This is a genomic window from Pseudonocardia sp. ZF1 (genome assembly GCF_056835605.1).
Map to the genome: position 1 here is coordinate 2,321,288 of NZ_JAJNBY010000001.1, position 230,686 is coordinate 2,551,973.

Here is a 230,686-nt window from a genome sequence, read left to right on the forward strand (position 1 = left end):
GTCGGGATCGCGCTCGGCCTGGCCGGCGCGCTCGTGCAGGGCTTCACCCGCAACCCGCTCGGCGACCCCGGCCTGCTGGGCGTCAACGCGGGTGCGGCGTTCTTCGTCGTCATCGGCATCTACGTCTTCGGTGTCAGCACGCTGTTCGGCTACGTCTGGTTCGCCTTCGCCGGGGCGCTGGTCGCCAGCGTCGTGGTGTTCGTGATCGGCACCCGGGCACCCGGCGGGGCCACCCCGGTGTCGCTGGCCCTCGCCGGTGCGGCGGTCAGCTTCCTGCTGCAGGCGGGCACGTCCTCGGTGGTGCTGCTCGACGAGACCAGCCTCGACGCCTACCGGTTCTGGGTGGTCGGATCGCTCGCCGGGCGCGACGCCGCGGTCGGCGGCCAGGTGGTGTGGTTCGTCCTCGCGGGAACGGCGCTGGCGCTGGCCAGCGCGCCCGCCCTCAACGCGCTCTCCCTCGGTGACGACGTCGCCACCTCGCTGGGGCACTCGGTCCGCCGGACCCGGGTCGTCGGCGTCGTCGCGATCACGCTGCTCGCGGGGGCGGCCACCGCCGCCTGCGGGCCGATCGTGTTCCTCGGCCTGATCGTGCCGCACGTCGTGCGGGTGTTCACCGGGCCCGACCACCGCTGGCTGCTGCCCGCCTCCGGGCTCGCCGGGGCGGTGCTGCTGCTGCTCGCCGACGTCGTCGGACGGGTGGTGGCCCGCCCCGGTGAGCTGCAGGTCGGCATCGTGGTCGCGCTGATCGGCGGGCCGTTCTTCATCGCGCTCGTGCGCCGTCGCAAGCTGGGGGCCGTGTGAGCACCGTGACCGAACCCGGCCCACCGGGCACGGTGGTCGTCCCCGGCCGTCGCCCCGTCCGCGCGGGCCGCTTCTCCGGCGTGCTGCGTGTCCGCACCGCGGTCGTGCTGCTCGCCTGTGCCGGCGCGCTGCTGCTCGCCGCCGCGGTCAACATGGGCCGCGGCGACTACCCGATCGCGATCACCGACGTGCTGGCGACGCTGTTCGGTGGCGGCGACGCCGGTCAGCAGCTCGTCGTGCTCGAGCTGCGGCTCCCGCGCACCCTGGTCGGTGCGCTGGTCGGCGGCGCGCTCGCCGTCTCCGGCGCGATCCTGCAGTCGGTCGCCCGCAACCCCCTCGCGAGCCCGGACATCATCGGCGTCCAGTGGGGCGCCAGCGCGGCGGCGGTGTTCGTCATCGTGCTCGGGGGCGGCGTGGCCGGGGTCGGCGGCGCCTTCGCCTCGCTCGGCATCCCGCTCGCCGCTCTGATCGGCGGGCTCGTGTCGTCGGTCGCGGTGTACGTCCTGGCCTGGCGCAAGGGCATCCAGGGCTTCCGGCTCGTACTGATCGGCATCGGCATCCAGGCCGTGCTCGTCGCCGCGGTGCAGTGGCTGCTGACCGTCGCCCAGATCTACCAGGCCGCCCAGGCCCAGGTCTGGCTCAACGGCAGCCTGAACGCGCGCAGCTGGAACGAGGTCGTCCCGCTGTCGATCTCCATGCTGGTGCTCGTGCCCGCGGCGCTGGCCCTGGTCCACCTGCTCGGCGCCCTGCGCTTCGACGACGACACCGCCCGCGGCCTCGGCGTGCGGGTGAACGGCGCCCGCACCGCGCTGCTGCTCGTCTCCGTCGGGCTCGCCTCGGTCGCGACCGCGGCCGCCGGCCCGATCGCCTTCATCGCACTGGTCACCCCGCAGATCGCGCGCCGGCTCTGCCGGGTCGGGACCCCGCCGATCGGGGTCTCGCTCGTGCTGGGCGCGGCGCTGACCGTGCTGTCCGACCTGATCGCCCGCACCGCACTGGGGTCGGTCGAGCTCCCGGTCGGCATCGTGACCGCGGTGCTCGGCGCCCCGTTCCTGCTGTACCTGCTCGCCCGCACCCGCCAGGAGGCCCGTCGATGAGCACCGTCGAGGACATCAGCGTCGCGGAGGCCACCACCTCCCGGACGACGACGGCGGGCGACCCCGTCCGTCCCGGTGTGGTCCGGCTGTCGGCCGAGCAGGTCACGCTCGGCTACGGCGACCGCACCATCGTCGACGGGCTCGACCTGGAGGTGCTGCCCGGCGCGGTCACCACCGTCATCGGCCCGAACGGCTGCGGCAAGTCCACCGTGCTGCGCGCGCTGGGGCGGCTGCTGCCCGCCCGGACCGGTCAGGTGCTGCTCGACGGCAAGCGGATCGACCGCACCCCGACCAAGGAGGTCGCCCGGGTCCTGGGGATCCTGCCGCAGTCGCCGCTGGCGCCCGAGGGGCTGACCGTCGGCGACCTCGTCGCCCGCGGGCGGCACCCGCACCAGGCCTGGTACCGGCAGTGGTCCTCGGACGACGAGCGCGCCGTCGCCGAGGCGCTGACCTGGACGGGCCTGTCCGACCTCGCCGAGCGCCCGGTCGACGAGCTCTCCGGCGGCCAGCGCCAGCGGGCCTGGATCTCGATGGCCCTGGCCCAGGAGACCGACCTGCTGCTGCTCGACGAGCCGACCACCTTCCTCGACCTGGCCCACCAGGTCGACGTGCTGGAGCTGGTGCGGCGGCTGCAGTCCGAGGCGGGCCGCACCGTGGTCATGGTGCTGCACGACCTCAACCTGGCCGCCCGCTACGCCGACCGGCTCGTCGCGATGAAGGACGGCCGGATCGTCGCGGCGGGGTCGCCGTCCGAGGTCGTCACCGAGGAGCTGCTGGCGGAGGTGTTCGGGCTGCGCGCCCGGGTGCTGCCCGACCCGGTGACCGGCACCCCGCTGGTCGTGCCGGACGCGGGTCCGTCGCTGCGTGCCCCGGAGCCGATCGCCGAGGCATGATCTCCGGCGTGACCCCCGGCGACCGACCGCCCTTCCTCGCCACCCGCGCGGTGCACGCGGGCAACGACGTCGATCCCGGCACCGGCGCGATCCGCCGACCGATCGTCGCGGCCAACTCCTACGCGCTGCCCGAGGACCCCTCCGAGCTGGACTGGTCGGGCACCGGGACCCGGCTCTACACCCGCAACGGCGGGGCGAACCAGGGCTGGCTGGAGGACAAGCTCGTCGCCCTGGAGGACCCGCACGGGGTGTCCCCGGGCGGCTGCGCGGCGGTCGCGCTCGCCTCGGGGGTCGCGGCGCTGCACGCGGTGTTCTTCACGTTCCTGCGCTCCGGTGACCACGTCGTCAGCTCCGACGTCACCTACGTCGCCACCCACCGGCTGCTCACCGAGCTGCTGCCGGCCCGGTGGGGGATCACCGCCACCCTGGTCGACTCCTCCGACCCGGACGCGGTGCGCGCCGCGATCCGCCCGGAGACCCGGCTGGTGCACGTCGAGACCCCGGCGAACCCGACGACCCGGATCACCGACGTCGACGCCGTCGCCGCCGTCGCACACGAGGCCGGCGCCCTGCTCAGCGTGGACGCCACCTTCGCCACCCCGGTGCTGCAACGGCCGCTGGAGCGGGGCGCGGACCTCGTCGTGCACTCGCTGACCAAGTACGTCAACGGCCACGGCGACGCGATGGGCGGCGCAGTGCTGGGCCGCCGCGAGCTGGTCGAGCGGATCCGCGCCGACGCGATGGTCGACGCCGGGGGAGTGATCAGCCCGTTCAACGCCTGGCTGATCACCCGCGGTGCGGTGACCCTGCCGATGCGGATGCGCGCGCACTGCGCCGGCGCGCAGCAGGTCGCGGAGTACCTGGAGTCCCGCCCGGAGGTCGCCTACGTCGCCTACCCGGGGCTGGCGTCGCACCCGCAGCACGCGCTCGCGACCCGCACCCTGGACGGCGGGTACGGCGGCATGCTCGCCTTCGCCCTCGACGGTCCTCCGCAGCTGCAGAACCGGTTCGTCGCCGCGCTGCGCGTGATCACCTCGGCGGTGTCGCTCGGGCACGACGAGTCGCTGATCGTGCACGTCGGCGCGGGCGGTGAGGGCCGCGCGGCGCACTTCCCGCCGGAGTTCCGCCGGCTCGGCCACCTGCGGCTGTCGGTGGGGCTGGAGGACCCGCGCGACCTCGTGGCCGACATCGCGCGGGCCCTGGACACCGTCAGCCGATGAGCGACCGGCCGACGATCTCCTTCATGATCTCGTTCGTGCCGCCGTAGATCGCCTGCACGCGGGAGTCCACGAACGCGCGGGCGATCGGGTACTCGAGCATGTAGCCGTAACCGCCGTGCAGCTGCACGCAGCGGTCGACGACGCGGTTCTGCAGGTCCGAGCACCACCACTTGGCCTTCGCCGCGTCGGGCACCGACAGCTCGCCCTCGCCGTTGTGCTCGGTGATGCAGCGGTCCACGAAGACCCGGGCGATGGAGACCGCGGTGTCCATCTCGGCGAGCTCGAAACGGGTGTTCTGGAAGTTCGCCACCGGGCGGCCGAAGGCCTTGCGCTCCTTGGTGTACTCCAGCGTCATCGCCACCGCGGCCTCGGCGCCCGCCACCGAGGCGACGGCGATCGACAGCCGCTCCTGGGCGAGGTTCTGCATCAGGTAGATGAAGCCCTGGCCGACCTCGCCGAGCCGGTTGGCGTCGGGCACCCGCACGTCGGTGAAGCTCAGCTCCGCGGTGTCCTGGGCCTTCATGCCGACCTTCTTCAGGCGGCGGCCGCGCTCGAAGCCCTCCATCCCGCGCTCCACCACGAACAGGGTGAAGCCGAGGTGCTTGGCGTCCGGGTCGGTCTTGGCGACGACGATCACCAGGTCGGCGAGGATGCCGTTGGTGATGAAGGTCTTGGACCCGTTGAGGATCCAGTCGCCGTTCGCGTCCTGCTTGGCGTTGGTGGCGATGCCCTGCAGGTCCGACCCGGTGCCGGGCTCGGTCATGGCGATCGCGGTGATCAGCTCGCCGGAGCAGAAGCCGGGCAGCCAGCGCTTCTTCTGCTCCTCGGTGCACAGCCGCAGCAGGTAGGGCTGCACCACGTCGTTGTGGAGCGGGAAGCCGATCCCGCTGGCCCCGGCGGCGACGATCTCCTCGGCCAGGATCGCGTTGTAGCGGAAGTCGTCGACCCCGCCGCCGCCGTACTCCTCGGGGACCGCGGTGCCGAGCAGACCCGCCGCCCCGGCCGCGGTCCACACCGCCCGGTCGACCTGGCCGTCCTCCTCCCACTGCTCGTGGTGCGGGGTGACCTCCTTCGCGATGAAGGTCCGGCACAGGTCGCGGAACGCGTCGTGTTCGTCGTCGAAGATCTCGCGCTGCATGTCCGGCAGTCTCACATACCCGTCGGTAACTCCGGTCGTCCTCACGGGCCGTCGGTGACCCGCGCGTGCCGGTAGGGTGCGGCCGTGGATCTCGTGGACGCCGTCGCCAACGTGTGGGACCGGGCCGTGGTCGGTCACCTCGCCGACCTGCGACGGATGCCGCGCGACGCGGTGGTCGGCTCGCCGCAGGGCATCCTGTTCCGGTACCGGCCGCTGTCCGGTGTGGACCCCTCCGGCGGTGCGCCGGTGCTGCTCGTGCCGCCGCTGGGTGCCCCGGACTTCGCCTACGACCTGCGTCGCGGCTGCTCGCTGGTGGAGCACCTGCTGCAGCAGGGCCGGACCGTCTACCTGATCGACTACGGCCCCAAGTCGTTCTCCGACCGCACCCTGGGCATCGAGAGCTGGGTCGACGAGCTGCTGCCCGACACGATCCGCCGGGTCGCCGAGGAGACCGACGACGAGGTGCACCTCGTCGCCTGGTCGCTCGGGGGGATCTTCGCCCTGCTCACCGTCGCCGCCGCGGTGCAGGCGCGCGACCCGCTGCCGGTGCGCTCGGTCTCCGCGATCGGCACCCCGGTCGACATCTCCCGGGTGCCGCTGGTGGCGCCGATCCGGCCGCTCGCGCAGATCACCGGTGGCCGGCTGATCTCCTCGATCTACCGGGGCGTCGGCAGCTTCCCGGCGCCGATGGTGAGCTGGGCGTTCCAGCTGACCGCGGTGGACAAGCTCGTCACCAAGCCGCTGGCGATCGCGTCGCGGATCGACGACCGGGACTGCCTGGCCCAGATCGAGGCCGTCGACCACCTGATGAGCAACATGCACGGCTACCCGGGCCGGGTGTTCGGGCAGATCTTCCACCTGCTGCTGCGCAGCAACGACCTCGCCGACGGCGGACTGCGCCTGGGCGGGCGCGACGTGGAGCTGTCCGACGTCGGGGTGCCGGTGCTCGTCGTCGCCGGTCGGGACGACGTCATCGCCCCGCTGCGGGCGGTGCGCGCCGGCGTGCCGCTGCTGACCGGCAGCCCGGAGGCGCGGTTCACGACCTCACCGGGCGGGCACCTGGGCGTGCTGACCGGGCGCCGGGCCCGGGACACGACCTGGCCCGAGCTCGACCGGGCCCTGGCCGACTGGGACGCCGTCGCGGACACCCCCGACGTCGCCGACGGCCCGGCCGCCGCCGGGGCCTGACCGGCCCGCTCGCCCGGCCGGACCGGCCGGCGGCGATTGCGGGGCGGGACCGGCTCGCGTCGGCCGCCCGGCCCGACCCGGCCCGCTCCGACCGCGCCGGCGGCGTGTGATCGGGCCTTCCCGGCCACTGCCGCCTGACGGCCCCTGGTCCGTCCGTTGCCCGCGCCCGCACGGTGATCCGGAGTCCGCGTGGTGATCCGCGGTCCGCGTGCGTCCGGACGCGCGCGAGCGACGGATCAGCGCGCGGGATCGTGATCATCGGCGTGGTGAGGCGGCATGGTGATGCGCGGAGTCGTGATCACCACCGTCCGGAGGCGGCGGGACGGGACGGTGGGGGAGGGTTGACCGGTCATGTCTCTAAGTGATTTAGTCACTTTATGACCGCAGGGGAGACGCTGTCGGAGCGCCTGGCCGACGACATCATGGACATCATCCGGACCGGGAACCTCGGCCCGGGGGACCAGCTCGCGTCCTCCCGCGACCTGGCGCGACGGTTCGAGGTCACCACCCCGACCGTCCGCGAGGCGCTGCGACGCCTGGAGGCCACCGGGGCCGTCGAGTTCCGGCACGGCTCGGGCACCTACGTCGGCGCCGGGGTCGGGCGGCGGCTGCTCGCCAACCCGCACCGGCCGTCCCGGACCCCCGACGGCGTGCACGAGCTGATCCGCGCCCGGCTCGTCCTGGAGCCGCCGATCGCGGCTGCCGCGGCCCGGGAGCGCGACCCCGCCGGGCTCGCGATGCTCTCGGAGAGCGTCACCAACGCCCTGCACCCGCCGGTCGGCGATCTCCGCCCGGCGGTGCACTTCCACGTCGCACTGGCCGCGACCAGCGGCAACGCGCTGCTCCGGGAGACGGTGGAGGCGCTGCTGCACATCCGGGCGCGCGACCAGGTCGAGATCCGGCACCGCTACGACGACCGCGAGCGCGACCACGCCGAGCACGTCGCGCTGCTCGAGGCCGTCCGTGGGGGCGACCCGGACCTGGCGGAGCGGCTCTGCCACGAGCACCTCGCCTCGATCGCCGCGGCGGTGGGCGCGTGAGCACGCGGCGCCTGGGGGAGATGACGACGGTCGAGGCCGCGGCCGCCGTCGTCGACAGCCCGGTGGTGCTGCTGCCTGCCGGGGCCTTCGAACAGCACGGGCCGGGGCTGCCGCTCGCGACGGACCTGATCCGTGCCGAGGCGGTCTGCGACCGCGTCGCCGAGGCACTGGGCGGCACCGCGGTCGTCGGACCGTCGTTGCCGGTCGGGGTGTCGCCGCACCACCTGGCCTTCGCCGGCACGGTCAGCCTGACCACCACGACGTTCGCCACGCTCGTGCGCGAGTACGTCGACGGCCTGTACCGGCACGGCTGGCGCCGGATCTGCGTGGTCACGGGCCACGGCGGGAACGACGCCACCCTCGCGACGGTCGCGCAGGACCTCCTCGCGGCCCGTCCGGACCTGCAGTTCGCCTGGAGCCCGCTCACCACGCTGGCCGCCGACGTCGTCGCCGCGGCCGGGCCGCCCGAGGTCAGCGGGCACAGCGGGCAGGCCGAGACGGCGCAGATGCTCGCCGTCGCGCCGCACCTGGTGCACACCGACCGGCTCGCGGCCGGGACCACCCGGTTCGCCGAGCTCGACGCCTTCGGCGCACTGGCCCGGCGGCGCGGTGGTCCGACGCTCACCGCGCCCTACGACCGCCTGTCCGGCAACGGGGTCCTCGGCGACCCCCGCCGGGCCGATCCGGAGCACGGGGAGGCGATCGTCGCCGCGGTCGTCGACCGGATCACCGACTTCGTCACGGCCTGGCTCACGGCCTGACGCCCCTCCGACCCGCACGGACCCACAGCACTCCCGCGGTGGCGCCACCCGGTGCCCCCGTCGCACGACCCTGCCCGCGACCCGGGCGGGGCCACAGCACCGGCCGTCGACGACGCCGTCCGAAGGGAATCCCATGTCCGCACCGACACCGTCCGCAGCGACACCGTCCGTTCCGGGACGCCCGACCGGGGGCGCGACGCGACGTGCCGGGGGACGCCGACTGCGTGCCGTGGCGGCGGCCTGCCTGGCCGCGGCCGCCCTGACCACCGGCGCCGCCGTCGCCCCGACACCGTCCGACGCCGCCGTGGTCCCGACCGCATCCGGGTCGCCGGCCGGTCCCGGCGCGCCCGACGGGCCGACCGCTCCCGGCGCGGCGCCCGGCCCGCCCGGAGCGCGGAGCCCCGGCTGCGGCCTCACCCCGCCGCAGGCACCGGGCACCACGGCCGTCCGCACCGTGGACAGCGGCGGCCTGGCCCGCACCGTGCGCGTCCACCTGCCCGAGGGCTACCGCCCCGACCGGCCCACCCCGGTGGTCCTGGTCTTCCACGGCCGCGGCAACGACGGCGCCACCACCGAGGACTTCTCCGGCCTGTCCGGGCTGCCCGCCGTCGTCGCCTACCCCGACGGGGTCCCCGGCGGTGAGGGGAAGCGCTCCTGGCAGGGCGCCCCGTACTCCTCGCCGGGCGTCGACGACGTCGCCTTCACCGGTGACCTGCTCGACGACCTCGAGGCGGGCCTCTGCGTCGACCCCGGCCGGGTCTTCGCCACCGGAAAGTCCAACGGCGGCGGCTTCACCGAGATCCTGGCCTGCCGGATGTCCGACCGGATCGCCGCGATCGCCCCGGTCGCGGGCGCCTACTACCGCGACGGCGAACCGCCGTGCCGGCCCGGCCGTCCGGTCCCGGCGTTGTTCGTGCACGGCACCGGCGACGCCACCATCCCCTACACCGGCGACGCCGGCCGCGGCCTGCCCGCGATCCCGGCGAAGGTCGCCGAATGGGTCGCCCGTGACGGCTGCCGGGCCCGCCCGCAGACCCGCCGGATCGAGCCCGACGTGACCATCTCGACCTGGCGCGGCTGCCGCGACGGCGCCCGGGTGCAGCACGTCGCCGTCGACGGCGGCGGCCACACCTGGCCGGGCGCGACCGCCTACTCCGGTGGCGGCGTCACCACGCAGACGGTCCGCGCCACCGCGCTGGTCGGGGACTTCTTCGGCCTCGGGGGACCGCGATGAGCACCCCCGCCGCCACCCGGGACCGGGAGCTGCCCCGCCTCGTGCGGGCGATGGCCGTCGTCGAACGGGTCGGGAACGCGCTGCCGCACCCGTTCTGGCTGTTCTGGGTGCTGTCGGCGATCCTCGCCGTGGTCAGCGCCGGGCTGGCGGCGGCGGGCGTCGCCGTCGTCGCACCCGACGGCGAGCCCGTCGCGGTGCGGAACCTGCTCTCCGGCGACGGCCTCGCGATGGCCGTCTCGTCGATGATCGACAACTTCGCGCAGTTCCCGCCGATGGCCACCATCGTCACGGTGATCATGGGTGTCGCGGTCGCCGAGCGCAGCGGGCTGCTCGCCGCGGCCATGCGGGCCGGCGTCGCCCGGGTGCCCGCGTCGCTGGTGGTGTTCGCGGTCGCGTTCGCCGGGACCGTCGCGCACGTCGCGTCGGCCGCGGCGTACGTGATCCTGGTGCCGCTGGGCGGGCTCGCGTTCCGGGCGGTCGGGCGCTCGCCGATCCTCGGGATCGTCGTCGCCTACACCGCCATCGCCTCCGGCTACGACGCCAGCCCGGTCCCCACCCCGAACGACGCGATCTTCGCCGGCATCACCACCGCCGCGGCCCGGATCGTGGACCCGGCGGTCGTGGTGACCCCGGTCGGCAACTGGTTCTTCACCACCGCCTCCTCGGTCGTCCTCGCGCTGGTGATCACGCTGGTCACCCGGGTCGTCCTGGCCAAGCGGCCCGACCTGGACCCCGACACCCCGGACCCTCATGCCCCCGACTCTGCCGTCTCCGATGACGTCGCCGGGCTGAGCCTGTCCGCGGCCGAGCGGACCGGCCTGCGCCGCGCCGGCTGGGTGCTGCTGGGTGGTGCGGTGCTGCTCGTCGCGGTCGTGGCGCCGGAGTGGTCCCCGCTGCGCGGGGAGAACGGCTCGATCGTCGAGTCCCCGCTGGTCGAGGGCATCGGCGCGGTCATCGCGCTGCTGTTCGGCCTGCTCGGCACCGTCTTCGGCCGCGCGGTCGGGACGATCACCACCGCCGCCGACGTCCCGAAGCTGATGGCCGACGGGATCCGGCAGATGGCCCCGGTGCTGGCGCTGTTCTTCGCGATCGCCCAGTTCCTGGCCTACTTCGACTGGACCCACGTCGGGGACGTGCTCGCCGTCGTCGCCGCGGACGCGCTGCGCACCACCGGCGTCCCGATCCCGGTCGTGTTCCTGATGGTGCTGGCCGTGCTCACCGTGGTGAACGTGATGGTCACCAGCGGGACGGCGATGTGGTCGATCGCGGCGCCGGTGATCGTGCCGATGCTGATGCTGGTCGAGGTGCCGCCGGAGACCACCCAGGCGCTGTTCCGGATCGCCGACTCCGGCTCGACGGCGATCACCCCGATGAGTCCGTACTTCGTGATGGCGCTGGGGTTCCTGCAGCGCTACCGCAAGGACGCGGGCATCGGGACGCTCGCGTCGTACACGCTGCCCCTGGCCGTCGCCATGACGGCGGTCTGGACGCTGCTGTTCTTCGCCTGGTGGGCACTGGGGATCCCGCTGGGCCCGGGGGCCCCGGTCCGCTGAGGGGACGGACGCGGGGCGGGGACCGGGACGGTCGGGGACACTGGCGCAGGTGCGCTACCTCGACGCTCCCGGTCCCGGCCCACGACGCTGGTCGGTGATGGGCCTGGGCACCTGGCAGTTCGGCACGAGCGAGTGGGGCTACGGCGACGCGCTGGAGGCCGGGCGGATCGTCGCCCGCGCCCGTGAGCTGGGCGTCACCGTCTTCGACACCGCGGAGCTCTACGGCCCGCTGCGCAGCGAACGGATCCTCGGCGACGCGCTGCGTGCCTGCGGTGGCCCCGGGTGGCGCGACGACGTCGTGCTCGCGACGAAGTTCTTCCCGGTCCTGCCCCTGGGCCCGGTGCTGCGGCACCGCGCGGCCGCCTCCGCCGCCCGGCTCGGGGTGACCGAGATCGACCTCTACCAGGTGCACAAGCCGCACCCGCTGGTCGGCGACGCGTCGGCGATGCGCGGGATGGTCGAGCTGCAGCGGACCGGGCTGGTCCGCGACGCCGGCGTCTCGTCGTACACGCTGGACCGCTGGCTGGCCGCGGAGGAGGCGCTCGGCGGACCCGTGCTGTCCAACCAGGTCGAGTTCAGCCTCCTGCGCCGCAGGCCCGTCGCGGCCCTCGTCCCGCACGCCGCCGCGCACGGCCGCATCGTGATGGCCTACAGCCCGCTCGCCCAGGGCCTGCTCACCGGCCGGTACGACGCCGGCCACCGGCCCACCAACGCGGTGCGCCGCAGCAAGCCGGAGTGGCTGCCGGAGAACCTGGCCGCACTCGCTCCGCTCACCGACGCCCTGCGCGACGTCGCCTCCGCGCACGACGCGACGCCGTCGCAGGTCGCGCTGGCGTGGGTGGTGTACCACCCGAACACGGTGGCGATCCCCGGTGCGTCGAGCGTGGCGCAGCTGGAGTCCAACGTGGCCGCGGCGGACATCGTGCTGACCTCCGACGAGTACGTCGGTCTCACCGCGGCCGCGCAGCGGGTCCGGCTGCGCACCGGACCCGCCACGCTGCCCGCCGTGGCCCGGGAGCTGCTGCGCTCCCGCTGAGCCGCTACTTGACGTGCTCGCGCAGGAACTGCGTCGCGCGGGTCCACGCGATCTCCGCCTGCTCGGCGTCGTAGGTGCCCATGTGGTTCTCGTCGTTGAAGAACGCGTGCCCGGCCGGGTACTGCAGGAACTCCGGGCGGGTGCCGGACTCGGCCTGGATGCGGTCGGCGAGGGACTCCACCGCGTCCGGCGGGGCCATGGTGTCCTCCGACCCGAAGTGGCCCTGGACCGCCGCGGTCAGGTTCGCGAACGACGGGTAGTCCTCCTTGAGCACGCCGTAGAAGGGCACGGCGGCCGCGACCTTGTCGCCCTGCTGCGCGGCGAGGACCAGCACGAAGCCGCCGCCCATGCAGAAGCCGACCGCGCCGACGGCCGAGGAGGTGACGTCGTCGCGCCCGAGCAGGAACTCCACGGCCCCGGCCAGGTCGGTCGCCGCGCCGTTCACGGGCAGCTCGCCCATGAGCTTCCCGGCCTCTTCGGAGTCGTGGGTGGTGCGCCCGCCGTAGAGGTCGGGGGCGAGTGCGACGAAGCCCTCGGCGGCGAACCGGTTCGTGACGTCGACGATGTGGTCGGTCAGGCCCCACCACTCCTGGATGACGATCAGACCGGGTCCGGCCCCGGACTCGGGCAGGGCCAGGTAGCCGTGCGCGGTGTCGCCGCCGGAGGGGAAGGTGACGTTCTGCGCGGGGTTCTCGTTGGTGTGTGCCACGGGCGCGATGACATCACGACGGTGCCGGTACCGCCCGCCGGGAAGATCGTTGCGTCCTGTGACGGAGGACCCTCCGTTAATCATGAGCGTCGCAAACGATATGGGTCTATCGTCACCGCCATGCTCGCCGGGACCGCCACCCGAACCGCGCACGACGCCGCGGTGGAGAACCTGCGCCGGGCGCGCGCCGGAGCCGGCGCCGTCCAGCTGGGGAAGCCGTCGTCGAACCTGTTCCGGTTCGGCGACCGCGACACCGGCGCCGCCGCGCGACGCCTCGACACCTCCGCCCTGGACGGTGTCCTCGGTGTGGACCCGGACCGGCGGACCGCCGAGGTACAGGGGATGGCGACCTACGAGACCATCGTGGACGCCACCCTCGTGCACGGGCTGATGCCGCTGGTCGTCCCGCAGCTCAAGACCATCACCCTCGGTGGAGCGGTCACCGGGCTCGGGGTCGAGTCGACGTCGTTCCGCGACGGGCTGCCGCACGAGTCGGTGCTCGAGATGGACGTGCTCACCCCGGCCGGGGAGCTGCTGCACGTCACCCCCGACGGGGAGCACGCCGACCTGTTCGCGGCGTTCCCCAACTCCTACGGCACGCTCGGCTACGCGGTCCGCCTGGTCGTCGAGCTGGCGCCCGTGAAGCCCTTCGTGAAGCTCACCCACCACCGGTACGCGAGCGCCTCCGCCGCGTCGGCGGCGATCGAGCGGTTCGTGGCGGCGGGCGAGGTGGACTTCCTCGACGGTGTCGTGTTCGGACCCGACGAGCAGTACCTGACCACCGGGGAGTTCGTCGACACTCCGATGCCGGGCGCCCGGATCTCCGACTACACCGGTCAGGAGGTGTTCTACCGGTCGCTGCAGCGCCGCCCGGTCGACCACCTCACCGTGCACGACTACCTCTGGCGCTGGGACACCGACTGGTTCTGGTGCTCGCGTGCGTTCGGCGTGCAGCACCCGGTGGTGCGCCGGTTCTGGCCACGCCGGCTCCGCCGCTCGGACGTCTACCGCCGTCTCGTCGCCCTCGACCAGCGTCACGGCGCGTCGAACCGGGTCCGGGAGGCGCTCGGCGGGACCGCCGAGGAGATGGTCGTGCAGGACGTGGAGATCCCGGTCGAGCGGCTCCCGGAGTTCCTCGAGTTCTTCCACCGGGAGATCCGGATCGAGCCGGTGTGGCTGTGCCCGCTGCAGCTGCGCGGGGAGCGGAGCTGGCCGCTGTACCCGATGGAGCCGGGCCGGCTCTACGTCAACGTCGGCTTCTGGTCCTCGGTGGCGGAGAAGCCGGGGGACCGGTGGGCACACAACCGGCTGATCGAGGAGTGTGTCGCCGACCTGGGCGGGCACAAGTCGCTGTACTCGACCGTGCACTACGGCGAGGACGAGTTCTGGTCGCACTACAACGGTGCGGCCTACCGGGCGGTGAAGCAGCGGTACGACCCGGACGGTCGGTCTCCCGACCTGTTCGCCAAGGTCACCGGCCGCTGACGAGCGCACCGCGGGGATCGACAGGGGAGGGATCGGCGATGACAGGAGTACTGGAAGGGCGGGCCACGACGACCGAGCCGGTGGCGGGGATCCTGTCCCACGTCCTGGGTTCCACGCGTGAGCTGCGGGTGGAGGGGTTCGACGGGTCGCGGTCGGGACCCGACGACGCCCCGGTCACGCTGCGGGTGAACTCGCCCCGGGCGCTGGCCCGGCTGGTGAGCGCCCCGGGCTCGCTCGGGCTGGCCCGGGCGTACGTGACCGAGGAGCTCGACGTGGAGGGGGACCTCTACACCGCGCTGCGCGCGATGTCGGAGGTGACGCTGCACTCGATCCCGCGCCGGGAGCAGCTGTGGCTGGCGCGGCGGCTGCTGCCCTACTGGCGCGAGCACCGGATGCCGCCGCCGGACCTGGAGGCCCGCCCCAAGGGGCTGCTGCACTCCAAGCGGCGTGACTCGCAGGCCATCTCGCACCACTACGACGTGTCCAACCGGTTCTACGAGTTCGTGCTCGGGCCGTCGATGACCTACACCTGCGCGGCCTACCCCGACGCCGACGCGTCGCTGGAGACCGCACAGGCCACCAAGTACGAGCTGGTGGCGACCAAGCTGGACCTCCGGCCCGGGATGCGGCTGCTCGACGTCGGCTGCGGCTGGGGCGGCATGGTCCGCCACGCCGCCCGCGAGCACGGCGTCCGCGCGCTCGGGGTGACCCTGTCGAAGGAGCAGGCCGCCTGGGCGCAGGAGGCGATCGCCCGCGAGGGGCTGTCCGACCTGGCCGAGGTCCGCCACCTCGACTACCGCGACGTCCCCGACGGCGTCTACGACGCGGTGTCCTCCATCGGCCTCACCGAGCACATCGGCAAGGCCAACCTGGACTCCTACTTCGCGTCGATGTACGCCAAGCTCCGGCCCGGTGGACGGATGCTGAACCACTGCATCACCCAGCCGCACCGGCCCGACCACCGTCACACCGACCCGTTCATCCACCGCTACGTGTTCCCCGACGGGGAGCTGGAGCCGGTCGCGGCGCTGGTGGACGCGATGAACGAGGCCGGGTTCGAGATCCGGCACGAGGAGAACCTGCGCGAGCACTACGCCATGACGCTGCGGGACTGGGGCGCGAACCTGGAGCGCAACTGGACCGACGCCGTCGCCGAGGTCGGGGTCGGCCGGGCCCGGGTGTGGCGGCTCTACATGGCCGCGTGCCGGCTGGGCTTCGAGCTGAACAACATCCAGCTCCACCAGGTGCTGGGCGTGAAGCTCGCCGACGGCGGCGCCGCCGGGTTCCCGCTGCGCGGGGAGCACGGGGCGTACTGAGACCGGGGGATCAGCGGAGACGGCGCGCGGCCGCGGCGGCCTGCGCGCCGTACCCGCCCCCGAACAGCACGGCGTGCACCAGGAGCGGGAACAGCTGGTGCAGGTCGACCCGCTCGCGCCACCCGTCGGCGAGCGGGGAGTGCTCGTCGTAGGCGGCGAGGACGACGTCGAGGTGCGGCAGCCCGAACAGGTCCAGCATCGCGAGGTCGGACTCGCGGTGCCCGCCGTGCGCGGCCGGGTCGATCAGCCACGCGGCGCCGTCCCCGTCGCCCGACCAGAGCACGTTGCCCGACCACAGGTCCCCGTGCAGGCGGGCCGGCGGCTCGTCCGGACCGGCCAGGGCACCGATCCGTCCGCACACGTCGTCGACGGCGGCGGCGCCGGCCGGGTCGAGGGCGCCGCGGTCCCGGGCGGCCCGCAGGTAGGGCAGCACCCGGTCGGAGGCGAACCAGTCGCCCCACGGGCCGTCGTGCGGACGGTTCTCCATCCGCGTGTGCCCGATCCACGCCCGCGCCCTCCCGCCCGGCGGCGGGGCGCCGAACGCCTCGGCCCCGGCGGCGTGCAGCGTCGCCAGCTCCCGGCCGAACCGCTCCGCGGCGCCGGGCGTCGCCCGGCCCGCGGGGACGAGCTCGGTGACCAGGAGCGCGTCGTCGGCGCCCAGCACGCGCGGGACCGGCGGCCCGCCCGGCACCGCGATCCAGCGCAGCCCGGCGGCCTCGGCCGCGGCCGCACCCGGGTCGGCCGAGGAGTCCTTGACCACGACGACGGTGCCGTCGTCCAGGGTCGCGCGCGGCGGGTGCCCGGCCGGTCCGTCCCGCACGGCGCGGCCGGTCAGCCGGGCGACGCGGTCGGTCACGCGTTCCGGGTGACGAACTCGACCAGGCCCGGCACCGCCGCGACGATCATGGCGTGGACCTCGGCGAACCCGTCCGGCCCGCCGTAGTAGGGGTCGGGCACCTCGGCGCCCGCGGGGGCCGCCGGGTCGAACGAGCGCAGCAGCCGGACCCGCTTGGGATCGGGCACCGACTGCTCCAGGGTCCGCAGGTGTCCCATGTCCAATGCCACCAGCAGGTCCGCGGAGAGGATCTCCGAGTCGACCTGGCGGGCGCTGTGGGCGGTGTCGTAGCCGTGCTCGGCCAGCACCTGGGCGGCGCGCTCATCCATGGGCTGCCCGATGTGCCAGTGACCGGTCCCGGCGCTGGTCACGCGCACCCGGTCGGCCAGCCCGGCGGCCTCGACCTCGGCGGCCAGGATCTTCTCGGCGATCGGGGACCGGCAGATGTTGCCGGTACAGACGAAGACGACGTTCACTGCGACGTTCCTCCGGGGAGCGGGGGCACGGACGTCGACCCTGACGCCTCGGGTGGGTGGCCGGGCCATTGTCCACCGCGCACCGGTGCGCGCCGTAGGGTGGCCCGATGCCGTTCGATCACCATGCGGCCGGGACGGATCACGCGGGCGGGCACGACCTGCGGCACCACGGCGACGCCGAGGCCACCGACGGGCTCGTCGACTTCGCCGTCAACGTGATCGGCGACGGCCCCCCGCCCTGGCTGCGGGACCGGCTCGTCGCGACCCTGGACGGACTCGGCCGCTACCCGCGCGCCGACCACGACGCCCGCGCCCGCGCCACCGTCGCGGCGCGGCACGGTCGCGACGCGGACGAGGTGCTGGTGCTCGCGGGCAGCGCGGAGGGCTTCGCGCTGCTCCCGTCGCTGCGCCCCCGGCTCGCCGCCGTCGTGCACCCCGGGTTCACCGAGCCGGAGGCCGCGCTGCGCAGTGGCGGGGTGGACGTGGTGCGGGTGCTGACCGACGCCGCGACCGGGCACGCGCTCGACCCGGCCGCGGTGCCCGAGGAGGCCGACCTCGTCGTCGTCGGGAACCCGACGAACCCCACCGGGGTGCTGCACCCGGCCGCCGCGCTGCGTGCGCTCGCCCGCCCGGGGCGGACCCTGCTCGTCGACGAGGCGTTCGCCGACGCCGTCCCCGGTGAGCCGGAGACCCTCGCCGGCGACGCGGGCGTGCCCGGCCTGCTGGTGTTCCGCTCGCTGACCAAGACCTGGGCGCTGGCCGGGCTGCGCGCCGGCTACGCGCTCGGCGCCCCCGATCTGCTGGCCCGGCTCGCCGCGTCCCGCCCGCTGTGGCCGGTCTCCACCCCCGCCCTGGAGGCGGTCATCGCCTGCTGCGAGCCCGACGCGGTCTCCGCCGCGGACCGCAAGGCCCGCGAGCTCGCCGCACACCGCGTCTCGATGGCCGCGGCGCTGTCGGGCCTCGACGGCGTCGGCGTGTCGGCGGGGCCCGCCCCGTACCTGCTGCTGCACCTGCCCGACGGCACCGGCGAGGCGGTGCGGCGCCTGCTGCGCGAGGCCGGGATCGCGGTGCGCCGCGGCGACACCTTCCCCGGTCTCGGGCCCGACCACCTGCGCGTCGCGGTCCGCCCGCCGGAGACGGTCCGCCGCCTCGTCGAGTCCCTCGACGCCGCGCTGCGCCGGCTGGCGGTGTCGGCGTGAGCACGCTGCGCGACGTCGTCGCCGCCCTCGACGCCGCCTACCCGCCCCGGCTGGCCATGGACTGGGACGCGGTCGGCCTGGTCTGCGGCGACCCCGACGACACCGTCTCCCGGGTGCTGTTCGCCGTCGACCCCACCCCGGAGACCGTCGACGAGGCGATCTCCTCCGGCGCCCAGCTGCTGGTCACCCACCACCCGCTGCTGCTGCGCGGGGTGCACGGCGTCGGCGCCGACACCCCCAAGGGCGCCCTGCTGCACCGGCTGATCCGGGCCGGGGTCGCGCTGTTCACCGCGCACACCAACGCCGACGTCGCCGACCCGGGCGTCTCCGACGCGCTCGCCGCCGCCCTCGGGCTGGCCGTGTCCGGCCCGCTGGAACCCGAACCCGGCCCGGCCCTGGACAAGATCGTCACCTTCGTGCCGGTCGGCCCGTCGATCGCCGCCGTGCACACCGCGCTGTCCGACGCCGGTGCCGGCGCGATCGGCAACTACTCGCACTGCTCGTTCGCCACCGCCGGGACCGGCCAGTTCCTTCCCCTCGACGGCGCCGCCCCGGTCATCGGGTCGGTCGGGCGCCTGGAGCGCGTCGCGGAGACCCGGCTGGAGATGGTGCTGCCCCGGTCGCGGCGCCGCGACGTCGTCGCCGCGCTGCGGGCCGCGCACCCCTACGAGGAACCGGCCTTCGACCTGCTGGAGATGGCGCCGCTGCCGTCGTCGCTGGGGCTGGGCCGGGTCGGCGAGCTCGCCGCCGCCGAGCCGTTCGCGGCGTTCACCCGGCGGGTCGCCGCGGCGCTGCCCGCGACCGCATGGGGGGTGCGCGGTGCCGGGGACCCGGACCGCCCGATCCGCCGGGTCGCAGTCTGCGGCGGCGCCGGGGATTCGGCCCTGGACTCGGCCGCCCGGGCCGGTGTCGACGCGTTCGTCACCGCCGACCTGCGCCACCACCCCGCGTCCGAGCACGCGCTCGCCGGGACCGGCCCCGGCGGCCCGACCCCCGCGCTGGTCGACGTCGCCCACTGGGCCTCGGAGTGGCCGTGGTGCGGGCAGGCGGCCGGGGTCGTGGCCGAGGCCCTCGCAGGTAGCGTCTCGGTCGCGGTCTCGCGGGCCCGTACCGACCCCTGGACCACCGCCGCCCCGAGCAGCGGATCCGACACGACAGCAGGACAACCGGAGGCGAGTGTATGAAGGCCGATCCCACCGCGCAGGCGAAGCTGGTGACGCTGGCCGAGGTGGACGCCGAGATCGGCCGGCTCACCCACCGGCGCTCGACGCTGCCCGAGCTCGCGCAGCTGGACGAGGCCGAGCAGCGGGTCCGTGCGGCGCGCGACGCCCTGGTCCGCGCCGAGACCCGCGCCGGTGACCTCGACCGCGACATCGCCCGGCTCGAACGTGACATCGACGGTGTCCGGGCCCGCACCGAGCGCGACCACACCCTGCTCGCCGGCTCGGGCATCTCCGCGAAGCAGGCCACCGAGCTGCAGCACGAGCTCGACACCCTCGCCCGCCGCCAGGGCGTCCTGGAGGACGAGCAGCTGGGGATCATGGAGGAGCGCGAGGCCGTCGGCATCGAGCTCGACCACGCCCGGGGCGAGCTGTCCGAGGCCGAGACCGCGGTCGGCGAGGTGACCGCGAAGCGCGAGTCCGCCGAGGGCGACATCGACGCCACCCGCGCCGGGCGCGACCGCGCCCGCACCGAGGTCGTCGCCGCGCTGCCCCCGGACCTGCTCGCCGACTACGAGCGCATCCGCGCCGGCGGCCGGGTCGCGGCCGGACAGCTGCGCGAGTCCCGCTGCGGCGCGTGCCGGCTCGAGCTCGACCGGACCTTCCTCGGTCAGGTCCGCACGGCGGCCGCCGACGAGGTCGTCCACTGCGAGGAGTGCGGCGCGATCCTGGTGCGTGGCAAGTGAAGCTGGTCGTCGAGGCGGACGGCGGCTCCCGCGGGAACCCCGGGCCCGCCGGCTACGGCGCGGTGGTGCTCGACGCCGGCGCCCGCCAGGTGCTCGGTGAGGTCTACGACGGCCTCGGGACCACCACCAACAACGTCGCCGAGTACCGCGGCCTGATCGCCGGGCTGAGGGCCGCGCTCGACCTGGGGGCCACCGAGGTCGAGGCCCGGATGGACTCCAAGCTCGTCGTCGAGCAGATGAGCGGGCGCTGGAAGATCAAGCACCCGCCGCTGCAGGAGCTCGCCGACACCGCCCGCGAGCTGGCCGCGGAGTTCGACGCGGTCACCTTCGTGTGGATTCCGCGCAAGGACAACGCCCGCGCCGACGCGCTCGCCAACCGGGCGATGGACGGGGAGTCGAACCCCACCCTGGACCCGTCCGGGGCGGTGGGACCGGCGCCGAAGCCGCCCGCGGGCGCGACCGCGTCGACGGACTCCGCGGCCGCCGCGGCCGCGTGGACCGGGCAGACGGGCTCCCCGACGCGGCTGATCCTGCTGCGCCACGGCCAGACCGAGCTGTCGGTCGAGCGCCGCTACTCCGGCCACGGCGACCCCGAGCTGACCGAGCTGGGCCAGAAGCAGGCCGCCGCCGCGGCCCGCGCGCTGGAGACCCGGCTGTCGGGCCAGGGTGTCGAACCGGCCGTGGTGCTGTCCTCGCCGCTGCGCCGGGCCCGCCAGACCGCGGCCGCCGTCGCCGAGACGACCGGGGCGGACCTCGAGGTGCGCGACGGCCTGATCGAGACCGACTTCGGCGGCTGGGAGGGCCTCACCTTCACCGAGGCCCGCGAGCGCGACCCCGAGCTGCACGGCCGCTGGCTCGGATCCGCCGACGTCGAACCGCCGGGCGGCGAGAGCTTCCGCGCGGTGGGGGAGCGGGTCGAGGCCGAGCGGGCCCGGATCGTCGAGGAGTTCGCCGGTCGGACGGTGGTCCTGGTCAGCCACGTCACCCCGATCAAGATGCTGCTGCGCACCGCGCTCGGCGCCGGCGACGAGGTGCTCTACCGCATGCACCTGGACCTGGCCTGCCTCAACATCGCCGACTTCTACCCCGACGGGGGCGCCTCGGTGCGTCTGGTCAACGAGACGTCCTACCTGGACGACCTCCGGTAGTCACCGGCCCGTCACCGCCTGCTGGATCGATACCGTCCTGACCCGTTCGGGCGGTGTCGACTCCGGACAGTTGTCCCCGTTCCTCACCTGAGCGATGCTTCGCGTGCACCGTACGGGGTGGTCAACCTACGGAGCGTGAACGACAGTCTCGGTGTCGGCGGGGAACAGGGAGACGGTGAGGACAGCGATGTCGCAGATCCACGAGCACGACTACGGCTACGACCTGGCACACGAGATGAAGGTGATCGCGCGGCTGCCTCAGCAGCGGCGCGGCAGCTCACGCCCGATGGGTGTCCCGGCCCGCGAGATGGACCCGGACACCGACCTCGGCCACGACATGGCCCACGAGTTCTGATCCCTGCCCACCGTCCGCGACCGGCCCCGCCCCTTCCGGGCGGGGCCGTCGTGCTGTCCGGGCCGTGCCGCTACCGGGGAAGCACCGCGAGCGCGGCCCAGAGCGCGGTCGTCGCGGCGAGCAGGCCCAGCGGGACGGTGAGCGTCCCCAGCCGCAGGAACGTGCCGAGCCGCGGCGGGTCGCCGTAGCCGGTGGCGATACGCCGCCACAGCAGCGTCGCGAGCGACCCGGCGTAGGTCAGGTTCGGCCCGATGTTGACGCCCAGCAGCATCGCCAGCACCAGCCCGGGGTGCGCGGCCGGGCCGAGCGCGGTGAGCAGCACCAGCGTCGCGGGCAGGTTGCTCACCAGGTTCGCCAGCACCGCCGCGACGGCCGCGGTGACCAGCAGCCCGGTCAGGTCCGGGGTGGCGGGCAGCAGCGCACCGATCCGGCCCGACAGCCCCTGGGCACTGAGCCCGGCGACGACCACGCCCAGGGCCAGCACGAACAGGCAGAACCCGGGGGAGGCCGCGGCGACCAGGCGCAGCGGCCCGGTCTCGCGCCGCACCAGCGCCCGCACCGCCAGCACCGCGGCCCCGGCCGCGGCGACCCAGCCCGGTTCGACGCCCAGCGGCGAGGCCACCGCGAACCCGGCCAGGGTCAGCCCGAGCACCACCAGCGCGACGACCGGCGCGGCCGGCGCGGGCACCGCGGGACCGGCCGGGGCCGGCTCCGGCTCCGGCTCCGGCTCCGGCTCCGCGGCGAGGTCGCGCCGGAACACCCACCGCAGCACCAGGTACTCGACGACGATCACCGCCACCCACGGCCCGACCATCAGCCCCGCGAAGGTCAGGAACCCCACCCCCGACGCCGAGAACGCCAGCAGGTTCGTCAGGTTCGACACCGGCAGCAGCCCGGACGCCGAGTTCGACAGGTGGGCGCAGGCGAACGAGTGCGGCCGCGACGCCACCCCCAGCCGGGCCGCCGTCGCCAGCACCACCGGGGTCAGCAGGACCACCGTCGCGTCCAGGCTCAGCACCGCGGTCGTCCCGGCCGCCGCGGCGAAGACGGCGACCAGCAGCCGTCGCGGGGACCCGGCCGACGCCGTCGCCAGCCGTGCGCCCAGCCAGCGGAACACGCCCTCGGCGTCGGCGAGGTGCCCGAGCAGCAGGATCGCGGCGAGGAACCCGACGGTCGGGGCGAGCTCGCCGATCTCGGTCCACGCCCCGGCCGGGGTCACCAGCCCGGCGACGACGGCGACCAGCGCCGCCGGGACCGCGACCACGGCCTCGGGCAGCCCGAACGGGCGCAGCGTCGCGGCGGCCAGGACCGCGGCCAGCAGCGCGACCGCCAGCAGGAGGCTCACGTGAACAGCAGCGCGACGCCGACGGCCAGGCCCAGCAGGACCACCGCCCAGCGCAGCAGGGTCTCCGGCATCCGCCGCGCGACCAGGGCGCCGACGTAGCCGCCGACCAGTGTGGTCGGGGCGAGCAGCGCGACGGCGAGCCAGTCGACCGGGGCGCCGAGGGCGAACACGACGACCGTCACCGTCGCGACGACCAGCGACAGCACGCCCTTGAGCGCGTTGAGCCTGCGCAGCTCGTCGTGGGCGAACAGCGACAGTGTCGAGATCAGCACGACGCCCAGGGCGCCGCCGAAGTAGCCGCCGTAGACCGCGGCGAGGAACACCGCGACCAGCAGCGCCGGGGTGCGGTCCCGCCCCCGGGCGGCCGGGTCGCCGATCCGGCGCTTGAGCCACGGCCCGACCGCCATCGTGAGGCTGGCCAGGATCACCAGGACGGGCACGATGGCGTCGAACACGCTGCTGGGCAGCACCAGCAGCAGGGTGCAGCCCACTCCGCTGCCCAGCGCCGCGGCGACCGCGGTGACCGCGATCCGCCTGCCCTGCCCGGGCAGCTCGCGGCGGGCCCCGAGCACCAGCCCGGCGTAGCCGGGCCACTGGGCGACCGAGTTGGTGACGTTCGCCGCCAGCGGCGGGAACCCCACCCCGAGCAGCGCCGGGAACACCAGCAGCGACCCGCCGCCCGCGACGGCGTTCACCGCACCCGCGAGCAGCCCGGCCACCAGCAGGAACACCAGCGCCCACGGCTGGGAGAGGTCGATCACCACCGGACGGTATCCCGGTGCAACGCCGCGGTCCTCCCCGGCAGCCGACCGTGCGGGTCCGTAGCCTGGAACCCATGACCGCTGCCACCGAGATCGCGTTCGAGAACACCTTCGTCCGCGACCTGGACGGGCTCTACCTGCCCTGGCAGGCCGCCCCGGCTCCGGACGCCCGGCTGGTGCTGCTCAACGAGTCCCTGGCCGGTGAGCTGGGCCTCGACCCGGCGCAGCTGCGCACGCCCGAGGGTGTCGCGCTGCTCACCGGCACGACCGTGCCCGACTCGGCGACGACCGTCGCGCAGGCGTACGCCGGCCACCAGTTCGGCAACTACTCGCCGCGGCTCGGCGACGGCCGTGCGCTGCTGGTCGGCGAGCTGGTCAGCCCCGACGGCGCCCGCCGCGACCTGCACCTCAAGGGGTCCGGACGCACCCCGTTCGCCCGCGGCGGCGACGGGAGGGCCCCGCTCGGGCCGATGCTGCGCGAGTACGTGATCTCCGAGGCGATGCATGCGCTGGGGGTGCCCTCCACGCGGTCGCTGGCCGTCGTCGCCACCGGCGAGCCCGTGCTGCGCGACCGCGGCCCGGAGCCGGGCGCCGTGCTCGCCCGCACCGCGGCCAGCCACCTGCGGGTGGGGACCTTCCAGTTCGCGGCCGCCACGGGGGAGGTCGACGTGCTGCGCCGGCTCGCGGAGTACGCGATCGCCCGGCACCACCCGCAGGCGTCCTCGCCGCTGGAGCTCTACCGCGCGGTGATCGCCGTCCAGGCCGGGCTCGTCGCGCGCTGGATGCAGATCGGGTTCGTGCACGGCGTCATGAACACCGACAACATGACGATCTCCGGCGAGACCATCGACTACGGCCCGTGCGCCTTCCTCGACGCCCACGACCCGGCGACCTGGTACTCCTCGATCGACTCCGGTGGCCGCTACGCCTACGGCAACCAGCCCGGCATCGCCCAGTGGAACCTCGCCCGGCTCGGCGAGTCGCTGCTGGGGCTGTTCGCCGACTCCCAGGAGGAGGCGGTGCGCCTCGCGACCGAGGAGCTGGCGGGCTTCGCCGACGCCTACCTCGCCGCCCGGGACCGCGGCTACCTCGCCAAGATCGGCGTCGGGACCCCGGAGCTGCTCGCCGACCTGTTCGCGGTGATCGAGGACCAGAAGCCCGACCACACCCTGTTCTTCCGACGGCTGTCCGAGGCCGCCCGGGGCGACGCCGGGCCGGTCCGCGCCCTGCTCTCCGACCCGGCCGCGCTGGACCCGTGGCTGGAGTCCTGGCGGGCCGCCGGTCCGGACGCCGACGCGATGGACCGGGTCAACCCGGTCTACGTGCCGCGCAACCACCTGGTCGAGGAGGCGCTGGGCGCCGCCGTCGAGGGGGACCTGGAGCCGGTGCAGTGGCTGCTGCAGGTCCTCGCGCACCCGTTCACCGAGCGCGAGGGCTACGAGCGCTACGCCCAGCCCGCGGGGCCGGACTCGCCGCCGTTCACGACGTTCTGCGGGACGTGAGCAGCGAGCACTGCGCGACCGTGACCAGCCAGTCCCGGTAGCGATCGACCGGCCAGCCACGCAGCACGACCAGGCGCCGGTAGGACGTGCCGTCGTTCAGCGTCCACGCCAGGTCCGCGACCGGGCCGGAGTCGAGGTCCGGGTCCAGCGTCGCCAGGTGGGCGGCGAACGCCCGGGCCCCGGCGAGACGCTCGGTCTCGGCACGGTCGCGCAGGGCGGCGACGTCGGCGTCGACGTCCGCGGCCGCGTCGATCACCGCGGCCAGCGGCGCGGCGCGGCCCTGGACCCCGACGACCATGTCCACCCAGGCGGCGACCGCGCCGGCCGGGTCGGTGCGTGCCAGGATCCGCGCGACGGCGGGCCGCTCGGCCATCGGGACCGGCTCGTCGTCGCCGACGAGAGTGTGGTCCCAGGCCAGCGACAGCAGCGCCGGCTTGCCTCCGGCGGCGTTGACGACGGTCCGGCGGCTGACCCCGGCGGCCGCGGCGACGGCGTCGAGGGTGGTGGCGGTCCATCCGTCGCGGACGAACAGCTCCGCCGCCGCCGCGACGACGGTCCGCCGGGTCGCGCGCGCCCGCTCGTCGCGCGTCGTGGAGCGGTAGGCCCGCGTCACTGGACATCACCCTCAATTCGGTGCACTCTGAGTGCAGTCAATATAGCCGGGAGGTCGTCGTGCAGGTGGGCATCATCGGCGCCGGCCCCGCGGGCCTGCTCCTCGGGGCCGCGCTGGCGCGACGCGGGCACGCGGTCGTCGCGGTCGACCCCGACCCCGGACCGGACACCGGTGGCCGCTGGGCGCGGCGCGGGGTCATGCAGTTCCACCACCCGCACGGCGTCCGCCAGCAGATGGGGGAGGCGTTGCGCGCGGAGCTGCCCGAGGCGTGGGACGCCTGCCTGGCCGCCGGCGCCGAGCCGCTCGCCTTCGTACTCGACGACGGCACCCGCCTGCCCGCCGGGATGCGGGTGCGGCGGGAGACCTTCGAGCGGGCACTGCGCTCGGTCGCGGCCCGGGAGCCGGGGCTGACCCTGCGCCGCGGCCACGTCGACCGGGTGGGCGTCGAGGACGGCCGGGCCCGGGGGCTCGTCGTCGACGGCGAACACCTCCCCACCGACCTGGTCGTCGACGCCTCGGGCCGCAACGGCCGGGTGACCCGGGACCTCGGCCCGGCACCGGTCGCGGGCGGCGACACCGGCATCGCCTACGTCAGCCGCCAGTACCGGCTGCACGACGGCGCCGAGCCCGGTCCGATGAGCAACCCGCTCGCCTGGGAGGCCCGGCTCGACGGCTACCAGGTGATCGTGTTCCGGCACGAGCGCGGGATCTTCTCGGTGCTCCTCGTCCGCCCGGCCGACGCGCTGCACGACCTCCGTCACGAGGCCGCGTTCACCGCCGCCTGCCGCGCCGTCCCCGGGCTGTGCGACTGGACCGACCCGGACCGGTCCGCACCGATCACCCCGGTGCTGCCCGGCGGGCGGCTGTACAACCACTACCGCGCCCAGCCCGACGTCGGCGGGCTGGTGCTGCTCGGCGACGCCGTCTGCACCACCACCCCGATGTTCGGCCGCGGCCTCGCCACCACCGCGATGCAGGTCCGGGCGCTGCTCGACCGCGTCGACACCGGCGACACCGCCTCGTTCGGGGCGTGGTGCGACGCCGCGATGCTCCCGTGGGTGCACGACCACACCCGCTCCGACGACCACTGGCGACGCGTGTGGTCCGGCGGCGACGTCGACCTCACCCGGCGCATCCCGAGCGACCTGATCCTCGCCGCCGCCGCGGCCGACCCGCGGATCGCGCCGGCGCTCGGGCCCTACCTCGCGATGCTCGCCGGCCCGGAGTCCCTCGACCCGGTGGAGCCGCTCGCCCGCGCCGTCTACCAGGGCGGATGGCGGGCGCCGCTCGCCGACGGCCCCGGCCGCGACGAACTGGCGGAGGTCGTGCGGGCCGCCGTCGCGGCGTGAGTATCCTCGTGGGCGCGGACGAGTCGGTCGGGCGGCCGCGGCGGGACCTCCGGGTCCCGCCGAGGAAAGTCCGGACTCCACAGGGCAGGGTGGTTGTCAACGGCAACCCGGGGCGACCCGCGGGACAGTGCCACAGAGAACAGACCGCCACGCGGTTCCCCGGAGCCGCGGGGTAAGGGTGAAACGGTGGTGTAAGAGACCACCAGCACCCCGGGTGACCGGGGTGGCTCGGTAAACCCCACCCGGAGCAAGGTCGAGAGGCCGTACGTGTACGGCTGCGCAGGCGCATGAGGGCTGCCCGCCCGAGCCTGCGGGTGGACCGCTGGAGCCTGCCGGCGACGGCAGGCCGAGATGGATGGTCGCCGAACGGAGCACCGTGAGGTGCCCGGGAACAGGATCCGGCTTACAGACCGGCTCGTCCGCACCCCTCTGATCCGGCCCAGGTCAGAGGCTCGTATGAGCATGTTGACCAGGGCAAACACGGTTGCACTACTTTCCGGGCGCTTACGGCCGGATACGGCCCCGTACGGCCCTGCTGTTGCCCAGGCGTTGCCCACCGGGTGCCCGGGTGTGTCCGGTGTGGACGGACCCGGTGATGGGCCGCCGTGGACGGCACCGGGGACGCCGGGCCACCTGGCCCCGCCAGACCTGGCCGCCCCGTAGGCGCACCCGGCGGGCTGCCCGGGTGGTGGTGCTCGTCGCGCTGGCCCTGCTGCTCGCCGTCCTGCTGCTCGTCGCCCTGGCCGTCCTGCTGACCCGGTAGACCTCTGCTCGACCCGAGGCCCCGTCTGTGCGTGCTCTGCGCCGGGACGGGGCCTCTGTGCTGCCGGTGGAGGCCCGGGGAGTCCCGGGGAGGCCGGGAGGGGATAGGTAGAGGTCAGCGGCCCGTGGGGGAGTCCCGGGACCGGGTGGGAGTCCCCGCTGTCACGGGCTACCGGGGCGCCGCGATGACCCGTACCCGGACCGGCCGGGTGTGCTGCCCGGTAGAGCGTCGGGGCCCGGGTCGGGGTGGTCCCCACCATTGTGAGCAGGTACAGAAAGTCAACATTTGTGAGCAGGTACAGAAATGCAACATTCAATTGATCTGAGTTAAGCTATTCACCACTACGGTTCCGGTCCTTTACATTCGGGTCGTCCATTTCGATTGATCCCGTCATAGGAGGACACATGATCCCGACAGGGACAACCGACGCCCCCCGTTTCACCACTGCTCCGCCCCCTGCTGCCGGTGGCCGCTACGCCCAGGTCGCCGAGCCTCGCCCGGTGCCGGGTGCGCCGTCTGACCTGCTCACCGTGCGCGGGTTGGAGGCCGAGTGGCCCGGGCTCGCTCCCAGGTGGATCAGGGGTGTGGTCGACCGGCGAGCGGTGCCGCTCTACAAGGTGGGCGCCCGGATTCTGGTCTCGCGCGCCGAGTTTGCGGCGTTTCTGGCATCCGGCCGTATCGAGTCACAGCACTAGCAAGCAATAGAAAAGCGCCCCCGCTAGTGATCCGGCGGGGGCGCTCGGTGCCGGGAGCCAATCCGGCGCAACAAGAAAGGTACTGAAGCGATTATGCCTGATCAGAATGTTTTTGGCGAGATGGCCCGGGACCTGTCCAAGCGGCTGAGCCGTCCCACACTCGCCCGGGACCTGCTCGCCGCCCTGGTCACCGCCGACGCGGTGGAGCACGTCCTGTCCGCCGTCGGCGAGCACGTGGACGACCCGGACGCGCTGTACGAGCACCTGACCCGGGTCCTGCGGCCCGAGGTCACCGACGCGCTGGCCGCCGCCGTCGAGTCCTACCCGGACGACCTCTGCCACGACCTCGCCGCCCACCTCTACCCCGGCCTGCCCGACGGCTTGGACGACCTCGCGGACCGGGCATGACCCGCATCGCCGACACCGACGCGGGCAAGATGCTCGCCGGTGTCCTGGCCGGTGGCGTCGCGCTGCTCGACGAGATCGACCGGGTGCCCGACGAGGCGCTCCGTGGTGACCCGACCATGCAGGCCCTGCTCGTCGCGATGAGGGACTACCGCGCCCGCACCGGCGGGATGATCACCCGGGATGCTCTGCTGTCGACGGCGGGAGACGCCGGGTCTAAAGCGCAGGCAGGGGAGGCATACGACGCCCTGACCTCGATGGACGCCCCGGATGCTGCCGGTGTGCGTTGGTACGCGGACAAGGTGGTGGACGGCTACACGAGGTGGCTGACGACCCGGGCCTACAGCGAGGCGTCCGAGGTACTGACCGGCTCGGTGACCGAGGAAGCCGACCGGCACGGCCGTCCCGGGCGCACGTGGTCGGGGGCGGCGGACAGCCGCGAGTACCTGGCCGCACGGCTGGCCGAGATCGACGCGGTGGACCAGGCAGCGCGGTCCGGGCCGGGGGAGGTCGACGGCCACGGGATGCGGTCGGTCGCCGACCTGCGGGCCGCTGTGGCCGCCGAGGGCCCGCCCCGGTACCTGCTGCGGGGTGTGTGGCCGTCGGGTGCGTACGGCGTGCTCGCCGCCGAGCCTAAGGCGCAGAAGACCTGGTGTGCGATCGACGCGGCCGTGAGCGTGGCGTCGGGGACGCCGTGGCTCGGTGCGGTGCCGGTCGACACGGCCGGGCCGGTCCTGCTGTTCGCCGGTGAGGGCGGGGCCCGGGCGACCCTGCGCCGGATCGACGCGGTGTGCGCTGCCCGGGGGGTCGACGCCGACGCGCTGCCGCTGGCCGTGGTGACCCGCGCGCCTCATCTGACAGATGAGGTGCATGTCATGCGGATGCGCACGCAGGTGGCAGAGCACCGGCCCGTGCTCGTCGTCCTGGACCCCCTCTACCTCGCCGCGCGGGGCGCTGACCTGCGGGACCTCTACTCGATGGGCAGGGTTCTGGAGACGGCACAGCACCTGTGCACCGACGCCGGTGCCGCACTGCTCGTCGTCCACCACCACAACCGGGGCCAGGGCACCGGGCCGGGGCGCATGTCCGGTGCCGGTCCCGCCGAGTGGGGCCGGGTGCTGATCTCCGCCGAGGTGAAGGCGCGCCACGCCGACCGCGACCACGACGGCGGCACCGATGTGGTCACCGTGCTCTCGGTGGTCGGTGGGGAGGTGCCCGACCAGGCGTGGCGCGTGCGGCGCCGGGTGTGGGCCGATGACCCGGGGGACCTGGCCTCGCCTCTGCACGTGGTCACCGAGGCGGCGCCGGTGGTCGACGACGTAGCCGGTGACGGTGGCGCGGACGGCCCGAGGCTGTCACCGGCCGGTCAGCGGTTCTTGGAGGCGCTGACCGGTATCGGTGTCGAGTCGACCGGGCCGGAGGTCAACGACCGCATCGCCGACGGCCCGTTCGGTAACGGGTTGAAGTCCTCGACGCTGTCGCGGGCCGGGCAGGAGTGCGTCGCGGCCGGGCTCGTCGTGGCGACGCCGGGTACGACCCGGTTCGCTCCGACCCGGTGGCGGCTGGCCGCGTGGCCGTCCGCCGACGCCGATTCGACTACGGACGGTCACGACCCGGACCCGGACCCGGTCTCCGTTCCCGTCGTTCCCGGGAACGGTGGGAACGACGGAGCGGGAACGGGCGGAGGTACCCCCTCGTTCCCCGGTTCCCACCGTTCCCACTCCGTAGGTGGGAACGTGGGAACGGGAACGGGAACCGGGAACGTGGGAACGGACCTGACCGGGCTCGTACCCGGGTTGGGAGCGGGAACGGGGAGCGACGCCGGGTACGACCCGGGTCCGGTCACGGATCGTGAGACCGACCCGGTCACCCTCGCGATCCTCGCCGGGACGTCTCTGGCACCGGCGGGGGACCCCGCGTGAGCGCCCGCGCCGAGGCGGTCCGGGTCGTGCTCGCCGCGCTGGCCGACGGGCCCCGCCCGGCCGGGGAGGTGGCCGCCGCCGCTGCCCGTGCCGGGGTGTCCGTCCGCACCCTGCGCCGGGCTGCCGACGCACTCGGTGTCACCCGGACCCGGGTCGGCACCGGCACGACCTGGTCCCTGCCGAGCACTACCGACACCACCCCGGGCGCAGACCCGGACCGACGAGAGGAGACACCTGTGAGTGATCCAAAAATGCCGGCCGTTTCCGGGCCGCTGGCCCTGCTCGCCGTCACCGACGGGCTGACCCTGTCGGGGCGGGTGCTGGCCCGGGGGGACCGGGTCGTGCTCGACGCCGAGGCGGTAGCCGCCACCCGGGACCGGCACGGGCAGTCCTGGTGCGACGACCTCAGCCCGCAGGGCCAGATGGCCCGGTGGGGCGCCGTCCACCTCGCGGTGGACGAGACGGACCCGGAGACGGTGCGAGACGCTGACACGGGCGCTGAGACGGTCACCCGTCCCGCACCGTTCCGTCCTGACCCGGTCGAGACGGTCGCCGGGCCGCGCAACCTGCGGCTGACCCCGGAGGGGTCGGTTCCGTACATCACCGGGCTCGGTGGGGACGGCGCCGTCTCGGTGGTCGCCGACGACCCGGGACGGTGACCCGTGCCGTCCACCTGCTCGGTGTGCGCCCACCCGGACCGGGAGGCGGTCGACCGTGCCGTCTCGTCGGGGGTGTCCATCCGGGACACGGCGGGTCGACACGGGCTGTCCCGCTCCGCCGTCCACCGGCACGCCGCCGGGTGCCTGCGGCTCGGTGCCCCGGCCGGGCGCCTGCGCGCTGCGATCGACCGCGACGCGCTCGCCGAGGTCGTCGCCGACACCCTTGACCGAGCCCGGGAGGCCCTGGACGACGCCGAGGCACGCCCGGACCGGCGGGCCCGCCGCGAGGCGCTGGTGACCGTCCTGCGGGCCTGTGACACCGCCGCACGGGTGCTGCCACCGGCCGAGGCGGTCACCCACCCGGAGACCGCCGCGCTGCTGCGCACGCTCGCCTACGCCGATCTGGACCCGGGTGCCCGGGCTGCGATCACCACCGGGCTACGGGAGCAGGGCGCCGACGACCTGGCCGACGCCGTGGCGCAGGTCTGGGCCCGGCGCCCGGCTCTGCTGGCCACCACCACGAGAGGACTGACAGATGATCACCTCGCTCTACCGTCCGACACCGGCGCAGCGGGCCGCACACGACCTGCTCCGCCGCTTGTATGACCGGGACGTCGACTCCCGGCGAGAGCTGGGTATCGCTCTACCGCCCGACCACGCGGCCGTGGCCGCCGCTCTGCGGGACCTGGACCGGGCGGTCGGGTTTCCCGAGGCCGACGACGCAGACCTGCCGCCGGGGGAGGGGCTGCGCCGGTGGTGGTGGCACTACCGCGCCGACCTCGCTCCGCTCGACCAGGCCGCGCTCTTTGCCGGGTCCGACCTGGCCGACCACCTCATCCGGGCCGCCACCTGGCGCCTTGCGCCGGAGTCCCCGCCGGAGATGGTGGAGCGCATCGTGGACCGCCACATCGGCAGCGGCACCCGGGGACCGGTGCCCCGTGGGTAGCCCGCCGTGGACCGGCTCCCCCGACTTCCCGTGGACCCGGGATGCGGCCGGTACCTGGCGATATGACCCGGATTCCGACGGCAACGGCCCGGGAACGGCCGGGTCCGGCCCGGTGCGGCTGTCCGCCGATGTTCAGGTCCCTGTGTTCAACCCGGAGGACCCGTGGGAGGTGACCGAGGCCGAGGCGCAGCGGCTGGCCGAGAGCGCCGAGTGGTCCGACTACGTCGCCGCCGAGGTGTCCGACGTGCTCGCCCGACACCCGGGCTACGGGTCGTGACCGAGACGCCCGAGTACGCCCGGCGCCTGGTGTTCCGCGACGGCGAGGTGGAGGCGCTGACCGACCGGCTGTTCCACATCACCGAGGAGTTGGCCGCAGGCACCCTCTCGTCGTCGGTCGGCGGTGCCCGGGGCCGGGTCGCCGCCGTGCTCGACGCCTTGGAGTACGCCACCGGTGACTTGGAGGCCATCGCGATCCGGGCGGGTGTGCTGCCCGGTTTCGAGATGCCGGAGGGGGGGAGACAGGGGTACAGGGGTGTACCCGGGTCCGGGGCGGTGGGAAAAACTGGGCTCATGCCCGACCCGGACCAGGTGGCCGCCGCCCTGCGCTCGATCGTGGACGGCGTGCGGGACGCCCCCGACACCACCGCCGACCCGGTGCAACTTGCCTACCTGCGGGGGTGGGCCGATGCGCTCGACCACCTTGCCGAGCGTGACCGTCCCGATGTGAACGAATCGGGACACGTCTCCCGGGACGCCACCGGCGAGGCGTAGCCGCAGGTCACTCATTCCCGAAAGACCGTCCCGAAACTAGGCGCAGGCTGTAGCGTTTCGGGCCGACTTTTGGGACACTTGTCGTATGAGTGAGACGGTGGGGTACGCGCGGGTGTCCACGCAGCGTCAGTCCCTCGATCAGCAGTTGGATGCTCTGCACGGCGCCGGTGCCGAGCGGGTGTTCGTGGACAAGATGAGCGGGGCCCGGGATGACCGGACCGGGCTGGCCGACCTGCTCGCCTACGTGCGCACCGGTGACACGGTGGTCGTGGTCGCGCTCGACCGGTTGGGCCGCACCCTGTCCGGGATCATCCGCACCGTCGCCGACCTGACCGAGCGCGGTGTCGTGCTGCGGTCGCTGCGGGAGTCGATCGACACGAGCACCGCCACCGGGAACATGCTCGTCGGCATCTTCGGGGCGCTGGCCGAGTACGAGCGGACCCTGATCAACGAGCGGTCCGAGGCCGCGCGCGACGCTGCCCGGGAGCGGGGGCGCCAGACCGGGCGTCCGCGTGCGCTCAATGCCGATCAGGTGGCGCTCGCCCGGCGGATGCGCGACGCGGGGGAGTCGGTCGAGACCATCCGCACCACGCTCGGTGTGGGCCGGTCCACGCTCTACCGGATGCTGGCCGACGACACCGCTCCGGCCACGTCGTGAGCGGGTCGATCGAAGACCGGTGGGCCCGGGATGACCGGCGCGGCAAGGGAGCCCGGTGGCGGGTGCACTGGCGTGAGGCCGACGGCCGCCAGCGCAACAAGACGTTCGCCCGTAAGGCCGACGCAGCCCGCCATCTGGCGACCGTTACCGCTGATCAGGCCCGGGGTGTCTACCTCGATCCCGACGGCGCACAGACCCGGCTCGCCGACTACGCCGAGGCGTGGCGGACGGCCCAAGCGCACCGGCCCACCACCCGGGCCCAGGCCGAGACGCACCTGCGCCGGTGGGTCTACCCGACGTTCGGTGACCGGGCGGTGGGCTCGATTCGGCGCACCGAGGTGCAGGCGTGGGTGACCGGGCTGACTACCCACCTGGCGCCGTCCACGGCCCGGACCGTTTACAGCTACCTGGCCGCCGTCCTGCGGGCCGCTGTGGCCGACCGGCTCATCGCCACCACCCCGTGCGAGCGGATCACCCTGCCCCGGTCGACACCGGCGCGGGTGGAGCCGGTGGCCGTGGAGATGGTGGAGGCGCTGGCCGAGGCCGTCCCGGCCCGGTACCGGGCGCTGGTCCTGCTCGGTGCCGGGACCGGGTTGCGCCAGGGCGAGGCGTTCGGGGTGAGCCTGGACCGGATCGACTTCCTGCGCCGCACCCTCACGGTGGACCGTCAGCTCACGGTCATCACCGGCGCCCCGTACCTGGCCCCACCCAAGACTCCGGCCTCGCACCGGGTGATCCCGTTGCCCGGGGTCGTGCTCGACGCGCTGGCCGCGCACCTGGCCGCCTACCCGGCCGCAGAGCAGACGATCACCTACCGGGCGGGCAACGCCGCGCCGGTGGAGACCCGGGCCGCGCTGGTGTTCACCACCGACGGCGGGGCACCGATCCGGCGGACGCACTTCTCCGAACGGGTGTGGGGCCCGGCCCGGGAGGCGGTGGGGCTGCCGGGTGGGGCGTCGTTCCACGACCTGCGCCACTTCTTCGCGTCCCTGCTGATCCGGCACGGGGAGTCGGTGAAGACGGTGCAGGCCCGGTTGGGGCACGCGAGCGCGGCCGAGACGCTGGACACCTACGCGCACCTGTGGCCGGACTCCGAGGATCGGACCCGGGCTGCGGTGGACGGCGTGCTCTGCGCTCCCCGTGTTGCCCAGGCGTTGCCCGCCGGTGGTGGGCGGTGAGTGAATCCGCAGGTCAGAAGCTGTGCACTACGCCGGGTCCGCTGTCTCCGGCTTACAGACCGGCTCGTCCGCACCCCAGCCCCGCCCGTCGCCCGATCCCCACCGGGCACCCGGTCCGCGACGGGGCCGGCACCGGCGCGAGGTCGTGACCACGCCGTCCGGGGCGCCGGGGAGGACCGGGACGGCCCGGCTCCCGTGGTCCGCGTGGGTCGGGTCAGCTCGTCGCCGGGCCGGGGCCCAGTGCGGTCCTGACGGCGAACCCGCCGAGCACGGTGCCGGCCACCCACCGCTGGACCGTCATCGCCCGCGGCCGTGCGGCCAGGAACCCGGAGACGGACGCGGCGGTGAGGACGATCAGCCCGTTGACGGTCACCGCGACGGCGATCTGGACCGCTCCGAGCTGCAGGAGCTGGCTCCCGGTGGCGCCGTCGGCGGGGTTGACGAACTGGGGCAGCAGCGCGGCGTACATCAGCGCGATCTTCGGGTTCAGCAGGTTCGTGAGCAGCCCCATGCCGAACAGGCGCCGATCACGCTCGGGCGCGAGGTCGCGGGCCTCGAACGGCGACCGTCCGCCGGGGCGCAGCATGCCCCAGGCGAGCCAGGCGAGGTAGAGCGCCCCCGCGATCTTCACCGCGGTGTAGGCGGCGGGGACGGCGACGAACAGCGCCGAGAGCCCGGCCGTCGCGGCGAGGAGGTAGCAGAGGAAGCCGACTGCGGTACCGGCGAGCGACACGAGTCCGGCGCGCCGGCCCTGCGAGATCGCCCGGGAGGTCAGGTACACCATGTTCGGCCCCGGGGTGAGGACCATGCCGAGGGCGATCACGACGACACCCAGGGCTGCGGACGGTTCGATCACGACGACTCCTCACCGAACGGCTCGTGACCGGGAGCGAATCACGCCGACGGCCTGCGGACCAGTGGATTCCCGGGTGTGCCGTGTCGCTCGGACGGCTCCGGGACCGGGCTCGCCGGCCGGGGGCCCGCGCGGACGGGGGGCGTGGCGGCGTGGTCGCCCCGGGCACGTGTGACGATCTGCCGGTGAGCAGCACCCGCGACCTGCGCGTCGTCGCGCTGGGGGACTCCTTCGTCGCCGGTGTCGGCGACCCCGACTGCCGGGGGTGGTTCGGCCGCCTCGTGGCGGCGGTCGGGCGCCGGGGCATCCCGACGACCGCCTACAACCTGGGGATCCGCCGCGACACCAGCAGCGACGTCCTCGCCCGCTGGGAGCGCGAGACGGGCGCACGCCGTGCCCCCGGGTGCGACGAGCGCCTGGTCCTGTCCTTCGGTGTGAACGACGGCGTCGAGGAGGACGGCCGGTGCCGGATGGAGGCGGACGTCACGGTCGCGAACCTGACCCGGCTGCTCGCCGGGGCCGGGGCCGCGGGCCTGCCGGCCTTCGTCGTCGGACCCCCGCCGATCGCGGACGCGGCGGTGAACCGGCGGGTGCGGGACCTGACCGCGCGGTTCCACGGGGTGTGCGACGCCGCCGGGGTGCCGTTCGTCGACGTGTTCGACGCGCTGTCGGCCGACGAGGTGTGGACGACCGGGGTCCGCGACGGGGACGGCGCCCACCCCGGTGCCGACGGCTACGACCGCCTCGCCCGGCTCGCGATGCCGGCGTGGCTGTCGTGGATCGGCGCGGCCCGGTAGCGGATCCGCACGCGCTCCTCCGCCGTCGAGGACCGGACCTGACCGCATCGGGCGGCACAGTCGTCCTCGAACCGCTCCCGAGCACCGGAGGACCCCATGTACGCACCCGCCCGCCACGACGAGGTCACCGGCCTCCTGAACTACATCGACGTGCAGCTCACGGCGATCCGCTCCGCGCTCCTCGGCCTCACCGAGGAACAGGCCCGCGCGACCCCGTGCCGCAGCGCGCTGTCCGTCGGTGGCCTGGTCAAGCACGCCGCCTACTGCATGCGCGGCGCGCTGGACCGGCTGACCGGTGACGTCACCGAGCAGCCGCTCGACGCGGCCGCGGTCGCCCTGTTCACCGGCAGCTTCACCGTCGGCGACGACGAGACCGTCGCCGCGACCGTCGAGGAGTTCGACCGGGTCCGGGCCGAGCTGCTCGCCACCGTCGCGAAGACCGACCCGGCCGGCGACTCGACCGCCCCGCCCGCCCCCTGGCACGGGATCTACGACGCGCGGCCGATCCACGCCCGCTACTACCTGGTGCACCTGGTCGAGGAGTTCGCCCGGCACGCGGGGCACGCCGACATCCTCCGCGAGCAGATCGACGGCGTCGCGGTACCCGCGCTGGTGCTCACCCTCGCCGGGGCGCCCGCCAACGACTTCTTCCAGCCCTACGAGGCGGCGCCGGGCACGCTGCTGGCCTGAACCGGGTGGTATCCCCGGGCGTCCCCGGTCGTTGATCCCCACGACCGGCTCGGGGAGGGCGGATGCGTCGAGGACGACGGAACGGACTGATCGCCACGGCCGCGGCCGTCGTCGCGCTCGTGGGGCTCGCGTCGCTGCAGCCCGCCGTCGCGGTCGGTCCGTTCGGCCCGTCGGGGCGGGTGACCGTCACCCCGGCGGCGTCGAACCAGTTCGCCGGGACCCTCGACGAGGGTTCCGGCAGCCGCGAGTTCACCGCCCGCCACGGTGCCCCGCCCGACGGCGGCAGCGGCGCCCTCGAGCTGCGCACCCCGGGCGACGGGGACAAGCGCCAGTACGTCACCGACGAGGTCGCCGGCCCGTTGTCCCGGTTCACCGACGCGAGCTACTGGGCGTATCGCGACCCGGCGTCGTCGAGCGGGGCGATGCCGTCGTTCGCGATCGCCGTCGACGTGAACGGCGGCACCCTGGAGGCCGGCGACCTGCACGTCCTCACCTACCTGCCCGACCGGGCCCCGGCCGGCACCTGGACCCGCTACGACGTCGGGTCCGGCACCTACTGCACGACACAGCAGATCGGCCGGGTCGACGCCTACCGGCAGTGCCGCGACGGCGGCGAGCAGCGCACGCTGTCCGACATCATGGCCGCCTACCCGGACATGACCGCCTACGCCGCCGGGTTCAACCAGGGCGGCGGCGACGCCGGGCTGGTCTCGGCCGTCGACCTGCTCCGGGTCGGCGGGCGGACCTACGACTTCGAGCCCGGCTGAGCCGGTCGCGGCGACCTCAGGTCACGCAGAACTCGTTGCCCTCGGGGTCGCACAGGGTGGTGGTGACCGGGCCGCGGTCGGCCGTCGTCCACAGCACCCGGGCGCCGAGCGCGACCAGGCGCTCCACCTCCGCGGGGGCCTCCTCCGGGCCGACCTGCAGGTCCAGGTGCACCCGGTTCTTGGCCGACTTCGGCTCCGGCACCCGCTGCACGAACAGCCGCGGACCCGGCCCGCGGGCGGTGGCGACGTCGCGGAAGCCGCGCCGGTCGCCGTCGACGAGCACGTCGGCCTCGCCGAGGTGGCCGGCGGCCAGCAGACCGTCGACGACGGCGGTGTGGTCCTCCACCTCGTAGCCGAGGGCGGCCGCCCAGAACCGCGCGAGGGCATGCGGGTCGGCGGCGTCGAACGCGATCTGCAGGGTAGGGGTCACGGCGACGATCCTGACCCCGGACGCGGACAGTGCCCGTCCGCATCGGACGTGTCGACCCAGGGTACGGAGCTGCCATAGGCTCGGCCGGTGCAGTACGACTTCACCGACCTGCGGCTGTTCCTGCACGTCGTCGCCGAGGGGTCCATCACCGGCGGTGCCGCGCGGGCCAACCTGAGCCTGCCGTCGGCGAGCGCACGGGTCCGCGCCCTGGAACGCCACGCGGGGGTCGAGCTGCTGGTCCGGGAGCGGCGCGGGGTCCGCACCACCCCGGCCGGGCGGGCCCTGGCCCGGCACGCCCGCGAGGTCCTCGACCGGGCGGCGCGCCTCGACGGCGCGATCGCCTCCTACTCCCGGCCGACGAGCGCGCCGCTGTCGCTGCTCGCCGGGAGCTCGGCGATGCACGACCTCGTGCCGCGGGCGGTGACGGCGTTCCTGCTGGCCCGGCCGCACTCCGACGTCGACGTCACCCTGCGGCGCAGTGTCGAGACCGCCCGCACCCTCGCCGACGGCGGGGCGGACCTGGGGATCGTGCTCGACCACGTGGCCGCCGGGCAGGGACTGCGGGCGGAGCCGCTGTGCGACGACTCGCTGGTCGTCGTCGGCGCCGGGCACGGTGTGCTCGACGGCCGGGACACGATCGCGTTCGCCGAGGCGGCCGAGCACCCGATGGTGGGGCTGGCCGCGTCGTCGCCGCTGCAGCTCTCGCTCGACGCGCAGGCGGCCGACGCCGGGCTCGCGCCGCGGTACCGCACCCGCGCCGCGGACCTGGGCACGGTGGTCGCGCTGGCCGAGGCGGGCGCCGGGATCGCCGTCGTGCCCCGTCGCGCGGCCGCCGTCCCGGCCCGTGCCGGGCGTCTGCAGGTGGTCGCACTGGGGGAGCCGTGGGCGCGGCGCGGGCTGTCGCTGTGCCGGGGCGCGGCCCTCGAGCCGAGCTCGCCGGGATGGCCCGCGGTGCTGGCGCTCGCGGACCACATCCACTCTGTCTCTGTCACAGCCTAAGGCTGAAAGCGGAACTTCCGCATTGTCCGGGGAGCTGGACGGGCCGACCCTCGACCCATGAACCCCTCCGGCGAGCCCGACGGTGTCGAGCGGGCCCTGACCGGGCTGCGGCGGGTCGTCGTGCCCGTCGCGGCCGGACTGCTCCTGCTGCTGGCGATCGCGGTCGGCGACGCCGCCGAGACCGCCGCCGCCCGGGCGGCCGGGACCACCCGGGTGAGCGCGACCGTGCTCGGGACGACCGCGGGACCGGGGCCCGTCGACGTCGGCTGGACCGACGGCCGCGGCGTCGTGCGGACCGCCACGGTGACCGTCGGCGGGCGGGTCGCGCCCGGGTTGACGGTCGGGCTGTGGATCGGCCCCGACGGGGTCCCGGCCGCCCCCGAGCACCCGACCGAGGTCCGGACGGCCGGGATCCTGCGGTCGGCGACGGTGCTGGGCGTCGGCGGGGCCGGCCTGGTCGCGGTGTACACGGCCGCCGGCGTCGCCGGCCGCGCACGGGCGGCGGGACGGCTGGACCGCGAGTGGCGCGCGGTCGAGGCGCGCTGGCGGGAGCTGCCCCGCGGTTGAGCGGAACTGTCGGGGGTCCGGTGCAGCATGCGTCCCGACCCACCCCCGAGCACCGGAGGCCCCCGTGGACCAGCCCGTCACCGCGGATCCCGTCATGGACGCCGTCGGCGCCGCCGTCGAGGCGGGCCGTGCCGGTGACCGGGCCGGGTCCCGCGCCCGGTTCGACGCCCTGTGGGCGCAGGTGACCGCCGACGGCGACCCGTTCCACCGGTGCACGCTGGCCCACTACGCCGCCGACGTGCAGGACGACCCGCACGCCGAGCTGCTGTGGGACGAGCGCGCCCTGGCCGCCGCCGAGGAGCTGACCGACGAGCGGGCGCAGCGCCACCACGCCGGGCTGACGGTCGGCGGGTTCCTGCCGTCGCTGCACCTGAACCTGGCCGACGTGCACCGCCGCCTCGGCGACGACGACCGGGCGCGCCACCACCTGACCCGGGCCCGGGACCGGGTGGGGGCGCTGCCCGACGACGGCTACGGCGCGATGATCCGCGCCGGGATCGACCGCTGCGGCGAACGCCTCGACCTCGGCGACCGCACGTGAGGGAGCAGCACTCAGACGACCGCGCCGTCGCCGGCGCGGCGCCGTGCCCGGTCGGCCTTCGACGGGTGCCGCCGTCCCGCCTTGCCGACCGGCTGCTTCGCTCCGGAGGTCCGCGGCGCGGGCCCGGTCCAGCGCTGCTGCAGCAGGATCGACACCGGCCCGGCGACGACGATCGTCGACACCGTCCCGACCACGATGCCCACGATCAGCGCCAGTGCGAAGTCCCCGAGGGTCGCCCCGCCGAGGAACAGCAGCATGACCAGGATCGTCAGCGTCGAGATGCCGGTGTTCACCGTCCGCGGCAGGGTCGAGAGCACCGCCGACCCCACGACCCTGTGGAACGGCACCTTCGCGTTGCGTGCCCAGTGCTCGCGCACGCGGTCGAACACGACCACGGTGTCGTTGACCGAGTAGCCGATGACGGTGAGCAGCGCCGCGAGGAACACGCCGTCGGCGGTGCGCCCGGTCCAGGCGAACACCCCGACCACCACGAGCACGTTGGTCAGCAGCGCCGCGACCGCGCCGGCGCCGAGCGTCCAGCGGAACCGGAACGCGAGGTAGAGGAACTGCGCGGCGAGCGCGACACCGAGCGCGATGATGCCGCCGCGGGCCAGCTCGGCACCGAGGCTGGGGCCGATGAGCTCGTCGCGCAGCACCTCCGCGCCGCCGCCCGCCGCGCCGACGACCTCGCGCAGCTGCCCGACCTGGGCGTCGGTGAGCTCGCCGGAGCGCAGCGCGACCGCGCCGTCGCCGGTCTCGGTGACGGTGAGCCCGGTGATCCCGGTGGTGCCGACGGCGTCGCGGACCTGCTCCACGCTCACCGGGTTCGACGTCGTGAACTCGACCAGCCGGCCGCCGGTGAACTCGACACCGAGCTCCAGGCCGCGCACGAACAGCCCGGACACCATCACCACCACCACGACACCGGCGACGGCGAGGTAGCGCCCCGGCCGCCGCAGGAAACCGGGGTCGCTCGCCTCGAGGCGGCGCCGGACCGGGCCGATCTCGGTGATACCGGTGATCCTCGGCCTGCGCTTCACCGCGGGGATCTTGAGCACGGCGAGGGTGAGCAGCCGCGAGAGCACCAGGGCGGAGAACAGCGACACGACCACACCGATGACCAGCGTGACGCCGAACCCGCGGACCGGGCCCGAGGCGAGCCCGAACAGCAGCACGGCGGCGAGCAGCGAGGTCACGGCGACGTCCCCGACCGCGGACAGCGAGTTCGCGTAGCCCATCTCCGAGGCACGTTCCAGGCGTGGCTTCGCCGCGTACTCCTCGCGGGACCGTTCGGCGATCAGCACGTTCGCGTCCACGGCCATGCCGACCGCGAGGACGAACGCGGCCAGGCCGGGCAGCGTCAGCGTGGCACCGAGCCCGGTCTGCACCGCGTAGGCGACGAGTGCGTACCCGCCGAGCGCGACGACGGCGACCAGCCCGACGAGCCGGTACACCACGATGAGGAACGCCCCGGCCAGCGCCGAGCCGATGATCGCGGCCCAGGCGCTCGCGGAGATCGCGTCGGCGCCCAGGGTCGGGCCGACGGTCCGCTGCTCGATGATCTCCACGGGCAGCGGGAGGGCGCCGCCCTCGATCAGCACGGCCAGCTCGGAAGCCTGCTCGGGGGAGAAGTTGCCGCTGATCTGGGTCTGCCCGCCGATCTGGCCGACGTTGCACGCGGTCTGCTCGGTGACCTGCGGGGAGGAGATGACCTGCTGGTCGAGCACGATCGCGATGCGCCGCTGCGGATCGCCGATCGGGGCGCACGCGGCCTGGCCGGTGAGCGACTGCCAGCGGGCGGGGCCCTCGCCGTCGAAGCTGATGTTCACGACGTGCCCGACGCCCTGCGGGTTGGGCGTCGACATCGCGGAGCCGACCAGGTCGCCGGACAGCGCGGCCGGGCCGAGCTGGAGCGGCTGGCCCTGCTCGTCGGTGCCGGGAGCGCCCCCGGCGGCGGGGTCGCCGATCCCGAGCACCGGGTGCATCGTCAGCTGCGCGGTGCGGCCGAGGGTCTCCGCGGCCTCGGCGGGGTCGGTCAGCCCGGGGAGCTCGACGATGATCCGGTTCTCCCCGGACCGGGCCAGGCTGGGCTCTGCGACACCGAGCCCGTCGATGCGCCCGCGCAGCACCTCCAGCACGCGGTCGGTGGCCTCGCCGTCGGCGGCGACCTCGGGGGTGTCGCGGGTCTCCAGGACGATCTGGGTGCCGCCGCGCAGGTCCAGCCCCAGCGTGGGGGCGGTGGTGAGCGCGACGACGGAGGACAGGGCGAGCACGGCGAGCGCGATGAGCGCCCGCCAGAGCACGGGGCGTGGCTTCACAGGGATCCTCGGCGGCGGGCGCCCCGGTCGGGACCGGGGCACGGCGGGGTGGTGCGGGGGAGTGGCGGGCGGTGGCGACCGGCGGGGTCGTCCGGTCAGGCCCGCGGCGGTCCCCGCGAGCCGACGTCCGCGGCGGACCCGGGCTCCGGGGCGGCGGCCGTCGTCCGGTCGTCGACGGGGGCGGGCGCGTCGTGCCCGAGCCCGGCGGCGTCGAGGACCAGCACGTCCAGGGCGGGCCCGGGGTGGCCGGTCGCGTCCGGGGCGACCGGACCGTCGTGCGCGGAGCGCCCCAGCAGCGCGGGCCGGGGTGCCTCGGCGGGCGCGACGTCCTGCCCGACCGAGGCCGCGGCCGTGGCCGGGACGGCCTCGGCGGTCAGCGACCCGGCGATCGGGGCGAGCGCCGCGACCAGCGACAGCAGCAGCACCGCGACGAGGCGGCGGGCCGGGCTGCGGGTCGTGCGCACGAGGGTGATCCGTCCGGTTCGGGGGGTTTCCTGCGGCGACGGTACCGGTCACCGCACCGGCGACGACGGCGCAGGGTCGGGCACCGAACGCGCGGCCGCTCGCCGTTCGGCACAATCGCGACCGCACCAGCGTGACGACCCCAGAGAGGACGACTGACGTGAGCACGGATCCGTCGACCAGCGAGAAGATCGACTCCGACACGACGGGCGGGGAGACGATCGAGTTCCAGGCCGAGGCCCGGCAGCTGCTGCGGTTGATGATCCACTCGATCTACTCGAACAAGGACGTCTTCCTGCGCGAGCTGATCTCCAACGCCTCCGATGCGCTGGACAAGCTCCGCCTCGCCGCCTACCAGGACAAGGACCTGGGCGCCGACACCGAGGACCTGCACGTCGAGCTCGTGCCGGACGCCGGGGCGCGCACCCTCACCGTCCGCGACAACGGCATCGGGATGACCCGCGACGAGGTCGTCGACCTGATCGGCACCATCGCGCGGTCGGGCACCGCGGAGCTCCTCGCGAAGCTCCGGGAGGCCGGCGACGACGCCCGCCAGGAGCTGATCGGCCAGTTCGGCGTCGGCTTCTACTCCTCGTTCATGGTCGCCGACCGCGTCGAGCTCGTGACCCGCAAGGCCGGCGCGGGCGAGGGCGTGCGGTGGACCTCCGACGGTGAGGGCACCTACACGATCGAGCCCGTCGCCGACGCCCCGCAGGGCACCGCGGTCACCCTGCACCTCAAGGCGTCCGACACCGAGGACCAGCTGCACGACTACGCCGACCCCTCGGTGCTGCGGCGCATCGTGAAGACCTACTCCGACTTCATCACCTGGCCGGTCCGGATGCCTCCCGGAATCGGCACCGCGGGGGACGCGGACGACGCCGCGCCCGAGACGCTGAACTCGATGAAGGCGCTGTGGGCCCGCCCGCAGAAGGACGTGACCGAGGAGGAGTACGCCGAGTTCTACCGGCACGTCAGCCACGACTGGCAGGAGCCGCTGGAGACGATCCGGCTCGCCGCCGAGGGCACCTTCGAGTACCAGGCGCTGCTGTTCCTGCCGAAGGTCGCGCCGATGGACCTCTACATGCGCGACGCCCGCCGCGGCGTCCAGCTCTACGTCCGGCGCGTGTTCATCATGGACGACTGCGAGGCGCTCGTCCCCGAGTACCTGCGGTTCGTCAAGGGCGTCGTCGACGCCGCGGACCTCTCGCTGAACGTGTCGCGGGAGATCCTCCAGCAGGACCGTCAGATCTCGGCGATCCGCAGGCGCCTGGTGAAGAAGGTGCTGTCGGTGCTCGGCTCGCTGCGCGACAACGAGCCGGAGAAGTACGCGACCTTCTGGGAGCAGTGCGGCCGGGCGCTCAAGGAGGGACTGCTGTCCGACGCCGACAACCGCGACACCATCCTCGGGGTCTCGGCGTTCGCCACCACCCACGACGCCGACGCGCCGACCTCGCTCGCCGCCTACAAGCAGCGGATGCGCGAGGGCCAGGACGCGATCTACTACATGACCGGGGACTCGCGGACCGCGATCGAGGCCTCCCCGCACATGGAGGCGTTCCGGGACAAGGGCTACGAGGTCTTGCTGCTCACCGACCCGGTCGACGAGGTGTGGGTCGACGCCGTCGACGGCTTCGACGGCACCCCGCTGCGCTCCATCGCCAAGGGCCAGGTGGACCTGCAGACCGACGAGGAGAAGGAGGAGGCGGCGGCGAAGCAGACCGAGTTCGCCGACCTCTGCACCTGGATGGCCGAGGTCCTGACCTCCGACGTCAAGGAGGTCCGGCTCTCCACCCGGCTCACCACCTCCCCGGCCGTCCTCGTCGGCGACGAGTTCGACATGACCCCGACCCTGGAGAAGATGTACCGGGCGATGGGGCAGGAGCCGCCGAAGGTGAAGCGGATCCTCGAGCTCAACCCGTCGCACCCGCTGGTCACCGGGCTGCGTGACGCCCGCGCCGCGGGGAAGGACGAGAGCGGCGCCGTCGAGCTGCTGCACGGCATGGCCCTGCTGGCCGAGGGCGGCGAGCTCGCCGACCCGTCCCGGTTCGTGGGGCTGCTCGCGGAGCGCCTGCAGCACGCGCTCTGATGCCGGGCGGCGCGGGGACCGAGCCGTGACGAGAGCCGCACATCTGAAGAGCCGATCAGGTGTTGTGGCTATGCTGTCGCGGTGATCGGGAACCCGCGCCGCTGGGCGCCGCTGCTCGCCGGACTGGTGCTCCTCGCGGGGTGCGGCGCGGGTGACCCGGTCGCGGCACCCGCCGGGCACGGCGACCACGCCACGGGCCCCGCCGCCGACGCGGTCGTCAACTGCGGCGTCGACGTGCCCGTGCAGCGCCCGGAGCGGGTCGTCGCGATGTTCCAGAACGGCATCGAGGCCGTCCTCGCGCTCGGGGCGGGGGACCGGCTGGTCGGCGCGGCCTACCTGGACAACCCGCTGCCGGCACAGCTCGACCCGGACTTCCGGCCGCAGAGCTACTGGCCCGAGGAGTACCCGTCGCGCGAGGAGGTGCTGCGTGTCGCCCCGGACCTCGTCGTCTCCGGCTTCACCGGCGCGTTCACCCGGGAGGGGCTCGGCACCCGCGCCGAGCTCGGTGCCACCGGCACGGAGACCTTCCTGTTCAGCGCCTACTGCCCGACCGCCGACGGCGGCGACCAGCAGAGCATCGGCGACAACGACGTGTCCTTCGCCGGCGTCGAACGCGATCTCACCGACCTCGGGCGCCTGCTGGGCGCCGAGGATCGGGCCGCGCAGGTCGTCGCCGGCATGCGCGGCACCCTCGCCGACGTCGCCGCCCGGCTCGACGGTGTCACCGACCGTCCGCGGGTGGCGATGCTGAACTCCCCGGGCAGTACCGGTGAGCTGCGGGTCTTCGGCACCGGCGACGTCGCGACGACGATCATCGAGGCCGCGGGCGGGCGGCAGGCGTTCGACACCCTCGCCGGCCGGCAGCGAACCGTGTCCCTGGAGGGCGTCGTCGCGGCGAGCCCGGACGTGATCGTGATCCCGGCCTGCTGCGGGCGCGACGTCGGCCCGGAGGGCGCGGAGCCGCTGGCCGAGCGGCTGCGGAACGACCCGGCGCTCGCCACGGTCCCCGCGGTCCGCGACGGGAGGGTGTTCACCACGACCTTCGCCGAGATCAGCCCCGGCATCCGCAACGCCGACGCGGTCGCGACGCTCGCCCGACGGCTGCACCCCGACCGGTTCGGCGGCTGAGAGCGGAATCGGCACCCCGGCCGGTTCGGCGGCCGAGGACGACGCCCGCACCGCGGCCGGTCGGACCGGCGGGCCCGGGGACCACCCGGGTTCCGGGGGCGGGAGTGCGGATCCGCCCGGCGCCGTTGCCGAGCGGACGACCGGAACCGTAGCGGGTCCGCGCCGCCCGCGACAGCGACCGTGCCCCGATCGTTGCTAGGGCTCCTCCGAGCCCGGGGGCAGCGGCGGGTTGCCCGGTCGCAGCCCGTCGAGCAGCAGCGCCAGGTAGCGGGCGCGGTCCTCGCCCGACGCCGTCTCCGCCGCGTCCGACCCCTCGGCGACGGCCAGCGCCATGACCAGGACCGCCGACAGGTCCCGCGGGGTGAGCTCCGGGCGCACCGCGCCCGCCTCGCGCGCCCGGTCCAGCAGCCTGGTCAGCGTCCGGCCGTAGCGCTCGGCGGACTCGACGTCGAACGCGCCGGCCTCGCGGGCCAGCTGCAGGATCGTCCGCCGTCCGGCGATCGCCTCCACCGCCCGGCCCAGTGACCCGGCCAGGTCGGCCCAGGGGTCGCCGTCCCCGGCGGCCGCGGTCGGCTCGATCTCCGCGACGAACACCTGGTCCAGCACCGCCCGCACCAGCACGTCGCGGGTCCGGAACCGGCGGTACAGCGTCGCGACGCCGACCCCGGCCCGGCGCGCGATCTCCTCCAGCGGGACGTCCGCTCCGTCGGACTCGAACGCCGCGGCCGCCGTGTCGACGATCCGGCGGTGGTTGCGGGCGGCGTCGGCGCGCAGCGGACGGCCCGCCGGGGAGCCGTCGAGCGACGAAGCGGTCATCACTGCACGGTATCGCCCGGCCTCACCAGGTCACCGGCAGCGTGTGCATGCCGTAGACGAAGTGGTAGGCCCGGAAGGCCTCGGGCGGGACCGGCCCGGCCGGGGCGAGGGTGGGGAAGCGGCGGAGCAGGGCGGGGAACGCCGTCGCCATCTCCATCCGTGCCAGCGGTGCGCCCAGGCAGTGGTGCACGCCGTGCCCGAACGCGACGTGTCCGGCCGCGCCGCGGGTGAGGTCGAGCCGGGCGGGGTCGTCGAACCCGGACCCGGTGTCGCGGTTGGCGGTGGGCAGCGAGCACATCACCAGCGACCGCGCCGGGATCGGGGTGTCGCGCAGGACGGTGTCGGTCGTCGTCACCCGGGCCACCCCGGTGTGCACGATCGACAGCCACCGGAGCAGCTCCTCCACGGCGGGCCGGGCCAGCCCGGGGTCGCTGCGCAGCATCGCGGCCTGCTCCGGGTCCTCCAGCAGCGCCAGGGTGCCCAGCGACAGCATGTTCGACGTCGTCTCGTGCCCGGCGATCAGCAGCAGCGACGCGATCCCGACCAGCTCGTCGTGGCTGATCTCCTCGCCGTGCTCGCGGATCAGCATGCCGAGGATGTCCTCACCCGGGTCGGCCAGAGCCGCGTCGACGAGCCGGGCCATGTAGGCGCGGTTCTCCCGGCCCACGGCCAGTCGCTCCTCGGCGGGCAGGGACACGTCGAGCAGGCGCGTCGACCGGGCGGTGAACTCGTCGCGGTCGGTGTAGGGCACCCCGAGCAGCTCGCAGATGACCATCGACGGCACCGGCAGGGCGAACAGGGAGACCAGGTCGGCACCCGGCCCGGCGGCCTCCAGCGCGTCGAGGTACTCGTCGACGATCTCGGTGATGCGCGGCTCCAAGCGGGCCATCCGGCGCTGGGTGAACTCGCGGGTGAGGAAGCGGCGCAGCCGGGTGTGCTCCGGCGGGTCCTGCAGCAGCAGCTGGCCGGCCCGCATCTGCTCCTGCTCGCGCTCCGACAGCGGCGGTGCGTCCGGGCGGGTCAGCTCGGCGCTCCCGGCGTTGGAGTAGGTCGCGGCGTCGCCGAGCACGTGCCGCACGTCGTCGTAGCGGGTGACGAGGTAGGCCTCGGCGCCGAACGCGGTCCGCACCCGTGGGACGTCGCCGGAGTCGCGGATGCGCTCCAGCTCGGCGTCGGGCAGGAACCGGTCGCGGCGCATGTGGAGCGGAAACGTGAACTCCTCGGTGTCGGTCACGTCCGCCAGCGTAGACGCATAACTGACGGTTGGCTCTCAGTTCGCCCGGACCGTCCGGAAGGTCAGGAATCGGCGGCGTAGACGGCGAGGATCCGGTCCCGGGCGCCGGTGATGTGGGCCTCCAGCTCGGTCGAGGCCAGCGTCGGGTCGCCCGCCTCGACCGCGGCCAGGACGGCGGCGTGCTCGGCGGCCAGGGTCGACCGGTCGAGCCGGCCCAGTAACTGGACCCGGGCCACGCAGAGATGGAACTCGGCCATCAGCGAGGCGTACATCCGCGAGAGCCGCGCGCTGCCCGCCGCGTCGACCAGGGCCTGGTGGAACTCGACGTCGGCCTCGACGACGGCGGACACGTCGCCGCGCCCGAAGGCCAGGTCGAACCGCTCCAGGGCGAGCCGCGCGTCGTCGGGGACCTCGCCGCGCGCGGCCACGACCTCGATCGCGCCGAGCTCCAGCAGGGTCCGGGAGAAGTAGACGTCGCCGACCTCGGCGAGGGTGAGCACGGGTACCCGTGCGGTCTTGTTCGCCTGCCGCCGGAGCAGCCCGTCGAACACCAGCCGCTCGACAGCGGCCTTGGCGGTGGGCCGGGCGACCGCGAACTCGTCGGAGACCGACTTCTCGGTGACCGGGGTGCCCGGGACGATCTCGCCCCGCAGGATCCGCTCGCGCAGGGCGCGGGTGACGGCGTCCACCAGTGAGCGGACGTCGAGCTCGACGGTCATCGGTGCCTCCGGGGGAGCAGCGCGATCGTCATTTCACAGTATCTCTGGCTGACAGGGCAACTTGTCTGACAATGCTACTTGACTGTGCAGTGTCCGGTGCCGTTCACTCATCGGGGTCGTGTCGCGCTGCAATCCCACGCCACACGGTCACCGTCCCGATCACCGCCGATCCTGCGGAGTGACCATGTTCCAGCAACAGCTCGAGCCGCTCGGGAGCCTCTGGCTCTCCGCACTGGTGGCCCTCCTGCCCCTGGTCACGATCTTCGTGACACTGGGTGCCCTGCGCTGGAAGGCGCACTGGGCCGGACTCTCCGCGCTCGCCGTCGCGGTCGTCGTCGCGGTCGCGGCGTTCGGCATGCCGGTCCACCTGGCCCTGCTCTCGGCCACCGAGGGCGCGGTGTTCGGGCTGTTCCCGATCATGTGGATCGTCTTCACCGCCATCTGGCTCTACCAGCTCACGGTGGCCGCCGGCCGGTTCGAGGACCTGCGCGCGGCGTTCCACCTGATCTCCGACGACCCCCGCGTGCAGGCGATCATCATCGCGTTCTGCTTCGGGGGTCTGCTGGAGGCGCTGGCCGGGTTCGGCGCCCCCGTCGCGATCACCGGTGTCATGCTGATGGCGCTCGGGTTCTCCCCGCTGCGCGCCGCCGTCGTCGTCCTGCTCGCCAACACCGCCCCGGTCGCCTTCGGCGCCGTCGGCACCCCGATCATCACCGCGGGCAACCTGACCGGCATCCCCTACGCCGAGATCGGCGCCGTCGTCGGCCACCAGACCCCGGTGCTCGCGTTCATCGTCCCGATCCTGCTCGTGCTCCTGGCCGACGGGGTCCGTGGCGTCAAGCAGGTGTGGCCGGTCGCCCTGGTCATCGGTGTCGCGTTCGCCGTCGCCCAGTGGCTCGCCGCCACGTACCTGTCGGTGGAGCTCACCGACATCGTCGCCTCGCTCGCCGGTCTCGTGGCCGGTGTGGTCATGCTGCGCTTCTGGCAGCCGCGGGGCGGCGCCGAGGCCATAGACGCGTTGCGCATCGAGCGCGACGAGGACACCCCCGCCACCGGGCCGACCCCCGGCGCCGGCGGCGGGTCGCTGGCCACCGAGCAGCGCACCCTGGCCGAGCGGGCGCAGGCGCTGACCACCGGCCGGCTGCTGATGGCCTTCGCGCCCTACCTGCTCATCATCGTGGTGTTCTCGGTCGCCAAACTGGTCACCCCGGTCGCGTCGTTCCTGTCCGGCACCGACCTCAAGATCGGCTGGCCGGGTCTGGACGGTGCTGTGCTCAGCGTGGCGGGCAAGGCCGTGTCGAGCACGACCTACACCTTCCAGTGGCTGTCCTCGCCGGGCTCGCTGCTGCTGCTGTCGGGCGTCGTGATCGCCGCGCTCTACCGCCTGTCGCCCGCCACCGCGCTGCGGGAGTTCGCCGCGACTGCGCACAAGATGCGCTTCGCCTTCCTCACCGTCGCGACGGTCCTGGCCCTGGCCTACGTCATGAACCTGTCCGGGCAGACCATCGTGATCGGCACCTGGATCGCCGGGACCGGCGCCGCGTTCGCCTTCCTCTCGCCGATCCTCGGCTGGCTGGGCACCGCGGTCACCGGCTCGGACACCTCGGCCAACGCCCTGTTCGCGACCCTGCAGCAGACCGCGGCGCAGCAGGCCGGGCTCGACCCGCACCTGATGGTCGCGGCCAACACCTCCGGCGGTGTCGTCGGCAAGATGATCAGCCCGCAGAACCTGACGATCGCCGCGACGGCGGTGGGCATCGCGGGCCGCGAGTCCGAGCTGTTCCGGCGCACGGTGCTGTGGAGCCTCGGGCTGCTGCTCGTGCTGTGCACCCTGGTCTACCTGCAGTCGACACCGGTCCTCGGCTGGATGCTGCCCACCTTCTGATCCGGGGCGCGCGAGGCGGGGTGCACTCGGGAAGGATCTCCCGGGTGCACCTCACCGTCGTCTGCACCGCCGATCTCGGCCCCGCCGGCCTGCGTGCCCTGCGCCGGCTGCTCGACACCGCCTTCGGCCCCGGCGACGCCCGGGGCCCGGACGCGGGGGAGCCGTTCGACGACGACGCGTTCGACCACGCACTGGGCGGTGTGCACGTCCTCGCCGGTCCGCCGTGTGCGCCGGTCGGCCACGCCGCCGTCGTCACCCGGCGCGTGCTGCACGACGGCGTCGCCCTGCGCACCGGCTACGTCGAGGCCGTCGCCGTCGATCCGGCCCACCGGGGCGGGGGACTGGGCGGCGCCCTCATGAGCGAGGTCGGGCGGATCGTGCGCGGCGGGTACCGGCTCGGCGCGCTCGGGGCCACCGAACGGGCCGCCCGGCTCTACCTCCGGCACGGCTGGCGCCGCTGGGACGGGCCGCTGGGTGCGCTGACGCCGACCGGTGTCGTCGACACCCCCGACGAGCGTGGCAGCGTGCACGTCCTGCCCGTCGACGCGCCGCTCGACCCGGCCCGCGCGCTGGTCTGCGACTGGCGCGACGGCGAGCTGTGGTGACGCCCGCCCCGGAGTGACGCGGCCGGTTCACCCGGATGTCGACCAGGAGTCGGGTGATCGTCATCCGGCGGCGGTGGAGTTCACCCGTGCATCTGGCGGTGCTCGACCTGGCGGGTACGACGATGGCCGACGACGGGCTCGTGCTCGCCGGCCTGCGGGCCGGCCTGCGCGCCGCCGGGGTCCGCGTCGACGGTCCCTGCTACCCGGCGCTGGACCGGCAGGCCCGCGCGACGATGGACCGCCCGGTCATGACGGTGCTCGGCGAGCTCCTCGACGGCGACATGTACCGGGCCCGCCGCGCGCACTCCGCGTTCGCCGACCACCTGCACGCCGCGCTGGACGCGGGCCGCGTCCGCCCGGTCCCCGGCGCCGCGCAGACCCTCGACGCGCTCCGCGACGCCGGCCTGAGCGTGGCCCTGACCTGCGGCTTCGACCCCGAGCTGCGGGACCGGCTGGTGTCGGCGCTGGGGTTCGCCGAGCGGACGGACATGGTCCTGTCGCCCGCCGACGTCGACGGCCGCGGCCTGCCCGAGCCCGACCTGCTCCACGCCGCGGCCCGGCGGGCCGGGACCGGGCCCACCCAGGTCGCGGTGGCCGGTGACGCCACCGCCGACATCGACGCCGCCGTCCGGGCGGGGGCGGGGCTCGCCGTCGGGGTACGGGGCGGGGCGCACGGCGAGCTGCGGCTGCGTGCGGCGGGCGCCGACGCCGTCATCGACTCGGTCGCGGACCTGCCCGCGCTGCTCGGCCTCCCCAGCTGAGCCCGCACGGCGTAGCGTCCGTCCTGATCTTGACCGGTCCGCGGTGACGACGGGGGTGGCGGCGTGGCCCGACGCACGGTGGCGGTGGCGTCGCTCGGCACGACGCTGGCCCTGGTCAGCTACACCGCGCCGCTGGCCACCCTGGCCCCGATCGCGGCCGACCTGGGCTCCTCGCCGTCGGGGCGCTCCTGGATCCTCAGCTCGATGAGCCTGGGGCTCACCGCGGTGCTGCTGACCGCGGGGACCCTGGCCGACCGGCTGGGGCGGCGCGCGGTGTTCACGACCGGCGCGGTCGTGCTGGCCCTGGCCTCGGCGGGCGGGGCGTTCGCCACCGGCACCGCCGGGTTCGTCGCCGGCCGGATCGGGCAGGGCGTCGGGGCGGCCGCGGTCGTCGCGTGCAGCCTCGCGCTGATCGGGCACGCGCTGCCGCCGGGCCCGCGCCGCTCGGCCGCGACCGGCCTGTGGGGCGCTGCGCTGGCCGCCGGGATCGCGGCGGGCCCGCTGCTCGCGGGCCTGCTGCCGTGGCGGGTGCTCTACCTCGCCGTCGCGGTCTCCGGGCTGGCGCTCGCCCTCGCCGGACGCACGCTGCTCACCGAGTCCACCGCCGGCCGCCCGCGCCCGGTCGACGTCGCCGGGATGGTGCTGCTCGCCGCCGGGCTGGCGGTGCTGCTCGCCGGCCTCACCGAGGCCCGGCGGCTGCCGGTCACCACCACGACCGTCGTGCTGCTCGTGGCCGGGGCGGCGCTGCTGGCGGGGTTCGTCGCCGTCCAGTTCGTCGTCGCGCACCCGATGGCGGGGCCGGAGCTGTTCCGCCATCCCGGGCTGGTCGCGGCGACGGTCGCGAGCCTCGCCACCGGGCTCGGCATCATCTCGCTGAGCTCCTACCTGCCCGCGCTGCTCGCCCCGGTGCACGGCACCGCCCCCGCGACGGCGGCGCTGCTGCTGCTCGGCTGGTCGGGCACCAGCATCGTGACCGCGCTGCTCACCCGCCGGATCAGCGAACGGGTCACCGGCGGCGTCCGCCTCGGCGTCGGCCTGCTGGTCATGACGGCCGGTCAGCTCGGGCTGCTCGCGACCGGGTCCGGCACCGGGGCGGTCCTGGCCGCGCTCGTCGTCGTCGGCGTCGGAACCGGGGTCGTGAACGCGACGCTCGGCCGCGAGGCGGTCGCCTCGGTACCGCCGGACCGGGCGGGCACCGGCAGCGGCATCAACAACACCACCCGCTACCTGGGCGCCGCCGTCGGCGTCACGCTGACCTCGGTGCTGACCTCACCGGCGGGCGACGAGCCGGTGCCGGAGCTGCTGGCCGGCTGGCACGTCGCCGTACTGGTCGCGACCGGGTTCACGCTGCTCGGCGCGCTGGTCGCGCTGGTCTGTGCCCGCTCGGCAGCCCGCACCCCGGTCCCGGCGCCGCAGGGTTGACGGCCGGTGCCGCGGCGAGCAGCGTGCGGGGACGTGACGACGCTGCTGGTGATCGGCTTCGACCCGGCGCGGATCCCCGGCTACGACCCGGCGCCCGTGCTCGCCGCCCTGGAACGGGGCCGCGACGGCTACCGCGCGGCCGGGATCGAGGCGACCGAGGTCCTCGTCGGCCCGGACGGCGAGCTACCGCGGATCACCGCGGCGCTGACCGCCCGCCGCTACGACTGCGTGCTCATCGGCGGCGGGCTCCGCACCCCGGAGTGCCTGGAGCTGTTCGAGCGGGTGGTGAACCTGGTGCACCGGCACGCGCCCGGCTCGGTGATCGCGTTCGGCACCTCACCCGTCGACGGTGCCGAGGCCGCCCTGCGCGCACTGGCCGCCGGGTGAGGGTGGGGGAGCGGGTCGCCGACGCCCTGGCCGGCGGCCGCCCGGTGCTGGCGTGCGAGTCGACGATCGTCACCCACGGCCTGCCCGCGCCGCGCAACCTCGCCGTCGCCCGGGAGGCCGAGGAGCTCGTGGCCGCGCTCGGGGTGGTCCCCGCGACCGTCGGGGTGCTCGACGGCGAGGTCGTCGTCGGGCTGACCGACGACGAGCTGGCCCGGCTGGCGACCGCCCCGGACGTGGTGAAGCTGTCCGCCCGGGACCTCCCGGTCGCCGTCGCCACCGGCGCGAGCGGGGGCACGACGGTCGCCGCGACCGTGCACCTCGCGCACCGGGCCGGCATCCGGGTGTTCGCCACCGGCGGCCTCGGCGGGGTGCACCGCGGTGCCGCGCGCACCTTCGACGAGTCGGCCGACCTGCCCGCGCTCGCCGCGCTGCCGCTGGTCGTGGTCAGCGCCGGGGTGAAGTCGGTGCTCGACGTGCCGGCCACCCTGGAGCGGCTGGAGACCCTCGGCGTGACCGTCGCCGGGTACCGCACGCACGCCTTCCCCGGCTTCTACGTGGCCGACTCCGGGCACCGGGTCGGGCAGCGGCTGGAGTCCCCGGAGCAGGTCGCCGCGGCCTGGCGGGCCGCCCGCGACCTCGGCCTGCCCGGCGCTCTGCTGGTGGCGAACCCGGTCCCGGCCGCCGAGCAGCTCCCGCCCGCGCTGCACGACGCCGCCCTGGCCGACGCCCTCGCCGCACTCGACGACGCGGGGATCGGCGGGTAGGACGCGACCCCGTTCCTGCTGGCGCGGGTCCGCGCCGCGACCGGCGAGGCCAGCCTGGAGGTCAACGTCGCGGTGTACCGGCACAACGTGGCGCTGGGCGCCCGGATCGCCACCGCCCTGGCCGGGCGGTGACGCGCCGGTGCCGCCTCAGACGACGGGCGTGATCGCCCGCAGCGCCTCGGAGCCGCGTACCGCCGTGGTCAGGTCGGCCAGTGCCCGCCCGTGCGCCGCCGCGAGTTCCGCGGACTGCTCGGTGAGGGTGTTGCGGTCGACGTAGCCGGAGTGGTCGAGGTAGAGCCCGGGGGAGAGGACCTGGACGGCGAAGAACCCGGCCAACACCGACCGGAGCCCGTCGACGGCGAGGAAGTGGTGCCCGCTCGCGCCGGTCAGCACGACCGCGGCCGCCTTGCCCTGGAGCGGGGCGGTCTTCTCGCCCCACTTCCCGCGCTCGGTGGCCTCCAGCAGCGCCCGCAGCGACGCCGTGTGCCCGGCCCGGTAGACCGGGCTGCCGAACACGACGGCGTCGGCGTCGGCGAAGGCCGCGGTGACCTCGGCGAGGGGCGTCTGCGACAGCTCGATCAGGGCGGTGTCGGCCCCGGTGCCGGCGAGGATCCCGGCGACGGCGGCCGCCGTGCGCCCGCCCGGCTCCGGGCCCGCGACGACCCCGATGATCCGGCCCACGGTGCCGCTCACGAGCCGGCCCGGGGGGTGAGGGCGTAGGTGCCGCGGTGGAACAGCAGCGGCAGCCGGTCCGGGTCCGCGCCGAGCGCGTCGACCCGGGCGACGACGATCGTGTGGTCGCCGCCGTCGTACTCGTTCCACAGGGCGCAGTCGACCCAGGCGCCGACGCCCTCGAGGACCGGCGAGCCGGACGGCGCCGCCGCCCAGGTCACCCCGGCGAACTTGTCGACCCCGGAGCGGGCGAACCCGGCGCTGTGGTGCTCGTGGTCGGCGGCCAGCACGTTCACGCAGAACCGGCCCACCTCGCGGATGCGCGGCCAGGTCGAGGACCCGCGTGACGGCGCGAAGCTCACCAGCGGCGGGTCCAGCGACAGCGACGCGAAGGACTGACAGGTGAACCCGATGGGCCCGTCCGGGCCGATCGCGGTGACGACGACGACGCCGGACGCGAACGCGCCCAGTGCGTCGCGCATGGACTCCGGGGTCACGACGGGGGTGACCGGGCCGGGGAGGGAACGCGACATGACCCGACCCTAGGCGGGGACGGAGCGCTCGGCCAACGATCCGGCCCGGGGTGGTGGGGAACACGCCGTGCCGTGCCGCGGCCGCCACCGTGTCGCCGTGACCGCTGCGGAATCGATCCGGTAGAACTCCCCGTGCCGTGCATCCCGAACTCGTGGGGAGCCCCGGGGTGCCCGAGACGGCAACGGCCGGCGGAGCGATCGCTCCGCCGGCCGTCCGTCGCCGGGGGCCGGGTGGGGGGACGCCCGGCCGGCCCGGGTCAGCTCGCGTAGGCGCGCAGCTTGTCGGCGCGCTCGCCGACCCGCAGCTTCGACATGACCTCGCGCTCGATCTGGCGCACCCGCTCGCGGGAGAGCTTGAAGGCGCGCCCGATCTGGTCGAGCGTGTGCGGCTGGCCGTCGTCGAGGCCGAAGCGCATCCGGATGACCTTCTGCTCGCGGTCCTCCAGGGTCGCCAGCACCCGGCGGAGGTCGTCGTGCAGCAGGCTCGAGATCACGGTGTTCTCGGCGTCGGTCGCCTCGGCGTCCTCGATGAAGTCACCGAGCGGCGCCTCCTCCTCGGACCCGACCGGCATGTCCAGGCTCACCGGGTCGCGGGCGTGGTCGAGCAGGTCCTGGATCTTGTGCTCCGGGATCCCCGACTCGGCCGACAGCTCGGCGTCGCTGGGCTCGCGGCCCTGGCGCTGGTGCATGTCCCGCTTGATCCGGGCCAGCTTGTTGACCTGCTCGACCAGGTGCACGGGCAGCCGGATGGTGCGGGCCTGGTCGGCCATGCCCCGCGTGATGGCCTGCCGGATCCACCAGGTCGCGTAGGTCGAGAACTTGAAGCCCTTGGTGTAGTCGAACTTCTCCACCGCGCGGATCAGGCCGAGGTTGCCCTCCTGGATCAGGTCCAGCAGCGGCATCCCGCGCCCGGTGTAGCGCTTGGCGAGCGAGACCACCAGCCGGAGGTTCGCCTCCAGCAGGTGGTTCTTGGCCAGCAGCCCGTCGCGGACGACCGCGCGCAGGTCGCGGCGGTACTGCAGGTCCAGCCCGTCCAGCGTGCCGTCGGCGGCGGCGGTGTCCAGCCGGTGCTGGGCGAACACGCCGGCCTCGATGCGCCGGGCGAGCTCGACCTCCTGCGCCGCGGTCAGCAGTGCGGTCTTGCCGATCCCGTTGAGGTAGACGCGCACCAGGTCCGCGGCGGGACTCTGGGCGTCGAGATCCTCCGCCACCGCGGCCGCGGCACCGGGTACGGTGGCTTCCAGTGCGGTGCCTCCGTCGCCGTCGGTGCGACGGCGGGAGCTGCGAGCGACCGTGGGGGCGGTCCGCTTCGCGCCGGACGACGACACGGTGGCGCGAGCGGGGGCCTCGGTCGTGAGGCGCGGGCCGGGTACGGCCGGAGCGGTCGTGGTCACCGTCATGTGCATTTCCTCCCCTGCGCGGGCTGCGGCGGGCGATTGATGGGCCTCACCGCTTGCCCTGTACGGGGTCAACGCATCCGTTCCGGGGATCGTTCCCACGACGCGGCCCCGCAGGCCGGGAAATGTGCCTGCGGGGCCGTGTCGTCGGTCACATGCAGTTGCGGTTCTCTCAGGGTCCTCTTAGAGAGCGACCCCGCCGGGCGTACCGGTCAGGGCGCGGGCACCCGCGGGGTGTCCCGCGGGTCGGCCACGGCGCGGACGCTGCTGCGCCGCCGCGACGCCTTGCCGGCCCCGGTGTCCTTCTTCGACGGCACCGAGTGGCCGTAGACGGTCTCCATCAGCACCGGCCAGTCGTGGCGCAGCGCGTCACGGCCCATGAACAGCCCCAGGTGGCCCGCGGTCGCCGTCCGGTAGGTGACGTCCGCGGCCGGGGTCCCGACCTTCTCCGCCGCCGCGAACAGCTGCGGGGCCGGGGTGATGTGGTCCGCGGAGCCCGCCAGCAGCAGCAGCGGGCAGTCGATCGCCCCCATGTCGACGGTCCGGCCGTCGACGGTGAGCGTGCCCTTGATCAGCCGGTTCTTCCAGAACAGGTTCTCCACCAGCCACAGGTAGAACGCGCCGGGGATGTCCTGGGTGTACTTGAACCAGTCCTCGAACACCCGGTAGCGCTCGACGTGGGTGGGGTCGTCGATGTTCTCCAGCAGCTGCAGCTGCCGGGAGATCTCCGACTGCGGCTGGATCGAGATGAAGTTCGACAGCACCGCCGAGCCCGGCATGTTGCCGCCGCCCGCGGCGACCAGCGCCTTGTACGGCGCCATCCCCATCGTCCCCGCCATCAGCCGGGTCGAGGCGGCGATCACCGACTCGCCGGCGTGGAAGTCGATCGGCGCCCCGGCCAGGGTCAGGGTGTTCACCCGGTCCGGGTGCAGCGCGGCGTAGATCGTCGCCAGCCAGCCGCCCTGGCAGTCGCCCACCAGGTTGGCCTTCCCGCCCATCCGCCGGATGGACCGGTCGATCACCTCGAGGTAGTCGGTGATCGTGACGTTCTTCGTCGCGGTCGTGGCGGGCCGCCAGTCCAGCGCGTAGACCTTCGTCAGGCCCGAGGCGCGGATCATGGCGATCTGGCTCTGCTGCGGCGAGTAGTCCACGACGGTCGAGGAGTGCCCGGCCTGGGGCGGCAGCACCAGGGTGGGGACCACGTCGTCGTCGCGGTGCTCGGCGGCGGTGAAGTCACGCAGCGACGCGAACGGCGTCGACAGCACGACCTCGTTGGCCAGGTGCCAGGTCGGCTCGCGGCGGTCGGCCATCGCCGAGATCCACAGCAGCCCGCGCCGGGCGGCGTCGCCGGGCCGGGCGATCCGCTGGACCGCGTCGATCCAGTAGGCGCCGGTGGCCCGGCCGACCTCGGCCACCACCTTGGTCAGGTTCCGGGTGTTGTACGACACGAGGTACCGGAGGGGGTCCGGCCGGTCGTCGCTCCCGGTGGCCGCGGCCACGGGGGTGTCGGGAAGGGCACGCGGTCCGTGCTCCCTGGAGGGTGCGGACCGTCGGGTGATCGCCGTGCTCATGGGCCTCTCCCATCAACTCTGATGACCGGGGGCTATCCGGGTTACCGAACGGTAAAACGCGATCGGTATGTCAAGCAAGCGCTGGCCTACTCCGGAGTAGTGCTTGCTTCGCTTAGCGCAGGTGAGAGGCCTTACAACAATCCGGGGCTGCCTACCGGTGAGTACGCGGTCACCATGTGTCCATCCCGTTGCGCCTTCCGTTCCCTCGGGGAGCGCGGGAACCCAGGCACGGAGACCGAACCGGCCGTCAGGAGTGACGAACAGTGACCACGCAGCCCGTACCCCAGCCCGAGTCCGAGAACGGCAGCGCCGCCGCGTCGAACCAGGCCGCGGAGGTGCTACGACGGCAGGCGGCCGGCCTCGTGCGGGACCTGCGTGAGCTCGCCAGCCCCGAGGGGCTCGCCGCGAAGGTCGACCCGGTCGGCTTCGGCGGGGCGCTCGGCGAGGCCGCCCGCTCGCTGGCCACCCGGCCCGGCGCGGTGCTGCGCACCGGGCTGGGCTTCGGCGTCGACTCGGCCAAGGCCGTGTCCGCCGCGGCCGCGCGCGCCGTCGGCCGGACGACCACCGGTCCGGCGTCGCTGCCCGAGAAGGACAAGCGCTACGCCGACCCGGCCTGGGAGGGCAACGCCTGGTACTACCTGGCCCGTCAGGAGCACAGCCTGCTCGCCGACCGGCTGACCGAGCTGTCGCAGGCCGCCCGCGTCTCGCCGACCGCGCGCCGCAAGCTGGACTGGCTGGTCGGCCAGATCGTCGAGGCGCTGGCCCCGCCGAACGCGGTCGTCACCAACCCGGCCTGGCCGAAGAAGATCGTCGAGACCGGCGGGCTGAACATCGTGCGGGGCGCGCGCAACATGCTGCGCGACGCCGTGCAGAACCAGGGGATGCCGCGCCAGGTCACGCCCGGCGCCTTCCAGGTGGGCAAGGACCTCGCGGTCACCCCGGGCCACGTGGTCTTCCGCAACCGGCTGATCGAGCTCATCCAGTACGAGCCGCAGACGGACAAGGTGCACGAGATCCCGCTGCTCATGAGCCCGCCGTGGATCAACAAGTACTACATCATGGACCTCGCGCCGCAGAAGTCGCTGGTGGAGTGGGCGGTGCAGCACGGCCACACCGTCTTCATGATCAGCTACCGCAACCCGGACTCGTCGCTGGCCGACGTGACAATGAGCGACTACCTGCAGGAGGGCCCGGTCACGGCCCTGGAGGTCGTCCGCGAGATCACCGGCCGGGACACGGTCAACGTCGCCGGGCTCTGCCTGGGCGGCGCGCTCTCCGCCGCGATGACGGCGTGGCTGGAGGCCAAGGGCGACCAGCGCGTCAACTCGCTGACCCTGATGAACACGCTGCTCGACTACTCCGGCCCGGGCCAGCTGGGCGTGTTCACCGACGAGAAGACGGTGGACCGGCTCGAGCGGAGCATGCGCAAGGACGGGTACCTGCCCGCCACCAGCATGAAGACGACCTTCGACCTGCTGCGGGCCACCGACCTGGTCTGGAACTACGTCGTCAACGACTGGATGCTCGGCGAGGACCCGAAGCCGTTCGACATGCTGACCTGGAACTCCGACTCCACCCGCATGCCGGCCGCGATGCAGACCGAGTACCTGCGCACGCTGTACCTGGAGAACCGTTTCGCCGAGGGCAAGCTGGAGCTCGCGGGGGAGCGGCTCGACGTGGCCGACATCCGGCCCGACAGCTACATCGTCACGGCCGAGTCGGACCACATCGCGCCCTGGAAGTCGGTCTACACCGGGGCGTCGAAGCTCGGCGGCACGGTGCGGTTCGTGCTGTCGAACTCCGGGCACATCGCCGGCGTGGTCAACCCGCCGTCGCCGAAGTCTCGGCACTGGTTCGGCGAGAGCGACGACCTCCCGGCCCGCGCCGAGGACTGGCGCGACGACGCCACCGAGCGCAAGGCCTCCTGGTGGGAGGACTGGACGCCGTGGATCGCCGAGCGCGCGGGCAAGGAGGTCGCGGCGCCCAAGAAGATCGGGTCGGACGCGCACCCGCCGCTGGAGCCTGCTCCCGGCCGTTACGTGCTGAGCGGCTGAGCCGCCACTCGGACCCCGCTGCCGCCCCGGTGATCACCGCTGGTCACCGGGGCGGTGCCGTGTCCAGGATGGACAATGGTCCGTACCGTCCACTGTCGACACTGCATCGGATGCGTGCGCAACCGCCGTCCGGCGGGGAGAATGCATCGCCATGGACCGCGTACGTTCTGTGCCCGCGTGCCGGCGACCGCCGCGCGGGGCCCTCCGGGTGGGGACGCCGTGAGCCGCGCGGGGGAGGCCCGCACGCACGGCGGGCACCGGCCGCGGAGCGCCGGGGAGACCGCCGCCGACGAGCTGCGCGAGAACGGGCGCCGGGCCGCCGAGGACGCGTGGAGTGCGCAGGTGAACGCCCTGGGCGGGTTCATCCGGGCGCAGCGCCAGATGGCCAAGCTCTCGCTGCGCGAGATGGCGGCGATGACCAAGGTGTCCAACGCCTACCTCAGTCAGGTCGAGCGGGGGCTGCACCAGCCGTCGCTGAAGGTGCTGCGCTCGATCGCCGACGCGCTGCACCTCAACACCGACCAGATGCTCAGCCGGGCCGGCTGGTCGGTCGGCGACCCGGACACCGCGGGCGACGCCGCCCCGGTCGAGGAGGCCGCCCCCGTGGCCGCGCCACCGCCCGGTGTCGAGGCCGCGATCGAATCCGACACGCGGCTGTCCGACGAGCAGAAGGCGGCCCTGCTGGGGGTGTACCGGAGCTTCGTGCAGCGGGACTGAGCTGCCGTGCTTGACATACTTAACGGGTGTGCGTAGTTTTCTTGGCATGCCGGGGTGCTCGTCGGCGCCCCGGCCACGCCGAGATACGACTCCCGGGAGGGAAGTACCGATGACCGCCTCCACCGAGCAGTTCGTCGACATCGCCAAGCGCGGCCAGGACCTGGTCACCGAGTCCGTCCGCGGGTGGACCGAGGCCGCGAGCGGCCTGGCCCGCCAGTTCGGCGCCGGTGACCGCCCGCAGCTGCCCGACGCGGGTGCCGCCGTCGAGCGCGTCTTCGACTTCTACGAGCAGGTGCTCGGCCACCAGCGCGAGTTCGCCCGTACCGTCGTCGGTGCGGGCACCTCGGTGTTCGACCAGGTCACCGAGCAGGCGACCAAGGCCGCCGAGGCCGTGACCGAGCACGCCGGGCGGAGCACCGAGGCCGCCGCGGAGAAGACCGCGCGCGCCACCCGGAGCGCCGCCGGCAAGTGACCCCGCGCGACGACGGCCCCCGCCCGGCCCCCGGGTGGGGGCCGTCGTCGTGTGTGACCGGGTCGCGCTGTCCCTACCCACCGGTCCGCGCGAGGGTGGCCCCATGAGCCCCCGCACCCGGCCCCGCCGCATCGCGATCGCCTGCCAGGGCGGGGGCAGCCACACCGCGTTCACCGCGGGCGTCCTGGCCCGGCTGCTGCGCTCGGACGCGCTCGGCTCCGCCGCGGACCCGGCCGAGGTCGTCGCGATCTCGGGCACCTCGGGCGGCGCGATCTGCGCACTCGTCGCCTGGGACCGGCTGCGCGACGGCCAGACCCCCGACCGGCGCGAGGCCGCGGCGACGGCGCTGGAGGAGTTCTGGGCCGACAACGCCGCCCGCACCCCGCTGGAGCGCCTGACCAACCTGGGCGTGGTGACGGCGGGCGCGCTGCAGGGGCTCGGGCTCGTCCCGGCAGGCGCCCCGTACCTGGTGCCGCGCCCGTTCGACGGCACCCGCCAGTTCCTCGACCTGGTCTCACGGCACGTGGACTTCGCCGCCATCGGTCCGGACCCGGCAGGCGCCGCGCCGCTGCTGCTGCTCGGCGCCGTCGACGTGCTGACGGGGGAGTTCCGGGCGTTCTCCAGCCGCACCGACACCGTGACCGCCGAGACCGTGCTCGCCTCGGCCGCGATCCCCACCCTGTTCCGCGCGGTGCACATCGCGGGCGGCGTCTACTGGGACGGGCTGTTCTCGCAGAACCCGCCCACCCGCGACCTGCTCGACGCCGACCCCGACGAGCTGTGGGTCGTGCAGATCAACCCGTCGGAGATCGACGGCGAGCCGCGCAGCCCGATCGAGATCGCCGACCGGCGCAACGCACTGGCCGGCAACCTGTCGCTCAACCAGGAGCTCGGGTTCATCGAGACGATCGACCGGCTGCTCGCCGACGGGAGCCTCGGCCCGGACTCGGGCTACCGGCAGGTGACCGTCCGGGTGCTGGAGATGCCGGCCGGCACGGTGCGGTCCCGGCTGCTCGGTGCCGCCTCCAAGATCGACCGCGACGTCGCGTTCCTGGACCACCTGCAGCGCCGGGGTGCCGCCGCGGCCGACCGGTTCCTCGGCGCGCTGGCCTTCGAACGGGCGGTGCGCGACGGCGACCCGGTCGCGCTCGCGGCCGCCGTCACCCCGGACGCGACCCTGACCTCCACCGCCCCGTTCCGGGAGCGGCCGTCCCCGGTGCCGCTGCTCGCCCACCTCGGTGAGCTGCTCGACGGGGAGTTCACCGTCGACCCGACCCGCAAGCAGGTCGCCCGCGACACCGCGGAGTGGGCGGTGCGGGTGCACCGCGACGGCGGTGTCACCGACGGGCTGGCCGAGGCCGGCCTCGACGACGACGGCCGGGTCACCGCGCTGCGGCTCGGGCCACGCCCCTAACCCCGGGCCCGGATCAGAACGGGATCAGCGGCACCACGACCAGCCGCGCCAGCAGCACGGCCACGAACACGATCAGCACCGACAGGTCGAGCCCGACCGCGCCCATCCGGACCGGCTGGACGCGGCGGCGGATCGGGGCGACGACCGGCTCGGTCAGGCCGTGGGTGACGCGGCGGGCGGTGTCGAGCACGGCGCCGCCGCGCCCGGAGCCGAGCACGTCGATCCAGTCCACGACGACCCGGGCGACCAGCACGAGCTGGAACAGCCCCAACAGCCAGGACAGCAGGTAGGCGACCATGTCCCCATCGTCCCCTTTCCGGCTGAGAGTCCGGTGAGAGACGGCTGAGACGTGGGCCCGGTACCGGGCTCAGACCTCGACCAGGACCGTGAACGGACCGTCGTTGACCGACTCCACGGCCATCTGCGCGCCGAACTCCCCGGTCCCGACGGTGGCGCCGCGCCCGCGCAGCGCGGCCACCACCGCGTCGACGACCGGCTCGGCGTCGTGCGGGCGGGCCGCCGCCGACCAGGACGGCCTGCGTCCCTTGCGGGTCTCGCCGTACAGGGTGAACTGGCTGACCACCAGCAGCGGGGCGCCGGCGTCCGCGCACGAGCGCTCGTCGCGCAGGAGGCGCAGCTCGTGCAGCTTGCGGGCCATCGTGTCGACCTTCCGCGCGGTCGCGGCGGGGTCGGTGCCGACGTCGTCGGCGTGCACGCCGAGCAGCACCAGCAACCCGGGCCCGATCTCACCGGACACCCGCAGCGGTGTGCCGTCGGGCGCCTCGACCGTCACCGACGCCCGTCGGACGCGGGCGACGACGGCCCTCACCCGACCGGCCCCGACGGCGACGCGGCCGCGGTCCGCGCGGGCACCGGGTGCGGCCAGCCGTCGACGGGCTGGAGCAGGCCGTGCCGGACGAACTCCCGCACCGCGGGCAGCGTCGCCGCGACGAGCGCGTCGACCGGCAGGTCGTGGGCGTAGGACAGCAGCGCGAGCAGCTCGGACAGCGGCAGGTCGCCGCGGCAGCCGGCCAGCAGCGCCGCGGCCGGGGCGTCGACGGGGTGTTCCCAGCCGGGGCCGCCCCAGCGGCGCACGGTCGTCGACAGCTCGGCCCAGCCGCCGTCCGGGTCGACCGACGAGGCCGACTCGAGCACCGTCTCCGGGGCGAGCAGCAGCCGCGCGCCGAGCAGGTCCTCGTCGCGGGTGTGGGCACGCAGCCAGTCCACCCGGTCCAGCCAGCCGGTCATCTCCCGGCCCAGGCCCTCGCCCAGCTCGCCGGGCAGGTCCTCGACCACGACGGTCGGCTCGCTGTCGGTGCGGCGCAGCATGAGGAAGCCGAACCCGACCCCCTCGACCCGCTCGGCGGCCATCCAGTCCAGCCACGCCCCGGCCTGCTCGCGGGCCGCCCGGGAGGTCGGGACCAGCCCGGCGTCGCGCTGCCAGGTGCCGACGTGCAGGCCCGGGTCGACGACCTCGCGCTGCAGGACCCAGGCGTCGACGCCGTCGGGCAGCCAGGACCGCACCCGGTCCGGCCAGTCCTCGTCGCGCACGTGCAGCCACGACCCCAGCAGCTGCGCGACCCCGCCCGGGTTGAGCAGGCCGGGCAGCTCGCCCAGCAGTCCGGCCAGCGCAGAGTCCCCGGCCGCACCGGAGTCGCGGTAGACGTAGTCCACCCGCGGCGGGCCCGGCACGAACGGCGGGTTGGACACCACCTGGTCGAAGCGCTCCCCGGCCACCGGGGCGAACCACGGGCCCTCCCGCAGGTCGACCTCCACCCCGGACAGCCCCAGCGACAGCTGGGCCAGCGCCAGCGCGCGCGGCAGCACGTCGGTCGCGGTGACCCGCAGCGCGTGCCGGGAGCCGTGCAGCGCCTGCACCCCGCAGCCGGTGCCCAGGTCGAGCAGGGTGCCGACCGGGCGGCGGACGGTCGCCGCGGCCAGCGTCAGCGACGCCCCGCCGACGCCGGTGACGTGCTCGCGGTCCTGCCGCGCGGCCGGGGTGTCGATGTCGGACACCACCCACCAGTCGGTGCCCGGCTCGCCGTCGGCGCCGGGGCCCTCGCCGTAGGGGCGCACGTCCAGCGCGGCCCGGATGCCCTCCGGGGTGCGGCGCAGGATCCGGCCCTCCAGCAGCGGGTCCAGGTCGCCGAGCGCCGCGGTCACCGCCGGCTCGGGCTCGGTGTCCTCCAGCAGGAACAGCCGCACCAGGGTGCCGAGCTCCCCGCCGTCGCGGCTGGCCCGGGCCGCCGGCTCCGGCTCGCCGCGGGTCAGTGCGTCGTGCGCGGAGCGGCCCAGCAGGGCGCGCACACCGTCCGGGGTGTAGCCGGCGTCGAGCAGGCAGCCGCGGACGCGTTCGATGTCACCGGCGTCGAGATGGGGGAGCACCCGCCCATTGTCGCGTGCCATCCTGTGCGGCATGAGCGGGATCTGCATCGCCCAGGAACCGGAGGCCGACGCGCTGCTGGAACGCGAGCCCCTCGCGCTGCTGATCGGCATGCTGCTCGACCAGCAGATCCAGATGGAGGTCGCGTTCCGCGGCCCGCTGAAGCTGCACGAGCGCCTCGGCGGGCTCGACGTGCGCGTCATCGCCGACCACGACCCCGAGGGGTTCGCGGCGCTGGCCACCACCCCGCCCGCCATCCACCGCTACGGCGGCTCGATGGCCGGGCGGGTGCAGGAGATGTGCCGCGCGATCGTCGAGGACTGGGACGGGGACCCGGCCGCGATCTGGACCCGCGACGACCCCGACGGGCGCGAGGTGCTGCGCAGGCTCAAGGCGCTGCCCGGCTACGGCGAGCAGAAGGCGAAGATCTTCGTCGCGATCCTCGGCAAGCAGTACGGGGTCACCCCGGACGGCTGGCGGGAGGCCGCCGGGGACTACGGCGCCGACGGCACCCGGCTCTCCGCGGCCGACGTCGTCGACTCCCGGACCCTGCTCGAGGTGCGCGACACGAAGAAGGCGATCAAGGCCGCGGCGCGCGAGAAGAAGGCCGCTGCGGCGAAGTGATCCGCCGACAGGGCTAGCATCACAGGCGTGCACAAGGTTCCGGAGGCGCTCGCCGGCGCACGCGTGATCGACCCGGACCAGGTCTGCGACGCCGTCGCGGTGCTCGCCGACGCCACCAAGGTGGCCGAGGTCGCGACCGTCCTGGACGTCCTGGGCGAGGTCAACCGCCTGTCGCTGCTGCTCGCGCTGCAGCACGCCGGGGACCTCTGCGTCTCCGACCTCGCCGTCGCCGTCGGGATGAGCGACTCGGCCGTCTCGCACGCGCTGCGCCTGCTGCGCGCGCACGGCATGGTCACCGCCCACCGCGAGGGGCGGCTGGTCCGCTACCGGCTGACCGACGGGCTCGCCCGCCGCGTGCTGGAGATCGTGTCGGCGGTCGCCGTCGCCCCGGGCGCGCTGCATGCGCACGGCGCCGACGACGGGGACGTCTCGTGACGCCCGCGATGATCGAACAGGTCCGCCCGCCGGTCCCGGCGGAGAAGCTCGACCACGAGATCGCCCGGCTGCTCGACGCCCTCCAGTCGGTCTACGACGACGGCTGGTACCCCGAGCTCGAGGTCGTGCGCCCCTGGTCGACGCACAACCCGCGCATCTCCGGGGAGTTCGCCCGGCCGTGCGCGATCCGCCGCTACCTGCACCGGGAGCTGCGCGGCCTGCTCGCCGCCGGGGCCACCGTCACCGCCCGCGCGGCCCGCCCGGCCCGGGCGTTCACCGACCCGGAGTTCTTCGCCGCGCTCGACGAGGACCGCTTCGACCTGCGGGTCAAGAAGCTGTTCCTGTTCGGCCCGGAGCGCATGGCGCTCTCGCTGGACCGCCTCTCGCACTACACCGGCACCCCCGCCGAGTCCTTCCAGCGGCACGTGCTGTTCACCAACTACGCGATGCACGTCGAGTCGTTCCTGGAGCGCTTCCCCGACGCCGAGCGGCCCGACCGCGCCGGCGTCCAGATGCCCGCCTACCACCACCCGGGCGCCGACGGCGACGGCGTGACCCTGGTGAACATCGGCGTGGGCCCGGCCAACGCCAAGACCGTCACCGACCACCTCGCCGTGCTCCGCCCGGACACCATGATCATGATCGGGCACTGCGGGGGCCTGCGGAACCGCCAGGAGCTGGGCGACTTCGTGCTGGCCACCGCCTACCAGCGGGCCGACCACGTGCTCGACGAGGTGCTCCCGGCCGACGTGCCGGTCATCCCGAGCATCCGGCTCAACGGCTACCTGATGGACGCGCTCGGCGCGGCCGAGGCGACCTGGCGGCCGGGGGTCGTGCACACCACCGACAACCGCAACTGGGAGTTCAACCAGGCCGCGACGCTGCACCGGATGCGGCTGGCCCGCGCCGTGGCGGTGGACATGGAGTCCGCGACGATCGCCGCCAACGGGTTCCGCTACCGGATCCCGAACGCGACCCTGCTGTGCGTGTCGGACAAGCCGCTGCACGCCGAGCCCAAGCTGGCCGGCGGCGCGCGGGCGTTCTACGAGGCGAGCAAGCGCAAGCACCTCGGGATCGCGCTGGACGCGCTGGACCGGGTCCGCGACGAGCACCCCGACGGCCTGCCCGGCTCCGAGGTCCGCTCCGCCGACGAGCCGCTGCTCGGCAACGGGCCCGACGGCGCCTGACCGGCGGCCCGGGCGACGGCGGGGGTCAGAGCGGCCGCGTGTACCCGGCCCGGTCGGGCTCGTAGCCCAGCCGCGCCAGGAACCGGTGCGGCCCGTCCCCGGCGGTGTCCCCGGCCCGCGCCAGGACGGCGCCGCGGGCCCGCCCGTGCTCGTGCGCCCACTCCACCAGCGCCGACCCGACCCCGCGCCGTCGCCACCCGACGGCGACCCGCAGCCCCTCGACCTGCAGCCGGGTCGCGCCGCGCAGGGCGGGCCCGGGCAGGATCGTCAGCTGCACGGTCGCGACCACCCGGCCGTCGCCGGCGCGGGCGACCGCGAGGAACCGGCCGGGGTCGCGGTCCAGGGCGTCGAACGCCTCCTCGTAGGGCGCGAGATCCGGGTCGTCGGCGTCGGCGTCCCCGGAACCCGACAGCAGCGCGACGACCGCCGCCACGTCGGCCCGGGTGGCCCGGTCGACGACGAGCCGGTCCCCGGCCAGCACGACGTCCGCGCCCGCCGGGTGGGCGCTGGACCGGACGCCGTCCACGACCCGGTCCAGCCAGGCGCCGACGTTCTCCCGCGCCTCGTCGGTGTCGGGGTAGCGGCAGCGCAGGTGCAGACCCGCCTCGTCGAGGATGAACCACACCATCACGCCGTCGGCGTCGCCCGCCGAGCTGACGTACTGCGCGTCCAGCCCGGCGTGGTCGATGCGCACCGGCAGCCGTCGCAGGTCCAGCCAGGAGATCGCGAACATGCCGGGCGCCTCGGGCATCCCGCCCCACGGGGCCAGCACGTCGTCGAGCGGCCAGGAGCCGAGCCGCACGGCCTCGCGGACGGCGTCGGCGCAGGCCCGCGGATCCGGGTCGCGCGCGTCGATCACCGCGTTGGTGATGAACCAGCCGACCGAGCCGTGCCAGCGGTCGTCGTAGCGGCTGTGCACGGGGAACACCGCGCGCAGCGGGGCGTGCGCCAGCTCCCCCGTGGTGCGGGTCATGACCGAGGTGACCAGGGCCAGCGTCGAGACCCCGGACCGGCGGGCCCGGCGCTCGAACAGCGCGCAGTCGTCGACGCCGAGCACGTCACGCACCTCGACGCGCTCCGGGGGAGCGGGGGTGAGTTCGCCCAGCGGCAGCGGGAAGCGGGGCATCACGTCGCCGCCCGCGGCCAGGATCTCGGCCCAGCGCTGCCGGACCTCGTCGGGCGCGGGCTCCCGGCCGGCCAGGGCGGCGGTGTGCTCGGCGAAGGGGCGCACGGTCCCGGGCGGCAGCGTCCCGCCCAGGCCCTGCACGAGGTCGCGCAGGACCACCAGCAGCGACCACATGTCCACGTGGGCGTGGTCGGCGGCCACGACGAGCGTCGGCCGGTCCGCGGTGAGGATCACGCAGAGCCGGTGCGACGGCGCCGCGTAGGGGGTGCAGCGCTCGTCGAGCATCCGGCGGACGGCGTCGTCGACGGCCTGGCCGGGCGCGACCGGGTGGGTGACCCAGCGGCCGGGACGCAGGTCCACCTCGTGCAGCCGGGGGCCGTCCGGGCCGGGGGAGAAGACCGTGCGCAGCGTCCCGTGCCGGCGCAGCACCGCCAGCCAGGCCCCGGCCAGCGCGTCGAGGTCCACCGCGGGCAGCCGGCAGGTGATCGCCATCCACGAGCCCGGCCGGTCCCCGCGGCCGACGTGGCGGCGCTGGTCGAACGAGACCGGGACCGGGTGCCCGGTCCGGCCGACGGCGACGTCGTAGCCGAGCAGCGTCCCGTAGGGCAGGCGCAGGTGCGTCACGCTCGTCAGCCGCATGGCCATAACCTAGGCCGACGAAGATCGGGAGGCGTAGCGCATGGCCACGTTCGGGATCGCCGGGGCGACACTGGACTTCGACGTCCGCGACACCTCCGGTGGTCCGGCGGTGGTGGCGCTGCACGGCCTCACCTCCAGCCGTCGCCGGGAGGCCCTGATGCGGCTCGACATCGCCTCCCGGGTCGAGGGCGTGCGGCTGCTGCGCTACGACGCGCGCGGCCACGGCCGCTCCGGTGGTACCGCCGATCCCGCGGACTACCGGTGGCCCGCGCTGGCCCGGGACCTGCTGGGGCTGCTCGACCACGTCGTGCCGGGGGAGCGGGTGCACGGGGTCGGGCCGTCGATGGGCGCCGGGACGCTGCTGCACGCCGCGCTGGCCGACCCGGGCCGGTTCGCCAGCCTCACCCTCATGCTGCCGCCGACCGCCTGGGGGACCCGCCGCGCCCGGTCCCGCGACTACGAGCGGTCCGCGTCGGCCGTGGAGGCCGACGGTGTCGCGGCGCTCGACGCCGGTGCCGACGACGCGGACCTGCCCCCGGCCGCCCGGGGCCGCCCGCGGACCGGGCCCGACGTGCGTGCCGAGCTGCTCCCGGCGATCCTGCGCGGCGCGGCCGCCACCGACCTCCCCGCACCGGAGGACCTGGAGCGGATCACGGTGCCGGTGCAGGTACTGGCCTGGACCGGGGACCCGGGCCATCCGGAGTCCACCGCGCAGACCCTGCGGGAGCGGCTGCCCGCGGCCGGACTGTCGATCGCGGCGACCCCGGACGACGTCGTCTGGTGGTCGCGGCTGCTCGCCGCGCGGCTGCGCCGCTGGGAGACGCTCGACCCCACCGTCGACGGCGGGCCCGCGGGTGTGCGCGAGGCGGCCGGCGGGCGCCCGCGCGGGGATCGCGTAGGGGTGTCACCATGGAAAGGGAGGTGGTTCGACAGTGGCTGAGCGGCGACGCGTGGACCCCGTTCTCATCACGGACGCGCAGATGTCCTACGAAGAGGAACTGGAGATCCGCAAGCGGCGCTACAAGTGGACGATGGGCATGCGGATCCCGTGCATGATCCTCGCCGGCGTCTTCTACCAGATCCCGTGGGTCGCGGTGGCCCTGCTCGCGATCTCGGTGCCGTTGCCGTGGATCGCGGTGCTCATCGCGAACGACCGGCTGCCGCGCAAGGCGGAGACGCCCAACCGGCACCGGCAGGACCACCGGGCGATCGAGACCGGGCCGCGTCCGGTGATCGACCAGGGCGGCGACGATCCCGCCGGCCCCCGGCCCAGCACCGACGACGAACAGCCCACGGGGACCACGGGAGGCGGCACCGCCTCCCCGCCCTGAGGCCGGTCTCGGGCATCATGGACGCCATGTCCACGACGACGCTGCCCGAGGTCGACACCCGGCCCGAGACCACCGACAAGACCGGTGACGACCGGCCGGACATGTTCCACTACGTCAAGAAGGACCGGATCGCCGAGAGCGCGGTCCTGGGGAACATGGTCGTGGCGCTGTGCGGCGAGACGTTCCCGGTGACCAAGTCGCCCAAGCCGGGATCGCCGGTGTGCCCGCAGTGCAAGGAGATCTTCGAGGGGCTCCCCCCGGGTGGCGGCGACGGCGAGTGAGACCCCTCAGTCCCGCGCGAGCAGCAGCCGCAGCGGGGTGGAGGACGGGTCGCCGGGCACCGTGCGCAGCACGGTCTCGGTGACCATCCCGGCCGACCGGTAGAGCGCCAGCGCCGCGACGTTGTCCGCGGCCACCTCGAGCCACAGCCGCCCCGGGCCCGCCCACGGCGGTCCGCCGGGGGTGTCGCCGGTCGCTCCGGGTACCCCGGCGACGGCGAGGGCGGCACCGAGCAGGGCCCGCCCGGCCCCGGTGCCGCGCCGGTCGCGGTGGACCACGAGCCGGTGCAGCTCGACCCCCGGTTCCGGGCCGCGGGGTGCGGCCAGCACGGCGTAGCCCGCCGGGCCGGGCTCGCCCGGGCGTTCCAGGAGCAGGTGCAGCCGCGCCGGGTTGGCCGCGGCGTCGTCGTGCCACTCCGGTCCGCAGGCGACGCCGATGCCCGGGGCGCCGTCGTCGAGCGCGGCCAGTGCGGCGGAGTCCGCCGGGCCGCGCCACGGGCGCAGGACGGCGTCCCGGGCCGGGCGTGCGGGCGTCGTGCGTTCACCGGTCGTCCGTGCGGGGGTCACCACCCGGCCATCGTGCGGCCACCCGCGCGGTCCCGCTCGGCCGGGGCCGCGGTGGCGGGGTCAGGACCGCAGGAAGGCGTCGATCTCCGCCGCGAACGGCTCCGGGTCGAGCAGCAGCTCCAGGTGGCCGCCGGGGTAGCGGCTGATCCGGGAGCGGCGGATCCCGCGGTGCAGCATCGTGGCGTTGCCGCGCGGGACGATCGGGTCGTCGTCGCCGGCGATGATCAGGGTGTCCGCGGTGATCGCCGGCAGCAGCGGCAGGCTGGTCCAGCCCGAGAGCGCCATCAGCTGGTAGTAGTAGCCGCGCATCGGGCCGCGCCGGGCCCCCGCGCCGAGCGCCTCCGCGGCCCGTTCCGGGTGGTCGCGCAGCGAGCCGCCGTAGATGCGGGCGGCGACGGCGTCGACGTAGGACGGGTCCTGGTGGCGCTTCGGCGAGGTCATGACCGCCATCACCCGCGGCGACGCCGGGATCATCAGCGCCCCCGGACCGGTCGCGGCCAGCACGAGCTTGCGCACCCGGCGGCGACGGCTGATCGCCAGCTGCTGGGCGAGCATCCCGCCCCAGGAGAACCCCAGGACGTCGGCCTCCCGCACACCCAGCTTCGTCAGCACCTGCCCGAGCCGGTGCGCCATCCACGTCAGGTGGTACGGCATCCGCGGCACCGCCGACCCGCCGATGCCCGGCGGGTCGAACCGGATGACGTCGAGGTCCGCGGGCAGCGCCGCGACCAGCGGGTCGAGCACGTCGGTGGCGGCGCCGATGCCGTTGCACAGCAGCAGCGGGGTGCGGCGGGGGCCCGGGCCGGAGGCGGGGCGACGCACGACGCGCAGGGCACGGCCGCCGACGAGCACGTCGTGCTCCTCGAGGCCCGCGCCGCCCACGGGCCGGGAGCTGGAAGTGGTCATCACCGCCGAGCCTAGGTGCCACGGCCGGGCGGTGGGGTGCGGACGGCCCCGGGTGTGACGATCCCGGACCCCACCCTCAGACGGGGGCGGGCTCGCCCAGGTAGGTCCCCGGGGCCGGGAACAGCGGGCGCAGACGACGTCCGCCCAGCTCCGGGGGCGCGTCGCGCATCGTGCCGGAGCGTTCGACCAGCCAGGCGGCCAGGTCGTCCCACCAGGAGCCCTCGACGGCCTCGGCCCCGGCCCGCCACCGCTGCGCCACGCCGTCGCCGGTGGAGCAGGGTGCCGCGCGGAACCCGGTCGCCACCGACGGCGGCGCGATCAGCGCGCCCGCCTGGTCGCCGGGGGCCAGGACGAGCCGGCAGGCTCCGCCGAGGCGCTGCGCGGTGCGGTACCCGCCCGTCCAGGGCTGCACCGGGTCGTCGTCGGCGGCGACGAGGTAGCTGTCGCGACGCAGCTCGGCGAACCGGACGGGGGTGCCGAGGACCCGCACGTCGGGCCGGTCCGGGCCCCCGCCGTCCCCGGACGCCGCGGCCAGCGCGGCGAGGTCGGTGTGCAGCCCGGCGGGCAGCGGCAGCAGGTCGGACACCCACGCCCGCATCGCCCGCGCGGCGCGCCCGTCCAGGTCGGCGGTCCCGCCACCGTGCGGCACCGCCCACGGCAGCACCCGGTCCGGCCCGCGCCGCCACGCCCAGGCCCGCACCGCCGTCGCGCCGTCGAGGACGCCGTCGCGGGCGGCCAGGCCCGCGGTCTCGGCGACGGTCGCCGGGTCGGGGGCGAAGCCGGGCAGCGCGTCGGACTGGTCGAGGACGGTCGCCAGGTAGGCGACGGCGGCGACCCGGTCGTCGAGCCCGATCGCGGCCTGGTGGGCCTGCACCGCCGCGGTCAGCAGCCCGCCGGTGCGCACGCCGAGCAGCGACACCCGCGGGGCGCGGGTGATGCGCCCGCAGGCGTCGACGGCGTCGAGGACGGCGGCGGCGTGCGCGTCGAGGTCGCGGTCGGCGTCGGCGGGGTCCGCCGGGCGCCAGGACAGCGCGAACACCTGCAGACCCTTCCCGAGCAGGTGCTCGACCAGGGAGTACCCGGGCGCGAGGTCGGCCAGCCAGTAGCGGTGCACCAGAGGCGGGACGACCAGCACCGGGGTGTCGTGCACCTTCTCGGTCCGCGGCAGGTACTGCAGCAGCTCGAACATCGGGGTGCGCAGGACGACCGCGCCGGGCGTGGCGGCGACGTCGCGGCCGGGGACGGGGCCGCCCCGGGCGTCGCGGGCGCCGGTGTCGAAGGGGACCGACGGGGTGTCGGCGCCGGGGGGTGTGAAGACCCGGTCGGCGACCTCGGCCGCTGCCGGGGAGTCCTGGGTGCCTGCGGTCCCGAGGCCGACCCGACCGTGATCGTCGTCCGGGAGGGGTTCGGTGCCGTCCGTGGCATCGTTCCCCTCCGACCCGGTGATCGTGGCATCGTTCCCCTCCGACCCGGTGATCATGGTCGGGCCGGGGCCTGGGGCAGCAGTGGCCTCCGGGGCGACCCGACCGTGATCGTCGTCCCGGCAGGGATCGGTGCCGTCGATGGCACCGTTCCCTTCCGATCCGGTGATCACGAGGGGACCCGGGCCGGGGAGCAGGAGGGCGGTCAGCCCGGCGAGGGTCGCGCGCAGCCGCTCGGCGTCCGCGGCGGGCAGCGGCACGTCCGGGCTCGCGACGGCGTCGTCGAGCAGCCCGGAGACCGCCCCGGTCGTCGCGAGCAGCACCTGGGCCGCGCACCGCGCCACCGGCGCGACCGGACCGGCCGGCACGTCCGGGGCGAGGGCGGAGCGGCCCAGCCCGACCCGGCCCAGCTCGGCGACCCAGTCGCCGCCGCGGCGCAGGAGCAGCAGCGGCCGGGCGGACACCGCGGCCGCCAGCCGCAGTCCCGCCGCGGGCAGGGCGAGGGGGCCGGCGTCGGCTGGGGTGCGGTCGCGCTCGCTCATCACCTCCATCATCCCCACCGCCACCGCCACCGGTCGCGGCGCGTTCACCCCGTCGTCGAACGGCGTTCGGACCGGACCGGCACGGTGACCCGGTCGCGCCGCACGAGACCCCGGAGCCCGATGAGCACCGTCGCCCCGTCCACCCCGTCCCCGCAGGCGTCCCCGGCCGGGACGGGTGCGTTCCTGCGGGAGTTCCTGCGCGACCCGCTGCGCACGGCGTCGGCGCTGCCGAGCTCCCGGGCGCTGGCCCTCGCCGCCACCGCACCGGTCCCCGCGACCGGGGACCCGGTCGTCGTCGAGCTGGGGCCGGGCACCGGGGCGTTCACCGACGTCGTCGCCGAGCGGCTCGGCGGCCGCGGCCACCACCTGGCCGTCGAGCTGAACCCGCGACTGGCCGCGCTGCTGCGGGCCCGCCACCCCGGGCTCGACGTCGCCGTCGCCGACGCGGCCGAGTTGCCCGCGCTGCTCGCCGCCCGCGGGCTCGGCGGCGCCGACGTCGTGGTCTCCGGGCTGCCGTGGGCGGCCTACCCGCGCGACGAGCCCTGGCTGACCGACGTCGTCGCCGGCTGCCTGCACCCCGACGGCGCCCTGACCCAGTTCGGCTACTCGGTGACCCTGGCCCTGCCGCCCGCCCGGCGGCTCCGGCGGCGGCTCGCCGCGGCGTTCGAGGAGGTCGTGCACGGCCGCACGGTGCTCGCCAACGTCCCGCCCGCGTTCGTCCTCACCGCCCGCCGTCCGCGGCAGCCCCGGGGCTGACCTGGCCCGTCGCCGCCGGGGAGACCCCGGGCCCGCCCACCGGGCGGTGACGGTGCGGCCCCCGGCTACCCTGATCTGCGCCCCGCAGCCCGGTCGGCGTCGACGCGCGGACCTGCCGGGGATCGCCGGTTCCCGCCCGGGAACGACCCACGGACCAGGGGAGACGTGTGTCGCAGACCCAGCTCGTGTCGCCCGAGACCCGCCCGCTGCGTGCGTGGCAGCGCAGCGCTCTCGCCCGCTACCTCGCGACCTCGCCGCGGGACTTCCTCGCGGTCGCGACCCCGGGTGCGGGCAAGACGACCTTCGCCCTGCGCGTCGCGTCGGAGCTGCTGCGCGACCGGGTCGTCGACGCGATCACCGTCGTCACCCCGACCGAGCACCTGAAGTACCAGTGGGCCGAGTCGGCCGCGGCCGCCGGCGTCGCGCTCGACCCGGAGTTCCGCAACTCCGCGGGCGGTACCTCGCGGGACTACCAGGGCATCGCGATCACCTACGCCGGCGTCGCCGCGCACCCGATGCTGCACCGCAACCGCACCGAGAACCGCCGGATGCTGGTGATCCTCGACGAGATCCACCACGCGGGCGACGCCAAGAGCTGGGGCGAGGGCGTCTACGAGGCGTTCGAGCCCGCCACCCGGCGCCTCGCCCTGACCGGGACGCCGTTCCGCTCCGACGACAACCCGATCCCGTTCGTCGAGTACGTCCCCGACGCCGAGGGCGCCCCGCGCAGCCGGGCCGACCACCAGTACGGCTACGCCGAGGCGCTGGCCGACAACGTGGTCCGGCCGGTCGTCTTCCTGGCCTACTCCGGTACGTCCAACTGGCGCACCAGCGCGGGCGAGGAGATCTCCGCCCGGCTGGGGGAGCCGCTGACCCGCGAGCAGACCGCGATGGCCTGGCGGACCGCGCTGGACCCCTCGGGGGACTGGATGCCCGCGGTGCTCGCCGCGGCCGACCGGCGCCTGCAGAGCCACCGCGACGGCGGCATGCCCGACGCGGGCGGCCTCGTGATCGCCACCGACCAGACGGCCGCCCGTGCCTACGCCGCGCTGCTCACCGGCATCACCGGGGTCCGGCCCGCGGTCGTCCTGTCCGACGAGGCGGGCGGCTCGGACCGGATCGCGGAGTTCTCCCGCTCCACCGAGCGGTGGATGGTCGCGGTCCGGATGGTGTCCGAGGGTGTCGACGTGCCGCGCCTGGCCGTCGGCGTCTACGCCACCAGCGCCTCCACCCCGCTGTACTTCGCCCAGGCGATCGGCCGGTTCGTGCGGTCGCGGCGGCAGGGCGAGACCGCGTCGGTGTTCGTCCCCAGCGTCCCGGTGCTGCTCGGCCTGGCCAGCGAGCTGGAGGCCCAGCGCGACCACGTCCTCGGCAAGCCGCAGCGGCCCGAGGAGGTCTGGAACGACGCCGAGCTCAACGAGGCCAACAAGGTCAAGGACGAGCCCGGCGAGCAGGAGAAGGCGTTCACCTCCCTCGGCGCCGACGCCGAGCTGGACCAGCTGATCTACGAGGGCGCCACCTACTCCGCCGACGAGGAGGACTACCTCGGGCTGCCCGGGCTGCTGGAGCCCGACCAGGTGCGCACCCTGCTGTCCCAGCGGCAGGCCGACTGGATCGCGAAGGGCTCGCCGCGCACCGGCGCCCAGGCCCGGGCCACCCCGGCGACCGAGCCCACCCCGCCGCCGGCCGCCGAGCGCGGGCAGAGCGTGCGGGAGCGGCTGCAGACGCTGCGCAAAGAGCTCAACACCCTGGTCGCGCTGCACAACCACAAGACCCGCAAGCCGCACGGGAAGATCCATAACGAGCTGCGGGCGCACTGCGGCGGCCCGCCGGTGGCGATGGCGACCATCGAGCAGCTCGAGGAACGCATCGCGACCCTGCGGTCCTGGCGCTGAGAGCCGCCGTGGCGGGCCGCCGTGTCGCCGTCGGGCCCTGTCCTGCCCGGAGGCCGTCGCGGCCCGTGCGGGCGCGGCGGGGTCGGCCCGCCACCGCCGCGGGACCTCCGCGCCACCGCGACGACCACGACATCGGCGCGGCGATGGCGACGACGGCGCGTCGGGCCACCCGGTGATCCGTTCCGCGCGCGCAGATCCGCTCGGCGCGCGCGTCCGGACACGCGCGCCGAGCGGATCTGCGCGCGGGCTGCGGATCTGCGCGCGGGCTGCGGATCTGCGCGCGGGCTGCGGATCTGCGCGCGGACTGCGGGTCGGCGCGCGGACTGCGGGTCGGCGCGCGGACCGCGGGTCGGCGAGCGGACTGCGGGTCGGCGCGCGGACCGCGGGTCGGCGAGCGGACGTGGCACCGCCCGAACGGTCAGGACGGGGCGGACCGGTCCCGGGCGGACGTGGCGGGGACGGGGACGGGTTCGTCGCCGTCGCGGGACCGCAGGGCCACCGCGGCGACGACCAGCGCGATCCCCACGGCCTCCAGCGGCCCCGGGAGCTGACCGAGCACGACGAGCCCGACCAGCGTCGCGGTGGCGGGCAGCAGCGCCAGCAGGACCGCGAACCGGGCCTGCCCGACCCGGCGCAGCACGACCTGGTCCAGCACGTAGGGGACCACCGAGCTGAGCACACCCAGCCCGACGGACAGGCCGAGCACCACCGGATCGGCGAGCGGCGCGAGGTTCGCGACGCCGAACCCGGTCGCGGCACCCGTACCCCCGGTGAACAGCAGCGGGACCAGGACGACGGCGGCCACGGTGAACCCGGTCGCCAGGTCGTCGATGCCGGCACCGGCCCGCGCGACCCGCTTGCCCAGCACGATGTAGGCCGCCCACATCGCCGCCGCGCCCAGCGCCCACAGCACCCCGGCGGGACTGCCGGACCAGCGGACGTCGGCGATGAGGAGCACGCCCGCCGCGGCCAGGCCGACCGCGCCGACGTCGCGGAACCGGCGCGAGGCGAGCGCCGCGACCAGGACCGGGCCGGTGAACTCGACCGCCACCGCGGTGCCGAGCGGCAGCCGAGCGATCGCCTCGTAGTAGGCGACGTTCATCAGCGCCGTGGCCAGCCCGAACGTCCCCGCGCGGACGAGCCGGACGCCACGCCAGGCGTCGCGGCCGGGACGGCGCCACGCCAGCAGGACCAGCGCGGCACCGATGAGGCGCAGCTCGGCGACCGCCGACGGGGCGAGCCGGTCGAACAGCCCGACGGCCAGCGCGGCCCCCACGTACATCGAGGTCCCACCGGCCAGGAACAGCAACGGAGCGGGAACACGATCGGGCGACGGGCGGGGACTCACCCGGCCAACGTAGACCGCGACACACCGTATTTACCGTGGCGCGCTTGCACGTCGGGCGAGTTGCCCGCATGATTCACACGCAGTCAACTTCATACGCAATCGGTCACCGCGGGTACATCGCGGCGCCACCGAACCGTGCGGCGCACGCCACACGTGACGGACGTCGCGACGCATCCCGGGAACACGTATAGGGGCCTCGAGCGTCTGTACAGGTGTGGGCGAGCCGCTCGTGCGGTCGTCACAGTGATACGGCGGCGAGCGCCCGAAGCCCGCCGCCGCGACGGAGGGAGACCGCTATGCAGCCCGAAACGCTGACCCGGCCCGAACTGACCCTTGCCGACCGTTGCGACCGCTGCGGTGCGGCTGCCAAGGTGCGCGCGATCCTGCCCTCCGGTGGGGAACTCCTGTTCTGCAACCACCACGGCAATGCCCACGCTGCCAAGCTGCGTGAGTCCGGGGTGCAGGTGCAGACCGGGGAGTGACACCCGGGGCGCGACCCGCGCCCCCAACTCAGACCCGCGAACGGGGCGGGGATCCGATCGGATCCCCGCCCCGTTCGGCATGTCCGGGGGTGTTCAGGACACCGGTGCGAGCGGCTCCGGGCCGGTGCCCGGGCCCCCGTGCGCCCCGGCCGGCCGCGACGGCGCCGGGTCGGCGGGCAGCGGGGTGGCGCCGGTGACGATGTCGGCGGCCCGCTCGGCCACCATCACCACCGGGCCGTAGGTGTTGGCGTTGGGCACGTCCGGGAAGATCGACGCGTCGACGACCCGCAGACCCTCGGTGCCGTGCACGCGCAGCGTCGACGGGTCCACGACGGCGTCGGCGTCGGTACCCATCCGCGCGGTGCTGGTCGGGTGCAGCCCGTTCTGGGCGCGCCGGGACACCCAGTCGAGGATCTCGGCGTTGGAGCGGACACCGTCGCCGGGGAAGGTCTCCCCGGCGTCGAGGCCCGCGAACGCCGGCTGGGTGAGGATCTCCCGGGCCAGGCCGACGGCCTCCACCCAGCGACGCCGGTCGCCGTCGGTGACCAGGTAGTTCTGCACCAGGCGCGGTGGGACGGCGGTGTCGCGGGACACCGCCCGCACCGTCCCGCGGACGTCGCCCGCCATCACCGAGACGTGCATCTCGTAGCCGTGCCCGACCGGCGGGACGTCCGGCGCGAAGCGCATCGCGACCGGCGCGAACAGCATCATGACGTCGGGGATGCCCCCGGCCATCGAGGTGGAGGCGAACCCGCCGATCTCGAAGTGGTTGCTGGCCCCGATCCCGGTGCCCGAGACGAGCCAGCGGGCCGCCGCGGCGGGCAGCCGGTGCGGGGCCCGGTGCGGGGCCAGCGAGATGGGCTGGGAGCAGGCGTGCTGCAGGTGCACCGCGAGGTGGTCCTGCAGGTTCGCGCCGACCCCGGGCAGCGCCACCCGGGTCTCGACGCCGATCCCGGCAAGGTGCTCCGGGTCGCCGAAGCCGGACACCTGGAGCAGCTGCGGGGTGGCGATGGAGCCGGCGGCGAGCAGGGTCTCGCCGGCGTCGACGTCGCGGAGGGTGCCGTCGGCGGCGCGGTAGCGGACGCCGATGACCCGGGTACCGCGGGCGTCGGTGCGCAGCGCGCGGACCAGGGCGCCGGTGCGGACGGTCAGGTTGGGCCGCGAGTCGGCGACCGGGTGCAGCCAGGCGTCGGTCGCCGAGAAGCGGCGCCCGCGCGAGATCGTGCGCTCGGTACGGGAGAAGCCCTCCTGGACCGGGCCGTTCGTGGAGTCGAGCAGCGCGTGCCCGGCCTGCTGCGCCGCGGCCAGGAACGCCGCGTTCAGCGGGCCCGCGGCCGGGGCGCGCTCGAGGACCTGCGGCCCGTGACCGCCGTCGGTCAGCGGGGTGCCGCGCTCGGACATCCGCCGCTCCAGGCGGCGGAAGTAGGGCAGCAGGTGGGCCGAGCTCCACTGCTCGCAGCCGGGCAGGCGGGACCAGCGGTCGTAGTCGCCCGGGTGGGCCCGCTGGTAGACCATCCCGTTGATGCTGCTGCTGCCGCCCAGTACCTTCCCGCGCGGGACGGCGATCCGGCGCCCGGCCAGACCGGCCTCGGGCTCGGTGACGTAGCACCAGTCGTAGCGGGGGTTGCCCCACGCCTTCGACAGCGCGGCGGGCATCCGGATGATCGGGTCCCAGCGGTGGTCGGGCCGGCCCGCCTCGAGCATCAGCACCCGGCGCGTGGGCTCCTCGGTGAGCCGGGCGGCCAGCACCGCCCCCGCGGATCCCCCGCCGACGATGACGACGTCGTACCGGCCCATGCGCGCCCTCCACACCCACTGTCGGGGTTGCCCTGTTCGAGGGAGCAACCCCCCTTGCGTGGATCACGGTACGCCGCGCCCACCGGCCGTCGCCGCCACCCCCGTAGGCTCGATGGTGTGACGACGACCGAGCGTGACGCCGAGGACGGAGCGGACCTCCGCGATGCCGCCGCGGACGACGCCGACGCCGCTTTGGCCGCCCTCGCCGCCCAGCTGGAGGCGTCGGTCGCCGAGCTGTCCTCGGCCCGTGAACGGGTGGCCGAGCTGCAGGAGCTGCGCTCTCAGGGGTTGAGCTGGCGGGCGATCGTCCCGCGCGAGGCACGGCCGCTGATCGTGGAGACCCTCACCCGCACCCTCGACGGCCTGGGCGCCGTCGGTGGCCGGTTCCGCCGCGAGGAGGCCGTCGCGCTGCACGGCGAGGGCGAGACGATCGCCGGGATCGGCAGGCTGTTCGGGGTCAGCCGCCAGCGCGTATCGGCCTACCTGCAGGAACACCAGCAGCTCCTCGAACGGTGTGCGGACCGCCAGGACCGGCCGGAAGCCTGACCCCGGGTCAGCCCTGGTCGTGCCTGCGGTGCCGCGCCTGCCGCTGGGCGGGCACTCGCGGCGCCACCGGCACCACGGGGGAGCGGCGGGCCGCCGGGATCAGCGCGGTGCGGTCGAGCGCGTCGGGCTGTTCCGGCACCGACGGCGGCGCGGCGCGCAGCTGCAGCCGGGCCAGCTCGCGGACGTCGGTGAGCCGGGCCGCCAGCGCGGTCACCACCGGCGCCAGCGCGACGACCAGACGCTCGCCGAGCGGGTCGGCGGGCCCGCCGCGGGCGAACAGCTGCAGGACGCCCGCGGTGCGCCCGGCGACCGGGACCGGCACCGACAGCGAGCGGACCAGGCCGCAGTCGGCCGCGGCGGCGGCCAGCTCGGGCGGTCCGGACCGGGTCAGGTCCGGGGTGGTCAGCGTGCGGTCGCCGCGCTCGGCGGCGGGGCCCGGCCCGGCGTCGGCCCGGCGCTGCAGCTCACCCAGGCGCAGCGCGGCGGTGTCGGAGCCGAACACCCGCCGGGCCTCGGGGTCGCGGGGGTCGGCGGGCTCGCGCAGCAGCAGCGCCGCACCCCCGACCCGGGCGGCGGGCACCAGCGCGACACAGATCCCGGACAGCATCGCGGCGATGTCGGCGTGCGCCACGGAGGTGGCGCCGGCCTGCAACGCGACCCGCACCAGGGCGGGGGCCGGGTCGGGCGTCGGCCGCCCGGTCGTGCCGGAGGTCCAGAGCGAGGCCGCCATCTCGTCCCTTCCGCGTCAGCTCCCGCGAGCGGGGTTCGTGACACAGCGTCGCGGGTGTGGTGGCGAGGATAACGATCGTGGTCCGCGCCGCGGACGGCGGCTCGCCCGGCCGTCCCGACGATCACCGCAGGTGACCGGATCGGACGGCCACGGTGACTGCGGGTGTCCGGCCGGTCCGGTGCGGCGGACGTCGTCCCGGCAGGACCCGGCGGACCGCGTAGGGTTCAGGGTCGTACCGCGGGAGCCCGCGCACCGAGGCTGAGAGGGCGGCAGGACCGGCCGCCGACCGTTCGAACCTGATCCGGGTCACACCGGCGTAGGGAGGCCGCTCCGTGCTGTCACGTGCTCTCCGTCCGCTCGCCGTCGCGCTGGCGCTCGCGCTGGCCCTGTCCGGCTGCGCCGTGGCCGACGGCCCCGGCGGCCCCGCCGGGGGCGGGCCGATCCGCGTCGCCCTGGACTGGACGCCGAACACCAACCACATCGGGCTGTTCGCCGCCCAGCAGGCGGGCTACTTCCGCGACGCCGGCCTCGACGTCGAGTTCCTGCCCTACAACCAGACCTCACCGGACACCCTGGTCGGTTCCGGCGCCGCGGACTTCGGCATCGGCTTCCAGGACTCCTTCACGTTCTCGAAGGCCGCGGGCGCCGACATCACCTCGGTGATGGCGATCCTGCAGCACTGGGCGACCGAGATCGCGGTGCGCTCCGACCGCACCGACATCCGGCGCCCGCGCGACCTCGACGGCAAGGTCTACGCCGGGTTCGGCGGGCCCGGTGAGAACCAGAAGATGCAGGCCGTGATCCGGGCCGACGGCGGGCGCGGCGACTTCCGCACCGAGGTCCTGTCCACCGCGGCCTACGAGGCGCTCTACTCCGGCCAGGCCGACTTCACCGAGCCGTTCGTCAACGTCGAGGGCATCGAGGCGCAGCTGCGGGGCGAGCCGATCCGCACCTTCCGCTACACCGACTACGGCTTCCCGGACTCCTACAACGTGCTGCTGCTGGGCAACTCGACCTGGCTGCGCGACAACCCCGACCGGGCCCGCGCGTTCGTGCAGGCCGTCCAGAAGGGCTACGCGCTGGCCGCGCAGGACCCGGCGACCGCGGCCCGGATGCTGAAGGAGGCCAACCCCGGCGCGTTCACCTCCGACGCGCTGGTCGACCGGGGCGCACGGATGCTCAGCGAGCGCTTCCTGCGCGACACGCAGGGCCGCGTCGGGTTCCAGACCCCGCAGCAGTGGGCCGGGTTCTCCGGATTCCTCTACGACACCGGCACCGTCGCGGGGCCGGACGGCGCCCCGGTGCGGCAGAAGCCGGACTTCTCGACCTGGTTCACCAACGACTACCTGGCACCGTGATCCGCCGGCTGTGGCCGGCCGCGGCGCTGGTCACCGCCCTGCTGGTCACCTGGCAGGTCGCGGTCACCGTCGCCGGCACCCGCCCCCAGGTGCTGCCCTCGCCGCTGCGGGTGGTCGAGCAGGGCTGGGCGTTCCGGGCCGAGCTGTGGGCGAACACGCTGCCGACGGTCCAGGTGACGCTGATCGGGTTCACCGTCTCGATGGCGCTGGCCTGGGCGGCCGCGGTCGCGGTGGACTTCTCGCCGTGGCTGCGCCGGGCGCTGACCCCGCTGCTGGTGGCCTCGCAGACGCTGCCGGTGGTCGCGATCGCCCCGCTGCTCATCATCTGGTTCGGGTTCGGTCTGCTGCCGAAGGTGCTGGTCATCGCGCTGGTGACGTTCTTCCCGGTGGCGGTCGGGCTGATCGAGGGCTTCGCCGCGACCGACCGGTCCGCGACCGCGCTGCTGCGGTCGATGGGGGCCTCGCGCTGGCAGCGGTTCCGCTACGTGCGGCTGCCCGGGGCGCTGCCGTCGTTCTTCACGGCGCTGCGGATCGCGATCACCTACGCCGTCACCGGGGCGATCTTCGCCGAGTACGTCGGCGCCCGGGCCGGCCTGGGCATCTTCATGCAGCTGCAGAAGAACCAGTTCCGCACCGACCTGGTGCTCGCCGCCGTCGGCGTGACCGCGGTGCTGTCGGTGACGCTGTTCGCGCTGACCTTCCTGCTCCAGCGCCTGGTCACGCCCTGGTACGTGGCCGACCACGACGGGCACGGTGCGCGGTGAAGGTCGTGGTGCGCGACCTGTCGGTCTCCTACGGCGACCTGCCGGTGCTGTCCGGGGTGAGCCTGGACGTCGCGCCGGGGGAGTTCGTGTCGCTCGTCGGGCCGTCGGGATGCGGCAAGTCGACGCTGTTGGGGGCCCTGGCGGGCATCCTCGACGGGGCGACGGTGACCGGCGGGATCGAGGTCGACGGCGGCCCGGTGCGCGGCGCCCCGTTCGGCCTGATGCCCCAGCAGGACCTCCTGTTCCCGTGGCGCACCGTGCTCGACAACACCACCCTCGGGCTGGAGGTCGCCGGCGTGGGGCGCCGCGAGGCCCGCGAGCGTGCCCGCGCGCTGTTCGAGCCGTTCGGGCTCGCGGGCTTCGAGGACGCCCGCCCGGGTGCGCTGTCGGGCGGCATGCGCCAGCGCGCGGCGCTGCTGCGCACCGTCGTCGGGGGGCGCGAGGTACTGCTGCTCGACGAGCCGTTCGGCGCGCTGGACGCGCTCACCCGGACCGCGATGCAGGACTGGCTGGAGTCGGTGCGCGCCCGCTACGGCTGGACGACGGTCCTGATCACCCACGACGTGCGGGAGGCGGTCCTGCTCTCGGACCGGGTGCTGGTCTTCTCGCCGCGCCCGGCGACCGTGGTGCGGGAGGTCGTCGTCGACGCCGGGCGGCCGCGCAGCCGTACCGACCCGACCCTGGCCGCGGTCGAGGCGGACCTGCTGGAGACCCTGCGCGGCTGAGGCGGGCCCGACCCCGGGGGCGGGGGAGCGGTGGTCACCGCCCGCCACGGCGCGTTCTGGTGCCGTGGCGGCCGTCCGGATCGTGCCGCAGGGCAACAAAGTCGATGTTCGTGACCGGATTGTGATGACGAAACGGGAACTGTCTCGATTCAGAAGGCTGTCGCGGAACCGGTTCCGCCCAATACGTTGGCGCTCGCAACATTCACCCGTTCGTGATCATGCGAGCGGTCCACAACGTGGTGGAGGGAGACCCCGATGGGGGCACGGAACACGGGGCGCGGTCCCCGGCTGCGTCGGGCGGTCGCGGCGGCGGGTCTCGGCCTGCTGCTGGCCGTCGCGGGCTGCGGACAGAACAGCGCCGGCGGCGGCGGGGAGGCCGCCGGCGGCGGGTCCGGCGGGTCCGGCGGCGGGGTGAAGGTCGGGGTGATCCTCCCCGAGACCGACTCCTCGGCCCGCTGGGAGGGCTTCGACAAGCCCATGCTGGACAAGGCGCTGCGCGCCCAGGGCATGGACCCCGACATCCAGAACGCCCAGGGCGACGAGCAGAAGTTCTCCACCCTGGCCGACGGCATGATCTCCAGCGGCGTCAAGGTCATGATCATCGCCTCGATCAGCAGCGACGGCGGGACCGCCGTCGCCCAGAAGGCCAAGGCCCAGGGCATCCCGGTCATCGACTACGACCGGCTCAACCTCGGCGGCGTCAGCGACTACTACGTCTCCTTCGACAACGAGAAGGTCGGCGCCCTGCAGGGCGAGGGCCTGGTCCAGGGCATCGGCGACAAGCCGGGCGCCCAGGTCATCGAGATCGAGGGCGCGCCGACCGACAACAACGCGACCCTGTTCTACAACGGCCAGCAGACCGTGCTGAAGCCCAAGTACGAGTCCGGGGCGCTGAAGCTGGTGCAGAGCCAGAAGATCGACAAGTGGGACAACCAGGTCGGTGGCACCACCTTCGAGCAGATCCTCACCGGCAACGGCGGCAAGGTCGACGGCGTCGTCGCCGCCAACGACGGCCTCGCCGGCGCCATCGTCACGGTGCTGGCCAAGTACGGCCTGAACGGCAAGGTCGTGGTCACCGGCCAGGACGCCACCGCCGACGGGCTCGCCGCGATCCTGCGCGGGGACCAGTACATGACGGTGTTCAAGCCGATCGAGCAGGAGGCCGAGGCCGCCGCGAAGCTCGCCGGTGCCCTGGCCAAGGGCGACACCGCGGCCGCCGACGGCGTCGCCACCCAGACGGTCGAGGACCCGAAGGGCAACCGCGACGTCAAGTCGGTGCTGCTCGAGCCGCAGCTCATCACCAAGGACTCGGTCAAGAAGGTCACCGACGCCGGCTACGTCAAGGCCTCGGAGATCTGCAACGCCGAGACCCAGGCCGCCTGCGGCCAGCTCGGCATCAAGTAGGACCCGCAGCCGGACCGGGCCGCGGCGGAGACCCCGCCGCGGCCCGGCCGACGCCCACGTGGAAGGTGCCCGAAGTGGCCGACCCCATCCTCTCCCTGCGCGGTGTGTCGAAGAGCTTCGGCGCCGTGCAGGTCCTGCACGACGTCGACCTGACCGTGCGCGCCGGCGAGGTCACCGCGCTCGTCGGCGACAACGGCGCGGGCAAGTCCACCCTGGTCAAGTGCGTCGCGGGTATCCACCCGATCGACTCCGGCGAGGTCCTGTTCGAAGGGGCGCCGGTGACCGTCACCGGGCCGTCGGACGCCTCCCGGCTCGGCATCGAGGTCGTCTACCAGGACCTCGCGCTGGCCGACAACCTCGACATCGTCCAGAACATGTTCCTCGGCCGCGAGCGCGGCCGCTCCTGGATGCTCGACGAGGGCTCGATGGAGCAGGCCGCCCGCGACACCCTCGCGTCGCTCTCGGTCCGCACCGTCACCTCGGTCCGGACCCCGGTCGCGTCGCTGTCCGGCGGGCAGCGCCAGACCGTCGCCATCGCCAAGGCGGTGCTCTGGGACTCGCGCGTCGTGCTGCTCGACGAGCCGACCGCGGCGCTCGGCGTCGCCCAGACCCGCCAGGTGCTCGACCTCGTGCGACGGCTGGCCGAGCAGGGCCTCGGCGTCGTGCTCATCAGCCACAACATGGCCGACGTGTTCGAGGTGTCCGACCGGATCGCCTGCCTCTACCTCGGCCGGATGGTCGCGCAGGTCCCGACCCGCGAGGTCACCCACTCCGACGTCGTCCAGCTCATCACCGCGGGCCGCTCCGGCGAGCTCGGGCTGCCGCGGCCCGAGCAGGCGGTGACCTGATGGCCCCCCACCCCGATCCGTCCGGCCCCGCCGGCCCGGGAGGAGACACCGTGACCGAACGGACGCCCGCGCCCGAGCAGGAGCAGAGCGCGGCCCGCCGGGCGAACCCCGGTAACCGGGCCGCCGACTTCGGCATCGACACCACCGCCCGCACCACCCGCGAGGCGATCACGGCGTACCTGCGCGGCCTGCGTGGCGGTGACCTGGGCTCGCTGCCGGCGCTGCTCGGCCTGGCCGCGCTGTTCGTGCTGTTCAGCGTGCTGGACTCGGGCGGCACCTTCCCGAGCCTGCTCAACCTGGCGAACCTGCTCCAGCAGGGCGCCGGCCCGACCATCATCGCGATGGGCCTGGTGTTCGTGCTGCTCACCGGGGAGATCGACCTGGCCGCCGGTACGGCGTCCGGGCTGGCGGCGGCGCTGATGGCGCTGCACCTGATGAGCGACGGCAACGTGCTCGGCGCCACCGGCACCACCGTGTTCGTGCTGCTCGTGGCGGTGATGCTGGCCGGTGCCGTGCTCGCCGCGCTGGTCCGGGTGTGGGCCGGGTCGGTGATCAGCCTGCTCACCGCGGTCGTGCTCGTGATCGGGGTCCCGGCGAACGCGTTCACCGTGATGGGGCTCGCCGTCGGCGTCGGGGTGGTGATCGGCTGCCTCACCGGGTTCCTCGTGGCCCGGATCGGGATGCCGTCGTTCGTCGTGACGCTGGCGTTGTTCATCACGTGGCAGGGCGTGATCCTGCAGCTCATCGGCGACGGCGGCACCATCGCGCTGCGCGACCCCTTGATCAACGCCGTGGCGAACGGCAATCTCTCGGTCACGGCGTCCTGGGTGCTGTTCGTGGTCGTCGCCGGCGGCTACGCGGCCGTCCAGGTGGTGCGCCTGCGGACCCGGCTCCGCGGCGGGCTGGTCGCGCCGCCGACGGGGCTGGTCGCACTCAAGATCGGAGCGGTGGTGGTGCTCGGCGGGCTGGTGACGTTCGCACTCGTGCAGGACCGCTCGCCCGGCGTCATCGCGATCGCCGGGATCCCCTACGTCGTCCCGGTCGTGCTGGTGCTGCTCGTCGCGGGCACCTGGGTGCTCGACCGGACCCGGTTCGGCCGTCACGTCTACGCCGTCGGCGGCAACCGGGAGGCCGCGCGCCGGGCCGGCATCGACGTCGCCCGCATCCGGGCGTCGGTGTTCGTCATCTCCACCGCCTTCGCCGCGATCGGCGCGATCGTCTATTCGTCGAAGATCGGGTCGGTCAACCCGGCGGCCGGTGGCGGCAACACCCTGCTGTTCGCGGTCGGCGCCGCGGTCATCGGCGGCACGTCGCTGTTCGGCGGCCGCGGCCGCATCAGCAACGCCGTCATCGGCGGCACGGTGCTCGCCACGGTGCAGAACGGTCTGGGCCTGCTCAAGCAGCCCGCCGCGGTCGTGTTCGTGGTGACCGGCCTGGTGCTGCTGCTCGCGGCCGGTGTCGACGTGGCGTCACGGCGCCGGGCGGCGGCCAGCGGCCGGTGACATGACCCAGCCCGGATCGGGGACCCGACCCGACGACGCGCGCCGGCACAACCGGGCCGTCCTGTTGCGCCGGCTGCACGTCGAGGGTCCCTGCACCCGCGCGACGCTGGCCGGCGAGCTCGGCCTCAACCGCAGCACGATCAAGGCGGTGGTGGACGGGCTCGCCGAGGCGGGCGTCGTCACCGAGGCCGTCCCGGCCCAGCGCTCCGGGGCCGGGCGGCCGTCGCTGCTGGTGCTGCCCGACCCGCAGGCGGCGGTGGTGCTCGCCGTCGACATCCGGGTCGAGCAGGTCGCGCTGGCGATGGTCGGCATCGGCGGCCAGATCCTGGGCCGGCACAGCTGGAACCTGCACCGCACCACCCGGCTGCCCGGCGAGGTGATCACCCACCTCGCCGAGTCCGCCGCCCTGCTGCGCGACGAGCTGGGCGTCGCCGAGCAGGCGGTCGGGGTCTCGGTGCCCGGCGTCGTGCGGCGCTCCGACGGCTTCGTGCACGAGGCGCCCAACCTCGGCTGGCGCGACGTCGAGCTGGGGGCCCGGCTCGCCGCCGTCCTCGCCCGGCCGGTGCAGGTCGCCAACGACGCGGAGGCCGGCGCACTCGCCGAGCACCTGCGCGGGATCGGCCGCGACGTCGCCGACATGGTCTACCTCTCGGCCGACGTCGGCGTCGGCGGCGGCGTGGTGTCGGGCGGGCAGCCGCTGCGCGGCACCGGCGGCTACGTCGGCGAGCTCGGCCACCTCATGGTCCGCCCGGACGGGCGGGAGTGTTTCTGCGGCTCGCACGGCTGCTGGGAGACCGAGGTCGGCGAGCCCGCGCTGTGCCGCGCGCTCGGCCTGCCCGAGGACACCCCGCGCGGGGTGCTCGTCGCGGAGCTGCGCGACCTGGCCGTCGTGCCGGGCCGGGCCGACCGGCTGCTGGAGGGCTACGCCGGGTGGATGACCGCCGGGCTGGTCACCGTGGTGAACATGCTGGCCCCCGAGCTCGTCGTGCTGGGCGACCTGTTCGGCGCGCTGCCGCCCTCGGTGGTCGAGCGGATCGGGTCCGAGCTGCGCCGGCGCAGCCTGGTGAGCCGGGCCGCGGGCGGGACCCGGCTCGCGGTCTCCCCGCTCGGCCGCGACGGCGCGCTGGTCGGCGCGGCCGAGATCGCGTTCGAGCCGGTGCTGGCGGCGGTCTGACGGGAGCGGGCCGGACGGCACCGCTCCCGGCGTCCCGCGGGCTCAGGCCAGGTGGCCGGCCAGCTCGGGCAGCGCGCCGACGGTGAAGGTCGGTGGGGTGAGGTACCCGGGCCAGGTGTCGCCGTGGCGGTCCAGCCAGGCCGTCGCCATCCCGGCCCGGGCGGCGCCGTGGAGATCCCACGGGTGCACCGCGACCATCACCGACTCGGCCGCGTCGACCCCGCAGGCCCGCAGCGCGTACGCGTAGGAGGCGGGAGCCGGCTTCCAGATCCCGGCGTCCTCCACCGACAGCACCGCGTCGAACTGCTCGCGCAGGCCGTGGTCGCCGAGCAGCCGCTCGGCCACCGACGCGGCGCCGTTCGACAGCGTCACCAGCCGCAGCCCCGCGGACCGCAGTGCCGCGACCCCGCCGTGGACGTCGTCGTGCACCGGCAGCTCCAGGAAGCCGTCGACGACGTGCCGCGCGCCCGCGTCGGGGTCGGCGACGCCGTGCCGGCGCAGCAGCCCGGCCGCGGTCGCCGTCGCCAGCTCGGCGAAGGGCGTCAGCTCCCCACCGGTGGCCTGCGCCATGCCCTCGCGCAGGGTCGCGGCGAACCAGAGCGGCCCGAGCTCCTCCGGAGCGCCCAGCGCGGCGAACCGGGCCCCCATCGGGGTCAGGTCCGACAGGGTCTCGTTGACGTCGAACACCACGGTCGTGATCGCCATCCCCCTACCCTGACGGGTGTGAGCGCTCCCCGCACGGTGCTGGTCCTCGGCGGTACGACCGAGGGCCGGGCCGCGGCCGCCGCGCTGGCCGGCCGGGACGACGTCCGGGTCGTGTCGTCGCTGGCCGGGGCGGTGCGCAGCCCGGCCCTGCCCGACGGCGAGGTCCGCATCGGCGGCTTCGGCGGTGCCGAGGGGCTGGCCGCGCACCTGCGCGCCGAGCGGGTCGCGGCGGTGCTCGACGCGACCCATCCGTTCGCCTCGACGATGACCGCGAACGCGGCCGCCGCCTGCGCGGGGACCGGGGTGCCGCTGGTCGTGCTGCGCCGGCCGGGCTGGACGCCCGGTCCGGGGGACCGGTGGCACCGGGTCGCCTCGGTCGCCGCCGCGGCGGCCGCGCTGCCCGGCCTGCTCCCCGGCCCGGCCGGGCGGGTCCTGCTGACGACCGGCCGCGGGGGACTGGCGCACTTCGCGGCTGTCGACGCGGCGTTCTGGATCCGCGCGGTCGACCCGCCCGACGGCCCGCTGCCCGCCCGGCACGAGCTGCTGCTCGACCGGGGCCCGTTCGCCCTCGACGACGAGCGCGCCCTGTTCGGGGCCGTGGTCCCGCACGTGCTGGTCACCAAGGACTCCGGCGGTGCGGCGACCGCGCCGAAGCTCACCGCCGCCCGGGAGCGCGGGGTGCCGGTCCTCGTCGTCGACCGGCCGCCGCTGCCCGGCGGGGTCGCGGTGGAGCCCACGGTGGACGCGGCGCTGGCCCGGCTGCTCGGGGACTGATCACCCGGGGACCGGCTGCACCGGGAGGGCCAAGCGGTCCGCGGCCGGGTCCCGGGGCAGGCCGACGAGGATCCCGCCCGGCTCGGGAGCCGCGGCCAGCGCCTCGGCGAGCGCGTCCAGCCCGGTCCGCCGGGTGACCAGCCGGCCCGGGTCGAGCCGCCCGTCGGCGACGAGCGCCATCAGCTCCGGGTAGTCCGCCGCGGCCATGCCGTGGCTGCCGGTGACGGTCAGCTCGTGCGCGATCATCAGCGGCACCGGCACCACCGGCTCCCGGGTGAGCAGACCGACCTGCACCAGCGTCCCGTGCCTGCGCAGCGACCGGACGCCGAGGTCCAGGGCGTCCGCGCGGCCCGCGGCCTCGACCGCGAGGCGGGCGCCGCCGTCGCCGACGGCCCCGCGCACCGCGTCCGGGCCGTCCGCGGTGTCCACCGCCGCGACCGCGCCCAGCTCGACCGCCCGGGCCCGCGCCGCGGGCGAGGGGTCCGCGACGACCGCCTCGGCGCCCAGCGCCGACGCGATCAGCACCGCGGCCAGCCCGACCCCACCCGCTCCGAGCACGAGGACCCGCTCCCCGGAGGTCAGCCGGCCGCGCCCGACGAGCGCCCGGTGCGCGGTGGCGACCCGGCAGCCGAGCAGTGCGGCGCCGGCCGCGTCGGTGTCGTCGGGGACCGGCACCAGGTTGTGGTCGGCGTGGTGCAGCGCGACGAGCTCGGCGAAGGACCCGTCGTGGGTGAACCCGGGCTGCTGCTGGTGCGGGCAGACCTGCGCGCGGCCCGCCCGGCAGTCCGGGCAGGCACCGCAGCCGCAGACGAACGGCGTCGTGACCCGGTCACCGGCCCGGAACCGGGTGACCCCGGCGCCGGTCGCGACCACGTGCCCGACCAGCTCGTGGCCGGGCACGTGGGGGAGCGTCACGTCACCGTCGTGCCCGGCCCAGGCGAACCGGTCGCTGGCGCACAGCCCGGTCGCCTCCACCCGCACGACGACCCCACCCGCGGGCGGGGTGGGGTCCGGCAGGTCCACGACCTCGGGCGGCGCGCCGAACGCGGTGATCCGTACTGCTCGCATGGTGCGATCCTCCCAGCGGGCCTGACCGGGCTGACGGCCCTGCCGGGGCTCGCCGACGCGGTCAGACGGGTCGGGTCATGACGACCAGCCCCGGGCCGGGGTCGCCGTCGGCGACGAACCCGGTGCGGAGGTAGAAGGCGATCGCCCGGGCGTTGCCCGGTTCGACCTTCAGCGACAGGGTGGCCGAGCCGAGCTCGCGCGCGGCCGCGACGACGGCGTCGACGAGCGCGTCGGCCAGCCCGGTCCCGCGCGCGTCGGGATGGACCCACATGCCGTAGAGCTGCCCGTCGCCGTCGTCACCGGTCCGCCAGCAGGCGGTGCCGACCGGCCGGTCGCCGTCGAAGGCGCCGAAGCGGACGTGCTCGGCCAGGACCAGCCGCCAGGCGGCCGGTTCCATGGACGCCTGCTCGCGGTAGAAGTCGCTGTCCTCACCGAAGCCGTCCCGAAGCGAGGCGAGCCGGGCCGCGCGGGCCGGCTCCCAGTCGTCGGGCCCGAAGCGCCGCACCTGCAGTTGCACGGCGTGACGCTAGCGCGGAACCGGCATCCGTCAGGATGTCGACAACCGGCGGATGTGGTCAGTCGGTCGTCGTGCCGCCGGGGCCGTAGTGCCGGGGCGTGAACACGACGGTCGTGCCGCCGCGCTCGACCGCCCGGGTCGTCGACGAGCCGACCACCACCAGGGTGCGCATGTCGACCTGCTCCGGGTCCAGTTGGCCCAGCGTGGTGACGACGATCCGCTGCCCGGCGCCGCCGACGTCGCGGCCCAGCACCACCGGGGTCCCCGGTGCACGGTGCTCCAGCAGCACGTCACGGGCCGCGCCGACCTGCCACGGCCGGGCCCTCGAGCGTGGGTTGTAGATCGCGATCGCCAGGTCCGCCGCGGCCACGGCACGCAGCCGGTCCGCGACCACGTCCCACGGCTTGAGCCGGTCGGACAACGAGATCAGGGCGTGGTCGTGCCCCAGCGGGGCACCGACGGCGGCCGCCACGGCCTGCGCCGCGGACATGCCGGGCAGCACCCGGACCGGGACGTCGTGGTACTTCGGCTCCGCCGCCACCTCCAGCACCGCGGTCGCCATCGCGAACACCCCCGGGTCCCCGGCGGAGACGACGGCGACCCGCCGCCCCGACGCGGCCAGGTCCAGCGCGTGCGCCGCCCGCTCGGACTCGACCTTGTTGTCCGAGGCGTGCCGGGCCTGGCGCGGGTTCGGCGGCACCCGGTCCAGGTAGGGGCCGTAGCCGACGAGGTCGTCCACCTCCGACAGGGCGCGGGCGACCTGCGGGGTCAGCCAGTCCCGCCCGGCGGGACCGGTCCCGACCACGACGACCTCACCCGGCCCGCGCACCGACCGCTCCTCGGCCGCCGCACCTCCGGGCTCCACGACAGACGCGACGGCCTCCTCGGGCACCGAGGCGGCGACCTCACCGGGGACCAGGGCGATCGCGAAGTAGGGCACGTCCGAGGGGTCCACGTCGGACAGCGAGCCGGTCCGCTGGCCCTCCATCGTGGCCCGTTCGACGTAGCGGGCCCGGTCGAGCACGCCGGCGTCGGCCATCGCCCCGCGGACCGTGGTGAAGGTGCGCCCGAGCTTCATCACCGCCGCCGAGTCGGTGCCCGCGAGCCGCCTCGCGAGCTCCTCGCGGGGCAGCGTGCCCGGCAGCACGGTGAGCACCTCGTCGCGCTCCACCAGCGGCTGCCCGATCGCCGCGGCGGCGCCGCTGATCGAGGTGACCCCCGGGACGACCTCGGTCGGGTAGCGCCCGGCCAGCCTCTTGTGCATGTGCATGTAGGAGCCGTAGAAGAGCGGGTCGCCCTCGGCGAGCAGTACGACGTCGCGGCCCGCGTCGAGGTGCGCGGCGAGCCGGGCGGCGGCCTCGGTGTAGAACGCGTCGATCGCACCCTGGTAGCCGCCGGGGTGGTCGGTGGCCTCGGTGGTGACCGGGTAGACCAGCGCCTCCTCGATCGCGGTGCCCGACAGGTGCGGTTCGGCGATCCGGCGCGCGATGGAGCGGCCGTGCCGGGCCGAGTGGTAGGCGATCACGTCGGCGTCGCGGACGAGCCGGGCGGCCTTGATCGTGGTCAGCTCGGGGTCGCCCGGACCGAGGCCGACGCCGTAGAGGGTGCCTGTCACGCCGTGCTGCTGCGCGGCACTCGCACGCTCGTTCACGCGATGATCTCCTGCTCGTGGGCCAACGCGTTCAGCGCCGCCGCGGTGATCGCCGACCCGCCACGCCGGCCGTGGACGACGAGGTGCTCCAGGTCGGTCCGCTCGGCGAGGGCGGCCTTGGACTCGGCGGCGCCGATGAACCCCACCGGGATGCCGATGATCGCGGCCGGGCGGGGTGCGTCGCCGCGGTCGATGAGGTCCAGCACGTGGAACAGCGCGGTCGGGGCGTTCCCGATCGCGAGCACCGCGCCCTCGAAGCGGTCGGCGAGCAGCTCCAGCGCGGCCGCGGACCGGGTGTTGCCGATCCGGCGCGCGTGGTCGGGCACCCGGGCGTCGCGCAGCAGGCAGAGCACCTCGTTGTCCGCGGGCAGCCGGGCGGCGGTCACCCCGGAGGCGACCATCATCGCGTCGCACAGGATCGGGGCACCGGCCCGCAGCGCGGCGCGTGCGGCCGCGACGACGCCGTCGGAGGCGGCGATGTCGTCGACGAGGTCGACCTGGCCGCAGGCGTGGATCATGCGGACGGCGATGTCGTCGACGCCGGGCGGGAGCCCGGAGAGGTCGGTCTCCGCGCGGATCGTCGCGAACGAGCGGCGGTAGATCTCGTTGCCGTCGGTGATGTAGTCGTACCCGCTCAGCGGAGCTCCTCGGTCGTGATCGTGTGTCCGTCGATGACGTAGGTGCCCGGCCCGGTGGCCACGGCGTCGCGGTGCGCGGTGTGCGGGGCGCCGCAGCGGCGGGCGCAGCCGACGACGTGCAGCATGTCCGGCCCCGCGCCCGTCCGCGGGCCGCCCCGGCCGATGAGGTCGAGCGCATGGGCACGCACGTCGGCCAGGGACTTCGCGCAGCCCGGCGACCCGGCGCAGGCGCTCACCCGCAGCGCGGGGTGCCCGGGGTCGACGACGAGTCCCGCCCCGGCCAGTCGGTCGGCGGCACCGGCTGCCGGGGTGGGCAGCACGAGGGTGCGCCACGGGGTGACCAGCAGCCCCGGGGCCTCACCGGCCAGCACGTCGAGCTGCGCGGCCGAGAGCTGCCCGAGCAGGGGCGCGACGCCCAGTGCTCCGCCGTCGGACACGCCGACGAGCACGTTCCCGCCCTCCGCACGGCGGGAACGTGCCGATCGACCACCGGTGTCGCCCGCGGACCGGGCTCCGGGTCCCGGCGCGGGCGTCGTCCAGCGGCCGGAGAGCCGGGCCGCGATCCCGGTCGCGGCTCCGGGCAGCTCCGCGGCGCGCCAGGCCCGCGCGGCCGGGTCGGCGCTGTGGGCGACCCGCAGGTCGAGGAACGCCGCGGCCGCGTCGAGCAGCAGCACGGGGGCCTCGGCGGGGGGACAGGAGAGGCCGGTCGGCTCGCCCGCCACGACGAGCTCGCCCCCGTCGGAGCCCCGCGCCCGCCAGCACAGGTCGGGGCGCTCGGCGGCGACGTCGCCGCGGCCGTCGTCGAGGGCGAACAGGAACCGGCCGGGCAGCGCCGACAGCGTGGGGCGCCCGCACAGGCCGCGGTCGAGCACGGTGGCCAGGCCGCGGACGTCGGCGAGGCCGCCGTCGATCCCCGACAGGGGGGAGGCCAGCACGTTGCGGACCCGCTCGTGGGTCCTCGACGGCAGCAGCCCGGCCGCCGTCAGCCGCTCCACCGGGCGCGGGTCGGCCGGGTCGAGGCCGCGCAGCTGCAGGTTCCCGCGCGAGGTCAGGTGGACGGCGCCGTCGCCGGCGTCGCGGGCCAGCGCCGCGACCGCACGCAGCGCCGCCGCGGTGACCGTCCCGCCGGGCAGCCGGACCCGCGCCAGGGCCCCGTCCGCCGCCGCGTGCGGCGACACGACGCCGGGGCAGGCGTCGGCGCGGGTACGGGTGGTCGGCGACGGCACGCCGGACACTGTAGGCATCCACGACCGGTGGGGGGACCCGCCCGGGGCGGCGGTCACACCTCGTCAGGTGTTCAGGTCACGGCAGGTACCGGCGGGCACCGGAGTAGGCCGCGTCGAACCGCACCGGGGTCACCCGGACCGGGGTGGCCGCGTCGAAGGCCTCGATCATCGTGCCGTCGCCGGCGTACATCGCGACGTGCGTCGCCGGGGAGTTCCAGAACAGCAGGTCACCGGGACGCAGGTCGGCGGGGTCGTCGACCGGGCGCCCGCCGCGGGACTGGTCGGAGGCGTCCCGCCCGACGGTGATGCCGTGCAGGGCGTAGGTCAGCCCGGTCAGCCCCGAGCAGTCCGGGCCGAACCCGGAACGCCCGCCCCACAGGTAGGGACGGTCCAGGAACAGCCGCGCCGTCGTGACCAGACCCTCCCCGGTCGGGGAGGGCGGGGCCCCTCCGCGCAGCTCACCCGCCGTCAGCCACGCCTGGTCGCCGCCGGGCAGCGCGACCCGGACCGCGTCGCCCGCCTCGCCGACGACCGGCAGCCGGGTGCCCACGCTGACCTCGCGCAGCCGTTCGGTGCGTGCCGGGTCGCGGTACAGCCAGGCCGTCGCGACCCCGTCGACGGTGCCGGTGGGCGCCCCCGCGGCGAGCGCGCCGAACGCGGGGTCGTCGACGAGCTGGGCCGCGGGGACCCAGCCGGGGTAGCCGCGGCCGTCCTTGCCCGACGGCTGGCCGGGCACGACGACCCGCGCCCACCCGTCGCGGCGCTCGGTCACGGTCACCGGGGCGCCGAGCAGCGCCTGGGTCTGGGTCCGCGAGGCGGTGGTGAGCTCGCGGCGGTCCGCGCTGCTCATCGACCCCATCCACGTGGCCGGGTCGGCCGGGGCGGCGACGGCGGCCCGGTCCCGCGGGCGCGGGCTGTCCGGTGAGGTCCACACGGTCGCGACCGACACGGCGACGAACGTGCGCCCCGGTCCGTCGGCGGCCGCGGGCAGGGCGGCCGCGGGCAGGACGGCGCAGCCGAGCACCGCGGCGAACAGGACGGACAGGACACGGGGCACGGCGGGGACTCTCGACAGCCGGATGGGCCGGGGCAAGCAGCCACACCGCCGGGTCACCACGACGGGTGGAGTGGCCCCGCCCACACGGGTGGGTTCTCATGGTGCGGTGCGCCCCCACCGGATCACCACCGCCGTCGTGACGGTGCTGGCTCTGCTCCTGGCCGGCTCACCGCGGACAACCGGCTCATCGACACCGTCGCCGGGGACCCGCTGCCCGAGGACGTCGCGCTGATCCGGCCGATGGACCAGGCCGAGATCGACCGGCTCGACGTCTACACCGCCGACAGTTCCGCGGCCGCGTGGTGCACGCCGCCGACCGGCCGTGGGTCGCCGAGCCCTACCTGTGCTCGCGGCTGCCCGGCGGTGGCGCCGAGCTCGCCCCGGTCATCGGCTGGGGCACCGCGGAGAGCCGGGCCGCGGCACCGCGGCTGCTCGACCCGCACGGGTTCGCGCTGGCGTGGCTGCGCGCCCTGCCCGGGGACGGCGTGCTCACCCACCGGCACGACGCGACCCAGGTGCTGACGGTGAAGGCCGGGCACTGGGCGGTCACCCTCAACACCGGCGACGACGCGCGCACCGTCGAGCTCGGCCCGCGGGACACCCTGTCGGTGCCGCCCGGCGCCTGGCGGTCGATGACCGCGCTCGACGCCGACGGCGGCCGGACCGCCACCCCCGGCACCGGTGAGCTGCTGGTCGTCACCGGCGGCGACGGCCGGGTCCGGCACCAGTGGGCGCCCGAGGTCGTGGCCGGTGCCCGTGACCGGGGCCGGGTCCTCGACGCCGACGGGGGCGGCGCCCGGACCGGTGGTGCCGGGTGCCGCCGGTGCGGTGACGGTGGCGGCGTGCCGGATCCCGGCGCGGATCGACGCCCCGGACCCGGCGGTCGCCGAGCGCGCGGTGCGCGAGGCGGTCGCCGGCGGGGCCCGGCTCGTCGTCCTGCCGGAGCTCACCGTCTGCGGCTACGCCTTCGCCGACGCCGCCGAGGCGCGGGCCGCCGCCGAACCCGCCGACGGTCCCACCATCGCCCGCTTCGCGGCCCTGTCGGCGGAGCTGCGCTGCGTCGTCGTCGCCGGGTTCGCCGAGCTCGGCGACGACGGCCGCGTGTACAACAGCGCCGTCCTCGTCGAGAACGGGGTGCGCCGCGCGGTCTACCGCAAGGTCCACCTCTGGGACCGCGAGCACACGCTGTTCACCCCCGGCGACGCCGCACCCCCGGTGGTCGCGACCGCGGCCGGGCGGATCGCCCCGATGGTCTGCTACGACCTGGAGTTCCCCGAGTGGGTGCGCCGGGCCGCGCAGGACGGCGCCGAGATCGTCGCCGCGCCGGTGAACTGGCCGTGGCGCCCGACCCCCGGCGGGCAGCACCCGCTGGAGGTGGCGAAGGTGCGCGCCGTCGCCGGGGCGTACCGGGTGCACGTGGTGGCCGCGGACCGCTGCGGCACCGAGCGCGGGGTCGCCTGGTTCGGGGCGCCGGTGATCGCAGGCGCCGACGGGGACCTGCTCGCCGGGCCCGGCGGTCCGCCGCCGGGGGAGCCCGGCGTGCTGCTGGCCACGCTCGACCCGGCCGCCGCCCGCGACAAGCGCCTCACCGCGCACAACCACGTCCTGCGCGACCGCAGGCCGCCGCTGTACCGCGAGCCCGATCCCCCACCGGAAGGACCACCACCATGGCCGGCGTGACCTACGACGCGGTGACGCGGCGCTACCCCGGGTCGACCCGGGCCGCCGTCGACGCCCTGGACCTCGAGATCGCCGACGGCGAGTTCCTCGTGCTGGTCGGGCCGTCGGGCTGCGGCAAGACCACCTCGCTGCGGATGCTCGCCGGTCTGGAGGACGTCGACGGCGGCCGCATCCGCATCGGCGAGCGCGACGTCACCGGCGTCGCCCCCAAGGAACGCGACACCGCGATGGTGTTCCAGAACTACGCCCCCTACCCGCACATGTCGGTCGCCGAGAACATGGGCTTCGCGCTGCGGATGGCGGGGACCGCGAAGGCCGAGATCGCCCACCGGGTCGCCGAGGCCGCGCGCATCCTCGACCTGGAGGCCTACCTCGAGCGCAAGCCCAAGGCGCTGTCGGGCGGGCAGCGCCAGCGTGTCGCGATGGGACGCGCGATCGTCCGCCAGCCGCAGGTGTTCCTGATGGACGAGCCCCTGTCCAACCTCGACGCCAAGCTGCGCGTGCAGACCCGCACCCAGATCGCCTCGCTGCAGCGCCGGCTCGGGGTCACCACCGTCTACGTCACCCACGACCAGGTCGAGGCCATGACGATGGGTGACCGGGTGGCCGTGCTCAAGGACGGTCTGCTGCAGCAGTGCGCCGCCCCCGGCGAGCTCTACGCCCGCCCGGCCAACGCCTTCGTCGCCGGGTTCATCGGCTCGCCCGCGATGAACCTGCTGAGCCTGCCGGTGACCGCGGACGGCGTCCGGCTGGGCGGTGTCGACGTCGCCGTGCCGCGCGGGGCGGGGGACACGGTCACCCTCGGGGTCCGCCCCGAGGACCTGCACCTCGCCGACGACGGCATCCCCCTGGAGATCGACCTGGTCGAGGAGCTCGGCGCGGACGCCTACGTCTACGGCCGCACCCGCCTCGACGGCGTCGAGCACCCGATGGTCGCCCGGGTGGACGGGCGCCGGCCCCCGGCGCGGGGCACCGGGGTGCACCTGGCACCGGACCCGGCGCGTACCCACCTGTTCGCCGCGGACGGCGCCCGGCTGGGCTGACGGCCCGGGCGCCGCCGCCCGGGTCCCTCAGCCCCGGCCCCCGGCGGCGCCCACCCGCCGGTCCCAGCCGGTGCGGACGCCGTCGTCGACGGGGCGGGTTGCGAGCGGGCCGCGACGATCGCAACCAGCCCGGATGCTGCTCGCCCTGCTCGGCCACGCGCGGCTCGGCGGATTCGCCGACGCCGTCCTCGGCCCGTGCGACGCCGACCCGCACGGCCCCGCGCTGCTGCGCGCGGTGGCGGCGTTCGTCGAGCACAACGGCCACTGGGAGGCGACGGCGACCGCGCTGGGCGTGCACCGGCACACCGTGCGGAACCGGATCACCGCGGCCGAGCAGGTCAGCGGACGACGCCTGTCCGCGGCCCAGGACCGCCACGAGCTGTGGCTCGCCCTGCAGGCCCGTGACCTCGGACGGGCCGGTACGGACGGGGTCTCCCCGGGCGGGAACGGCGCCGATCGGCTCTGATGGCGGGGTGCCCACCGCCGGATCCCCCGTCCTGGACCGCTTCGACGGCTGGATCTGCGGGCTGGGCACGACCTCGGGCAGACGGATCGTGGTCGGCCACTGGCCGGACACCCCGCTGGGGTCGTTCACCGACGTCATGACCGAGTCCGCCGACGGGCACCGCACCCTGCTCGCCCCGAGCGAGGAGGTCGCGGAGTTCGTCTCGGCCACCTACACCTTCGACGAGGTCCGGGTCGTGCCGGTGACCCACACCGTCGACGACGACCGGCGACGGGTCGTGGCGGGCCCGCTGGAGGTGAGCTGGCGGATCGGCGGCCGCCCGCTGCTCGGCAGGCTGCTGCGCGCGGTCCCGGGACCGCTCGCGGTGCACCCCTGGTGGTTGCGGGTGATCGACCCGATCGCCCGCAGGGCCGTGCCCGGGGTACGGACCGTCGGCAGTGCCGGCGGCGGCCGGCGCGAGTACTACGGGGCCCGCGACCTGCACCGGGTCGCCGCCGCCTGGGCCCGCTGGGACGACGGCGACTGCGGCGGGCTGGCCGCGGTCGTCCCGCCGGTCCGGTTCGGCTTCGGCTCGGCCCCCGCCACGCCGTCGCACGTGCGGATCACCACCCTGGTCGAGCGCTCCTTGACGTGACCCGGTGGCGCCACCGATGGTGACTCACGACAACCGAAGACGGCGAGCGGAACCCCAGGAAGCCGGTGCGAGTCCGGCGCGGTCCCGCCACTGTGACCCCTCGCCCCGGCGAGGGGGAGCCAGACACTGCGCCCGTTCGCCGCGCCACCCCACCCGGGACGAGGATCCCGAGGAAGGTACGTCGATGACGCGCGCCCACGCCGCCCCCGGAGCCGTCCGGTGATCCTGCTGCTGTCCACCTCGGACACCGACCTCCTCTCGGCCCGGTCCTCGGGCGCGGACTACCGGCTCGCGAACCCGAACCGGGTCACCCACGACGAGCTGGCGGAGATGGCCGACGCGGCCGACGTCGTCGTCGTCCGCGTCCTCGGCGGGTACCGCTACTTCGAGGAGGGGCTGGACCTGCTGCGGGCCCGCGCGACGCCGCTGGTCTGCCTGGGCGGGGAGATGGCCCCGGACGCGGAGATGATGGAGCTGTCCTCGGTGCCCGCGGGCGTCGCGGCCGAGGCCCACACCTACCTGGCGCAGGGCGGCACCGAGAACCTGGCGCAGCTGCACGCGTTCCTGTCCGACACGGTGCTGCTCACCGGCGAGGGGTTCGCGCCGCCGGTGGAGCTGCCCGAGTGGGGCGAGCTGTCCCTGCCCGGCACGGAGGTCGACGGACCGACGGTGGCGGTGCTGTTCTACCGCGCCCAGTTCCTGGCCGGGAACACCCGCTACATCGAGGCGCTCTGCGAGCAGATCGCGGCGAAGGGCGCCCGCGCGCTGCCGATCTGGTGCGCGTCGCTGCGCCAGGCCCCGGCCGCGCTGCTGGAGCGGCTGCGCGAGGCCGACGCCATGGTCGTCACCGTGCTCGCCGCGGGCGGCACCAAGCCCGCAGGCGCCCAGGCCGGCGGCGAGGACGAGGAGTGGGACGTCACCGAGCTGGCCGCGCTCGACGTGCCGATCCTGCAGGGCCTGTGCCTGACCAGCTCCCGCGCCACCTGGGAGGCCAACGACGACGGGATGTCCCCGCTCGACGTCGCCACCCAGGTCGCCGTGCCGGAGTTCGACGGCCGGCTGATCACCGTCCCGTTCTCGTTCAAGGAGACCGACGCCGACGGCCTGTCGGTCTACGTCCCCGACGACGAGCGGGCCGCCCGGGTCGCCGGGATCGCGGTGAAGCACGCGACGCTGCGCCGTGTCCCGAACGCGGACAAGAAGATCGTGCTGATGCTGTCGGCGTACCCGACCAAGCACGCGCGGATCGGCAACGCGGTCGGGCTGGACACCCCGGCGTCGACGGTGGCGCTGCTGCGGACGATGGCCGCGGCGGGCTACGCGGTCGCCACCGAGGGCGAGGCGGCGTTCCCGGGCGTCGAGGCCGGCGACGGCGACGCGCTCATGCACGCCCTGATCGAGGCCGGCGGGCAGGACCCGGACTGGCTGACCGAGGAGAAGCTGGCCGGCAACCCGGTGCGGATCTCCGCCGCGACGTACCGCAGCTGGTTCGACACGCTGCCCGAGGACTTCCGGTCCGGCGTCGAGGAGCACTGGGGCGAGGCGCCGGGCGAGCACTACGTCGACCGCTCGCAGAACCCGGACGGCGACATCGTCGTCGCGGCTCTGCGCCGCGGCAACGTCACGCTGATCGTGCAGCCGCCCCGCGGGTTCGGGGAGAACCCGGTCGCGATCTACCACGACCCGGACCTGCCGCCGTCGCACCACTACCTCGGTGCCTACCGCTGGCTGGCCGCGCCCGATTCCGAGGGCGGGTTCGGCGCGCACGCGATCGTGCACATCGGCAAGCACGGCAACCTGGAGTGGCTGCCCGGCAAGACGCTGGGCATGTCGGCCTCCTGCGGCACCGACGCCGTCCTCGGCGACCTGCCGCTGGTCTACCCGTTCCTCGTCAACGACCCGGGGGAGGGCACCCAGGCCAAGCGCCGGGCGCACGCCACCCTGGTCGACCACCTCATCCCGCCGATGGCGCGCGCCGAGTCCTACGGCGACATCGCCCGGCTGGAACAGCTGCTCGACGAGCACGCGAACATCTCCGCGCTCGACCCGGCGAAGCTGCCCGCGATCCGCCAGCAGATCTGGACGCTGATGACCGCGGCCCAGATGCACCAGGACCTCGGACTGGAGCAGCGTCCCGACGAGGACGTCTTCGACGACATGCTGATGCACGTCGACGGCTGGCTGTGCGAGATCAAGGACGTGCAGATCCGCGACGGCCTGCACGTGCTGGCCCAGGCACCGGCCGGGGAGCAGCGCGTCGACCTGGTGCTCGCGGTGCTGCGCGCCCGGCAGATGTGGGGCGGCGAGCAGTCCGTGCCGGGTCTGCGCCAGGCGCTCGGCCTGGTCGAGGACGGCTCGGAGTCGAACACCCGCACCGACACCGTCGAGACCGTCGCCCGTGCCCTGTGCGCCGCGATGGAATCCCGTTCCTGGGTCCCCGACGCCGTCGACGCGGTGGTCGCCGAGCACCTGGCCCCCGTCCCCGGTGGCCCCCAGGGGAACTCTCGTAGCGCTCTAAGCCACGAGAGTTCCCCTGGGGGCACCGGTGGGGGGCTCCCGGGCGTCGACGTGGACGCGGTCACGGCGGTGCTGCGCTTCGCCGCCGAGGAGGTCGTGCCCCGGCTCGACGCCACCGCGCACGAGCTGGACCGGGTGCTGCACGCCCTCGACGGCGGGTTCATCCCGGCCGGCCCGTCCGGCTCGCCGCTGCGCGGGCTGGTCAACGTGCTCCCGACCGGGCGGAACTTCTACTCCGTCGACCCCAAGGCGGTCCCGTCGAAGCTGGCCTGGGAGACCGGGCAGGCGATGGCCGAGTCGCTGGTCGAGCGCTACCGGGCCGACCACGGCGAGTACCCGCGCAGCGTCGGGCTGTCGGTGTGGGGGACCAGCGCGATGCGGACCTCCGGCGACGACGTCGCCGAGGTGTTCGCCCTGCTCGGCGTCCGCCCGGTGTGGGACGACGCGAGCCGTCGCGTGCGCAGCCTGGAGGTCATCGACCTCGCGGAGCTCGGCCGCCCGCGCGTCGACGTCACGGTCCGCATCTCCGGTTTCTTCCGCGACGCGTTCCCGCACGTCCTGGCCCTGCTCGACGACGCGGTGAAGCTGGTCTCCGAGCTCGACGAGACCCCGGAGCAGAACTACGTCCGCGCCCATGTCGACGCCGACCGCGAGCGCACCGGCGACGACCGTCGCGCCCGCACCCGGATCTTCGGCTCCAAGCCGGGCACCTACGGCGCCGGGCTGCTGCAGCTCGTCGACTCCCGTGACTGGCGCGGTGACGCCGACCTCGCCGAGGTCTACTCCACCTGGGGCGGCTACGCCTACGGCCGCGGCCTCGACGGCGTCCCCGCCCGGGACGACATGGAGAACGCCTACCGGCGGATCGCGGTGGCGGCGAAGAACATCGACACCCGCGAGCACGACATCGCCGACTCCGACGACTACTACCAGTACCACGGCGGCATGGTCGCCACGGTGCGCGCGCTGACCGGTACCGCGCCGGCCGCCTACGTCGGGGACTCGACCCGTCCGGAGGCGGTGCGTACCCGCAGCCTGCACGAGGAGACCGCCCGGGTCTTCCGTGCCCGCGTGGTCAACCCGCGCTGGATCGCCGCGATGCGCCGGCACGGCTACAAGGGCGCGTTCGAGATGGCCGCGACCGTCGACTACCTGTTCGGCTGGGACGCCACCACCGGCGTCATCGCGGACTGGCAGTACGAGACGCTGACCGCCGAGTACGTGCTGGACCCGGACAACCGGAAGTTCCTCGCCGAGTCCAACCCGTGGGCGCTGCACGGCATGGCCGAGCGGCTGCTGGAGGCCGTCGACCGTGGTCTCTGGGAGAGCCCGGAGTCCGCGACGCTGGACGCGCTGCGCCAGGCCTACCTGGAGTCCGAGGGCGACATCGAGGGAGACGGCTGAGCCGCGGGACCCTCCGGCCTTGACACCGATGGTTTCCCAGGAACATATTTCCTGGGAAACCATCGGTCGACCGTCGCCGCTCCCGGAGGATCCCCGTGCCCGAGCCCACCGCCCGGCCCCGCTACGGCCGCGACGAGCCCTACGAGGTCTTCGAGATCGACGACCTCACGCTCGACTGCGGGCGGACGCTGCGCCCGGCCCGGATCGCCTACCGCACCTACGGCGAGCTGAACGCGGCGAAGGACAACGCGATCCTCTACCCGACCTGGTACTCCGGGCGGCACTGGGACAACGAGTGGCTGATCGGTGAGGGGATGGCGCTCGACCCGGACCGCTGGTTCGTCATCGTGCCGAACATGCTGGGCAACGGGCTGTCCACCTCGCCGTCGAACGCCCCGGTGCCGCACGACGGCCCGTCGTTCCCACCGGTCCGGGTGCGCGACAACGTCGAGGCCCAGTACAGGCTCGTCACCGAGCGCTTCGGGATCAGCACGCTGCCGCTGGTGCTCGGGTGGTCGATGGGCGCGGGCCAGACCTACCAGTGGGCGGTCAGCCACCCCGAGATGGTGCAGCGCATCCTGCCGTTCTGCGGGTCGCCGCGGACCGCGCCGCACAACCAGGTGTTCCTCGACTCGCTGCGTGCCGCGCTCATGGCCGCGGTGGGGTTCGACGGCGGCCGCTACACGGTCCCGCCGGCGCAGGGGCTGCGCGCGTTCGCCCGGATCTACGCCGGCTGGGGCTTCTCCCAGGCGTTCTACCTGCAGGAGGAGTGGCGACGGCTGGGCAACACCTCGCTGGAGGACTTCGTCGTCGACTTCTGGGAGGGCTTCTTCCTCGACGGTCGTGACCCGAACAACCTGCTGACCATGCTCGACACCTGGTGGCACGGCGATGTCGGCGCGACCCCGGGCGCCGGCTCGACCGAGGAGGCACTGGCCTCGATCCGGGCGACGGCGATCGTCATGCCCGCGGAGAAGGACCTGTACTTCCCGCCCGAGGACGAGGCCTGGGCGGTGTCGCACATGCGGGCCGGCACCGAGCTGCGGGTCATCCCCGGGGTGTGGGGCCACTTCGCCGGCGGCGGGAGGAACCCGGTCGACACGGCCTTCATCGACGCCGCCGTGGCCGAGCTGCTCGCCCGCCCGTCCGGGATCTGAGGCTCAGGGCCCCGGTACCCGCGTGCGCGACGCGGTCAGTGCACCGGCGACCGCGGGCACCGCGACCACGACCAGCAGCACCGGCAGCGCGACGGCCGGTGACGGCAGCGCCACCAGCAGCGCGCCGCCCAGGCCGACGAACGCCGCCGTCGCCAGCTGGTCGAGCAGCTGGGCCGCCGAGGAGTGCGAGCCGACGTCGTGGGCGTCGGAGTGGGCGAGGGTCAGGTAGGCGATCGCGGAGAACGCCACACCCATCCCGAGCCCCGACACGCCCCAGAACCCGACGGCGAGCCGGCCCGGCAGCAGTCCCGCGGCGACCGGGACCAGCGCGAGCTGGCCCGCGGCGATCGTCGCGAACCCCGCGCGCAGCATCACCGAGCGGTCGCTGCCGGGCCGGCGGGCCTGCCAGGCGGCCGCCGCCGACCAGCCCAGCGAGGCGACGATCAGCGGCGTCCCGGCGGCGGTCGGCGACCAGCCGTGCGTCGCGGTGAGCACCAGCGGCAGGAACGACACGACCGGGAAGAACGCCGCGGCGACCAGGCCGCGGGCCGCGACGACCGCGGCGATGCCCGGGCGCGCGAGGACGGTCCCGCGGGGCAGCAGCCTGCGCAGCGAGGGCACCAGCGCCGCGACGGCGACGACGCCGGCCACCGCGCCGCCGGGGTCGAGGTTCTCCAGCGCCCAGCTCAGCCCGGCGACGCCGACCGCGGCACCGAGCGCCGCGGGGACCAGGCCCGCCCCGTGGCCGCCCACCGCCGGTCCGGCGGGCGGTCGCAGGACGCGCACCACCGGGGTGACCAGTACCAGGGCCAGCCCCACCACCGGCAGCAGTCCCAGGAAGACCCAGTGCCAGGACAGGTGCTCGGTCACCAGCCCGGCCAGCGGGGGACCGACGAGCGCGGGCAGCACCCACGCCGAGGAGATCAGCCCGAACACCACCGGGCGCGCCCGCGTGGGGTACACCTCGGCGACGAGCACGTACACCGCGACGCCCTGGGCCCCCGCGCCCAGTCCCTGCAGGACCCGGCCGGCGAGCAGCCCGGTCATCGTCGTCGCGAACCCGGCGACCAGCAGGCCCGCCCCGAACAGGACCGGCGCGGCGACGAGCGGCACCCGCGGGCCCCGGACGTCGCACCAGCGGCCGCCGGCGACGGTGCCGAGGACCGCCGCGGCCAGGAACAGCACGAACGGCCAGGCGTAGCGGGCGACCCCGCCCAGGTCGGCGACGACCGCGGGCATCGCGGTCCCGACGCCCATCGCCTCGAACGCGGTCAGGCTGATCAGCAGCAGGATGCCGACGGTGGTCGGGGCGCGTCCGTGGGACCAGACCCCCGTCCCGTCCGTCCGCGCCTCGACCACGGCGCCACCCTGCTCCCTGAACCCCGGTGCAGGTCAAGTCGATTCAGTGATCACCATTTGTGATCAACAACCACGCTCCGTGTTTCCGGCTCGCGCGATCGGGTATCCCGCGCTATGACCGACATCACAACGATCATCGTCGTCGCCGTGGTGGTGATCGTCGTCGCCGTACTCGCCGTGGCCGCCGCGACGATGCTGCGCCGTCGTCGCTCCGCCGAGCTCCGGGACCAGTTCGGACCCGAGTACGAGCGCACCGTGCGCGACGCGGACGACCCCCGCGACGCGGAGAAGGAACTCGCGCAGCGCCGCAAGCGCCACGACGCGCTGACCTTGCGATCCCTCGACCCGCAGGAGCGCGACGGCTACCGCCGCCGGTGGCAGCAGGTGCAGGAGGGGTTCGTCGACGACCCGTCCCGGGCGGTGCACGACGCCGACGCGCTGGTCGCCGACGTCATGGCGGCCCGCGGATACCCCGCCGAGGACGTCGACCGCCGTGAGGAGGACCTGTCCGTCGCCTACCCGGTCGTCACGCAGCGCTACCGCGAGGCGCGGGCCATCTCCCGTGAGCACTCCGCCGGGCGAGCCGGGACCGAGGACCTCCGGCACGCGGTCACGAGCTACCGCGCGCTGATCGACGCCCTGCTCGGCGACGGCGACGGCACCGGTTCCGGTGGCCGTCCCGAGAACGACGGCCGCCACCGCCATGGCGGACCGGACCAGGACACCCGACGGGAGACCACGGCATGAGCGAGCACCAGGGCAGCAGCAAGGCGGCCCGACTGGCCGACTCGATCAAGGACGCCTTCACCGGCCGCAGCGAGGACGAGCGCGACGCAGGCTGGGAGCGCCGTGAGGCGGCGGGCACGGCCGAGCAGGACGCGGGCGTCCCGGGCCGGCGCCACGGCGACCCGGACGCCCCGCCGCTGGCGGGCCCCGGGGCCGGGCCGGGCGACGCCCCCGGTGGACGACTGGCCGAGGACCGTGCGGCCGGCGGGGACCCGCGGGCCGCACGTGCCGGTGACCCCGGCGGGGACCCGCGGGCCGGTGACCCCCGCGGCGCCGGCCCGCTCGGCACCGACCCGGGTGCCGGTGGGCCCCGCGGCGTGGACCCCCGGGACGGCGACCCGCGCGGCGGGGACCTCCGAGGCGGGGACCCGCGGGGCGGCGACCTGCGCGGTGGCGACCCGCGTGGCGGGGACGTACCGGGCGCGGACCCGCGCGGTGCCGACCCCCGTGGCGGGCACCTGCCCGGGGGCGACCCCCACGGTGGCCCGGGCGCACCGGCTGCCGACCCGCGCGACGCCGGCCCGGCCGGACGGCACGACACCCTCGGCGACCCCGCGGCGGCGGGCGGCCGCGGACCGGCCGACGCGGGCGGGGTCCCGCCCGGCGGCGGTGTCGGGAACGTCGCACCGGGGACGGGCGCACCGCCCCACGACGCGGCGCCCGGCTCCGCGGGCGGTGCCGGGACCGCCGCGGCCGCAGGCGGGACCGCGGCCGCAGGCGGGACCGCGGCCGGCGTGGCCGCCGCGGCGACCACCCGTGACGCACCCGCACGGGAGGAGGGCGCGCCTGGCGGCCGTCACCACGACGCGACACCCGGCCGTGGGCACGACGACCTGCGCGACCCACGGGGCGGCGCGACCGGAGCCGGGGCCGACCCGGCGGCGACCGACCCCGCCACCGGTGGCTCGTCGCTGCTCCCGGCCGACCGGGCCCGCGAGTACCAGGACCGCTGGTCGACGCTGAAGGGCGAGTTCGTCGACGAGCCCCGCCGCGCCGTCCACGGGGCGAACGCGCTGGTGGGGGAGATCCTCGACGAGATGGAGTCGCTGTTCCGTCGTCAGCGCGACGACCTGGAGGCCCAGTTCTCCCGCGACGACGCCTCGACCGAGGACCTGCGCCAGGCGCTCACCCGCTACCGCGAGTTCTTCGACCGCCTGCTGTCCCTCTGACGCCGCGCCGCGCGGGTTCCGGGTGCGCCGGCACGGGGAAGAACCCGTGCGGCGCACCGCGGGCCCGCGCGGCGTCCGGCCGCGCGGGCCGGCGCCGACCGGCCGGACGCCGGGGCGAGCCGGACCGTGCGTCCGGCTGCGCCCTCCGGACGAGGGAGCTCAGCCCAGGGCGGGGACGATCGCCTCGACCAGGTGCGGGCCCGGCTCGGCCTGTGCCCTCCGCAGCGCGTCGAGCAGGCCCTCGGTGGTGGTGACCCGCTCGGCGGGCACCCCGAGCCCGGTCGCGAGTGCGGTGAAGTCCGGTGTCGGGTCGGACAGGTCCAGCATCCGGCCCGCCCGCCCGGAGTGCGCCGCCTCCCCGGCCCCCGTGCGGGCCAGCTCCACCCGCAGGATCGAGTACGCCGCGTTGTTGATCAGCACGACGGTGACGTCGAGCCGCTCGCGGGCCATCGTCCACAGCGCCTGGGCGGTGTAGAGCGCGCTGCCGTCGGCCTGCACCGCCACCACCGGACGGTCCGGCGCGGCGACCGCGGCACCCACCGCGGCGGGCAGCCCCATCCCGATCGCGCCACCGGTCAGCGCGATCTGGGTGTGTCGCGGCGCGGTCTGCAACGACATCGCCAGCGACGCCGCCGCCGTCAGCGCCTCGTCGACCACGATCGCGTCCTGCGGCAGCGTCGCGGCGACGGCGGCGCACAGCCCCCGCACGTCGAGCGCCCCCGGTGCGGGCTCCGGCGCCTCGTGCGGGGCGAGCGCGGGGGCCGCGTCGCCGGCGACGGCGTCGGCGAGCGCCTCCAGCGCGGCCGTCGCGTCGGTGGCCGGGTCGGCCAGCCCCACCACGGCGGCCCCCTCGGGCACCAGGTCCCCGGGCACGCCCGGGTAGCCGAAGAACGACACCGGCGACCGCGCCCCGGCCAGCACCAGCGACGACGTGCCGTCCAGCTGCGCGATCGCCTGCTCGGCGAAGTAGGCGAGCTTGTCGATGCGGGTCCGGCCGGCGCCGGTCTCCCAGCACCGGGGGAAGGTCTCCACGAGCAGCCGGGCCCCGGTGGCCGCGGCGATCCGCCCGGCGGCGTCGACCCCCGCGGCGCTCAGGGCGGGTCCGCCCAGCAGCAGCGTCGCACCGGGCGCGCGGACGGCGTCGGCGGCCGCGGCGATCCGCGAGGGGTCCGGGGGGAACGGCCCGGCGGCCGGCAGCGGCGGGGCGGGCGACGCGCCCTCCGACCAGGACACGTCGGCCGGCAGCACCAGCGTCGCGACCTGCCCGCCGCGCTCGCCGGTCGCGGCGAGGGCGCGCATCGCGTCGGCGGCGACGTCGCGGACGTCGCCGCTGGTGTGCACCCACCCGGACACGGTCCGCGCCACCGCGGTGATGTCGGACTCCAGCGGCGCGTCGAAGCGGACGTGGTCGGTCGCGTGCCCGCCGACCACGCACAGCAGCGGCGTCCCGGCCCGGCGCGCGTTGTGCAGGTTCGCCAGCCCGTTGCCCAGCCCCGGCCCGAGGTGCAGCAGCACCGCCGCCGGCTTCCCGGCGATGCGCGCGTAGGCGTCGGCGGCACCGGTCGCGACGCCCTCGAACAGGGCCAGCACCCCGCGCATCTCCGGCACCGCGTCGAGCGCCTGCACGAAGTGCATCTCCGAGGTCCCCGGGTTCATGAAGCACACGTCGACCCCGGCCGCGGTGAGCGACCCGACCAGCGCCTCGGCGCCCCTCACGACCGGTTCCCGATCTCTTCGATCCACATGCCGGTGAGTCCACACGATGTGACGCGTGTCCGCAGGACCCGGGTTCGAGTTGCGGCCCGCATCGCCCGGACGCGGAATGAGGGACTGTGAGCGACGACCGCACCGCGCCCGAGGCGTACACCCCCGACCCGCGACGCTGGCGGGCATTGTCGGTCTGCCTGGTCGCCGGGTTCATGAGCCTGCTCGACGTCAGCATCGTGAACGTCGCGCTGCCCGCCATGCAGGCCGGCCTGCGGGCCTCGGCGGCGCAGCTGTCCTGGATCGTGTCCGGCTACGCGCTGACGTTCGGGCTGGTCCTGGTCGCGTCCGGGCGTCTCGGTGACGACCGCGGCCGCCGCCGTATGTTCGTCACCGGCCTCGCCCTGTTCACCCTGACCAGCGCGGTCGCCGGGTTCGCCCCGAACCCGGAGGTGCTCGTCGCGGTCCGGCTGGTGCAGGGCGTCGCGGCCGGCCTGCTGTCCCCGCAGGTCGTCGGGTTCATCCAGGACCTGTTCCGCGGCCCGGAGCGGGGCACCGCGTTCGGCATGTTCGGCGCCGTCGTCGGGATCTCGACCGCGGTCGGCCCGCTGCTGGGCGGGCTGCTGCTGGCCTGGGCCGGCGACGCCGACGGCTGGCGCTGGGTCTTCTTCGTCAACATCCCGATCGGCGCCGCGGCGCTGGTCGCGGCGTTCCGGCTGCTGCCCGCCGACACCGTGACCACGGGGGAGCGGCGCCCGCTGGACCTGGGCGGCTCGGTGCTGCTCGGCGTCGCCGTCGTCGCGCTGATGCTGCCGCTGGTGCTCGCCGAGCGGGACCCGGCGTCGGCGCCGTGGTGGCTCGTGGCGGTCTCGGTCGCGGCGCTGGTGGCGTTCGTGGCGTGGGAGCGTCGGGCCAAGCGCGTCCACGGGCACCCGCTGATCGACTTCGCGCTGCTGCGGACCCGCAGCTACGCCGTCGGGGCCTCGCTGGGCACCGTCTACTTCGCCGGGTTCACCTCGATCTTCTTCGTGCTCACCCTCTACCTGCAGAACGGGCTGGGCTACACCCCGCTGCAGACCGGGCTGACGATGACGGCGTTCGCGCTCGGCTCGGCCGTCACCTCCGCACTCAGCGGGCGCCTGGTGGCGCGGTTCGGGCAGCCGATGATCGTCGTCGGGCTGGCGACGGTGATGGTCGGGCTCGGCGTCACCGACCTCGTCCTGGCCGCGACCGCGCACAGCCCGTGGACCGGGCTCGCGATCGCCGGGCCGCTGCTGCTCGCCGGGGCGGGCGGAGGGCTGGTGATCGCGCCGAACCAGACCCTCGCGCTGTCGGAGATCCCGCACACCTCCGGCGGCACCGCGGGCGGGGTGCTGCAGACCGGGCAGCGGATCGGGACGGCGATCGGGCTGTCCGCGGTCGGCGCGGTGTTCTTCGGCAGGCTCACCGCGTCCGGCGGGGACTGGGCGGACGCCATCTCGCACGGCCTGCTCATCACCGTCGGGCTGGTGGCGCTGGCCCTCGTGCTCGGGGTCGTCGACCTGGTCGCGGCCCGGCGTGCCCGCGGACGGGGCACGCCGGTGACCGCGACCGGCGGACGGTAGGGGTCAGGTCCGGGCGACGGCGGCGGTGTCCTCGCGCAGCCCCGACCGCAGCGTCTCGGTCATCAGCCACGAGCAGACCATCGACACCAGCGCGATCCCGACGACGTAGCCGGCGACGGCGTAGAGCGAACCGGTCAGCGCGACGAGCGCGGTGCACAGCAGCGGCGCGAGACCGCCCAGGATCGACGCGATCTGGTAGGCCAGCGACGCCCCCGAGTACCGCATGCTGGTGGAGAACTGCTCGGCGAAGAACGCCGACTGCGGCCCGTACACCGCCGAGCGCGCCACCTGCACGACCAGCCCGCCCAGCAGGAACAGCCAGATGCTGCCGGTCGACACGAGCCAGAAGTACGGCACCGCGAACACCGCGAGCAGCGCCATCCCACCGACGAACATCGGACGACGCCCGATCCGGTCCGACAGCAGACCGAACGCCATGATCAGCGGGATGTCCGACAGCGACAGCACCGAGTTCGCCGCGAGGATCGTCGTGCGGTCGTAGGACAGGGACTGCGTCGCGTAGGTGACCAGCCAGACCGAGGAGACGTAGAACGTCGAGTTCGTCGCCAGGAACGACCCGGCGGCGAGCAGGATCTCCTTCGGGTAGGTGCGCAGCGCCTCCAGCACCGGCATCCGGTTCGCGGCCTTCTCGTCCATCGCCTTCCGGAACACCGGCGACTCGTGGACGCCGAGCCGGATCCACATCCCGACCGCGATCAGCGCGATGCTGGCGAGGAACGGCACCCGCCAGCCCCACGCCAGGAACTGCTAGTCGGTCAGCGTCGCGGACAGCACCGCGAACGTCGCCGTCCCCAGCACCAGGCCGAGCGGCACGCCGACCTGCGGCCAGCTGCCGTAGAACCCGCGCCGGTGCGACGGGGCGTGCTCGACGGCCATCAGCGCCGCACCGCCCCACTCGCCGCCGACGCCGAACCCCTGCAGGAACCGCAGCGTCACCAGCAGGACCGGAGCCCAGACCCCGAGCGTGTCGTAGCCGGGCAGCAGCCCCATCCCGACGGTCGCCGCGCCCATCAGGAGCAGCGAGTAGACGAGCATCGGTTTCCGGCCGACCCTGTCGCCGAAGTGCGCGAACACCGCCCCGCCGAGCGGGCGGGCGATGAACCCGACGGCGAACGCGCCGAACGCGGACAGGGTTCCGGTGACGGGGTCGACCGACGGGAAGAACACCCGGTTGAACACCAGGGCCGCGGCCGTGCCGAAGATGAAGAAGTCGTACCACTCGATGGTGGTGCCGACCAGGCTGGCGGTGGCGACCTTGCGGGAGGACCGGAGTGCGGGTCCCGGCGACGCCGGCGGGACGGTGGAGGTCATGCGCGGTGACGCTATGGGGTCGTCCGATTCGTGTCGAGACGCACCGGAGATCCTGTCCGTTCCCGTCGTGATCGTGTCGACCGGCGCTCACATCCGGGCGCGACGACCGGCCAGCACCCCCGCGACGAGCACGACGACCAGCCCGGCCACCGGGACGACCAGCAGCCCGACCCGCAGCGACGTCGCGTCGGCGACCAGCCCGACCACCGGTGGGGACACCAGGAACCCCACCCGCATCAGCCAGGTGACGATCGTCAGCCCGGTCCCCGGGGCCAGCCCCGGCAGGTGGTCGGCGGCGGTCATCGCGGCCGGGACGAGCGTCGCCACCCCGAACCCGGCGAGACCGAACCCGGCGACGGTCCCGGGCACCGTCGGGAACGCCAGCGCGAGCCCCATCCCGGCGAGCACCAGCCCACCGCCGGCACGGGCCACCGCGCGCTGGCCGAACCGGTCGACCATCCGGTCACCGATCAGCCTGCCGACGAACTGGCAGCCCTGCAGCGCCACGAAACCGAGGCCGGCGACGGCCGCGCCGGCCCCGAGCCCCTGCAGGTACACCGCCGCCCAGGTGGCGCCGGAGTCCTCGACCAGGGTGCCGGAGATCGCGACCAGCCCGAACACGGCGAGCAGCGCCACGGTGCGGGGGCCGAGCCCGGTCCACGGCCGCCGCGGCGGTGCACCGTCGGCCGCGTCGGGGGCCGGGCGGTCGTCACCGTCGTCGCCGCGCAGCAGCAGCGGGTACACCGCGACGGCGATCACCACCGACAGCAGCGAGGACAGCCCCAGGTGCACCGGCAGCGCCAGCCCGATCCCGGCGGCGGCCGAGCCCATCAGCCCGCCCGCGACCGCCCCGACCGACCAGAGCGCGTGGAACCCGTTGAGGATCGACCGGCCGTAGCGGCGCTGCACCCGCAGGCCGTGCGCGTTCTGCGCGACGTCGACGACGGCGTCGGACGCCCCGACCAGCAGCATCGCCGTGGCGAACAGCGCCCAGGACGGCGCGAACCCCACCAGCACGACACCGAGCGCGATCACCGCCATCCCGAACGAGGCCACCCTCGCCGAGGTGAACCGGGCGATGAGCGGGCCCGCGGTCAGCCCGGCCAGCAGCGCCGCGAACGGCATCGCGGCCACCGCCAGCCCGAGCTGGGTGTTGGACAGGCCGAGATCGGCCTTGATCTGCGGGAAGCGGGGCAGCAGGTTCGCGTAGACCAGGCCGTTGGTGAGGAAGACCAAGGCCACCGCCGCCCGGGCCCGTCGTTCCGTCCGGCCCGCCTCGACTGCCACCACGGCCCCATCATGCGCCGACCGGCGGGCGCCGGCGGGCCGCGGGGTCAGCTGTGGCGTTCGAGCAGACGCAGCACCGCCCGTTCGACGGCGACCCGGCTGCGGTGCTCGTCGGCGCCGCGCGGGATGCGGCGCAGCCCGGCCGCGACCGTGTGGCCCTCCTCGAAGGCCCGCACCACACGCGGGTCGACGTAGCTGCTGCGGGCGACGGCCGGGGTGTTGCCCAGTGCCCGGGCGACCTGGCGCATCGCGGCGGCCTCGGCCCGCTTCAGCGCGGTCGCGGACAGCTCGGCGCCACCGGCGGAGCCGTGCTCGGCGAACGCGACCGCGGCGACGACGGTGGCGTTCCAGGTCCGCAGGTCCTTTGCGGTGTGCGCGGCGTCGGTGAGCGACCGGAAGTGGTCGTTGACGTCGTCGGAGCGGATCTCGCGCCAGCGCCGCCCGTCGCGGTGGACAAGGAAGCGGTCGCCGGCCGGGCGGGCCCGGCGCAGCGCCTGCACCAGCCGGACCAGGCCGTCGTCGCGGATCCGGACGCGCCGGTGGATGCCGCCCTTGGCGGTGTAGGAGAACTCGCACCCGCCGCCGCGCAGCCGGACGTGCTCGCGGCGCAGCGTCGACAGCCCGAAGGTGCCGTTCTCCTCGGCGTACTGCTCGCCGCCGGTACGGAACACCCCGAGGTCGAGGATGCGCATCGCCCCGCCGAGCACCCGGTCGCGGCCGGTCCCGCGGCCGTCGAGTGCGCGCTGCACGCGCTCACGGAAACGGGGCAGCCTGCGGGCGAGCTCCAGCACGCGGTCGTGCTTCTCGGTGTCGCGGTCGGCGTGCCAGCGCGGGTGGTAGACGTACTGGCGGCGGCCCGCGTCGTCGTAGCCGACGGCCTGGATGTGGTCGCGTTCCCGCTCGGAGATCCACACGTCCCGCCAGGCGGGCGGGATCACCAGCTCCTCGATCCGGGCCCGCACCGGCGCGGCGACGGCGGCGCCGGTCGCGTCGTGGTAGCTGAACCCCCGCCCCCGACGACGACGGGTGAGGCCGCCGCGGTACGGGATCGCCCTGGTCAGTCGCACGCCGGGGGATACCCGCCGCGCGCCGGGATCATCCCCGCAGCGAGTTGATCTTCACCGCGGTCCGCAGCGCCCCGGACATCCCCTTGTAGGCACCGTTGCGGGCGGTGTCGCGGACGTTGCGCAGCTGCGCGCGACGCTCGCGGCCCGCGCTGCTCCAGGCCAGCAGCGACCGGCCCCACGAGTCCTTCGCGAGCTCCTTCGCGCCCGCCTCGCGGGCGAGCAGCGCCCACCGGTCGCCGAAGTCGTCCAGCCCGTCGCGGTAGGCGAAGACCGCGGGCCGGACGTAGGCCATGCCCGGGTGCTGGCGGCCCATCCGCGGGGCGTAGTCGGCGATGACCTTGTCCAGGCACTCGAACCGCCGCTGCCGGTTGGAGCTGATCGACCCGGTGCGCATCAGGCGCATGTCGAGCAGCCAGCGGCGGGTGCCCCACATCAGCGGGTAGTTCGAGCCGGCGGCGATCCGCAGCCACATCTCGAAGTCGACCGCGGAGGGCAGCGAGCAGTCGAAGCCGCCGACCTGGTCGAAGCAGGCCCGGCGGATCATCAGCGAGCTGCCGTTGTGCGGCGGGTTGTTCTCCACCAGCTGCTTGTCGATGTCGACCTTGCCCGACGGCTGCCAGCGCAGCGCCACGACCTGCCCGGACTCCAGCATCACGCGGGTGTGGCAGTACGCCATCCCGACCCCGGGCGGGGCGGTGTGCATGGTCTCGAGCATGTGCGACAGGAACTCGGGGTGCCAGCGGTCGTCGCCGTCCAGGAACGCGACGAAGGGGGCGGCGCTCTCGGCCAGGGCGCGGTTGCGCGCGGCACCCGAGCCGCCGTTCTCCACCTGGATCAGTCGCACCCGCGGGTCGCGCTCGGCGCGCGAGCGGACGACGTCGGCGGTGTCGTCGGTCGACCCGTCGTCGACGACGAGGTACTCGAACCGGGACTCGGTCTGCGCGAGCACCGAGTCGATGGCCTCGCCGATCCAGGGACCGACGTTGTAGGCCGGGGTGATCACGGTGACGAGAACGTGGGGGTTCCGCACGATCGGCACAGTCGCCTGCTCCTTCCGGGGTGCGCCGGTCTTCGGCGCCGTCGGCCCCGCCTTCACCGTAAGGGGTGACGCAGAGCATTCGGCACGCCCTCGACCGAGGCCGTGCTGCGGGCATTCCTCGCGAATGGCAACGAGCCTGCGCACTGTTGGTGACGTCCGTGCGGCATCCGTGGTTGCCCCGGGCGGCCGGCCACCCGGTCCGGGGCCGGTGCGCCGGGTGGTGGGAGAGGGTCGCTATCGTCCGGAGAATGTCGTTCGACGCACGGGTGATGCTGTCCCGGCGGCTCCGGTTCCTGCCGCACCGCGCCTTCGCGATCGCCCACCACGCCCTGTTCCAGGGGGAGCTGACGACGTTCCGGCGGCCGCGGACCTGGTCCCAGCTGCTCGCGAAGAAGAACCTCGACGACCAGCCCGAGCTGGTGCACGTCACCGCGGACAAGTACGCCGTCCGGGAACACGTGGCCGAGCGGATCGGGGCCCAGCACCTCATCCCGCTCATCCAGGTGGTCGAACGGCCCGAGGACCTCGACCTGGAGGCCCCCGCGGGTCCCTACGTCGTCAAGGGCACCCACGGCTGTGACATGACGATCCTGGTGCGCCACCCGGCCGCCGCCGACCACGCGAAGATCCGGTCGACGGTCGCCCGCTGGCTGCGCACCGACTTCTTCACCCACGGCTGGCGCGAGCGCCCCTACGAGGGGCTCACCCCGCGCGCCGTCGTCGAGGAGATGATCGGCGACGGCACCAAGCCGCCCGCCGACTACAAGTTCTTCGTCTTCCACGGCGAGCCCGCGATGGTCGTCATCGACCAGGACCGCTTCGTCGCCCACACCTCGACGATGCTGCACCCGGACTGGGTGCCGTTCCGGATCTCCGGGCGCTTCTCCCAGGCCGACGCGCTGCCGGAGAAGCCCGCGTCCTACGAGCGGATGCTGGAGATCGCCCGCGCGCTGGGCAAGGACTTCACCTTCGCCCGCGTCGACCTCTACGACGTCGACGGCCACGTCTACTTCGGCGAGATCACCCACAACCCGGGCGGCGGGCTCGTCCGGCTGCGGCCCCGCGCCTTCGACCGGGCGCTGGGGAACCTGTGGCGCAACGGGACCCCGATCCCGGAGAAGTTCATCCAGCGCTCCTGACCGGGCTCTCGCGCAGCCCCTGGTCCTGCGCCGCCCTCGCCGCGCCACACCCTCCGCCCCACCCGTCCGCCGCGCCGAGCCCCGACGACCCCGTGGTGACCCGCCGCCGGCCGCGGCACACCACGCGACGGCCGCCGTGCGTCGTCGCGGGTCGCCGCCCCGTCCACACCCCTTCGCGGGCGGCCACACCCCCTGCAACAGGTGTGGCCGCCCGCGAAGGGGTGTCGCGTCGGGACGGTGTGCCGCCGACGCCGGTCCCCGAGGTGCTGTCCTGGCGGTCGTCGGGGCGGAACCGGGATGCGAGCCGCGGAGAGCGTGCGACGACGGCGCCCGCCGCCGATCGATCAGTACCTGAGCGTTGCCGGCGCCTGGTCGGACAGCGCTCACGTACTGATCGACAGGTCTGTCCCGCGCGTCGCCCGGTGGGGCGCTCGTCGGAGCGTGGGTGAGGACCACCCTCGTCGCGCGGCGTGCGATTCCGTGGGGTGCGGACGACCGCGGGGTTCGGCAGGGCGCACGCCGCATCGAAGCAGCCGACGTGTTCCCCCGCGCGACCTGCCGCACCCCGCACGGGGTCGTCGCACCCCATGCGGCGGGTGCGACGACCTCGTCCGAGGTGCGACGGGACCGCCGAGCCGGGGGCAGGTGTGGGCCCGGGGCCGGCGTGCCGGGCCGGGCCGGGCCGCGGCGTCGCGGCTGTGGTCGCCCGCGAGTAGGAGCGCTGGGTGGCCAGTGCCCCGGGTGGCCGGCGGACCGCGGGCCGGTCTGTCGCCCGGACGCCCGGAGCTCGCCGGATCGGAGCTCCGGATGCCGGAAGGTCGGGTGAATCGGAGCCCGGAAGCCCGGAGCTCGGTGAATCGGAGGCCCGGAAGCCCGGAGCTCGGTGAATCGGAGGCCCGGAAGCCCGGAGCTCGGTGAATCGGAGGCCCGGAAGCCCGGAGCTCGGTGGATCCGAGCCCCGGGACCTCCGGAGCCCCGAGGCCCTTGAGTCGGAGGGAGCGCCGGAGCCCGCGGTACCGCGGGTCAGTCGCGGACGCGGGGGAACTCGTGGGTCCGTGCCTCCGGCCCGCCGATGGGCCGGGTGTCGTCGTCCCGGGCGAGGGGATCCGGGCCGTCCGGGACGTCCGGGCCGGCGGGGCCGTCCGGGCCGCCGTCGCCGGGCGGGTGCGGCGGGACCGGCCGGCGCAGCCAGCGCACCACCGACGGCAGGAAGGCGATCGCCAGGACCAGCTCGCCCGCGAGCCACATCCAGCCGACGGCGTCGACCCCGAGCATCGGGGCCAGCAGCGGGATCCCGCCGAGCACGATCGCGCAGTGCACGAGCTGCTGGACGGCCAGGGGGAAGGTGCGGTTCGCCAGACGGGACTTCGTCATCCACATCGTCACGATCACGCGCGGGAACATCGAGGCCATCAGCAGCTGCAGCAGCGTCGTGGAGTTCTCGACGTACTGCGGCCCGTAGAACCACAGCAGCAGCGGCGCGGCCAGCGCGATGACCAGCGACGCGGGCCACACCAGCAGGCAGATCCGCCGCAGCACCGCCCGGGCGAACACGTGCGCGTGCGCCGGGTTCCGGGAGCCCTCCACGACCAGTGCCGAGGTGATCGCCATCGACAGCATGCTCATCGCGAGGAAGACCGTCTGGGCCGGCAGCAGGTAGGCACTGGCCGCCTGGCTGATCGTCATGACCACCAGCACCGGCAGGAACGACGACATGGCCTGGTTGAACACCTGGCCCAGGTAGTCGCCGCCCATGTAGCGGGCGAGCGTGGCGCGGTCCGGGGCGCCCGCGTCGTCGCGGTCCGCGGTCTCGGCGGTGTGCCGGGGGAGCAGCCGCCGCGAGATCAGGAGGGTGAACGGCACCAGCAGCGCGATGACCGGCGCGCTCCAGGAGGTGAACACGCCGTCGGACACCGAGGTGAACGCGACGACCACGAGCAGCCCGAGCTTCACGACGCCGTAGACGCCGTTCTCCAGCACCACCCACATCGCCGAGCGCAGCCCGGTGAGGACCTGGTCCTGCAGGTTGAAGATGGACCACGCGGCGGTCGAGACCACGAACCACGCGGCGAAGCCGGGGGAGACGTGCAGCGGGTCGCCGGGGGCGTATGCGACGTGGCAGTAGGTCATGACCGCGGCCGAGCCGACGACCGCCATGGCGGCGCTGATCCCGTACGCGAGCCGCACCAGCGACCGTGAGTCGCGTCCGGCCGTCGGGAGGAAGCGGATGAGGGCCTGACCGAAGTTCAGCGAGGTCAGGACCGAGATCAGCATCATCAGGTTGACCATGGCGTTGCCACGGCCGACGTCCTCGGTGCTGAACACGCGCGCGGCGAAGACCCAGTAGAGCAACCCGAAGCCGGAGTTGACGACGGTGTTGAGCATCAGGGCGTACGCGTTGCGGTAGAGCGGGTTGCCCATCTCCCGGCGGACCGAGCGGACCCGGCCGGCGACCATCTCCCCGACGCTCATCGCGCGCACCACCGGACGGCGGCGCGGGACGTCCCGCTGAGTGCGTGCACACCACCACGCTAACCAGGGGTCGACCACCCGGTTACCAGGGGGAGGGGCCCGGACGGCCCGGCACCGGCCGGGGTCGGACACCCCGGACATACACACCCCGTCGTGGCGCGCAATCGCTGCGCTACGGTGCATCCATTCCGGTGACTTGATGAACCGAAGGGGGCTCGCGTGCGTATCGCCTGCGCGGGAGGGGGACCGGCCGGTCTGTATCTGGCGGTCCTCGCCAGGCTCCGGTCCGGTGGACGCGACGAGGTCGTCGTGCACGAACGCAACGAGGCGGGGCGGACCCACGGGTTCGCCGTCACCTACGGCGAGGACATGCTCGACGATGCGTTCCGCAACGACCCCGAGGGCGGTGAGGCCCTGCGTCGCGCGTCGCGGCTGTGGAACGCCCAGGAGATCCGGGTCGGCGACCACCGCCCGGTGCACGTCGGCGGCAAGTACGGCTACGCGATCGCCCGCGTCGACCTGCTCGACGTGCTGGCGCGCCGGGCCGAGCAGCTGGGCGTGACGATCGAGTACGGCTCCCCGGTCGACCGCGCGGACCTCGACGCCGACCTGGTCGTCGCCTGCGACGGCGTCGGCAGCCGGATCCGCACCGCGCGCGCCGAGCACTTCGGCACCACCGTCGACGAGGGGACGAACCCCTACGTCTGGCTCGGCGCCGACAGCGACTCCGACACCTTCGTGTGGGACTTCCAGCCGACCGACGCGGGCTGGATGTGGATCCACCTGTACCCCTCGTCGAACGGGGTCAGCACCTGCATCGTCGAGTGCGAGCCCGTCACCTGGGAGGCGCTGGGCCTGGACCACATGTCCGGGGCCGAGGCCGTCCGGCTCGTCGAGTCGGTCTTCCACCGCACGCTGGCCGGACGCCGGCTCATCGAGCCCCTCGGCGGGCTCGGGGACAAGCCCTGGCTGCGCTTCCGCGAGGTCCGCAACCGGACCTGGCGCGACGGCGACCTCGTGCTGGCCGGCGACGCCGCGCACACCACGCACTTCGGGATCGGCTCGGGCACCGTGCTGGCCATGCAGGACTCGATGGGTCTGGTCGACGCCCTCTACGGCGTCGCGGGCCGGACGGCTGCGGCCGACCTGACCTGCCCGAACGGCCGCGGCGCCGCGTTGTCGGCCTACGACGCCCGCCGGCGTGCGGAGGTCGGCCCGGTCCAGGACGCCGCCCGGCGCAACATGCAGTGGTTCGAGCAGGCCGGTCGTCAGCTCGAGCAGGTCACCGACCCCGTCGAGTTCGCGTGGTCGCTCACCGACCGCCGGGGCGACATGAGCCGCATCCACCGCACCCTGCACCGCGCCACCCAGGTGCCCGCGCTGCGTCAGGTGCGGCGCGGTCTGACCACCGCCCGCCGCGTCCGGCGGTCGGCCCTGCGCGGTCGGCAGAGCTGAGTTCCGCCGCGAAACCGCTCGCCGCCGGCATGCGCACCGTCACCGATCGTGGCCGGACCCGATGTCCACACAGGTCCGCCGCGTTCGTAGGGTCGTTGCGTCCCAGATCGATGACATCCGATGGAGGTCCGGTGTGAAGATCGTGGTCGTCGGTGGTGGACCGGCCGGTCTGTACTTCTCGATCCTGGCCCGGCTCCGGTCGGGTGGGCAGGACGAGATCGTCCTGGCGGAGCGCAACGCGCCCGGCACGGCCTCCGGCTTCGCGGTCACGCTCGGTGAGGACATTCTCGACGAGCTCTTCCGCACCGACCCCCTCGGCGCCGAGAAGGTGCGGGCCGCGGCGCACGTGTGGGACTCCCAGGTCGTGGAGGTGTCCGGGCGCCCGGTGCACCTCGGCGGGCGCTACGGCTACTCCATCGGCCGTGCGCGACTGCTGGAGGTGCTGGCGGAGCGGGCCCGCCAGGTCGGCGTGAGGCTCATGTTCGACACCGCCGTCGCCGCCGACGGTGACACCGCACGCGACCCGCTGACCGCGGACGCGGACGTCGTCGTCGCCGCGGACGGGGTCGGGTCCGCGATCCGCGCCGCCCGGGCCGACGTCTTCGGCACCCGGGTCGCCCACGGCGCCAACCGCTACGTGTGGTTCGGGACGAGCAAGCCGTTCCGACCGTTCACCTTCGCGTTCGAGAAGACCCACGCCGGCTGGATCTGGTTCCACGCCTACCCCGCGGCGGACTGCGTCAGCACCTGCATCGTGGAGTGCACGCCGGAGACGTGGACGGGTCTGGGGCTCGACACGACGGCGCCCGACGAGGCCATGCGGATGCTCGAGGGCGTCTTCGCCCGCTCGCTCGACGGGCACTCGCTGATCGCCCCGCCCGGCATGGGGTCCTCGCCGTGGCTGCAGTTCCGCGAGGTCCGGAACATGTCCTGGCGCGACGGCAACGTCGTCCTCGCCGGCGACGCGGCGCACACCACGCACTTCGCCATCGGCTCGGGCACCGTGCTCGCGGTCGCCGACTCGATCGCGCTGGCCGAGGAGCTGTACCCGCGGGGGACCCGCGGCACCGACGACGTCGAGGCCGCCCTCGCCGGGTACGACGCGCGTCGCCGCGCCGCGATGGCGCCCATCCAGCGGATGGCCCGGGCCAGCATGGAGTGGTTCGAGACCGTCCCCGAGCGCCTCGAGGGCGCCGACGACGCGCTGGCCTTCTCCTGGTCGCTGCTCGACCGCCGGCACGACCAGGGCCGGCTCAACGAGCGTCTGCACCGCGCGACGCAGGTCGAGCCGGTCCGTCAGGTCCGTCGCAGGCTGACCGCGGCCCGCCGGGTCCGCCGGGCGCTGGCCCGCGGGGAGATCACCCCCCGCGAGGCCCTGCAGCGCTGACCCGCGGCCCGGCGGGACCGGCTCAGGCCCGGTCCCGCCCGGCCCCGGAACCCTCCCGCTCCTCGCGCGCGAGGAACGAGTGCTTCCGCCCGTAGACGGCGTAGACGACGAGGCCGAGCAGCAGCCAGCCGACGAACCGGATCCACGTGTCCAGGTTCAGGTTCAGCATCAGGTAGAGGCACGCGATCGCGGTGATCGCCGGCACCACCGGCGAGAACGGCACGGTGAACGGCCGGTCGAGGTCGGGGCGGGTCCGGCGCAGCACCGGCACCGCGATCGCCACGATGATCATCGCCGAGAGCGCGCCGATCGACACCATGTCGGCCAGTGCGGTGATCGGGGTGAACGCCGCGATCACCGCGCAGACGACACCACCGATGATGGTCATGCGGTGCGGGGTGCCCCACTTCGGGTGCGCGGTGCCGATGGCCTTCGGCAGCAGGCCGTCGCGACCCATCGCGAAGCCGATCCGGCCGATGGTCACGAGCTCCACCATCATCACCGAGGTCAGCCCGGTGACCGCGCCGAGCGCGATCAGCGCGCCCACCCACGGCAGCCCGACGCCGGCGAACGCCGACGCCAGCGGGGCGCCGGTGTCGATCTCGGTGTAGGGGACCATCCCGGTGAGCACGATCGAGACACCGACGTAGAGCACCGCGCAGATGGCGAGCGCGCCGAGCAGGCCGATCTTCAGGTCGCGGTTGGGACGCTTCGCCTCCTCGCCGAGGTTGGCCAGCGCCTCGAACCCGGTGTAGGCGAAGAAGACCACCGCGGCCGCGGTGAGCATGCCGCCCACGCCGAACACGGTCGGTGCGAGCCCGAACACCCCGGAGATGATCGGCTGGGTGAACACCGAGCCGCCGTCCTCGGGTGCCTGCGCCGGCGGGATGAACGGCTGCAGGTTGGCCGGGTCGATGTAGAACACGCCCACGGCCAGGATCAGCACGCAGACCGCGAGCTTCACCAGCACCAGCAGGTTCGTCAGCCGCGCCGACTGCTGGATGCCCGCGACCGCGACGACCGTCAGCAGCGCGATGATCAGCACCGCGCCGACGTTGACCGTCGCGTCCTCGCCGAACCACGCCGTCGGCAGCCCGAACAGCGATGCCAGGTAGCCGGACCAGCTCCGCGAGACGACGGCGAGGCCGAGGCCGAACTCCAGCAGGAGGTCCCAGCCGATGATCCAGGCGAAGACCTCGCCGAGGGTGGCGAAGGCGTAGGTGTAGGCCGAACCCGCCGTCGGGACCGAGGAGGCCAGCTCGGCGTAGCAGACGGCGGCGAGCCCGGCGACGACCGCACCGATCAGGAACGACAGCGTGACGGCGGGGCCCGCGTGCTGCTGGGCCTCGACCCCGGCGAGGGTGAAGATGCCGGTGCCGATGATGATGCCGACACCGAATCCGACCAGGTCACGGGCCTTCAGCGTGCGCTTGAGCGGCGTCCCGTGCCCGTCGGCACCCCCGTCCCCGTGCTCGCTCCGGGCCAGGATCCGTTCCACCGGCATCGTGCGCGTCCAGCCCACTCCGCCACCCCCACTCGTCGTCGGTCGACCGGTCGTTGCGTGACGGTATGACGCCGGGTGACGACGCGCCGCACGAGGTGCGACGACGATCCTGATAATCCCGTGTGAACGTTCTGTTCTCCCTGTCCGGGTCGGCCACGATCGGGGCACGATGTCGGTCGTGGGCAACCGACCGGGTGCCCACGACCGGAGGAGCCGTGGTGGAGCGGAGGCCGGGACGCCGACGGTCCCGGGCGGCACGGGGAGCGGTGCTCGCCGTCGTCGCCGCGCTCGTGCTGGCTCCGGCCGCCGGGGCCGCCGGGCCGGTGTCGACGGCGCCGGCCGGCCCGGCCGAGACACCCCCGTCCGTCGCCCGGCTTCAGCACGCCCCCACGGCCGACGCGGAGCCGCCCGGCACCCTGCGCGAGCTCCTCGCGGCGATCACCGGGTCGGCGACGGCCGACCCGTTCGACCTCGCGCCCGGCACGCTCGCCGTCGACCGGGAGGGGGAGGAGGGGCTCGCCGTGTCCTGGGCGCTGCTGGACACCGGCGACGGCCGCTGGACCGGTTCAACGGATGCCGCGACCCGCCGCAGCGAGGCCGAGTCGACGATCAAGGCCTGGCTGGCCCTGGACACCCTGCGGGCCGCCGCGCAGCGGGGCCGCCCGGTCCCGCCCGCCGTACGTGCCGACATCGCCGCCGCCGTCCGCGCCTCCGACGACGACGCCGCCGAACGCCTCTACCGGGCGCTCGGCCGGGACGCGAGCACCGCGCGGCTCGCCCCGGAGTGCGGGGTGACGGTGTCGACGTCGCGGCCCGGGTGGTGGTCGTACACGCAGGTCAGTGCGCTCGACGCCGCCCGCGTCCTCGCCTGCGTGCGCGAGCGCGCCCGGCCCTGCCCGGCGGACCCGAGCTGCTCGCCGACCTCGACGCCGTCACCCCGGACGGGCGGTCCGGGATCCGGCCCGTGCTGTCCGGCGCCGTCGCGGAGAAGAACGGCTGGACCCTGCACGGCGGCGACGGCTGGAACGTGCACTGCGTGCTGGCCTGGGAGGACCGCGCGCTGGCCGTCCTCACCACCTACCCGGGCGGGCTCGGGGTCGAGCACGGCTGGCAGGTCTGCCGCGACGTCGCCGCGGACGTGCTCGCCACCTCCTGAGGCGGACGGTTTCGACGGGCCCGGCACCGGGAAAGCAGTCGATCGCCCCGACCCGACGAGAGGTGGACGATGACCGACTTCTTCGGCCCCGGCGACCCCCGCGGCCCGGTGCACCGGATCGACCTGACGCGGCTGCTGAGCGGCGGTGCCCGCGAGATCATGGCCCGGGCCGCCCAGGAGGCCGCGGAACGCGGTGACACCGACCTCGACGCCACGCACATCCTGCTGGCCTGCGCCCGCACCGACTCCACCCGCGGCTGGATCGCCCGGGCCGGCGGCGACCCGGACACGATCGCCCGCATCCTGGAGGAGCGCCTGCCACGCCCCGGCGGCGGCCACGACGCGGGGCGGCCGCCGTCGCTGACGCCGTCGGCCAAGCGCGCGCTGCTCGACGCGCACCAGATCTCCCGCTCGCTCGGGTCGAGCTACATCGGACCCGAGCACCTGCTGCTCGCGCTCGCCGCCAACGAGGACTCCGCCGCGGGCCGGCTGCTCGCCCGCTCCCGGTTCAGCCCCGGCGCGATGACCCCGCAGGCCCCCGCCGGGCCGGGCGCGACGGGCACCCCGGACCCGGGCGCGGTCGCGGACACCGGCACCCCGACCCTGGACCAGTACGGCCAGGACCTCACCGAGGCCGCCCGCGGCGGTCGGCTGGACCCGGTCATCGGCCGCGCCGACGAGATCGAGCAGACCGTCGAGGTCCTGTCCCGCCGGACCAAGAACAACCCGGTGCTGATCGGGGAGGCCGGGGTCGGGAAGACCGCCGTCGTCGAGGGGATCGCCCAGCGCATCGCCGACGGCGAGGTGCCCGACACCCTGCGCGGACGCCGTGTCGTGCAGCTGGACCTGGCCGGGGTGGTCGCCGGCACCAAGTACCGCGGCGACTTCGAGGAACGCATGCGCACGCTGATCGAGGAGATCCGGTCGCACAGCGACGCGCTGATCGTGTTCATCGACGAGCTGCACACGATGGTCGGCGCGGGCACCGGGGGAGGGGACGGCGGCGGCGCGATGGACGCCGGGAACCTGCTCAAGCCCGCGCTGGCCCGCGGCGAGCTGCACGTCATCGGCGCCACCACGCTCGACGAGTACCGCCGCCACATCGAGTCCGACAGCGCGCTGGCCCGTCGCTTCCAGCCGGTGCTGGTGCCCGAGCCGTCGGTGGAGGACGCCGTCACGATCCTGCGCGGTCTCGCCGACCGCTACGAGGCCCACCATCAGGTCCGCTACACCCCGGACGCGCTGCGCGCGGCGGTGGAGCTGTCCGACCGCTACGTCACCGACCGGTTCCTGCCGGACAAGGCGATCGACCTGCTCGACCAGGCCGGGGCCCGGGTCCGGCTGCGCACCCGCACCCCCACCGTGGACCGGCGAGCCGTCGAGCAGCGCCTCGACGCGCTGCAGCGCGACAAGGACCAGGCCGTCGCGCACGAGGACTACGAGAAGGCCTCCCAGCTGCGCGACGAGATCACCGCCGCCCGCGAGGAGCTGGCCGCCGACCCCACCGACCCCGACGGCCGCGCACCCGTCGTCGGCGTCGAGGAGATCGCCGAGGTCGTCGCGCGCTCCACCGGCATCCCGGTCGCCCAGCTCACCGAGGCCGAGCGGGACCGGCTGCTCAAGCTGGAGGACGAGCTGCACCAGCGCGTCGTCGGGCAGGACGCCGCGGTCACCGCCGTGGCGGAGGCCATCCGCCGCTCGCGCTCCGGGCTCGGCGACGAGAACCGCCCGGTGGGCAGCTTCCTGTTCCTCGGCCCCACCGGGGTCGGCAAGACCGAGCTGGCGCGCGCCCTGGCCGTCGCGCTGTTCGGCGAGGAGGACCGCATGGTCCGCCTGGACATGAGCGAGTACGGCGAGAAGCACACCGTCGCGCGGATGGTCGGCGCCCCGCCCGGCTACGTCGGCTACGGCGAGTCCGGCGAGCTGACCGAGGCGGTGCGCCGGCGGCCGTACTCGGTGCTGCTGCTCGACGAGATCGAGAAGGCGCACCCGGACGTGTTCAACACGCTGCTGCAGGTCCTCGACGACGGCCGGCTCACCGACGGCCAGGGCCGCACCGTCGACTTCCGGCACACGGTGATCATCATGACCTCCAACGTGGGGTCGGAGCTGATCACCGGGCACGGCACCACGCTCGGCTTCGGCCCGGCCGCCGGTCCGGGCACCACCCCCGCCGAGCGGGAGGACGCGGTGCTGCGCGACCGGCTGATGCCGCGGCTGCGGGAGGTCTTCCGGCCCGAGTTCCTGAACCGGATCGACGAGACCATCGTCTTCCGCCGGCTCGAGGCCGAGCAGCTCACCCGGATCACCCGGCTGCTGCTCGACGACACCCGCGACCGGCTCGGCCGGATGGACATCGGCTTCGAGATCAGCGACGACGCCGTCGCGCTGCTCGCCGAGCACGGGCACGCCCCCGAGTTCGGGGCGCGTCCGCTGCGCCGCACCATCCGCCGCGAGCTCGACAACCCGCTGTCGTCGATGCTGCTCGACGGGCGGATCGGCGCGGGCAGCACCGCCCGGGTCGGCGTCGAGGACGGGGCGTTGAGCATCGAGTCCGTGGTGGTCCCCACCGGCTGAGCCCGGCCGCGAACGCTTCACATGCGAATGTGTGCATGTATGGTGGCCGCATGGGGCACGGACACGGACACGGCGGCGGGTCGGGCCACGGGCACGCCGGGGCGGGCACCGACCGCCGCCGGCTCGCGACGGCACTGGCCGTCACCCTGGTCACGGCGGTCCTCGGCGCGGCGGGCGCGGTGTACACCGGCTCGCTCGCGCTGCTGGCCGACCTCGGCCACCTGCTGACCGACGCCGGGGCGCTGGTCGCGGCGCTGATCGCCAGCGTGCTCGCCGCCCGCCCGGCGACGACGTCGCGGACCTACGGGATGGGCCGGGCCGAGGTGCTCGTCGCCGCACTGAACGCGCTGACCCTCGTCGCGGTCGTGGTGTGGGTGGGCGTCGAGGCGGTGCAGCGGCTGTTCGTGCCCGCGGAGATCCCGGGCCTGCCGCTGCTGGTCATCGGCGTGCTCGGCCTGGTCGGCAACCTGGTGTCGCTGGCCGTCCTGGCCGGCGGCGACCGCGGGAACATGAACATGCGCGGTGCCATGCTGCACGTCCTCGGCGACGCCCTCGGCTCGGTGGGCGTGCTCGCCGCCGCCGTCGTCCTGATGACGACCGGCTGGCCCTACGCGGACACGATCGCCTCGCTGTTCATCGTCGCGCTGATCCTCCCGCGCGCGGTGTCGCTGCTGCGCGAGGCTGCGCACGTCCTGCTGGAGGGGGCGCCCAAGGGCATCGACGCCCAGGAGGTCAAGGCGGCGCTGCTGGCCGTCGAGGGAGTCGCCGACGTGCACGACCTGCACGTGTGGGCGATCAACGACCGCACCCCCGCGATGTCGGCGCACGTCGTCGTCGACGAGGAGGTCTCCGCGCACTGCGGGGACTCCTCGGTGCTCGACCGCGCCGGGCACGAACTGCGCGAGCGGTTCGGGCTCGACCACTCCACCCTGCAGGTCGAGCACGCCGCGCACACCGGGCACGAGAACCACTGCGGCTGAGCCGCGGTGATCCACCGCCGCCCGGGGTAGTCCGTGGAATGGCGCACCTGTTCAGCCCGTACACGCTCCAGGGCGTGACCCTGCGCAACCGCATCGCGATGTCGCCGATGACCATGTACCGCTCACACGACGGGCACATGGGCGACTTCCACCTCATGCACCTCGGGGCCCGGGCGGCGGGCGGGTTCGGACTCGTCTTCGGCGAGCAGATCGCCGTCAGCGCCGAGCGCACCTCGGTGCACTGCGCCGGGCTCTGGCGCGACGACCAGGTCCCCGGGCACGCCCGCACCGTCGCCATGGTCGAGGCGATGGGCGGGGGCGCAGGGATCCAACTGGCCCACACCGGCCGCAAGGGCAGCGAGCAGCTCCCCTGGGAGGGCAAGGCCCAGCTCCCGCCCGAGCATCCCGACGGCTGGCTGACCTCCGGACCGTCGCCGGTGCCGTTCGGCGGGCCGAAGCACGACCACGCCGTCCACGAGCTGACCGTCGCCGAGATCCACGGTCTGCACCGCGCGTGGGCCGACGCCGCCCGCCGTGCCGCCGAGGCGGGCTACCGGTGGATGGGGCTGCACTTCGCCCACGGCTACCTCGGGTCGAGCTTCTTCTCGCCGATCTCCAACCGCCGCACCGACGCCTACGGCGGCAGCCTGGAGAACCGCGCGCGGTTCCTGCTGGAGGCGCTCGACGCCGTCCGCGGGGCGTGGCCGGAGGAGTACCCGCTGACCATGCGGCTCGGCGCCGACGACCTGCACCCCGACGGCACCACCTTCGACGACGCCGTCACCGCGATCGGCTGGATGCGCGAGCACGGCCTGGACCTGGCCGACCTGTCCTTCGGCGGGAACACCCCCGACTCGCGCGACGCGATGCGCGGCGAGCAGGGCGCGTGGGTCGATCGGGCCCGGCGGATCCGTGCGGAGATCGGCATCCCGGTCGCGGCGAGCTGGAACCTCGGTGTACCGCAGACCGCCGACGAGGCCGTCCGGTCCGGCGCCCTGGACGTCGTGTTGCTGGGGCGGCCGGCGCTGGCCAACCCGCATTGGCCGGTGTGGGCCGCCCGCGAGCTCGGCCATGACGACCCGTTCTCACTCGTCCCCGACGACTACGCCTGGTGGCTGCGGAACATGCGTGGCCACACCCCGAGCATCGGCTGGCCCGAGCCGCGGGTGGTCCGGTGAGTGCACGGGCCGTCGCACCGGACGGGACCGGAATCGGGTTCGACGTCCGGGGGAGTGGCGAGCCGCTGGTCCTGCTGGCCGGGCAGGCCAACGCGCGGCACTGGTGGAGCTCCGTACGCGAGGGCCTCGCCGGGTACCGCACCGTCGCCGTCGACACCGCCGGCACCGGGACCAGCGACGACGCGGCCGACCACGACTGGAGCACCCGCCGCTTCGCCCGCGACGTCGTCGCCGTCCTCGACGCGGCCGGGATCGGTCGCGCCCACGTCTACGGCACGTCGATGGGCGGCCGGGTCGCGCAGTGGGTGGCCGCCGACCACCCCGACCGGGTCGGCGCGCTGGTGCTCGGCTGCACCACCGCGGGCGGACCCGGCACCGTCGCCCCCGACCCGGACGTACCGCGCCGCCTGGCCGAGCCGGCGACCCACGCCGGCGAGCTGCGCCGCCTCATGGCCGGCCCAGAGATCCCGGACCCGCTGCCCGTCCTCGGCGACGACACGATGAGTCCGGCTGCGCGGGCGGGCCACCGCCGCGCGAGCGCACGGCACGACGCGTGGGACGCGGTCGCCACGATCACCGCCCCGACCCTGGTGCTGCACGGCGGCGACGACGAGCTCACCCCGCCCGACAACGGACTCCGCCTCGCCCGGCGCATCCCCGGCGCCGAACTCGTCGTGCTGCCCGGGGCCCGGCACGCCTACTTCCTGGAGCGGCGCGCAACCGACGAGGTACTGACGTTCCTCGTCCGGCACCCGCTCCCGCCCGGCTGAGCCGGCCGGGCCCGCGGTACCGGGCTCAGCCCGCCAGGTGCGACCACCGCACCGACAGCTCGTCCCAGGTGCCCTCGTCGGCGACCCGCCCGCGGTCCAGCACGACCACCCGGTCCGCCCGGGCCAGCGCCGCCCGCTTCGTGCTCGCGCCGACCACGGTGCTGCCGCGGCGGCGCAGCGCGGCCCACAGCTCGATCTCGGTGCGGACGTCCAGCGCGGAGGACACGTCGTCGGCGACGATGAGCTCGGCGCCGGTCGCCAGCGCCCGGGCCATCGCGACCCGCTGCACCTGCCCGCCCGACAGCCGGATGCCCCGGTGTCCGACGACGGCGTCCGGCCCGCCCGCCGCGGCCACGTCCCGGTCGAGTCGGGCGTCGCCGACCGCGTCCTGCACCGGCCGGTCGTGCCCGAGGGCGATGTTGTCGCCGAACGTGCCCGAGAGCACCCGCGGGACCTGCCCGACGTAGGCGACCTGCCCGGGACGCAGGAACGTCTGCGGATCCTCGACCGCGCGCCCGTTCCACCGGATGACGCCCTCGTGCCCCACGAGCCCGGCCAGTCCCGCGAGCAGGCTGGACTTGCCCGACCCGACCTGGCCGGTGACCAGCACCAGCGAGCCCGCGTCGATGTCGAGGTCCACACCCTCGACGCCGACGGTGCCGTCGTCGTGCACGGCGGCGACCTTCTCCAGGCTCAGTCGCTGCAGCGGCTCGCGCTCCACCGGCTCCGGGGCCGGCGCGGCCCCGGTGGCCAGGTCGACCCCCGGCGGCAGCCGGGTCAGGTCCGCGGGACCCGCGAACGGGGCGACGGCCCGCAGCCAGCGCCGTGCGATCGGGGCCTCGGTGACCGCGGCCGCGCACACCTGCCCGAGGAACCCGGCCCCGTTCAGCGTGGTCGACACCAGCAGCGCCGTCGCCAGCGGCCAGGTCCCGGCCAGGTACAGCGACCAGGTGAGCACCACCGCGCCCTGCAGCAGCACACCGGGGACACCGTCGAGCAGCGTGCGCACCCGGTACTCGCGGACCGTGGCCCGGACCCGGTCGCCGTCGACGGCGCCGAGATGGGCCCGCAGCGCGCCGGTCGCGGCGGCGAGCTTCACCGTGCGCACCGACTCCAGGACCGACCCCAGCGCGGTGCCGAACCGGGCCCGGGCGTCGGCCGCGATCCGCCCGGAGCGCCCCGCGAACGGCGCCCCGATCGCCGCGACGCCCGCGCAGACCAGCAAAAACCCGCCGATGACGGCGGCCGCCCGCACGTCGGCCGCCACCAGCCCGGCCACCACGACGACGACCACCGAGTTGGTGACGTCGACCCAGCGGTCCACGTAGAGGATCATCCGGTCCGAGTCCAGCGCCCGCGCCACGACCTCGCCCGCGGGGGAGCGCGGACCACGCCGCTGCATGGTCTGCCCGCGCAGCACCCCGAGCCGCAGCCGCAGCGTCGTCGCGGACCACCAGCGCGGGTAGGTGCGGAACGCGACGGCGATCCACACCGGGAACAGCATCAGCACCACCGTCAGCGCGACGGCGGGCCCCCACGGCGTGCCGCCGCCCTCCAGCCCCGCGACGACGAGCCCCCACAGCCAGCCGGTGAGCACACCGGTGGCCGAGCCCAGGGTGGCGAGGGTGAACATCGACCCGCCGGCCAGCCCCCAGCGCGGGTGGGCCAGCGCCAGCCGCAGCACGACCCGCCACAACGGGGGAGCGGGCACCGGGTCCACGGGCGGCACCGCACGCCGGACCGCCCGGTGCAGCAGCGGCGACCCCGGGTCGGCGACGGCGACCGCACCGTCGCGCCGCGCCGTCTCGGGCCCGGTCCCGACGGCGCCGGCGGCGCCCGTGGACCCGGGCAGGGACCGGTCCGCGGCGAGCAGGTCGGCGTAGCGGCCCGGCTCGGCGGCCAGCTGCTCCCGCGCACCGTGCTGGACCAGGCGGCCGTCGGACAGCACCGCGACGGCGTCGGCGCGGCGGATCGTCGACAGCCGGTGCGCCACGACGATCCCGGTGCGGCCCGCGAGCAGCGCCCGCGACGCGCGGGTCACCCGCTCCTCGGTGCGCGGGTCCATCCGCGCGGTGGCCTCGTCCAGCACGACGACGGCGACGTCGCGCACCAGCAGCCGGGCGAAGGCCACCAGCTGCTCCTCGCCGGAGGACAGGGCGATCCCGCCGGTGCCGAGGCGGGTGTCCAGGCCGTCGGGCAGGGCCTCGACCCACTCGTCGAGACCCAGCGCGGCCGTCGCGGCCTCGACCGCGCCGCGCGGGACGGCGGGGTCGAACAGGGTGACGTTCTCCGCGAGCGTCGCCGCCAGGATCTCGGTGCGCTGGGTGACGACCCCGACCGCGCGGCGCAGCCCGTCCAGGTCGAGATCGCGCACGTCGACCCCGGCCAGGAACACCTGCCCGCGCGGCGGCTCCACGGCGCGCGAGAGCACCTTGGTGACCGTCGACTTCCCCGAGCCGGTGCGGCCGAGCAGCGCGCACGTCGTCCCGGCCGGGACGGTCAGGTCGATCCCGCCCAGGCGGAACCCGTCGTCGTACCCGGCGGTCAGCCCGCGCAGCTCCACCGCCGCGGGCCCCGGCGGCAGCGGACGGCCGCCCTCGGGCTCCCGCTCGGTCTCCAGCAGCGACGACACCCGGGTGAGCGCGCCCAGACCGGCCTGGATGTCGGGCATCCGGTCGACGACCGCGTCGATCTGCCCGACGAACGCGGTGACCAGCAGCCACAGCGTGACCAGCGCGGCGATCCCGCCCGGGTCGCCGGCGACCAGCCACACCCCGCCGAGCGCGAGCGCCCCGAGCAGCGCGTGCGCGACGGTGCCCGTCCGCAGCCCGAGCCGGGTCGCGATCCGGCACACCTCGTGGGTGCGTGCGACGACCGTCGCGGCCCGGCGGGCGAACCCGGCCACCACGTGCGGCTGGCCCAGCGAGGTGCGCACGTCGTCCTGCCCGGCGACCGCCTCCTCCAGCTGCGCCGCGTGGTCCGACCAGGCCGTCTCCTCGGCGACCTTGGCCCGCGCGATCTGCGGCGTCAACGGCCGCGCCACCAGCACGATCACGGCGGCGACCAGCGGGAACACGACGAACGCCGGCCAGAACACCAGTCCGGCGACGATCCAGGCGACGACCGAGCGCAGCAGCGAGCGGCCCGTCTCCCAGCCGATCCGCCGGATGAGCTGGGCGAGCTGGCGGCAGTCGTCGTCGACCCGGTCGAGGAGCTCACCGACCGCCTGGTCCTCCAGCGCGGGCAGCGGCTGCGCCAGCGCGGACCCCACGAGGTCCGACCGGAGCCTTCCCTCCGCGCGCCCGACCACCCCGGAGAACAGGACCCGGCCCAGGGTGTCCAGCAGGGCGGCGCCCAGCAGCAGCGCGGCCAGCACGGCGACCAGGGTGGCCGTCGGCCCGCTCACCACCGCCCCCACCACGGTCGCCGCCGTCGCCTCCGCCACCGCGGCCACCACCGCGGCGCCCACCGCCACGACCGACACCGGTCCACCCAGCCGACGCCAGGACAGCGCGCGCACCTTCGACACCCCCGACGAGACCGCGCTACGGGATCTCCGGCGCCGTCGGTGATCGACGTTAACCGCGACCCCCGACGGAATCGCCCGGTTTTCGGCGGCCCTGCCCCCGATCGGCCGGTCGAAACCGGATCGGGCGGTGCCCCACACGAAGCGGTCGACAACGCCCCGAGGGGGCGCGTCCGGGCCCCCGGTGTCCGCATGCTTGCCCCGCAGCGACGCGTGGAACACGAGGGGGAACCGATGGGACCGTGGTCGACCAGGTGGGCCGGGGCGCGCTCTGCGCGGTGGCGGCACTGGGACTCACCGCGTCACCGGCGCTGGTCGAGGACGCACCCGTACCGGAGCCCCCCACGTTCACCAGCACGCTCACCGCGACCCTGACCCCGGACGCGGTCCGCGCCGACGACGGCGCACCGGTGCCCGGCCAGCAGGGCGCGAGCGGACAGTTCACCCTGCGCCTGAACAGCCGGCAGGACATCGTCTGCTACGACATCCAGATGACCGGGGTCACCCCGCCGTTCAGCAGCCCCGCGCGGACCGCCACGCACCTGCAGGAGGGGCAGCCGAACGAGTCCGGCAACCCGCGGATGGTCTTCCCGGACCCGCAGGGCCCGCCCGGCGGCCCGATGACCAGCAAGGGCTGCCTGCAGGGGCCGTTCACCACCGGCGTGGTCGTCGGCGGCGTCGACACCGGCACCGGGTTCACGGTCAAGGACCTGGAGGCCAACCCGGCGGCCTGGTTCGTGGACACCCACACCGAGCAGTACCGGACCGGCGCGGTGCGCGGGCAGCTGTCCAAGACGGGCTGACGGCGCTGCCGGGGCCGATGAGTCCGCGGCCCCGGCACGGTCGGTAGGGGGACGGACCCTCGACCCACCGCGGGAGACACCATGACCGGAGCGGCCACCACCCCGTCGCCGACCTCGAGCGGGCACCTGCCGGTCGACGGCCTGGACCTGTACCACGAGGTGTACGGCGAGCTCGGGACGTCGCCGCCGCTGCTCCTGCTGCCGGGTGCGTTCATGGCCGCCGGCTCGATGGCGGCGTGGGCGGCCGGGCTCGCCGGCGACCGCACCGTGGTCGTCGCCGACATGCAGGGCCAGGGCCGGACACCGGACGTGCCCCGTGCGCTGTCCTACGAGCAGTTCGCCGACGACGCCGCGGCGCTGCTCCGCGGCCTGGGTGTCGGCCGGGCGGACGTGATGGGCTACTCGCAGGGCGGCGGCGTGGCGCTGCAGCTCGCGCTCCGGCATCCGGACCTCGTCGGCAAGCTGGTCGTGATGGCCGCGACGTTCCGCCGCGACGGCTGGTACCCGGCCGTGCACGCCGCGATCACGGGGATGGACGCGACGACACTGGCCGGCTCGCCCGTCGAGACGGCCTTCCTGGAGCACACGCCGGACCCCGTCGCGTTCGCGGCGTGGGTGGAGAAGGTGAAGGTCCTCAACGCCGAGGACCAGGAGATCCCCGACGACCGGATGCGTGCGATCACGGCCCGGTCCATGGTGATCGTCGGCGACGCCGACGGCGTGCGGCCCGAGCACGCGGTGGAGATGTTCCGCCTGCTCGGCGGCGGTGACGAACGTGCCGCGGCGACCGGGATGCTGCAGGCGGTCCCCCGTGCGCGCCTGGTGGTGCTGCCCGCGACCTCGCACATCGGCCTGGTGGGGGAGACGGCGACCCTCGTGCCGGCCGTCACCGCGTTCCTCGACGACGTCGCACCCGCGACGCCGGACCTGTTCTGACCGCGGACGACGAGGGCCCCGCCGGATCGTCCGGCGGGGCCCTCGTCGTGCGACGGGTGGTGCTCAGTCCAGGTAGTCGCGCAGCACCTGGGACCGCGACGGGTGCCGCAGCTTCGACATCGTCTTCGACTCGATCTGGCGGATCCGCTCGCGGGTCACGCCGTAGACCTGGCCGATCTCGTCGAGGGTGCGCGGCTGGCCGTCGGTGAGACCGAAGCGCAGCCGGACGACGCCCGCCTCGCGCTCGGACAGCGTCGCCAGCACCGACTGCAGCTGGTCCTGCAGCAGGGTGAAGCTCACCGCGTCGACCGCGACGACGGCCTCGGAGTCCTCGATGAAGTCACCGAGCTGCGAGTCGCCCTCGTCGCCGATGGTCTGGTCCAGGGAGATGGGTTCCCGGGCGTACTGCTGGATCTCCAGCACCTTCTCCGGGGTGATGTCCATTTCCTTGGCGAGCTCCTCGGGAGTGGGCTCGCGCCCGAGATCCTGGAGCAGCTCACGCTGTATGCGGCCGAGCTTGTTGATGACCTCCACCATGTGCACCGGGATGCGGATGGTGCGGGCCTGGTCGGCCATCGCGCGGGTGATGGCCTGCCGGATCCACCACGTGGCGTAGGTCGAGAACTTGTAGCCCTTGGTGTAGTCGAACTTCTCGACCGCACGGATGAGGCCGAGGTTGCCCTCCTGGATCAGGTCCAGGAACGCCATGCCGCGGCCGGTGTAGCGCTTGGCCAGCGAGACCACGAGCCGGAGGTTCGCCTCGAGCAGGTGGTTCTTGGCGCGCTCGCCGTCCCGCACGATCCAGCGCAGGTCGCGCCGCAGCTGCGGGGACAGCTTCTCGTTGGACTCGAAGACCTTGCGGATGCGCTCGGCGCCGTAGAGGCCGGCCTCGATGCGCTTCGCGAGCTCGACCTCCTCCTCGGCGTTGAGGAGCGCGACCTTGCCGATCTGCTTCAGGTACGCGCGGACCGAGTCGGCCGAGGCGGTGAGCTCGGCGTCCTTGCGCGCCTGGCGCAGGGCCTCGGACTCCTCCTCGTCCCAGACGAAGTCCGCCGACTTCTGCTGCGACGCCCGGGTGGTCGGTGCCACCCGGTTCTTGCCGGTGTTGGTCTCGTCGTCGGAGTCGTCGTCATCGTCGTCGTCGGACGACTCGTCGGCGGTCTCCTCCTTCGCGGCCTCGGCCAGATCGGCCTCGATGTCCGAGGCGTCGACCTCGCCGTCCTCGAGGACGACCTCGTCGCCGTCGGCGTCCGGCTCGTCGCCGTCGGCCTTCTTGGTGGAGGCCTTCTTCGGGGCGGCCTTGCGCGGGCCGGTCTTCGGCGCGGCCTTGGTCACCGTGCCACCCGCCGCGGCGGGCTTGCGGGTGCGTGCGGCCGGCTTCTTGGCGGTGCCGGTCGTCGCCGACGCGGTGCTCGTGGTGCCGGAAGTACGGCGGCTGCGGGATGCGGTACCCGACGTCGGTTCGACGGTCGAGTCGCTGCGTGCTGCGGAGTCTGCGGCTGCCACCTGGGCCCTCTCGCTACGTGCGCTGGAGTCGTTACGCGGCCCGGTCGCGGCGCGCTCGTCGGGGGAGACGAGGCCACGACGGCCGGGATGTCCTGTCCTGCCACCGCCTCGGTCGCCGGCGTCGATGGTGGTCGCCGCGCGTCCCGGAGACGGGGAACGCGTTCCATTGTAACTGCGTACCGGCCGGGGGGACGCACCTCACGCCGCCCCGCGCGTCCGGGTGGCTCCGCACGTGGTCGGATGGGGTGATGAGCCCGCACGAGAGCAGCGATCCCGCCACCCTGCGCGCCGTCGCCGAGCAGGTCGCGGCCGAGGCCGCGGAGCACCTGCGTGGCCTGCCCGCACCGCACGACGACGGCGTCACGACGAAGTCCTCGCCGACCGACGTCGTCACCGCCTCCGACGCGTCGGTGGAGCGCTTCGTCAGGGACCGGCTCGCGCAGCTGCGCCCCGGCGAGCCGGTGTACGGGGAGGAGGGTGCGGGCGACGCCGCCGCCGCGCGCTGGGTGGTCGACCCGATCGACGGCACCGTGAACTACCTCTACGGGCTGCCCTGGTACGGGATCTCGATCGCCGCCGTCCTCGACGGGGAGGGCGTCGCCGGTGCCGTGTCCGAGCCCGCCTCCGGACGGCTCTGGTCGGTCGGGCGCGGGCTCGGCGCGACCCTCGACGGGCGCCCCCTGCGCGCCGCGGCGACGACCGAGCTGGGCCAGTCCCTGGTCGGCACCGGGTTCGCCTACCGCGCCGAGCGGCGCGCCCGCCAGGCCCGGATGGTCGCGGCGATGCTCCCCGAGGTCCGCGACGTGCGCCGGGCCGGCGCGGCGTCGCTGGACCTGTGCGCGGTCGCGGCCGGCTGGCTCGACGGCTACCTCGAGCACGGCTGCAACTGGTGGGACTGGGCGGCCGGTGCGCTGATCGCGACCGAGGCCGGTGCCGTCGTGCACGTCGCGGGCAGCCCCGGCGTCCGCGGTCCCGTCGCCGGCGACGCCCTCGGTGCCGACGTCACCCTCGCCGCCGCGCCCGGGGTCGCCGCCGACCTGGCCGCACTGGCCCGCCGCAGCGGCGCCGACACCGTCTGAGCGGTCCGGACCCCCCGCCCGGACGGTCGCGGCTCAGCAGACCGCGGCGCGGGCCTGGGCCAGCAGGCCCGGGTCCGCCCGCGGGCCGCCCTCGGTCCCCGGCGCGGACAGCTGGTCCAGCACGTCGCGGGCCGCGCGGCCCGGTGCGACGTCGGTGAACGCCGACCCGACGACGACGTCGACCACCGCGCCCTGCCGGTCGTCGCGGATCAGCTCGACGCACGGCAGCGCGAGCGCCAGCGTCGACGCGGAGGCCGCACCGTCCGGGCCGAACCGCAGCTGTCCGATGCAGTCCAGGTCGCCGTCGGGGAACACGGTGTCGTTGCCCGGCGTACCGGCCTCGCCGAACTGCAGGTCCTTCAGCTCGGCCGACACCAGGTTGGCCTGGCCGCGCTGCCCGCCGGCGTTGCGGACCTGGAACCGGACGTCGTCCGGCGCGGTCGGGGCGGCCGACTCCAGCTCCGTGCGGTCGACCTTCGAGCCCGCCAGGGTCCCCGACGACGGCGCCGGGCAGTTCGTCGACGCCGAGCCGTCCGAGGCGGTGCCCAGCACGACCGCCCACGTGGCCACGGCCAGCACGGCCAGCAGCGCGGTGGTGACCAGGATGGGGCGGGTCCGGCGCCGCTCGTAGGGACGGTCGCCGCGGGTACGGGTGGGAAGCATCAGAACGACCCTCCGTCCAGGACGTGGTGCCCCAGCGCGACGAGCGGGCCGACCGACCCGTCGAGGCCCTCGGCCATCTCCTCGGGTACCGACCCGGCCCGGACCCGGGCCAGGATCCCGGCGAGCACGACGGCCCGCTTGAACGCGCCGAACCCGACGTACCAGGGCAGCGGACCGGCGTCGAGGCCGGTCCGCGCGGTGTAGCCCGCGACGAGCTCGCGCCGCGTCGGGAAGCCGGGCAGGCCGGTCGGGCTCGGCAGCGGCTGGGCCGCGGACCAGACGGCGTCGTCGCCGTCCTGCTTCCAGTAGACGAGCAGCAGCCCGAGATCGGCCAGCGGGTCGCCGAGGGTGGACATCTCCCAGTCCAGCACCGCGCGGATGCGGCCGGGGTCCTCGGCGTCGAACACGCAGTTGTCGAGCCGGTAGTCACCGTGCACGACGGTGTGCCGCTGCGCGGCGGGGACGTCGGCGGCCAGCCGCTCGGACAGCCGGGTGAGCTCGGACTCCTCGTCGGCGTCGACGGGGACCGGGTCGTCGCCGTCGCGGGCGGCGGCCCACTGCTTGCCCCAGCGGCGGATCTGGCGCTCCATGAAGCCGTCCGGGCGACCGAAGTCACCCAGCCCCGCCGCGGCCGGGTCGACGGCGTGCAGCGCGGCCAGCACGTCCACCAGTGCGTCGCCCGCGGCGCGGCGCTGCGCCTCGGTGGACGCCCAACCCTCGGGCAGGTCGTCCAGCGGCACGACGCCGTCGACGAGCTCCATCACGAAGCAGGGGGCGCCGAGCACGTCGCCGTCGTCGGCGGCCAGCACCGCGGGGACCGGCACGGCGCTCGGCCCGAGAGCCGAGATCACGCGCTGCTCGCGGCCCATGTCGTGGGCGGTCGCGGCGACCTCGCCGACCGGCGGACGACGCAGCACGACGGCGCCGGCGGGGGAGGAGACCCGATAGGTCAGGTTGGACCGCCCGGCGCCGATCGAGGTGAGCTGCGCCTCGCGCCACCGTTCGTCGCCGAGGGCCGTGGACAGCCACGCGCCGACGGTGGCGGGGTCGGCACCGGGCGTGGGCGTGCGGGCGCTCGTCGTCACACCGGGCGACACTAGTGCGCCCGGCGGCGCCCGCGCCCGGGCGACACCCGGCGTGATCGGGGGACTCGCTGCGACGCCCGCCGGACGCTGGGCTACCCTCCCCGCCGCCGGTGCCGGACCGGCCGCGACAGGACGCACGGCGGACGAGCCACCCGGACCACCGGGGAAGGTGAGACCGGCGTCACTCCGGGCGCCGGGCACAAACCCGCTTCCCGCGACGTTCCTCAGCGGCACGCGACGACCAACCGATGCGAAGTACCGCTGTTCGAGGGCCGAATCGAGCAGCACGGACGTAAGGCAAGGGTGAGACCTGATGGCGACCGACTACGACGCCCCACGTCGCAATGAGGCCGACGAGATGGCCGAGGACTCGCTCGACGAGCTCAAGCAGCGCCGCAACGAGGCGCAGTCCGCGGTCGTCGACGTCGAGGAGACCGACACCGCGGAGAGCTACGAGCTCCCGGGCGCGGACCTGTCGGGCGAGGAGCTGACGGTGAACGTCCTGCCGAAGCAGGCGGACGAGTTCACCTGTGCGAGCTGCTTCCTGGTGCACCACCGGAGCCGTCTCGCCAGCACCTCGGGCGGGCAGTTCCTCTGCCGCGACTGCGCGGCCTGACCGGGCCCGCACTGCGGGACCACGACGACGGGCCCCGGCGGACTCCGCCGGGGCCCGTCGTGCGTCCGCGGGGTCAGCTCTGCTGGGGGTGCGGCGCCTGCGCGGCGATCGCCGCCCGCAGCGCGTCGGGACGGCGCGTGCTGAGCACCCAGTAGGGCTCCTCGCGGCCGGTCGCCTGGACCCGCACCAGCGGCCCCACCCACGCCCGGTGCAGCACGTAGGCCTGCGGGTCGAGGTCGGGGCCCATCGCCTGCTGCTTGTCGGCGCGCGCGACGGTGTCGGTGACCCCGGCCGCGGACAGCGGCAGCTCCCGGCCGTTCGAGATCAGCACGCCGTCGCGGACGGTGGTGCGGCTGCGGCCCATCCACCACAGGACGCCGACGCACAGCGGCACCATGACCAGATAGCCCAGCCACGCCCGCAGGCCGGGATAGCCCATGTGGATCTGCGCGCCCATCAGGACACCGAGCCCGACGGCGAGCAGGTACCACCACACCGGGACGGACAACCGCTCGTCGAACGCAGCAGGGCCAGCCGTCGCAGAGTCGGTCTCCGGAACCCGTTCGCTCACGGGGCCCAGGGTAGCGTCGCCCGCCGTGCCCGGTTCCGTGCCCGCTCCCCCGGACCAGCCGCCGGCAGCAGCGTCCGTCGACGTCCTGCTGATGCGGCTCGACCCCGACGTCCCCCACCCCGCGTACGCGCGGCCCGGGGACGCCGGGGCCGACCTCGTGACGACCACCGACGTGGTCCTCCAGCCCGGGCGCCGGGCGCTCGTCGGGACCGGGGTGGCGATCGCGCTGCCCGAGGGCTATGCCGGGTTCGTGCACCCGCGGTCCGGCCTCGCGGCCCGCTGCGGGCTGTCGATCGTCAACGCACCCGGCACCGTGGACGCCGGGTACCGCGGCGAGATCACGGTGTGCCTGGTCAACACCGACCCGGACACGCCGGTGGAGCTGCACCGGGGGGACCGCATCGCGCAGCTGGTGGTGCAGCGGGTCGAGACGGCCCGGTTCGTGGAGGTCACCGCGCTGCCCGCGTCGGTACGCGGCGCCGCCGGTCACGGCTCGACCGGCGGGAACGCCGCGCTCGTCGCCGGGGGAGGGGACCAGTAGATGCCGGGACGCGCACGCGGTCGGATGTTCGACATCCGTCCCGAGGACGGGGTCGAGGACACCGGGACGGGTGCCTATCCGGGCTATCCCGGCTACGGCGACTCCGACATCGACGACTTCGACGACTACGCCGACCACTATGCAGAGCAGGACGCCCGTCGCGGGGCGCCGCCGGTGAACGGCGCGGCCCCGCGCAACGGCTCCGGACCCGGTGCGCCGAACGGCAGGCCGCCCGCGCCGGGGCGCAACGGCTCCGTGCCCCCCGCCGGCCCCCGCCCGGTACCGGCGAACGGCCTTCCGGCCGGCCCGCGAACCGGTGCCGTCCCCGCCCCCGACGGCACCGCCGCGGCGACGACGGCGGTGCGCGCGGTCGGCCGCGACGCCACCGGCCGTCCCCCCGCCACCGGCGCCTCCGGGCGCCTGCCCGACCCCGCACCCGCCGCGCACGACGACCGGGTCGCCCCCGACGGCCGCTGGGACGACGAGGAGCCGCCGCTGCTGTCGCACCGGGCCGAGGACGACGAACTCGCCTACGCCCGCGACCGCACCCCGCAGGGCTTCGACGGCGGCGACCCCGACGACCCGTCCTGGGGCCGGCGCCCCTCCGCGCCGCCGTCCGACGACCTCGACGACGAGTACGACGACTACGACGACGAGGACGAGTACGACGAGGACGAGTACGGCGTCGGCGACGCCCCGCTCTCGGTCCCGCCGCCCGGCAGCGGCGGCCGCCCGCTGGGCCCGGCCGACGTCGAGGAGCTCGACCCGTCGATGACCGACGCGCTCGCCCGCGTCGACCTCGGTGCCCTGCAGGTCCCGGTGCCCTACGGCGCCGAGCTGAAGCTGGAGCCCACGGGTGCCGAGCGCCCCCAGGCCGTGCACCTGCTGCTGGCCGAGGGCCGGATCGCGGTGAGCGCGCTGGCCGCGCCACGATCGTCCGGTCTGTGGGCGAACCTGTCCGCGGAGATCGAGCAGTCCCTGCGCAAGGGCGGCGCCCGGGTGCGCAACGCCCGCGGCGACTGGGGCCGCGAGCTCCATGCCCGCACCGAGAACGCCGCCTCGGTGTTCGTCGGCTGCGACGGCCCGCGCTGGATGGTCTACGGCGTGGCGACGGCGTCGCTGGAGACCGTCGAGGCCCTCGACGTCGAGCTCCGCCGCGTGCTGCGGGGGATCATCGTCGTCCGCGGGAAGTCGCCGTACCCGCCGCGGACGGTCCTGCCGCTGGAGCTGCCCGAGCACCTGCGCGAGCAGCAGCCCGAGGTCGCCCCCCAGAAGCCCAGCATCACCGTCTCCGTCCCGGCCCCCACCGGCGCGACGGGCGCGACCCCGGTGCCGTCGGGCAGTACCGGCGCGACCCCGGTGCCGTCCGGCCCGGCGACCGGCGCCCGCCCGGTGCCGGCCGCCGCCTCCGCGGAACCGGCGACGCCGGTGGAGCCCGCCCGGCCGGCCGGTCCGCGCCGCACCGCGCCCGCCGCCCCCGCGGCCCGGGCCACGCAGCCCCCCGCGGGGCCGGTGGGCCCCCGCCCGTCGGTCGAGGACGCCGACCCGCGCACCCGCGCGCTGCCGCAGGTCCGCCGCCCCGCCGCGGCGGCTCCGGCCGAGCTGCCCGCGGAGCGCACGGAGCTCACCCCCGCCGTCCGCGCCGACGAGTCGCCCGCCGAGCGCACCGCGCTGACCGGCGGCCCGCTGGTCACCCCCGGGTCCGAGGCGCGGCCCGGCCGCCGTCGCGGACGTCCGGCCCGGCCCGACCGGACCGGCGCGAACCGGCTCGGCGGCGCCCCGGCCGGTGCCGCACCGGCCGGGGGCGTCCCCGGCAGCGCGACCCCGACCGGCGCGATCCCGACGACGGGTGGCGTCGCCCCCGCGGCCGGCCCGGTCCGGCCCGGGGCCGACACCGGTGCGCGCCCGCTGCCCGGCCGCGAGCCGATCCACGCCCCGGCGCCGCTGCACGCACCGGACCCGGCGCCGTCCGCGGCCGCCCCGGTCCGGGCCGCCGAGCCCGAGCCGGTGGAGCCCCCGGCCCGCCGGGACCCGGCGGTGACCGCGCTGTCGGTCGCCGACCTGCTCGCGGGTGCCGAGGACGACCGGTCCGCGACCCCGCTCACCGGTTTCGGCCGGGGCGCGTCGGGCGGCGACATCCTGGACACCGGCACCCCCGTGCCGGCCTCCGTCCTCGACGACGGCCCCTCCCTGTCCGGCACCGCCCTCGACGGCCGTTCGGCTCTCGACCCCGGTACGGTTCCCGGTGGCGGCCCGGCCCTCGGCGGTGGTACCGGCACCGGGACCGGCCTCGGGACCGGTGACGCCGCGGACGGGCGCGAGACCCGCGGCAGCGCGACCACCGCCGGCGGTGCCGCGGGCACGGCCGCACCGGGCACCGGTGGGGCGGGCCGGCGCTCCCGGCGTGACCGCGCCGCCGACGCCACCCGTGTCGACGCCGCGGACCTGCTCGCCGGGCGCACCCGGGACACCCCGGCCGCCACCCCCGAACCGGCGGCGCAGCCCACCGGGGCCATCGAGGACATCCCGCTGTCGGACGTGCCGCTGATGGAGGCCACGCTCGACCGGCTCCCGGCCCCGCCGGAGCCCGCCGCACCCGCGCCCACCCGTCGTCGGCGGGGCACCCGCCCCTCCGCGGACGCGCCCGGCCACACGGCACCCGCCGACCCCACCCCGGACGACGACGGCTGGCTGTCCGCCGAGATCGCCGCCAGCCGCCGCTCCGGCCGGCACGGAGCGGGGGCGGGCACCTCTGTGGCCGACCTGCTCGCCGCCGTCGCCCTCGACGCCCCCGCGGGCGGCGGACGACGCGGCGAACCCGACGCCGCCCCCGACGCCGGGAGCGGCACCGCGGGTCCCACGCCCGCCGGCCCCGCGTCGGCGAGCCCCGCGTCGGCGAACCCCGCGCCGCCGAACCACGTGTCGGTGAAATCCGCGTCGCCGCGCCCGTCCGGCCGGGGAACGGACGACCCGGCGGGACCGGGCCGGCCGGAATCGGGCCGGGCCGAGCCGGGCACGAACGGCCGGGCCGAGCCCGGCACGGACGGCAGGGCCGAGCCGGGTCCGGGCGGGGACGACCTGTTCCGGGCCGCGGGCGACGCGGGCCGACCCTGGCACGGAGGCGGTCCCACCTCGGCCGACGAGGCACGCAGCGCCCTGCAGGACCTGCTCCGCAGCGCGTCGGCCGACCGCGGACCCGACGCCGACGGGCGGGGGGCCGACCGCAGCAACGGGCACGGCGGCGTCACCGGTCTGGCCGACTACCGGGCCAGCCGGGCCGCCGCCGGACGGGCCGCGGCCCGCGCCGCCGAGGACCCCGCGGACGCGGACCCGGCCCGCACCGCGGACGACGACACCGACGACGTCCCCGACGCGCTCGACGCCGGCCGTGCCGCGGGCGGGTCCGGGCTCACCGGCCAGTGGTCGTCCGGTCGGCGCGCGGGCGGCACCGGTCCCCGCGACCTCGGACGGCACCGCCGGGACTGAGCCGGAGCGCGGTGGGCGCGGGTGTCCGGTACGCCCGGCCCGCGCCCGCCCGCCGACCACCGGGCGCGGCCCGGGAACCGGTCGGCGGGGCGGCGACCGGGAGGTCAGGGCCGCCACGGGCACAAACCGGAGCGTCCGCGCGTTACGCTCTCGGCGCCACCACGACACCCTGTCGGGTCGCCACGCGAGTGCGGGTCACCGGAGGGTCCGGTGACCCCGGGCCGGTACCGGATGCGGGCCGAGGAGAGACATGGGCAGCACGGATGGCGGAGCGTTCCGCCGGATGCTCCGCAAACTCACCAGCGACGTCGACGAGCTCGACGCGCGCGATCTCGCCGAGGACGTCGAGGAGACCGGGGCACGCCCGGCCCGCGACTGCGCCTGCGGCGAGGAGGTCACGATGCTCGGCCGGATCCGCAGCGTCGACCTCTGTCCGCAGAGCGCCGACGCCACGCTGAAGGCCGAGCTGTTCGACGGCACCGACGGCGTCACCCTGGTCTGGATGGGCCGGCGGAGCATCCCCGGCATCGAGGCCGGGCGCACCATGCGGGTCCGTGGACGGATCTCGGTCCGCGACGGTCGCAAGGTGCTCTACAACCCGTACTACGAGATCTGCCAGGCGCAGTGACCCGCGGGACCCGCGCGGTCTGCTCCTGAGCCGACGGATCGGACCGGCTTGAACGACCACCACCACGACGCCCCGACCACCCGGATCCCGCGTGTCCCCGACGTGGACCCGCAGGACCGGACCGCGCCCCTCGGCCGGCCGGTGACGGCACCGGCGCACGCCACCGGGCCCGAGCCGGACCGGACCGGACCCGCGGCGGCACCGGCGACGGACGCGGTCGGCCGGGCTCCGACCCCCACCCTGCTCGAGCAGATGGGCGGGGTCACCGGGATCGTCGCCTCGACGATCCCGGTCGTGGTGTTCGTCGTCGCCAACGTCCTCGGCGACCTGCGGACCGCGCTGTACGCCGCGCTCGGCGCCGGGGTGCTGGTGCTCCTGTGGCGCCTGGTCCGGCGCGACCCGGTGATGCCGGCCATCTCCGGCCTGCTCGGCGTCGGGGTGTGCGCGCTCGTCGCGAGCCGGACCGGCGAGGCCCGCGGCTTCTACCTGCCCGGTCTGCTCTACAGCGGCGCCCTCGGGATCGTCGCGCTGGTCTCGATCATCGCCCGCTGGCCGCTGGCCGGGGTGATCTGGCACGGCATCAACGGACACGGCACCGAGTGGCGCCGGGACCCCCACCTGGTCCGTGCCTACGGCTGGGCCACCGCGGTGTGGGCGACGACCTTCCTCGCGAAGGTCGTCGTGCAGGGCGGGCTGTACCTGGCCGACTCCGAGACCTGGCTGGGCGTCGCGCGGCTCGCGATGGGCTACCCGCTCACCGGTGTCGCGATCCTGGCCACGATCCTCATCGTGCGCCGCGCCGAGCGCGCCCGCACCGCGACCGCCTGACCCGTACCGGCGCGCGAGGTCCGCGCGCCGGTCCCGGGCGGGGTCACATGAGGGCGGCGCGGATGTCCTCCTCGACCGCCGTCGTCGCCACGAACAGCAGCTCGTCGCCGCCTTCCAGGGCGTCGTCGGGCTGGGGCACGATCACCCGGCCGCCGCGCAGGATCGTCACCAGTGCCGAGTCCGTCGGCAGCTCCAGCACCCGCACCGGCCGTCCGGCCAGCGGGGTGTCCTCGGGCAGCGTCACCTCGACGAGGTTCGCCTGCCCCTGGCGCAGCGTCAGCAGCCGCACCAGGTCACCCACGGCGACGGCCTCCTCGACCAGCGCCGCCAGCAGCCGCGGCGTCGACACCGCGACGTCGACGCCCCAGTTCTCGCCGAACAGCCACTCGTTGCGCGGGTCGTTCACCCGGGCCACCACCCGACGGACCCCGAACTCGGTCTTCGCCAGCAGCGAGACCACCAGGTTGACCTTGTCGTCGCCGGTCGCGGCGATCACGACGTCGCAGCCCTCGATGCCGGCGTCCTCCAGCGAGGACAGCTCGCAGGCGTCGGCGTGCACCCACTCGGCCTCGGGGACGGCGTTCGGGTCGATGTGGGTCAGCTCGCGCTCGATCAGCATGACCCGGTGGTCGGACTCGACCAGCTCCAGCGCGATGGACCGCCCGACGGCGCCCGCCCCCGCGATCGCGACCCGCATCAGTCCTCCTCGGGCGGCGCCGCGGCGGCCGCCGTCACGTCGCTGACCGTGCCCGAGACCGCCGCCACGTAGACGGTGTCCTCGTGCTGCACGGTGGTGTCCTTGGTCGGCAGCACCCCGGTGCCGAACCGCACGATGAACGCGACCCGCGAGCTCGTCGCCCGCTCCAGGTCGCGGATCGGGCGCCCCACCCAGTCCCCGTGCAGCGGCAGCGGCAGGACGGCCACGGTGCCGGTGGGCTCGCGCCAGGCGGTGGCGACGCCGTCGGGCAGCAGCATGCGCAGCAGCCGGTCGGTCGTCCACGGGACCGTCGCGACCGTCGGGATGCCCAGGCGCTCGTACACCGCGGCACGCTTCGCGTCGTAGATCCGGGCGACGACCTTGCCGACGCCGTAGCTCTCGCGCGCCACCCGGGCGGCGATGATGTTGGAGTTGTCCCCGGAGGAGACGGCGGCGAACGCGTCGGCCGACTCCAGCCCGGCCTCGTCGAGGACGCTGCGGTGGAAGCCGAAACCGACGACCTGGCGCCCGCGGAAGTCCGGGCCGAGCCTGCGGAAGGCCTGCGGGTCGCGGTCGATCACCGCGACCTCGTGGCCGAGCCGCTCCAGGCCCGAGGCCAGGGACGCGCCGACGCGGCCACATCCCATGATCACGACGTGCATGGCGTCAGGGGTCCTTCCGCCGGGTGGGGGGCCCGGGATGTGCGATTCGTTCCTTCTGTACGCGGCGACGCGGACGCCGACGACGCGGAGTGAACGCTATCGCGAAGCGCAACGGAGCGGGGGCATAGGCTGCGCCCCGTGTCCAAGCTCGCCGTCGCTCTCAAGCGGCTCGTGGTCGGACGACCGCAGCGCAGCGACCGCCTGACCAGCACCCTGCTCCCGAAGCGGATCGCCCTCCCCGTGTTCGCCTCCGACGCCATGTCGTCGGTCGCCTACGCCCCCGAGGAGATCTTCCTGACCCTGTCGGTCGCCGGTGTCGCCTCGTACGCGATGTCGCCGTGGATCGGTCTCGCGGTCGTCGTCGTCCTGCTGACGGTCGTCGCCAGCTACCGGCAGAACGTCCGCGCCTATCCCTCCGGCGGGGGCGACTACGAGGTCGCGACGGTGAACCTCGGCAAGAACGCCGGACTGACCGTCGCCAGCGCCCTGCTCGTCGACTACACCCTCACCGTCGCCGTCTCGATCTCCGCGGCCGCGGCCAACATCGGTGCGCTGGTGCCGTTCGTCGCCGAGCACAAGGTGCTGTTCGCGGTGTCGGCGATCGTCGTGCTCACCGCGATCAACCTGCGCGGCATCCGCGAGTCCGGCGCGGCCTTCGCGATCCCGGTCTACGCCTTCGTCATCGGCGTCGCGACGATGATCATCTGGGGCCTGACCCGGGTGCTGATCCTCGGCGACTCCGTGCGGGCGGAGAGTGCCGACCTGCGCCTGGTCGCCGAGGGCGACGCGTTCACCGGCCTGGCGCTCGTGCTGCTCGTGCTGCGCAGCTTCACCCAGGGCGCCGCCGCGCTGACCGGTGTCGAGGCGATCTCCAACGGGGTGCCCGCCTTCCGCAAGCCGAAGTCGAGGAACGCGGCCACCACGCTGCTGCTGCTCGGCGTGATGTCGGTGTCGCTGTTCATGGGGCTGATCGCCCTGGCCCAGCTCACCCACGTCCAGATCGCCGAGGACCCGGCCCGCCAGTTCCCCGACGCGCCGCCCGGCTACGAGCAGCACACCATGATCGCCCAGCTCGCCGACGCCGTGTTCGACAACTTCCCGCCGGGCTACTTCTTCGTCATCGTGATGACGGCGCTGATCCTGGTCCTCGCCGCGAACACCGCGTTCAACGGCTTCCCGGTGCTGGGCTCGATCCTGTCCCAGGACCGCTACCTGCCCCGTCAGCTGCACACCCGTGGCGACCGGCTCGCGTTCTCCAACGGCATCGTCGCGCTCGCGCTGTTCGCGATCCTGCTGGTCGTGGGGTTCCAGGCCGAGGTCACCCGGCTCATCCCGCTCTACACCGTCGGCGTGTTCGTGTCGTTCACGCTGTCCCAGGCCGGGATGGTCCGGCACTGGAACCGGGAGCTCGCGCTGGACCCCTCGGCGTCCGAACGCCGCCGGATGCGCCGCGCCCAGTCGATCAACGGGTTCGGCGCCTGCATGACCGGCGTCGTGCTGGTCACGGTGCTCGTCACGAAGTTCGCCCTCGGCGCCTGGATTGCGATCGTCGCGATGGGTGGGTTCTTCGTGCTGATGCGGATGATCCAGCTCCACTACGACCGGGTCGCCGCCGCGCTGGTCGCCGACGAGTCCGACGACGTCCTGCCCTCGCGCAACCACGCCGTCGTCCTGGTCTCGACGCTGCACAAGCCGACCCTGCGGGCGCTGGCCTACGCCCGCGCGACCCGCCCGGACATCCTCGAGGCGGTCACGGTCAACGTCGACGACTCCGAGACCAAGAAGCTCGTCGAGCAGTGGCACAAGCGGAACCTGCCGGTCCCGCTGAAGGTCGTCGAGTCGCCCTACCGGGAGATCACCCGGCCCGTGCTGGACTACGTCAAGCGCATCCGCACCGACTCCCCGCGCAACGTCGTCACCGTCTACATCCCGGAGTACGTCGTCGGGCACTGGTGGGAGCAGGTGCTGCACAACCAGAGCGCGCTGCGGCTCAAGACGCGGCTGCTGTTCCAGCCAGGGGTGATGGTGACCAGCGTGCCGTGGCAGCTGCCGTCGTCGTCGCGCACACGGGCGCTGTCGCCGCTGCAGGCGCCGGGGGCGTCCCGGCGCGGCTACCCGGGCATGGAGCAGCTGCCCGGCGAACGCCGCGACGGCGCGGGCGTCGGGACGGGTGGCGGCACCCCGTCCGCACCCCGGGTGACGAGGAAGGAGAACCGGTGAACGCCGACACGGCGACCGACTGGACCGACCGCATGCTGGAGCTGCGGGTCGGCCCCGTCGCGCACGGCGGCCACTGCGTGGCCCGCGACGGGGACGGTGGCCGGGTCGTGTTCGTCCGGCACGCACTGCCCGGTGAGCTGGTCCGTGCGGTGGTCACCGACGACCCGGGCGGGGCGTTCTGCCGCGCCGACGCCGTCGCCGTGCTGGAGGCGTCCCCGGACCGGGTCGAGCCCGCCTGCCCGTGGGCCGGTCCCGGGGGCTGCGGCGGCTGCGACTTCCAGCACACCGACCACGCCACCCAGCGCGCCCTGAAGACGACGGTCCTGCGCGAGCAGCTGGAGCGCCTCGGCGCCGGCGCCGCGGTCGTCGCCACCGCCGACCTCGCCGCCGTCGAGGTAGAGGAGCTCCCCGGCGGTCCGCTCGGCTGGCGCACCCGGGTGCGGCTGGCCGTCGACGACGACGGCGTCCCCGGCCTGCGCGCCCACCGCAGCCACGACGTGTGCGAGATCGGCGACTGCCCGCTCGTCCCGGCCGGCGCGCTGCCGCCGGTGCTGGAGCGCCGCTTCCGGCCCGACTCCGAGCTCGACGTCACCGTCGTCGGCGACGGCGCCGCCCGGGTCGGCTCCGGCGCGACAGTGCACGCCGCGGACCGCACCTGGGAGCTGTCGGCCGGCACGTTCTGGCAGGTCCACCCGGCGCTGCCGGACACCCTCGCGTCCGTCGTGCGCGACTGGGCCGACGCCCCCACCGGCGGCGTCGCCTGGGACCTCTACGGCGGCGTCGGGCTGCTCGGCTCGGTCCTCGCCGGCCAGGTGGGGGAGTCGGGGACCGTGCTGGTCGTCGAGTCCGCCGCGTCCGCGGTCGCCGACGGCGCCTCCGCGCTCGCCGACCTGCCGCAGGTCCAGTTCGTCCGCGGCCGCGCCGAGCGCGAGATCAGCCGGCTCGGCCCCGACCCCGACGTCGTGGTCACCGACCCGCCGCGCGCCGGGCTCGGGAAGGCCGCGGTGCGCGACCTCGCCGCCCGCGCCCCGCAGCGGATCGTGCACATCGCCTGCGACCCGGCCGCGCTGGCCCGGGACCTGTCGCTGTTCGCCGCCGCCGGGTACCGCACCGCCGCGCTGCGGGCGTTCGACGCGTTCCCGATGACCCACCACATGGAGGCGGCCGCCCTGCTGGAGCGGATCCCGCGGTGACCACCGTCGTCCAGCTGTCGGACCTGCACCTCGGCCGCCCGGACACCGACGGCCGGGCCGCCCGCGCCGTCGCGGGGGTCCGTGCGCTGGACCCGGCGCCGGACGTCGTGCTCGTCACCGGCGACCTCGCCGACGACGGCGCCCCCGAGTCCTACGCCTCCGCGGCACGGCTGCTCGACGGCCTCGGCGCGCTGCACGTGCCCGGCAACCACGACGACCGCGCCGCGATGGCCGACGCCGTCGGACCGGTGGGCGACCGGCTGCACCGCACCGGCGGGACCACCGTCGCGCTGCTCGACACCCTCGTCCCCGGGGCACCGCACGGTGCGCTGTCCGACGCCGCGGTCGCCCTGCTCGCCGAGGCCGTCCGGGACCCCGCGCCGCTGCTGGTCGCCCTGCACCACCCGCCGGTCGCGGTCGGGCACCCGGTCCTCGACGGGATGCGGCTGCTCGAGGCCGGTGTGTTCGAGGCCCTGCTCGCCGCGCGCAGCGACCCGACGCTGGTGGTGTGCGGGCACGTCCACACCCCGCTGGCGACGACGTTCGCCGGGCACCCGCTCGTCGTCGCCCCGTCGGTGGCGCCCGCCCTGCGCTGGCCGGACGTGCCCGGGACCGGGGGGAGCGACCCCGTCCCGGCGCCGGGTGGGGTGCTGCACGTGCTCGGGGACGGGCCGCCGCGCAGCCGGTTCCTGAGCTGGCCGGTGTGAGGCGGGTCGGCTGCCGCGGGTTGCCCGGAACCCGCTAGGATCGGTTCACCACAGAATGCAGTGAATTGCTTTCGCCCTCGTATTCCAACTGGCAGAGAAAGCGGTCTCAAACACCGTACAGTGTGGGTTCGAATCCCACCGGGGGCACCATTCGCCGATCCGGCCGACGTGTCGGCCCACGGCTCCGGGCACCCGCGTCCCGGGGTGCCTTCGCCGTCTGGCCTGCATGTTCCTCCGGATGGACGTGGTGGGCACACCCTCCCGGTCCGGCTCGGCAAAGGCGGCGCCACACCGTCGACGCCCACCCCGACCGCTTCCCGCGCGGCTTGTCCCCCTTCCGACGACGGTCGCGCCACGAACCGTGTCCGGGGCCGCCGGTCCGACGGTTCCCTGTGCGAGTACGCCACTGAGCCTTTGCCAACCTGATGGACGAGCAGGTCAGCTGGCGTGCGGCGTGGCGTGACCTCGAAAGGGTGAAGCTCCTGGTAGACGGGCGATTGCCTAGATCAATCCGCCTGACCAGGAGCTTCAGAGTGTTGTCTTACCCGTCCGGGATGACCGTGTCCAGCCGCGCGCTCGGCCTGCTCGCCGACGCGCTGCGCGCGCACCGCAACCAGCGGGCTACACGCTGGCGCAAGCTCTCCGCCGGCCGCCAGGCCCTGCTGGTGGTGGCCTATCTGCGCAAGGGCGAGACCTATGCCGACCTGGCCTGCGGGTTCGAGATCGGCACGTCAACGGTCTACCGCTACGTGCGCGAAGCGCTCGCCCTGCTCGCGGCGATGGCCCCGACGCTGGAGCAGGCGATCGAGGTCGCCTCACGCAAGGCGTTCGTGATCGTCGACGGCAGCCTGCTGCGGATCGACCGGGTCGGCATGGCGTCCGGCCGAGACCGCCCCTACTACAGCGGCAAGCACAAGGCCCACGGGCTGAACGTGCAGGTCATCGCCGACCCGGTCGGCAGGCTGGTGTGGATCTCCCCGCCGCTGCCTGGCGCGCGGCACGACATGGGAGCCGCCCGCGACCACGGGATCATCGAGGCGCTGACCGCGCATGAGATCCCCGCGGTCGCCGACACCGCCTACCAAGGCGCCGGTCCGATGGTGGCCGTGCCGCAGCGGCGTCGGCGCATCGACCCGGACACCGGGCGCTACCGGCGCCTGTCGCGCAACCAGAGGGAGGTCAACGCCGCACACGCCCGCCGACGCGGGCCGGGTGAGCGGGTCAACGCCGAGCTGAAGAACTGGAAGGTTCTGCGCAAGATCAGATCCTGCCCGACCCGGGCCGCCGAGCTCGTCGCCGCAGTTCAGACCCTCATGATCGCCAACGGATGATCAGGTTGGCAAAGGCTCACTGTGCGCCGGTTCCTCGGCACCACCTCCGACGACATCGTGCGGCTCGCCGAGGCGGCGGCCCGGGACCGGCCGGGGATCGCACACCGGCCGGCGCACGCGACCTCGCCGTCGGTCGCGTGACGTGACGCCGTCGCCGCGCCGGAGGCCGCGATCGGCCCGACGACCCGAGCACCGCCGCTCCTGCCCGATCGGACGGGTAATGCGGTCGGCGGATCGTGTTTCCGCACACGAAAGGCCGAAGTGGTTCGGCTGTGCACCCATACCGCCGGTAGCCTGGGCGCTCCGGACACCCCACTGACCGATGAAGGAGTTCTCCGGTGACCGACAACGTTCCCGCAGAGAAGCCGGCCGAGGACGGCCCGCAGCCCGGGTGGCGGGTGCTGGTCGTCGAGGACGAGGCGCTGATCCGCATGGACCTGGCCGAGATGCTCTCCGAGGAGGGCTACCGCATCGCCGGTGAGGCCGGCGACGGCGAGGCCGCCATCACCCAGGCCCGCGAGCTGAGGCCCGACCTGGTGATCATGGACGTCAAGATGCCCAAGAAGGACGGCATCGAGGCGGCGTCGACCATCGTCGAGGAGAAGATCGCGCCGGTGGTCATGCTGACCGCGTTCAGCCAGCGCGAGCTGATCGAGCGCGCCCGCGACGCCGGCGCCATGGCCTACCTGGTCAAGCCGTTCGCGCGGCACGAGCTGGTCCCGGCCATCGAGCTCGCCGTCTCCCGGTTCGCCGAGAAGAAGGCGCTCGAGGACGAGGTCGCCTCGCTCAACGAGCGGTTCGAGACCCGCAAGGTCGTCGACCGGGCCAAGGGCCTGCTCATGACCGCGCAGAAGATGTCCGAGCCGGAGGCCTTCCGCTGGATCCAGCGGACCGCGATGGACCGCCGGACGACCATGAAGGCCGTCGCCGAGGCGGTCGTCGAGGGGCTGGCCCCGGCCAAGTCCTCCTGAGGCGCGGGCGGCGGTCGACCACCGCCGCCCGGCACCGTCGTTCCGGCCCCGTCGCGCACCGCGCGGCGGGGCCGGCGTCGTCCGTGCCGGGCGGCGGGCCACCCTGCCGGGCCCCGAGGGCCGACGGTCCGTGGACGGGACCGGCGCCCCCCCCGTTCCGATGCATCACGAGACAATTCCGGTTACCGAATGTGGCCGTCCGGGCACCGGAAAAGATCCACTTGTGTCACGCTGGTGTCCGCGGATCACATTCCTGTCACGAGTGGTGACGGTGTCCCCTTTCCTGGTTCGGGCGTACTACTTTTCCGCCATCCTCCCGCGCTGCTTCGGGCGGGCGGAGAACCGAAGGGGATTCGAATGACGCGAACGACGTGGCGACTCGCCGCCCTCGCCGGGGCGGCGTCGCTGGTACTGGCCGGATGCGGTGGCGGGGACACCGGTTCCGGGGGGGCCACCGGCGGCTCGGAGGAGCCCGCCGCCGCGGGGCAGGCATGCACCCCGCCGCAGGCACAGGCCACCGGCAATCCCAGCACCGCGCCGCTGAAGATCGGCTCCCTGCTGCCGGAGACCGGGAGCCTGGCGTTCCTCGGTCCGCCCGAGTTCGCGGGGGTCGACGTGGCGGTCAAGGAGATCAATGCTGCCGGGGGAGTCCTCGGCAACCCGGTCCAGCACCTGCGCGGTGACTCGGGTGACGACACCACCGACATCGCGAACCAGACCGTCGACCGGCAGCTCGGCGCCGGGACGCAGGTCATCGTCGGTGCCGCCGCGTCGGGTGTGTCGAAGCTGGTCATCGACAAGATCACCGGTGCGGGTGTCGTCCAGTTCTCGCCGGCCAACACCTCCGACGAGTTCACCTGCTGGCAGGACCGCGGCCTGTACTTCCGGACCGCGCCGCCGGACGTCCTGCAGGGGCAGGCGCTCGCGCAGCTGATCACCTCCGACGGTGGCCAGCGGGTGGCGCTGCTCGCCCGCAACGACCCGTACGGCTCGGGCCTGGCGGACAGCGCCGAGCGCAACCTGGTCTCCGCCGGCATCCCGCAGGACCAGATCACCAAGATCATCTACGACCCGAACGCGGCGTCGTTCAACCCCGAGATCGACCAGGTCGCCCAGTTCAACCCGGACTCCGTCGCGGTCATCGGCTTCGACGAGTCCAAGCGGATCCTGTCGCGCATGAGCGAGGTGCAGATCGGACCGGCCCAGAAGGCCGTGTACGGCACCGACGGCAACATGGGCAACGCCCTGGGCGAGGGTCTGCCCGCGGGCCTGCTGAACGGGATGAAGGGCACCCTGCCGCTCACCGAGCTGTCGGGCGACTTCCGGCAGCGGCTCACCGCGCAGGACCCGAGCCTGACCGACTTCAACTACGCGGCCGAGTCCTACGACGCCGTCGTGGTCTCGGCGCTGGCCGCCGAGGCCGCGAAGTCGACCAACGGCGCGGACATCGCGACCCAGATCAACGGGATCACCAAGGACGGCGAGAAGTGCACCGACTTCGCCGGCTGCAAGGCGATCCTCGACCGGGGCGGTGACGTCGACTACGACGGCGCCACCGGCACGCTCGACTTCACCGACGCCGGTGAGCCGGGATCCGGGTCGTACGGGGTCCAGACGTTCAACGCCCAGAACAAGATCGACGAGGAGGCGACCACCTACGTCCGGGTCGGCGCCCAGGGCTGACACACCGCACCACACGCACCGACACGAGGGGGCGGGCCGCCACGGCCCGCCCCCTCATCGTCCCCGGGACCGGCCGCGCCCCACCGGGACGATGCACCGGCCCGGCACCCGGCGCGACGCAGGGCACGACGCCCCGGCGGCACCCGGAGCGCACCGGCGCGGTGGCCCCGGTGGACCCGCACCGGGAACACGACGGCCCCGCCCCCGTGGGTGGGGGCGGGGCCGTCGCGGGACCGGCGCGTCAGGTCACTTCTTCTCGCTGCTGCCGGCCAGCGTCCCCAGGTACAGCTCGATGACCTTCGGGTCGTTCAGCAGGTCGCGGCCACCCGCCGTGTAGGCCGCGCGGCCCTGGTCGAGCACGTAGCCGCGGTCGCAGATCTGCAGGCAGCGACGCGCGTTCTGCTCCACCATGATGACCGAGACCCCGGCCGCGTTGATGCGCTTGCAACGGACGAACACCTCGTCCTGGAGCATCGGGGACAGGCCCGCCGACGGCTCGTCGAGCAGCAGCACCGACGGTTCCATCATCAGGGCCCGCCCCATCGCGACCATCTGGCGCTCACCGCCGGACAGCGACCCCGCCTTGATCTTCCGGCGCTGCCCCAGCATCGGGAACAGGTCCGCGACGACGTCGAAACGGCTCGCGAACGTCTTCGGCCGGAGGAACACGCCCATCTGCATGTTCTCCTCGATCGAGAGCGAGGGGAACACGTTGTCGCGCTGCGGGACGTACCCGAGCCCCTTGGTGACCAGGGCGTGCGCCTTGGCCCCGGTGATCTCGGCGTCGCGCAGCCGGACCGTGCCGCTGCGCACGGGGATCAGCCCGAACATGGCCTTCAGCAGCGTCGACTTGCCGGCGCCGTTGGGCCCGATGATGCCGACGATCTCGCCGTCGCGGAGGAAGAAGTCGCTGCCGGTCAGGATGTCGACGCCCGGCACGTACCCGGCGACGAGGGTGTCGACCCGCAGCACGGCGCCCTCGGCGAGCGCGCGGTGGACCTCCGGGGTGGCGGCCTGCTCCGGTGTCATGGCCCGGTCGGCACCGGGTGCCTGCTCGCTCATGTGCGCTTCCCCTCCTGGTCCGGGCGGGCCGGACCGGTGCCGTCGTCGGCGAGGGCGCCCTCGATCTCGGCGGCCTCGATCTCGGCGACGATCTCCGCGGTCTGCCCGACCGGGTTGCCGTGCTCGTCGAACTCGAGGACCTGGTCGTGGTGCGAACCGAGGTAGGCGTCGACGACGGCCTGGTTCGACGACAGCGCCGAGGGCGGCCCCTCCGCGATCACCTGCCCCTGGGCCATGACGACGACCCAGTCGGAGATGTCCCGGATGACGTCCATGTCGTGCTCGACGAACACGACGCTCATGCCCTCGTCGCGCAGCGACTTCACGTGCCCCAGCAGGCTCTGGGTGAGCGCCGGGTTCACCCCGGCCATCGGCTCGTCGAGCATGACGACCTTCGGGTCCATCATCAGGGCCCGCGCCATCTCGAGCAGCTTGCGCTGCCCGCCGGACAGCGACCCGGCCAGGTCCTCGGCCTTGGTGTCGAGCTTGAAGCGGGCCAGCAGCTCGCGGGCCTGCTCGGTGATCCGCCGTTCCTGCGCGCCCCAGCCGGTGAACAGCGCGCCGAGGAAGCTCTCGCCGCGCTGCCCGACCGCGCCGAGCTTCATGTTCTCCAGCACCGTCATGCCCGCGAGGGCCTTGGTGAGCTGGAACGTGCGGACGACGCCCTTACGGGCCACCCGGTGCGGCGGCAGCTTCTGCAGCGGGCTGCCCTCGTAGATCCAGGAGCCCGTGTCGGCCCGGTCGAAGCCGGTCAGCAGGTTGAACAGGGTCGTCTTCCCGGCGCCGTTGGGGCCGATGAGGCCGGTGATGGCGCCGCGCTGGAACTCCAGGTGGGCGACGTCCACGGCCTTCAGGCCGCCGAACGTGCGGGTCACGCCGTCCACGGTGAGCACCGGGTCCGGCTTGGCGACGCCCGGCTCCGGGGCGACGCCGGTCAGCGTGCGGGCCGGGTCGGTCACGGTCGGGTCGGGGGTCGTGTCCTCAGCGGCCATCGCCCAGCACCTCCCTGCGGCGTCCGAAGATGCCCTGTGGTCGGAACACCATCATGAGCCCCAGGAACAGGCCGACGAGCACGAAGCGGATCGCGCCGACGTCCTGGGAGGAGATGAACGGCAGCAGCGGCGACTCCCCGGCCGTCGCCTGGCGCAGGAACGCGTCGGCGACCGACAGCAGGAACCAGAACGCCATCGCGCCGACCACCGGGCCGAAGACCCGTCCCGCGCCGCCCAGGATGAGCGCGGCGTAGGCGAAGAAGGTCTGCGGCGGCGAGTAGAAGTCCGGCGTCAGCGACTGGGTCGCCAGAGCGAACACGATGCCGCCCAGCGCACCGAACACCCCGCCGAGGGCGAGCGCCTGCATCTTGTAGGCGAAGACGTTCTTGCCCAGCGCGCGGGCGGCGTCCTCGTCCTCCCGGATCGCCTTGAGCACGCGGCCCCACGGGCTGCGCACGAGCAGCCAGGTGAGGAGCACGCACAGCCCGACGACCGTCCAGCCGACGAGGATCGACCAGAGGTCCGGCCCCCGCAGCGACAGCACCCCGAAGTCGTAGGTGCCGGTGCCGAACGGGTTGGCGCGGGCGAAGGAGTCGGCGAACCCGGTGAGGCCCTGGGTGCCGCCGGTGAACCCGGTCTGCGAGGTCGACCGGGTGATCAGGCGCAGGATCTCCGACGCCGCGATCGTGACGATCGCCAGGTAGTCCGCGCGCAGCCGCAGCGTCGGAATGCCGAGCACCAGGGCGAGCGCGACCCCGCAGGCCATGCCGATGAGGACGCCCAGCCAGAGCGGGGCGCCGTAGTTCGCGACCGAGATGCCCATGCCGTAGGCGCCGACCAGCGCGAAGCCGATCTGGCCGAAGTTGAGCAGCCCGGTGTAGCCGAAGTGGATGTTGAGGCCGAGGGCCAGCAGCGCGAAGAAGATGGCCGAGGGGCCGATCAGCTGCGAGAGCCCGACCGTGAGGAGCTGTCCGAAGTCGATCATGTCCGCCCCCTCAGCCGATCCGTGCCCGGGACCCGAGCAGGCCCTGCGGCCGGAACACGAGGATCACGATCAGCACGGCCAGCCCGCCCAGGTACTTGAGATCCAGCGGCAGCACCAGCGTCGAGAGCTGCACCAGGATGCCGACGATCAGGCAGCCGAGCAGTGCGCCGTAGGCGGTGCCGAGGCCGCCGAGGATGACGCCGGCGAACATGAGCAGCAGCAGGCGGAAGCCCATCTCGTACTGGACGGTGGAGGACAGCTCCGACAGCGCGAACAGCACGCCGCCGAGGGTGGCCAGCGCCCCGCCCAACATCCAGACGAACAGCACCACGCGGTCGACGTCGATGCCCGACGACGCGGCGAGGTCCCGGTTGTCGGACACCGCGCGCATGGCCTTGCCGATCCGGGTCTTCTGGAGCAGCAGCGCGACCGCGACGAGGACGACGATCGCGATGACGATGGCCGACAGGTCCTTGTCGGTCAGCGCGACCGGGCCGTAGTTCCGGACGGTCTGCCCGGTGTAGTCGGCGAAGGACTCCGACCGGCCACCGAAGATGATCAGCACGAGGTAGCGCAGCGCGATCGACAGGCCGATGGAGACGACGAGCTGGGCGATCAGCCCGGCGCCCCGCCGGCGCAGCCGCCGCCAGATGCCGAGCTCGTTCGCGGCGCCCAGCAGGGCGCCGATGAGCATCGCGACGATCGTCGCGGGGATCAGCTGCACGCCGCCGCCGACGTTGATGAACCAGGCGATGACGGCGCCGATGGTGACCATCTCGCCGTGCGCGAAGTTCGTCAGGCCGGTGGTACCGAAGATCAGCGACAGGCCAACCGCCGAGATGCCGATGACCAGGCCGAACCGGATGCCGTCGACGAGCAGCCGCAGGAAGGTCGCGAACCCGCCGGTGTCGGCGCCCTCGACCTCGGCGCCGAAGCGGAACACCACGGTGTTCAGCGATCCGGCGGTCACCTCGCGGGTGGTCTCGCCCTGCAGGACCTCGGTGCCGGGCGGCAGCGAGGCCTCGTCGAGCCGGAACAGGTACGAGCCCGCGCCGGGGACCGTCAGGGTCCAGCGGCCGTTGGCCCCGGAACGGGTCTCACCGGCCGGCGCACCGTCGCGCTCGGCGGTGATGCGTACGTCCGGCAGCGGCTGACCGTCCTGGTTCCGCAGCGTGCCGCTGACGTCGATGCCGTCTGCCTGCTGGAACGGGGCGACGGCACCGGGGGAGGCCGGTACGGGGCCGGCGGGGGCGGTCGCCGCGGCGGCCGTCCCGGACAGGACGAGCGCGCCCAGCAGGGTGATGAGCAGGCCCACCAGCCACCGGGCGGTCGTGGGGATCGGGGAGGGCCGGGACGCACCGACGGGCGGGGTGGCCGCGCGATCGGCGCGCGGTCGGCGCGGGAGCGGGGGTGGTGACAACGTTCGTCCTCGGGGGGTCGTCGGACACGACTCTGTGCGACACCCTGATGGGTGATGGGGGCGAACGTAGCCGAGGAGAGAACTGGTACGGACGTCTCGGACCAGGACGTAGCCGAGACGTAACGCGACGGTGTCGCAGGGCGAGCGTCAGGTCACCGGCGGTCGTGTGTCGCGGTGCAGGCAGGTCAGCTTCGCGGTGCAGACGCGGCGGCCGTCGTCGTCGACGAGGACGATCTCGGTGGTCGAGGTGGACCGCCCGACGTGGATCGGCCGCGCGGTCCCGGTGACCCAGCCCGACGTGGCGGAACGGTGGTGGGTGCAGGCCAGCTCCAGCCCGACCGGGAACCGCTCGGGCAGCGCGTGCAGCGCGGACAGGGTCGACCCGAGGGTCTCGGCGAGGACGCCGCTGGCGCCGCCGTGCAGCAGCCCGTAGGGCTGGCGGTTGCCCGCGACCGGCATCCGGCCGACGACCTCGTCGAGGTCGGCCTTGAGGATCTCGATGCCCATCCGGTCGGTGAGCTGCTCGTCGGCGTGCTCGGAGCTCAGCTCCGGCAGCTGGTCGGGGGTGATCGGCACCCACCGACCCTACGACGCGCCGCGGCCCGGGACGACATGGCGCCCCGTGGTCCCGGTCGCCGGTGCCCGCCAGGACCCGGCCACCGGCCGGATGGAGCGGCTCGGGACGCTCCGGGCCGCCTGCCGTGCGGGTCTCGTCACACGGGAGGGGTGCAGCGGCGTGCATGCTTGCCCGCACGGACCCGTTCGCCGATCTTGGTCGGTGAGAAGCCGACCGAGGGAGACCCTATGGCGAACGACAGCAGGCCGACCGCGGCCCAGGCGTGGCAGATGATGCTGGAGGGCAACGGGCGCTGGCAGCGCGACGAGCGCGAGGACCCGCGACGGTCCGCGGAGGAACGCTCCGCCGCCGTGGCGGGGCAGACCCCGGCCGCGATGATCCTCTCCTGCTCGGACTCCCGCGTCCCGGCGGAGCTGGTGTTCGACCTGGGTCTGGGTGACCTGTTCGTGGTGCGGACGGCCGGTCAGGTCGTCGACGACGCGGTGCTCGGCACGCTGGCCTTCGGCGCCGGGGCGCTGGGCATCCCGCTGCTGGTGGTCCTCGGCCACTCCCAGTGCGGCGCGGTGAAGGCGGCCGTGTCGGTCGCCTCCGGGCAGCCCGCGCCGGCGCCGTCGACGCTGGGTGCGCTGGTCGGCGACATCGTCCCGGTGTGCGAGGGGGAGGGCGAGGGCGCCGTGGCCGGCGCGGTCGACGCCAACATCCGCCGGGTCGTCGCGCAGCTGACCTCCGACCCGTCGCTGTCGGGGGCGGTCTGCAACAACCACCTCACGATCATCGGTGCCCGCTACGACCTGGAGACCGGCGCGGTCCTCGAGGTCTGACGGCTCAGCCCGGCCGGTGGGTCACGAGGATCGCGGTGCCGGGGAACAGCGCGCCGCGCAGCGGCGACCACTGTCCCCACACCCGCTCGTGGCCCTCCGGCCACTCCGGCTCGACCAGGTCGTCGAGCACCAGGCCGGCGGCGACGACGTCGCGCACCCGGTCGCCGAGCGTGCGGTGGTGCTCGACGTAGGTGGCCCGGCCGTCGCCGTCCACCTCCAGGTACGGGGTCCGGTCGAAGTAGGACTGGACGACGGTGAGCCCCTGCTCGCCGGGGTCGTCGGGGAAGACCCAGCGCATCGGGTGGTTCACCGCGAACACCCAGCGCCCGCCGGGACGCAGCACCCGGTGCACCTCGCGCATGACCCGGCCCGGGTCGGCGACGAAGGGGATCGCCCCGAACGCCGAGCAGGCGTGGTCGAACGTGGCGTCGGCGAACGGCAGGTGCTCGGCGCCGGCCTGCACGAGCGGCACCGGCAGCCCGAGCGCGTCGTTCAGCCGGGCCGCGTGACGCAGCATCCCGCCGGAGACGTCGAGCGCGACCGGGTGCGCCCCGCGGCGGGCCAGCCACCGGCTGCACGGGGCGGAGCCCGCGCCCACCTCCAGCACCCGCTTCCCGGCGAGGTCCGCGGGCGGGCCGAGCAGGCCCGCCTCGTCCTCGTGCAGGTTCTCCGGGCACCAGACGAACGACTCGTCGCCGATGTCGGAACCGTGCTCGGCCAGGTAGTCGTCGGCGTCGGCGTCCCACCAGCGGCGCCCGGCCGCCTCGGACTCGGCGCTGCCGACGCGGCGCCGGGCGACACCGGCGGTCCCCACGGCGTCCTCGGCGGAGAAGTACTCGTCGCGGCTGCTCATGACCACCCGATCGTCGCAAGCCCGTGCGCGCCCGCGGAGGCGGACCCGCATTGCCGGGGGGTTTGCGGGCCGCGTAGCATTCTTCCCGCACCGTGGTCAACGTGTCGGCCGACCGCGCGGCGCCACTCCAGCGCCGGTCTCGCGGGTGTCCGTGCACCGATGTTCCCGACCACGGGAATCGACGCCAGAGGGTGACTGTTACAACGTCACAGCTACACGTACCAGAACCGGGGCGCGCTGCTGCAGCAGAGCCGACCGGGCCGACCATGCCAGAGAAATCCATCGGAGCACCTCACTACATGTCCACCGACACCACCGCCGCCCCGACCACGCCGCAGGTCGCTATCAACGACATCGGGTCGGAGGAGGACTTCCTCGCCGCCATCGACCAGACGATCAAGTACTTCAACGATGGCGACATCGTCGAGGGCACCATCGTCAAGGTCGACCGTGACGAGGTCCTGCTCGACATCGGCTACAAGACCGAGGGCGTCATCCCCTCGCGTGAGCTGTCGATCAAGCACGACGTCGACCCCGCCGAGGTCGTCGAGGTCGGCGAGTTCGTCGAGGCCCTCGTCCTCCAGAAGGAGGACAAGGAGGGCCGTCTGATCCTGTCCAAGAAGCGCGCGCAGTACGAGCGCGCCTGGGGCACGATCGAGGCGCTCAAGGAGGCCGACGAGCCGGTCGAGGGCACCGTCATCGAGGTCGTCAAGGGCGGCCTGATCCTGGACATCGGGCTCCGCGGCTTCCTCCCGGCCTCGCTGGTCGAGATGCGCCGCGTGCGGGACCTGCAGCCCTACGTCGGCCGCAAGATCGAGGCCAAGATCATCGAGCTGGACAAGAACCGCAACAACGTGGTCCTGTCCCGCCGCGCCTGGCTCGAGCAGACCCAGTCCGAGGTCCGCAGCGAGTTCCTCAACCAGCTGCAGCGCGGCCAGGTCCGCAAGGGCGTCGTCTCCTCGGTGGTCAACTTCGGTGCGTTCGTCGACCTGGGCGGGGTCGACGGCCTGGTGCACGTCTCCGAGCTGTCCTGGAAGCACATCGACCACCCGAGCGAGGTCGTCGAGGTCGGCCAGGAGGTCACCGTCGAGGTCCTCGACGTCGACCTGGACCGCGAGCGCGTCTCCCTGTCGCTGAAGGCGACCCAGGAGGACCCGTGGCGCCTGTACGCCCGGACCCACGCGATCGGCCAGATCGTGCCGGGCAAGGTCACCAAGCTCGTCCCGTTCGGCGCGTTCGTCCGCGTCGAGGAGGGCATCGAGGGCCTGGTCCACATCTCCGAGCTGGCCGAGCGCCACGTCGAGATCCCGGAGCAGGTCGTCCAGGTCGGCGACGACGCGATGGTCAAGGTCATCGACATCGACCTCGACCGCCGTCGCATCTCGCTGTCGCTCAAGCAGGCCAACGAGGGCATGACGGTCGACACCGAGTTCGACCCGACCCGCTACGGCATGGCCGCCGAGTACGACGACCAGGGGAACTACATCTACCCCGAGGGCTTCGACGTCGACTCCGGCGACTGGAAGGAAGGCTTCGACGAGGCCCGCGCGGCCTGGGAGAAGCAGTACGCCGAGGCGCAGGCCCGCTACGACCAGCACATGGCGCAGATCCGCAAGGCCGCCGAGGCCGAGGCGGAGGGCGGCAACGACATCGCGCCGGCGAACTACTCCTCCGGCGGTGACGACGACCGTTCGACCGGCGGTGGCGGTGGCCAGGCCGAGTCGGGTGGCTCGCTCGCCAGCGACGAGCAGCTCGCCGCACTGCGCGAGAAGCTCTCCGGCGGGGCCTGACGGTCCCGTGCCGGTCCCACGCGGACCGGCGACAGCACCACACCGGGCCCCGGTGACCGCCACGGTCACCGGGGCCCGGCCCGTTTCCGGTGGCCCTCCGGGTCCCGGTCGATGCCCGTTCACGTCGCCCGGCGTGTCAGAGCGGACACGCCAGGTGCAGATCACGGTTCGGCCGCGGTTGGTCACGGCGCGCGCACCGGTCCGGAGTCGATCTTCGGGTCGGCCTAGATTGGGCTCATGGCCGGCCGTACCGTCCGCCGGACGCGTTCCGGCGAGTCCCTGTCCCACGACCGCACGTTCCTGCGTCGCGGGCGGTCCGCGTTCGCGAGCGTCCTGCTCGCCGCGGTCCTCGCCGGATGCGGCACGGCGTCCGGGGACACCGGGATCGCGGTCCCGACGTTCCCGGCCGAGCAGTCCGGCGCCGCCCAGGCAGGGCGGGAACCGATCCCGATCGCGCTGCCCACCGACTGCGTGCAGCTGATGGACCCCGAGCAGGCCGGAGCGCTGTTCGGGCAGGTCCTGGGGTCGGTGTCGGTCCAGTCGGTCCGCGGCGTCCCCGAGGCGTCGGTGAACCGCACCGAGCGCACCGCCTGCACCTACCGCGCGGGCGGCCAGGCCCAGGCCTTCGGCGGGGCGCGCAACTCCGGCCCGGTGCTGTTCCAGCTCAACATCGGCCGCTACGGCGACACCGCGTCCGCGACCCGCCAGTGGCAGCTCAACACCAACGCCGAGCGCGGCTCGGCCACCGCCTCGCGTGACATCACCGTCGGCTCGGTCCCCGGCGTCCTCGTCGAGCGGCCGGACGAGACCACCCTCGCCCTGGTCTACGGCGTCGACACGCTGACGTTCATCCTGCCGGTGGCCGCTCCCGGGCAGACCCGGTCCGCGGCCGAGACCCTGCCCGACCTGGCCCAGCGCATCATCCCGGCGCTGACGCCGACGCAGCCGCCGTCCGCGCGGCCGACGCCCGCCGCACCGCCGGCGGCCACCGCCCCGCAGGCCGGCACCGGTGCCGCGGGCAACGCACGCGGCACCACCTGAGCGCGGCCGGGGCGCCCCGGCACGGCCCGCTACGGTGATCACGTGCTGCGGACAGGGCTGACCGGCGGAATCGGTGCGGGCAAGTCGATGGTCGCGACGCGACTGGTCGAACGCGGGGCGGTGCTGGTCGACTCCGACGTGATCGCCCGCGAGGTCGTCGAACCGGGCACCGCGGGGCTGGCGGCGATCGTCGAGGCCTTCGGTCGGGACGTCCTCGACGCCGACGGCCGGCTCGACCGGCCCGCCCTCGCCGCCGTCGTCTTCTCCGACGCCGGGGCACGGCGCACCCTCGACGGCATCGTGCACCCGCTGGTGCGGGCCCGGTCCGACGAGATCGTCGCCGCCGCCCCGGCGGACGCGATCGTCGTGCAGGACATCCCGCTGCTCGTCGAGGGCGGCATGGCGCCGACGTTCCCGCTGGTCGTCGTGGTCGGGGTGGACGCCGAGGAGCGGGTCCGGCGGCTGGTGTCCGCGCGCGGGATGAGCGAGCAGGACGCCCGGGCCCGGATCGCCGCCCAGGCCGATGACGAGCAGCGCCGCGCCGTCGCCGACGTCTGGCTGGACAACTCGGGGGAACCGGACGACACCCGTCGCCGGGTGGACGCGCTGTGGGACGGACGGCTCGCTGGCTTCGAGGCGAACCTGCGCACGGGCCGCCCGGCCGCGGACGGACCGCCCCTGCTCGTCGAGCACGATCCGGACTGGGCGGCGCAGGCCCACCGGCTCGCCGAGCGGGTCGCGGTCGCCGCGGGCGGTCCCGGACGCGGGGTGGAGCACGTCGGGTCGACGGCCGTCCCGGGGCTCCCCGCCCGCGACGTGCTCGACCTGCAGCTCGCCGTGGAGTCGCCCGCCGACGCCGGTACGGTCACCGATGCCCTGGTCGCGGCCGGGTTCCCGGTCGACCCCGCCGCCCCGGAGGAGACCACGGGAACGGTGCGGGTGCACCGCTCGGCGGACCCGGGGCGGGCCGCCGTGGTGGCCGTGCGGGTGCACGGCTCGCCCGCCTGGCGGCACGCGATCGAGCTGCGGGACCGGCTGCGCGCCGACGCGACCGCCCGTGCCGGCTACGCCGCGCACAAGCGTGCGGCGGCGGAACGGCGCGCCGACGACCCGGACTCGCGCCACTACCGTGCGTGCACGGCGGAGTGGCGATCCGACCCGAACGGTTGAGCATCTCGGGATGCAGATCACGCGGAACGTGACGATCGGGTCGCGCCGGACCCGTTTCTGTAACGCCGCACGCTCGTTGGTCGATCAGGCGGGGCAGAGGGTGCTCCTGCCCGGATCGGTCGCGGTACCTGCGGGTATCCGTCGATCGGGCCGGTCACCGGGGTGATCGGCACCGGACCGGAGGGTCCGGTGACGGCGACGAGAGGACACGGGGTTGAGCACAGTGGCCCAGCGTTTCGGGGCGGACGGCGAGTTCGCCGAGCCCGAGCGCGCGCCCGCGTTCCCCCACACGGATGAGTACGGCGGTGCGCCGGAGCCGGGCGAGCCGGGCGCGCTCGACCACGACGCGTGGACCGGCGCCGAGTACGAGGCCCCGCCGATCAGCGGCGCGGTCGTCCAGCAGCACCGCACGCTCCCGCACGGTGAGCTCCGTGCGGACTTCGGCGCACACCTCGAGACGCACTACCCGCGCCTGGTCGCGCAGCTCTACGCGATCACGCTCAACCCGCACGACGCGCACGACGCCGTGCAGGACGCCTACTCGCGGGCCTGGCGACGCTGGGCCGCGCTGCGCGCCGAGCCCGCGGGCCCGGACCACGAGGACGCGGCCGTCGGCTGGGTCCGGCGGGTCGCGATCCGCACGTCGATGCGGGGGCGGATCCTGCGCCGCCGTCGCAGGCCGTCGCCGGAGGAGACCGACCCGCGCACCGGGGCGCTCCTGGAGGCTCTCGGGAGGCTCGCACCCGTCGACCGCCGGGCCGTGGTGCTGCACCACATGGCGGGCCTGTCGACCGGCGCGGTCGCCGAGCTCGAACGGGTCACCGAGCACGAGGTGCGGCGCCGGCTCGTCCGCGGTCGCGAGGTCGTGACCGAGGGCATGGCCGAGGTGCTGGAGGAGATCATCGGACCTGCGGGTGGCGCGGTCGGGGGACCGCCGCCGGGTCACGGGGCGCCGCAGTACGACCTGCGTGGCGGGTACCCACCCGCCACCGAGGGGGGACGGGTATGAACGGGTTCGCCGACATCGACCGGGAGTTCCACCGGCTCGACGACGTCTTGGCCGCGGCGGTGCCGCTGCCCGCCGTCGACGACGTGATCTCCCGCGCCGCCGGTGCGCGCCGGGCCACCTCGGCCGCGGCCGCGGCGGTGCTCACCGTCGGGTCTCTGGGCGGCATCACCGCCGTCGCGACCGCGGCCGCCCCCGGCGGCAGCTTCGTCGGCCCGCCGTTCGCCATCGCCGCGCCGCAGGAGAGCGGCCCGACCCCGGAGCCGGTCCGGACCGGCGACGCCGGTGGCGCGGCCACCGGTGGTCAGGGCGGTCTCCCGCCGGCGTTCGACCCGACCGTCGCGGCGACCCAGGGCGGCGCGCTGCCCGGTGGTGGCGGCTCGCCCGCCGCCCCGCGCCCGGTCCGGCCCCGCGCCCGGCACCCCCGGCGCGCCGGTGGTCCCGCCGCCGCCCACCGGCGGCGGTCAGCCGTCCCCGCCGTCGCACACGACCCCGCCGCGGCCGACCGACGAGGGTTCGCCGGAGCCGACGACGCCTCCGCCGTCAACGACGCCCCGGCCCACCACGCCGAAGCCGACGACCCCGACGCCGACCACGCCGCCGGAGACCTCGACGCCGAAGCCGACCGACGAGGGCACCCCGGAGCCGACGACCGACCCGGTCCCGACGACCACCAACTCGGCCGCGCCGACCACCACCTCGCCCGACCCGACGACCACCACCGGGAGCACGCCGCCGGAGACCTCGACCAGCGCCGTCGGCCTCGGCCCGGCGCAGTCCTCCGCGCTCTGACCCACCCGGGCCGGCCCCGCCACGGCCGGTCGGTGCACCGGGCGCGCCGTACGGACCGCCCGCGTCGCCGGTCGGTGGCGACGGTCAGTCGCGAGCGTCCTCCGGCCGGTCCCGCGGCCCCAGGTCGATCCCCAGGGACGCCAGCCAGGCCACGTGGTCGTGGTCGTGGCGGACCAGCCCCTCGAGCACGGCGTGCGACCGCTCCAGGGCGTACTCGGCCAGGTCGGTCCCGACCAGCCCCTGCGCCACGGCGGCGACGAACTCGTCGACGTCGATGACGTCGGTCCCGCGGCCGCGGCGCACCACGAGGTCCAGGTAGAGGTCGGTCATGTGCAGCCGCCTGCCCTCACGGGTGATCGCGGCGACGTCGACGTACACGTCCTGGTCGCGTTCGTGCCCCGGCCGCCACCGCCAGTCCGACAGGCACACGCCCAGCTCCGGGAGCACCCAGGTCTCGATCCACCAGGCGTTCGGCCGGGCGACGACGGGCCGGGACAGGTACAGCCCCCAGGTCTCCTCGCGCAGTGTGGCGATCTCGCGGTGTGTCCCCTTCGTGTCGATCTGGACGCCCCGTCGGGGGTCGAAGGTCTGCGTCTTGGGCGGGTGCACGGTCGCCCATCCTGCCTCCTCCGGAGGATCCGGCGGGGCGCACGGGGGGAAAGTGTCGGGGGTCGCTCGTACCCTGGTGTCATGGCATTCGCGACCGAGGTCCCGGGCAGCGCGGCGGACTCCCGTGCCCGGGAGGACGAGGCACACCCGGACGCGGGCACCACCCCGGCGGACACCCCGCGTGCGCACTCCGAGCACCGCCCGGTGGGTGCGGTCGAGCGGAGCACGGCCCCGTTCCGGGTGGTCAGCGAGCACGTCCCGGCCGGTGACCAGCCGACCGCGATCGCCGAGCTGGACCGGCGCCTCCGTGCCGGCGAGCAGGACGTCGTCCTGCTGGGCGCCACCGGCACCGGCAAGTCGGCCACCACCGCGTGGCTGATCGAGCAGCAGCAGCGCCCGACGCTGGTGATGGCGCCGAACAAGACCCTGGCCGCGCAGCTGGCGAACGAGCTGCGGGAGATGCTCCCGAACAATGCGGTCGAGTACTTCGTCTCGTACTACGACTACTACCAGCCCGAGGCCTACATCGCGCAGACCGACACCTACATCGAGAAGGACAGCTCGATCAACGACGACGTCGAGCGGCTGCGGCACTCGGCGACGATGAACCTGCTGTCCCGCCGCGACGTCGTCGTGGTCGCCTCGGTGTCGTGCATCTACGGCCTCGGCACCCCGCAGTCCTACCTCGACCGGTCCGTCTCGCTGCGGGTCGGCGAGGAGGTCGAGCGGGACCGGCTGCTGCGGCTGCTGGTCGACGTGCAGTACACCCGCAACGACATGTCCTTCACCCGCGGCACGTTCCGGGTCCGGGGTGACACCGTCGAGATCATCCCCGCCTACCAGGAGCTGGCGCTGCGGATCGAGTTCTTCGGCGACGAGATCGAGGCGCTGTACTACCTCAACCCGCTGACGGGCGAGGAGGTCGAGCAGGTCGACGAGATCAAGGTCTTCCCGGCGACGCACTACGTCGCGGGCCCGGAGGCGATGGAACGCGCCGTGCGCGCCATCGAGGCGGAGCTGGAGGAGCGCCTCGCACAGCTGGAGAACCAGGGCAAGCTGCTCGAGGCCCAGCGGCTGCGGATGCGGACCCAGTACGACATCGAGATGATCCGCCAGGTCGGGTTCTGCTCGGGCATCGAGAACTACTCGCGCCACATCGACGGCCGCGGCGCCGGCACCGCGCCGGCCACCCTGATCGACTACTTCCCGGACGACTTCCTGCTGGTCATCGACGAGTCCCACGTGACCGTGCCGCAGATCGGCGGCATGTACGAGGGCGACATGTCCCGCAAGCGCAACCTCGTCGAGTACGGCTTCCGCCTCCCCTCCGCGGTGGACAACCGGCCGCTCACCTGGGAGGAGTTCGCCGACCGGATCGGCCAGACCGTCTACCTGTCCGCGACCCCGGGCCCCTACGAGCTCAACCGCACCGGCGGCGAGTTCGTCGAGCAGGTCATCCGCCCCACCGGCCTGGTCGACCCCGAGGTCGTCGTGAAGCCGACCAAGGGCCAGATCGACGACCTGGTCGCCGAGATCCGGGACCGGACCGCCAAGGACGAACGGGTCCTGGTCACCACGCTGACCAAGAAGATGGCCGAGGACCTCACCGACTACCTGCTCGAGCTCGGGATCAAGGTCCGGTACCTGCACTCCGAGGTCGACACCCTGCGCCGGGTGGAGCTGCTGCGGCAGCTGCGGTCCGGCGAGTACGACGTGCTGGTCGGCATCAACCTGCTCCGCGAGGGTCTCGACCTGCCCGAGGTGTCACTGGTGGCGATCCTCGACGCGGACAAGGAGGGCTTCCTCCGCTCCGGCACGTCACTGATCCAGACCATCGGCCGCGCGGCGCGCAACGTCTCCGGCCAGGTCCACATGTACGCCGACCGGATCACCGACTCGATGCGGTACGCCATCGACGAGACCGACCGGCGCCGCGCCAAGCAGGTCGCCTACAACACCGAGCACGGCATCGACCCGCAGCCGCTGCGCAAGAAGATCGCCGACATCCTCGACCAGGTCTACCGCGAGGCCGAGGACACCGAGGCCGTCCCGGTCGGCGGGTCGGGCCGCAACGCCTCGCGCGGCAAGCGGGCGGCGGGGGAGAAGGGCCGTCCGGCCGCGGCGGGCAGCTCCGGGGTGGCGGCGAAGGACACGGCGGGCATGCCGCGTGCCGAGCTGGCCGACCTCATCCAGCAGATGAACGACCAGATGCTCACCGCCGCACGGGACCTCCAGTTCGAGCTGGCGGCCCGGCTCCGCGACGAGATCGCCGACCTCAAGAAGGAGCTGCGGGGGATGGACGCGGCCGGGGTGTCGTAGGCGGGTCCCGCGGCGGGGCGCGGGGTCGCGCCCCGCTACCGTGGTCCACCGTCGTCCCCGAGCGGCCGCCGGGCTCCGCCCGTCGCGCGGCCCGTACCCGTCCGGCCCGGCCGCACACGGAGGAGCCCGCGTGACCGTCACCCGCACCCCGCACGACCCCGACGTGCCCGCCGCTCGCGGCGGGGCCGCCGCGGTCCTCGTCGGACGGCTGCGGACGGCGGCACTCACCCCCTGGACACTCGTGGTCACGGTGCCGCTGCTGGCCGCGGCGCTGTACTGGTCCTGGTTCCGGCTGCGCGACTACGCACTCGACCTCGACGTCTACCGGATCGGCGTGCAGGTCTGGCTGGACGGCGGTGACATGTACGGTCGGCTCCCGCTACCCCTGCACGGGCCCGAGCTGCCGTTCATCTACCCGACCTTCGCGGCGATCACGATGGTGCCGCTGACCGTGGTGCCCTACGCCGTCGCGTTCACCGCCCAGTTCGTCGCCTCGGTGCTGTCGCTGGCGGTCTGCATCGCGCTCACGATCCGCGTCGCGTGGCCCGCGGGCGGGCGGCGGGCCCCGTTCGTGCTGGGCGTGCCGGTGCTGGCCGCGGCGCTGCTCATGGAGCCGGTCGCGCAGACCTTCGCCTTCGGCCAGATCAACCTCGTGCTGATGCTGCTCGTGCTGGTCGACCTGCTGGCCCCGCGGACCTGGTGGCCGCGCGGGCTGCTGCTCGGCCTGGCCGCGGCGATCAAGCTGACCCCGGGCGGGTTCGTCCTGTACTTCCTGGTGCGGCGGGACTGGAAGGCGGCGGGCGTCGCCGTCGTCACCGGCATCCTCGCGACCGGCCTCGGGTTCGTCGTCGACCTCGACTCCTCGGTGCGGTACTGGTTCGTCGGGGGACCGGCGGCCGGGGTCAGCGGCTCGACGTTCTTCTCCAACGAGACCGTGCAGGCCGTGCTCGCCCGCCAGGAGGTCCCCGACCCCTGGTTCCACATCCTGTGGCTGGGCATCGTCGCGGTCCTGCTGGCGCTGGCCGTGCCGGTCGTCCGGCGCTCCGAGCCGGTGATCGGGATGTCGGCGACGGCCGCCGTCGTGCTGATGGCGACCCCGACCGCCTGGTCGCACCACTGGGTGTGGGTCGTGCCCGCGCTGATCGGGATCGGTGCGCACGCCCTGCGGTACCGCAGCGCCGGGTGGGCCGCGGTCGGCGCGGTGATCGCCGCGATCTTCTACATCGCGCCGTTCCGCTGGATGCCCAACGTGTGGGGCGTCGAGATGAAGTGGAGCCTCTGGGAGCAGTTCCTCGGGGCCAGCTACGTCATCCCCGCCGCGCTGACCCTCGGACTGGGCTGCTGGTACGTCACCCGGGGCCCGGGCCGTCCCGGTGGTCCGCGGGCCCCGCACCCCGAGCGGCGTCACGTCGGGTCCTGACCCTCCGGCGGGGGCCGGCCCGGGCACGACCGCCCGCGACTATGGCGCGGGTCACGGACACCCGCCTACTGTGGGAGCCGGAGGTGCCGGTGGAGCCAGTCGACGACGACCGGAACCGGGCAGGCGTGTGCGCCGTCCGCCCGGGGACCGACCTCGGTCGGCACGCCCGGATGCTGTCCCGGCTGCACGACGCGGTGCTGTCCGGCGACGCACGCCCCGACGACACGGCGCGCGGACGTCGGCTGATCACCCGCTCCTGGGACCGGGTCCGGGCCCAGGGCGTGGACCCCGACGCCGGTGAGCCGCCCGGCCCGCTGGACGCCGCCGTCGTCGAGCAGCGCCGCGCGACGTCACCGCTGGTGCCGGTGCTGCCCGCACTGCGTGCCGCGCTGACCTCGGTCGCCGAGGACGCCCGGCACGTGATGGTCGTCTGCGACGCCGACGGGGTCCTGCTGTGGCGGGAGGGCTCGACCGCCGTCCGCCGCCGCGCCGACGCGCTCGGGTTCACCGAGGGCGCGGAGTGGTCCGAGCAGTCGGTCGGCACCAACGCGATCGGGACCGCGCTCGCCGAGGGCGGGCCGGTGCAGATCTTCTCCGCCGAGCACTTCGTGCGCAGCCACCACGGCTGGACCTGCACCGCGGCCCCCGTGCACGACCCGCGCAGCGGTGAGCTGCTCGGCGTCGTCGACCTGTCCGGGCCCGCCGAGACCATCCACCCGACGACCGTCGCGCTCGTCGACACCGCGGTGCGGCTCGCCGAGGCCGGGCTGTGGCAGCGTCACGAGGCCCGCCTCGACGCGCTGCGCACCATCGGCGCCCCGATGCTCGCCGGCGACACCGGGCCGGGCCTGGTGGTCGACGACCACGGCTGGGTCGCCGCCGCGTCCGGGCTGCCCGGTGTCGAACGGGTCGCCGCACCGGTGCCGGAGCGCCTGATCGCCGTCCACGGTCTGGGGCCGTGCCTGCCCGAGCCGGTGCCCGGCGGCTGGCTGCTGCGCCCGGCGTCCGGCGGGAGCAGGCGGATGCGGCTGCGCCTGGACCTGGACGGTCGTCCGCCGCAGGCCGTCATCGAGGGCACGACCCGCTGGGTGCACCCGCTGTCGACCCGGCACGCCGAGGTCCTGGCGCTGCTCGCCCGTGCGGGGGCGAGCGGGCTGGACGCGGCCACGCTGTCCCAGGGGCTCTACGGCGACCGGGCGCACCTGGTCACCGTCCGCGCCGAGATGTCGCGGCTGCGCCGGAACCTGGGCGGGATCCTGCTGGCCCGCCCCTACCGGATCGCCCCCGAGGTCGAGCTGGACCTGACGGGGCTGGCCGGCAGCCGCGTCGTGCGGGAGTCGACCGCGCCGGGCGTGGCCGCGCTGCGTCGCGACTGAGCGACCCCGTCGCTGCAACCCGGCTGCAACGCTGTCCGTGACCCGCGTCACCGGTTGGACTGGGGTCGCGGGAACGTCCCGCCGCGGCAGGGACGCCGCCCCCCGGCGGCCTGCGCGAGCGAACTGGGAGGCCGACATGGGTGTCGCCGTGGTCACCGGAGCCGGACGCGGGATCGGGCGGGGCATCGCCCTGCGCCTGTCACGGGACGGGCACGCCGTCGCCGTCAACGACCGGGACGCCCACGGCGCCACCGCCGTCGCCGAGGAGATCCGCTCGGCGGGCGGGACCGCGGTGGCCTACCCGGCCGACGTCACCGACCCCGACGCGGTCACCGCGATGGTCGGCCAGGTCGCCGAGGAGCTCGGCGGTCTGGACGTGATGGTCGCGAACGCCGGTATCGCCCAGGTCAAGCCCCTGCTCGAGGTGACACCCGACGACCTGCGCACCATCTTCGACGTCAACGTGTTCGGCGTCGTCTACTGCCTGCAGGCCGCCGCCCGCGTGATGATCGACCGGGGGACCGGCGGCAAGATCGTCAGCGCCGCGTCGATCGCCGGGCACCAGGGCTTCGACCTCCTCGGGCACTACTCGGCGACCAAGTTCGCCGTCCGTGCCCTCACCCAGGCCGCGGCCAAGGAGCTGGCGCCGCACCGGATCACCGTGAACGCGTACTGCCCGGGGATCGTCGGCACCGACATGTGGGACCTGATCGACGAGCAGATGGGCGCCCGCAGCGGCGCGGGGAAGGGCGAGACGCTCACGCAGTACGCGGCCGCCATCCCGCTGGGCCGGGTGCAGACCGCCGACGACGTCGCCGCCTTCGTCTCCTACCTCGCCGGCCCGGACTCCGACTACATGACCGGCCAGGCCGTCATGATCGACGGCGGGGTGGTCATGGTCTGAGGGCCCACCGGGTGCCGGGCCGCGCGGCCGGCCCGGCACCACGGTCAGCTGGTGATGTCCTTGGTGCGGAACCGCCACGCCGCGAGCCCCAGGAATGCGGTGGCGTAGCAGACCGCGGAGAACGTCCCGTAGGTCATGTCCGACCAGTCGACGTCGGTCGCCAGCAGCGCCGACCAGGCGTCGCCGTAGTGGGTGGGGAGGAAGTCCCGGATGATCCCCAGGTCCTCGATCTGGTCGATGATCTGGGAGACGATCGAGGCCATCACCGCGCCGCCGACCGCGCCCAGCGGGGCGTCGGTGCTCACCGACAGCAGCAGCGCCAGCCCGGCCACCCAGCTCAGCTGCACGGTCACGTACAGCGCGCCGAGCATCACCCGCCCGGCCGCGCTCCAGAACGGCAGCGACTCCCCGATCGGCGAGACCAGGTCCCCGGTGCCGTAGGCGATCGCCCCCACCACCAGCGACGCGACCGGGAGCAGCAGCAGCGCCGCCACCGACAGCACCCCCGCGACGACGGCCTTCTGCCGCAGCAGCCGCGCCCGCGGTACCGGGACGGCCAGCAGGTAGCGCAGCGACGACCACGACGCCTCCGAGGCCACCGTGTCGCCGAAGAACAGCGCGACCAGCACCACCAGCAGGAAGCTCGCCGAGGCGAACAGCGTGAACACCGCGAAGTTCGCGGCGCTGCCCGACGCCAGGTCGACCAGGCTCGGGCCACGGGCTCCGGGCTCGTCGTCGCCGAGGGAGAACGCCGCCCACAGGATGATCGGCATCGCCACCACCAGCGCGAACGCGACCTGGGTGCGACGGCGCTGGAGCTGGCGGACCAGCTCGGTGCGCAGCGGCATGGTCCGGCCCGGGACGGCGGGCGGCGCGGCCCGGCCGGTCACGAGGTCGCCGACGTGCCCGCGGCGGGTCGAGAGCTGACGGTCGTCACTCACGAGGTACCTCCGACGTCGCGCCCCTCGGGGCCCACCAGTTCCAGGAACGCGTCCTCCAGCCGCCCGCGCGGCCCGGCCGCGCTGACCGCGACCCCGCCGGACACCAGCGCGGCGACGGCGTCGGCGCGGGCGGTGCCGTCGAGATCGGCGTGCACGACGCCCGGCTGGTCTCCGGTGACGACGTCGGTGACGCCGTCGAGGGCGGCCAGCACGGCCCGGGCCCGGCCGGTGTCGTCCACGGTGAACGACGAGCCGCCCCCGGCCGCCATCAGCTCGGCGACCGTCCCCGCGGCGACGACCGTGCCGCGGTGCATGACCACGACCTCCGAGCAGGTCTGCTCCACCTCCGACAGCAGGTGGCTGGACACGAGCACGGTCCGGCCGCCCGCGGCGTAGCGGCGCAGCAGCTCGCGCATCGCGTGGATCTGGGGCGGGTCGAGCCCGTTGGTGGGCTCGTCGAGGATGAGCAGCTCGGGCAGGCCCAGCATCGCCTGCGCGATCGCGAGGCGCTGCCGCATGCCCTGGGAGTAGGTGCCGACGCGGCGGTGCACCGAGTCGCCGAGCCCGGCGATCTCCAGCGTCTCCTCCATCCGCGCCTGCTCCGGCGGGCGCCCGGTGGCCTCCCAGTAGAGCCGCAGGTTCTCCGCGCCCGACAGGTGCGGCAGGAACCCGGGTCCCTCGACGAACGCGCCGATCCGGGACAGCACCGCCGCGCCGGGACGGATGGGACGGCTGAACGCCGTCATCGTCCCGGCGGTGGGCGCGATCAGGCCCATGAGCATGCGCAGGACGGTCGTCTTGCCGGCGCCGTTCGGGCCGAGCAGGCCGAGCACCGCGCCGCGCGGCACGGTGAACGACACGTCCGACACCGCGGCGAACCCGTTGCGGTAGGTCTTCGCCAGCCCGCCGACGACCAGCGGCGGAGCGTCGCCGGGCACGTCGTCGTCGGAGGGCTCGGTCCGGCGCGACCGCAGCCGCGCCACCAGCCACACCAGGAGTGCCGCGGCCAGCACCGCGGCGATCCCGAGCACCGGCCACAACGGGACGGTCCCCGCCGACTCGGTGCGGCCGGGCACCTGGGGCACCGACAGCGCGGTGTCCCCGGCGAGCCCGACCCGCCACACGGCCGGGTCGGCGCCGGAGTCGTAGCCCTGGTCGGTCGTCGACAGCTGCACCAGCAGGCGGCTGCCCGCCTGCACCGGCGCGACGACGCCGGGCAGCGTCACCGTCGCCTCGGCGGGGGAGCCGTCGGCGGGGACGGCGATCCGCAGCGGCGCGACGGCGTTGCCCAGCAGCGTGCTGCGCCCGTCGGGGGTGAGCGTGGTGAGCGACGCGAACAGCACCGCGGTGTCCGGGGCGGGCTGTCCGGCGACCCGCGCGACGCGCACCGTCACCCGCGGCGCCCCGGAGGGCTGCATCGCGTCGGCGACGGGTGCGGTGAGGAACCGGGCGGACTGGCCCGGCGTCGTCAGGCCGGACAGGCCGCCGAGCGAGCCCAGCGACCCGAGCGCCGAGCCGAGGCCGGGCAGCGACGTGAGCGCCGACGGGTTCCCGCCCGGCGGGTGGACGACGGTCTGCTCACCGCCGTCCAGGGGCAGCGCGGTCGTCGGGGCGGGTCCGGAGCCCGCGGTCAGGCCGGGGTAGGCCCCGGCGAGGACGGTCCGGCCGGTGGGGGTGTCGCCGCGGGTGCGGACGGTGCTGCGGACCTGGTAGGCGAAGGGGGCCTCGGCGAGACCACCGGTGGTGCCCTGCGCCGCGGGCAGGCCCCGCAGGTGCTGGTCGAACCAGTCGGCGATGCGGGCGCGGACCTCGGAGTCGGGGCCGCCGCCGTCGTGGCCGCCCGCGAACCACAGCACCGACACCGGGGTGCCGTTCGCGGCGATCTGGCGGGCGTTCGCGTCGGCCTGGTCGAGGCCGAACAGGGTGTCCTGCTCGCCCTGGACCAGCAGCGTCGGTGCGGTGATCCGGTCGGTGACGGTCGCGGGGGAGGAGCGGCGGAGCAGCTCGGCCAGCTCCGGGGAGACGCGGCCGGTGCGGGCGGCCTCGCCGTAGGCGGCGCAGACGTCGCGGGCGAAGCGTCCGCAGATCGGGTCCGACGCCGGCCGCGACGCGTCCGGTGCCCGGCTGGTGGCCGCGCCGGTCGCCGTCACGCCTCCCGGACCGGCCGCGGTGCCCGGTCCCGCGGTGCCCGCGCCGTCCGGCCCGGACGCGCCCGCGGTGCCGGTGCCGTCGGAGGAGGACGCCCCGCCCGAGGACGAGCCGAAACCGCCCCCACCGCCGGAGCCGCCGGAACCGGAGCCACCGAGCCCGCCGGAGGAGCCGGCGGCGGCACCCGCCGGGGAGTCCCCGCCCGCGGGCACCCGGCCACCGGAGCCGAAGAACACCCCGGCCCAGCCGCTCTTGAACACCCCGTCGCCGGTGCCCGCACCGGCCGCCGGCGTGCCCGGCGGCGTCGCACCGGCCGGGACGGCGTTGTTGGGGAACAGCGCCTGGCCCAGGTCGTTCCAGGTGATCACCGGGACGATCGCGTCGATCCGCCGGTCGTAGCCGGCCAGCAGCAGGGCGAGGCCACCGCCGTAGGACCCACCGGTCACACCGACGCGGGGGTCGCCGTCGGCGTCGCGCTGCACGTTGGCGCGCGCGGCGAGACGGTCCACCAGCCGCGACGCGTCGGCCACCTCGCGGTCGGGGTCGTCCAGCCCGATCGAGCCACCGGAGGCGCCGAAACCGCGCGCGGTCCAGGTCTGCACCACGTAGCCGCGGGCGGCGAGCTCGCGGGCGTCGGAGTCGACGGAGGCCTTGCTGCCGCCGAAGCCGTGCGCCACCAGCACCGCGGGCGCGGGGGAGGCCGCGGTCGCCGAGGCGGGGACGTAGAGCGAGGTGTCCAGGTCGATCGTGCCCGGCTGCCCGGGGCCGGCCGGGACGGCGACCTTCTCCTCGGTCACGGCGACCGCCCCGCCGTCGTCGGCCGCCGCCGCGGCGGGCGCCGGCGCGGCGACCGGCACACCGGGTGCGGCCGACGCGGCCGGGGCGAACGCCAGCACCAGGGCGGCGACCGTCGCCGCCACGATCGGGGTACGGACCCACCGGGTCCGGGGGAGCACGTGCACGTCATCGAAACTACGCAGATCGCCGCGACCGCGTCGCCGGTCGGCGGGTGCGTCCCGCCACGCCCGCCGCCCGGCACCGTTCCGGCACGGGAACCGGCACCGGCCCCGGCGAACCGGGCACCCGGGATGAATGCCGCACCAACGGCGCGTGACCCCGGGGTGTCGCCGGGCGTTCACCCGACGTTCCGCCGTGCAACGCCGACCGGAAGCCGCAGCCCGGCACCGTCACCGGGTGTGAGCGTCAACCCCACCGGAGAGACCCCCGGCGTCGGTGTCCCGCGGGCACTCGCCGTCGACATGACGATCGCCGACCAGCAGGACTGGCTCGCCGCCTTCCTGCGACGCCACCCGGTCAGCCGGCGCACCGCGCTGCGCGGCGGCGCCGGAGTCCTGGCGACCCTCGCGGCGTCCGGGTCGCCGTGGGCCCGCGGGGTGGCCGCGGCCGCCGCACCCGCGCCGGTGACCGTCGTCGGACGGCACCTGGCCTACGGGCCCGACCCGGCCCGCTCGATGTCGTTCTCCGGGGAGCTGACCGCGGCCCCGCCGCCCGGCCGGATGGTCGTCGACGTCGGCACCGACTCCGGGTTCGGGCTCACGCTCCCGGTGCAGGTCCGCCCGCTGGAGAGCCTCGTCCCGCAGGTGGACGGCAGTATCCGCGGCACCCGCCAGTGGCTCGCCCACGCCCGCGCCGACGGCCTCACCCCGGGTAGTCGCTACGTCTACCGGTTCCGCATCGAGGGCCCCGGCGGAACCACGGCGACCACCGCCACCAGCACCTTCCGCACGGCCGCGCCCCACGGCACCCGGCACCGGTTCACCTTCACCGCCTTCGCCGACCAGGGCGTGAGCACCGGTGGGGAGCCGAACCACTACAAGCCCGACGACACCCACCGCAGCCCGGCGCCCGCGGAGGCGCTGACCGCGCTCGTCGCCGCGGAGGCACCCGCGTTCCACCTGCTCGCCGGCGACATCTGCTACGCCGACCCCTCCGGCGCCGGCCGGCCGGTCCGCAACGGCGCCCCGCAGGACGACGAGGCCCACGACAGCTTCGCCCCCACCGTCTGGAGCACCTACTTCGCCGCGATCGAACGCTCGGCCGCGTCGACCCCGTGGATGTTCGCCACCGGCAACCACGACATGGAGGCGCTCTACGACCTGAACCGGGCCGACGGCCCCGCGCACGGCTACGCCGGTCACGCCGCCCGGCTCGCGCTGCCCGGGACCGGCCCCCGCGGCTGCCCCTCGGTGTACGCGTTCACCCACGGCACCGTCGGGGTCGTCAGCGTGGACGCCAACGACCTCTCCACCGAGATCCCGACCAACGTCGGCTACTCCGGCGGGACCCAGCTGACCTGGCTGGAGCGGACCCTGGCCGGCTGGCGCGCCGACCCGGACGTCGAGTGGATCGTGCTGTTCTTCCACCACTGCGCGTTCGCCACCTCCGGCTCGCACGCCTCCGACGCCGGGGTGCGACGGGCGCTGGCGCCGCTGTGCGACCGCTACCGGGTCGACCTGTGCGTGCAGGGCCACAACCACCAGTACGAGCGCACCGACCCCATCCGCGACGGCCGCCCCACCCGTCCGGCGCCGGACCGCTCCACCGTCCACCCGGAGACCGACGGCACCACCTACGTCTGCGTCGGCTCCGGCGGACGGCCCCGCTACCGCTGGCAGCCCGGCGAGACCGACAGCTTCCGCGGCCACGAGACCGAGCAGGCGCCGGTCACGAGCTTCCTGGCCGGTCCCGACGACCAGAAGCAGACCGAGACCGTCACCTGGTCGCGGACCCGCTACCTCGGCTACGCCTACTTGCGCTGCTCGGTGGTCCCCGGTTCCGGCGGCACCGACTCCCGGCTCGTCGTGCACGCGATCTCCGACCTCGGCGAGGAGATCGACATGGTCCGGCTCAGCCGTCGCGCGCACCGCTGAACCGGACACACCGGACGACTTCCGGCCCCGACCGGGTGCCCTGGGTCACCCCGACTCGCCATGCAACGGACCAGGGAGGACACTTCACCTACCGCAGGGGAGTATCCCTACCGCGGTGGTGTCGTCAGCACGGTGTCGTCGCGAGCGTGGTTCGCGAGCGGACCCGGCACCACCGGCCACGCTCGGCAGCCGCAGCAACGGGCTGCCGTGGCGGGAGAGACCTCGGGCTGTCTGATGCTGCCCTGGTCTGGAGGAACTTCGTGAACGTACCCCTGTGGGTCTGGCTGGTCACCATCGTCGGGTTCGTGCTGGTGATCGGCGCGGACCTGTGGCTCAACGACCACAAGCCGCACGCCGTGACCCTGGGCGAGGTCACCCGCTGGGTCGTCTTCTACGTGGCGCTGGCCGTCGCGTTCGGCTGCGGGGTCTGGTTCTTCTCCGGGGGCACCTACGCCGGCGAGTTCTTCGCCGGCTACCTGACCGAGTACTCGTTGTCGGTCGACAACCTGTTCGTCTTCCTCATCATCATGTCCGCGTTCAAGGTGCCGGTCCTCCACCAGCACCGGGTGCTGCTGGTCGGCATCGTGATCGCGCTGATCATGCGGAGCATCTTCATCGCCGCGGGCGCGGCGGTCATCGACCGCTTCAGCTGGGTGTTCTTCCTCTTCGCCGCGTTCCTCATCTACACCGCCGTCTCGCTGGTCAAGCAGGCTGCCGGCGGCGACGACGAGGAGTGGAAGGAGGGCCGGGTCCTGCAGTGGGTCCGCAAGGCCTTCCCGGTCACCGACGACTACCACGGTGCCAAGACCACCGTGAAGATCGACGGCAAGCGCTGGCTGACCCCGATGCTGATCGTGATGATCGCCATCGGCGTCACCGACATCATGTTCGCCCTGGACTCGATCCCGGCGATCTTCGGCCTCACCCAGGAGCCCTACCTCGTCTTCACCGCGAACGCGTTCGCGCTGATGGGGCTGCGTCAGCTCTACTTCCTGCTCGGCGGGCTGCTCAACAAGCTGGTCTTCCTGTCCTACGGCCTCGCGGTGCTGCTCGCCTTCATCGGCGTCAAGCTCGCCCTGCACGCCCTGCACGAGAACGAGCTGCCCTTCATCAACGGCGGGGAGCCGGTCCCGGTCCCCGAGGTCGGGATCGGACTCTCGCTCGGCGTCATCGTCGGCGTCCTCGCGCTCACCACGATCGTCAGCCTCGTGGCGGTCCGGATGAAGCCCGAGCTGGCCGAGCAGGGCAGCGGGATCACCGCGCCGCCGCTGGCCCGCACCAAGGAGGAGGCCGCGCAGATCGAGGCCCAGGACGAGCAGGCCGACCACCGGGTGAGCGCGCCCCCGCGCGACTGAGGCCCCCGGCCCGTCGGATCCGCATCGGACACCGGGGCGGGGCCGTGTCGGCCCCGCCCCGCCCGGCGCGCCGCGCCTGTGACCAGGCGAAACGTCCTGCCTGGTGATTGTCAAGTGTTGCTTCGCCACGTGGTCCAGTTCACTATCGGGTGATCCTGGCGTCGTAGCGAGGGGCTGACGCATGATCCCGGTGATCGAGTTCGTCCTGGGCGTCGCCGTGCTGGTCTACAGCGCGGAGAAGCTCATCGGCTACCTGGTCGGGGTGGCGAGTCGCTGGGCGATCTCGCTGTTCCTGATCGCCGTCGTCTTCACCGGGATCGAGTTCGACGACCTCGCGTTCGGGGTCGTGCTGAACATGGAGGACCTCAGCGACGTCGCGCTCGGCACCGTCATCGGCACCACGATCGCGCTGACCGGCATCGTGCTCGCGCTCGCCGCGATCATCGCGCCGACCCGGGTCGAGGTCCCGCGCGACTACCTCGCGCTCTACGTCGCCGCCCCGGTGGTGATGTTCCTGCTCGCGCTCGGCGGGCTGCTCACCGCCGGCACCGGCGTCGTGCTGATCCTGCTGTTCGTCGCCTTCGTCGGCTGGATCGCCTACCGCGAGTACTCCGCCCGTCGGCCCGTCTGGCGCAACGCCGAGGTCTACGAGCAGCTGGAGAAGGCCGGGGTCGCCGCGGGCGGGAGCACGACGGCGACGGTCGCGCCGAGCGGCCCGCCCCGGACCGACGCGGCGGCCGGCAGCCCCGGGTTCCGGCTGCCCGAGGACCTGCGCGTCGACGACGGGTTCCTCAAGGCCCGCGCCCAGCCGCCCGGGCGGACCATCCTGTTCGCCGTCATCGCGCTGATCGGGCTGGTCGTCGGCGCACTCATCGCCGGGCAGGGCACCGAGGGCATCCTCGAGACCTGGGCGATCAGCGGGACGGTCTTCGGGGTCACCATCGCGACGCTCGCGCTGTCCCTCGAGGACATCCTGATCACCGTCGAGCCGGCCCGGCGCGGCGCGCCCGAGATCGCCGTCGCGAACGTGCTCGGCAGCGTCGTGTTCTCGGTGACCGGCAAGCTCGGCGTGATCCTGCTGGTCGGCGGGGCGATCGTGGTCGACCCGACGGCCCTGGTCTGGCACCTGCCGGTGCTGCTCGGGCTCACCGTGCTCTCCGCGGTGTTCCTGGGCACCGGGCGCATCCGCCGCTGGCACGGCGTGGTGCTGCTGGGGCTCTACGTCGCCTACTTCGTCCTCAGCCTGACCGTCTTCGGCGGCGTCCCCGTCGACGACTGAGCACCTGCAGGGAGACCCGATGCTCACGAAGGACCGGATGGCCGCGGCGCTCGTCGTCGTGGCCGCGCTGGTCGGCCTCGTGCTCGTGTTCGGCACGGGCGAAGGCGCCCGCGACGACGACGACGCCCCGGCGGGCGGCCCGCCGTCGGCCACCCGGGTGGACGACGACGACCGGCGGGCCCCGGCCGCTCCGGCCCCGCAGGACCGGGCGCCGGGGCAGCAGCAACAGCAGCCCGACGACGATGACGACGACGACTGAGCGGCGTCAGAGGTGGTGCAGCACGACGTCGTCGATCCGGCCGTCGTGCAGGGTCAGCGTCATCCAGGTGTGGGTCGGCATCCGGCGCCGGTCGGTCGGCGACCCCGGGTTGAGCAGACGCAGCCCGTCCGCCGCGGAGTCCCACGGGATGTGCGAGTGCCCGAACACCAGCAGGTCGGTGTCGGGGTGCGCGGCGAGCGCCCGGCGTTCGCGGCCCTGCTTCGGGCCGGTCTCGTGGGTCACCGCGACCCGGACCCCGTCGAGGGTCGCCCGGGCCGTCTCCGGCAGCCGGGCGCACAGCTCGTCGCCGTCGTTGTTGCCCCAGCAGGCGAGCAGCCGGGCCGCGCGGCCCTCGACCCGGTCGAGCAGCTCCACCGAGCACCAGTCACCGGCGTGCACGACGACGTCGGCGGCGTCGACGGCCGCCCACACCGGCCCGGGGAGCCCACCGGAGTGGGCGGCCCCGCGGCTCGGGTGGTGGGTGTCGGAGATCAGCAGGAGCGCGGTCAGCGCACGCCCACCAGGTCGCAGACGAAGATCAGGGTCTCGTTCGGGGCGATGACGCCGCCCGCGCCGCGGGCGCCGTAGCCCAGGTGCGGCGGGATCACGAGCCGGCGGCGGCCGCCGACCTTCATCCCGGCGACGCCGTTGTCCCAGCCGGAGATGACCTGACCGGCGCCGAGGCCGAACTGCAGCGGCTGGCCGCGGTCGTAGGAGTTGTCGAACTCGCGGCCGGTGGACTGCGAGACCCCGACGTAGTGCACGGCGACGGTGTCACCGGGCTTGGCCTCCGGGCCGTCGCCGACGGTCAGGTCCTCGGTCACGAGGTCGGTGGGCAGCGGGCCGTCGACGATCTCGACGGCGGGCTTCTGCGGTGCGGACACGGACGTGCTCCTCACGGACGGGGACGGCCCGCGGGGGCGGGCCGTGGGTGCGCGACGACCCTGCCAGAACCCGCCGGCGGGTGCGTCCCGGGCCCGCCCGTCGTGGCACGCTGCACACCGTGACCGGTGACCGTGACCTCTCCGGCGGCGCCCCCGACGACGGCGTCGCGACCGACTGGCCCCGCTGGCTCGACGTGCTGGAACGGGCCGGGATCCCGGCCTCGTCCAACCTCCGCGCGCCCGCGGAGCCCGGCGCGGTGGCCGACGCCGAGGCGGTGTTCGGCCGGGAGTTCCCGGCCGCGCTGCGGGCCCTCTACGCGCTCGCCGACGGCCAGCTGGCCGACCACCCGCGTGCCCCCGGCCCGCACCCGGAGGTCGCGACGAGCCTGTTCCCCGCGACCTACCGGTTCGTGCCCCTGGCCGAGGCGACGCGGGAGTACCGCGGCTGGCTCGACGTCGTCGCCGACATGGGGCACGACCACGTGACCGTGCGCGCCGGGGATCCGGTGCTGGCCCACTACTGGGACGCGGGCTGGTGGCCGCTGGCCGTCGACGGCGGCGGGAACGCCCTGGTCGTCGACACCGTCCCGGAGCCCGGTGGCGCCGTCGGGCAGATCGTCGTCGCCGGTCCGGACGAGGACGAGCGCCGCGTGGTCGGGACCGGCGTGGGGGACTACCTGCGCCGGCTGATCGCCGCCGGACCGGAGGTCGACGACGCGGTCGTCGACCCCTCGGACCGGGCCTACCGCTTCTGGGACGCCACGCACCTGCGCTGACCGGGCGCGGCCCGCTGCCGCTCCGGCCTCAGCGGTGCGGCCGGGGCGCCAGCTCCAGGTCCACCCGCGCCGGCCGGTTCGCCTCGGACACCACGTCCTCGACGAGCCCGTGCTCGGGCGACAGGTGGCACACCGGGTCGGTGGCCGCGGCGTCGCCGGTGAGCTGGAACGCCTGGCAGCGGCACCCGCCCAGGTCGATCTCGCGACGGTCGCAGGTCCGGCACGGCTCCTGCATCCAGTCCTCGCCGCGGTAGGCGGTGAACAGCGGCGCCGAGGTCCAGATCTCCTCGAGGCCGCTGTCGCGGACCGAGGCCCGCGGCAGCGGCAGGGTCTGCGCGGCCGGGCAGGGCAGCGCGTCGCCGTTCGGGGCGACGGTGAGCTGACGCTGCGCCCAGCCGCCCATGCACGGCTTGGGGTAGCGGGAGTAGTAGTCGGGCAGCACGTGCACGACCTCCATCGACCCGGCCAGGCGCGCCCGGGCGGCGGTGACGACCTCCTCGGCCCGGTCGAGCTGCTCGCGGGTCGGGAGCAGCGACGACCGGTTGCGCCAGGCCCAGCCGTAGTACTGGGTGTTGGCGAGCTCCACCCGGTCGGCGCCGAGGCGCTCCACGAGGTCGACGATCGCGCCGATCCGCTCGATGTTCTGCCGGTGCAGCACCACGTTGACCGTCAGCGGCCAGCCCAGCTCACGGACGAGCCGGCAGGCCTCCAGCTTCTTGTCGAACGAGCGGATCCCGGCGATCCGGTCGGAGGTGGCGGGCTCGTCGGCCTGCACGCTGACCTGCACGTGGTCCAGCCCCGCCGCGCGCAGCGCCTCGGCCCGCGGCCGGGACAGCCCGATCGCACTGGTCACGAGGTTGGTGTACATACCCAGGTCGCAGGCGGTGCGGACCAGCTCGGGCAGGTCCCGCCGCAGCAGCGGCTCTCCGCCGGACAGGTGGCACTGCAGCACGCCCATGGCGGCGGCCTCGCCGAACACGCGCTGCCAGTCGGCGGTGGACAGCTCGTCGTCGTAGCGGGCCAGCTCGATCGGGTTCGAGCAGTAGGCGCACGCCAGCGGGCAACGGTAGGTGAGCTCGGCGAGCAGCCCGAACGGGCGCGGGGCGCTCATCCGAGCGCCACCAGGTTCCGGGCGACGAGCCGGGTCAGGTAGTCGCGCACCTGGTCGCCGACGACCAGCGCGTCGGCCTCGTCGAAGTCCGCGACCAGCGCCGCGACGATGTCGTCGACGCTGCGCTCGCCGTCGCACAGGCGCAGCACCGCGTGCCCGGTCCGGTTCAGTACGACGACGGTCTCCGGCCCGAGCAGCACCCACCCGCCGGTCGGGCGGTCCGGCCGCATCCGCACGTGCCGGCCGAGCCGGGGCCGGGAGTCCCCGGTGACCGCGGGTGTGCGGGCGGCCCGTTCGCCGCGTCGTGGCGCCGGGACCCGAGCCGCGCCGGTGGCGGTCGACCCGTCACGCGTAGGCATGGTCGATCGCATCCATGATCGCCCAGAGCACGTCGCACTTGAACGACAGCGCGGCCTCGGCGGCGTCCTGCTCGGCGGGGGTGCGGCAGTGCGCGACGACGACCTCCAGTGCGTGCTCGGAGTCCCGCGGGGCCTGGAACAGCCGGTTGCGGAAGTACTGGAGCCCGTCCGGGTCGATCCAGGTGTAGTACTTCTCGAACGCCGCCAGCCGCTCGGCCATCAGGTCCGGGGCGAACAGCTCGGTCAGCGACGACGCGACCGCCTCGACCCACGGCCTCGTGCGGGCGAAGCCCACGTAGGCGTCGACGGCGAACCGCACCCCGGGCTGCACGTGCCGGTGGTCGGTGATCTCCGACCGGCTCAGCCCGCACGCCTCGCCGAGCCGCAGCCACGCCTCGATGCCGCCGGAGGTGTCGCCCTCGTCGGGGGTGCCGTCATGGTCGACGATCCGGCGGATCCACCGCCGCCGGACCCCGACGTCGGGGCAGTTCGACAGGATCGCCGCGTCCTTGACCGGGATGGCCTCCTGGTAGGCGAACCGGTTCGCGACCCAGCCGCGGATCTGGTCCGGGGTGAGGGTGCCGTCGTTCATGCGGACGTGGAACGGGTGCGCCGAGTGGTACTGCGCGGCGTGCGCCCGCAGCCGTCGCACCAGCGCGGTGTCCGGAGCGGTCATGTCAGACCTCCAGTTCCAGTCCGTCGAACCCGACGACGACCCCGGCGGCGGTGACCGCGGCGCGTTCGGCGGAGTCCTCCAGCAGGACGGGGTTGGTGTTGTTGACGTGCACGTAGACGATCCGGGGCACACCGAGGGCGGTGAGCACCTCCAGGCTGCCACCCCGGCCGCCGACGTGCAGGTGTCCCATGTCGTGCGCCGTCTTCGCGGCCAGCCCGAGCCGGACCAGCTCGTCGTCGTGCCAGGTCGTGCCGTCGACGAGCAGCAGGTCGGCGCCGTCGATCTCGTCCTGCACGGCGGGGGTCAGCTCCTGCACGCCGGGCAGGTACACCGCGTACCGGCCGGACGCGGTGTCGGTGAACCGGTACCCGACCACCCGCCCGGGCAGGCCCTCGGCGACGCCGAACCGGTCGTGCTTGCCCGTCGGCGCCTCGAACGCGCGGTAGACGAGGCCGCCGAGGTCGTGGTCGGCGCCGGGGACGACCTCGGTCCAGGTGACCGGGCAGAACCGCTCCAGGGTGGGCAGCAGCCCGGATCCCTCGCGCAGGGTCCGCTCGGTCGCCGCGGTCGCGTGCAGCGACACCCCGCGGCCCTCGCGCAGCAGCACCAGCCCCAGGGTGTGGTCGATCTCGGCGTCGGTGAGCAGCACACCCTGCAGCGGGGTCGTCCGGTCGCCGGTCGGGTGCAGCGCGGGAGCGTCGGCGAGCTGGGTGCGGACGTCGGGGGAGGCGTTGACCAGCCACCACCGCCGCCCGTCGGGGGAGACGGCGATCGAGGACTGGGTGCGCGGCGTCGCCGGTCGCGACCCGTCGCGCACCGCCCGGCAGCCCGGACAGCCGCAGTTCCACTGCGGGAAGCCACCGCCCGCCGCCGATCCGAGGATCCGGATCCTCATGGCACCCCCTGTTCCACGGCGACGGCCGGGGGCGCGCTGCGCGCGCCCCCGGCCGTCGGTCACCTCACGCCTCGGTCCGGGCGATGTACATCGTCACCTCGGGCGCGCAGCCGATCTCCTCGAACTCCGGCGCCTCCCACTCGGTGGTCGACTCCATGCGATCACCTCCCTTCTCACAGCGTTCGGGTCCCCGGGGTCGGCCGGATCTACTGCTCGGGCAACGCGAAGCAGAACAACGCGTCGCCCGCGGCCGCACCGAGCAGGCCCGGCAGGAACCCCTCGACCCAGCCGCCCCACCCGGTCGGCACGGCGATGAACTGCCTGCCGTCGACCTCGAAGGTGGTCGGGCTGGAGTGGTGCCCGCTGCCGCACTGGAACGACCAGAGCTTCTCCCCGGTCGAGGCGTCGAGCGCGACGAACTCACCGGTCGGGGTCCCCTGGAAGACCAGGCCGCCCGCGGTGGTGAGCGTCGAGGCGCACATCGGGTACTCGTTGTTCCAGCGCCACTTCTCCTCGCCGGTGAGCGGGTCGATCGCGGCGACGAACCCGTAGAAGTCCTCGATGTCGACGGCGACGCCGGCGCCCCAGTAGGGGATGGACTCCTTGAACTCACGGCGACGCCGGGTGGCGGTCGCCCCGACCTCCTGGACGGGCACGTACATCAACCCGGTCTGCGGGTTGTAGGACATGTGCGTCCATTCCTTGCCGCCCGCCGGGCCCGGCCAGAAGTGCACCGGGACGCCCTCCTCGTCGGGGTAGATCTTCGGCGTCACCTTGCCCTCGGGCGTGATCTCGCCCCAGGTGATCCGGTCGACGAACGGGAACACCCGCACGAGCTCGCCGTTGGTCCGGTCGAGCACGAAGAAGTAGCCGTTCTTGTCCGCGTGGGCGAGCAGCTTGCGCCCGTCCGGCGCGTCGAACAGGACGTTCTCCATCGTGGAGTCGTAGTCCCACAGGTCGTGCGGGGTGAACTGGTAGTGCCACCTGATCTCGCCGGTGTTGACGTCGACCGCGATCGTCGAGTCGGTGTAGAGGTTGTCGCCGGGGCGCACGCCGCCGTCGAAGTCCGGGGCCGGGTTGCCGGTGCCCTGGAACAGCAGCTCCAGCTCCGGGTCGTAGGTGGGCGTCACCCAGCAGTTCGCGCCGCCGCGCTGCCAGGCCTCGCCGTCGTCGGGCCAGGTCTCCGAGCCGGGCTCGCCCGGCTTCGGGACGGTGTAGCAGCGCCAGCGCCGCTCACCGGTCTCCGCGTCGAACGCGTCGAGGTGGCCGCGGACGCCGAACTCCCCGCCGGCGCTGCCGACGATCACCAGGTCCTTGACGATCAGCGGCGCGACCGAGCCGCTCTCCCCGGCGCGGACGTCGCCGTTGACGGTGTCCCACACGACCTTCCCGGTCGTGGCGTCGAGCGCGATGATGTGCGCGTTGAGCGTGTACATGTAGACCTTGCCGTGGCCCACGGCCAGCCCGCGGTTGACGTTGCCGCAGCACAGCGACACGTCGTAGGGCGAGGCGTGCTTGTAGCGCCAGAGCTCCTCGCCGGTCCTCGCGTCGATCGCCCAGGCGCGGCCGTCGGGGCCGGAGACGTACATGACGCCCTCGACGACGATCGGTGACGCCTCGAACGAGTAGGTGGACGCACCGGACTGCATCCCGACGGCGCCGGCCTGGAACACCCAGGCGGGCGACAGTCTGCGGATCGAGTCCTTGTTGATCTGGTCGAGCTCGCTGTAGCGCTGGCCGTCGTAGGTGCCGTAGTAGGTCAGCCAGTTCTGCGGCTCGGAGCGTGCGCCGCGGATCCGGTCGTAGTCCACCGCGGAGGTGGCCGGGGCCTCGCCCCGGACGTTGCTGAGCTGGACGTGCGGGATCGCTTCACCCGCGTCGACGTAGTCCGTCATCTCGGGATCCTTCCTACGGTCGCGGCTGCGGGGGACGGTCGAGCTTGGCGTGGTCGGGTACCTCGCCCCCGATGACGATGGAGCCGGTGAGACCGCGGCCCTCGTCGTTGCCGCTCGCGGAGCCGTAGTAGTACGTGCCCGGCCCGTCGAGGTTGATCTTCGCCGTGCCCTTGGAGTGGTTCACCAGCCAGATGAACTTCGGGTCGCCGTTGCTGGGCAGCACCGCGCAGTGGGTGTTCTTGTCGTCGTTGATGAGGGTCAGCTCGATGTCACCGCCGTGCGGGAGGATGAGCACGCCGGGCTCGTAGCAGATCTCGTCCTCCGGGATCCGGATGGTCGCCCGGAGCACGCCGTCGGGTCCCTCCTCGGCGTAGCCGATGGTCCCGCTGCCGAGCAGCCGACCCAGCGCGAGCCGGTTCTGCCCGTCGAGACCCGCGGCGGCCAGCTGTTCCGCGCGTTCGTCTTCGGTGGTCGTCATTGACACTTTCCTCCCGAGCGCAATTCGTCGGTGGGTACGTGATCACCTTCACACCGCACGGTGGTAAGCGTCAACCCCGTGCGTCCATCAATTCTGCGCCGACGATCATGAACGCGCGAGCTCGAATGCGGAATGATCTCCCGCGAGGGTCCCGGGCTCGGCTCGGACGATCTCTCCGCAGGTCAGGACCGGCTGCGCGGGGCCGCCCCGTTGCCCGGAAACGATTGTCCGGGAACAATCGGAACACTTCTGCGGACCGTGCCGTGGGGTCGTCCGGGAAATGGTGGGAAATGCGGGCGGGTGCCCCGGAAATCGTGGCCGCCGGAGATCGGTGACGTCGGTGCGGCGACAAGCACCGTCGCGGGGGCCGGGGCGGCCGTCCCCGCCGTGACGTGCGACGCCGCGCCCGGGACGGCGCCGTGGGCTCCGGTGTGGACACCCGCGGTCCCCGCCCGCGGAACCGTCCGTGCCCATTCCGTGCAGGCCACGCGGCCGGCCCCGGAGGAATGAAACACATGTTTCCCGAAAGGCGGCGACCGGCGTGGGGGTGTCACCAGAACTTGATGCCCGCCGCCTTCAGCCGACGGCGGTGCTGCTTCACCGCGAGCGCGATGGCCTCGGGGGTGATGAGCCCGGCCCAGACCTTCGACGCGGTCTCACCCTGTTCGAGCAGCGCGTCGGCCTCCTCGCCACCCAGCTCGGCGCTCTGCACCACCCGCGCGCCGAAGCCGATGTGCCAGCGCTCGTCGCGCAGGACCAGCTCGGTCCCGCGGTGCACGCCCGGCAGCGGGACGGACAGCCGGTCCAGGGTCTGGAGCATCGCGTGCTGCCCGGCCAGCAGCACCACACCCTCGATGACCATGTGGTAGAGCCCGACCGCCCCGGTCAGTCCGGTGTGGTCCTCGGCGAGCCCACGGGCGGTCGCCGGCAGCCGGTGCTCGAACAGGTCGACGAGCTCGGAGCTCACCTCGCGTCGCAGCACGTCCAGCCGGTCGGCCGGGGTGTCGCCGGGGACGCCCAGCACCTGCGCGGCGACCAGGTCGAAGAACCGGGCGTGCCGCGCCTCGTCGCGGGCCTGGGCGCGGAACGCGGCCTGCATGGTGTCGTCGAGCGCCGCCGCCTGGTACGAGCCGAGCTGCCCGGCGACCGAGGCCTCGGCGATGCAGAAGCCGGCGACGAGCCCGCGCACGGTCGCCGCCTCGTCCGGCGCGAGCCGGGCCCACGCGTCGCGGTCCGGGCCCAGGTCGAGGTCGGTCTCGTCCCACTGCAGCGACTCGGCCAGCTGGACGAAGTGGTCGTATCCGGCGATCATGACCATGGTCTCGGTGTCCTCACCCCGGGAACTGTTCTCCCGGCTCCAACGGGCGGAAGTCCGACTTGGCGGCGCCGCAGATCGGGCACATCCAGTCGTCGGGGATGTCCTCGAAGGGCGTGCCCGGCTCGATGTCGCCGTCCGGGTCGCCCTCGTCCGGGTCGTAGACGAACCCGCACGGCTCGCAGATCCACAGGGACCGCGTGGCCTGGTCGGACATCGTCATGCTGCTCCCCACGGCGTCGTCGCCCACGCCCGCCGGTGGCCCGTGGCCGGGTCCGGCGGAGGTGTCCCTCCGGCCCAGGGAGCCACAGTGTGAGCGGGGTCGCAAGCGGGCCCGGAGCCCCGTCGCGGGCACCGGTGACCGCCGCGCGTCCGGTCACGCACGGACGCGCGGCGCCCTCACCTGCGACGACGCGGTGTCCGTAGATCAGTTCCGGTCGGCGTCGGTGATCGTCGGAATCGGTGAAACACGTGTTCGCGCTCAGCCGCCGAGCGCGTCCCGGAGGAACCCGACCTGCAGGAGCAGCAGGTTCTCGGCGACGACCTCCTGCGGCGTCATGTGGGTGACGCCCGACAGCGGCAGCACCTGGTGGGCACGCCCGGCCGCGAGCAGCGCCGAGGACAGCCGCAGGGTGTGCGCGGCGACGACGTTGTCGTCGGCGAGGCCGTGCACGACCATCAGCGGGCGGTGCGGCCGGTCCGCGGTCGGCGGGGTCGCGGCGTCGTCGACGATCGACGAGCGGGTGTAGGGCTCGCCGCCCGGCATCCCGAGGTAGCGCTCGGTGTAGTGGGTGTCGTAGAGCGTCCAGTCGGTGACCGGCGCGCCGGCGATGCCCGCGTGGAAGACGTCGGGCCGGCGCAGCACCGCCAGCGCGGACAGGTACCCGCCGAACGACCAGCCGCGGATCCCGACCCGCCCCAGGTCCAGGTCGGGGTAGGCCTCCGCGGCCGCGTGCAGGGCCGCGATCTGGTCCTCCAGCACCGGTCCCGCCAGGTCGCCGTGGATCGCGCGGTCGAACTCCGGGCCGCGGCCGGGGGAGCCACGACCGTCGGTGACCAGCACGGCGAAACCCTGCTCGGCGAACCAGCGGCTGGTCAGGTGCGCGTTGCGGGCCTGCAGCACCCGCTGGGAGTGCGGGCCGCCGTAGGGGTCGAGCAGCACCGGCAGGCGGGTACCGGGCACGTGGCCGGACGGCAGGAACACCGCGGTGCGCAGCTCCCGCTCACCGAAGGAGTGCAGCACCGGGGCCGGGTCGAACCCGGGGTCGACGGCGTGCCCGGCGACCGGGTGCTCGGTCCCGGCGGCGGTGACGAGCACGGCGTGCGGCGCCGTCGCGAGGTCCTGGGACACGCGCACGGTGGTGCCCCCCGCTGCGGTGACGGCGTGCACCCCGGTCGTCGGCGTCACCGCGACCGGCTCGGACCCCGGGGTCACCGACCAGACGGCGACCGAGGTCGGCTCCGTCGAGGCGCGGAACAGGACGGTCTCGCCGTCGATGCCGACGACCCCGCGCACCTGCAGCTCCGGGCCGGTCAGGTAGGCGTCGCCGACGACGAGCCGGCGCGCCCCGCCGGAGTCCTCGGCCCGCACCAGCGCCCCGGACGCGGTGCGCGCCGGGACGCCCGGCACGTTCTCCACCCACACCGGGTCGGTCTGGGAGTGCAGCGTGGTGGTCCGCCCGGTCGCGGGGTCGACGGCCAGGGTGCGGACCTCGCGCTGGTCGCGCGGCTGGACCGACAGCAGCGGGCCGTGTGCGTCCCAGCCCGCGGTGGCGAGGTACTCGTAGGTCTCGTCGTCCCAGGTCACGGGGGTGCGGCTGCCGTCGAGCGCGACGACGACCAGCCCCACCCGGGCGTTCGGGGTGCCGGCGGCGGGGTAGCGGACCGTGGTCGGGACGCGGTCGGGGTGCGCCGGGTCGGCGATGTGCCAGCGTGCGACCGGCGACTCGTCGACCCGGGCGACGAGCAGCGCGCCGCCGTCGGGGGACCACCAGAACCCCCGGTGGCGGTCCATCTCCTCGGCCGCGGCGAAGTCGGGCAGGCCCCAGGAGACGTCGTCGCCGTCGGGGGTGAGCACGGCCGTCGTCGTGCCGGTCGTGAGGTCGTGCAGGTGCAGCGCGCCCGCGGCGACGAAGGCCACCCGGGTCCCGTTCGGGTCGATCCGCGGGTCCACCACGGCCTCGATCCCGCCGACATCGAGCGGGCGCACGTCCGGCTCCCCGGTCAGCGCGACGGTGAACGGCCGCCCGGACAGTGCGAACACGGCGCGGGTGACCGCGGCGTCGGTGGTGTACCCGACGACGCCGCCCGCCTGCTCCCGGACCCGCTCGCGCCGGGCCCGCTCCGCGGCGGGCAGGTCCTCCTCGCCCGGCAGCCCGGGTACCGACGCCGGGTCCACGAGCAGCCGCTCCGCGCCGGTCGCGGCGTCGACCGACCACAGGCAGGTGACCGGGTCGGTACCGGACCGGCTGCGCAGGAACACCGCCCGCGACCCGTCCGGGGCGACGGTGAACCCGCGGGGGACCCCGAGGGTGAAGCGGCGGGTGCGGGCGTGCAGGCGGGGGAACGAGTCGGCCACGCGGCCGACGCTATCTCCCCGGCGTCACCGCGTGCGGGACGGCCGCTTCCCGGACGCCCGTCCGCCCGCCTCCTCGCAGCCGCGGGCGGCGAGCCGGTCGGCACGCTCGTTCTCCGGGTGCCCGGCGTGCCCCTTCACCCAGAACCAGGTGACGTCGTGCCGGCGGACGGCGGCGTCGAGCTCGCGCCACAGGTCGTCGTTCTTCACCGGCTCCCCGGCGGCGGTCCGCCAGCCGCGGGCCTGCCAGCGCGGCAGCCACCGGGTGATGCCGTTGCGCACGTAGGTGCTGTCGGTGTGCAGGTGCACCACCGAACGCCGGGTCAGACAGTCCAGGGCGCGGATGGTGGCGGTGAGCTCCATCCGGTTGTTCGTGGTCGTCGACGGTTCCCCGCCGTGCAGCTCGCGCTCGTGCTCGCCGTAGCGCAGCACCGCGCCCCAGCCGCCCGGGCCGGGGTTCGGCACGCAGGCGCCGTCGGTGAAGATCTCCACGACCGCCGTCACGGCCGGTGACGCTATCTGTGGCGGACCGGCCGCGGCGGCGCGGGTCAGTAGATCCGGTACGCCTCGCGGGAGGTCGCGAAGCCGTGCCCGGTGCGCGCGTCCCGGCACTCGACGCCGGTCCGGCGGCTCACGCAGGTGACGTCGCCGCGGGTCAGGTGGGTGCCGTAGCCGAGCTCGGCGGTGCCGCGGGCGCGGACCCGCTCGCCGCCGCAGCTCGGCCCGGCCCCGGCGGCGCGCAGCACCAGCCCGGTCCCGGAGCGGAACGTGCACGCCGGGTCGTCCGGCGGGGACCAGGCTCGGGTACGGGTGTCGCAGCGGGTCTCGGCGCCGTCGATCCGGCACGTGATGTTGCCGCTGGGGGAGCGGAATCCGGACCCGGCGAACGCCGCCGGGTCGGCCGGGGCGGTCCCCGCGACGAGGTCGGCGGGTGCCGGCACCGGCTCCTGTGCGGCCGGGGCGGCGGTGCCCGGCGCCGGGCCGTTGTCGGCACCCGGGGACTCGGCGCCCGCGGCGGCCGCGACCGCGAGCAGCAGTGTCGCGCCGACGGCGAGGGCCGCCCCGCGGTGCCCGGCGCCGCCGGGCAGGGCCCGGCCGAGGGCGCCGTCCAGCCCGGTCACCGCCCGCGAGATCCGGTCCCCGGCGCCGCCGGCCCGAACGGCGACCGCCGCCCACGCCCCGGCACCCGGACCGGACGGTGGCCGGGCCTGCGGCGCGGTGTGCCCGGGCGCACCCCACGACGCCGGGTGCCCGCCCCCGGCCGGCGGCGCGGTCGCGGCGCCCCGGGGCACGGGTGCGGCTGGGCCCCACGACGCGGTGGACCACGGACCGGGTGTCGGCGCCGGTCCGGCCCACGGCGCGCCGGGCGCCGCGGGGCGTGCGACGCCGGGTGGCGGCCCGCCCCATGCCGGCGGTCCGTCGCCCGGCTCCCCGGCCGGGACGGCCCCGGCAGCGAGCGGGGCGGCCGGGGCGGCGGCGCCCGGCAGCCAGGGCGGTCGCGGTGCCGGGACCGTGCCGTGCGGTCCGGCCGCGGGCCCCGGAGCGGGTCCGGCACCCGCCGCGCCGGGGCCGGGGACGGCCGCCCCCGGGGCGGCACCGCCGTCGCCGGGACGGCGCGGCGGCGGGACGGCGGCCCGGTCCAGCAGGTCCGCGGGCCGGTACCCGTTGCGGGGCCGTCCGTCCGGCGGGGGCGGGCCGGAGCCGGGCCGGTCGGGCCGATCGGGACGGTGCGGGGGACGGTCGTCGGCGTGGGGAGCGCTCATCGCGATCGGACGCTAGGTGAGGGTTGCGGCCCGCACAGCGGCCGTTTGGCGCAGTCACGGCGGCCGGTCGCTCCGTCACGCTGACCGTGCGTGGTCGGCGCGCGGGTGCCGCGCGGTCCGGCGGCCCCGCCCGCTCGGGTGCCGCACGTCGCGCGTCCCGCACCGGCCACCGAGTGCCGGGCGCCGTCCGGCGGGGCGGTGCCCCGGGCGGGGGAGCCCGGCGTGCCACGCTGGGGCAGTGAGCCAGGCGCTGTACGAGGTCACCGTGAACGCGTTGCTGGACCGGGACCGCCCGCTCACCGCCGCCGGCTGGGACGCGGCGGCCGCCCGGGTCGGCCGGGACCGGGCGCCGCTGCTGCTGGCCGAGCTCGACGACGCGGGCCTGCTCCCGCCCGCGCTGCTGGCGTCGGCGGTCCCGGAGGCCTGGGCCGGTGCCCGCGACCCCGTCGACCGGCTGCCGCGTGCGCGGTGGGCGGAGCTGTTCGCGGCGGCCGGGCTGCCCGTCCCGTCGCCCGGACGCTGAGGGTCAGCCGAACAGGCCGCGCCGCCGGGCCAGCTCCGCCATGTGCCCGCGCATCTCGGCCGCCCAGTCGTGGGCGTCCAGCACGTCGTAGGGGATGGTGAACCGGACGATCCGGTCGCCGCCGGCGTCCAGGAAGCCGCCCCGCCGGTCGCCCTCCAGGAGCAGGTCCATCGCGTGCGGTCCGGCGAGGAAGGACACCTCGACCTCCTTCAGGCCGCGCGCCAGGTCGGGCGGCGGTGCGAACTCGATCTCCTGGTAGAAGCCGAACTCGGCACCGGGGACCCGGCCCTTCTCCACGTCGGAGCGCAGGAACCGGCAGCCGGCCCGTTCGAACCCGGCCAGGATGGTCTGCTGCGGAGGGGTCGGCTCGATCCGCACCGGGTCCAGGTCGCCCTTGTCCAACGAACCGGCGATGTCCAGCTCGGTGCGCAGGCCCACCCGGACCCCGGGCAGGTCCCGCCCGTGCACCGTGGTGAACGGCGACTGCCACGGCACCCCGAACCGGAACGGGACCGACCGCCGCTCGCCCGGATGCAGCTCGAACGCCCCGGTCACCCGCTGCTCGGCGAACGACGTCGTGGAGCGGTACTCGTTGTCGCCGGACTCCACCTCGACCACGGTCTCCAGGCGCAGTGCGAGGAAGTTGATCCGCTGCAGGAACTCGCCGCCGACGACCTCGACCACGCCGTCCAACACGCCACCGGGCTGCGCGACCGGGGTGTGCACCACCGTGTCGACCGTCGTGCCCCCACCGAACCGTGCCTTGAGCTTCTTGAACACCATCGCCGCCCCTGGTCGTCGTCAGGGGCAAGCTAGCGGGTGCCGGCCGGGGACGGGGCGGATCCGGCGGACCGGTCCCCGGCGGCGACGTGCCGCCGGGACGTGGGCAGGCAGAGCAGCCCGGCCACCAGCACGTCGACCACCAGGAACGCGATCGACTCGGTCTCGCCCTCGGCGAGGATCTTGTAGCAGCTGAAGTAGACCCATGCCGCGAGGACGCAGGTGAGCAGGTGCCACGGCGCGCGCCGGCCGGCCCACACACCGGGCAGGCACGCCCAGGCGGTGATCACGGTGGTCAGCCCGACGGCGGCGAAGGCGGTGGCGGCGGGGCTCCCGGCGTCCGGGTTGACCTCCGGCGGCGCGAGCACCCCGAAGTAGACGAGGCCGAACGCGCCGAACCCCATCCGCACCGCGACGACGACACTCGCGACGACGACGGGCACGGGCGGGCGGCGGGACGCGACGGTGGCGGGCGGTACGGGGACGGTCACGGCGTTACCTCCGGAGCTGCTGGGCGGACGGCCCGATCCTGACCTCGGGGCCGCCCCGTACACCCGATCCGTCCGTCCCGTCCCGTCCGGGACCTCCGGTCCCGTAACGACGGGACACCCGTGGGCGAGCCTGGTTCGATGGCCACTCTCGCGTCGCACGGGCTCCGTACCGCGCCTGCGCCGGACGGCCGTGTGGTCGCTGCCTGCACCGTTGCGGCGGTCGTGCTGGCGGTCGGCGGGGCGGGATGCGTACTGCTGGCCGTCAACGTCGCGGCGGGTGCCCCGTCGAGCAGTGGCCTGGGCGGGTTCTGGCCCATGCAGGTCGTGGGCTTGGTGACCTACGGCGTCGTCGGCGGGCTGCTGGTGGCCCGCCGCACCGCGGGTGTGCTCGGCCCGGTCTTCCTCGTCGTGGCGCTGAGCCAGGCCGCGTCACTGTTCGGCCGCGAGTACGGCGTGTACGGCCTGCAGGTCGTCGACGGCCTGCCGGCCGACCGGTGGCTGTTCTGGTCGCACACCTGGTCGTGGGTGCCGGGCCTGCTCGCGCTGCTGGTCGTCGTGCCGCTGCTGTTGCCCGACGGGACCCTGCCCTCGCAGCGGTGGCGCCCGGTCGTCCTGTTCGGCGTGTGCGCGATCGCGGTCGCGACGACCCGGTGGGCGACCACCCCCTATGAGCTGCTGGACGGCCCCGCCACGGACGCGGCGATCGGGCCGAACCCGCTGGCGCTTTCCCCGGGTCCCTCCGCCCTGGTCGGCGGGGTCGCCGCCCCGCTGGTGGCGCTGGGGGTCGTGCTGGCGGCCGCCGGGCTGGTGGCGCGGTGGCGGCGGGCCGGGCCGGACGGGCGCCGGGCGCTGTCCTGGATGCTGTACGGCGTCGCGGTGACGGTCGCGTGCGAGGTTGTCGCGATGGCCACCGCGAGTGTCCTCGCCGCGGCCCTCGCGGTCGGTGCGCTGCCCGTCTGCTGCATGATCGCCGTGAGCAGGCATCGGTTGTGGGACCTGCAGCTGGTGGTCGGGAGGTCGCTGGTCTACGGCGGGCTCTCGGTGGCGGTCGCGGTCGCCTACGCCGGCGTCGTCGGCCTGCTCGGCGGGGCGATCGGGGTGGGCACCGGCGCCCCGATCGTGGGGACCGCGGTCGTGGCGATGCTGGTGCTGCCGCTGCACCACGTCCTGCGCCGGGTGGTGAACCGGCTGGTGCACGGCTCGCCGGAGGACCCCCATCGGGTGATCACCCGGCTGGCGATGCGGCTCGGCGCGGCCGTGCCCGCCGACCAGGTCGCGTCGTCGGTCCTGCCGGACATCCTCACCGAGGTCTCCAGGACGCTGGGCCTGCGGCACCTGTCGCTGGAGACGGCGGACGGCCGGATCTTCCCCGACGGCTCGCCCCCCGACGGTCCGGTGCAGGAGCTGGCGCTGCGACACGCCGGACGGCGGGTGGGCGTGTTGCGCGCCGTACCGGTGCGAGGCGGGCTGACCCGGTCCGAACGGCGTGCGCTGACCGACGTCGCGGCCCAGGCCGCGGTCGCGGTGCACGCCCTCGCGCTGTCCGACGAGCTCCGCCGGGAGCGCGAACGGGCGGCCGCGGCCAGGGAGGAGGAGCGGGACCGGCTGCGCCGCCGGCTGCACGACGGGGTGGGCACCGCCCTCGCCGCCGCGAGCCTCCAGGCGGACAGCGTCCGGGACCTGATCGACGAGTCCCCGGACGAGGGACGCGCGGTCCTGCACCGGCTGGGTGCGCAGCTGCGGGACGCGGTCCGCGACGTCCGGGCGATCACCCGGGACCTGAGGCCCGCGCTGCTCGACGAGCTGGGGCCGGAGGGTGCGCTGCGCGAGCTGGGTGCCCGGTCCAGCACACCCGCGTGCGCAGTCGAGGTCGAGTTGGGGGAGCTCGGTCCGCTGCCGGCGGAGGTCGAGCTCGCGGCCCACCTGCTGGTGGCCGAGCTCGTCACGAACGCGTGCCGGCATGCCGACGCCACTCGGGTGCGGGTCTACGCGCACCGGCGCGAGGGCTTCCTGCTGGTTCGGGTTTCCGACAACGGTCGGGGCACCCGGGCGGCCGCGGGCGCCTCGCCGGGCCTGGGGCTGCACTCGTTGCGCCGGCGGGTCGACGGGCTCGGCGGCACCCTGGAGGTGTGGGAGGGTCCGGGGACCATCGTCGAGGCGGCGTTACCGGTGCCGCTCCGATGAGCGGGCAGCCCGCTGGGCCGTCCGGGCTGCCGACACCCGTCCGTGTGCTGATAGTCGACGACCACCCGCTCTACCGCGAGGGCCTGCGCGGCGCGCTGCGCACGATGGCCGGAATCGAGCCGGTGGGAGAGGCCGCCGACGGAGCCGAGGCCGTTCGGCTCGCCCGGGAGCTCGCGCCGGACGTCGTGCTGATGGACCTGCAGATGCCGGGTGTGGACGGGATCGACGCCACACGAACGCTGTGCGCCGCACGACCGGGACCGGCGGTGCTGGCGCTCACCATGCTGGATGAGGACGAGACCGTCGGTGCCGCGCTGCGCGCCGGGGCGTCCGGCTACCTGCTGAAGGACGCCGACCGCGCCGAGATCGACCGGGCGATCAGGCACGTCGCGCAGGGTGGTGTGGTCGTCGGCCGGGGCGTCGCGGGCGGAGTGCGCCGACGATGGGCCGAGCCTCCGCCCGACCCGGCCCGGATGGCGTTCCCCGACCTGACCGACCGGGAGCGCGAGGTTCTCGGGCTCGTCGCCGAGGGCCTGACCAACGCCGCGATCGCCCGCAGGCTGCACCTGTCGGAGAAGACCGTACGGAACAACGTTTCCGTGGTCTTCGCGAAGCTCGGTGTGCGCAGCAGGTCGGCCGCCGTGGCGACCGCCCGGGACGCCGGGCTCGGCGCGGCCCGCTGATCGGCGCGCACGGGTTCAGTGCGCCGAGGCCGGTCGACCCTCCCGGTCGCGCAGCCGCAGCCGGTACCAGTGCGGTGCCGTGCGGCTCATCGGCCAGCCCAGGCCCGCGGTGCCGGCCGGCTCGGCCGCGACGACGTCCCAGCCGTCGAAGGCCTCCTCGACCTCCGCCCGGGACACACCGCCGACCACCGACCGGAACCGGCCGGGGCCGAACGCGAGCATCAGTACCGTCGATCCCGGGTTGGCCAGCGCGGTCACCCCGCGGCCGGTCGCACGCCGGTCGTCGGGGCCGAACCCCTGGAAGCAGCCGACGTCGAGGAACAGGTCGAACGTGCCGAGACCGGCCCCGGGCAGGTCGGTCACGCTGCCCACGACGTAGGTCGCGCCGGTGTCCCGCCGGGCGGCGTCGATCGCGGCCGGCACGGCGTCGATCCCGACGGCGTCCCAGCCCCGCCGGGCCAGCTCGGCGGTGTCCCGGCCCCGGCCGCACCCGAGGTCGAGCGCTCGCCCGGGCGGGCGGCCCCGCTCCGCCTCCTCCCGGTCCAGCCGGGCGCCGGTGCCCTCCGCGGTGAGCCGCCCGTAGCGCTCCCACGGGGTCAGCCCCATGCGGTACAGCCGTGCGTAGTTCGTCACCGGGACCACCGGCCCCGGTGGGGCGGTTCGGGCGGCAGCCTCATGGAGTCCTCCGGCAGGGCGGGTCGGGCACCCAGGATGCCGTTCGCGGTGTCCCGGCCGCACGGGCCGACGGTCCCGGATCCCCGGGGCCGCCCGGCGTGCGGCTCGGACCGGTCCGGGGGCCGCGGCGCAGCCGCCGGCACGGCGGCTCGTCCCCAGTATTGGGGCGGCGGCCGGGACGCCGGTAACGGATCGTCGCGCGGACCGACGTATCGAACGTGATCGACAGTTCCGACGCAGGACCGGCAGACCGTCCGGGGGCGGGGGTCCGCGGCACGTGCTGACCTGGCTCGTGGATCAGCTGCTGCTCCGCGCCGCGGCGAACCTGGTCGTGCTGGCCGGGCTGGTCGTCTCGGCCGGGGTCACGGCCCGGCTGCTGCTACGGCCCGGGTCGGCGCCCGCGGTCGCCGCGGCCGGTGCGGTCCTCCCGCGCGGTCCCGGTGGGCGGGGCGGGGCCGCCCAGCTCGTCGCCGGGCCCGCGCTGGTGACGGCCGGGTTCCTGGCCTCCGGCGCCTCGGACGTGGCCTGGTCGCTGATCGGGGTGCTGCTCGTCGCGCTGTGCGCCGGCCTGGCGTCGTGGCTGCTGCGGGTGGCGCACCGGGACCGCGGCGAGGACCGGGTCGCGCCGGCCGCGCTCGCCGTCCTCGGGGCGACCTCCGCGCTGGCCGTCACCGGCGTGCTGCTGGTGGTGCGGCTGGTCGTGGTGCCCGACCCGGACGCCGCGACGTCCGCGATCGTCGAGGGACCCACGGTGCGGACCGCGGTGGAGACCCTGGTCCTGCCGTTCGCCGTGGTCGCCGCGGTGTGCGCGGTGCTGCTGCTGGTGCGCGCCGGACGGCTGCGGGTCGTCCGCCGCGGGGCGGCGGCCCTGCTGGACCGGGTGACCCGGCGCCGCCGGGCCTCCACCGGGCGGCGCTGGGAGTCCACCCTGCTGCTGGAGGGGCTGCTGCTGGTGGCGGTGCTGGCACCGCTGGTCGAGGGATCGCCGAACCTGACGGTCGCCCGGATCGCGACCCCGGAGTACGCCAAGCCGCTCTACCTGCTCGTGCTGGCGGTGCTGCTGGCGAACCTGGCGGTGCTGTTCCACCCGCCGCAGGGCTGGCGGGCCCGCGAACGGTCGACCTGGCGGCCGATCGTGCCGCTGGCGATCGTCGCGTTCGGTAGCGCCGCGCGGTCCGACCTGGGGCCGCTGGTCCCGGCGCTGGCCGGGATGCTCGCCATGTACTGGTCGGTGCTGCGCGCCGAGGCTCGGGCCGCGCAGCTGCGATCGGGCGCCCCGGACGACGCGGCCGGGCGACGCCGGGTCCGCCGCGAGGCGCTGGCAGCCGGGCGACCGCTGCTGATCCCGGCGCTGGGCTCGCTGGCGGCGCTCGGTCTCGCGGTCCTCGCCCACCCCTACATCGCGAACCGGGTGCGCACCTGGTGGGAGCCGTGGGTGTACCCGTGGGTGTCGCCGTGCGTGCCGCCGCCCGCCGGGTCGGCGCCGCCGTTCGAGGTCCCGGACGGCAGCGTCGCCTGCCAGGAGGCGCTGCAGACCTACGTCGCGGGGCGGCTCTCGCAGATCTCGCAGAGCCTCGCCGCGGTCGCCGACGGCGGGCTGTGGGGTCGCGGGCTGCCGGACACGATCACCGGCCGGATCCCGGCCGGCTCGACCGACTTCGTCCTCGCGGTGACCTGGAACAAGCTCGGCGGGCTGGCCGTCCTCGCGCTGTCCGTGCTGGTCGTGCTGCTCGGGGTCGCGCTGGTCACGCTGTACCGCGACCTGCGCCCGGGCGCCCGCGCCGGGGACCCCGGACGGCTGCTGGCCGCCGGCGCGGCCGGGATGCTCGTCGGGCAGTACCTGTTCGTGCTGGCGGCGACGCTGAACGTGGTGCCGCACTCCGGCATCACCGCGCCGTGGCTGTCCCGCGGCGGGCAGTCGACGCTCGCGGTGACCCTGGTGGTGCTGCTCGCCGTCGCGGCCGGCTACCGCGGCGGCCGCCCCGCCGCACCCGACCCGCGCCCGGCCCGGCCGGCGCTGCGCACGACGGCGGCCACCGCGGGCGCGCTGGCCCTGGCCGCCTGCGTCCTGATGACCGGCTGGGTGGTGGTCCGCCCCTACTCCGGGCACGCCGAGGACCTCCCGCTGTGCCGGGACCCGCTGGTCCCGGTCGACCCCGACCGGTGCACCACCGACCGGTTCCGCACCGCGCGGGCCGCGGTGACCGTCACCCTGGCCGGGGTGCCCGCCTACCGCCAGGAGCGGGCCGGGGCGGGCTGGGTCCCGGTCGGCGAGCCCGCGGTGACCCGGGCCGACCTCGCCGGGATCCTGGACGACGGCGGGGGCGGCATGGTCGACGCCGCCGTCGTCGAGCAGGCGGGCGGGGTACCGGTCACCTCGGCCCTGCGACGGCTGGTGCCGCCGGTGCTGACCGGCACCCCGGACGTGCAGCTGGACCTGACCGTGGACCCCGCGCTCCAGCACGCCACGGCGACCGCGCTGGACGCCGAGGCGGGCGGCCCCCCGCTGGCCGGCGGCGCCGTCCTGCTGGACGCCCGCACCGGGCACGTGCTGGCCGCAGCCTCGGTGCCGGCCGCGGTGCAGGACGCCGCCGACCCGGCGGTGGAGGCGGCCCGGCAGGAGGCCAGGGACGCGGTCAACGACGGCCGGGCGATGGGGGAGCGCCGCGCGGACGGCAGCATCCGTGACCTGACCCCGGACGAGGCCGACGCGTGCCGGGACGACCGGGTCCCGGACGACCCGCAGCGCTGCTGGCGCTGGCTGGCCGGGCCGGCCGGGGACACCGCGGAGCTGCGCCGCTACGTCGGCGACGACCCGGACGCGACGGTCCCGGCGGCCGGCGTGGACCGGGCCACGGCCGGGCGCTACGGCGTCGGCTCGACGTTCAAGGTGGTCGTCGCCGCGACCTACCTGCGTCGCCCCGGCACCGGGGCCGAGGACCGGATCCCGGCGCCGCAGCAGGTCGACCGCCCGGGGACGGCGCCGGTGCGCAACGCGGGCCGCGGCGCCTGCGCCGGCACCGGCGACGACGGCCGGATCTCCCTGCGCACCGCGCTCGCGGTGTCCTGCAACACCGCCTTCGCCGCGCTCGCCGCCGAGCTGGGCTGGCCGGCGATCCGGGACACCGCCGTCGACCTGGGGTTCGGCACCCCGACCCGGGCCGCGGACTGGCGCTCCGGGCCGGACTTCGGCGCCGCATCGCTGGTCCCCGACGACGACGCGTCCGGCCTGGCGAACCTGGCCCTCGGCGGCGGCACGGTGCAGGCCTCCCCGCTGCAGATGGCCTCGGTGATGGCGACCGTCGCCGCGGACGGCACGGCCTCCGCGCCCGGCATCGTCGGCGGCGCCCGGGCGAGCGGGACGTCCGGCCCGTCGGTGGCCACCGAGCCGGAGCGGCGCCGGGTGCTCACCCCGGAACAGGCCGGTGAGCTGCGCCGCGCGCTGGGGGCGACGGTCGAGTCGGGCACCGCGTCCCGGCTGCGGCTGCCCGCGGCCCTGCGGGACCGGCCGGCGGGTGAGCGGGCCTGGGTGAAGACCGGCACCCACGAGCTGTTCCCGCCCGGGACCGACCCGCCGCGCGAGGTGTTCGCCCGGCAGGTCGCCTGGATCACCGGGTTCGTGCAGACCGGCGGCGGGCCGGTCGCCTTCGCCGTCGCACTGGAGACGCGGGACGAGGCCGCGGGGGCGGCCCGGGCCCGCGCGATCACCGAAGCACTGCTGGACGCCGTCGTGGAGGGACGCCGATGACCGGCCATGGAGCGGACGAGAACGAATCGGTCGGCGTCGCCGCCGTGGCCGCGGCGACCGCCGTCGTCACCCGGTACCGCCAGGCGGGCTGCCCGGACGGCACCCGGATCGAGGTGGAGGTCTGCACCCCGGTCGCACTGGGGCACGCCCTGGAGGCCGACGTGACCGAGCAGCTGCAGCGGCTGCCCCGGGCGCTGCCACCGCTGCAGTCAGTCGGTGTGCTGTTCCGGGCGGGCGCCACCCGGTCGGTCAGCGCGCACGTCCGCCCGGTGCACGGGGGACCGGCGCCCGCGCCGTCGCCGGTTCCGGAGCCGCGGCCGGCAACCGGCCCGACGCCGCCGGCCCGGCACCTGCGCCTGGTGTGGGACGGGGCGGAGCTCGGCTTCCACCTGCCGCCGCTGCGCGGCCCGGTGGCGCTGCTGCGCCCGGTGTCGTCGGGCACCACCGCACCGGACGCGATCCGGCTCCCGCCGGGGCTCGCGGTGGTGCCCAGCGGGCACCTGCTCGACATCGTGCCGGACGGCGGTGGGCACGCGGTGCGCCGGACCGCCGAGCGGGACGGGGTCGAGGTCACCGTGGACGGCGTCCCGCTGGCCCCGGACGGCGGGCAGCGCCGGCTCGGCGAGTCCGGCACGCTACGGTTCACCGCGGTCCGCGGGACCGCCGGGGTGCTGCTGGACTACGAGCTCCTCGCCCCGGACGCGGCCGGCCCGGACCACCGGGCCGCGACCGTCGAGGGCGACCTGGAGCCGGAGGCGGTGCGGGTGCGCGCCGACTTCGAGCCGGTCGATATCCTGGTCGACCCGCCCGCGGCCCTGGACGTGGCCCGGCCGCAGTTCCCGGTCTGGGTGGAGGAGGACGTCTGGCTGGTCGCCGACCAGCTCACCACCACCGGGGTGACCGTCGGTGGCACCCAGCGCTGGCACGTGAAGCTCTACCTGTGCGCGACCGCGCAGCACGCCGCCGGGCTGCGCAGCCACCTCGGCGAGCGGTCCGAGGCGATCGGCCGGCTCAACGCCCGCGCCCGCAGTACGGGCGCGGTGGACGGCGAGCAGCTGGCGATGACGCCGGTGTACGTGGCGCGGCCGCCGTCCGAGGCGGCGCCGGTGGAGCACACGGTGGCCCGCCCGGTCGCGGAGCCGCTGGTCGGCGGGCCGGGCAGCGGTTTCGTCGGCTGGTTCGCCCGGGGCGACAACCTCGACCCGGACCGGGTGGTGGTGACCGTGTCCCGCTGGTTCGCGCCGGTGGAGTGGACGGTCAACCCGGCCACCCCCGGGCTGGAGCAGCTGGACAAGCTGCGCCCGGTCGGGGTCGCGATCGACCTGCTGCACGAGCTGGGCTGGTCGCACGGCGACGTCAAGCCGCAGAACGTCTGCTGGCAGCCCGGCGGGCGCTACGTACTGGTGGACGCGGACTCGCTGGTCCGCACCGGCCGGGTCGACGATCTGCGCCCGACCTGGGCCTACGCGTCGCAGGCGGTGCGCGAGGCACTGATGCCGGTGGTCGGCGCCGACCCGGCGGCGGCGGTCACCGCCCCGCTGCGGGGGCCCGCCGCGGGCACCGGTGCCGGGTACGAGGACCGTGGGGCACACACCGGCGAGCACGACCGGTTCGGCTTCGCGCTGCTGGTGCTCACCGCGCTGGGGGGCAAGGGTCTCACCGACGCCCTGGTCGAGACCGTGGACCGGCCGGCGGTCCCGGTGGCCGGCGGCTCACCGGACCGGCCACCGGAGCGGCGGGTCGACCGTCCCGGCGAGGTCGGGGCGACGCTGTGGAACCGGTGGCCGGGCGGACGTCCGGCACTGATCGGGGCGTTGCAGGAGGCGTTCGCGGAGCCGGTGCTGCGCGGTGCCTGGTCGGCCGCCGGCTGGCTGGGTCGGGTCGCCGACCGAGCCGCCGCCGACCACGCCGAGCTGGGACCGCGGGACCGGCCCGAGGAGCCCTGGGAGCCCGACCCGTCGCTGCGCGGGATCCACCGGGCGGTACTGGCCGACCAGGTCCGCGCCGCCGACCGCGCGGCGGCGGCCGCCGTCCTGCTCACCGAGGAGATCCGCAGGCGGGCCGAGGACACCGCCCGCCGGTACGCGCTGTACACGTCGTCGCTGGTGCTGCTGCTCGGCGTGGTCGCCGTGCTGGTGCTGGTGGCGCTGCTGACCCCGACCGGAGGAGTCCGATGAACGCGCTGCGGCGCCGTGTGCTGACCGAGCGGCTCGACCGGGAGTGCGGGGTAGACCGGCTCGTCGGCGACCTCGCGATCCCGGTGGCCGACTGGGCCTCTCCCGGCGCGGCCCCCGCCCGCGGCGCGGCCGACGCGGTCGAGTCGGAGATGCTGGCGTTGCTTGCCCGGGCCGAGCGGGCCGGTAAGTGGCACGGCGCGGTGACCGGGCTGCTGTGCAGCGTGCCGGTGGTGCTGCTGGTTCTGCTGACCGTCCCAGTCGTGCTGGCGGTGCTGCGGTGAGCGCCCCCGGTGCGGTGTTCGGGCGGTGCCCGGTCTGCGCGGCGGACCTGGGCACCCCGCCCTCGGCCGGGGCCGGCTGGCGGCCGCCGAGCGTGCAGCTCGACGTCTGCCTGGCCGGGGACAACGAGGTGTCCGGCTGGTGGGTCCGGACGTTCCCGGACGCCGCGGGCGGGGTCGCCCAGCGGGTCAGCGACGGCTTCGACCCGGACCAGGTGCGCCGCCGCTACCACCTGTGTGGCGAGGGCCACCTGTTCCTGGTCGGCTCCGGGCGCGACGGCGGCCCGGACACCCGCACCCAGTTCCGCAACGTGGTGGCCGCGATCGGGTCGGTGGCCAGCGGGAAGAGCTACCTGATCTCGCGCACGATCGCCCAGACACCGGTGCTGACCGCCCGGCGCCGGCGCGGCGCGGACACCGCGCTGCGGTACCGGGTGCCCTCGGTCACCGACGACATCGAGGACCGCCCGGGCCGCGCGCTGCGCACCGCCTACAACCGCACCCGGGACTTCTCCCAGCCGATGAGCCCCACCAACCTCGACGACCTGATGCCGGTCCGGCTGCTGACCGCCATCGACCGCGGTCTCGCGGTGCACGTGGCCGAGGTGCACGCCGACGTCGCCGGGGTCGCGGATCCGGCGGAGCGGCCCGGCGCCGCCGGCTGGGGCATGCAGATCCGCCAGCCCGTCGTGCTGCGGACCGAGCTGTCCGCCCGGGACGGTTCCCCGGCCGAGCACGGCTGGACCGGGATCGCCGACCTCGCCGGTGAGTCGATGCACCGGCGCCGGGTCGGCGACGAGGACCAGGAACAGCTGCTCGCCAGCCTGGGCGGGCTGATCTGGGTGGTCGACCCGGCCGTCGACACGCGGCTGACCGATCTGGTGGAGGCCGCGCTGCGCGAGCACTCCCGGGGCGGGGGGACCGACTCGCGGGCGGTGATCGCGGCCAGCAACCGGTCCGACACCGCGGACGTGCGGCAGGTGCAGAGCGTGCACCAGGGACTGCAGGCCGAGATCGCACTCTCGCTGGCCGGCAACGACGGACCGCTCGGGACCGACGGCGCGCGCCGCGTCCTGATGGTGGCGGTGAACAAGGCGGACCTGGTCCGGATCGCGCTGACCACCGGCGCGGGCGGGTTCGACGAGATCGACGGCGGCAGCGGGGCCGTGCGCGAGGGCATGACGCAGTACCTGCACTACGTGCTGGACCGCACCGGCCCGGACGCGCACCGGCACGGGGTCCCGCTACACCCTGGGCCGGGCCTGCGCGAGCTGCTGGACGGCCTGCGCGCCAGCGACGAGGACACGGTCGACCTGCTGGTCGACCGCCTGGTGAGCGCGCTGTACCGGCACTACGGCAACGCGGACCGGTTCTGGGGTCTGGTGCACGACGGCGCGGCCGCCGCCATCGAGCTGCCCGGCGGCTCGGACAGCCGGGTACCGCCGTCGGTGCCGCTGCGGGTGCCCTCGCTGCAGGACCACCTGGCCGACGCGCTGCAGCGCGGGGCCGGCTCGCAGCTGCAGCTGCGCGACGTCGTCGCCGGGGCGATCGGGTGCGGGCTGCTGACCGCGCTGGAGCACACCGCCGCGGTCGGTGTGCTGCTCGACGAGCCCGGATGCGAGGTACGGATCTTCCTCTGCTCGCCGCTCGGCGAGGTGCCGACGCAGCTCGACGGCGGCGGCGCCGACCACCGGCCCGCGGTGATGCCGTTGGACTCGGCCGCGGTGTTCCCGGTGCTCAACCGGGAGTCGGCCGGGCTCACCCAGCTGTTGCTCTCGATCGTGTCGGGGGTGCGGTCGTGACCGCCCCGGCGCCGGTGCGGGTGTGGTTCGGCGACAGGACCCGTGGCTACGTGCCCGACCTGGAACGCACCGGCGACGTGCCGCGGGCGTTCCTGGACGCCGCGTCCCGGCTCGGGATGCAGCCGCCGGAGGGCCTGGCGGCCCGGGCCACGGGTCCGCTGTTCACGCTGCGCCGGGTCGAGGTCGGCGGCCACGGCAGCCACCTGTGCCTGACCGAGCAGCTCGTCGGGAAGGACGTGGGGCGGGCCGGTGGCTGCGTGTTCACCTTCGCCGCCGCCGACCTGGCGGACGCCGCGGACCTGTGGCCGCGGACACCGCCCGGTGTCGCGGACACCGCGGCCACGGCACGGGTGACCGACGTGCTGCGCACCCTGCACCAGCGGCCCGACGCGCCGGTGCTGCGGATCCCCGGCACCCCGGCTGAGGCCTCCGCCGCCATCGGCACGCTGCTTGCGGCGCTGCCGTCGCCGCTGGTCGACGGGCGGGTGTGGGCGTCCTGCCTGACCTCGGTGCCGGGCCCGGCGGACCGGTCGTCGTTCGTGACCGGCGGCTGGTCGGACGGGATGCGCCGGGACCTGCCGGACGCGGCGGCCAGCGTCGACCGCTGGCTGGACGGGGCCGCGACGCCGTCGCCCGCACCGGACGAGCTGGACGGGCGCACCGAGCGGGCGCTGTCCTGGCTGGCCCGCCGGGCCGGGCAGGGTGACGCGCACACCGTCGTCGCCGGGTCGGCGTCGCTGGCCGAGGTGGTCCGGCACGTCGTGCGGCACCACCTGCCGGTCGACCGGGCCGACGTGCCCGCGCTGGTCGCGGACGGGCAGCAGTGGGAGCGGCTGGCCGACTCCGCGGTGACCGTGCGCGAGTTCGCCGGGCTGGACCCGGAGCGGGCGATGGAGCTGGTCGGCCCGGTCACGGCGGCGCCCGCCGGACGCCCCGACCGGGCCGCCGAGGTGCTGTCCGCGCTGCTCACCGGCATCGCGGACGGGCCCGGACCGGACCGGACCGACACCGGTCCCGGGCTGAGCCCGCCACCGCTGGACCCGGCGCACTCGCCCGGCTGGGGCCGGACCCTGGCCGACGCGCTGATCCGGGTCGAGCCGGACGAGCACCAGCGGGCCCGGCGCGTGCGGTACTGGCTGCTTGGACCGGGCCGTCCGCTGGAGCCCGGCGACCTGCGGGACGAGGCGCACGACTGGCTGCGCACGGTGCTGCCGGACCCGGCGGCGCACCCGGAGGTGTTCGAGCTCCGGCCGGCCGAGATCGCCCGCCGGCTGCTGGACCGGGGCGGCATCGAGCCGTGGATCGTGACCCGGCTGGAGAACGACCCGGACCGGACCGCTCTGGTGCACGGCGCGCTGCACCGGCTGCCGGACGCCCCGCCGCCGGTCGCCGGTGCCCTGGTCCGGCTCGGCCGGGACTGCGGGATGCGCCCGTCGGAGATCGCGGACGCGGTGCGCGCGCTGCTCGACCTCGACACCCCGCGCGAGGGGAGTACCGGCTGGGTGTCGGCGGCGGTCGAGGCGGTCGAGGCGGTCGGGCCCGGTGCGCGGACCCTGCGCGCGGTGATCGGGCTCCTGCTGGGCCGGCTCGACGAGTGGGGCGAGGCCGCCGACGCCGGCACCCTCCGGGCCTGGGCCCGGACGGTCCTCGACGACCCGTCGGCCGCGGGCGTGCAGCGGACGGTCGCGCGCAGCGTGCTCGCCGACCCGGCGCCCGGCCCGCCCGGAGACGCCGTGGCACAGGCCGGTGCCGTCGTCCCGGCCCGGGCCCGGGGCGGCGAGCCGGTCCGGCGCCGCTTCCGGCCGGGCGGCCGGACCGCCGCGGACCCGCTCCGCGACGACCCGGCAGGCGACGGCCGGGGCACCGGTGCCCGGACCGGCGGGACCGGGACTCCGGGCGACCCGGCCGACCGGGACCGGACCGTCGGCGGCCGGGCGCACCGAAGCCACCCGGGCGCGGCACGCGGCGGTGCCCCGGACGCCGAGCCGTGGAACACCGGCGCCCACGCCGGGCCCGGACGCCCGGGGGGTTCGGCCCGGCCCCGCGGTGCGACCGCCGGAGCGACGCCCGGGGCGGCCGCCGCCGGGGCCGCGGTCCCGACCGGCTGGTCGCTGCTGGGACGGTTGCGCGGCTGGTGGCGCCGGGACCCGGCGGCCGATGCTGCGGACCGGGCGCCGGCGGACCCGGACGCCGGGTCGGGTCCGGACCTGGGCGCCACCACGCGGCTGCCGGTCTTCCGGGGGGACGGGACCGCACCGGGGCTCGCCCGAGATGCCCGGACCGACCGGCCCGGTGCGGCGGACCTGTCCGGCCCGGCCGATGGGCTCGGCCCGACGGATCGGCTCGGCCCGGTGGATCACGCGGAACCACCCGGTGCCGCGGCCGGGCCGGACCGGGCAGTGCACCCCGACCGGTCCGACCGCCGCGATCTCCCCGACCGGGTCGACCCCGACAGCTGGTCGCGCCGGCCGGACCCCGGTGCGCGCACCGGCGCCGTCCCGGCCGCGGGCCCGGAGCTCGAGGTGGGCCGCCCACGGCGGATCCCGGGTGCGCCCGCGGCCGGCGGCCGGACGACGGCCCGGGTGGTCGCCGTCGTCGCCGTGCTGCTCGGGCTCGGTGTGATCGTCGCGGGGCTGTACTGGTGGCCCGGCGCGGACGGCCCGTCGCCGTCGTCGCCGCCCGCCTCGACCGCACCCGGGGTGCCCGCCCCGGCACCGTCGGGCACCGCGCCGCAGGGCGGGGCGCCGTCCTCGGCGGGGACGGCGCCGGACACGGCGGCGACGCCGGGCGGGACGGTCGCGCCGGACGGCACCCGGCCGGCCGGCGGCGCGGCCGGGACGGGGGCGGACACCCCCGGTGGCGCGGCCGACCCGGCCTCCGGCCGCGGAACGGAGGTCGACCGGTGACCGGCCCGCAGGCGGCCCCGCCGTCGCACGACGACGAGCGGCCCGACCGCCCGACGGCGGCCCGGGCCGTCTCGGCGCTGCTGTCGTCGATGCTCGGCGAGCTGTCCCGCCGTCCGGACGCGGCGCGACCCAACGGGCGCCAGCTCGGCGCCCTGCTCCGGGCCGGGCGTGCCGAGGCGGACCGGATCGCCCTCGGTGACCCGTCGACCCCCGGTGCGACGCTGTGGCGGCTGGACGGCCCCGGCAGCCTGCGCGACGCGGCCGACCGGGTGGTCCGCCGGGCCAGCACCGTCGCGGTCCTCGTCCCGGTGCTGCTGACCTGGCTGCTGCTGGGCGCCGCGGAGGCCTACTACGCGCGGCAGCACGCTGCGACCGCGCCGGGGCTGCGCCCGTCGTTCTTCGCGGACTGGATGTCGGCGCCGGCCTGGCGGGGGCCCGCCGCGCTGTCGGCGCTGATCGTGCTCAGTCTCGGGCTGATCATGCTGTCCTACGCCAGGGCGGCCCGCGACCAGCGCGCCGCCGACGACCTCGACCGGTGGGCGCAGGAGCAGGAGACCACGCTGGTGGTGCCGCTGGAGCGGCTGCGCTCGGCCGTGGCCGCGGCGGACTCCACCGACCGGTCCGGCCGGGCCCTGACCCAGGCCGCGCACCGGATGGAGGCCGCCGCGACGTCGCTGGCGGGCAGCCGCGGCGTCGTCGACCAGCTGGGCCGGACCCTGGCCGGGCTGGCGTCGTCGGTGGGCGAGCTGTCTCGGGCGGTCCCCGAGCTGGGCAGGCAGTCCGCCGCGCTGGGCGAGACCGACATGCGCCTGCGGGCCGCCGCGGCGGACCTGGACCGCCGGGCCGCACCGCTGGTCGAGGCCGTGCACACGGTCGAGTCGGCCGCCGAGGCGGCCCGGGCCGCCGGGCACGACGCGGGCCGCGCCCGCGACGAGGCCGCCGACCTCGCCGACCGCACCGCGGAGCTCGCCGAGCGCGCCGAGCACTTCCGGTCGGCCCTCGCCGAGGCGCGGGCGCCGGTCACCGCGGCCGGCGAGACGATGACCTCGACCAGCGACCGGCTCGCCGAGACGGCGACCACGCTGGCGACGACGGCCGCCGACCTGCGCGCCGTGGTGCGCCGGGTCAACTGGCTGGGGCTCGTCGCCGACGGGCTCCGGCACCCCGACGACGCCCCCGGTCACGACGATCCGGACCACGACGCCCCGGAGCGCGACGCCCCGCACCACGACACCCCCGGACCCGACGGCAACGGCTCCCGGCCCGCCCCGGCGGCCCGCCCCGGCCGGCCGGCGGAGGAGCCCCGATGAGGCGACGGTCGCGCGCGGCGGCCGGACCGCCGGCGTTCGCGATCGCCGGCTGGCTGTTCGCGGAGCTCGCGGCGATCCTGATGATCGTCGCCTTCGCGTCGGCGGACTCGCCCCAGGAGGTGCCCCGGCAGGAGGGACCCGGGGCGGGCCGGGAGGACCAGGGGGTCCTGCTCACCCCGGTGACCTTCGTCCTCCCGGTGCCCGCCGGCGACGACGGCGGCGGGACCGTCGCCCGGTTCCGGACCGACCTGGCCCGGGTCGTCGGACCGGACCGGTCGGTCGGCCTGGCGCTGATGTTCGGGGTGTCCCGCGACCCGGGCCGGCCGCTCGCGGGCACCGCGGTGTCCCGCCGGCTCGTGGAGCTGGTGCGGGACCTGCCGGAGCTGGAACGGGCCGCGGACATCCGGCCCTACCTGGGCGACAGCGAGGACGGCGCGCCGGGGGAGGTCCGGGTGGAGCTGTTCCTCCTGACCGGGTCGTGAGGGCCCGCCTGCGCCGGCTGCTCCGGTGGATCGGGTGGCGGCCGCCGGCACGGCGCGGAACGGGCGGCCGGGTTCCGGGGCGCCCGGGTGCCGGGGGGACCCGGCCGGTCCGGCGGCCCGGTGCGGGGGCCGGTCCGGCCCGGCCCGGCGCGCACGGCGGCCCGAGCGACGGGGTCGGCCGCCGCGGCGTCCCCGTCGCCGCGTCCGGTGAGTGGCCCGGGTTCGACGACGGCACCGCACCCGCTGACGGGCCCGGCGGCGGCGGTCGCGGGGCAGGTGGGTCGGGCCGCGGCCGGGCGAGTGGCCCGGCGCGTCCGGGAGCGGGCTCCGGGGACCGGTACCCGGCCGACCCGGCGCCCCGGCCCGGGCCAGGGTCGGGGACAGGGACGGAGCGGGCCGCCGGCACCGCCCGGTTCCCGGATGGTCCGGCGACGGAGCACCCCGTGGTCGGTCCCGGCCGGGAGCAGTGGCCGGTCCGCGGGGCGGGGCCGGGGTGGCGCCGCGCTCCCGCGGATGCCCGGCCGCTGCTCACCGTCGTCGACGCGACCGGGCTCGGGACGGCCGCGGCGCTGCGGCCCGCACTGGCCGGGCTGGCCCGGGTCCGGGACGCGGACGGGTTCCGCCCCGGCGGGCACGCCCTGTTACTCGTGCCGCTGTCCCGGGCCACCGGGGAGCGGGCCCGGGGCAACCCGCTCGCGGTCGACCTGGAGCTCGCCCGGACGGCCGGTGCCGGGAACGGGGCGGTCGTCGTGGCCTGGTTCGTCGACGACGACGTCCGGGACGAGGTCGCCGTGCCGGCCGGCGCCTCGGGCCGCCCCGGCGGCTCCGGCAACGGCGCCGCGGCCCTGGCCGGGACGGCCTGGCGGACCGAGCTCGCCCGGCACCGGGATCCGCTCGCCGCGGCCCGCTGCCACGGCAGGCGGATCCGGATCCTGCTGGACGCCCCGGGCGTGCAGTCGGTCGCCGACCCGCCGCCCGCCGCCGTGCACGCCGCCGCGGGCGACCTGGATCCGGGCCTGGTCGTGACGGCGTGCCCGCTGGTCCGCCACGGTGACCGCACCACATGGGCCGGGCTGCCCGCCGTGGCGGCCGCGGTCGACCTGCGGCTCCGCGCGCTGCGCCGTCCCGGCCCGGCCGGCTGACCCGGAGCCCGGGGCCGTCACCGGCCCGGCCGTCGGGCCGTACGGTGTCGGCTACCAGCCGCGGGACTTCCACTCCGGCAGGTCAGGCCGCTGCTCGCCGAGCGTGGAGTCGTCCCCGTGGCCGGGGTAGAACCAGGTGTCGTCGGGCAGCACGTCGAACACCCGCTCCTCGAGGTCGCCGATGAGCTGCGCGTTGTCCTCCGCCGACCAGGTCTTCCCCGGCCCGCCCGGGAACAGGCTGTCCCCGGTGAACAGGTGCGGCCGGTCCTCCCCGCGGTAGAGCAGCGCCAGCGAGCCCGGCGTGTGCCCGCGCAGGTGGATGACCTCCAGCTCGATCTCGCCGAAAGTGATCGTGTCGCCGTGCTCGACGAACTCGTCCATCGGGGCCGGCAGCTCCGGGGCGTCCTGCGGGTGGGCGATCAGCCGCGGCTCGAACATGCCCGCGATCGCGCCGAGCGCCTGCCAGTGGTCGGCGTGGCGGTGGGTGGTGACCAGGTGGCGCAGGTCCGGACGCTCGTCGGCGGCGCCGACGAGGTCGGCGATGCGGGTCGGCTCGGCCGCCGCGTCGATCAGCAGCGCCTCGTTGCTCTGCTTGCACACGAGCAGGTAGGCGTTGTTGTCCATCTCGCCGACCGAGACCTTGCTGATGCTCAGGCGCTCGAGGTCGCGGCGGATGGCCGCGCCGCCGGGGTCGGTGTGACCGGTGTAGTTCTCCAGGACGTCCACGAGCGGGAGGGTAGCGGCCCGCACCGACATCCCGCGGTGGGGAGAACCCGCCGGTCGCACCCACGGGGCCGCTGACGGATCGAACGGACGTGCGAGTACCGTGCACCGCGGACCGACCGGCGCGTCCCGGTGTGCATCCACCGCGCCGGACCGCCTGCGAGGCCGGCTCGACGGGCTCGCTGTCGGTGGGTCGACCTAGCATCGGCGGCTGACGTGGGGACGAACCTCACCGGCCACAGGTGCCCGGTCGCGGAATGTCCCCAGCCCTGCGGGCGCTACGACCGGGTATCACCCGGACGGCACCGCCACCCCAGGAGGCGCGAAACGTGAGCGACCACAGCACCGACCGCCGCGACGCCGGCACCGCCCTGTCCCCGGGCGCGTCGCCGGTCCCGGACGGGCCGAAGCTGGTCGTGCGTGGCGCGCGCGAACACAACCTGCAGGGCATCGACATCGACCTGCCCCGCGACAGCATGATCGTCTTCACCGGGCTGTCCGGGTCCGGCAAGTCCAGCCTCGCGTTCGACACGATCTTCGCCGAGGGCCAGCGGCGCTACGTCGAGTCCCTCTCGGCGTACGCGCGCCAGTTCCTCGGGCAGATGGACAAGCCCGACGTCGACTTCATCGAGGGACTGTTCCCGGCGGTCTCGATCGACCAGAAGTCGACCAACCGCAACCCGCGGTCGACGGTCGGCACGATCACCGAGATCCACGACTACCTGCGCCTGCTCTACGCCCGCGCCGGCATCCCGCACTGCCCGACCTGCGGCGAGCGGATCGAGAAGCAGACCCCGCAGCAGATCGTCGACCAGGTCCTGGAGATGGAGCAGGGCAGCCGCTTCCAGGTGCTCGCACCGGTCGTGCGCACCCGCAAGGGCGAGTTCGTCGACCTGTTCGGGAACCTGCAGGCCCAGGGCTACTCGCGGGTCCTCGTCGACGGCACGGTCCATCCGCTGTCGGACCCGCCGAAGCTGAAGAAGCAGGAGAAGCACGACATCGCCGTCGTCGTCGACCGGCTCTCGGTCAAGGCGACGGCCAAGCAGCGCCTCACCGACTCGGTGGAGACCGCGCTGCGGCTGGCCGACGGCCTGGTCGTGCTCGACTTCGTCGACCTGCCCGACGACGACCCGCAGCGCGAGCGCCGCTTCTCCGAGAAGATGGCCTGCCCGAACGGGCACACCCTCGCCGTCGACGACCTCGAGCCCCGCACGTTCTCCTTCAACTCGCCCTACGGCGCCTGCCCGGCCTGCTCCGGCATCGGCATCAAGAAGGAGGTCGACCCCGAGCTGGTCGTCCCCGACCCGGACCTGTCCCTCGGCGACGGCGCGATCGCGCCCTGGTCGTCCGGGCACAACGCGGAGTACTTCGGCCGGCTGCTGTCCGGCCTGGCCGCCGCGGTCGGGTTCCGGATGGACACCCCCTGGCGCATGCTGCCCGCCGCCGCCCAGAAGGCGGTCCTGCACGGCAGCGACGACCAGGTCCACGTGCGCTACCGCAACCGCTACGGCCGCGAGCGCTCGTACTACGCGAACTTCGAGGGCGTCATGCCGTTCCTCGAGCGCCGCCTGGAGCAGACCGAGTCCGAGTCGCAGCGGGAGCGCTACGAGGGCTACATGCGCGACATCCCCTGCCCCGCCTGCAACGGCGCCCGGCTGCGCCCCGAGGTGCTGTCGGTGACCCTGCCGCACCGCGACCTGGGGGAGCGGTCGATCGCGCAGGTGTCGAACATGTCGGTCGCCGAGTGCTCGCAGTTCCTGAACGGCATGGTCCTCGACGACCGGCAGGCCATGATCGCCGGCGCGGTGCTCAAGGAGGTGCAGGCCCGGCTGGGCTTCCTGCTCGACGTCGGGCTGGACTACCTGTCGCTGGACCGCGCCGCGGGCACGCTGTCCGGCGGCGAGGCGCAGCGCATCCGGCTGGCCACCCAGATCGGCTCCGGCCTGGTCGGGGTCCTCTACGTGCTCGACGAGCCGTCGATCGGGCTGCACCAGCGCGACAACCGGCGGCTGATCGACACGCTGACCCGGCTCAAGGAGCTGGGCAACACGCTGATCGTCGTCGAGCACGACGAGGACACCATCCGCGCCTCGGACTGGGCGGTGGACATCGGCCCCGGCGCCGGTGAGCACGGCGGGCGCGTCGTGCACTCCGGCACCATCGCTGACCTGGAGTCGCACGACACCTCACTGACCGGTGCCTACCTGTCCGGGCGCAAGTCGATCCCGCTGCCCGAGCGCCGCGAGCTCGACCACGACCGCAGGCTGACCATCGTCGGCGCCCGCGAGCACAACCTGCGCGGCATCGACGTCGACGTGCCGCTCGGCGGCCTGGTGTCGATCACCGGGGTGTCCGGGTCCGGCAAGTCGACGCTGATCAACGACATCCTCGCCACGGTGCTGGCGAACCGGCTCAACGGCGCCCGCCAGGTGCCGGGCCGGCACACCCGGATCAACGGCATCGACGAGCTCGACAAGCTCGTCCGGGTCGACCAGTCGCCGATCGGGCGGACCCCGCGGTCCAACCCGGCGACCTACACCGGCGTGTGGGACAAGGTCCGCAAGCTGTTCGCCGCGACCACGGAGGCGAAGGTCCGCGGCTACGCCGAGGGCCGCTTCTCCTTCAACGTCAAGGGCGGCCGCTGCGAGGCGTGCACCGGCGACGGCACGATCAAGATCGAGATGAACTTCCTGCCGGACGTCTACGTCCCGTGCGAGGTCTGCAAGGGAGCCCGGTACAACCGGGAGACCCTCGAGGTCCACTACAAGGGCAAGACCGTCGCCGACGTCCTCGACATGCCGATCGAGGAGGCCGCCGAGTTCTTCGAGCCGATCACCTCGATCGCCCGCTACCTGCGGACCCTGGTCGACGTCGGCCTCGGCTACGTCCGGCTCGGGCAGCCCGCGCCGACGCTGTCCGGCGGTGAGGCCCAGCGCGTCAAGCTCGCCAGTGAGCTGCAGAAGCGCAGCAACGGCCGCACCGTCTACATCCTCGACGAGCCGACCACCGGTCTGCACTTCGAGGACATCCGCAAGCTCCTCGCCGTCATCCAGGGGCTGGCGGACAAGGGCAACACCGTGATCGTGATCGAGCACAACCTCGACGTCATCAAGACCTCGGACTGGGTCATCGACATGGGCCCGGAGGGCGGCTCGGGCGGCGGGACCGTGGTGGCCCAGGGGACGCCGGAGCAGATCGCGGCACACCCCGACAGCCACACCGGCCGGTTCCTGCGCGACCTGGTCACCCCGGACGACACACCGGTCACGCCGGTCCGGCGGCGGACCTCGTCGTCGAACGGCAACGGCACCGCGGGCGCGGGGCGGCCGGCGACCGCACGGCGCAGCCGGGCCAAGGCCGCCAGCGCGGGCTGAGCCCGGCCCCAGCCCGGGGTCCGCGCAGGTCCCGGCCCGGACCCCGCGTTCCCGGCGCACCGGCAGCCTGTTACCCTCGGGAATGCGACCACCCGGGATCGCGTTGACACGTGTGTTCCGGGCGTCAAGTGGAGCCCCGCTCCCACCCGCGCCGTGATAGTAACGGTGTCCGGGTCCATGGTCCGGCTTCGCGGCGGCATTCTGTCGCGGGCCGATCAACGGGTCTTCGCTTGTCGTCGCCGGCAGCAGGTAGTAGCGACACAGCGAGTCACACAGGAGACCCCATCAGCACAGAGCCCCGCATCAACGACCGCATCCGCGTGCCCGAGGTCCGCCTCGTGGGCCCGAACGGCGAGCAGGTCGGGATCGTGCGCATCGAGGACGCCCTCAAGCTGGCCCAGGACGCCGACCTCGACCTCGTCGAGGTCGCCGGCCAGGCCCGCCCGCCGGTCTGCAAGCTCATGGACTACGGAAAGTTCAAGTACGAGAGCGCGCAGAAGGCCCGGGAGTCCCGGCGCAACCAGCAGCTCACCGTGATCAAGGAGCAGAAGCTCCGGCCGAAGATCGACAAGCACGACTACGAGACGAAGCGCGGTCACGTCATCCGCTTCCTCGAAGGCGGCAACAAGGTCAAGGTCACGATCATGTTCCGTGGTCGCGAGCAGTCGCGTCCCGAGCTGGGCTACCGCCTGCTCCAGCGCCTGGCCGAGGACATCGGTGACATGGCCGTCGTCGAGGCCGCTCCGAAACAGGACGGCCGCAACATGACGATGGTGCTGGCGCCGACCAAGAAGCCGGCGTCCCGCAAGACGACGGCGGCAGCCAGCTCCGACGCCCCGGCAGACGCCGAGGCGTGAGGTCCCGGTCCCGTGCCCGGCCGCAGCCGGGCACGGAACGGACACGCAGTACCCGCACCGACCCCCGGAACCTCGGGGGCCGACATCGAACGGATACGTCATGCCGAAGAACAAGACGCACAAGGGGACCGCGAAGCGCGTCCGCATCACCGGTGGCGGCAAGCTCATGCGCCAGCAGGCCGGGCTGCGGCACCGTCTCGAGGTCAAGTCGCGCAAGGAGAAGCGCGACCTGTCGGGCACCGTCGAGCTCGCCAAGGCCGATGTGAAGCGCGTCAAGAAGCTGCTCGGTCACTGACCTTCCGCCCCTTTCACGAACCCCGGCACGCCGTACCCCCATCGCGGTAGTGCCGGAGAAGCCCCAGGAGATACCCCATGGCACGCGTGAAGCGCTCCGTGAACGCCCAGAAGAAGCGCCGCACCACGCTGGAGTCGGCCGCCGGCTACCGCGGGCAGCGCTCGCGGCTGTACCGCAAGGCCAAGGAGCAGATGCTCCACTCGATGAACTACGCCTACCGGGACCGTCGTGCGCGCAAGGGCGACTTCCGGCAGCTGTGGATCACCCGCATCAACGCCGCGGCCCGCGCCAACGACATGACCTACAACCGGTTCATCCAGGGCCTCAAGGCCGCCGGTGTCGAGGTCGACCGCAAGAACCTCGCCGAGATCGCCGTCAGCGACCCGGCTGCCTTCGCCGCGCTCGTCGCGGTGGCGAAGGAGAACCTGCCGGTCGGCACCGAGCAGGGCTCCGCGGCCTGAGGTGACCCGAGGCGACATCGAGTCGCGCGGCGCCGGCGAGCGCTCCGCGGACTCCACGCCCGGTACCGAACGCACTCCCCGCGTTGCCGCAGCACGCAAGCTGTTGCGGCGCGCGGGGCGCGATCGGGCCGGGCGTTTCCTCGTGGAGGGCGCCCAGGCCGTCCGCGAGGCCCTCGCCGCCGTGACGGTGCACGAGCTGTTCGTCACCGCCGTCGCCGCCGAGCGCCACCCCGAGCTGGTCGAGGCCGCGGAGCGCTCCGGCGCCCGCGTGTCCCCGGTGACGGACAAGGCCGCCGCGGGTCTGTCCGAGACGGTCACCCCGCAGGGGATCGTCGCCGTCTGCGACCTGCTCGACGTCCCGGTCGCCACCGCGCTGGCCGGGGTCCCCGGATTCGTCACGGTCTGCGACGGCATCTCCGACCCCGGCAACGTCGGCACCGTGATCAGGGTCGCCGACGCGGCGGGCTGCGACGCGGTCCTCCTGGCGGGAGACACCGTCGACCCGCACAACGGCAAGGCCGTCCGGGCCTCCACCGGCAGCGTGTTCCACCTGCCGCTGGCCCGCGACCGGGACGCGCCCGCCGTCGTCGAGATGTGCCGCGCGGCCGGGCTGACCACGCTCGTCGCCGACGGGCACGGCGAGGTCGACCTGCACGACCCCGCCGTCACCCCGACCCTCGCCGGGCCCGTCGCCTGGATCCTCGGCAGCGAGGCGCACGGCCCGTCGGCCGAGGTGCACGCCGCCGCCGACCACCGGGTCCGCGTCCCGATCCACGGCCGCGCCGAGTCGCTGAACCTCGCCACCGCCGCGGCGATCTGCCTGTACGCGACGGTCGGGGCCCGCGCGGGCGTCGCCCCGCAGCTGTCCCCGGCGCGCGACTGAAACCGCCTCGCGGCCGCCCTCTACGATCGTGGGCACCATGAGTGAGAACGACACGGCGAGCCCTCTCGACCCGGATGCACTGAAGGCCGCGGTGGAGGCCGCCCGCACGGCGTTCGACGAGGCGGGCGACCTCGACGCGCTGGCCGCGGCGAAGCCCGCGCACCTCGGCGACCGCGCCCCGATCCCGATGGCCCGCCGGTCGCTCGGGCAGCTGCCCGGCCCCGAGCGCGCCGACGCCGGCAAGCGGGTCAACGCCGCCCGCGTGGAGGCCCAGGCCGCGTTCGACGCGCGCCGCGAGGTCCTGCTCGTCGAGCGCGACGCCCGGGTGCTGGCCGAGGAGGCCGTCGACGTCACGCTGCCCTGGGACCGTCGCCCGCGCGGCGCGCGCCACCCCATCACACAGCTGTCCGAGCGGATCGCCGACATCTTCGTCGGGATGGGCTGGGAGGTCGCGGAGGGTCCCGAGGTCGAGGCGTCGTGGCTGAACTTCGACGCGCTCAACTTCGGCAAGGACCACCCCGCCCGCACCATGCAGGACACCTTCTACCTGGGTGACCCCGAGCGCGGGCAGGACTCGGGCACGGTGCTGCGCACGCACACCTCGCCGGTCCAGGTCCGGTCGCTGCTGGAGCGCGAGCTGCCGGTCTACGTGGCCTGCCCCGGCCGGACCTTCCGCACCGACGAGCTCGACGCCACCCACACCCCGGTGTTCCACCAGGTCGAGGGCCTCGCCGTCGACCGCGGGCTGACCATGGCCCACCTCAAGGGGACGCTCGACGCGTTCGCCCGCGCGGTGTTCGGCCCGGAGGCCGGCACCCGGATGCGGCCGTCGTACTTCCCGTTCACCGAGCCCTCGGCCGAGGTGGACCTGTGGTTCCCGCAGAAGAAGGGCGGCCCCGGCTGGGTCGAGTGGGGCGGTTGCGGCATGGTCAACCCCAACGTCCTGCGCGCCTGCGGCGTCGACACCGACGTCTACTCCGGTTTCGCGTTCGGCATGGGCATCGAGCGGACCCTGATGTTCCGCAACGGCATCCCGGACATGCGGGACATGGTCGAGGGCGACGTGCGCTTCTCGACCGCGTTCGGCGTCTGACCCGGCCCACCCCGCTTCCACACGAGGAGTTCTGAGCAGTGCGAGTGTCCGCGTCCTGGCTCGCCCGGCACATCGACCCGGCGGCGCTGCCCGCCGGTCCCGAGGCGATCGGCGACGCCTTCGTCCGCGTCGGGCTGGAGGTCGAGGAGATCCACCCGGCCCCCGCGGTCACCGGGCCGGTCACGGTCGCCCGGGTGGAGGAGATCGAGGAGCTCACCGGGTTCAAGAAGCCGATCCGGTACTGCCGGGTGGGCTTCGAGGGGCAGCGCCACCGCTACGTGGTGTGCGGCGCCCGCAACTTCGCGGTCGGCGACCTCGTCGTCGTCACCGAGCCGGGTGCGGTGCTGCCCGGTGACTTCGCGATCGCCCAGCGCACGACCTACGGCAAGGTCTCCGACGGCATGATCGCCTCGGCGAAGGAGCTCGGCCTCGGCGCCGAGAGCGGCGGCATCCTCGTGCTGCCGCCCGGCACCGCCGAGCCCGGCGACGACGCCCTCGACGTCCTCGGCCTGTCCGAGCCCGTCGTCGAGCTGGCCGTCACCCCGGACCGGGGCTACTGCTTCGCCGTCCGCGGTCTCGCCCGCGAGCTCGCGACCTCGCTCGACGCCGACTACACCGACCCGGTCACCCGGGTCACCGTCCCGGACACCACCGGCGACGCGTGGCCGGTGCGGCTCGCCGACACCGATGCCTGCCCGCGGTTCGTCGCCCGCCGGGTGGACGGCGTCGACCCGGCCGCGCCCAGCCCCTGGTGGATGCAGCGCGCGCTGCTCTCGGCCGGGATGCGGCCGATCTCGCTGATCGTCGACGTCACCAACTTCGTGATGCTCGACCTCGGCCAGCCGCTGCACGCCTACGACGCGACCCGCCTGACCGGCGCCATCGAGGTCCGCCGCGCGACGACGGGGGAGAAGCTGCAGACCCTCGACGGCCACACCCGTGCGCTGGACACCGACGACCTGCTCATCACCGACGACTCCGGCCCGATCGGGCTCGCAGGTGTCATGGGCGGCGCGTCCACCGAGATCCCCGCGCCGGGGGACCTCGCCGACGGCGCCCGGGTCGACGTGCTGCTGGAGGCCGCGCACTTCTCCCCACCGGTGATCGCGCGCGCCGCGCGCCGGCACAAGCTGCCCAGCGAGGCGTCCAAGCGGTTCGAGCGGGTGGTGGACCCGGCGCTGCCGCCGGTCGCGGCCGAGCGCGCCGCGCAGCTGCTCGTCGAGCTCGGCGGCGGGACCCTCGCCGACGGCCGCACCGACGCCGGCGGGGTCCCCGCCGTCGCGAGCGTGCGGATGCCGCTGTCGATGCCTGACCGTGTCGCCGGCGTCGACTACCCGCGCGGGGCCACCGTGCGCCGCCTGACCCAGGTCGGCTGCGCCGTCTCGCTGGACACCGGTGCCGGCGGCGAGGGCGTCGTCGTCGCGACCCCGCCGACCTGGCGCCCGGATCTCACCATGGCCGCCGACCTCGTGGAGGAGGTGCTGCGCCTGGAGGGCTACGACGCCATCCCCTCGGTGCTGCCCACCGCCCCGGCCGGCCGTGGTCTGACCGCCGCCCAGCGGCGCCGCCGCGCGGTGTCGCGCGCGCTGGCCGAGGCCGGCCACGTCGAGGTGCTGCCGTTCCCGTTCGTCTCCGACGCCGTCTGGGACGACCTGGGCCTGCCCGCCGACGACGAGCGCCGCCGCACCGTGGCCGTCACCAACCCGCTCGACGCCGAGCGGTCCCGGCTCACGACGACCCTGCTCCCCGCGCTGCTGGACATGCTGGTGCGCAACCGTTCCCGCGGCGCCGAGGACCTCGCGCTGTACGCGATCGCGCAGGTGGTGCAGCCGGGGGAGAGCACCCCCGCGATGCCCGACCCGGCCGTGACCGGCCGTCCGTCCGACGCCGAGTACGCCGCCCTGCGCGCCGCGCTGCCCGACCAGCCCGTCCACGTCGGGGTCGTCCTCGCCGGGAACCGCGAGCCGCGCGGCTGGTGGGGCCGGGGCCGTCCCGCCGCCTGGTCCGACGCCGTCGAGGCGGCCCGGCTGACCGGTGCCGCCGCCGGGGTGGAGCTGCGGCCGCGTCGCGCCGAGCGGGCGCCGTGGCACCCGGGCCGGTGCGCGGAGCTCGTCGTCGCGGGCACCGAGACCGTCGTCGGGTACGCCGGGGAGCTGCACCCCAAGGTCGTCGAGGCGCTGGGGCTGCCGGCCCGCACCGCCGCGGCCGAGATCGACCTCGACGCGGTCCCGCTGCGGGAGAACCTGCCCGTGCCGCGGGTGTCGGCGTTCCCGCCGGTCGCCGTGGACGTCGCGCTGGTCGCCGACGAGACGGTCCCGGCCGCGGACCTCGCCGACGCGCTCACCGCGGGCGCGGGGGAGCTGCTGGAGTCGGTGCGGCTGTTCGACGTCTACACCGGCGACCAGGTCGGACAGGGCCGCCGCTCGCTGGCGTTCTCGCTGCGCCTGCGCGCCGCGGACCGCACGCTGACCAGCGAGGAGGCGAACGCCGCGCGGGACGCGGCGGTCGCCGAGGCCACCGCCCGGCACGGAGCCGCGCTGCGCTGACCCCGGTCCGCGGCGGGCCCGCGCCGGGCCACGGCCGGCTCAGCGCGGGGCCGCCGCGACGGCGGCGACCGCGGCGGCCCGCCACCGGTCGCGGGACGGTGTCCGCCCCGCGACCGCCACCGTCACCAGGTACCGGGCGGTGGCCAGCTGCAGGGTCGGCCCGGCGACGGTGTCGAGCACCGTCGCGGAGGTCCCCGCCGGGAGCCCGGTCACCGCGCTGCCGTGCCGGGCGCCGGCGACGTAGCCGGCCGGCGTGCCCCGGTTCGTCGTGTACACGTTGACCGACACCGTCACGCCGTCGGCGAGCGCGAAGCAGGCCCGGGTGCGGGTCCCGTCGGTGCGGGTGACGACGGCGTTCGTCGCCGGCGCGACCGGCGGCCCGCCCAGCAGGCCGGTCAGCGCCGCCCGGTCGAGCAGGCACTCGTCGGCCACCACGTCCGAGGTCAGCGGGGCCGGAGCGGCCGGAGAGGCGGGCCGGGCCGTGGCGCGCGCCGTACCCGGGGAGGGCCGGACCCGGCCGTCCGGGACACGGGACGCCCTGTCGCCGACCGGCACCGGTGGCACCGTGCGCGCCACACCGGCCCCGCCGTCGGGCGGACCGGACGGGACCCCGGACGGGGGCGGCACCGGGACGGGCGGGACCGTCGCCGTCGGACGGCCGTCGGTGGTCGGGGCGGCGAGCGGCCCGCTCGACAGCGGCCCCGGCACCGTGAACGACGTCGGCGGCCGTCGCGTGGGCTCCACCGGCGCCGCCCCGGACGGCGGCAGCGCGGGCCCCTGACCCGTCGGCCACGGCGTCCCGGACACGGTCGACGCGCACCCGCCGAGCAGCCCCGCGAGCACCGCCGCGACGGCCGCCGTGCGCGCCACCGACCGTCCCCGTGCGGGCGCTCCCGCGCCCGGTCCCACCCCGCGTGTCACCCGTCGCCGCACCCGCGGGAAACTAGGCGTCGCACGCGGCCGCCGGGCCGGTTCCGCAGCGTCCGATCGCGATCGTGAATCCCGATTGCATGGCTTTCCGGGGGCGTGCATACTCATCCACGTGGTACGCATCGCAGTGGCGGGAGCCAGTGGCTACGCCGGGGGAGAGCTCCTCCGGCTGCTGCTCGCACATCCCGAGGTGGAGATCGGCGCCCTCACGGCCGGCGGGAACGCGGGGACGCGTCTGGGCGAGCACCAGCCGCACCTGACCCCGCTCGCGGACCGCGTCCTGGGCGAGAGCACGGCGGAGAACCTCGCCGGACACGACGCGGTGTTCCTCGCACTCCCGCACGGCAGGTCCGCCGAGCTGGCGGCCCAGCTGGGGCCGGACACGCTCGTCGTGGACTGCGGTGCGGACCACCGCCTCACCGATCCGGCCGCCTGGGACCGCTGGTACGGCGGCGAGCACGCCGGGCACTGGCCCTACGGGCTGCCCGAGCTGCCCGGTGCCCGGGCCGCGCTGACCGGCACCCGTCGCGTCGCGGTGCCGGGCTGCTACCCGACCGGCACCAGCCTCGCGCTGGTCCCGGCC

The 230,686-nt window shown here is 75.0% G+C and carries 206 protein-coding genes, 1 tRNA gene, 1 other RNA gene, 2 pseudogenes and 1 riboswitch (2 of these 211 cut by a window edge); of the genes and pseudogenes, 130 read left to right on the forward strand and 80 right to left on the reverse strand.

The features are described 5' to 3' along the window. The 4 genes in view from ZF1_RS11435 to ZF1_RS11450 are tightly spaced (at most 8 nt apart) and all read left to right on the forward strand, a layout consistent with a single transcriptional unit that may run on beyond the window. A protein-coding gene (locus tag ZF1_RS11435; RefSeq protein ID WP_397495597.1) for a FecCD family ABC transporter permease crosses the window boundary here: on the forward strand, nt 1–801 show its 3' portion. The gene continues 225 nt to the left of window position 1, outside the view; the window shows 801 of its 1,026 coding nt (coding positions 226–1,026); its start codon lies beyond the left edge, outside the window; its stop codon occupies nt 799–801. Then, complete coding sequence (locus ZF1_RS11440) at nt 798–1,898, forward strand: FecCD family ABC transporter permease (RefSeq protein ID WP_482637227.1); 1,101 nt, start codon at nt 798–800, stop codon at nt 1,896–1,898. The genes ZF1_RS11435 and ZF1_RS11440 overlap by 4 nt, the downstream gene beginning before the upstream one ends. Further along, on the forward strand, nt 1,895–2,791 hold the full coding sequence (locus ZF1_RS11445; protein WP_226369515.1) for an ABC transporter ATP-binding protein: 897 nt from the start codon (nt 1,895–1,897) through the stop codon (nt 2,789–2,791). Before ZF1_RS11440 ends, ZF1_RS11445 begins: the two co-directional genes overlap by 4 nt. A gap of 8 nt (nt 2,792–2,799) precedes the next feature. Beyond that, the gene (locus ZF1_RS11450) at nt 2,800–4,011 is read left to right on the forward strand and encodes a trans-sulfuration enzyme family protein (protein WP_465876375.1); all 1,212 of its coding nucleotides are present in this window, start codon (nt 2,800–2,802) and stop codon (nt 4,009–4,011) included. Here the strand turns inward: ZF1_RS11450 and ZF1_RS11455 are convergent. Beyond that, nucleotides 4,001–5,149 carry an acyl-CoA dehydrogenase family protein gene (locus tag ZF1_RS11455; protein ID WP_482638694.1) on the reverse strand — a complete coding sequence of 383 codons (1,149 nt, stop codon included), beginning with the start codon at nt 5,147–5,149 and terminating at the stop codon, nt 4,001–4,003. The two genes, ZF1_RS11450 and ZF1_RS11455, sit on opposite strands and share 11 nt — an antisense overlap. Before the next feature lie 84 nt (nt 5,150–5,233). Here ZF1_RS11455 and ZF1_RS11460 point away from each other — a divergent pair, with 84 nt between their 5' ends. The 6 genes from ZF1_RS11460 (at nt 5,234) to ZF1_RS11485 (ending at nt 11,961) form a co-directional block, all read left to right on the forward strand. Beyond that, nucleotides 5,234–6,337 carry an alpha/beta hydrolase gene (locus ZF1_RS11460; RefSeq protein ID WP_482637228.1) on the forward strand — a complete coding sequence of 368 codons (1,104 nt, stop codon included), beginning with the start codon at nt 5,234–5,236 and terminating at the stop codon, nt 6,335–6,337. A gap of 377 nt (nt 6,338–6,714) precedes the next feature. After that, a complete protein-coding gene (locus ZF1_RS11465; protein ID WP_062402432.1) occupies nt 6,715–7,377 on the forward strand; it encodes a FadR/GntR family transcriptional regulator in 663 nt (220 codons plus the stop codon). Continuing rightward, on the forward strand, nt 7,374–8,138 hold the full coding sequence (locus ZF1_RS11470) for a creatininase family protein (protein ID WP_062402435.1): 765 nt from the start codon (nt 7,374–7,376) through the stop codon (nt 8,136–8,138). Before ZF1_RS11465 ends, ZF1_RS11470 begins: the two co-directional genes overlap by 4 nt. 229 nt (nt 8,139–8,367) lie before the next feature. Beyond that, entirely contained in the window at nt 8,368–9,372 is a 1,005-nt protein-coding gene (locus ZF1_RS11475) for a CE1 family esterase (protein WP_482637229.1), read from the forward strand. Continuing rightward, nucleotides 9,369–10,925, forward strand: coding sequence for an AbgT family transporter (locus ZF1_RS11480; protein WP_482637230.1), 1,557 nt, complete (start codon nt 9,369–9,371; stop codon nt 10,923–10,925). Before ZF1_RS11475 ends, ZF1_RS11480 begins: the two co-directional genes overlap by 4 nt. A gap of 49 nt (nt 10,926–10,974) precedes the next feature. Further along, on the forward strand, nt 10,975–11,961 hold the full coding sequence (locus ZF1_RS11485; RefSeq protein WP_482637231.1) for an aldo/keto reductase: 987 nt from the start codon (nt 10,975–10,977) through the stop codon (nt 11,959–11,961). Nucleotides 11,962–11,965: 4 nt separating this feature from the next. Here the strand turns inward: ZF1_RS11485 and ZF1_RS11490 are convergent, their stop codons facing one another. Then, on the reverse strand, nt 11,966–12,670 hold the full coding sequence (locus ZF1_RS11490) for a dienelactone hydrolase family protein (RefSeq protein ID WP_482637232.1): 705 nt from the start codon (nt 12,668–12,670) through the stop codon (nt 11,966–11,968). 120 nt (nt 12,671–12,790) lie between these two features. Here ZF1_RS11490 and ZF1_RS11495 point away from each other — a divergent pair, with 120 nt between their 5' ends. Beyond that, nucleotides 12,791–14,155, forward strand: a complete 1,365-nt coding sequence (locus ZF1_RS11495) for an FAD-binding oxidoreductase (RefSeq protein WP_178375161.1) — start codon at nt 12,791–12,793, stop codon at nt 14,153–14,155. Nucleotides 14,156–14,193: 38 nt separating this feature from the next. Further along, nucleotides 14,194–15,471, forward strand: coding sequence for a class I SAM-dependent methyltransferase (locus ZF1_RS11500; protein ID WP_178375160.1), 1,278 nt, complete (start codon nt 14,194–14,196; stop codon nt 15,469–15,471). A 10-nt stretch (nt 15,472–15,481) separates the two neighbouring features. On the opposite strand, the gene ZF1_RS11505 is transcribed toward ZF1_RS11500, so the two are convergent. Both ZF1_RS11505 and ZF1_RS11510 read right to left on the reverse strand, forming a co-directional pair. Continuing rightward, nucleotides 15,482–16,327 carry a fructosamine kinase family protein gene (locus ZF1_RS11505; protein ID WP_412763177.1) on the reverse strand — a complete coding sequence of 282 codons (846 nt, stop codon included), beginning with the start codon at nt 16,325–16,327 and terminating at the stop codon, nt 15,482–15,484. Beyond that, nucleotides 16,324–16,782: a low molecular weight protein-tyrosine-phosphatase gene (locus ZF1_RS11510; protein ID WP_346107095.1), complete on the reverse strand. Its 459-nt coding sequence runs from the start codon at nt 16,780–16,782 to the stop codon at nt 16,324–16,326. Before ZF1_RS11510 ends, ZF1_RS11505 begins: the two co-directional genes overlap by 4 nt. A 107-nt stretch (nt 16,783–16,889) precedes the next feature. On the opposite strand from ZF1_RS11510, the gene cobC reads away from it, so the two are divergent. From cobC to ZF1_RS11535, 5 genes are all read left to right on the forward strand, one after another. Further along, nucleotides 16,890–17,981: an Rv2231c family histidinol phosphate aminotransferase CobC gene (gene cobC / locus ZF1_RS11515; protein ID WP_482637233.1), complete on the forward strand. Its 1,092-nt coding sequence runs from the start codon at nt 16,890–16,892 to the stop codon at nt 17,979–17,981. Nucleotides 17,982–18,037: 56 nt separating this feature from the next. Continuing rightward, nucleotides 18,038–19,165, forward strand: coding sequence for a Nif3-like dinuclear metal center hexameric protein (locus ZF1_RS11520; protein WP_482638695.1), 1,128 nt, complete (start codon nt 18,038–18,040; stop codon nt 19,163–19,165). Further along, nucleotides 19,162–19,887 carry a zinc ribbon domain-containing protein gene (locus ZF1_RS11525; protein WP_482637234.1) on the forward strand — a complete coding sequence of 242 codons (726 nt, stop codon included), beginning with the start codon at nt 19,162–19,164 and terminating at the stop codon, nt 19,885–19,887. Before ZF1_RS11520 ends, ZF1_RS11525 begins: the two co-directional genes overlap by 4 nt. Nucleotides 19,888–19,889: 2 nt before the next feature. After that, nucleotides 19,890–21,035 carry a bifunctional RNase H/acid phosphatase gene (locus tag ZF1_RS11530; protein WP_251786467.1) on the forward strand — a complete coding sequence of 382 codons (1,146 nt, stop codon included), beginning with the start codon at nt 19,890–19,892 and terminating at the stop codon, nt 21,033–21,035. 187 nt (nt 21,036–21,222) lie between these two features. After that, nucleotides 21,223–21,390, forward strand: coding sequence for a hypothetical protein (locus ZF1_RS11535; protein WP_020622575.1), 168 nt, complete (start codon nt 21,223–21,225; stop codon nt 21,388–21,390). A gap of 70 nt (nt 21,391–21,460) precedes the next feature. On the opposite strand, the gene ZF1_RS11540 is transcribed toward ZF1_RS11535, so the two are convergent. After that, the gene (locus ZF1_RS11540) at nt 21,461–22,735 is read right to left on the reverse strand and encodes an SLC13 family permease (RefSeq protein ID WP_482637235.1); all 1,275 of its coding nucleotides are present in this window, start codon (nt 22,733–22,735) and stop codon (nt 21,461–21,463) included. Further along, nucleotides 22,732–23,496 (reverse strand): sulfite exporter TauE/SafE family protein, encoded by a 765-nt coding sequence (locus ZF1_RS11545; protein WP_482637236.1) that lies wholly within the window; start codon nt 23,494–23,496, stop codon nt 22,732–22,734. The genes ZF1_RS11540 and ZF1_RS11545 overlap by 4 nt, the downstream gene beginning before the upstream one ends. 74 nt (nt 23,497–23,570) lie before the next feature. On the opposite strand from ZF1_RS11545, the gene ZF1_RS11550 reads away from it, so the two are divergent. Further along, nucleotides 23,571–24,998: a protein adenylyltransferase SelO gene (locus ZF1_RS11550; RefSeq protein WP_482637237.1), complete on the forward strand. Its 1,428-nt coding sequence runs from the start codon at nt 23,571–23,573 to the stop codon at nt 24,996–24,998. Here ZF1_RS11550 and ZF1_RS11555 read toward each other — a convergent pair. Beyond that, a complete protein-coding gene (locus tag ZF1_RS11555) occupies nt 24,976–25,611 on the reverse strand; it encodes a TetR/AcrR family transcriptional regulator (RefSeq protein ID WP_405417771.1) in 636 nt (211 codons plus the stop codon). The genes ZF1_RS11550 and ZF1_RS11555 overlap by 23 nt on opposite strands. A gap of 20 nt (nt 25,612–25,631) precedes the next feature. Between ZF1_RS11555 and ZF1_RS11560 the strand changes: the two genes are divergently transcribed. From ZF1_RS11560 to ZF1_RS11610, 11 genes are all read left to right on the forward strand, one after another. Beyond that, nucleotides 25,632–26,960 carry an NAD(P)/FAD-dependent oxidoreductase gene (locus ZF1_RS11560; RefSeq protein ID WP_482637238.1) on the forward strand — a complete coding sequence of 443 codons (1,329 nt, stop codon included), beginning with the start codon at nt 25,632–25,634 and terminating at the stop codon, nt 26,958–26,960. A gap of 19 nt (nt 26,961–26,979) precedes the next feature. After that, an RNA gene (gene rnpB, locus ZF1_RS11565) (RNase P RNA component class A) lies at nt 26,980–27,382 on the forward strand. 173 nt (nt 27,383–27,555) lie between these two features. Then, complete coding sequence (locus tag ZF1_RS11570; protein WP_482637239.1) at nt 27,556–27,723, forward strand: hypothetical protein; 168 nt, start codon at nt 27,556–27,558, stop codon at nt 27,721–27,723. Nucleotides 27,724–28,511: 788 nt separating this feature from the next. Then, entirely contained in the window at nt 28,512–28,826 is a 315-nt protein-coding gene (locus tag ZF1_RS11575; protein ID WP_482637240.1) for a hypothetical protein, read from the forward strand. Next, nucleotides 28,823–30,745, forward strand: coding sequence for an AAA family ATPase (locus ZF1_RS11580; protein WP_482637241.1), 1,923 nt, complete (start codon nt 28,823–28,825; stop codon nt 30,743–30,745). The genes ZF1_RS11575 and ZF1_RS11580 overlap by 4 nt, the downstream gene beginning before the upstream one ends. Then, nucleotides 30,742–31,404, forward strand: a complete 663-nt coding sequence (locus ZF1_RS11585; protein WP_482637242.1) for a hypothetical protein — start codon at nt 30,742–30,744, stop codon at nt 31,402–31,404. Before ZF1_RS11580 ends, ZF1_RS11585 begins: the two co-directional genes overlap by 4 nt. A 3-nt stretch (nt 31,405–31,407) precedes the next feature. Next, nucleotides 31,408–32,010, forward strand: a complete 603-nt coding sequence (locus ZF1_RS11590; protein ID WP_482637243.1) for a hypothetical protein — start codon at nt 31,408–31,410, stop codon at nt 32,008–32,010. Between the two features lie 58 nt (nt 32,011–32,068). Further along, the gene (locus tag ZF1_RS11595; protein ID WP_482637244.1) at nt 32,069–32,350 is read left to right on the forward strand and encodes a hypothetical protein; all 282 of its coding nucleotides are present in this window, start codon (nt 32,069–32,071) and stop codon (nt 32,348–32,350) included. A gap of 273 nt (nt 32,351–32,623) precedes the next feature. After that, a complete protein-coding gene (locus ZF1_RS11600) occupies nt 32,624–33,121 on the forward strand; it encodes a hypothetical protein (protein ID WP_482637245.1) in 498 nt (165 codons plus the stop codon). A gap of 85 nt (nt 33,122–33,206) precedes the next feature. Next, nucleotides 33,207–33,779 (forward strand): recombinase family protein, encoded by a 573-nt coding sequence (locus tag ZF1_RS11605; RefSeq protein ID WP_482637246.1) that lies wholly within the window; start codon nt 33,207–33,209, stop codon nt 33,777–33,779. 62 nt (nt 33,780–33,841) lie between these two features. Then, nucleotides 33,842–34,957: a tyrosine-type recombinase/integrase gene (locus ZF1_RS11610; RefSeq protein WP_482637247.1), complete on the forward strand. Its 1,116-nt coding sequence runs from the start codon at nt 33,842–33,844 to the stop codon at nt 34,955–34,957. A 214-nt stretch (nt 34,958–35,171) separates the two neighbouring features. Here the strand turns inward: ZF1_RS11610 and ZF1_RS11615 are convergent, their stop codons facing one another. Next, nucleotides 35,172–35,813, reverse strand: coding sequence for a LysE family translocator (locus tag ZF1_RS11615; RefSeq protein WP_405417767.1), 642 nt, complete (start codon nt 35,811–35,813; stop codon nt 35,172–35,174). Between the two features lie 182 nt (nt 35,814–35,995). Between ZF1_RS11615 and ZF1_RS11620 the strand changes: the two genes are divergently transcribed. The 3 genes from ZF1_RS11620 (at nt 35,996) to ZF1_RS11630 (ending at nt 38,064) form a co-directional block, all read left to right on the forward strand. After that, nucleotides 35,996–36,607, forward strand: coding sequence for a GDSL-type esterase/lipase family protein (locus ZF1_RS11620; protein WP_405417764.1), 612 nt, complete (start codon nt 35,996–35,998; stop codon nt 36,605–36,607). A 96-nt stretch (nt 36,608–36,703) separates the two neighbouring features. Next, nucleotides 36,704–37,297 (forward strand): DinB family protein, encoded by a 594-nt coding sequence (locus tag ZF1_RS11625; RefSeq protein ID WP_224402827.1) that lies wholly within the window; start codon nt 36,704–36,706, stop codon nt 37,295–37,297. Nucleotides 37,298–37,359: 62 nt separating this feature from the next. Beyond that, entirely contained in the window at nt 37,360–38,064 is a 705-nt protein-coding gene (locus ZF1_RS11630; RefSeq protein ID WP_482637248.1) for a hypothetical protein, read from the forward strand. 16 nt (nt 38,065–38,080) lie between these two features. Here the strand turns inward: ZF1_RS11630 and ZF1_RS11635 are convergent, their stop codons facing one another. Then, nucleotides 38,081–38,494 carry a VOC family protein gene (locus tag ZF1_RS11635; protein WP_208820245.1) on the reverse strand — a complete coding sequence of 138 codons (414 nt, stop codon included), beginning with the start codon at nt 38,492–38,494 and terminating at the stop codon, nt 38,081–38,083. A gap of 87 nt (nt 38,495–38,581) precedes the next feature. Between ZF1_RS11635 and ZF1_RS11640 the strand changes: the two genes are divergently transcribed. The 3 genes from ZF1_RS11640 to ZF1_RS11650 all read left to right on the forward strand — a co-directional run bounded on the left by ZF1_RS11640 (nt 38,582) and on the right by ZF1_RS11650 (nt 40,601). Continuing rightward, a complete protein-coding gene (locus ZF1_RS11640) occupies nt 38,582–39,493 on the forward strand; it encodes a LysR family transcriptional regulator (RefSeq protein WP_482637249.1) in 912 nt (303 codons plus the stop codon). A 57-nt stretch (nt 39,494–39,550) separates the two neighbouring features. Then, a complete protein-coding gene (locus tag ZF1_RS11645; RefSeq protein ID WP_482637250.1) occupies nt 39,551–40,060 on the forward strand; it encodes a hypothetical protein in 510 nt (169 codons plus the stop codon). A 64-nt stretch (nt 40,061–40,124) separates the two neighbouring features. Next, complete coding sequence (locus ZF1_RS11650) at nt 40,125–40,601, forward strand: hypothetical protein (RefSeq protein ID WP_226369509.1); 477 nt, start codon at nt 40,125–40,127, stop codon at nt 40,599–40,601. An 11-nt stretch (nt 40,602–40,612) separates the two neighbouring features. Here the strand turns inward: ZF1_RS11650 and secD are convergent, their stop codons facing one another. Both secD and ZF1_RS11660 read right to left on the reverse strand, forming a co-directional pair. Then, complete coding sequence (secD, locus tag ZF1_RS11655) at nt 40,613–42,919, reverse strand: protein translocase subunit SecD (protein WP_482637251.1); 2,307 nt, start codon at nt 42,917–42,919, stop codon at nt 40,613–40,615. Nucleotides 42,920–43,014: 95 nt separating this feature from the next. Next, complete coding sequence (locus ZF1_RS11660; protein ID WP_482637252.1) at nt 43,015–43,383, reverse strand: hypothetical protein; 369 nt, start codon at nt 43,381–43,383, stop codon at nt 43,015–43,017. Between the two features lie 158 nt (nt 43,384–43,541). On the opposite strand from ZF1_RS11660, the gene htpG reads away from it, so the two are divergent. Together htpG and ZF1_RS11670 are read left to right on the forward strand one after the other, a co-directional pair. Further along, on the forward strand, nt 43,542–45,470 hold the full coding sequence (gene htpG, locus ZF1_RS11665) for a molecular chaperone HtpG (RefSeq protein ID WP_482637253.1): 1,929 nt from the start codon (nt 43,542–43,544) through the stop codon (nt 45,468–45,470). 81 nt (nt 45,471–45,551) lie between these two features. Beyond that, entirely contained in the window at nt 45,552–46,598 is a 1,047-nt protein-coding gene (locus ZF1_RS11670; RefSeq protein WP_476654447.1) for an ABC transporter substrate-binding protein, read from the forward strand. Nucleotides 46,599–46,793: 195 nt separating this feature from the next. Here ZF1_RS11670 and ZF1_RS11675 read toward each other — a convergent pair whose 3' ends face one another. The 3 genes from ZF1_RS11675 to ZF1_RS11685 form a co-directional block, all read right to left on the reverse strand. Then, entirely contained in the window at nt 46,794–47,414 is a 621-nt protein-coding gene (locus tag ZF1_RS11675) for a TetR/AcrR family transcriptional regulator (RefSeq protein WP_062402483.1), read from the reverse strand. Between the two features lie 22 nt (nt 47,415–47,436). Next, the gene (locus ZF1_RS11680) at nt 47,437–48,612 is read right to left on the reverse strand and encodes a cytochrome P450 (RefSeq protein WP_482638696.1); all 1,176 of its coding nucleotides are present in this window, start codon (nt 48,610–48,612) and stop codon (nt 47,437–47,439) included. A 98-nt stretch (nt 48,613–48,710) separates the two neighbouring features. Beyond that, nucleotides 48,711–49,367 (reverse strand): GntR family transcriptional regulator, encoded by a 657-nt coding sequence (locus tag ZF1_RS11685; RefSeq protein ID WP_482637254.1) that lies wholly within the window; start codon nt 49,365–49,367, stop codon nt 48,711–48,713. A 184-nt stretch (nt 49,368–49,551) separates the two neighbouring features. Between ZF1_RS11685 and ZF1_RS11690 the strand changes: the two genes are divergently transcribed. From ZF1_RS11690 to ZF1_RS11715, 6 genes and pseudogenes are all read left to right on the forward strand, one after another. Next, entirely contained in the window at nt 49,552–51,252 is a 1,701-nt protein-coding gene (locus tag ZF1_RS11690) for an L-lactate permease (RefSeq protein ID WP_482637255.1), read from the forward strand. A gap of 44 nt (nt 51,253–51,296) precedes the next feature. Further along, nucleotides 51,297–51,857: a GNAT family N-acetyltransferase gene (locus ZF1_RS11695; protein ID WP_482637256.1), complete on the forward strand. Its 561-nt coding sequence runs from the start codon at nt 51,297–51,299 to the stop codon at nt 51,855–51,857. 86 nt (nt 51,858–51,943) lie between these two features. After that, nucleotides 51,944–52,618: an HAD family hydrolase gene (locus tag ZF1_RS11700; protein WP_482637257.1), complete on the forward strand. Its 675-nt coding sequence runs from the start codon at nt 51,944–51,946 to the stop codon at nt 52,616–52,618. Nucleotides 52,619–52,681: 63 nt separating this feature from the next. Continuing rightward, nucleotides 52,682–54,040 (forward strand): MFS transporter, encoded by a 1,359-nt coding sequence (locus ZF1_RS11705; protein ID WP_482637258.1) that lies wholly within the window; start codon nt 52,682–52,684, stop codon nt 54,038–54,040. Nucleotides 54,041–54,073: 33 nt separating this feature from the next. Continuing rightward, the gene (locus ZF1_RS11710; RefSeq protein ID WP_482637259.1) at nt 54,074–54,427 is read left to right on the forward strand and encodes a hypothetical protein; all 354 of its coding nucleotides are present in this window, start codon (nt 54,074–54,076) and stop codon (nt 54,425–54,427) included. After that, nucleotides 54,424–55,323: pseudogene (locus ZF1_RS11715) on the forward strand (pseudouridine-5'-phosphate glycosidase). The gene ZF1_RS11710 and the pseudogene ZF1_RS11715 overlap by 4 nt, the downstream one beginning before the upstream one ends. A gap of 15 nt (nt 55,324–55,338) precedes the next feature. On the opposite strand, the gene ZF1_RS11720 reads toward ZF1_RS11715, so the two are convergent. The 4 genes from ZF1_RS11720 to ZF1_RS11735 all read right to left on the reverse strand — a co-directional run bounded on the left by ZF1_RS11720 (nt 55,339) and on the right by ZF1_RS11735 (nt 59,364). Beyond that, a complete protein-coding gene (locus tag ZF1_RS11720) occupies nt 55,339–55,884 on the reverse strand; it encodes an NAD(P)H-dependent oxidoreductase (RefSeq protein WP_482637260.1) in 546 nt (181 codons plus the stop codon). Then, a complete protein-coding gene (locus ZF1_RS11725) occupies nt 55,881–56,396 on the reverse strand; it encodes a flavin reductase family protein (RefSeq protein WP_208819535.1) in 516 nt (171 codons plus the stop codon). The genes ZF1_RS11720 and ZF1_RS11725 overlap by 4 nt, the downstream gene beginning before the upstream one ends. A 257-nt stretch (nt 56,397–56,653) precedes the next feature. Continuing rightward, nucleotides 56,654–57,802 carry a sigma-70 family RNA polymerase sigma factor gene (locus ZF1_RS11730; protein ID WP_226369504.1) on the reverse strand — a complete coding sequence of 383 codons (1,149 nt, stop codon included), beginning with the start codon at nt 57,800–57,802 and terminating at the stop codon, nt 56,654–56,656. A gap of 203 nt (nt 57,803–58,005) precedes the next feature. Beyond that, nucleotides 58,006–59,364, reverse strand: coding sequence for an alpha/beta fold hydrolase (locus ZF1_RS11735; protein ID WP_482637261.1), 1,359 nt, complete (start codon nt 59,362–59,364; stop codon nt 58,006–58,008). A 263-nt stretch (nt 59,365–59,627) separates the two neighbouring features. Here ZF1_RS11735 and ZF1_RS11740 point away from each other — a divergent pair, with 263 nt between their 5' ends. From ZF1_RS11740 to ZF1_RS11755, 4 genes are all read left to right on the forward strand, one after another. Continuing rightward, nucleotides 59,628–61,418 carry a PHA/PHB synthase family protein gene (locus tag ZF1_RS11740; RefSeq protein ID WP_179760279.1) on the forward strand — a complete coding sequence of 597 codons (1,791 nt, stop codon included), beginning with the start codon at nt 59,628–59,630 and terminating at the stop codon, nt 61,416–61,418. A gap of 219 nt (nt 61,419–61,637) precedes the next feature. After that, nucleotides 61,638–62,135 (forward strand): helix-turn-helix domain-containing protein, encoded by a 498-nt coding sequence (locus ZF1_RS11745; protein WP_482637262.1) that lies wholly within the window; start codon nt 61,638–61,640, stop codon nt 62,133–62,135. Nucleotides 62,136–62,244: 109 nt separating this feature from the next. Then, nucleotides 62,245–62,607 carry a hypothetical protein gene (locus tag ZF1_RS11750; protein WP_062402515.1) on the forward strand — a complete coding sequence of 121 codons (363 nt, stop codon included), beginning with the start codon at nt 62,245–62,247 and terminating at the stop codon, nt 62,605–62,607. Between the two features lie 103 nt (nt 62,608–62,710). Then, nucleotides 62,711–64,021, forward strand: coding sequence for a patatin-like phospholipase family protein (locus ZF1_RS11755; protein ID WP_482637263.1), 1,311 nt, complete (start codon nt 62,711–62,713; stop codon nt 64,019–64,021). Nucleotides 64,022–64,034: 13 nt separating this feature from the next. Here the strand turns inward: ZF1_RS11755 and ZF1_RS11760 are convergent, their stop codons facing one another. From ZF1_RS11760 to ZF1_RS11770, 3 genes are all read right to left on the reverse strand, one after another. Further along, a complete protein-coding gene (locus ZF1_RS11760; RefSeq protein WP_224402809.1) occupies nt 64,035–64,319 on the reverse strand; it encodes a YggT family protein in 285 nt (94 codons plus the stop codon). Between the two features lie 69 nt (nt 64,320–64,388). Next, nucleotides 64,389–64,850, reverse strand: a complete 462-nt coding sequence (gene dtd, locus ZF1_RS11765; protein WP_179760276.1) for a D-aminoacyl-tRNA deacylase — start codon at nt 64,848–64,850, stop codon at nt 64,389–64,391. After that, nucleotides 64,847–66,406 carry a DUF7782 domain-containing protein gene (locus tag ZF1_RS11770; protein ID WP_482637264.1) on the reverse strand — a complete coding sequence of 520 codons (1,560 nt, stop codon included), beginning with the start codon at nt 66,404–66,406 and terminating at the stop codon, nt 64,847–64,849. The genes dtd and ZF1_RS11770 overlap by 4 nt, the downstream gene beginning before the upstream one ends. A 31-nt stretch (nt 66,407–66,437) precedes the next feature. On the opposite strand from ZF1_RS11770, the gene ZF1_RS11775 reads away from it, so the two are divergent. The 3 genes from ZF1_RS11775 to ZF1_RS11785 are packed head-to-tail and all read left to right on the forward strand — an operon-like array spanning nt 66,438 to nt 68,650. Next, nucleotides 66,438–67,028: an HhH-GPD-type base excision DNA repair protein gene (locus tag ZF1_RS11775; RefSeq protein WP_405417720.1), complete on the forward strand. Its 591-nt coding sequence runs from the start codon at nt 66,438–66,440 to the stop codon at nt 67,026–67,028. 27 nt (nt 67,029–67,055) lie between these two features. Beyond that, nucleotides 67,056–67,463, forward strand: coding sequence for an ArsR/SmtB family transcription factor (locus ZF1_RS11780; RefSeq protein WP_482637265.1), 408 nt, complete (start codon nt 67,056–67,058; stop codon nt 67,461–67,463). Further along, nucleotides 67,460–68,650: an AMP nucleosidase gene (locus ZF1_RS11785; RefSeq protein ID WP_100880327.1), complete on the forward strand. Its 1,191-nt coding sequence runs from the start codon at nt 67,460–67,462 to the stop codon at nt 68,648–68,650. The genes ZF1_RS11780 and ZF1_RS11785 overlap by 4 nt, the downstream gene beginning before the upstream one ends. 25 nt (nt 68,651–68,675) lie before the next feature. On the opposite strand, the gene ZF1_RS11790 is transcribed toward ZF1_RS11785, so the two are convergent. Next, a complete protein-coding gene (locus ZF1_RS11790; protein WP_482637266.1) occupies nt 68,676–70,415 on the reverse strand; it encodes a GNAT family N-acetyltransferase in 1,740 nt (579 codons plus the stop codon). A 40-nt stretch (nt 70,416–70,455) separates the two neighbouring features. Between ZF1_RS11790 and ZF1_RS11795 the strand changes: the two genes are divergently transcribed. From ZF1_RS11795 to ZF1_RS11805, 3 genes are read left to right on the forward strand one after another with little or no spacing between them, the layout of a single operon-like run. Then, complete coding sequence (locus ZF1_RS11795; protein WP_482637267.1) at nt 70,456–71,355, forward strand: alpha/beta fold hydrolase; 900 nt, start codon at nt 70,456–70,458, stop codon at nt 71,353–71,355. Nucleotides 71,356–71,365: 10 nt separating this feature from the next. Continuing rightward, nucleotides 71,366–71,746 carry a DUF3099 domain-containing protein gene (locus ZF1_RS11800; protein WP_482637268.1) on the forward strand — a complete coding sequence of 127 codons (381 nt, stop codon included), beginning with the start codon at nt 71,366–71,368 and terminating at the stop codon, nt 71,744–71,746. A gap of 26 nt (nt 71,747–71,772) precedes the next feature. Continuing rightward, nucleotides 71,773–72,027, forward strand: a complete 255-nt coding sequence (locus ZF1_RS11805; RefSeq protein WP_062404655.1) for a DUF3039 domain-containing protein — start codon at nt 71,773–71,775, stop codon at nt 72,025–72,027. A gap of 6 nt (nt 72,028–72,033) precedes the next feature. On the opposite strand, the gene ZF1_RS11810 is transcribed toward ZF1_RS11805, so the two are convergent. The 3 genes from ZF1_RS11810 to ZF1_RS11820 form a co-directional block, all read right to left on the reverse strand. Beyond that, entirely contained in the window at nt 72,034–72,594 is a 561-nt protein-coding gene (locus ZF1_RS11810; RefSeq protein WP_482637269.1) for a GNAT family N-acetyltransferase, read from the reverse strand. 57 nt (nt 72,595–72,651) lie between these two features. After that, a complete protein-coding gene (locus tag ZF1_RS11815; protein ID WP_062404658.1) occupies nt 72,652–73,497 on the reverse strand; it encodes an alpha/beta fold hydrolase in 846 nt (281 codons plus the stop codon). A gap of 76 nt (nt 73,498–73,573) precedes the next feature. Beyond that, nucleotides 73,574–75,460, reverse strand: coding sequence for a hypothetical protein (locus tag ZF1_RS11820; RefSeq protein ID WP_482637270.1), 1,887 nt, complete (start codon nt 75,458–75,460; stop codon nt 73,574–73,576). Between the two features lie 120 nt (nt 75,461–75,580). On the opposite strand from ZF1_RS11820, the gene ZF1_RS11825 reads away from it, so the two are divergent. Both ZF1_RS11825 and ZF1_RS11830 read left to right on the forward strand, forming a co-directional pair. Then, on the forward strand, nt 75,581–76,216 hold the full coding sequence (locus tag ZF1_RS11825; protein WP_405417708.1) for a class I SAM-dependent methyltransferase: 636 nt from the start codon (nt 75,581–75,583) through the stop codon (nt 76,214–76,216). 167 nt (nt 76,217–76,383) lie between these two features. After that, complete coding sequence (locus tag ZF1_RS11830) at nt 76,384–78,111, forward strand: DEAD/DEAH box helicase (protein ID WP_062402543.1); 1,728 nt, start codon at nt 76,384–76,386, stop codon at nt 78,109–78,111. Nucleotides 78,112–78,529: 418 nt separating this feature from the next. Here ZF1_RS11830 and ZF1_RS11835 read toward each other — a convergent pair whose 3' ends face one another. Further along, nucleotides 78,530–79,393 carry an EamA family transporter gene (locus ZF1_RS11835; RefSeq protein WP_482638697.1) on the reverse strand — a complete coding sequence of 288 codons (864 nt, stop codon included), beginning with the start codon at nt 79,391–79,393 and terminating at the stop codon, nt 78,530–78,532. A 362-nt stretch (nt 79,394–79,755) separates the two neighbouring features. On the opposite strand from ZF1_RS11835, the gene ZF1_RS11840 reads away from it, so the two are divergent. After that, nucleotides 79,756–79,941 (forward strand): DUF7455 domain-containing protein, encoded by a 186-nt coding sequence (locus ZF1_RS11840; protein WP_062402550.1) that lies wholly within the window; start codon nt 79,756–79,758, stop codon nt 79,939–79,941. Between the two features lie 93 nt (nt 79,942–80,034). Here ZF1_RS11840 and ZF1_RS11845 read toward each other — a convergent pair whose 3' ends face one another. Next, nucleotides 80,035–81,738 (reverse strand): choline dehydrogenase, encoded by a 1,704-nt coding sequence (locus ZF1_RS11845; RefSeq protein WP_482637271.1) that lies wholly within the window; start codon nt 81,736–81,738, stop codon nt 80,035–80,037. 117 nt (nt 81,739–81,855) lie between these two features. On the opposite strand from ZF1_RS11845, the gene ZF1_RS11850 reads away from it, so the two are divergent. Beyond that, complete coding sequence (locus ZF1_RS11850; RefSeq protein WP_073577041.1) at nt 81,856–82,284, forward strand: helix-turn-helix domain-containing protein; 429 nt, start codon at nt 81,856–81,858, stop codon at nt 82,282–82,284. A gap of 7 nt (nt 82,285–82,291) precedes the next feature. Here the strand turns inward: ZF1_RS11850 and ZF1_RS11855 are convergent, their stop codons facing one another. Continuing rightward, nucleotides 82,292–83,014, reverse strand: a complete 723-nt coding sequence (locus tag ZF1_RS11855; RefSeq protein WP_482637272.1) for a hypothetical protein — start codon at nt 83,012–83,014, stop codon at nt 82,292–82,294. 332 nt (nt 83,015–83,346) lie between these two features. Between ZF1_RS11855 and ZF1_RS11860 the strand changes: the two genes are divergently transcribed. The 7 genes from ZF1_RS11860 (at nt 83,347) to ZF1_RS11890 (ending at nt 90,789) form a co-directional block, all read left to right on the forward strand. Continuing rightward, nucleotides 83,347–84,372: an ABC transporter substrate-binding protein gene (locus ZF1_RS11860; protein WP_405417698.1), complete on the forward strand. Its 1,026-nt coding sequence runs from the start codon at nt 83,347–83,349 to the stop codon at nt 84,370–84,372. Further along, nucleotides 84,369–85,136 (forward strand): ABC transporter permease, encoded by a 768-nt coding sequence (locus ZF1_RS11865; protein WP_405417696.1) that lies wholly within the window; start codon nt 84,369–84,371, stop codon nt 85,134–85,136. The genes ZF1_RS11860 and ZF1_RS11865 overlap by 4 nt, the downstream gene beginning before the upstream one ends. Then, nucleotides 85,133–85,861 (forward strand): ABC transporter ATP-binding protein, encoded by a 729-nt coding sequence (locus tag ZF1_RS11870; protein ID WP_482637273.1) that lies wholly within the window; start codon nt 85,133–85,135, stop codon nt 85,859–85,861. The genes ZF1_RS11865 and ZF1_RS11870 overlap by 4 nt, the downstream gene beginning before the upstream one ends. 255 nt (nt 85,862–86,116) lie before the next feature. After that, the gene (locus ZF1_RS11875; protein WP_208819568.1) at nt 86,117–87,265 is read left to right on the forward strand and encodes a sugar ABC transporter substrate-binding protein; all 1,149 of its coding nucleotides are present in this window, start codon (nt 86,117–86,119) and stop codon (nt 87,263–87,265) included. 74 nt (nt 87,266–87,339) lie between these two features. Beyond that, nucleotides 87,340–88,113: an ATP-binding cassette domain-containing protein gene (locus ZF1_RS11880; RefSeq protein WP_482637274.1), complete on the forward strand. Its 774-nt coding sequence runs from the start codon at nt 87,340–87,342 to the stop codon at nt 88,111–88,113. After that, a complete protein-coding gene (locus ZF1_RS11885; RefSeq protein ID WP_208819569.1) occupies nt 88,113–89,615 on the forward strand; it encodes a sugar ABC transporter permease in 1,503 nt (500 codons plus the stop codon). Before ZF1_RS11880 ends, ZF1_RS11885 begins: the two co-directional genes overlap by 1 nt. A 1-nt stretch (nt 89,616) precedes the next feature. Then, the gene (locus ZF1_RS11890) at nt 89,617–90,789 is read left to right on the forward strand and encodes an ROK family protein (protein ID WP_062404671.1); all 1,173 of its coding nucleotides are present in this window, start codon (nt 89,617–89,619) and stop codon (nt 90,787–90,789) included. Between the two features lie 42 nt (nt 90,790–90,831). Here the strand turns inward: ZF1_RS11890 and ZF1_RS11895 are convergent, their stop codons facing one another. Then, nucleotides 90,832–91,494 carry a haloacid dehalogenase type II gene (locus tag ZF1_RS11895; protein WP_405417686.1) on the reverse strand — a complete coding sequence of 221 codons (663 nt, stop codon included), beginning with the start codon at nt 91,492–91,494 and terminating at the stop codon, nt 90,832–90,834. Between the two features lie 18 nt (nt 91,495–91,512). Between ZF1_RS11895 and ZF1_RS11900 the strand changes: the two genes are divergently transcribed. Beyond that, entirely contained in the window at nt 91,513–92,268 is a 756-nt protein-coding gene (locus ZF1_RS11900; RefSeq protein WP_307799115.1) for a cobalt-precorrin-6A reductase, read from the forward strand. Here the strand turns inward: ZF1_RS11900 and ZF1_RS11905 are convergent, their stop codons facing one another. From ZF1_RS11905 to ZF1_RS11930, 6 genes are all read right to left on the reverse strand, one after another. Beyond that, on the reverse strand, nt 92,269–93,336 hold the full coding sequence (locus ZF1_RS11905) for an alcohol dehydrogenase catalytic domain-containing protein (RefSeq protein WP_482637275.1): 1,068 nt from the start codon (nt 93,334–93,336) through the stop codon (nt 92,269–92,271). It abuts the gene before it with no gap. 61 nt (nt 93,337–93,397) lie between these two features. Further along, a complete protein-coding gene (locus ZF1_RS11910; protein ID WP_476654465.1) occupies nt 93,398–93,853 on the reverse strand; it encodes a GNAT family N-acetyltransferase in 456 nt (151 codons plus the stop codon). Between the two features lie 58 nt (nt 93,854–93,911). Beyond that, nucleotides 93,912–95,468, reverse strand: a complete 1,557-nt coding sequence (locus ZF1_RS11915) for a precorrin-2 C(20)-methyltransferase (RefSeq protein WP_476654856.1) — start codon at nt 95,466–95,468, stop codon at nt 93,912–93,914. Nucleotides 95,469–95,500: 32 nt separating this feature from the next. Further along, nucleotides 95,501–96,142 (reverse strand): precorrin-8X methylmutase, encoded by a 642-nt coding sequence (locus ZF1_RS11920; protein WP_062404674.1) that lies wholly within the window; start codon nt 96,140–96,142, stop codon nt 95,501–95,503. Next, nucleotides 96,139–97,368, reverse strand: coding sequence for a precorrin-3B synthase (locus ZF1_RS11925; protein WP_482637276.1), 1,230 nt, complete (start codon nt 97,366–97,368; stop codon nt 96,139–96,141). Before ZF1_RS11925 ends, ZF1_RS11920 begins: the two co-directional genes overlap by 4 nt. A 76-nt stretch (nt 97,369–97,444) precedes the next feature. After that, nucleotides 97,445–98,425 carry a C40 family peptidase gene (locus ZF1_RS11930; RefSeq protein WP_482637277.1) on the reverse strand — a complete coding sequence of 327 codons (981 nt, stop codon included), beginning with the start codon at nt 98,423–98,425 and terminating at the stop codon, nt 97,445–97,447. A gap of 750 nt (nt 98,426–99,175) precedes the next feature. Here ZF1_RS11930 and ZF1_RS11935 point away from each other — a divergent pair. The 6 genes from ZF1_RS11935 (at nt 99,176) to ZF1_RS11960 (ending at nt 107,326) form a co-directional block, all read left to right on the forward strand. Then, nucleotides 99,176–100,105 carry a nitrilase-related carbon-nitrogen hydrolase gene (locus tag ZF1_RS11935; protein WP_482637278.1) on the forward strand — a complete coding sequence of 310 codons (930 nt, stop codon included), beginning with the start codon at nt 99,176–99,178 and terminating at the stop codon, nt 100,103–100,105. Further along, on the forward strand, nt 100,093–101,148 hold the full coding sequence (locus ZF1_RS11940; RefSeq protein WP_482637279.1) for an ABC transporter ATP-binding protein: 1,056 nt from the start codon (nt 100,093–100,095) through the stop codon (nt 101,146–101,148). Before ZF1_RS11935 ends, ZF1_RS11940 begins: the two co-directional genes overlap by 13 nt. 133 nt (nt 101,149–101,281) lie before the next feature. Beyond that, a complete protein-coding gene (locus tag ZF1_RS11945) occupies nt 101,282–101,614 on the forward strand; it encodes a PucR family transcriptional regulator (RefSeq protein WP_482637280.1) in 333 nt (110 codons plus the stop codon). 7 nt (nt 101,615–101,621) lie between these two features. Then, nucleotides 101,622–102,248 (forward strand): hypothetical protein, encoded by a 627-nt coding sequence (locus tag ZF1_RS11950; protein WP_251786381.1) that lies wholly within the window; start codon nt 101,622–101,624, stop codon nt 102,246–102,248. A 55-nt stretch (nt 102,249–102,303) separates the two neighbouring features. Further along, a riboswitch (cobalamin riboswitch) is annotated at nt 102,304–102,377 on the forward strand. Nucleotides 102,378–102,467: 90 nt separating this feature from the next. Continuing rightward, complete coding sequence (gene cobN, locus ZF1_RS11955; RefSeq protein ID WP_482637281.1) at nt 102,468–106,169, forward strand: cobaltochelatase subunit CobN; 3,702 nt, start codon at nt 102,468–102,470, stop codon at nt 106,167–106,169. Nucleotides 106,170–106,264: 95 nt separating this feature from the next. After that, nucleotides 106,265–107,326: an alpha/beta fold hydrolase gene (locus ZF1_RS11960; RefSeq protein WP_482637282.1), complete on the forward strand. Its 1,062-nt coding sequence runs from the start codon at nt 106,265–106,267 to the stop codon at nt 107,324–107,326. A 3-nt stretch (nt 107,327–107,329) separates the two neighbouring features. Here ZF1_RS11960 and ZF1_RS11965 read toward each other — a convergent pair whose 3' ends face one another. Continuing rightward, entirely contained in the window at nt 107,330–108,685 is a 1,356-nt protein-coding gene (locus ZF1_RS11965; protein ID WP_482637283.1) for an MFS transporter, read from the reverse strand. 114 nt (nt 108,686–108,799) lie between these two features. Here ZF1_RS11965 and ZF1_RS11970 point away from each other — a divergent pair, with 114 nt between their 5' ends. Together ZF1_RS11970 and ZF1_RS11975 are read left to right on the forward strand one after the other, a co-directional pair. After that, nucleotides 108,800–109,432, forward strand: a complete 633-nt coding sequence (locus ZF1_RS11970; RefSeq protein ID WP_482637284.1) for a hypothetical protein — start codon at nt 108,800–108,802, stop codon at nt 109,430–109,432. After that, nucleotides 109,429–110,640, forward strand: coding sequence for a hypothetical protein (locus tag ZF1_RS11975; protein ID WP_482637285.1), 1,212 nt, complete (start codon nt 109,429–109,431; stop codon nt 110,638–110,640). Before ZF1_RS11970 ends, ZF1_RS11975 begins: the two co-directional genes overlap by 4 nt. A 159-nt stretch (nt 110,641–110,799) precedes the next feature. Here ZF1_RS11975 and ZF1_RS11980 read toward each other — a convergent pair whose 3' ends face one another. After that, nucleotides 110,800–112,356 (reverse strand): acetolactate synthase large subunit, encoded by a 1,557-nt coding sequence (locus tag ZF1_RS11980; RefSeq protein ID WP_482637286.1) that lies wholly within the window; start codon nt 112,354–112,356, stop codon nt 110,800–110,802. 116 nt (nt 112,357–112,472) lie between these two features. On the opposite strand from ZF1_RS11980, the gene ZF1_RS11985 reads away from it, so the two are divergent. Continuing rightward, nucleotides 112,473–113,948, forward strand: coding sequence for an MFS transporter (locus ZF1_RS11985; RefSeq protein WP_405417657.1), 1,476 nt, complete (start codon nt 112,473–112,475; stop codon nt 113,946–113,948). Nucleotides 113,949–113,951: 3 nt separating this feature from the next. On the opposite strand, the gene ZF1_RS11990 is transcribed toward ZF1_RS11985, so the two are convergent. From ZF1_RS11990 to ZF1_RS12010, 5 genes are all read right to left on the reverse strand, one after another. Then, nucleotides 113,952–114,692: an MFS transporter gene (locus ZF1_RS11990; protein ID WP_482637287.1), complete on the reverse strand. Its 741-nt coding sequence runs from the start codon at nt 114,690–114,692 to the stop codon at nt 113,952–113,954. 24 nt (nt 114,693–114,716) lie between these two features. Continuing rightward, on the reverse strand, nt 114,717–115,280 hold the full coding sequence (locus ZF1_RS11995; protein WP_482637288.1) for an MFS transporter: 564 nt from the start codon (nt 115,278–115,280) through the stop codon (nt 114,717–114,719). Nucleotides 115,281–115,367: 87 nt separating this feature from the next. Beyond that, nucleotides 115,368–116,570, reverse strand: coding sequence for an MFS transporter (locus ZF1_RS12000; protein ID WP_482637289.1), 1,203 nt, complete (start codon nt 116,568–116,570; stop codon nt 115,368–115,370). 44 nt (nt 116,571–116,614) lie between these two features. After that, on the reverse strand, nt 116,615–117,634 hold the full coding sequence (locus tag ZF1_RS12005) for a DNA topoisomerase IB (RefSeq protein WP_346102644.1): 1,020 nt from the start codon (nt 117,632–117,634) through the stop codon (nt 116,615–116,617). Nucleotides 117,635–117,662: 28 nt separating this feature from the next. Further along, on the reverse strand, nt 117,663–118,664 hold the full coding sequence (locus tag ZF1_RS12010) for a glycosyltransferase family 2 protein (RefSeq protein WP_168172231.1): 1,002 nt from the start codon (nt 118,662–118,664) through the stop codon (nt 117,663–117,665). Between the two features lie 257 nt (nt 118,665–118,921). On the opposite strand from ZF1_RS12010, the gene ZF1_RS12015 reads away from it, so the two are divergent. Then, nucleotides 118,922–119,812: an ATP-grasp fold amidoligase family protein gene (locus ZF1_RS12015; RefSeq protein WP_405417647.1), complete on the forward strand. Its 891-nt coding sequence runs from the start codon at nt 118,922–118,924 to the stop codon at nt 119,810–119,812. Nucleotides 119,813–120,835: 1,023 nt separating this feature from the next. Here ZF1_RS12015 and ZF1_RS12020 read toward each other — a convergent pair. Next, nucleotides 120,836–122,284 carry a lipopolysaccharide biosynthesis protein gene (locus ZF1_RS12020; RefSeq protein WP_476654476.1) on the reverse strand — a complete coding sequence of 483 codons (1,449 nt, stop codon included), beginning with the start codon at nt 122,282–122,284 and terminating at the stop codon, nt 120,836–120,838. 309 nt (nt 122,285–122,593) lie between these two features. Here ZF1_RS12020 and ZF1_RS12025 point away from each other — a divergent pair, with 309 nt between their 5' ends. Both ZF1_RS12025 and ZF1_RS12030 read left to right on the forward strand, forming a co-directional pair. Continuing rightward, nucleotides 122,594–123,739 carry an FAD-dependent monooxygenase gene (locus tag ZF1_RS12025; protein WP_482637290.1) on the forward strand — a complete coding sequence of 382 codons (1,146 nt, stop codon included), beginning with the start codon at nt 122,594–122,596 and terminating at the stop codon, nt 123,737–123,739. A gap of 133 nt (nt 123,740–123,872) precedes the next feature. After that, nucleotides 123,873–125,126, forward strand: a complete 1,254-nt coding sequence (locus tag ZF1_RS12030; protein WP_405417639.1) for an FAD-dependent monooxygenase — start codon at nt 123,873–123,875, stop codon at nt 125,124–125,126. A gap of 22 nt (nt 125,127–125,148) precedes the next feature. Here the strand turns inward: ZF1_RS12030 and ZF1_RS12035 are convergent, their stop codons facing one another. After that, the gene (locus ZF1_RS12035; protein WP_346102653.1) at nt 125,149–126,648 is read right to left on the reverse strand and encodes an amino acid permease; all 1,500 of its coding nucleotides are present in this window, start codon (nt 126,646–126,648) and stop codon (nt 125,149–125,151) included. Between the two features lie 799 nt (nt 126,649–127,447). Between ZF1_RS12035 and ZF1_RS12040 the strand changes: the two genes are divergently transcribed. From ZF1_RS12040 to ZF1_RS12060, 5 genes are all read left to right on the forward strand, one after another. Further along, on the forward strand, nt 127,448–127,786 hold the full coding sequence (locus ZF1_RS12040; RefSeq protein ID WP_482637291.1) for a hypothetical protein: 339 nt from the start codon (nt 127,448–127,450) through the stop codon (nt 127,784–127,786). A 69-nt stretch (nt 127,787–127,855) separates the two neighbouring features. Further along, nucleotides 127,856–130,363, forward strand: coding sequence for an ATP-dependent Clp protease ATP-binding subunit (locus ZF1_RS12045; RefSeq protein ID WP_405417631.1), 2,508 nt, complete (start codon nt 127,856–127,858; stop codon nt 130,361–130,363). A gap of 50 nt (nt 130,364–130,413) precedes the next feature. After that, nucleotides 130,414–131,343: a cation diffusion facilitator family transporter gene (locus ZF1_RS12050; protein ID WP_482637292.1), complete on the forward strand. Its 930-nt coding sequence runs from the start codon at nt 130,414–130,416 to the stop codon at nt 131,341–131,343. 38 nt (nt 131,344–131,381) lie between these two features. After that, a complete protein-coding gene (locus tag ZF1_RS12055) occupies nt 131,382–132,521 on the forward strand; it encodes an oxidoreductase (protein ID WP_482637293.1) in 1,140 nt (379 codons plus the stop codon). Then, on the forward strand, nt 132,518–133,291 hold the full coding sequence (locus tag ZF1_RS12060; RefSeq protein WP_405417623.1) for an alpha/beta fold hydrolase: 774 nt from the start codon (nt 132,518–132,520) through the stop codon (nt 133,289–133,291). Before ZF1_RS12055 ends, ZF1_RS12060 begins: the two co-directional genes overlap by 4 nt. A 25-nt stretch (nt 133,292–133,316) precedes the next feature. On the opposite strand, the gene ZF1_RS12065 is transcribed toward ZF1_RS12060, so the two are convergent. Further along, entirely contained in the window at nt 133,317–136,820 is a 3,504-nt protein-coding gene (locus ZF1_RS12065) for an ATP-binding cassette domain-containing protein (RefSeq protein WP_482637294.1), read from the reverse strand. A gap of 239 nt (nt 136,821–137,059) precedes the next feature. On the opposite strand from ZF1_RS12065, the gene ZF1_RS12070 reads away from it, so the two are divergent. Continuing rightward, nucleotides 137,060–137,620: a CHRD domain-containing protein gene (locus tag ZF1_RS12070; protein ID WP_482637295.1), complete on the forward strand. Its 561-nt coding sequence runs from the start codon at nt 137,060–137,062 to the stop codon at nt 137,618–137,620. An 81-nt stretch (nt 137,621–137,701) separates the two neighbouring features. Further along, nucleotides 137,702–138,556: an alpha/beta fold hydrolase gene (locus tag ZF1_RS12075; RefSeq protein ID WP_405417615.1), complete on the forward strand. Its 855-nt coding sequence runs from the start codon at nt 137,702–137,704 to the stop codon at nt 138,554–138,556. Between the two features lie 63 nt (nt 138,557–138,619). Here ZF1_RS12075 and ZF1_RS12080 read toward each other — a convergent pair. Beyond that, nucleotides 138,620–140,080 (reverse strand): annotated as a pseudogene (locus ZF1_RS12080) (RNA polymerase sigma factor); the annotation flags it as partial. 230 nt (nt 140,081–140,310) lie between these two features. Here ZF1_RS12080 and ZF1_RS12085 point away from each other — a divergent pair. Continuing rightward, nucleotides 140,311–141,141: an inositol monophosphatase family protein gene (locus tag ZF1_RS12085; RefSeq protein ID WP_482637296.1), complete on the forward strand. Its 831-nt coding sequence runs from the start codon at nt 140,311–140,313 to the stop codon at nt 141,139–141,141. Nucleotides 141,142–141,174: 33 nt separating this feature from the next. On the opposite strand, the gene cei is transcribed toward ZF1_RS12085, so the two are convergent. After that, complete coding sequence (cei, locus tag ZF1_RS12090; RefSeq protein ID WP_224402768.1) at nt 141,175–141,804, reverse strand: envelope integrity protein Cei; 630 nt, start codon at nt 141,802–141,804, stop codon at nt 141,175–141,177. Next, nucleotides 141,804–142,889: a phosphotransferase family protein gene (locus tag ZF1_RS12095; RefSeq protein ID WP_482637297.1), complete on the reverse strand. Its 1,086-nt coding sequence runs from the start codon at nt 142,887–142,889 to the stop codon at nt 141,804–141,806. Before ZF1_RS12095 ends, cei begins: the two co-directional genes overlap by 1 nt. A 313-nt stretch (nt 142,890–143,202) precedes the next feature. Here ZF1_RS12095 and ZF1_RS12100 point away from each other — a divergent pair, with 313 nt between their 5' ends. Beyond that, a complete protein-coding gene (locus tag ZF1_RS12100; protein WP_010223990.1) occupies nt 143,203–143,505 on the forward strand; it encodes a DUF4193 domain-containing protein in 303 nt (100 codons plus the stop codon). Nucleotides 143,506–143,578: 73 nt separating this feature from the next. Here ZF1_RS12100 and ZF1_RS12105 read toward each other — a convergent pair whose 3' ends face one another. Then, on the reverse strand, nt 143,579–144,076 hold the full coding sequence (locus tag ZF1_RS12105) for a DUF3093 domain-containing protein (RefSeq protein WP_208819638.1): 498 nt from the start codon (nt 144,074–144,076) through the stop codon (nt 143,579–143,581). A 25-nt stretch (nt 144,077–144,101) separates the two neighbouring features. Between ZF1_RS12105 and dut the strand changes: the two genes are divergently transcribed. The 4 genes from dut (at nt 144,102) to ZF1_RS12125 (ending at nt 149,559) form a co-directional block, all read left to right on the forward strand. Continuing rightward, nucleotides 144,102–144,617: a dUTP diphosphatase gene (dut, locus tag ZF1_RS12110; RefSeq protein ID WP_208819639.1), complete on the forward strand. Its 516-nt coding sequence runs from the start codon at nt 144,102–144,104 to the stop codon at nt 144,615–144,617. Beyond that, entirely contained in the window at nt 144,618–148,103 is a 3,486-nt protein-coding gene (locus tag ZF1_RS12115; RefSeq protein ID WP_482637298.1) for a DUF3710 domain-containing protein, read from the forward strand. It begins immediately after the preceding gene. Nucleotides 148,104–148,353: 250 nt separating this feature from the next. Next, a complete protein-coding gene (locus tag ZF1_RS12120) occupies nt 148,354–148,731 on the forward strand; it encodes an OB-fold nucleic acid binding domain-containing protein (RefSeq protein ID WP_020622832.1) in 378 nt (125 codons plus the stop codon). Between the two features lie 48 nt (nt 148,732–148,779). Further along, complete coding sequence (locus ZF1_RS12125; protein WP_482637299.1) at nt 148,780–149,559, forward strand: DUF3159 domain-containing protein; 780 nt, start codon at nt 148,780–148,782, stop codon at nt 149,557–149,559. 43 nt (nt 149,560–149,602) lie between these two features. Here ZF1_RS12125 and ZF1_RS12130 read toward each other — a convergent pair whose 3' ends face one another. Together ZF1_RS12130 and ZF1_RS12135 are read right to left on the reverse strand one after the other, a co-directional pair. Further along, nucleotides 149,603–150,256, reverse strand: coding sequence for a potassium channel family protein (locus tag ZF1_RS12130; RefSeq protein WP_073576990.1), 654 nt, complete (start codon nt 150,254–150,256; stop codon nt 149,603–149,605). Next, nucleotides 150,256–150,918: a potassium channel family protein gene (locus ZF1_RS12135; protein WP_062402712.1), complete on the reverse strand. Its 663-nt coding sequence runs from the start codon at nt 150,916–150,918 to the stop codon at nt 150,256–150,258. The genes ZF1_RS12130 and ZF1_RS12135 overlap by 1 nt, the downstream gene beginning before the upstream one ends. Before the next feature lie 138 nt (nt 150,919–151,056). Here ZF1_RS12135 and ZF1_RS12140 point away from each other — a divergent pair, with 138 nt between their 5' ends. The 7 genes from ZF1_RS12140 to ZF1_RS12170 all read left to right on the forward strand — a co-directional run bounded on the left by ZF1_RS12140 (nt 151,057) and on the right by ZF1_RS12170 (nt 159,023). Continuing rightward, nucleotides 151,057–153,138, forward strand: coding sequence for an APC family permease (locus tag ZF1_RS12140; RefSeq protein WP_253068013.1), 2,082 nt, complete (start codon nt 151,057–151,059; stop codon nt 153,136–153,138). A gap of 32 nt (nt 153,139–153,170) precedes the next feature. Then, entirely contained in the window at nt 153,171–154,331 is a 1,161-nt protein-coding gene (locus tag ZF1_RS12145; protein ID WP_253068018.1) for a class I SAM-dependent RNA methyltransferase, read from the forward strand. After that, nucleotides 154,328–155,038 (forward strand): metallophosphoesterase, encoded by a 711-nt coding sequence (locus ZF1_RS12150; RefSeq protein WP_346105663.1) that lies wholly within the window; start codon nt 154,328–154,330, stop codon nt 155,036–155,038. Before ZF1_RS12145 ends, ZF1_RS12150 begins: the two co-directional genes overlap by 4 nt. Before the next feature lie 73 nt (nt 155,039–155,111). Continuing rightward, nucleotides 155,112–155,188 (forward strand) — tRNA-Leu (locus ZF1_RS12155). Nucleotides 155,189–155,571: 383 nt separating this feature from the next. Continuing rightward, nucleotides 155,572–156,369 (forward strand): transposase family protein, encoded by a 798-nt coding sequence (locus ZF1_RS12160; protein ID WP_476654817.1) that lies wholly within the window; start codon nt 155,572–155,574, stop codon nt 156,367–156,369. 338 nt (nt 156,370–156,707) lie between these two features. Then, nucleotides 156,708–157,340: an ANTAR domain-containing response regulator gene (locus tag ZF1_RS12165; RefSeq protein WP_308215872.1), complete on the forward strand. Its 633-nt coding sequence runs from the start codon at nt 156,708–156,710 to the stop codon at nt 157,338–157,340. 357 nt (nt 157,341–157,697) lie between these two features. Continuing rightward, nucleotides 157,698–159,023 carry an ABC transporter substrate-binding protein gene (locus ZF1_RS12170; protein ID WP_482637300.1) on the forward strand — a complete coding sequence of 442 codons (1,326 nt, stop codon included), beginning with the start codon at nt 157,698–157,700 and terminating at the stop codon, nt 159,021–159,023. Nucleotides 159,024–159,269: 246 nt separating this feature from the next. On the opposite strand, the gene ZF1_RS12175 is transcribed toward ZF1_RS12170, so the two are convergent. The 5 genes from ZF1_RS12175 to ZF1_RS12195 all read right to left on the reverse strand — a co-directional run bounded on the left by ZF1_RS12175 (nt 159,270) and on the right by ZF1_RS12195 (nt 164,058). Continuing rightward, complete coding sequence (locus ZF1_RS12175) at nt 159,270–160,085, reverse strand: ABC transporter ATP-binding protein (protein ID WP_224402765.1); 816 nt, start codon at nt 160,083–160,085, stop codon at nt 159,270–159,272. Continuing rightward, a complete protein-coding gene (locus ZF1_RS12180; protein ID WP_482637301.1) occupies nt 160,082–161,077 on the reverse strand; it encodes an ABC transporter ATP-binding protein in 996 nt (331 codons plus the stop codon). Before ZF1_RS12180 ends, ZF1_RS12175 begins: the two co-directional genes overlap by 4 nt. After that, on the reverse strand, nt 161,067–162,062 hold the full coding sequence (locus tag ZF1_RS12185) for a branched-chain amino acid ABC transporter permease (RefSeq protein WP_062402727.1): 996 nt from the start codon (nt 162,060–162,062) through the stop codon (nt 161,067–161,069). Before ZF1_RS12185 ends, ZF1_RS12180 begins: the two co-directional genes overlap by 11 nt. 10 nt (nt 162,063–162,072) lie before the next feature. Further along, entirely contained in the window at nt 162,073–163,377 is a 1,305-nt protein-coding gene (locus tag ZF1_RS12190; RefSeq protein ID WP_476654489.1) for a branched-chain amino acid ABC transporter permease, read from the reverse strand. A gap of 252 nt (nt 163,378–163,629) precedes the next feature. Continuing rightward, nucleotides 163,630–164,058 (reverse strand): PaaI family thioesterase, encoded by a 429-nt coding sequence (locus ZF1_RS12195; protein ID WP_062402733.1) that lies wholly within the window; start codon nt 164,056–164,058, stop codon nt 163,630–163,632. 228 nt (nt 164,059–164,286) lie between these two features. Between ZF1_RS12195 and ZF1_RS12200 the strand changes: the two genes are divergently transcribed. Next, nucleotides 164,287–164,880, forward strand: a complete 594-nt coding sequence (locus tag ZF1_RS12200; protein WP_482637302.1) for a carbonic anhydrase — start codon at nt 164,287–164,289, stop codon at nt 164,878–164,880. Nucleotides 164,881–164,884: 4 nt separating this feature from the next. On the opposite strand, the gene ZF1_RS12205 is transcribed toward ZF1_RS12200, so the two are convergent. Beyond that, the gene (locus ZF1_RS12205) at nt 164,885–165,733 is read right to left on the reverse strand and encodes a class I SAM-dependent methyltransferase (RefSeq protein WP_482637303.1); all 849 of its coding nucleotides are present in this window, start codon (nt 165,731–165,733) and stop codon (nt 164,885–164,887) included. Nucleotides 165,734–166,032: 299 nt separating this feature from the next. Between ZF1_RS12205 and rpsA the strand changes: the two genes are divergently transcribed. The 4 genes from rpsA to ZF1_RS12225 all read left to right on the forward strand — a co-directional run bounded on the left by rpsA (nt 166,033) and on the right by ZF1_RS12225 (nt 170,743). Then, nucleotides 166,033–167,523, forward strand: a complete 1,491-nt coding sequence (gene rpsA, locus ZF1_RS12210; protein WP_345652952.1) for a 30S ribosomal protein S1 — start codon at nt 166,033–166,035, stop codon at nt 167,521–167,523. 237 nt (nt 167,524–167,760) lie between these two features. Further along, nucleotides 167,761–168,564 (forward strand): hypothetical protein, encoded by an 804-nt coding sequence (locus ZF1_RS12215; protein ID WP_482637304.1) that lies wholly within the window; start codon nt 167,761–167,763, stop codon nt 168,562–168,564. Nucleotides 168,565–168,606: 42 nt separating this feature from the next. Continuing rightward, the gene (gene coaE / locus ZF1_RS12220; RefSeq protein ID WP_482637305.1) at nt 168,607–169,734 is read left to right on the forward strand and encodes a dephospho-CoA kinase; all 1,128 of its coding nucleotides are present in this window, start codon (nt 168,607–168,609) and stop codon (nt 169,732–169,734) included. 223 nt (nt 169,735–169,957) lie between these two features. Next, nucleotides 169,958–170,743 (forward strand): RNA polymerase sigma factor, encoded by a 786-nt coding sequence (locus tag ZF1_RS12225; protein WP_482638698.1) that lies wholly within the window; start codon nt 169,958–169,960, stop codon nt 170,741–170,743. A gap of 461 nt (nt 170,744–171,204) precedes the next feature. Here ZF1_RS12225 and ZF1_RS12230 read toward each other — a convergent pair whose 3' ends face one another. After that, complete coding sequence (locus ZF1_RS12230; protein WP_482637306.1) at nt 171,205–171,570, reverse strand: hypothetical protein; 366 nt, start codon at nt 171,568–171,570, stop codon at nt 171,205–171,207. Nucleotides 171,571–171,616: 46 nt separating this feature from the next. After that, a complete protein-coding gene (locus ZF1_RS12235; RefSeq protein WP_482637307.1) occupies nt 171,617–172,141 on the reverse strand; it encodes a ribonuclease FAU-1 family protein in 525 nt (174 codons plus the stop codon). Nucleotides 172,142–172,222: 81 nt separating this feature from the next. Between ZF1_RS12235 and uvrB the strand changes: the two genes are divergently transcribed. From uvrB to ZF1_RS12255, 4 genes are all read left to right on the forward strand, one after another. Next, nucleotides 172,223–174,460, forward strand: a complete 2,238-nt coding sequence (gene uvrB, locus ZF1_RS12240; RefSeq protein WP_202968142.1) for an excinuclease ABC subunit UvrB — start codon at nt 172,223–172,225, stop codon at nt 174,458–174,460. Nucleotides 174,461–174,590: 130 nt separating this feature from the next. Next, on the forward strand, nt 174,591–175,880 hold the full coding sequence (locus ZF1_RS12245; protein ID WP_405417564.1) for a glycosyltransferase 87 family protein: 1,290 nt from the start codon (nt 174,591–174,593) through the stop codon (nt 175,878–175,880). A gap of 170 nt (nt 175,881–176,050) precedes the next feature. Next, nucleotides 176,051–177,256, forward strand: coding sequence for a GAF domain-containing protein (locus ZF1_RS12250; protein WP_405421858.1), 1,206 nt, complete (start codon nt 176,051–176,053; stop codon nt 177,254–177,256). A gap of 136 nt (nt 177,257–177,392) precedes the next feature. After that, entirely contained in the window at nt 177,393–178,160 is a 768-nt protein-coding gene (locus ZF1_RS12255; protein WP_251786425.1) for an acetoin reductase, read from the forward strand. A gap of 44 nt (nt 178,161–178,204) precedes the next feature. Here ZF1_RS12255 and ZF1_RS12260 read toward each other — a convergent pair whose 3' ends face one another. Both ZF1_RS12260 and ZF1_RS12265 read right to left on the reverse strand, forming a co-directional pair. Beyond that, on the reverse strand, nt 178,205–179,101 hold the full coding sequence (locus tag ZF1_RS12260) for an ABC transporter permease (RefSeq protein ID WP_226365503.1): 897 nt from the start codon (nt 179,099–179,101) through the stop codon (nt 178,205–178,207). Then, a complete protein-coding gene (locus ZF1_RS12265; RefSeq protein WP_482637308.1) occupies nt 179,098–182,211 on the reverse strand; it encodes an alpha/beta fold hydrolase in 3,114 nt (1,037 codons plus the stop codon). Before ZF1_RS12265 ends, ZF1_RS12260 begins: the two co-directional genes overlap by 4 nt. A gap of 234 nt (nt 182,212–182,445) precedes the next feature. Between ZF1_RS12265 and ZF1_RS12270 the strand changes: the two genes are divergently transcribed. The 4 genes from ZF1_RS12270 to ZF1_RS12285 all read left to right on the forward strand — a co-directional run bounded on the left by ZF1_RS12270 (nt 182,446) and on the right by ZF1_RS12285 (nt 187,033). Further along, nucleotides 182,446–184,140, forward strand: coding sequence for a metallophosphoesterase (locus tag ZF1_RS12270; protein ID WP_482637309.1), 1,695 nt, complete (start codon nt 182,446–182,448; stop codon nt 184,138–184,140). A 260-nt stretch (nt 184,141–184,400) separates the two neighbouring features. Beyond that, the gene (locus ZF1_RS12275) at nt 184,401–185,495 is read left to right on the forward strand and encodes a TerC family protein (RefSeq protein WP_208823910.1); all 1,095 of its coding nucleotides are present in this window, start codon (nt 184,401–184,403) and stop codon (nt 185,493–185,495) included. A gap of 181 nt (nt 185,496–185,676) precedes the next feature. After that, a complete protein-coding gene (locus tag ZF1_RS12280) occupies nt 185,677–186,774 on the forward strand; it encodes a sodium:calcium antiporter (RefSeq protein ID WP_346109187.1) in 1,098 nt (365 codons plus the stop codon). A 19-nt stretch (nt 186,775–186,793) separates the two neighbouring features. Then, a complete protein-coding gene (locus ZF1_RS12285) occupies nt 186,794–187,033 on the forward strand; it encodes a hypothetical protein (RefSeq protein WP_482637310.1) in 240 nt (79 codons plus the stop codon). A 6-nt stretch (nt 187,034–187,039) separates the two neighbouring features. Here the strand turns inward: ZF1_RS12285 and ZF1_RS12290 are convergent, their stop codons facing one another. Further along, a complete protein-coding gene (locus ZF1_RS12290; RefSeq protein WP_482638699.1) occupies nt 187,040–187,543 on the reverse strand; it encodes a metallophosphoesterase family protein in 504 nt (167 codons plus the stop codon). After that, nucleotides 187,540–187,917: an FKBP-type peptidyl-prolyl cis-trans isomerase gene (locus tag ZF1_RS12295; protein ID WP_226356486.1), complete on the reverse strand. Its 378-nt coding sequence runs from the start codon at nt 187,915–187,917 to the stop codon at nt 187,540–187,542. The genes ZF1_RS12290 and ZF1_RS12295 overlap by 4 nt, the downstream gene beginning before the upstream one ends. A 119-nt stretch (nt 187,918–188,036) precedes the next feature. Between ZF1_RS12295 and ZF1_RS12300 the strand changes: the two genes are divergently transcribed. Beyond that, nucleotides 188,037–188,693: an SMI1/KNR4 family protein gene (locus ZF1_RS12300; RefSeq protein WP_251786431.1), complete on the forward strand. Its 657-nt coding sequence runs from the start codon at nt 188,037–188,039 to the stop codon at nt 188,691–188,693. A 28-nt stretch (nt 188,694–188,721) separates the two neighbouring features. Here ZF1_RS12300 and pqqE read toward each other — a convergent pair whose 3' ends face one another. From pqqE to ZF1_RS12360, 12 genes are all read right to left on the reverse strand, one after another. After that, entirely contained in the window at nt 188,722–189,804 is a 1,083-nt protein-coding gene (gene pqqE / locus ZF1_RS12305; RefSeq protein WP_251786432.1) for a pyrroloquinoline quinone biosynthesis protein PqqE, read from the reverse strand. Next, nucleotides 189,801–190,163 (reverse strand): pyrroloquinoline quinone biosynthesis peptide chaperone PqqD, encoded by a 363-nt coding sequence (gene pqqD, locus ZF1_RS12310; protein WP_251786433.1) that lies wholly within the window; start codon nt 190,161–190,163, stop codon nt 189,801–189,803. Before pqqD ends, pqqE begins: the two co-directional genes overlap by 4 nt. Beyond that, nucleotides 190,150–190,839, reverse strand: a complete 690-nt coding sequence (gene pqqC, locus ZF1_RS12315) for a pyrroloquinoline-quinone synthase PqqC (protein ID WP_482637311.1) — start codon at nt 190,837–190,839, stop codon at nt 190,150–190,152. Before pqqC ends, pqqD begins: the two co-directional genes overlap by 14 nt. A gap of 1 nt (nt 190,840) precedes the next feature. After that, nucleotides 190,841–191,734 carry a pyrroloquinoline quinone biosynthesis protein PqqB gene (gene pqqB / locus ZF1_RS12320; protein WP_251786435.1) on the reverse strand — a complete coding sequence of 298 codons (894 nt, stop codon included), beginning with the start codon at nt 191,732–191,734 and terminating at the stop codon, nt 190,841–190,843. A 64-nt stretch (nt 191,735–191,798) separates the two neighbouring features. Continuing rightward, nucleotides 191,799–191,891, reverse strand: a complete 93-nt coding sequence (gene pqqA / locus ZF1_RS12325; RefSeq protein ID WP_060712366.1) for a pyrroloquinoline quinone precursor peptide PqqA — start codon at nt 191,889–191,891, stop codon at nt 191,799–191,801. Between the two features lie 49 nt (nt 191,892–191,940). After that, nucleotides 191,941–193,629 (reverse strand): PQQ-dependent dehydrogenase, methanol/ethanol family, encoded by a 1,689-nt coding sequence (locus ZF1_RS12330; RefSeq protein WP_251786436.1) that lies wholly within the window; start codon nt 193,627–193,629, stop codon nt 191,941–191,943. Between the two features lie 13 nt (nt 193,630–193,642). After that, entirely contained in the window at nt 193,643–194,107 is a 465-nt protein-coding gene (locus ZF1_RS12335; protein WP_251786437.1) for an MSMEG_3727 family PQQ-associated protein, read from the reverse strand. Nucleotides 194,108–194,657: 550 nt separating this feature from the next. Then, on the reverse strand, nt 194,658–195,425 hold the full coding sequence (locus ZF1_RS12340; RefSeq protein ID WP_482637312.1) for a ribonucleotide-diphosphate reductase subunit beta: 768 nt from the start codon (nt 195,423–195,425) through the stop codon (nt 194,658–194,660). A 13-nt stretch (nt 195,426–195,438) separates the two neighbouring features. Continuing rightward, on the reverse strand, nt 195,439–195,645 hold the full coding sequence (locus ZF1_RS12345; protein ID WP_482637313.1) for a rubredoxin: 207 nt from the start codon (nt 195,643–195,645) through the stop codon (nt 195,439–195,441). Between the two features lie 258 nt (nt 195,646–195,903). After that, the gene (locus ZF1_RS12350) at nt 195,904–198,000 is read right to left on the reverse strand and encodes a prolyl oligopeptidase family serine peptidase (RefSeq protein WP_482637314.1); all 2,097 of its coding nucleotides are present in this window, start codon (nt 197,998–198,000) and stop codon (nt 195,904–195,906) included. A gap of 24 nt (nt 198,001–198,024) precedes the next feature. Then, nucleotides 198,025–198,501 carry a ribonuclease HI gene (gene rnhA, locus ZF1_RS12355; RefSeq protein WP_345654553.1) on the reverse strand — a complete coding sequence of 159 codons (477 nt, stop codon included), beginning with the start codon at nt 198,499–198,501 and terminating at the stop codon, nt 198,025–198,027. A 44-nt stretch (nt 198,502–198,545) separates the two neighbouring features. After that, the gene (locus ZF1_RS12360; RefSeq protein WP_349302375.1) at nt 198,546–199,760 is read right to left on the reverse strand and encodes a hypothetical protein; all 1,215 of its coding nucleotides are present in this window, start codon (nt 199,758–199,760) and stop codon (nt 198,546–198,548) included. Between the two features lie 238 nt (nt 199,761–199,998). Here ZF1_RS12360 and ZF1_RS12365 point away from each other — a divergent pair, with 238 nt between their 5' ends. After that, nucleotides 199,999–200,283 (forward strand): hypothetical protein, encoded by a 285-nt coding sequence (locus tag ZF1_RS12365; protein WP_345647521.1) that lies wholly within the window; start codon nt 199,999–200,001, stop codon nt 200,281–200,283. A 3-nt stretch (nt 200,284–200,286) separates the two neighbouring features. Here ZF1_RS12365 and ZF1_RS12370 read toward each other — a convergent pair whose 3' ends face one another. Together ZF1_RS12370 and ZF1_RS12375 are read right to left on the reverse strand one after the other, a co-directional pair. After that, a complete protein-coding gene (locus tag ZF1_RS12370) occupies nt 200,287–201,066 on the reverse strand; it encodes a sporulation protein (protein WP_482637315.1) in 780 nt (259 codons plus the stop codon). Between the two features lie 29 nt (nt 201,067–201,095). Next, nucleotides 201,096–201,554, reverse strand: coding sequence for a hypothetical protein (locus ZF1_RS12375; RefSeq protein WP_345647527.1), 459 nt, complete (start codon nt 201,552–201,554; stop codon nt 201,096–201,098). 138 nt (nt 201,555–201,692) lie between these two features. On the opposite strand from ZF1_RS12375, the gene ZF1_RS12380 reads away from it, so the two are divergent. Both ZF1_RS12380 and ZF1_RS12385 read left to right on the forward strand, forming a co-directional pair. Further along, nucleotides 201,693–203,738: a sensor histidine kinase gene (locus tag ZF1_RS12380; protein WP_482637316.1), complete on the forward strand. Its 2,046-nt coding sequence runs from the start codon at nt 201,693–201,695 to the stop codon at nt 203,736–203,738. Then, nucleotides 203,735–204,421 (forward strand): response regulator transcription factor, encoded by a 687-nt coding sequence (locus tag ZF1_RS12385; RefSeq protein WP_345647533.1) that lies wholly within the window; start codon nt 203,735–203,737, stop codon nt 204,419–204,421. Before ZF1_RS12380 ends, ZF1_RS12385 begins: the two co-directional genes overlap by 4 nt. 15 nt (nt 204,422–204,436) lie before the next feature. Here the strand turns inward: ZF1_RS12385 and ZF1_RS12390 are convergent, their stop codons facing one another. After that, a complete protein-coding gene (locus ZF1_RS12390) occupies nt 204,437–205,054 on the reverse strand; it encodes a class I SAM-dependent methyltransferase (RefSeq protein WP_345647536.1) in 618 nt (205 codons plus the stop codon). 319 nt (nt 205,055–205,373) lie between these two features. Here ZF1_RS12390 and ZF1_RS12395 point away from each other — a divergent pair, with 319 nt between their 5' ends. The 8 genes from ZF1_RS12395 (at nt 205,374) to ZF1_RS12430 (ending at nt 218,941) form a co-directional block, all read left to right on the forward strand. After that, nucleotides 205,374–208,844, forward strand: coding sequence for a penicillin-binding transpeptidase domain-containing protein (locus ZF1_RS12395; protein WP_476654504.1), 3,471 nt, complete (start codon nt 205,374–205,376; stop codon nt 208,842–208,844). Next, nucleotides 208,841–211,021 carry a hypothetical protein gene (locus tag ZF1_RS12400; RefSeq protein WP_405417523.1) on the forward strand — a complete coding sequence of 727 codons (2,181 nt, stop codon included), beginning with the start codon at nt 208,841–208,843 and terminating at the stop codon, nt 211,019–211,021. The genes ZF1_RS12395 and ZF1_RS12400 overlap by 4 nt, the downstream gene beginning before the upstream one ends. After that, nucleotides 211,018–211,302: a hypothetical protein gene (locus tag ZF1_RS12405; protein WP_345647545.1), complete on the forward strand. Its 285-nt coding sequence runs from the start codon at nt 211,018–211,020 to the stop codon at nt 211,300–211,302. Before ZF1_RS12400 ends, ZF1_RS12405 begins: the two co-directional genes overlap by 4 nt. Then, entirely contained in the window at nt 211,299–213,101 is a 1,803-nt protein-coding gene (locus ZF1_RS12410; protein ID WP_405417519.1) for a hypothetical protein, read from the forward strand. The genes ZF1_RS12405 and ZF1_RS12410 overlap by 4 nt, the downstream gene beginning before the upstream one ends. Then, nucleotides 213,098–216,007, forward strand: a complete 2,910-nt coding sequence (locus ZF1_RS12415) for a hypothetical protein (RefSeq protein WP_482637317.1) — start codon at nt 213,098–213,100, stop codon at nt 216,005–216,007. The genes ZF1_RS12410 and ZF1_RS12415 overlap by 4 nt, the downstream gene beginning before the upstream one ends. Beyond that, complete coding sequence (locus ZF1_RS12420) at nt 216,004–217,317, forward strand: hypothetical protein (RefSeq protein ID WP_345647554.1); 1,314 nt, start codon at nt 216,004–216,006, stop codon at nt 217,315–217,317. Before ZF1_RS12415 ends, ZF1_RS12420 begins: the two co-directional genes overlap by 4 nt. Continuing rightward, the gene (locus ZF1_RS12425; protein WP_405417513.1) at nt 217,314–217,799 is read left to right on the forward strand and encodes a hypothetical protein; all 486 of its coding nucleotides are present in this window, start codon (nt 217,314–217,316) and stop codon (nt 217,797–217,799) included. Before ZF1_RS12420 ends, ZF1_RS12425 begins: the two co-directional genes overlap by 4 nt. 443 nt (nt 217,800–218,242) lie before the next feature. After that, entirely contained in the window at nt 218,243–218,941 is a 699-nt protein-coding gene (locus ZF1_RS12430) for a hypothetical protein (RefSeq protein WP_482637318.1), read from the forward strand. Nucleotides 218,942–218,992: 51 nt separating this feature from the next. Here the strand turns inward: ZF1_RS12430 and ZF1_RS12435 are convergent, their stop codons facing one another. Then, nucleotides 218,993–219,667 carry an MBL fold metallo-hydrolase gene (locus tag ZF1_RS12435; RefSeq protein WP_405417507.1) on the reverse strand — a complete coding sequence of 225 codons (675 nt, stop codon included), beginning with the start codon at nt 219,665–219,667 and terminating at the stop codon, nt 218,993–218,995. Nucleotides 219,668–220,035: 368 nt separating this feature from the next. Here ZF1_RS12435 and uvrA point away from each other — a divergent pair, with 368 nt between their 5' ends. The 7 genes from uvrA (at nt 220,036) to pheT (ending at nt 229,173) form a co-directional block, all read left to right on the forward strand. Then, a complete protein-coding gene (gene uvrA / locus ZF1_RS12440; protein ID WP_482638700.1) occupies nt 220,036–223,038 on the forward strand; it encodes an excinuclease ABC subunit UvrA in 3,003 nt (1,000 codons plus the stop codon). Nucleotides 223,039–223,268: 230 nt separating this feature from the next. Then, nucleotides 223,269–223,895 (forward strand): translation initiation factor IF-3, encoded by a 627-nt coding sequence (gene infC / locus ZF1_RS12445; protein ID WP_073576959.1) that lies wholly within the window; start codon nt 223,269–223,271, stop codon nt 223,893–223,895. Between the two features lie 100 nt (nt 223,896–223,995). Then, on the forward strand, nt 223,996–224,190 hold the full coding sequence (gene rpmI / locus ZF1_RS12450) for a 50S ribosomal protein L35 (RefSeq protein ID WP_020623393.1): 195 nt from the start codon (nt 223,996–223,998) through the stop codon (nt 224,188–224,190). 77 nt (nt 224,191–224,267) lie between these two features. Then, the gene (gene rplT, locus ZF1_RS12455; RefSeq protein WP_020623392.1) at nt 224,268–224,651 is read left to right on the forward strand and encodes a 50S ribosomal protein L20; all 384 of its coding nucleotides are present in this window, start codon (nt 224,268–224,270) and stop codon (nt 224,649–224,651) included. A gap of 16 nt (nt 224,652–224,667) precedes the next feature. Beyond that, complete coding sequence (locus ZF1_RS12460; protein WP_062404719.1) at nt 224,668–225,534, forward strand: TrmH family RNA methyltransferase; 867 nt, start codon at nt 224,668–224,670, stop codon at nt 225,532–225,534. A 37-nt stretch (nt 225,535–225,571) separates the two neighbouring features. Next, a complete protein-coding gene (gene pheS, locus ZF1_RS12465) occupies nt 225,572–226,627 on the forward strand; it encodes a phenylalanine--tRNA ligase subunit alpha (protein WP_226356502.1) in 1,056 nt (351 codons plus the stop codon). Between the two features lie 38 nt (nt 226,628–226,665). Further along, complete coding sequence (pheT, locus tag ZF1_RS12470; RefSeq protein ID WP_482637319.1) at nt 226,666–229,173, forward strand: phenylalanine--tRNA ligase subunit beta; 2,508 nt, start codon at nt 226,666–226,668, stop codon at nt 229,171–229,173. Nucleotides 229,174–229,212: 39 nt separating this feature from the next. On the opposite strand, the gene ZF1_RS12475 is transcribed toward pheT, so the two are convergent. Further along, nucleotides 229,213–230,043 (reverse strand): hypothetical protein, encoded by an 831-nt coding sequence (locus ZF1_RS12475; RefSeq protein ID WP_482637320.1) that lies wholly within the window; start codon nt 230,041–230,043, stop codon nt 229,213–229,215. Between the two features lie 166 nt (nt 230,044–230,209). On the opposite strand from ZF1_RS12475, the gene argC reads away from it, so the two are divergent. Next, a protein-coding gene (gene argC / locus ZF1_RS12480) for an N-acetyl-gamma-glutamyl-phosphate reductase (protein ID WP_208823930.1) crosses the window boundary here: on the forward strand, nt 230,210–230,686 show its start. 558 nt of this gene lie beyond the right edge of the window; 477 of the gene's 1,035 nt are visible here — the first part of the coding sequence; it begins with the start codon at nt 230,210–230,212; its stop codon lies beyond the right edge, outside the window.

Excerpts from the sequence above, each read along its gene's own strand:
- ZF1_RS12360 (WP_349302375.1), bottom strand. The coding sequence starts at position 199,760 with ATGAGCGCTCCCCACGCCGACGACCGTCCCCCGCACCGTCCCGATCGG.
- ZF1_RS11575 (WP_482637240.1), top strand. The coding sequence starts at position 28,512 with ATGCCTGATCAGAATGTTTTTGGCGAGATGGCCCGGGACCTGTCCAAG.
- ZF1_RS11525 (WP_482637234.1), top strand. The coding sequence starts at position 19,162 with ATGAAGGCCGATCCCACCGCGCAGGCGAAGCTGGTGACGCTGGCCGAG.
- ZF1_RS11820 (WP_482637270.1), bottom strand. The coding sequence starts at position 75,460 with ATGAGCGAGCGCGACCGCACCCCAGCCGACGCCGGCCCCCTCGCCCTG.
- ZF1_RS12370 (WP_482637315.1), bottom strand. The coding sequence starts at position 201,066 with ATGGTGTTCAAGAAGCTCAAGGCACGGTTCGGTGGGGGCACGACGGTC.
- pqqA (WP_060712366.1), bottom strand. The coding sequence starts at position 191,891 with ATGGAGTCGACCACCGAGTGGGAGGCGCCGGAGTTCGAGGAGATCGGC.
- ZF1_RS11685 (WP_482637254.1), bottom strand. The coding sequence starts at position 49,367 with ATGACCGTCGAGCTCGACGTCCGCTCACTGGTGGACGCCGTCACCCGC.
- ZF1_RS12340 (WP_482637312.1), bottom strand. The coding sequence starts at position 195,425 with ATGGTCATGATCGCCGGATACGACCACTTCGTCCAGCTGGCCGAGTCG.
- ZF1_RS11535 (WP_020622575.1), top strand. The coding sequence starts at position 21,223 with ATGTCGCAGATCCACGAGCACGACTACGGCTACGACCTGGCACACGAG.
- rpmI (WP_020623393.1), top strand. The coding sequence starts at position 223,996 with ATGCCGAAGAACAAGACGCACAAGGGGACCGCGAAGCGCGTCCGCATC.
- ZF1_RS12425 (WP_405417513.1), top strand. The coding sequence starts at position 217,314 with ATGAGGCGACGGTCGCGCGCGGCGGCCGGACCGCCGGCGTTCGCGATC.
- pheS (WP_226356502.1), top strand. The coding sequence starts at position 225,572 with ATGAGTGAGAACGACACGGCGAGCCCTCTCGACCCGGATGCACTGAAG.
- ZF1_RS12215 (WP_482637304.1), top strand. The coding sequence starts at position 167,761 with ATGGCCGGCCGTACCGTCCGCCGGACGCGTTCCGGCGAGTCCCTGTCC.
- ZF1_RS12145 (WP_253068018.1), top strand. The coding sequence starts at position 153,171 with ATGCTGGAGCTGCGGGTCGGCCCCGTCGCGCACGGCGGCCACTGCGTG.
- ZF1_RS11815 (WP_062404658.1), bottom strand. The coding sequence starts at position 73,497 with ATGACCACTTCCAGCTCCCGGCCCGTGGGCGGCGCGGGCCTCGAGGAG.
- ZF1_RS11875 (WP_208819568.1), top strand. The coding sequence starts at position 86,117 with ATGGGGGCACGGAACACGGGGCGCGGTCCCCGGCTGCGTCGGGCGGTC.
- ZF1_RS11675 (WP_062402483.1), bottom strand. The coding sequence starts at position 47,414 with ATGACCGCTTCGTCGCTCGACGGCTCCCCGGCGGGCCGTCCGCTGCGC.
- rplT (WP_020623392.1), top strand. The coding sequence starts at position 224,268 with ATGGCACGCGTGAAGCGCTCCGTGAACGCCCAGAAGAAGCGCCGCACC.
- ZF1_RS11735 (WP_482637261.1), bottom strand. The coding sequence starts at position 59,364 with ATGAGCACGGCGATCACCCGACGGTCCGCACCCTCCAGGGAGCACGGA.
- pqqC (WP_482637311.1), bottom strand. The coding sequence starts at position 190,839 with ATGACCGCTCCGGACACCGCGCTGGTGCGACGGCTGCGGGCGCACGCC.
- ZF1_RS12050 (WP_482637292.1), top strand. The coding sequence starts at position 130,414 with ATGGGGCACGGACACGGACACGGCGGCGGGTCGGGCCACGGGCACGCC.
- ZF1_RS11500 (WP_178375160.1), top strand. The coding sequence starts at position 14,194 with ATGACAGGAGTACTGGAAGGGCGGGCCACGACGACCGAGCCGGTGGCG.
- ZF1_RS12385 (WP_345647533.1), top strand. The coding sequence starts at position 203,735 with ATGAGCGGGCAGCCCGCTGGGCCGTCCGGGCTGCCGACACCCGTCCGT.
- ZF1_RS11835 (WP_482638697.1), bottom strand. The coding sequence starts at position 79,393 with ATGTACGTGGGGGCCGCGCTGGCCGTCGGGCTGTTCGACCGGCTCGCC.
- ZF1_RS11775 (WP_405417720.1), top strand. The coding sequence starts at position 66,438 with ATGAGCGGGATCTGCATCGCCCAGGAACCGGAGGCCGACGCGCTGCTG.
- ZF1_RS11905 (WP_482637275.1), bottom strand. The coding sequence starts at position 93,336 with ATGCGAGCAGTACGGATCACCGCGTTCGGCGCGCCGCCCGAGGTCGTG.
- ZF1_RS12285 (WP_482637310.1), top strand. The coding sequence starts at position 186,794 with ATGCTCACGAAGGACCGGATGGCCGCGGCGCTCGTCGTCGTGGCCGCG.
- ZF1_RS11570 (WP_482637239.1), top strand. The coding sequence starts at position 27,556 with ATGGGCCGCCGTGGACGGCACCGGGGACGCCGGGCCACCTGGCCCCGC.
- ZF1_RS12200 (WP_482637302.1), top strand. The coding sequence starts at position 164,287 with ATGGCGAACGACAGCAGGCCGACCGCGGCCCAGGCGTGGCAGATGATG.
- ZF1_RS12335 (WP_251786437.1), bottom strand. The coding sequence starts at position 194,107 with ATGACGACCACCGAAGACGAACGCGCGGAACAGCTGGCCGCCGCGGGT.
- ZF1_RS11730 (WP_226369504.1), bottom strand. The coding sequence starts at position 57,802 with ATGCACATGACGGTGACCACGACCGCTCCGGCCGTACCCGGCCCGCGC.
- ZF1_RS12250 (WP_405421858.1), top strand. The coding sequence starts at position 176,051 with ATGCTGTCCCGGCTGCACGACGCGGTGCTGTCCGGCGACGCACGCCCC.
- ZF1_RS12055 (WP_482637293.1), top strand. The coding sequence starts at position 131,382 with ATGGCGCACCTGTTCAGCCCGTACACGCTCCAGGGCGTGACCCTGCGC.
- ZF1_RS12345 (WP_482637313.1), bottom strand. The coding sequence starts at position 195,645 with ATGACGATGTCCGACCAGGCCACGCGGTCCCTGTGGATCTGCGAGCCG.
- ZF1_RS11795 (WP_482637267.1), top strand. The coding sequence starts at position 70,456 with ATGGCCACGTTCGGGATCGCCGGGGCGACACTGGACTTCGACGTCCGC.
- ZF1_RS12045 (WP_405417631.1), top strand. The coding sequence starts at position 127,856 with ATGACCGACTTCTTCGGCCCCGGCGACCCCCGCGGCCCGGTGCACCGG.
- ZF1_RS11805 (WP_062404655.1), top strand. The coding sequence starts at position 71,773 with ATGTCCACGACGACGCTGCCCGAGGTCGACACCCGGCCCGAGACCACC.
- ZF1_RS11630 (WP_482637248.1), top strand. The coding sequence starts at position 37,360 with ATGCGTCGAGGACGACGGAACGGACTGATCGCCACGGCCGCGGCCGTC.
- ZF1_RS11605 (WP_482637246.1), top strand. The coding sequence starts at position 33,207 with ATGAGTGAGACGGTGGGGTACGCGCGGGTGTCCACGCAGCGTCAGTCC.
- ZF1_RS11790 (WP_482637266.1), bottom strand. The coding sequence starts at position 70,415 with ATGCGGCTGACGAGCGTGACGCACCTGCGCCTGCCCTACGGGACGCTG.
- ZF1_RS11625 (WP_224402827.1), top strand. The coding sequence starts at position 36,704 with ATGTACGCACCCGCCCGCCACGACGAGGTCACCGGCCTCCTGAACTAC.
- ZF1_RS11445 (WP_226369515.1), top strand. The coding sequence starts at position 1,895 with ATGAGCACCGTCGAGGACATCAGCGTCGCGGAGGCCACCACCTCCCGG.
- ZF1_RS12185 (WP_062402727.1), bottom strand. The coding sequence starts at position 162,062 with ATGATCGACTTCGGACAGCTCCTCACGGTCGGGCTCTCGCAGCTGATC.
- pqqB (WP_251786435.1), bottom strand. The coding sequence starts at position 191,734 with ATGAGGATCCGGATCCTCGGATCGGCGGCGGGCGGTGGCTTCCCGCAG.
- ZF1_RS11885 (WP_208819569.1), top strand. The coding sequence starts at position 88,113 with ATGGCCCCCCACCCCGATCCGTCCGGCCCCGCCGGCCCGGGAGGAGAC.
- ZF1_RS11890 (WP_062404671.1), top strand. The coding sequence starts at position 89,617 with ATGACCCAGCCCGGATCGGGGACCCGACCCGACGACGCGCGCCGGCAC.
- ZF1_RS12130 (WP_073576990.1), bottom strand. The coding sequence starts at position 150,256 with ATGCGGGTCGCGATCGCGGGGGCGGGCGCCGTCGGGCGGTCCATCGCG.
- ZF1_RS12205 (WP_482637303.1), bottom strand. The coding sequence starts at position 165,733 with ATGAGCAGCCGCGACGAGTACTTCTCCGCCGAGGACGCCGTGGGGACC.
- ZF1_RS12175 (WP_224402765.1), bottom strand. The coding sequence starts at position 160,085 with ATGAGCGAGCAGGCACCCGGTGCCGACCGGGCCATGACACCGGAGCAG.
- ZF1_RS11580 (WP_482637241.1), top strand. The coding sequence starts at position 28,823 with ATGACCCGCATCGCCGACACCGACGCGGGCAAGATGCTCGCCGGTGTC.
- cei (WP_224402768.1), bottom strand. The coding sequence starts at position 141,804 with ATGCTTCCCACCCGTACCCGCGGCGACCGTCCCTACGAGCGGCGCCGG.
- ZF1_RS12400 (WP_405417523.1), top strand. The coding sequence starts at position 208,841 with ATGACCGGCCATGGAGCGGACGAGAACGAATCGGTCGGCGTCGCCGCC.
- ZF1_RS11645 (WP_482637250.1), top strand. The coding sequence starts at position 39,551 with ATGAACCCCTCCGGCGAGCCCGACGGTGTCGAGCGGGCCCTGACCGGG.
- ZF1_RS11975 (WP_482637285.1), top strand. The coding sequence starts at position 109,429 with ATGAGCGAGCACCAGGGCAGCAGCAAGGCGGCCCGACTGGCCGACTCG.
- ZF1_RS11465 (WP_062402432.1), top strand. The coding sequence starts at position 6,715 with ATGACCGCAGGGGAGACGCTGTCGGAGCGCCTGGCCGACGACATCATG.
- pqqE (WP_251786432.1), bottom strand. The coding sequence starts at position 189,804 with ATGAGCGCCCCGCGCCCGTTCGGGCTGCTCGCCGAGCTCACCTACCGT.
- ZF1_RS11480 (WP_482637230.1), top strand. The coding sequence starts at position 9,369 with ATGAGCACCCCCGCCGCCACCCGGGACCGGGAGCTGCCCCGCCTCGTG.
- ZF1_RS11855 (WP_482637272.1), bottom strand. The coding sequence starts at position 83,014 with ATGGCGGCCTCGCTCTGGACCTCCGGCACGACCGGGCGGCCGACGCCC.
- ZF1_RS11455 (WP_482638694.1), bottom strand. The coding sequence starts at position 5,149 with ATGCAGCGCGAGATCTTCGACGACGAACACGACGCGTTCCGCGACCTG.
- ZF1_RS12280 (WP_346109187.1), top strand. The coding sequence starts at position 185,677 with ATGATCCCGGTGATCGAGTTCGTCCTGGGCGTCGCCGTGCTGGTCTAC.
- ZF1_RS11945 (WP_482637280.1), top strand. The coding sequence starts at position 101,282 with ATGCTGCTCGCCCTGCTCGGCCACGCGCGGCTCGGCGGATTCGCCGAC.
- ZF1_RS11755 (WP_482637263.1), top strand. The coding sequence starts at position 62,711 with ATGAGCCCCCGCACCCGGCCCCGCCGCATCGCGATCGCCTGCCAGGGC.
- ZF1_RS12075 (WP_405417615.1), top strand. The coding sequence starts at position 137,702 with ATGACCGGAGCGGCCACCACCCCGTCGCCGACCTCGAGCGGGCACCTG.
- ZF1_RS11940 (WP_482637279.1), top strand. The coding sequence starts at position 100,093 with ATGGCCGGCGTGACCTACGACGCGGTGACGCGGCGCTACCCCGGGTCG.
- pqqD (WP_251786433.1), bottom strand. The coding sequence starts at position 190,163 with ATGCCTACGCGTGACGGGTCGACCGCCACCGGCGCGGCTCGGGTCCCG.
- ZF1_RS12380 (WP_482637316.1), top strand. The coding sequence starts at position 201,693 with ATGGCCACTCTCGCGTCGCACGGGCTCCGTACCGCGCCTGCGCCGGAC.
- rpsA (WP_345652952.1), top strand. The coding sequence starts at position 166,033 with ATGTCCACCGACACCACCGCCGCCCCGACCACGCCGCAGGTCGCTATC.
- ZF1_RS11680 (WP_482638696.1), bottom strand. The coding sequence starts at position 48,612 with ATGCGCCGCGACCGGTTCCTGCCCGACGCCGAGCTGGAGCGCATCCGC.
- ZF1_RS11845 (WP_482637271.1), bottom strand. The coding sequence starts at position 81,738 with ATGGGCCGGTACGACGTCGTCATCGTCGGCGGGGGATCCGCGGGGGCG.
- ZF1_RS11495 (WP_178375161.1), top strand. The coding sequence starts at position 12,791 with ATGCTCGCCGGGACCGCCACCCGAACCGCGCACGACGCCGCGGTGGAG.
- ZF1_RS12115 (WP_482637298.1), top strand. The coding sequence starts at position 144,618 with ATGCCGGGACGCGCACGCGGTCGGATGTTCGACATCCGTCCCGAGGAC.
- ZF1_RS12255 (WP_251786425.1), top strand. The coding sequence starts at position 177,393 with ATGGGTGTCGCCGTGGTCACCGGAGCCGGACGCGGGATCGGGCGGGGC.
- ZF1_RS11995 (WP_482637288.1), bottom strand. The coding sequence starts at position 115,280 with ATGACCTCCACCGTCCCGCCGGCGTCGCCGGGACCCGCACTCCGGTCC.
- ZF1_RS12135 (WP_062402712.1), bottom strand. The coding sequence starts at position 150,918 with ATGCACGTCGTGATCATGGGATGTGGCCGCGTCGGCGCGTCCCTGGCC.
- ZF1_RS11825 (WP_405417708.1), top strand. The coding sequence starts at position 75,581 with ATGAGCACCGTCGCCCCGTCCACCCCGTCCCCGCAGGCGTCCCCGGCC.
- ZF1_RS11760 (WP_224402809.1), bottom strand. The coding sequence starts at position 64,319 with ATGGTCGCCTACCTGCTGTCCTGGCTGTTGGGGCTGTTCCAGCTCGTG.
- ZF1_RS11970 (WP_482637284.1), top strand. The coding sequence starts at position 108,800 with ATGACCGACATCACAACGATCATCGTCGTCGCCGTGGTGGTGATCGTC.
- ZF1_RS12170 (WP_482637300.1), top strand. The coding sequence starts at position 157,698 with ATGACGCGAACGACGTGGCGACTCGCCGCCCTCGCCGGGGCGGCGTCG.
- uvrB (WP_202968142.1), top strand. The coding sequence starts at position 172,223 with ATGGCATTCGCGACCGAGGTCCCGGGCAGCGCGGCGGACTCCCGTGCC.
- ZF1_RS11725 (WP_208819535.1), bottom strand. The coding sequence starts at position 56,396 with ATGTCGCGTTCCCTCCCCGGCCCGGTCACCCCCGTCGTGACCCCGGAG.
- ZF1_RS11690 (WP_482637255.1), top strand. The coding sequence starts at position 49,552 with ATGTTCCAGCAACAGCTCGAGCCGCTCGGGAGCCTCTGGCTCTCCGCA.
- ZF1_RS12085 (WP_482637296.1), top strand. The coding sequence starts at position 140,311 with ATGAGCCCGCACGAGAGCAGCGATCCCGCCACCCTGCGCGCCGTCGCC.
- ZF1_RS11550 (WP_482637237.1), top strand. The coding sequence starts at position 23,571 with ATGACCGCTGCCACCGAGATCGCGTTCGAGAACACCTTCGTCCGCGAC.
- cobC (WP_482637233.1), top strand. The coding sequence starts at position 16,890 with ATGCCGTTCGATCACCATGCGGCCGGGACGGATCACGCGGGCGGGCAC.
- ZF1_RS11520 (WP_482638695.1), top strand. The coding sequence starts at position 18,038 with ATGGACTGGGACGCGGTCGGCCTGGTCTGCGGCGACCCCGACGACACC.
- ZF1_RS12405 (WP_345647545.1), top strand. The coding sequence starts at position 211,018 with ATGAACGCGCTGCGGCGCCGTGTGCTGACCGAGCGGCTCGACCGGGAG.
- ZF1_RS12120 (WP_020622832.1), top strand. The coding sequence starts at position 148,354 with ATGGGCAGCACGGATGGCGGAGCGTTCCGCCGGATGCTCCGCAAACTC.
- ZF1_RS12020 (WP_476654476.1), bottom strand. The coding sequence starts at position 122,284 with ATGAGCGTCGGGGAGATGGTCGCCGGCCGGGTCCGCTCGGTCCGCCGG.
- ZF1_RS12330 (WP_251786436.1), bottom strand. The coding sequence starts at position 193,629 with ATGACGGACTACGTCGACGCGGGTGAAGCGATCCCGCACGTCCAGCTC.
- ZF1_RS12180 (WP_482637301.1), bottom strand. The coding sequence starts at position 161,077 with ATGGCCGCTGAGGACACGACCCCCGACCCGACCGTGACCGACCCGGCC.
- ZF1_RS12015 (WP_405417647.1), top strand. The coding sequence starts at position 118,922 with ATGTCGTTCGACGCACGGGTGATGCTGTCCCGGCGGCTCCGGTTCCTG.
- ZF1_RS11750 (WP_062402515.1), top strand. The coding sequence starts at position 62,245 with ATGACCGCCTCCACCGAGCAGTTCGTCGACATCGCCAAGCGCGGCCAG.
- ZF1_RS11895 (WP_405417686.1), bottom strand. The coding sequence starts at position 91,494 with ATGGCGATCACGACCGTGGTGTTCGACGTCAACGAGACCCTGTCGGAC.
- ZF1_RS12100 (WP_010223990.1), top strand. The coding sequence starts at position 143,203 with ATGGCGACCGACTACGACGCCCCACGTCGCAATGAGGCCGACGAGATG.
- ZF1_RS11840 (WP_062402550.1), top strand. The coding sequence starts at position 79,756 with ATGCAGCCCGAAACGCTGACCCGGCCCGAACTGACCCTTGCCGACCGT.